Genomic DNA, 230,686 nt, shown 5'->3' with positions numbered 1-230,686 from the left:
TTTTATCCATTGTCTCAGATACTGCATCCCGTTTCGCATCAACGACAACTTCGTTCAAAGCTGTGATATCTTCGACCAATCCTATTTCACCCAAATCAAGGAATTCGCTGAGGCGACCTACCAGCAAAGTATGTTTGTATTCTTTGAAGCCCACGAACGTAGCGGACAATACATAATTACCTGGACTGACTGATGGAAGAGAGAATTGACCTGACTCGTTTGTTACTGTTCCAGCAACGAATGAGCTATCTGCGTCCTTCTTCAACACGACATTAACATAGGGCAGTGCTGTTTTTGAATCGGTCTCATTGATAATTCCGGAAACAGTGACTTTGCTGACCTGTGCAAAGACAGGCGCGATGATGAAGAGAGCGAATAAGGTAGTAATGATTCTCACGGCGTCAAGATTTCACTTGAATCTGGAGACACTCTGTACGAGTTGTTATCCATTAATGCAACCCATTTTCCAACTCACTGAGATTGATGTGTTTTTGATTGTCCCAATGATCGGCAGCATAAAGCGTGTAGAACTGATGATTTCTTAACCGAGATATATTTATAGCTCTCCACTCAGCATCGGAATAATGTTTACCCTCGCAAAGCGATAATTCCTGTCGGTGAAACTGAGACATCACGGCATACAGTGGTGATGCCAGGTGACGATCTCTGGCGTCCTTCAATTGCTGCTCGAGATGAGATGAGGGACCGCAGCAGTCGCTGGTGCTCCGAATAAGTCTTATCACCATATCACTGAATCCGGAAGAGAGGTTCTGATCCTGGATAAATTCGTTAAAAACGTGTATGCTATTATCAACGCGGTCGCCATCATTTGCGCAGAAGCCCGTTCCATGAAACCAGGCTGCAAGGAAAAGAGCTTCAGACTCACTCCAGTCAAGATCACTTGCCGCGGCTAGTTCTTCACAAGTCTCCACGACGAACCTCGTGATTGCGAAAGTGTGAAAACATCGCGTTTTCGGAAGAAAGAGCTGAAAGTAGTGCTCTACATAGCGTTCGGCCTCCAGGAGAAAGTCTGTCATATGGCCGCACCCTATAACAACTTTCTGGAGGAATTCTGGAGAAATAGCATCCAAACTTCATTAAAAAAATCCTGCAGTCTGCAGGGTTTCTCTTTCACATCTCAGGCTCCTTCCTATCTTTGCCGTCATATTTAGACTAATTCCAAATAAGTATTCAAACCAAACACATACAGAAATGCTTAAAATGCTTCGAAAACCCACATTTGCTGCATTAGCGATCCTGGCACTGGCCGCTTGTGATGATGACGAGACTGCGCCCGACCTTCGCGCAGACATTGACTATTCCGTACTTGGTAACCAAACTCCCTATTCTGAACAATTTGTAGATGAGGCGGGTGCTACCACGGTAGACCTCGCCGACGGAAACAACCGCCACAAAATGTTCCAGGCATTGAACTATTATTCAAGCTCCAACATAACGGCTAACACCGCGATCAGTGCGGAACAGTTGAAGAAGTTGTTTTCAAATACCGGAAATCCATTCGTAGACATATCCACTTCCACGATTTCTGTCACAGGATCTAGCCTGAATTCATCTGGTGTTCAATTAAAGAATGTAACTGCGTCGTCATTGGGTTCAGGCGCTGATGCTGTTCGCACAAAGCTTGAATCAGACTTTGACGATATCGCCACTGCCAGCCTTTCCGTGACACAGGTTGCAGAGAAAGGTAAAGCTGGTAAGCTTGCGACCTATCTTGTAGATGATCGAGGCATAGAAACGATTCAAATCATTCAAAAGTCACTGATTGGGGCCCTCCAACTCGACTATATTTCTAATGTCCTCTTGAGTGAAGGCCTGAAAGCAGATAACCATTCCGTTGTAAGCGGTAAAAATTACTCAGCACTTGAACACAATTGGGACGAGGCTTACGGACTGCTTACACTAAATCCTGTGTATCTGTACAACACAACCACCAGTGTTGCATCGACTGATGCTGCGCGCGCGACGGTTGAATTCGGAGCTGGCTCTTATATATGGGAATACAACAAGGCAAACTACGCGAAGTTTTATCCTGCATTCCTCAAGGGTCGTGCGGCAATCGTTAACAATGATAAGGCTGAAATTGAAGCACAGGCCACCTTCATCAGAACACAGATGGAGCTTGCCATCGCGCGTGCTGCGCTGGGTTATCTTGACAAATGGAAGGCCGGCGGTGCACAGGTTAAAGATCAGGCTCATGCTATTGGAGAAGGTCTCGGCTTCATATACTCTCTCCGATTTGCTAAGATCCATGGAGGAGACGCGGCATGGTCTGATGGAATCATCAATGGCCTTGTCGGTTCTGAGTTCGGATTCTGGGATCTCGACGTAACCAAGATCAACGCGGCCTCTGACGCCATCAAGGCAAAATTCTCGATTCAGTAATATTAAAGAGTTAGTGTTTAATAGTGGGTTGATGATGGGTCGCATCGTCAATCCACTTTAACTATTTAAAGCTATGTCATTGTTTCAGTTTAAAAAGATTGGTGTTGTTCTAGGTATCTGCATCCTTTCGGGATGTGGCGGCAGCAGCGATCCCGATCCCGCTGTTGATCCACTTGATCGTGTACCTATGCTCACAAACTGGGCTGACAACATTATTATTCCAGCGTACGATAATTTTAACGCGAAGCTCGGAACAATGACAACTAAAGCCGATGCCTTTACATCGACCCCAAACGAAACAACATTGGCCGGGTTCAGAACCAGCTGGAAAGACGCCTACATTGACTGGCAACGGGTTGAGTTGTTTGAGTTTGGGCCTGGAGATCGTAACACCATCAGAAACTTCTTCAACATCTATCCCGCTGATGAGGCGGGTATCGTGCAGAATATCTCTGATCCTGCCGTCAACCTGGCACTGCCAGTGTCTTACGCAAGGCAAGGCTTCCCCGCTCTCGATTATCTCATCAATGGTCTGGCTGATTCGGACCAGGGTATTATTACATTGTACACCACCGATTCAGATGCATCGAAGCGGATTGCATACATAGATAAGCTCGTTGACCGGATGAACAGTCTTCTTACTACCGTCATTTCAGACTGGAAAGGAAGTTATCGAAGTACGTTCATCAGCAGCACGGGACTTGATATTGGTTCGTCTACCTCTAACGTGGTGAACGCCTATACACTCAATTACGAACGCTTTATCCGTTCAGGAAAAATCGGCATCCCTTCCGGAGCAATGACAACCAGCGGGGGCGTGAAATACCCAGAAAAAGTAGAAGCGTACTATAAGCGCGATATCTCTTTAACACTTGCTAAAACAGCGCACCAGGCTACCGTTGACTTTTTCAACGGCAAAGGATTTGTGACTGGAACTGAAGGTCCATCACTGAAGTCGTATCTCGACGCGCTGGATGCGAAAGACGTTTCCACAGGAACACCGCTTTCGCAAATCATCAACAATCAGTTTTCATCTTCAGCGCTCAAGTTCGACTTGCTGGGAGAAAATCTACACGACCAGGTTATCAACAACAATCAATCTATGATTGATACTTATAACGAGCTGCAGAAAGCAGTCCGCATGCTGAAGGTCGACATGACATCGGCGATGAGTATAACGATCACCTACACTGACAATGACGGCGATTAACGCCGTGTGGTAATGACCTCATACTTCCAGCGAAACACATCGGCCGCTCCTCTGGCTGTATTCCGGGTTATCCTTGGAAGTATGTTGTTCGTAAGCATTGTCCGCTTCTGGCTTAACGGATGGATCGAGAGCGTTTATGTCCGTCCTAAATATCATTTCTCATTTTACTGCTTCGAGTTCATCAAGCCGTTGGGTGGTTATACTTACTTAATATTTGCCATCTGTGGGCTGGCCGCTTTACTGGTCATGCTGGGCCTCTACTACAAGGCAGCAATAGTAACGCTGTTTCTCAGTTTTACCTACATAGAGCTGATCGATAAGAGCACGTATCTCAATCATTACTACTTCATCAGCATGATTTGCATGATGATGATATTCCTTCCGGCAAATGTTTACTTCTCATTAGATGCCCGAAGAAATCATAACATCAAGTGTGACGCTGTTCCGAGCTGGACAGTCGACGTGATTCGCGGATTCGTCGCTATCGTTTATGTTTATGCAGGATTGGCAAAAATCAATAGTGACTGGTTGTTGCATGCCCAGCCTTTGCGCATCTGGCTGCCCTCGCGGAATGATATGTTCCTGATCGGTCCGCTGTTTAACAAAGTGTGGGTGGCTTTTGCTTTTAGCTGGATGGGATGCCTTTACGACCTTTCCATTCCACTGCTTCTCTCCTTCCGAGTTTCGAGGCTACCAGCATTTTGTGCCGTTGTTATTTTTCATTTACTAACGGCGTGGCTCTTTCCGATAGGAATGTTTCCGTATATAATGATCGGTACTTCACTGATTTTCTTTCCGGCGTCATTTCATGAGCGTTTAATTTCATCGATTCGGGGTTGGTTCAGCCGCATTGGCCTCAACACCTTTCAATCAATCCCAGGTCGCGCGTTTCAAGTAAGTAAGTTTAAGAACCTTGGAGCTGCTACTTTCTTTTCTCTGTTCTTCATTGTTCAAATTATTCTGCCCTGGCGATATCTCGTTTACCCCGATGAACTCTTTTGGACTGAAGAGGGCTATCGATTCTCCTGGCGTGTTATGCTGATGGAAAAGGCAGGACATGCCGAGTTCACTGTTCGGGATGTTAATGGCTATTTCGAGAACGTCAATAACAATGATTTTCTAACGCCATTGCAGGAGAAGATGATGGCTGCTCAACCAGATATGCTTCTTCAGTATGCTCATATTCTGGAAGACCATTATAAAAAGAAAGGATTCGTCTCACCACAAGTTTATGTCGATTCGTATGTAACACTCAACGGAAGACTTGGTCGCCCGATGATCAGTCCGACGACGGACCTGGCGAAACTCCGGGACAATCTTCAACACAAATACTGGATCCTGCCATTCAACGATGAAATCAAAGGTCTTTAATATTACCATTCTTCTTTGCCTCGTGTGCATGAGTAGCATGGCACAGTATCGTCTGACGGGCAAGGTCATCTCTTCCGAAGACAGTTCGGCAGTGAAAGACTGTTTTGTACAACTGGGAAATGGAAATCTTACTGCAGTAACGGACTCTTTTGGTATGTTCACTTTTGCCGATATGGCGAAAGGTACTTACACACTTCATTTCATTGAAAGCGGATTTAAATACGGCAGCACCGAAGTTACCGTGTCGGGAGATGGCCAAAAGATCACCATGGTGCTTCATCCAAGAAGCGAAACGCTTGACGAAGTCGTAGTAACCGACAATCGCGATGGATTTGGATCAACGCATTTGCGTGCTGTCGAAAACATGGGGATATACGAGGGCAAGAAGACTGAGGTAATTGTTCCAGAGCAGCTCGTAGCCAATGTATCAACCAACAATGCACGACAGGTATATTCCCGGGTTCCAGGGCTAAACATATGGGAGAACGACGGAGCTGGCTTGCAACTCAGCATCGGTGGCCGCGGATTAGATCCTAACAGAACCTCGAACTTCAATGTGCGTCAGAACGGTTATGATATCAGTGCAGATGCGCTCGGTTATCCCGAGAGTTATTACACGCCGCCTATTGAAGCTGTAGGAAGAATTCAAATCGTACGTGGGGCAGCATCGCTTCAATATGGAACTCAATTTGGTGGACTGATCAACTTCAATATGAAGGACCCGATCCAGGACAAGAAGATTGAACTTCTCGCCAGACAAACCGTTGGTTCATTCGGGTTCTACAACACATTCACAAGTCTTAGTGGTACTGTAAATAAACTCAGCTACTACACCTTTTTCCAGTACAAGAAGGGAAATGGATGGCGCGACAACTCTGACTTTGATAATCACACCTTTTATGGTAAGCTGTCGTATGCTGTAACCGGCAAAACGAAAGTAGGCTTCGATTATACCAATATGTCGTACCTCGCGCAGCAGCCAGGCGGTCTCACTGACGAAATGTTCGCACAGGATCCAAGGCAAACCAATCGTGAACGCAACTGGTTTCAGGTGAACTGGAATTTATTCGGACTTCACTTTGATCAACGAATCACCGAGTCCAGTGATTTTAATCTGAGAGTGTTTGGTCTGTTGGCCAACCGCTACTCCGTAGGATTCAGACCCAACCGCGTGGCTACTGTAGATGACAATGGGCCACGGGATCTGATCAAGGGTGAGTTCCAAAACTGGGGAGCTGAGGCGCGTTATCTCAACCGATACAACGTTGCAGGAAAGCCATCGGTGTTCCTGGCAGGTGCCCGTTACTATCACGGCTTCAACCATAGTCAGCAGGGGGAAGGTTCTACAGGAAGCGACGCTGATTTTTCATTTGTCAACCCCGAGCAGTTCATTACTTATGACTATGAGTTCCCCAACCGGAACGTTGCATTGTTCGCAGAAAACATTCTGTACATACACGAGAAGTTATCGATTACACCCGGTATCCGGTTTGAATACATCAACACGAAATCCGACGGCTACTACGGAACCATCTATCGCGACCTGGCAGGAAACGTTCTTGACATCACCAGGACGGAAGAAACGCGGGAGGACGCGCGTCAATTCCTGCTCGGAGGAATTGGTATCAGCTACAAGCCACATCCGCACATGGACATCTATACAAACATTTCCCAGAACTACAGATCGATAACATTCAACGACATGCGCATTTCGAATCCGTCTTCAGTGATCGATCCGAACATGAAGGACGAACGTGGTTATTCTATTGATCTGGGCGTTCGCAGTGAGCAGACAACGTTCTTCAACTACGATGTTGGATTGTTCTTTCTGAATTATGACAACCGGATTGGTGAGGTTCAATTTTACGATGAATCAAATCGCGTGATGCGTCGTCGCGGCAATATTGGTCAGGCAATAATAGCGGGAGTTGAATCGTATGCCTTAGCCGACATTGTTCATCTGCTTCGTCCGGATGAAGAGCGATGGACGGCCGCCGTATTTGGAAACCTGGCGTTGATCAGATCGGAATATGTTCAGTCTGAGGCGCCCGGTATAGAAGGGAAGAAAGTCGAGTTTGTACCTGATGTTAATTTAAAAGGCGGGCTTCAGGTGGCCTACAAAAAAATAAAGGGTTCCTATCAGCTAACTCATCTTTCTCAACAGTTCTCCGACGCGACGAACGCGGTCGATGGTGGAGTATCCGCCGTGGTTGGCATAATTCCCGCGTACACGGTTATGGATCTCAGCCTTTCATACGAGTATAAAATGTTTAAGCTGGAAGGCTCTGTTAATAATCTTGCAAACCAGATGTACTTTACACGGCGCGCAACCGGATATCCGGGACCTGGAATATTGCCTTCTGATGGGCGGAGCTTTTATGTTACCCTTCAGGTAAAGTTGTAGTTAATCATTGGTTTCATCATTGCACTTGAATCGACAATTACAACAGCGTCAAACAAAAAAATCAACAGACTAAGTATAAGCTATGAACAACAAAATGCGAATGTATCACCGCTATCTCGGCTTCTTTCTTTCAGGAATTATGGCGGTATATGCAATCAGCGGGATTATCCTGATTTTTCGCGACACCGATTTTTTGAAAAGAGAGAATACCATAGAGACGCAATTGCCGGCTAACCTGCCTAACGAAGAAGTGGGCAAGTCTTTAAAGTTCCGCGAGTTTGTTGTTGAACGCGAAGAAGGGACCGTAGTTTATTTTAAGACGGGAACCTATGATCGTTCGACAGGGCTTGCAAAACACACCGTTAAGCAGTTGCCTTACGCAATAGATAAGATGACGAAGTTGCACAAGGCAAACTCAGGAAGCCGTTTCTTTTACCTCAATATCTTTTTCGGTTTAGGCCTCCTGTTCTTCGTCGTATCGGCATTCTGGATGTTTATTCCAAATACACCTATATTCAGGAAGGGCCTGTATTTCGCTCTTGGTGGACTTATACTAAGCCTGTTGCTGATATTCTTCTGAAGCGCTGCTAAGGCCACCACATTCGGAAGAACTCTAAACTTGACACAATTGCTAAAGTTCAGTAACTCGGTGTCAAAACCATTTACAGCGAAGGTATGAAACTGTCCAACAATAAGATTCTTATCACGGGTGGTGCAAGCGGCATTGGCCTTGGGCTTTCTGAAAGATTCATCAGGGAAAACAACACCGTTATCATTTGCGGTCGACGCGAGGCTGCTCTCAACGAAGCGGCTGCAAAGCTTCCTTCCGTGATTACCAGAGTATGCGACGTAGCAAGGGAAGAAGACCGTATTGAACTGTACGAGTGGATTGCCAAAGATCACTCCGACCTGAACGTCCTTGTAAACAACGCCGGCATCCAAAACTGGATGAATGTTACGGATGTCGATTTTTACAACAAAGCAAAGGACGAAGTTGCAATCAACATCCTGGCGCCAATCCATTTGACAAATTTGTTTCTGGATCTGCCTAATCTTGACACCATCATCAATGTCACGTCCGGTTTAGCATTTGTTCCGCTTTCAAGAGTGCCTGTCTACTGCGGCACCAAGGCGTTTGTGCGATCATTCACACTATCGTCACGTCACCTGTTAAAATCACAGGGGATTGAAGTAATCGAGATGATTCCACCTGCGCTTAATACGGATCTGGGAGGCAAAGGAATTCACGATGGCGCACCGGCCGTAAGTGATTTTGTTGAGTCTGTATTCCAACAGATAAAGGACGGCAGCAACGAGCTCACGTTCGGTACCAGTGAAGGAAGAGCGAAGGCAAACAATGAGACCATTGCTGAATACTTCAAGCGAATGAATCCGTGAGAAGCTATATGAAGCACTAAGACATAATGTAGTTGATCTGACGTGCTGCGTTATTGGACTTGCTCCTTGCTTCTTCGATAGTTGCGCCACGGGAGAGGCACACGCCCATTCTTCGCTCTCCATCAACGTCCGGCTTACCAAAGAGACGAACCTGTGTGTCAGGAAGTGCCAGCGCCTGCTCCAGTCCCTCGTAAGAAATATTGGATGACTTTCCGCGGACGAGAATGACGCTGGAGGCCGATGGCCCGTGCTGGGCAATGTTGGGAATTGGAAGACCCAGTATCGCACGGACATGGAGAGCAAATTCCGAAAGGTCCTGTGAGATCATCGTTACCATTCCTGTATCGTGTGGTGGCGACAACTCGCTGAAGTAAACCGTATCGCCTTTCACAAAGAATTCGACTCCAAACAATCCATAACCACCGAGTGCATCAACTACTGTAGTGGCGATCTGTTGGGCCTTGATCAGGGCCGCATCTGGCATAGGATGTGGTTGCCAGGACTCCTGGTAATCGCCGTGTTCCTGACGATGACCTATAGGAGCACAAAACGACACGCCGTTCTTATGTCGTATCGTTAACAGTGTAATCTCATAGTCGAAGTCGACAAAGCCTTCGATGATAACTCGTCCACCGCCGCTACGGCCACCTTCCTGTGCATAGCGCCAGGACTTCTCAATATCGGCTTCAGTTTTTATTACGCTTTGTCCTTTGCCTGATGAACTCATCACAGGCTTGACAACACAGGGATAGCCCATGCGTTGTACGTTTGCTGTGAATTCGTCTTTGTTTGCAGCGAAGTAATACGGAGATGTTTTGAGCCTCAGCCTTTCCGCTGCGAGCGTGCGAATACCTTCACGGTTCATTGTTAAACGTGTCGCATTGGCTGAAGGAACTACATTGAATCCCTGCTGTTCCAGTTCTACCAGTGTATCCGTCGCGATTGCCTCTACCTCAGGGACTATAAAATCCGGGCGCTCTTTTTCGATGACATTCCTCAAGGCAACGCCATCCAGCATGGATATAGAATATGAGCGATGTGCCACCTGCATCGCCGGCGCGTTATTATAGCGGTCGACGGCTATCACTTCGACGCCATACCGCTGGAATTCGATCACGACTTCTTTTCCGAGCTCGCCGGAGCCCAACATCATGACTTTGATTGCTGACGACTTATATGGGGTGCCGATGACAAGATTCTTGTTCATAAGTTTGTCTGGTTCTACGAGGGGTAGCGGAATCGTAAATAGGAATATCCGGCGATATGGAAAGCGAGGAAGTGCTCACCCAGAATATTGGGAAATTCAAGCGGAGAGGGCGGGATTCGAACCCGCGATACCCTTTCGAGTATACACACTTTCCAGGCGTGCTCCTTCAACCACTCGGACACCTCTCCAGGAATTGGGCCACAAAGAAATACAGAAATTGTGCGTTTTCCAAAGGTGAAAATGGCCCAATTTGGTGCTCTAAAGGGCCAGTTCACCGGCCAGTTCGTTTCCGATCATGGTTCGCGTTTTTTCAACGCCGTATTCACCGATCAAAAGCATGAGCTTGGTTACGGCAGCTTCGGTGGTCATGTCTGCACCGCTCACCACACCGATCTGCTGAAGGAGGCGGCTCGTCTCGTATCTTCCAGGCAGCACGCGGCCGCCAGGGCACTGAGATACATTTAGCAGCAGCACTCCCCGATCGATAGCTTCCCTCAATTCACTGAGCAACCATTCAGAAGTGGGCGCATTGCCGGCGCCATAGGTTTCGATGACGATGGCCCTGATGCCTGGTACAGTAAGGATCGAATGTACAACCTGCCTGGAGATTCCAGGAAATAGTTTGAGGATGGCAACATTGGTATCGAAGGTTTTTCTGAGCACCAACGTTTCGGAGTTCAGGTTCTTTCGAATCAACGGATAATTGTAGTCGATCTTTACGCCGGCTTTCGCTAGTGCCGGATAATTACCTGAGTCGAACGCGTCGAACTGCATGCTTTCGACTTTCTTCGAACGGTTTCCGCGAAGTAATTCATAGTCAAAATAGATGCACACTTCCTGCACAATAGGCACACCGTTAGACTGATCAGAAGCGATCTCGAGGGCGGTGATCATGTGTTCGCGGGCGTCGGAGCGCGGATCGCTTATAGGAAGCTGTGCGCCGGTAATCACGACAGGCTTTCCGAGTCCTTCCAACATGAAGCTTAGCGCCGATGCGGTATAAGCCATGGTATCTGTGCCATGCAATACCACGAACCCCTCCTGGTCGTTGTAGTGTTCGTGTATTAATCCGGCAATCAATTGCCAGTGTTCGATATTGATATTCGACGAGTCGATAGGTTCTATAAAAGAGTACGCCGTGATATCAAGCGCCAGGTTCTTCAAAGTTGGCAACTGGGTAAGTATATATTCAAAGTCGAAGGGGACCAGCACGCCATCGCGATCATAGCTCATGCCAAACGTTCCACCCGTATAGATGACCAGTATGCGTGCACGGGCCTGTCCCGGCGAGGCTGTATTGACATTTACTTTCCTAAGCTTCATGTTCTAGACGTGATTAAAAAGCGAGGTTGCATTTTTCGAGGTCGTGATTCTTACCTCATCTGTCGTTACGCGTTTGATCTCGCTGATGCGTGACGCAACTATAGGGATATAGGACGGTTCATTGCGTTTACCCCGATAAGGCACCGGAGCCAGGTAAGGACTATCCGTTTCCAGCACAAGATGATCGAGAGAAATTTCAGGAAGTACTTTGTCGAGTCCCCCATTCTTGAATGTCGCGACACCGCCTATGCCAAGAAGGAAGCCCAGTGAAATGATTCGTTTCGCCTGTTCTGCATTGCCGGAAAAGCAGTGAAATATTCCCGTGAGATTGTCATCCTTTGCTTTCTCTATCAGGGCGAGGGTCTCATCAATGCTTTCACGACAATGAATCACTATAGGAAGTCTGTACTTTTTTGCCCATGTCACCTGAATGTTGAAGGCTTCCGTTTGCAGGTCGAAAAGCGTTTTATCCCAATAAAGGTCAGTACCAATCTCTCCCACTGCGGCGAACTGGCGCTTTGCCAACCAGTTTTCAACGATGTAAAGTTCTTTCTCAAAGCCGCGCTTCACTGAGCAGGGATGCAAACCCATCATGGAGTGACACATGCCCTCCGAACGGCTTTCAAGTTCCATCATGTCATCGATCGATTCATGATCCACGTTGGGCATATAAATTTTGTCCACTTTGGCATCACGGCAACGTTGCAGCATGTCTGCCCGATCAGCTTTAAAATCTTCGTGGTAAATATGCGCGTGGGTATCTACGAAGTAGTTCATCAGGCAAAAATAGAACCTGAGGAATTAAGAATTAAGAATTAAGAGTTAAGAATTAGCAGGCAGCCTGCGGCTGAATTTGGCCACAACCTAAGGGTTGTGGATTCTGCCGACCAGCCGATGGACAATTCTTAATTCTACTCTACATACTTCCTAAACACCAGCACACCGATGACTACAGAGATGAGGGACACGAGAAGTACAGCTCCGGCAGCAATGTCTTTGATTTTTCCTGCAAGGGGATTTCGTTCCAGCGTTACAAGGTCGACCAGGCTTTCAATGGCAGAGTTCATCATCTCAAGGCCCAGAACCAGACCGATACACAACAGTATTACACACCACTCCATTGGAGTGATGGCGTAGTAAAATCCTGCCCCGATGACAACGATAGCTACGCCGATCTGTACCTTGAGATTTAACTGATCTGTAACGCCAGACCAGATGCCATTAACGGCGTAAACGAAGCTCCTGAAAAAATACTTCATCGTATGGCTTTTTTAAGCGTGCGTTTGTTCATCCAGTCCAACAAACCGGAAATGTTATCCTGCAACATGTTAAACCGTCCGGGCATAAAATTAAAGCCGGTATAATATTTCGATGCGCGCCATGCCCGCTTGAGATTAAACTGTCGCTGGGTTGCCGAGTAGGCAAGCTTCATCAGTTTCAGTCTGCGGGCGAGGTACTCCTGTTCAGTTTGCCCGGGGGTTGGTATGAAGATGGCCTTTTTGCCAAGCTTTGCCAAATCCATTATGGTACTATATCCACTGCGTGCTACGACGCAGGCTGATTTGTTTACCAGTGCTTCAAGCTCTTCGGTGTTCAGAAAGTCGGCACCCTCGACGCCATCAGGGAGAGGTTTCGTCGGGTGACGCGTACCGCGCACTACAAATGCGCGAAGAGTTGTTCTCGTTAGCTGAGTGAGTATGATGTTTTCCAGTATAGATCTTTGAGGTTCCGGTCCGGAAAGTACGACGGCCACATCGTATGTTGTTTGCGATACCGCGATTGGAGGCAATGTTCCAGAGAAGCGAGATAGGTTCCCGATATATCTGAACCGGGCAGGTATGCCATCGGGAAAGCGGGCCAGCTTACCGGCGAGGCTATGCGCGCCAGGATAATCCGGAACCCAGCATTGCGTGAAGTGGTAGATCAACTTACGATTATACCAGGCTACCGACTTTCTAAGCCACTTCATATATGCGGGTAGCAGGATCGTTGTTTGGTGCGTGATCAGTATCGATGGAACCTTTGCCGACCAGCAACCATACCTGTTGTCAGATATTACCAATTCGGCCCCTTCATGGGCTACGATTTCCTCAAGTACCTGATGTTCGCGCTTGATCACTTTTCTCAGCCGAGGCATCTGCCTTAGCATCTTTAACGTCATGTTTCCAGAGCTGGGGTACTCGACTGCGTAAGCAGGAAGTTTAATGGCCTTTAGCAACGGGAATTCTGCAACAAGATATTCGAGAGAGTCTCCATTACCTGCCAGCACCACTTCCAGATCCCTTTCGAGTAATGCCTGGATCAGCGGTACACTCCTCGTGGCGTGGCCTAGCCCCCAATCCAGAATAGCAACGATCACCTTCATGATGGTATAACGCTAAATTCGTAGCCAAGCGATTTAAAGTGATCGATAAATCTTGGCAGAGCATACACAAGATTCTTCTCAGCCTTCACACTATCGTGGAAGACAACAATGGAGCCGTCGCGGGCTGCGCCGATTGTGTTACGCAGGCATCGCTCAGGACTCAGCGTGCGGCGATAATCCATGGTGAGTACATCCCACATCACGATCCTGAATGAAGTAAGACCACTAATCTGAGCGCGAGTAATGCGTCCATAGGGAGGACGAAAAAGGGGCTGCCCCTCAGGGGTGTCAGACGATGTCATGATTGATGAACAGTCATTAACGTTATCCAGGTAACGCTGCGTAGATGTTCGCCAGCCGTTAAGGTGATTGAAGGTATGATTTCCGATCCGGTGTCCCTTCGCGACAAGCGATCCGAAGACCGACGGATGCTTTCGGACGTTATCTCCGATACAAAAGAACGTTCCTTTCACATTCGCCGCACCCAATGTGTCGACGACGAATTCAGTTGGTCCGGGTACGGGTCCATCATCGAAGGTAAGGAACAATTTCTTCGTCGCGTCAGGTATGCGCCAGGTAAGCGTTGGATATAGCCAGGGAAAAAAGAATGGCGTACGGTGAACCATGCTACAAGTAAAACAGGGGCAATATAACCCTTACCCTACCCGACAAGACAATATTGTGATGTCATCGTGATAGCCCTTTATTCCTTTGAAGGTGTCGAGAGCCACAATTATATCCTGGTGGATTGTGTTCAGGTCCTTTACGAATGTCTCTTCTGATTGAAAATAATTTGTAAGCCAGTCTGCGCCGAACTCTTTTCCTTCCTCGTTCACGGTTTCTGTAAGTCCGTCGGTATAACAAAACAGCAAAAAGTCGTCTATATCCGGCACGAACCCTTCGTTCAGAAAAGGCAGAGGATGCATGGCACCCAATACAGTAGAGCCTTCCTCGAGCAGCATCATTCCATTCTTACGATCGATCAGTATAGGGGGATTGTGTCCTGCATTTACATATACCATCGTTCGCAACCGGATGTCATAGATAGCGGCAAAAAATGTGATGAACTTTTCACCTTTGGTATTTTCCAACACCTGGAAGTTGAGCGCCTCAACGATATCACGAATGTTCGGAGTTTGCCGAAGAAGAGTACGCAGCGACGCCTGAAAGTTAGACATCATGAGAGCAGCGGGGATGCCTTTGCCGCTCACGTCTGCCACGCATATCAGGAATTGATTCTTATTGATCGGAATGTAGTCGTAGTAATCGCCACCGACCATGTCGTGTGGAAGATAACTTGCCTCTATCTTAAGCTTTGGCGTGTTCGGAAGTTTATCGGGGAAGAGAAACTGTTGAACATCGCTGGCAATCTCGAGTTCCTTTCGAAATGACTCCTGCACCAATTGCTTGCGCACGAGTTTCTTGTTCTCGATAGCAACGATTATGATGTTGCTCAGGGCCTGTACGAACTTGATGCCGTCCTCGTTTTCATATCGGGGATCACCTTTTTCAAGACCGCCAACGAACACGAGTGCAAGCGTAGTACTTTTGTGTGTAACTGGGATAATGATATCAAACACCGAGAACTCACATTTCTTAAAGTGCTTGAGGTGAGTGATATCCTGAATGGTTTTGAACTCCGGCAGCAGATGTGCCTTGGTGAAAACCTTTGTCGTTCCGAAGCATACCTTGCAGCTCCATTCTTCGTCCAAAACGAAAAGCGCAAGCTTCTTGATATTTAGATTTGACCGCAGGGTGAAATTGTAAATCTTGTAGAGCGACTCTTCGCTAAGGTTGTTGTTAATAGCCTGAGTGATCTCAAGCAACGCGTTGAGTTCGAGCTCTTTGATTTCGAATTTTGCCTTAAGACTTTGCTCGGTCATTATCCTGTAAAGTTATCATGAAAACCGAAATTAAGAAGAGGCGCTACCCCGCTTGTTTCACAATGTTTTTGCGTATTCTGGACGGCGCATATGGGGAGTTTATCGGCGTGTGCCGTGTGGCAAGGTCGAAATCTCTTCTTTTGTGTCGGGTATTGATCCCTGATTAGAGAATGATCTGAGTCTTCTCCCTTTCCACTCGAATTCAAAGAATTGACTGCAGATAGCCACGACAACAACATAGTAACTGTAAACGAACTGCAAGACGAAAAATGCCCCCCACCTCCAGGGTATATCCAACTTTTCAGTGACTATTTTTAGATACACCAGCTCACCGACAGCCCTGGCGGTAAATCCGGCGATGGCAAAAGACGGGGTGACGATATGAAACAATGGCAGCCAGGGCAATAGAATGGTCGTTAGATGAAACAAGAACACATATGTTGCCAGTAGCTGGGCGGTTGGCTCGTCATTGTACCTCCACTTTCCCGCCCATCGCAGTCGCTGGTGAAAAAAAGCCTTAAGGGTGGATGCTGGTGCTGTCGTTACCATGGCGCCTCTACCACTGCAATATTGAATAGACCGGGGATACACCTTAAGTATCTTCCTCATCAAAAACTCATCGTCTCCGGAAGGTACGTCCAGGTTGCTACTATATCCTCCAACCTTTGCAAAGACCTCCTTTCGATAAGATAAGTTTGCTCCATTGCACATAGTAGGTTTTTGCAACGCAGCCGTCGCGGCTGCGACGCCTATGAGCGAAGTAAACTCAATGGACTGCAACTTGTCAAATAAAGACGAAGAACCGATTATCCTGACAGGGCCAAACACCAGCATAAGAGATGGATCATAAAAGGCGCTGGTCATGTCGGCAATCCACTCCGGACCAACACGGCAGTCTCCATCGGTAGTGAGAATGATACTACCTTTGGCATGTGAAACACCTAAGGTCAATGCTGCCTTTTTTCCCCTTGCAATTGACTCTATCAGTGAGAATCGTGGGTCCCCACCGATTGCGTCGAGCGAGTGTACTACGGTTTCATCTTCGGAACCGTCATTGATAATGATGACCTCAAAATTACATCCGCGTTGTTGTTTAAGATCACGGATAAGCAAAGGCAACCGGTTTGCCTCATTGCGTGCAGCGATTAAGACTGAAATCAATGACCGGGAGTCACTTGATTTGACATGGCTCAACGCTGCGGTTACTGGTATTCGTTGCGCTCTGATCCAACCAACCACCAGCACGCATACGATCAGCAGGTAGATCGCAAAAAAGGCCCCTAATGCAGATTCAATGATGTAGGGCATGGCGCAATTTCACTATTTTATTCTGACTCCCTATCTTGCTGCGTGGTTAAAGTAGAAAAGGAAAAGATCATTCTGGGTCTCGACCCGGGCACTAATGTAATGGGTTACGGGGTGATCCTAATTCGCGGAAGTCATGTGAGTCTGTTGCAGTTTGGGGTTATCCACCTGAGCAAGTACGCGGGCCATGAACTGAGGCTGAAGAAGATCTTTGAACGGGTAATCACATTAGTTGAAGAATTCAGTCCTGATGAAGTTGCACTCGAAGCGCCGTTCTTTGGAAAGAACGTCCAATCGATGCTTAAGCTGGGACGCGCACAGGGTGTGGCAATGGCTGCTGCGTTGTCGAGGCAATTGCCCATCATTGAATATGCACCAAAGAAGGTGAAGCAATCGGTTACAGGTAATGGCAATGCTTCGAAGGAGCAGGTCGCCAAAATGTTGATGACGTTGTTCGCTTTGAAGGAATTACCGAAGTTGCTAGATGCAACCGATGCGCTGGCGGTAGCGTTGTGCCATCATTACCAAAAGAATACGACTAAAGCGACCGCGGCCTCCTGGGAGCGATTTGTAAAAGACAATCCGGGGCGCATCAAGCCGACGAAGTTGTCCGCATGAAAAAAAAGCTTCTTGTTATTGTCCTGAGCAATTTCAGGCACGACGCACGTGTCCGCCGGCAGGTTCTTGCTTTGAAGGATCATTACGAGACCACTGTGGTTTGTTTTTCCGGCGAAAAGGAAGAGGGATTTGAGGTGATCTCAATCACACCCACGAATCTCACGTTCCTCCGGAAAGCAATTGCAAGCGTCTTCCTTCTCTTACGCTGGTATTCACTGGCGCATCGCATCCTGCACAACTACTATTATCTGGCAGATGACTTAAGTGGCAGAAACTTCGATATCATTATAGCGAACGACGTTGAGACACTTCCCATAGCTTTTCGTTTTCCGGGACATGCGCGTGTTATATTTGATGCGCACGAATACGCGCCACGTCATTTTGAAGACAAGCGCTCCTGGCGGATATTTTTCCAGGGTTTTAATACTTGGCTTTGCCGTAAATACATTCCCAAAGTTTCGGGTATGATGACCGTTGGCAAGGGACTGGCGCGCGAATACGAAAAGAATTTCGGAAGGCGACCGGTAGTGGTTATGAATGCCAATGTATATACAGACATTCAGCCGTCTCAACTCCATGCAGGAAAGATCAGGCTGGTCCATCACGGTATCGCTACACCATCCAGGCGTCTCGAGCTTATGATCGAGATGATGCGCCACCTTGATGAGAGATTCACACTCGATCTAATTCTACTGAAACCAGGGTTTGCTTCCGCTGCTACCGCCGGCTACATAGGAGATTTGAAGCAACTTGCCGCAAACGATTCGCGTATCACCGTGCGCGATCCCGTTCCTATAACGCAGGTCGTAAGAACAGTAAACACCTACGATATAGGAGTGTTCCTTCTTCCACCGATCAATTTTAATTATGAGAACACGCTTCCCAATAAGCTGTTCGATTTCATTCAGGGAAGATTGGCCGTTGCCATTGGCCCAACGCCTGAGATGGCCGAGATCGTAGAGCAGTATCACATTGGTGTCATAGCCAGTGACTTCACGCCAGTGGCACTCGCTAAAAAACTTATGCCACTTACTGCCTCGGATATCACGTCGTTCAAGAACAGGTCTGCGTTAGCGGCGTTAGACCTTAATGCAGAAAAGAATGCTGCTATCATTTTACATCTTGTGAACGAAGTGACAAATGCATGAGCAGGAAATCATCACATAAGGATGAACAAAAAGTGGGTAATGCGGCCAGTGTTGTCCTGATTACGAATCACTTTCCATATGGTCTGTATGAATCTTTCCTCGAGAATGAACTACCTGCCCTCACGAAAAACTTTGGTAAGGTTATCATCTTGTGCCGCGATGTTACAAGTGCAGGCGAGCGTCCATTGCATGGAGCAACAGCGCATCGCGTAAACCCAAGAAGTTCTCCCGCCGAGAATATCACTACGGCGTTACTATGCGTCAGGCATGCATTTAAAGTTTGGCAATACGTACGTGATGAATTGCGATGGCTGAAGGAACACAACAGGAAACTGACCTCCTACATTCTGGATGAAATCACGCATAACCTTGTGAAAGGTTTGCAAACGGCGCATCATATACGCCGGATCCTCGATAACGAAGGGATTACAGGAGACGTAGTTCTGTACTCGTACTGGTTAACTTCTTCGGCGTTAGCGACAACCTTCGTATCCTCAGGGCGTCTGCGAATTGTCCGGCTCTCAAGAGCACATGGCGGCGACGTCTATGAATACAGGAATGAAAACAAGTATCTTCCTTTCAGACGAACGCTGGTTCATCAGCTTAATCGGGTTTTTGCCATCTCGGACGACGCAGCTGCTCATCTCCGACGACAGACCACTGATACAGACAGCCTGAAAATACAGGTAGCCAGATTGGGAACCACGACTGCCGGAAAATCTCCGGAGAAAGGCGGTGGTCGCCTTACTGTTGTCAGCTGTTCATTTCTCGTTGAGGTGAAACGTGTGCACGTTTTGATAGATGCCCTGCAACAAATCGACCGCGTCGACATCCAATGGATTCACATAGGCGGCGGGCCGCTTGAAGAACAAATTAAGACCAGGGCAAAGGAGCGTTTGGGTGCCAAAGCAAACATCACTTATCAATTACCTGGTTCGAGGACCAACGATCAGCTCATGCAGTTCTACCGCGAGAACCATATAGATGTTTTCGTAAATACGAGCTCGGCTGAGGGGATTCCGGTAACTATCATGGAAGCCCAATCATTTGGCATTCCGGTGGTGGCTCCACGTGTCGGTGGCATCCCGGAGATTGTTTCGGATCAAACCGGCCGGCTCTTCGACGTTGATGCTTCTCCCCTGACCATTGCTCGACTTATTACCGAAGTTCTGGAACTTTCACCGGCCGACGTAAAGGCTATGCGTCAGGCGGCGTTTCAAAACTGGAAGACAAACTATAACGCCGATAAGAATTTCTCTACTTTTGTCGCTGAAATTCAAAAGCTCACATGACGTTCGATGACGAAACGTGGCGATATCTGCGGGGAGAAAAATTCAGTAACCGGATAGATGTTCCGCTCCCATACAAGGAGCCTATACCCAATCGTGTTAATTTCCTGACGGAGATGTCGCGAGGCAAGAAGGTTGTACATCTCGGTTGTCTCGATCATCAGCCGCTTATAGCAGACAAAATCGGCCGGGGACAATGGTTACACAAGGAATTAACTGATGTCGCTTCAGACTGTATCGGCGTTGACATTGACGAAGAAGCACTTCGTTACGTTGAATCGAAGTTCGGGTACAACAACATCGTGTTGGGCAACTTCACTACGGACAAGTTTGAAAGGATCGCAAACAATAAATGGGACTATGCGATCCTTGGCGAATTGCTTGAGCATATCGATAATCCGGTCCAGTTCCTTTCATCGATTCGAACAAATTACTCCGGAATAATCGATCGCATCGTCGTTACCGTACCGAATGCATGGACCCGAATCACCATGCGAATGGCGAAGTCTTCGGTAGAGATGATCAATTCAGATCACCGGTATTGGTTCACGCCCTATACGCTGGCAAAAGTGCTTTATCAGGCAGGGATGGTCACTGAAGAGATCAAGTTCTCCAACCGTATACCACTAGATACGATTGACCTGATCAAACACAAACTGACGGGAATGGTTGGCAAAAAGCCGGCACTGGACTTCACCTATGCCTCATCCATTATTGCCATTGCCAGGATCTAATTAACCAATTCCTGCTGCTTTGTTTAATGGCGATTTCAGCATGACGCCAATGACTAAGCTCCTTCCTTCTTTTGACCGAAAGGATTCACCCACTTGAGCTCGTTTCGATAGGTCCACACCAGAAGTCCTATACACACCACAAAATAAAATCCGTGTGCCGTCCACTTCCATGAATCCGGTATAAAAGGCTCGAGCGTGATGATCAATAACAACATCAATGTGGGGGCAACAACAACCTTAAAGACGTTATAGCGGTAGACAAATCTGTTTTTCATGAAACGCTTCATTAAATACACCTCGACAGCAGCACTGACAAGCGATGCTGCAACAGCTCCGTAAATCTGCATATGCTGCATCAGTAAGATCATCAGGATTATCTTGATGGCGACTACGATAAGGTAAATGACAGGAAGCGGACGGGTGTACTTTAAAGTGTTGTAAGGGATGGCAAAATACATCTTGATGACCCTAAACAGATATATGACCGCTATATACGGAATGTACTGCACGGCATCCGCATAGGCGGCCTTGTTCGAAAATAGTTTGAGTACAAATACTTTGATGGCAATCGGAAACGTAAGAATGCTGCCCGTAACCAAAAGCATCACGACTGCAATCAGGCCATGATAATAACGGTTCACTTCTTCAGCGCCCCGCTGATCAGTCTTACCCATGAGCTGAGAGACGACCCTCGGATAAAATGCGCTCTGCAGGCTATTCATGAGTAATTCAATCGGCAGAAGACACTTCAAAGCAACGTCGTAAACGCCAACGTCGGCCAACGTTAGATATAACAGCATCACAACGCGATCGAACTGATTAATGAACCATTGTTGCAGCTGATACACGAACGCATAGATATTGAAGGCCAGGCTTCCTTTCAGCCAATGAAAATTAAAACGCAACCCGAACTCCTTGAAGATTCTCCACAACACCCACAGAAAAGGGAAGAATGCTCCCAAGAGCCGACCGTAAACAGGTCCAGCAAGAGAGTGCGGATAAAAGTGCAATCCTATCACCGTGAATACGACGATCAGTGACAGCACCATTACGTTAGACCACAGAAACAGCTCGGGATTCTCACGGGTCTGCAGTAAACTGCTGTGCACCTTGAACACGGCAAGGAATACGCCGGTACCCACTGACGCAAGGCCATAGGGGAAGAACGAGATATTCTGTCCTGGTAAAGCAAGCTGGAAAATCATTTCACCTGCCAGCGACAAAAGTGTCGCCACTACAACACCCGACATCAACATAAACACGAATGCTGAACCTACAAAGTCAGCAAGCTTTGCAGAGTCATTCTTGTATTCATGATAGTGAACGTATACCGAAGTGTCGAAACTGAAGGTGATGAGGATCTGAACCAGCGTGATGAAGACAAGATAGATACTTAAAGCACCGTATGCATCCAGAGAGAGATGGTATACATAAAGTGGAAAGAGGATCAGTGCACTCGCCATTGGCAAAATGCCGGCGAGCGTGTAGATAAGAGAGCTCTTTAAAAAGCGTTTGCTGATCAAGAATTGAAAATTGAGAATTGAGAATTGAGAATTGCTTTGCGTGCCAGATCAGGGATTATCAGAAAGTTGATGTTCTCTAAGTACATGATTTTGGCGTATAAAGTCATCGCTTTTTCGTTCCGACCGTCAACAACAGGTCTGCCAGCTGACGGGTAATTCCGCGGCGCGAATAACGGTCATCCAATGCGCTATGAGTCAACATGGTTCCTCTTTGCCAATGCTGGTACGCCTCTGACAAGCTGTTCCTTATGTTTGCCGCTTCATTTCCATCGATCATCTTTCCAGCACCACTTTCGTACAGAAGCTGGGCGGCATCACCCTGCTCGGGTCCTACGCCCAATATCGGCAATCCTGTGGCTATGTATTCAAATAGTTTTCCCGGCATATAACCTTCCGCATCCTTATAACCGGTTAGTACGAGGAGTAACAGACTTGAAGTTCCATAAAGGCCGATAAGTGCACTATGAGGAACAGGCGGCGTAAACGAGGTAATACTACTCACACCAGGAAGACTGATAACGAACTCTTTGAACTGTGGGTGCACGTCGCCGACGAAGTCAAGCTGAACATCGCGACGAAAATCGGGATCGATATGTATAAGGTCGGCCAGCGCTAGAATGAATGGTCTTGGATCACACTTTTCATTTATGGTGCCTACATGACGGATCACAAACTTTGTTGTGTTCGACACTACCAGGTCCTTAAAGTCTGCCTCGTCGAAACCATTTGTCAGCAGTGTCACTTCACGTCCCGAGAGCGCTGCAAACTGGCGCTTATAAAATGGCGTGATTGTCAGGATAACATCACATTTGCTGAGTACCTTTTGTTCAGCCTTTCGATGCGCGGCTCTTGCACGTGCGCCAACGCCCAGGCTATCCAGGAATCCCCATTCGCTCCAGGGATCGCGAAAGTCGGCAAGCCAGGCAATATTCGGATTGCGCATTTTCAACTCGTACCCAATGAGATGCACGCTGTGCGGAGGTCCGGTTGTGATGATTCTTTTTATGTCGTGCTTTTGAATGTATTCGTGCAGGAAGTTTGCCGATGGCTTAACCCAAAACACTCGTGGATCCGGAACAAGCCAGTTGGCCCGTATCCAGGTACTCAGGCGTTGAAATGTGCTGGATCGTCTGGCAGATACCATCGAGGTGCCCACAGGTTTCGCGTTCTTCTTACCGTCGAATATTGAAGACAATTTTCGAAATGCGTCGTAGGGTTCCCAGATCGGAAAGCGAACAATTATTGCTTCCGAAGGAACGTCTTCCTGCAGAGACTCATCAATAACAGGATAGGAAGGATTCTCGGGAGTAAACACGTGAGGCTTCCATCCAAACTCAGGCAGATACTTTACGAATTTCAGCCATCGTTGTACGCCGCTCCCGCCGCTAGGAGGCCAGTAGTATGCGATGACGAGGACCTTTTTTGCGGTATCCATGTTCAGCGTGAAGCGACGTCAATAATATCGTTTATGTTGGTGGGTTGCAACCATACCATTTCGGGATCGCGCTTAAACCACGTAAGTTGTCGCTTGGCATATTGACGGGAGTGCTGCTTCAAGAGCCGGATTGCTTCGTCGCGATCGTACCTGCCATCCATGTAATCGAATATCTCCGTGTAACCCACTGTCTGCAATGCGTTGTGATCGTGAAAAGGATAAAGGGAAGAGGCCTCTTCGAAGAGTCCTTCTTCTATCATTCTATCCATTCGCAGATCAATGCGTTTGTATAACTCCTCTCTCGGCAACTCCAGCCCTATCCTCACGATATCGAAGTCGTGCGTGCGGCGCTTCCGTTGTTGGAAAACAGTAATCGACTGACCAGTACCTATGACCACTTCGAGCGCCCTCATGAGACGTTGAGGGTTCCGGATATCGATCTTTTCATAATAAACCGGATCCAGCGACTTCATCTTGTCCTGCAATACCTCCAGTCCGCCCTCTTCGTATGCCGACTGAAGGTCCTGTCGGATGGACGGGTCGATTTCAGGGATATCGTCAAAGCCGTCCAAAACTGCCTTAATGTATAATCCTGAGCCCCCACACATGACCACGTGGCTGTGGTTTTCGAAAAGTCTCTGAATACATTTCAAAGCTTCATCGCCAAAGGTTGCCGCATCATAAGACTGTGTAATCGAATGGGAATCGATGAAATGATGAGGTGTTGCTTGAAGTTCTTCGGGTGTTGGTTTTGCAGTTCCAATGTTCATCTCGCGATAGAACTGGCGTGCATCTGCTGAAATAATTTCCGTCGAAAAATGCTGTGCCAGCGCTATAGCTATGGCCGTTTTTCCCACTGCTGTGGGGCCAGCAACAACGATCAGTTTTCGACGGCTATCCATTCGGGGCCAAATTTAGCACCCCTTTTACTACTTGGGTGGTTTTCGCTATCTTTCGCACCAGAAAACCACGCGAGATGATTAAGTACACGGTTCAGTTTCTGACTAAATTTGAGGACATGATAGCAGAGTCGGATTACACGCTCCGCTATGAGAAGGGTAATTTTAAGTCGGGATATTGCTTGTTGAAAGAACAGAAGATCATCATCGTCAATAAGTTCTACACGACTGAAGGCAAAATCAATGCACTCCTTGAGATTTTGAAGGGCGTGAAGCTTGACGGCACACGCTTTACCGAGAAGAGTCAGAAGTTATACGAGGAGCTTACGCATCAGACGGAAGCAGCTTGAAAGTAGTCTTTCTGGGAACCGGTACGTCTCAAGGAGTACCCATAATAGGGTGCGACTGTGAAGTCTGCCGTTCGCTTGACTTCCGCGACAAGCGCCTTCGCACCTCAGCCTGCGTCGAAGTGGGCAACAAGCGTTTCATCATCGATACAGGCCCCGACTTTCGCCAGCAGATGCTACGCGAAAATATTTCACGCCTCGACGGTATCCTGTTCACCCATGCACACCGAGATCATACGGCAGGGTTAGATGATATACGGGCTTTCAATTTCAAACAGGAAATGGATATGCCCACCTATGCCACCCCCGAGGTGCTCAGGCAACTGCAAACTGACTTTGGCTACATCTTTGAAAAGCAGCAATACTTTGGTCTTCCAAAACTTGAACTTCACGAGATAGGACCTGGAGCGTTCTATGCAGGAGGCGTGACGATACAGCCACTCCCTGTGATGCATCTTCGACTACCTGTAATGGGCTTTCGGATCGGCAAGTTCAGTTACATCACGGACGCCAACCACATTCCTGACAGCACTTTTGAGTTATTGAAAGGCACCACGGTGCTAGTATTAAATGCCCTGCAGATCGAGCAACACCTGTCGCACTTTAATCTGGAGCAGGCACTTGAAATCGTTTCGCTGGTAAAACCTCAGCGTGCCTACTTTACGCACATCAGTCACCGGCTTGGACTGCACAGCACAATTGAAAAGCGCCTTCCGTCAAATGTTCAGCTTGCATATGACGGATTGGAGATCCGAGTAGACTAAGCGTCTGAATTTGACAAACATGCAGCGGATTGTTGCTGAACCTTATCAGAAGGATTGGCATTTTTGAATTAACGTTGCGGGTATACGCGAATCATGCAAAACAACTTTCATTTTCTTCAGCATCAGACGAGGTATCTTTCGGCAATACTGCGTGACGCTGTAGTTTCAGAATGTTATTCGCAGGAGAAGGCCGAGCTGATTGTGAGGTTTGAGACGCATCAAGGGTCATTCCATTTGCGTGCAAATCTGAGCCCCGCGTTTACCTGTGTATCCTTCCCGAAGAACTTCCAGCGGGCGCGTAAGAACTCAGTTGACCTCTTCCAGGGACTGACAGGAAATCGGGTAACGGGCATTGTGCAGCATCAATATGACAGAAGCTTTACAATTCACTTTGTACACGATACTTTGCTGCTGTTCAAGCTGCATGGAAACCGATCGAATATCATTTCCTATGCCGACGGTCAGCAGGAGGAGATGTTTCGAACAAACCTTGTAGCTGATCAAACTATCCATCCCGATCAACTGGACCGATCAATGGATACCGGCTACAACGCCTTCATTCAAAATCAAGACAGGCTTTCATCCCTCTACTTTACATTTGGCAAAATACCGTGGACCTATCTGAGTGAACAGGGTTTCAACGGTCTGGATACCGGCGCACGGTGGGACGCGATAAAAAAAGTATTCGCATTGCTCGAGCAACCTGCCTACTACATCACATTGCTCGATGGCAAGGTATCATTTAGCCTTCTTCCAGTCGGCGAAATACAACAAGAATACAATGACCCCATTATGTCGGTCACGGAATTTTCACAGCGGTTTCGCTCCAGGGAAGGCTTTGATCAAGAGTATGGAAGAACAGAAACATGGTTAAGAAAGAAGCTCTCACTAGCATCTGATGCCTGGCAACGCGCCCGCGCGCGTTTATCATCACTTGAGACCTATGACAAGTTCAAAGTTTGGGCCGATCTGATCATGGCAAATCTGCATGTGACAAATGATGGGGATCGAATCGTGCTTCCAAACTTTTACAACGATAATAAACCCGAGGAGATCCGTTTGCAGAGAGATCTTCCCATGCAGAGGAATGCGGCTATCTATTATGCGAAGTCTAAGAAGCAGCAGATTGAGATCCGGCATCTTGAAACCTTAATCACCCAGAAACAGCAAGAGCTGGATTCCCTGCAAAAGGACCTCACCCTCCTATCGACGACTCAGGATTTAAAGGTCGTGCGTTCGGTCGCTGTCAGGCATCCGGTCCGATCGGGAGCGGAGGAGAGTGAAACGGCTCCATTTCACGAGACCGATTTCATGGGATTTCGTATTCTAATTGGTAAGAATGCACAGACAAATGATACGCTGCTCCAGCAGTATGCGTACAAGGATGATCTTTGGCTACATGCGAAGGACGTCACCGGTTCTCACGTGCTGATTAAGCATCAGGCGGGAAAGGTCATTCCAAAACCGGTGATCGAACGCGCGGCACAACTTGCAGCCTGGTATTCCAAGCGCAAGACAGACACTTTATGTCCTGTGTCTGTCACTCCCAGGAAGTATGTGCGAAAGCGCAAAGGCGATCCGGCGGGAGCTGTGGTGGTGGAGAGGGAGACGGTTTTGATGGTTGAGCCGGTGGGATTGAATTAAGAATTAAAAAAGGCCCCTAAGCGGGGCCTCTTATCATTTTTCAAGTCTTCAGGTTCTGATTACTTGACGATATTGATTTTGATCGTATTTGTCCTTGATTTTTCCTGAATCGGCATGCTTGCCAGAACGATAAAGATGTCGCCTGACTTAACGTGGCCGTTTGCTTTGAGAATTGACTCTACGTCGGCGATAGTTTCGTCAGTAGAGCTGTTCTTCTGGTAAAGGTACGCGCGTGATCCCCAAACGAGGTTCATCTTGTTGATGAGACTTTTGTTGCTTGTAAACACAAAGATATTTGCGTTAGGGCGGTACGATGAAGACTTGAACGCTGTGTAACCTGACTGAGTCATGCCTACGATAGCTTTAGCACCAACATCCTTTGCAAGTTTACAGGCGGCGAGTACAAAGTTATCGTGAATGTAGGTTGCTGACTTCTTATTGACATCGCGGAAGCGGTAATACATCGTTGGATTTTTCTCCACTGATGCAACAGTGCGTACCATGCTTCGGATTACTTCGAGCGGATATTTTCCTGAAGCAGTTTCTGCTGAAAGCATTACGGCATCGGCACCGTCCATCACCGCGTTGGCCACGTCGTTTGTTTCAGCGCGTGTAGGCCTCGGGTTCTCGATCATGCTTTCCATCATTTGAGTCGCCACGATTACCGGTTTGCCGGCCACGTTACACTTCTCAACGAGCATCTTCTGTACCATTGGAACTTCTTCCATCCAGATCTCAACACCGAGGTCTCCGCGGGCAACCATCACAGCGTCAGTCACAGCGATGATCTCATCGATGTTGCTAAGTGCTTCTGGCTTTTCAATCTTCGCGACGATGCGCGCCGTTGATTTTGCAGCGTCCATGATGGAACGCATCTGATGAATATCTTCGGCTTTGCGTACGAATGACAATGCAATCCAGTCCACTTCGTTCTGAAGTCCAAACTCGAGATCACGAAGGTCCTTTTCGGTGAGCGAAGGCGCTGACACTTTGGTAAAAGGAAGGTTAATGCCCTTTCGGGACTTCAGCGGGCCGCCATACACGACTTCGGTAACTACGTCCCCGTCCTTAACTTCCAGAACTTTCAGCTCAATCTTACCGTCGTCGATAAGAATCATATCCCCAGTCTTAACGTCTTTGGGGAGACTTTTGTAGGAGGTGCTTACGATTTCACCGTTGCCCACCAGTTCGCGCGTAGTGATGGTTAATTTCTGTCCCCGCTCGATGGTAATGTCGGGCAACATTTCATTGACCCGGATCTTTGGTCCCTGAAGATCCTGGAGAAGACCGATTTGTGTCCCCAGTTCTTCATTCAGTTCACGAACAAACTTTATGACTTTAAGGTGATCCTCGTGCGTACCATGAGAAAAGTTGAGGCGGAAAATAGCGACGCCTTCTCTGATGAGTGCACGCAGCATTTCTTTTGTGTTGGACGCAGGCCCGACGGTGGCAACAATTTTCGTTTTGTTAAACGATGTCTTATCAAGCTTATCAAGCATATGGTTATAGGTAGTTCGATGTGGTGGTCGTCATAGTTAGATTACAGCACATCGCAATTAAAAAATAAAATTCGACTTTGACTTGAGACCTTCGAGAGGAATGATTGCGGCTAACTGAATGGAATTGATTGATTTCAATGACTGCACAAGAGATTGCATCTTATCGTATTCTTCCATAGCCGCCAAAATTATGAAATCATAGTGAGGAAACTCAGGGATTAGATAATACTTTCCGGCGTCTGGATCCGTTGGCCGGTTTTTGAATAATTTCAAACGATTGAGTTGTGTTTGATGACTGTAGTAATCAAAGCCTTTTTCCACATTATTTTTGAAACCGACGATCAAATCAGGCTGCTTGACCAGATGTATAGTCAATGCCTGATTGAGTTCCCAGGCGACCTTGTACCCTTTCGCAGTTGATATGATCCCAACCAAGTTGAAGTCATATTCATAGTCTATTATCAACTTGTTTTTTCGCATTTTCAAACGCAGGAAGGCGGGTTTCAGGCCATTTCGGCAAGATCAAAAAAGTTTGACAATATTGTCGCAAATCTCTTTCTTTGCACAGATTTTAAAATCATTAAACCACAAAAACATGTCTGAAATTGCACAAAAAGTAAAACAGATCATCATTGAGAAACTCGGCGTGGAGGAGTCTGAAGTTACTCCTGAGGCGAGCTTCACAAATGATCTGGGCGCTGATTCGCTTGATACCGTTGAGCTCATCATGGAGTTTGAAAAGGAGTTCAACATATCAATTCCGGACGATCAGGCTGAAAATATTTCAACTGTTGGCCAGGCAATTTCATACCTGGAACAAAACGTGAAGAAATAAGAACTGGCTCTTCCGCCATACAACCACATCCCATCGAAAATGACGTTAAAGCGAGTAGTCGTTACTGGACTTGGTGCACTTACTCCCATCGGCAATACATTGCCGGCATACTGGGAGGGCCTGAAGTCCGGGACGAGTGGAGCTGCGCCTATTACCCACTTCGATGCTTCTCTGTTCAAAACCAAGTTTGCCTGCGAAGTGAAGAACTTCGAGGTTGGGCAATTCATGGATAGAAAAGAAGCTCGAAAGATGGACCCTTTTGCACAGTATGCCATGGTCGCTGTGGATGAGGCCATTAAAGATTCAAACCTCCCGCTAGCTGAACTCGATCCCGATCGTGCTGGGGTTATCTGGGGCTCGGGTATCGGGGGGTTACTGACCTTTCAGGAAGAAGTTAAGTCCTATACAAAGGGGAACTGCAATCCAAGGTTCAATCCCTTTTTTATTCCCAAGATGATTCCTGACCTGAGTGCAGGACATATTTCTATTAAGTATGGCTTCCGCGGTCCGAACTTCGTCACCGTGTCAGCCTGTGCTTCTTCCACTAACGCTTTGTATGATGCATTCACCTTTATCCGACTGGGTAAAGCTGACATCATTGTGTCTGGTGGCTCAGAGGCGGCTGTCTGCGAAGCTGGTGTCGGCGGATTTAACGCCATGAAGGCGTTGTCGGAGAGAAATGATTCGCCGGAAACTGCCTCACGGCCCTATGACCAGGACCGCGACGGCTTTGTGCTTGGCGAAGGTGCAGGTGCACTCATCCTTGAGGAATACGAACACGCCAAACGGCGCGGGGCAAAGATTTATGGAGAAGTTCTCGGTGGCGGCATGTCAGCCGATGCTTACCATATCACAGCCCCACATCCGGAAGGTGCCGGGATCATCAAAGTGATGCAGTATGCACTTGAAGAAGCCGGACTTAGGCCTGAAGACGTTGACTATGTTAACACCCACGGTACGTCTACCCCATTAGGCGATCTTGGAGAGATAAAGGCCATTCAGAAGGTGTTTGGAGAGCACGCCTACAAGTTGAATATCAGCTCCACAAAGAGCATGACAGGTCACTTGCTTGGTGCTGCCGGAGCAATTGAAAGCATTGCTTGTCTCCTGGCTATTAACGAGTCTATAATACCTCCGACCATCAATCACTTTACTGACGATGCGGGGCTTGACCCCCGCCTGAATCTGACCTTCAACAAGGCCCAGAAACGCGAAGTCAATATTGCTTTGAGTAACACCTTTGGCTTTGGAGGCCACAATTTCTCGATCATTCTGAGTAAGCTGAAAGCTTAAGAATTGAGAATTGAAAGTTAAAAATTGAGAATTTAAAAAGGCCCCATCATGGGGCCTTTCTTGTTAAGGCCCGACAATGCCCTTTGTTAATTCTCAACTCTCAATATTCAACTTTCAATTCCCGTCTTTCAATTCCAGATATCAAACCCTTACCTTCAGTCCGGGGAGTGGCGGTAGTATGTGATACCAATGCTCTTATTTGTTAACTTAGCGCTGACTAACTAGCTACATTTCGCTTGGTTTGGAAGATTCTTAAAATTCCCAAAGGGAAAACGAATAAGGACAAGATTCTTGTGGCGGCGATTCAGAACATCGCGGGCTTTACGCCTTCGAATCTGGAATTGTATCGCCTGGCTACCATGCATAGTTCTATTGCCAAGGAAAATGGCCGTGGATACAAGGAGTCAAATGAGCGCCTTGAATATCTGGGCGACGCGATTCTCGGAGCAGCTGTCGCGGACTTTCTATTCAAGAAATTTCCTTTCAAGCCTGAGGGATTCCTTACGGAGATTCGATCTCGTATCGTTAACCGCGAGGCCCTGAACCTGCTCGCCCGAAAGATTGGAGTAGCCAACATTGTTCAATTCGATCAAAAGAACGCACACCTGCAGCAGGTAATTCTTGGCAATACGCTCGAAGCCATTGTTGGTGCGATTTACCTCGATAAAGGATATATCAGAACAAAGAAATTTGTAATTGACAAGCTGATCAACCCGAACTACGATGTTGATGATCTCGTGAATTCAGATACGAACTTCAAGAGCAAGGTCATCGAGTGGGCACAACGGGAGGGCAAGGACGTAAAGTTTGAGATTGTAAATGTGAAAAAGGCCCGTAACCATAAGGAATTCACTGCCCAGGTTTTGGTAGACAACGAAGCCAAAGGAACCGGCTATGGAAATAGCAAGAAGAAAGCAGAACAAGATGCCGCGTTGAAGACCTGTGAGATGCTGAATCTTATTAATAGCTAGCGGGGGAAGGTCGCATAGGAGACCATGTTGAACTAATTACTGATCCAGTGTGAAAATCGGAGGCGCGACGGTTAACCAGATCCCGTTAGATTGGCAAAACAATACGCAAAACATTCTTGACGCCGTTGCAGAAGCGAAGCGTCAAAGCATCGAATTGCTGTGCCTTCCTGAGCTGTGTATCACCGGATATGGATGCGAGGACATGTTCCTCAGCGAATGGGTTCCCCTTCGCGCATGGGAAGAGTTACTGAAGATTCGCGATCATTGCAAGGGCATTGCCGTATCGGTGGGCCTTCCAGTGCGCATAGAGGATATCGTTTACAACGGAGCATGCCTGATTCAAGATGGAAAAATTCTGGGCATCACCTTTAAGCAAAACCTCGCACGCGACGGCGTGCACTATGAGCCCCGTTGGTTCGATGCGTGGAAGTCAGATCGCATTGTTGAAATCGAGAGATTTGGTGAAAGTATCCAGGTGGGTGACCTTATCTATACGGTCAATGGCGTCAGGGTTGGATTTGAAATCTGTGAAGATGCATGGCGCAAGAAAGACCGCCCCGGATTTCGACTTTGCAAACGTGGAGTCGATGTAATCATGAATCCAAGTGCGAGCCACTTTGCCATGGTCAAAAGTCTGCTGCGCGAGAAAGAAGTGGTAATAGAGGGGTCGCAGAATTTCAGATGCGTCTATGTATTTTCAAATCTTCTGGGCAACGAGGCGGGTAGAATGATTTACGACGGTGACATCATCATTGGCCAGGTGGGCCGCCTGCTTGCCGTAAACAAGAGATTGTCGTTCGATCGGTTCCAGGTACTTGCTACCGAAGTTAACATTCAGGACCCCGCGGACTCGAAGCTGATCAGGAGCAAGGACAACAAAGAAAGAAACGAGGAGCTGGCTCAGGCAGTAGCCTTAGGGTTGTTCGACTACCTGAGGAAAAGCAGGGCACGTGGCTTTGTACTTTCACTAAGCGGCGGCGCCGACTCGTCAGCCTGCGCAATCATGGTGGCTGAAATGGTAAAGCGCGCCTCCTCATCCCTTGGATGGGAAAAATTCAACGCTCAGTTCGGACTAGACAGCAACACAAAAGACTGGAAGTCGGCCGTAGGGCAACTGCTTACCTGCGCTTACCAGGGAACAAGAAACTCGTCGGAGCAGACTCTTCAAGCAGCACGGCACCTTGCTGAATCAATAGGAGCTCAATTTCATCACTGGCTTATCGATGAAGAAGTGGCTTCCTACACGACTAAGATTGAAAATGCTATTCAGCGTCACCTGACCTGGGCAACAGACGACATCGCGATGCAAAACATACAGGCACGTGCTCGCTCGCCCATTATCTGGATGCTTGCCAATGTTCACCGGGCGGTATTGCTAACGACCTCGAATCGCAGTGAGGGAGACGTTGGCTATGCAACCATGGACGGAGACACAAGTGGAAGCTTTGCTCCTATTGCCGGACTTAGCAAGGTGTTCATTCTCGAATGGCTGCGATGGGCACAATCAACGCTTGGCCATGAAGGTCTTGCCTACGTTAACAATCTTCAACCTACAGCCGAGCTCAGGCCGCCCGATAATAAGCAAACCGACGAAGACGACCTTATGCCCTATCGCGTTCTCGTTGAGATTGAAACGCACGCCATAGAACACCGCAGGTCGCCAGTCGAAGTTTATCGCTTAATGAAGGCTTCGCATGACAGGGTAAAATTAAAGGCGCACATTACCAAGTTCTTCCGGCTGTGGGCAGCCAACCAATGGAAACGGGAAAGACTTGCTCCGGCATTTCACCTTGACGACATCAATGTTGATCCCCGGACCTGGTGCCGGTTTCCCATACTGTCCTCTGGGTTTGCTGACGAGCTTAACAAGCTCCAGGCGGAGACCTGACGAATACGACCTTTTCAACCCATACCAATAGTATCTATATTTGACACCTATGACCATTCTTGACTTCATCATTTGGAACGGAAGCCCGGAGATCTTTTCTAAGGGTACATTTGCGCTTCGCTGGTACGGCTTGTTCTTCGCATTGGGCTTTCTCATAAGCCAACAGGTACTTTATTACATGTTCAAAAAAGAAGGAAAGCCAGAAAAGGATGTGGATACACTGACAATCTACATGGTAATTGCGACTATCGTGGGGGCGCGCCTCGGCCACGTACTTTTCTACCAACCTGAGATGCTTTGGGAGGAACCGTTAAGCGTTTTCCTGCCGTTTGAACTCAATCCGTTTCGATTCACAGGTCTTCAGGGACTGGCCAGTCACGGAGGTGCATTCGGGATACTTTTTGCGTTGTGGTTATATGCGCGCAAAAACCGCCCGGGTCAAAGTTATCTCCAGGTAGTTGATCGCATCGTCGTTGTGGTTGCCCTGACAGGTGCTCTGATTCGCTTGGGAAATTTTTTCAACTCTGAAATCATCGGCAAGCCAACCGACAAGTCTTATGGAGTCGTATTTGTGAACAAGTTCACTGAATCGGTAACTGACCCCCGCGTGGATCGCGAGAATATTGTTGAGACCGTTATTTACAAACACAACGATTCGATTCCGTTGGGATCAAATGGACGTGTGCCGCTCAACATATATCTGTTCTTCAAGAAGGGAACTACCGAGCTACAGGCCACTAACTTTACAGGCTTCAACGCAAGAAACATTCTTGCCCATAATCTTTATGAATTCTTTGACGCAGGAGGTGAAAACATGACCACCGACGTCACTACCACTACCGACGGTGTTGTTGCCGCGCGGATCAGTACCTTCGGAATTGCGCGACATGCCGCCCAACTTTACGAGTCAATTGCCTGTGTCGTTCTCTTCGTATTGTTGTTCCTGATATGGAACCATTACAGGAATGATTTACCGCCCGGGCGATTACTCGGAATATTTCTCATCTGGTGCTTCGGCCTTCGAATCGTTTTCGAGCTTCTTAAAGAGAACCAGGAATCTTTCGAAGACAATTTGCTGCTCAACATGGGTCAGATCTTGAGTATCCCTTTGGTGATTGCGGGCGTCATAATTCTGGCGCGTTCCTATATGTTAAAACGACCCAGCGACGCGCTATCAAAATAGTTTAAACGTTTTGCCAATCAGGCAGTCTTAGTGATGCGAGATGCGGGTAATTGTTGTTTGTGTCTTATGCCTATTGAGTTTGAGAGGTGCTTTGGCGACAGAGATTACCCTGAAGACAAACTTTGCATCAAACATTGCAATTGATACCATTAAGCGCCCGTTGCGTGGCAGAATGCCGATGGATTCAACAGGGCATCCACTCGCTGTTAATCGAATACTTATCGTTGGAAACCGGATTACCAAAGAACGAATCATCCTGCGCGAACTGACTGTTAAGTCGGGTGACGTTGTAAACAGTGCTGAGCTTCCGATCATCGTAGATCTCGACCGGAAAAAGCTGATCAACACGCGCCTGTTTAACACCGTCGAAATCAAAGTACTTGATTATGCCAATGGCACAATTGATCTTCTGATTGAAGTGAACGAGCGATGGTATACGTTCCCCTCTCCTATCTTCGAACTTGCCGATCGAAACTTTAACGAATGGTGGCAGAACTATAATCACGATTTCAGTCGCGTTAACTATGGATTGAGACTCTATCAATTCAATATGCGCGGACGAAATGAAACACTGCGTCTTACAGCCCAGTTCGGATTTCAAAGACGCTTCGAAATATCCTATAGATTTCCCTACATCGACCGAAAGCAGAAACAGGGGCTTATTCTGGATTTCGATTTTGCAGAAACTAAGAACCTGGCTTACCAAACGCTTGATCATAAGCTGGATTATCTTGAAGCAGAAAATCTGCTGCGAGTAACGCGTGGCGGAGGCGTTACATATACCTACCGGAAATCGTTCTACACGTCGCACTCACTTCGATATGAGTTCAGATCAACTTCCATCAATGACACTATTGCGTTGCTAAACCCCAACTATCTCGGTGACGCGCATCTGGAGGCACGATACAGCACACTCTCTTATTCTTTCAGCAACGATCATCGCGACTATATCGGTTATCCGCTTACCGGACACTATCTACTTGCTCAGTTCACACAATTTGGGCTGACCTCGAGTGACGATCTCCACAAGACAGAGGGAACGGTGACATTTGCCAAGTATATTAACCTCGGCAGCAACTTTTATTTATCAAATAGTACGACCGGATATCTGAGCGCACAAGCCAGTGTACCATACGTTGTAAATGGAGGGATTGGTTATCAGAGACGTATTGTAAGGGGTTATGAAATCTATGTAATCGAAGGACAAAACTATGCCCTCAATAAGTTGACCGTGAAGAAACGAATCTTCTCGAGGGTGTACAATCTAAACGCGATGCCTATACGCCAGTTCCGACATCTCCCACTTTCAGTTTATATCAAAACGTACGGAGATCTCGGATATGTGAAGAACTACGACAATTATGAAATCAGCAGTCGAATGGCGAACAAACTCCTCACCGGCGCTGGCGGAGGAATCGACATTGTTGCATCATATGACGCTGTACTTCGATTAGAATATTCCTTCAACGGTGAAGGCGAGAGCGGTTTCTTCTTTCACATTAAAAAGGAGTTCTGAACTTATTCCCACACATCTTCTTTTATCTGATAACGTTGTGCCAGTGCTGGCATGTGTAGTTATCTGATCCATATATCAGCTGTGGCCCTATAAGCTAACTTTAGCAACCTACAACATTTTGCTCTTCAACTATCCTGCTAAAATTCAGTAAGGAAATGCTGCGGCGTTTTGTTTCCGCCGTGGCCTAAGGCGTGGTGATATTGCTTCCGCAATGTTGTTAAAGCAAGTCTATCGTTGTGTATTACTTTTTGCTTTGCATCCTGGTCGCAGGAACTTTTTCCTTCTGTATGTCCAGCCCATCTCTGGCCCAAAGCGCAACCCCAATAACGGGTGCGCGGGGCCAGGGCATGGGAAATGCTACCGCTTGTTTAACAGACGAATGGTCGATGTTAAACAATGTAGCCGGGCTTGCAGGGACAAAAAGAAGTTCGATTGCCATCAGTTACGATGCACTGCCTGCCTTGCCTGCACTTGGGAAAATGGGATGTACTCTGGTTCATCCGGGAAAAGTCGCGTTGGGCGTAAGCCTGTACAGGTTCGGGGACGAAGTTTACCACGAGCAGATTGCGGCGTTGGGAGCAGCAACAAAATGGAGCCACACTCAGGTGGGGATGAAATTGAACCTGATCAATTATGCTGCTGATGGAATGGGAAGCAAATCGGTATGGTCAGTTAGCATGGGAGCTATAACTGAGCTGACGTCGTGGCTTATCGTAGGAGCACACATTACCAATGTAAATCAACCGTGGCTGTCGAAGCAGTCTGATGAGCGATTACCGACGGTCCTCACTGCTGGCCTACTCTTCACCCTGGAGCAAAATGTGATCGTCGCCACAGAGGTGGAGAAACGAATTAACGATACGGCTACAGGAAGAGCTGGTTTGGAATTCATCCTCCATAAGAAAGTAAAATCCAGGATTGGGTTTCAACTAAATCCACAGGCACTCACAGGGGGGATAGGATTCCATCTTAGGCATTTTTCGTCCGACTACGGCATTGTCTATGTGCAGGCGCTGGGACTGAGACATCAGGTTTCTCTTGCCTTTACACCGCGATTAACAAGGAAGAATGAACAATCCGCAGAAGACCTATGAAGGCACTTGTACCATTATTGATAGGTATGATTACAATGATTATCGCTGTAACAGCGCATTGTCAGGATGGAGAGCGCCAGGCAGAAATTACCCGTTTAGCGGAGGACCTTGTTGGAACTCCTGAAGACGACGACACATTTGAAGCATCCTTCGAGGGACTTCTGCAGACGCTTTCAAGACCATTGAACCTGAATGAAACAAATATTGAATCACTGCTTTCACTTGGATTATTAACGCAGGAACAATTTCAGGCAATTCATGCTTATCGGTCAAAGAATGGCGACTTTGTTTCCGTGTACGAGTTGCAGGCAGTACCAGGATTACCATTAGACGTGATTGAAAAACTTCGTCCATTTGTGACCGTGAAGAATCGTTCCGCTTCGATTGATCGATCTCTTGTTCGACGCATCAGGGCCGAGAGTGACAACTATCTCATCATGCGTCTCTCGCGAGCGTGGAATGCTGGCGAAGATCATCCGCCTTACACGGGATCGGCGGAGCATCTTTTGTTGCGTTTTCGTTCTCAACGTCCCGGTGATTTCAGCTTCGGATTTAACACGGAGAAAGATCCGGGGGAACCAATAGAATGGAACGGCAGAAGTCGATACTATGGGTTTGACCGATGGTCGTTTCATGCCCAACTTCAAAACAAAGGCGTGATCAAGAATCTGATTGTAGGCGATCTGCAGGCTCAGTTTGGCCAGGGCCTGGTCTTTGGAGGAGCATTTGGCCCCGGTAAAGGCGCAGAAACAATAACTACAATGCGGCGCGTGAATGTCGGGATCGTGCCTTACACGTCAGCCTATGAGGCAGGGAACATGCGTGGCATTGGGCTAACACTCTCACTCCCGCTAAAACTTGAACTTACCTTGATATGTTCACGTGCGCTTCGGGATGCTTCGGTTGATACACTAAATGGTAAGGCAGTCACCAGATCAATTCAAAAGTCAGGCCTTCATCGTACAGTGGGTGAAATGGAAGCAAGGCAGCGCATTCATGATACTCAGATCGGAGTGGTTTTGTCAAAGCGAATTCGTACCCTGGAAGCGGGGTTGATTTTTGATCGTAGCAGCTTTGAGATACCGGTTACTCCAAATGAGGCGAAATACAACCAGTATGCTTTTCGCGGAACGATCTTGTCTCACGTCGGCATATTTTTTACATACAATACCGGTCGTCTCTCCACATTCGGCGAATTCACAAAAGAACTGGGTCGCGGCACAGGTTCAGTACTTGGCATATTAGGGTCCATTACGAAGGGACTTGACGTAGCGTTGCTTGCAAGAAACTATGCGCCTGATTTCCAGACGAGATTCACAAATGGCATTAGCGAGAACAGCACGCCGACAAATGAGCGCGGGATATATCTCGGATGGCGACATCAATTCAACCGAAAAATTTCACTGACAGGGTATCTGGATCTTTTCTCCTTTCCGTGGCTTCGATATCGCGCGTATAGTCCTTCATTTGGGCATGAGTGGCTTTGGCGCTTCAGCTATCAGCCGTCGCGGAATGTGATGATTTTCCTCCAGGCGAGGGAGGAGTTCAAAGCAAGGAATTCATCATTCGATCAGGCAGCATATGTACAGAACGCTTGTGTCAAACATAATTATTGGATTCATGCCGAAACTGGTCTTCGCGAGCTTGTACGATTCATTACGAAACTCCAGATAAGCAGGTTTTCGGAACATGGAACAGCTACAACCGGACTTGCTCTTTCACAGGACGTGAGTTTGAAAGTAAAAGGACTTCAGCTGGTGGCCCGATATGCTTTGTTTGATGCTGAAGACTATGACAACCGTTTATACACGTATGAGAATGATGTTCTTTTTGCTTATTCCATGCCCGCTTATAACGGCACCGGTATACGCAAGATGATAATGTTGCAATACAATATTACACGGCACCTTACGGTTTGGGCCCGGTACGCCGAGACCACGAATATTTTGCCTGAATATCAGGAGCCCGGCCAAACAGGACGACATTATTCCGTCGGCAGAGATGTACGATTTCAGTTGCGTATTCAGTTCTAGTTTTCGTTTTTGCCACCTCATTATGCATGCGGTTAACCAAATAACCCCGGAAGTAATCCTTATCATGTGCATAGGCGGGATAGCCTTTGTATTGATAATGAAGGCTATCTTCAGAAAAGGCAAGTAAGGTTTTCTCCGAATTGACCCATAATTCGGCCCTCCCTGGCGACCAGTCCCCTTATGGGTCGTCCGATGATTTCAAAATGCGACGATTAGGAAGGTTATTTGACTAACCTAAAAACAACAATTATGAAACGTGTATTTGCATTGGCGCTGGTCGTTCTCGGTTTTACTCAACTGGCGCAGGCACAAACGACAAAGAAGGTACTTGAACTTCCTGAATTCAAGGGGATCTATGTAAACTCCAACTACACTGTTTATCTCAAACAGACGAACAAGCAGGAAGTTACGATCGAAGCACTTACTGAAATTTTCTCCCTCACCGAAGTTAAGGTAGAGAATGGAATTCTGATGGTTAATGTTGAACGCAAGCCTGACAATCCTAACAAGAGTATTTGGGCCAAGATCGACGACATCAAGTTGAATCCAACGATGAAGCTTTATGTGAGCATTAAGAACATCAACGACATTCAAATCAATGGTGGCGGCAAAGTCGTGTCTGAAAATTCTATTGCTTCAGACTATATCACCATGGGAGTTTCAGGTGCCGGTTCGATCGATATCGACCTTAAGGGTAACACGATAAAAGCTGAAGTGAGCGGTCCTGGTGCTTTAAACGTGCGCGGATATGCTTCATCTATGGATGCCCAGGTTAGCGGCACCGGTGCAGTAAACGCATATAACTGCAGTCTGGAGACAGCAAAGGCAAAGGTGACTGGCTCGGGGTCATGTTTCCTGAATGTCACCAATACACTTGATGCCATGGTTCTTGGAAGCGGTGCTGTGAAACACAAGGGCAATACGAAAACAGCTCAGAAGAAGGTTTATGGGTCAGGCGTGATAGAAAGAGCCTACTAAGGGTAGCAACGCCGGAGGGCCAAGTCTGATGGCGTTTTTCTGACGCTCTACAAAATTTTAGAGTACATTGCGGTTCTAAAACTGAAAAATCTTACGGACTATCTCGCCGTATCCGGCAGTATAAAATTTGGCATTCGGGCACTTCTGCTTCTCCATTGCATGTAGGTTTTAGCGATAAAATGCAGATTTTGGCGGATAAGTTGCAGATTCCGGCGGTTAACTACGTGCAATCGTTGACTCAAAACGACCTTAAAATACGTGTAGAAAATAGTACACAGCGCGGTACGTTACGAAATATCAAAAAAAACCACATTGTAATCTTTTCCCATTAGTCAAATTTTATTGCTACTTTTAACTGTTGATTGAACTTATTTTGTACCGGCCCTCTCTAAACCGCGAGTAGTTGAAGTCAAAGTTTGTCAGTTGACCTAAACTAATTTCTCATTTATTACTTTTAACAATGAACATTTACGTTGCCAACATCCCATTCAAAGCATCAGAACCAGAATTGAAGGGATTATTCGAAGAGTATGGCGAAGTTTCTTCTGCCAAAATTGTAATGGACAAGGTTACCCAACGCAGCCGCGGTTTTGGGTTTGTAGAAATGGCAGATGAATCCGCTGCGCGTCAAGCGATCACGAGCCTTAACGGTTTCAATTTTCTTGGAAAGACACTTGTAGTTAACGAAGCAAGACCTCGCACAGATGCTCCACGCAGTGGAGGTGGTGGGTATCGTGGAGGCAGCGGTGGCGGTGGTTTCAATCGCCGCAACAACGACTACTGATTTCTGTTTTACAGATATACACGAATCACTCGAATTTCAAAGGGCCGCTTAACAAGCGGCCCTTTTTCATTCTTCTTCACCATTAGCCTTCTTCTTCACTATTCAGCTTTCTGCGTCATTATTTAAGTCCTTCAGATTTTACCATGTAATCTTCGGGCCCTTCACCATTGGCCTTCACAGTCCCCCACATGCATTACCTTCGGCGATAGATGAAATCGTTTTGTTTGTTCCATTGCAGTAACGATCACAGCAATGTATTATTCCATTCATCTGACTTTCAATTCTCATCGGATTTTCGTAAACTTTGTATAGTTCCAAACGACATCATTATGAATATTATCTCTGACATGGAACGCTGGGGTAATAGTCACCGCCCCGGATTTCTGGATCTATTTCGTGTTATTCTCGGATTGTTCATTACCTACAAGGGACTCTATTTCATTACTCACATTGGTACACTAGAGATCACCACGCAAGGTCTGAATGCATATTTCGCGGGAGTTAACATTGCGCACTACGTGGCCTTTGCTCATATTCTGGGCGGGCCTATGATCCTGCTCGGCGTGTATACACGCTTTGCCTGTGTAATACAGTTGCCCATCCTTATCGGTGCAGTGTTCCTGGTAAACGCGCCAAAAGGATTTTTATCCCTGGGTCAGCACATGGAGCTTTGGCTTTCCATCATAGTGCTGCTGGGTCTAATCACATTTATTATTTTCGGCGCAGGCCGGTTTTCGGTTGACAATATTCGTCGCCGGGACGAGCAGGCGCATCTCGAGCACCATTAGTACGTTGGCCGTTGAAAGCACCTTGTAAACGGAAGTTTACCTAACCAGACCGAAGGGCACCTGAAAAAACAGGTGCCCTTATGTTTTAATTATTAAATTCATGCCCTCACTAATAGTTCATGGGCTACGTAATCGGAATTGATATTGGCACGGGCAGTACAAAGGCTGTTGCCGTTAGTGGGACTGCAAAGGTCCTGGAAGTTTGTCAGGCATCCTACCCTACCCTTCAACCACAACCGACCTACAGTGAACAAGACGCTGATGTGATCTGGAACGCAGTTGTAAAGTGCATAACTGATCTGACAGCTCTGATCGATGATACTCCGATTGCCGTTGTTTTAAGCAGCGCTATGCATAGCATATTGCTTACTGACGACAATGGAAAGCCGATTAGCAACATGATCACCTGGGCCGACAACCGAAGCGCTTCCGTTGCTGAAGAATTACGACGCTCCGCTTACGGCGAACTTATATACAACGAAACCGGTACACCTATCCATGCTATGTCGCCGTTGTGTAAGATCATCTGGATGAAGGATCACGCACAGCCATTATTTAAAAGGGCGGCGCATTTTATTTCTATCAAGACTTACATTTGGTTTCGTCTGTTTGGTGTATATGAAACAGACTACGCTATCGCGTCGGCGATGGGGATGTTTAACATTGAAAACAATCAATGGAATGAACGCTCTCTGAAGCTATGTGGCCTCCGTGCCGGTCAGCTTGGCGAACTTGTTCCAACTGATCACTCCCGTCCGGCAGGCAACGAGTTGGCTACACGTTTAAACCTTAGTGAGTCCACATTATTCGTAATTGGTTCGTCCGATGGGTGCCTCGCCAATGTAGGAAGCTTTGCCACCACACCCGGGACTGCAGCGCTGACAATAGGAACCAGTGGAGCCATTCGTGTTGCTGGTGAAAGGCCAACGCTGAACTATAGCGCAATGATCTTTAACTACAAGCTGTTTGATGATCTGTTCATCAGCGGTGGCCCCATCAATAACGGGGGTGTGGTGCTTAAGTGGTACGCGGAGAAATTCCTTCAGCGCACACTAGCATCGGAGGCTGACTATGAAAAACTTCTGGACGCAATCAGCGATACGGAACCCGGAGCCAACGGACTAATATTTCTCCCCTACCTGCTCGGTGAACGCGCGCCAATATGGAACAGTGAAGCAAGCGGGTCATTCTTTGGTATCCGGAACTACCATAGTCAGGCTCATTTCACGCGAGCTGTCGTGGAAGGCATCTCAATGGCATTGTACACTATCCTCCTTGAAATGGAAACCGCTGGGCTCGTAATCGATAAGGTCCATGTTAGCGGGGGCTTTGTGCATTCATCAGAATGGCTACAGATCCTGGCCGATATGTTTAACAAGCCGATAGTGTTGATACACGACGAGGATGCTTCTGCGATTGGTGCTGCGCTTATTGGGCTGGGAGTCGCCGGTTTGATGGACAACCTGCATCTTGAGTCTGAGACTTCACGAACCACTTTCATGCCTCGCCCCGAATACCGGGCAGTGTATGATATCACTTCAACAGTCTACCGCTCCCTCTACAACAAGATGACAACCGAGATGGAGGCACTCGGCACCCTTCGGCAGCTTGTGCCGTCGCGGACTATTTCGTAACCCAATCGGAATCTCCGAGCGGTCAGTGGGAATCACGCATTGCCGGAGTCCAAAGTGAAAGGACACAATGCGTAATATGATCAGGCCCGTTTTAGCTCAAGAATCGTTATCTCCGGAGGCATTCCAATTCGCCCCGGATATCCAAGGTATCCAAAACCACGATTGACATACAGGTACTGGCTACCCTCCTGATACAAGCCGGCCCATTGCTTATAGGCATATTGTGACGGGCTCCATTGATATCCTCCGATCTCAACACCGAATTGAAACCCATGCGTATGACCAGCAAGCATTAGGTCGATATCAGGATACAATTGTCTCACCTGCAAATCCCAGTGACTTGGATCGTGCGACAATAAGACTTTCACCGGCGCATGCTCGGTGCCGGCATATGCCTCATCCAGCTTTCCATACTTGGCAAATCCACGTCCGCCCCAATTTTCGATGCCTAATATTGCCAGCTCATCACCGCCTTGCTTCAGAATTCTGTTCTCATTCATCAGCAGATCGAAGCCCATGATCTTATGAGCCTCTTTAAGGTCCTTGAAATTCTGCTGCTTTTCATTCAGACTGGACCATCTGTGATAATCGCCATAGTCGTGATTACCGGTGATTGAATAGACGCCCATCGGCGCTCTCAGCTTATTAAAAACGTCAATGTATTCTTCCACCTCTGAAGCTTCGTTGTTCACCAGATCACCGGTAAAGAAAATGACATCTGGTTTTTCATTCAAAACCATCTCGACACCGCCCTTCACCGCGACCTTGTTGAAGAAGCTTCCGCTATGGATGTCGGATAGCTGCGCCACTCTGATTCCATCGAACGCCTTCGGCAGATTAGGAAGTAATACAGTTTTCCTCCGAACCCGATAGTCATGGGCACCTGATATCACGCCATAAGCCATTGCACCAAGAGGAACGCTTGTTGCAATCAGTGCGGCTTTCGCCAGAAATTCGGAGCGTGGAATTACATTTCCGGTGCCGGGAGTGGCTGACTTGTTAAATAGTCCTGAGACCCATTTAACGCCACGGGTAATGTCATCTACGAACAATACCAGTACACCAAAGATTTTGGAGAAGTAAAGGGCCACAAGCCCCGTCATCACCCAGGTCCGGAACTGAGCACTGTACTTATATGGGTCACCAAACATCCACCATCCCAGTGCGACGAATGCAAGGATTGTGGGTATCCAAAACGCAACTCTCAACCCCTGCTTCCAGGCGGGCGTCAATGAACCCGTGGCCAAAAGTACGGCCTGGTATAAGTAGTAGTCGACTACCACAAAAAATATCGCAAAGAAAATCGTTGTCATAATCCGGGCTTTCATGATATGTGCTTCAATTGACCTTGAACTTCAATTTGACCTTGAAATAGAGAACAAAGAGAAAGGTCGTCCTATTCACATAAGACGACCTTTGTTCAAAGTTATTTTAAAGTCTCACGGGAACTTATTACGCTGACTTCCCGTGACTATTCAATCGTTAGTTCAAAGCAACCGCGCTTTCATCGGACTCAGTACTTTCGGCCGGTTTAGGCTGTTTGCGGAAGATGCGAGCCTTCAGTTTCGCAACGAGTAAATACAGGACGGGTACCAGGACCAGAGTAAGGATCGTTCCAAATACTAACCCGAAGATCATTGTCCAGGACAAAGGTCCCCAGAAGGCAACGTTATCACCACCGAAGAAGATGTGAGGATTTAGTTCCGTGAACAATGCAACGAAATCGATGTTCAACCCCACAGCCAAAGGAATCAGACCTGCAGTTGCTGCCAGCGCCGTAAGTAGAACGGGCGTCATACGAGTGCGCGCAGCCTCGATGATGGCTTCTTTAAGCGGAACCCCTTGTGCAATCAGGAGATCGGTAAACTCCACCAGCAGGATACCATTCCGGACAACAATGCCTGCAAGTGCCAGCAGCCCCACTCCACTCATTACGATAGAGATCTCCATCTTGAACAATGAGAACCCTATCAGTACACCAATGATACTGAACAAAATCTCAGAGAGGATAATGACAGGCTTACTGGTTGAGTTGAATTGCAACACGAGGATCATGAAGATAAGCATGCCGGCAATTCCGAAAGCGCGACCAAGAAACTCAGTTGTCTCTGCCATGTCTTCCTGTTCGCCAGTCATCTTATATTCAACGCCGTTTGGCATCTGAAAATCGGACAACTCATCCTTTATCTGTTGCACGATCTCGTTTGCGTTATAACCACTCAAAACGTTTGACGAAATGGTGATAACGCGCTTCTGATCGATGCGCTTGATACCGGCGTAGCTATTTGAATAATCAACACTTGCTATTGCAGACAGCGGCACCTGGCGAACCTGGCCACCGGAAGTCATGTCGCGGAATGTCACCGGAATGTTCAACAGGGTATTGATATCGTTGCGCTGCGACTCGGCAACACGCACCTGGATCGGATAGTCGTCGTTCTCATCGCGGAATTTAGAAACTTCAACACCGTAGATTGCCGTGCGTAAGATCATACCAATGGTCCCTGTGGCAATACCTTCGCGGTTAGCCTTCTCGCGATCGATATTGATTACGATCTCCGGCTTGTCGGCCTGGAAGTCAGACTTCAATTCCTCCACTCCAGGGATCTGAAGTGAATCGAGATACTTCCGTGCACGGGCAGCGGTGGCTACGAGATCTGAGAAATTGTCGGCGGAGAACTCAATATTAACCGGTTTACCTGTAGGCGGTCCACCTTGCTCCTGATCTACGGTGATTTCTGCACCCACAATACCTTTCACCGACTCACGAATCTTGTCCATGTAGAGACGTGTATTCTGACCATCGCGTTTAGAAAACTCAACAAAGGCCACCGTCACTTTACCGAGGTGAGGATTGGTTTGTGCGCCGGATTCAAAAGGATTTTCACTGGCACCGATTGACACGTTTGATATGATCGACTTAACGATGGGATTGGATTGTCCCATCACTTTCGCTACGCGTTGTTCGACCACGCGTGTTACAGAATCCGTAACCAGCTGATCTGTGCCTATGGGCATGCGGACATAAGCAAAGATGAAGTTCGGATCTCCTTTAGGGAACGGAACTACATCCGGCTTGCGAATGGCAGTAAAGACAATCGAAAATATGAACAACGCCACGATGCTTGCAACAACCCACAGTGGACGGTAGCGATGAAGCAACCAGGTGATTCTTCGTGTGTACCATCCCTGGAATCTCGGCCAGATATTGGTCTGGAACCCACTGATGGCGCGGACCAGCACAAAGTGATACAGACAGAATACCAGGTAAAGGAACACGACGAAGTTACCGAAGCCAATCAGTCCAAACACATATGAAACCAGTGCAATAGATCCGAACACTACAGACGTAACCTTGAAACCGCGTGTGAATTTGCTTTCCTCGTGAGCGTGATCATGTTCGCTCATGAAGTCAACTGCGAAAACAGGGTTCATGATGTAAGCCACGAGCAATGAAGCAACGAGTACGACGATCAGTGTAACCGGAAGGAAGTACATGAAGCTTCCGATGATACCGGGCCAGAAGATAAGTGGACTGAATGGCGCCAGCACAACCAAAGTACCCGTAAGCACGGGAAGGAACACTTCACCCGCAGCGATCTTGGCGGCGCGTTTAATCGGCACCTTGCCGTTGTCGTAAATACGGTGAGTATTTTCGATAACAACAATGGCATCATCCACCACAATCCCCAATGCCAGGAGGAATGAGAAGAGTGTCATCATGTTTAGCGTAAAGCCAAACACTGTGTCGATGAAGATGAAGGCGATAAAGCTTGATATCGGCACGGACAAACCAACGAAGATCGCGTTTGTCGCACCCATGAAGAACATGAGAATGATTGTTACGAGAACGAAGCCTATGATAATGGTATTCACCAGATCGTGAAGCGTCATCCGCGTGTTTTCGGATTGATCGGCTGTGATGGTAATCTTCGCGCCTTCGGGCAATACATTCCTTTCAAAATCCTTAACCATCTCAAAGATCTTATCGGATGCATTGATCAGGTTGGCACCTCCACGCTTAATTACGTTAAGTGTAATTACGTTTTTGCCGTCGAGGCGCGCGAAGCTTTCCTGCTCTTTGTGGCTGTCAATTACTTCAGCAACATCCTTGAGTCGAATGCGACCACCTTTGGTAGAGGTCACGACGAGTTCGCCCAGCTGTTCGGCGTTGGCAAATTCGCCATTAACACCCAACGAGCGCTTCATACCATCAACCGTAACCTGACCGCTCGGGATGATTCTGTTTTCATATCCTACGGCACTTTGAATGTCGTCGAGGCTCACCCCTGCCTGCGCAAGTTTAAACATGTCGACATTGATCTGGATTTCGCGATCCAGAGCACCAACGATATCCACCCGGCGGATCTCCGTTAAAGATTCTATTTTATCCTGAAGGTCGTCACCGTACTTCTTTAGTTGCTCAAGGCTGAGGTCTCCGGCAATGTTGAGGTTCATGATTGGAACCTCAGAAATGTCGATATCAATTACCTCGGGATCGTTCTCCAGGTCACTTGGCAAATCCTGCTTAGCGCGATCAACTGCGTCCTTAACATCCTGCTTCGCCTTGTCAATCTTTACGTCGGTTTGAAACTCGACGATAACGTTAGAGAAATCCTGCAGGGAGTTACTGGTCATCTTCTTGATGCCGGAGATTGATTTGATCTCCTTCTCCAACTGCTTTGTAATAAGGTTTTCAACATCTTCAGGAGGTCCCGGATACACCGTTGCGATATAAATCTGCGGAAAAACGACCTCCGGGAACTGTTCCTTAGGCATACCGTTGTATGCCATGATTCCGGCCAGCGTTATAATAACTGTAGCAACGTAAATGCTAATCTTATTATCAATGGCCCAGCTGGTGGGCTTAAATTCTTTACCTGCGTCTTGCATAAGTCTGGGGTTAGTGGGTGTGCGGAGGCCATTTGCTCCGCATTACCACGTGGTCATTATATTTTGATGACAGTGCCGTCGCTGAGACCCTGATAACCAACAGTGATAATTTTGTCACCGGTTGAAAGTCCCTGCACCTGTGCTCGACCGTCGAATACGCCGTCTACCACTACTTCTTTCTTAGCTGCCACTATGTGTCCGTCGCGTTCCTGCGCTACATACACAACCTTTTCATTGTTCACCTCCTGTACAACATTAACTGGTACAGTAAGTGCATTAGGGAATGATTGATAGACGACTTTCAACACGACTGACATGTTTGCGCGGAGATCGTTGTTTCCACTCACCTTTGCTTCTACCGCGAACGTACGTGATAACTGATCGATGCTTCGACCAACGAAAGTTACTTTAGCTTCGATGTCGCGTTTCAGATCGGGAACAGTAACAATTACTTTGTCGCCTTTCTTAATGTTGAGAACATAAGCTTCAGATACCTGCGCCTTCACTTTCAGATCGGAGTTGTTAACCACGCGAACTGCAGGAGCTCCTGGCATGATGTTCTGACCGATTTTGACAGTCACCTGATCAACGACGCCATTGATTGGAGACTTGATGCGCGTTTGGTCGTTTTGCTCATTCAGCGCAGCGAGCCTTTTCTCAAGACTTTCCTTATTGTTCTTTGCCTGCAGGTACTGAACCTCGGTTCCAATTTTCTGGTCCCACAGGTTCTTCTGTCTGTCATACACTGTTTTTGCAAGATCGAGAGAAGCCTTCAACTCTTCAATATTGCGAATGATCAGAGAGTTGTCGACCTGCGCCAAAGTTTGACCTCTGCGAACTTCCTGACCTTCCTGAACGAATACTTCAGTGACTACACCAGGCATCTTCGTGCTCACCTGAATGTTTTCATTTGATTCAATCATGCCTTGTGTTTGCACGAAGTGTTCAAATTTCGAAGGCTGGAGTTCCTTCACAACAACTTCTTTAGCTTTAACGACTGCCGCCTGTGGATTTTCCTTACCAATCTCCTCTTCGAGCTTCTTTATCTCCTTCTGCAATGCGGCCTGCTCGGTCTTCAGCTTTTCAAGTCTTGCTTTCTTGTCCTTATCTGCCGAGGTAGCACTGCAGGCTACCAACACAGCAGCCAGAGCAATGACTGAAAGCTTGTTGTATAGTTTTGTATTCATATCGGTTGTTTTCATTGGGGTTTCAGATTACTTGGTTGTTTGGGTTTCGTACTTCGCAGGCTCGATCTTTGCATAAGCTACATCGAGATCCGTCTTTGCCGAGATTGCATCAAACAGTGAGTTGTAGTAGTTCACTTGTGCCTGGCGCAAGCTGTTTTCGGCGTCAATAACTTCGATGTTCGATCCAACTCCCTGCTCGTACTTGATTTTTGTTATTTTGGCCACGCGGTCAGCCAGTTCCATGTTTTCACGTTGTGACCTGAATGTTTCAATAGCGTTCTTGTAGGTCACAGTATTCTGTTGAATGCTTAGATCAATGCTTTGACGAAGCGAGGTGAACTGATTTTCAACTTTCAGCAATTCAAGCCGGGCCTGCTGCGTCTGATAGTTACGTTGTAAACCACTGAAGATCGGTACCTTCAACGACACACCAAACGTTGAAAAGGGATACCACTTGTCCGGGCCAACAAAACCGTTGTCACTGATATCAGTGTTGGTTTTGAAGACACCTGCAATATCGGGCGACTGTGTGCTGTAGCCAGCATTCCAGAAGCCAACCAATGATGGATGTGACCTGGATAAGTAATTCTTTACATCGAGTTCACGTAATTGACGTTGGGTTTCCAACATTTTATATTCGATACGATTCTTGTAATCCCAGCCTGTTTCGTATTCGGTAAACAGATTCTCATTCACAGAGAGGTCGCTGAGACTACCTTTAATGACGATTTCCTTTTCAATAGGATAATTCATCTGAAATTTCAGAAGGCCAATGCTAAGGGACTGCAGGTTAAGGAACTTCAATCTCTCTGCTTTCAGATTGTTCAGAGTAACCCGAATCCGATCGACGTCGATTGCTTCTGCAAAACCATTCGTATTTAACGCTGTAGTTGTTCGCAATAATGAATCAACACGGGCAATGTTGTTATCGAACAATCCGATGCGTTCGTTGTTAATCAATACCGCATAGTAAGCCTTCGTAACATTTTCAATCACCTTAATTTCAGTTTGCTCTGCTGACCGAGTGGCAAGCTGTTTGTATGTGTCAGCTGCTTTCAGTCCAACAAGGTAGGTTGTGCTGAACAACAGCTGATTAACAGTGACTCCGGCATTGCCGCTGCTTGGAAGTTGAAAGAAGTTGGGAGAAGCAACGACGGCATCATCAGGAAGGCCCAGATCAATGTCAGGATTAAATCCTTTCGCTACGGCATACTGCGCGAAGAAGCGAGGTAATTTGTTGCTATGCTGAACAGCAATTGAGCCATCAACCTGAGGCAAACCAATGCCGGTGGTCTCTCTCACTTTAGCTTTGGCGATCTGCTCATCGACGTGAGCGTTTTTCACTTCGATGGTATTTTCCATCGCGAAGCGGATGCAATCGTCTAACGTGAAGGCTGTGGGCGTTTGTTGCTGCGCATTCGCTGCACCAACCGTTAAAACAACCGCGAACAGTAATAAGGATAAACGTTTCATATCAGGAGTTTGAGAGTTCTACTTGGGTTTCTTTGCATTTGAGGTATTTCTTGCGGCCTTTCTCGGTAAGCAGTCCAAACACGAAGTGCTCGAATAGCTGTAACTGAACCTCCGTAACTTTGAATTGTGAAGTAGGGAAAACGCGATCGTCAAATGCCAACTGCACGAGTTCCATTCGCATTGTCGCCATGATATCGAGATCGAGTTCAGGGCGGAAATATCCTTCCTCGACACCGCGCTTCAGGTTACGGATCACCGAGTCGCGGATAAACTTCTTCTTGTTATCCATCCACACATTCCAGGCGCGTGGGTGGTATTTCTCGAGGTCGAACATCAACGACGGGTTGATTTCACTCATCGTTCTTTTCAGGCATTGTGAGATCTTTGCTATCTCATCAATGGCGTCGATGGCCGCTCCCTGAATGGCATCAAATTCCGCCATTATGCGTTCAATGTGCGATTGAACTGCGATGGTGACGATCTCTTCCTTGTCTTCGAAGTGCTGGTATAGCGTCTTCTTTGACACGGCCAGGTGCCGGGCGATGTCGTCCATGGAGATGCTTCTCACACCGTACTTGGTGAAGAGGTTTTCTGCACCTCGGATGATTTTCTTTTTGATGTTGATGTCTTCCATAACGGCCGGCAAAACTATGGAAACTATTTGCATCACAAAAGTTTCCTCAGTTTCCTTGAACGCGCAAAACGGCATTCTGTTAAGGTTTGACGATGATTTTTTTAAGAAATTTACAGATTAATCATCTCAATCGTTTGAACCCGCTTGTTCGGATGCCGATCTTTTTTCCTGCCAGGAGCACCACTTGTCCTTCATTTTCTGTTTAACCAGATCGCGCTCCTCTGGCGTCATGGAAGCAAACTTCTGCTGCCAGCGCGCCCTCCAGAAGGCGCGCTTCCGCTCGTAATGATGATGTCCTTTGCCGCCACCGAATCCCCAGAAAAGCAGCTTAGAAAGCAACAGCAAGCCCAATGCCTGCCAGATGGTAATGATGGGGCCATGAAAGAGTTCTGGAACGAGCCAGTTCCAAAGCTGCATCGTGACAAAGCCCACCACGAAAATTCCTGTTATCGCCAACAGCACGCACGCAGCAATTTTACCAACCTTGTTCATAGGTGTCGAATTAATATATCCTGAGTATTTGTTAAATGTCGTTGTAGATCTTTTGGAGCTTCTTGCGAAGGGCAAGTATTGCATAGCGCTTCCGGGAGAGCAAAGTGTTAATTGATACACCCGTCTCTTCAGCTATTTCCCGAAAACTGCGCTCCTCAATTTCATTCATCACAAAGATCTCCCTTTGCTCTGCGGGAAGTTCGTCTAATGCCTCCATGATGGCATCCCAGATCACGTCCCGCAGATAGGCATCTTCAGGTGTGTTGCCCAGGTCAGGCAAGATGTCCTGTAAAGTCAATGGTGCATCGTCGTCCATTCCTGCGGCCATGCCTATCTCGGCACGCTGAGGCCGGCTCGCGTCGCGCCTGTAGCGATCAATGATCTTGTTACGAGCTACGGAGAAAAGCCAGGATGTAACTCTGTCCAGCGATTCAATCGTATCGTATCCGGCAATAAACTGATAGAACACGTCCTGAAGGATATCCTCCGCCTCTTCCACCGATCCTACACGGTTGCGTATGAATCCCAGCAGTTTGTCTTTCTCCTTGAGAAAAGTCTGTTCCTTAATCTGCATGGCCATGTTCATGTCCATTCCCTTGCCTCTTTTCTTGTGACTTATTAGTCGGAAGTCCCGGGCGGATTATTGTATGATCTGAATTTTATTTTCCAACCATTCTTTACGAAGGGAATTGGCGGCCAAACTTCGGGTATTCCGGGGTCATTTTCCAAACATCGGACGTAATGGTTACCGGGTAATTTCCTCGCCCTGAAATCTTATGTCATACAAAGCATCACCGCATTCGATTGATTCGCAGAATATTTAGATTTAAAGAATTGCATTGGCCATATATGAATCTCCTCAAGAACTACCTGACTTTCCTGGCCGGACCTGTGTTCGGGGCGCTCGTGTTATTTGCTGTGCCAGCCGATTTTATTTCGCCGGTCACCGGGAAGGTGCTGGCCGTGGCAACGTGGATGATTATCTGGTGGATATCGGAGGCCATCCCGGTTGCAGTAACAGCATTTCTGCCTTTGGTGTTTTTTCCTCTTTTGGGCATCATGAACATGAAATCTGTGTCGGCAGCGTATGCAAATCCAATCATTTTTCTATTCCTTGGCGGCTTCCTCCTGGCACTGGCCCTGGAGAAACACAAACTTCATGAGCGTATTGCATTGAATCTCATACGTCTCACCGGAACATCAGGCAACGGTATTATAATGGGGTTTATGATATCAACAGGATTCATAAGTCTCTGGATCAGCAATACCGCTACAGCAATGATGATGTTACCCATTGCTGCCTCTGTAATTAACCTGGTCCGAACAAACGATCAACAGAAGCCACATGAGCTACCTGTTGCAGAACGCAACTTCGCTCTTGGGCTGATGCTGATGGTAGGCTATGCAGCGACTCTTGGTGGTCTCGGCACCATAATCGGGACGCCTCCTAATGTTGTGTTCGCGGGCCTGCTTGAAGAATTCTATGATCAAAAACTTGACTTTGGGAAATGGATGATCATCGGCGTGCCGGTAGCCACCACGTTATCGCTATCAACTTACTTTATGATCACCCGATTTCTATTTCCGAGCCGTATCAAACATGTGAAGGGATCGGAGGTTTTGATAGCATCGCGCCTTTCGGCTTTAGGGACTCTTCGCAATGAGGAAGTACGGGTGCTTTGCATCTTCGCCGTAACGTGCTTTCTGTGGATATTTCAGGAAGCTCTGAACGCCTACGTATTTAACAAAGATTTACTCAATGATACCAACGTGGCAATGATGGGCGGCCTGACGATGTTTCTGGTTCCTGCAAACATTTCACGCCGTGAGTTTCTGCTTGACTGGCGAGATACGATCAGTGTCCAATGGGGAATTCTATTTCTCTTTGGCGGTGGCCTTGCTCTGGCCGCAGGGCTTGAGAGCGCCGGTATTATTCAGGCGCTGGGGAGTTGGATTGCCGAAGGAAACACATATGGCGGATGGATCGTTTTCGCATTGATTGTGGTAACAGTGGGTCTGTCGGAAGTCATGAGCAACGTTGCCCTCGTTCAAATATTCGTGCCGGTGGTGTTTGGGATGGCCGACGGTCTGGGTGTTGACCCCGTCCTGCTAGCGATGCCGGTAACGCTTAGCGCAAGCATAGGATTTATGTTCCCCATTGCAACACCCCCGAATGCTATTGTATTTTCCTCAGGTTATATACGAATGAAAGACATGTTTTGGGCAGGCCTTGCCCTGGACGTGATTTCCATTCTGATCATTCTGATCGCCTCGCTAACCCTGATACCGTGGGTATATGGCTGATTTATGTTGCAGGCGGAAAAGGCCTGGCTCCGGGGCAAATTTCAGCCAACACTACCCACGTCAAAAGTGCAGATTTTTCGATTGCCGGCGCAGGTTGGCACAATATCTGGGTTAACTTGCTGAAACGCATCCGAATAGCGCGCATATGTCATCTTTCGGCGAGAAGCTATCTATCACCTCTGTTACGAAGAAAGTTTTCGCAGGTTTCCTGCTGGTATTCGTAGCTATTTTGATAGCTCTTGGCATCGCTCACTTTGGCTTCAGCGAAATGATGCAGACCGTAGACAAGCTATCGGAACCCAACAAAAAGCTTGACGCACTGAATACTATCTTTCAGGAAATCACATCCCTGGAACAAGCACAGCGAGCCCAGGCAATCAGCAACCCCCGGAATCCCTACAAGATCTATCTCGAACAATCGAAGGCATTTGTAAATAAGATTGACTCACTACAGTTGCTTGAATGGGACAGCACGCAGCAACACCGGCTCGAGGAAATTAAGTCCATACTTCAGAAAAGGAACAGGCTATTTCTTTCTTACCTGAAGCTCAGGTCGCGCATGGTCGACAACAAGAGTCTCACACAACGTCTTGACACGCTTACCAAGATCATGGTGCAGGATCGGATTGCTTTTGACACCAGTGTAGTGACGACGGAAAAGAAGATCATTACGACATATACTACTGACTCTGTTAAAGCCGGGAAACCGAAAACGGGCTTAGGTAAGATCTTTGGAAGAAAGAAAAACGTACCTGCGCCGACAACACATGTGAAGGTTGAGGAGCAGACCAGCGTTGTTATAGATACCCTGGCCGTTGCGCGACAGAACAACGCTCTCAATGAGGTTGAGCAAATCATCATGGACATGGAAAATGAGCAGAGGGCAGAAAGCAAGCGCCTCATTACTGAAGAGCTCGAGCTCATTCACGCCAACAGTTTATTCATCAACCAGCTGCTGAGCATACTTCATGATGTCGAAAACGAAGAGGTCGTCCAGATGCATGCTAACAACGACCGGGCCGGAGCACTGGTGAGCCAGAGTATCTGGCGTATTAGCTTATTGTTGATTTGCTTTTTTATCGGAGCAGCCCTGCTCGTCTATCTCATATGGGTTGATATAACAAGAGCAAATTATTACAAGGAGCAACTCGAGAAATCGCGCGATGAAGCGCAGGAGTTAAGCCAGATAAAGCAGCGGTTCCTGGCGAACATGAGCCATGAAATACGCACGCCGCTGCAGTCGATAATAGGATTCGCTGAGCAACTGAAGTCACAGCGCAAATCGGACCCTGAGGCTATCGATGCAATCAACAGTTCATCCGAACATTTGCTTCACATTGTGGACGAAGTTCTCGACTATAGCCGCATTTCAAGTGGAAGCTTTGTTTTGAACAGAGAGCCTTTCATGCTCGCACCTTTGATTAAAGAAATTACCTCAGCACTTCAAGTTCAGGCGGAACGCAAAGGACTGAATTTGCTGGTTGATCTTGGATTTCCTGCTGAGCTGAGGATCATGGGAGATCCTTTCCGTCTTCGTCAGATTCTATACAACCTGCTGGGCAACGCGATCAAGTTTACGTCACGGGGATATGTTCGTCTGAATGCGCACACGCGCGTGGGAAAAGATCCTGTCCATTGTGTATTTGAAATAACAGATACCGGTATCGGTATACGCAAGGAAGACATTTCGCGTATATTCAATCAGTTTGAGCAAGCTAACAACAGCATTAGTGGTCAGTATGGCGGGACAGGCCTTGGACTTACGATTGTAAAATCATTGATAGAAGCCCAGGGCGGAAATCTGCAGGTTCAAAGCGTACCCAACCAGGGGTCAACTTTCACTGTTAACCTTAGCTTTGACAGAGCGGAGAGTGAAGCTGTCTCATCAGTCAAACCTGCTGTAATCCGGCAGGAGCCATTCAAAGGAAAGGTTTTCGTTGTTGACGATGATACCATGATCCTGCGGTTGTGTTCGCTTGTTTTCGAAAAGAACCATGTTAAGCATGCAACCTTTAACGACGGCCGGCAGTTGCTTCAGATGCAAGTCGATCCAGAAGTGAGTTTCATTTTCATGGACATTCGAATGCCTTCGATCAATGGTATTGATTTGTGTCACGCACTAAGGAAGCGATATCCCAAAACCACAAAATTTATAGCGCTCACGGCCCATGTCTTTCCCCAGGAACAAAAGCAGCTACTTGATGAAGGCTTCGACTCAGTGATGCTGAAACCGTTTCGCGAGAATGACATTCTGGGCAGGATGGGTATCAATCCCAATCAGAAATCAGAGGATATTTCTGACGGGATTGGTGAATCAATGCTTGATCTTTCCTCATTGAAGGTGATGACGCAAGGGGATGATCTCCTGCTTCATGCAATACTCCAGCAATTTATTGATGAGACTGTGACGGACGTCGATCACTTATCGGAGCTCCTGAAGTCGCCAGAGCCTAGTGCGGTGAGAGAAGTTGTCCACAAGCTTGCAGGCAGAACCGGGCAGGTTGGCGCCACTGTGTTATCGAAAGCCCTGCGGGGACTCGAAGTTCGTCTCGTAAATGGAGAATCACCTGAGAAGATGGAAGATGATCTTCGATATGCAACAGTGAAGGTTGAACTGCTGATAGAAGAAGTCAAGCAATTGACAGGTCCCGAAGCGACGCAGTTAGTAAAATAACTGTGTCTGTCGTTTGATTACGCGAAGACTACAGCACGTATAGACTCTACGTTGCAAAATCCCGGTAATTTCAAATTCGCCTATTCAATCCCGTACTTTTCAATTTTCAGATACAAGGTCTTACGGTCGATGTTAAGAATGCGGGCAGCTTTAGATTTATTGTACCGCACCTCCTTAAGGGTTTTCATGATCATCTCCTTCTCCTGTGTTTCCTGCAGGGCCTTCAAATCATACACTGGTGCCTGTGGTGCTGCCTTCGAAGTAGGATTACGGATTTCCTCAAGCATTTCCGGTGGTAATGCACTCACACTTACCTTTCCTTCGCTTGTGAGTAATACCGCCCGCTTGACAACGTTCTTCATCTCCCGAAGATTTCCAGGCCAATCGTAAGATTTTAATATGCCTGTAACTTCTTCATCGAAGCCTGTAACATTCCGTTGAAGTTCGGCATTCGCCATCTCTCTAAAGAAGTCAAGGAATTCATTGAGGTCCTCGGACCGATCGCGCAGAGGCGGCACCCGAAGTTTAAACTCATTAATTCGATGGTACAGGTCCTCACGAAATGTTCCCTTCTTTACGCTTTCGAACAGATCGTCGTTCGTCGCCGTGAGAATACGAACATCTATTTTTATTTCCTTGCTGCTTCCAACGGGCTGTATCACGCGTTCCTGGATGGCGCGCAGTAGTTTTATCTGCACCTCATAAGAAAGGTTGCCGACTTCATCCAGGAATAATGTGCCCTTGTGAGCTTCTTCAAACTGACCTATTTTATCCTGAACTGCACCAGTGAATGCGCCTTTAACGTGACCGAACAATTCGCTGGCCGCCAGTTCTTTTGAAATCGCACCACAATCGACAGCGACAAATTTTGATTTCGCCCGCGCGCTGAGCTGGTGAATGGTTTGCGCGACGTTTTCCTTTCCGGTGCCGCTTTCTCCTTCAATGATCACCGACATATCTGTTGGTGCAACCAGCCTGACGTGATTGTACAACTGCTTTGCCTGTTCGCTGGTGCCTTCAACGAACTTACGCTGAGGAAGAATGCGTGGCGTGCTAACAGATGGGCCCACTTTGTCCTTCTTCAGCGCCTGCTGAACGATCATCAGGAGCTCGTCGGGATTTACTGGCTTGGTAATATATTCGAATGCGCCAATTTGCATGGCCTTTACAGCGGTCCGGATATCGGAAAAGCTTGTCATGATGATGACCTGAGTTGCCGGCGAGGATTTTTTCATTTCCGTCAAAACATCCATACCGGTCATGTCGGGCAGACGGTAGTCGAGCAACACGAGGTCGAAAGTCCGCGTGGCGAAAAGCTGCAGGCCCTGACCGCCCTGATGAGCGACTGTAACCGCGAAACCTTGCTTGGTGAGAAACCCCTCAAGGATTCTACAAAATGTAAGATCGTCTTCTACGACAAGGATATTGGCCATATGGGGGCAAAATAAAAAAGAAAGCCGGAATATTTTCCAGCTTTCTCTTATTGATTAAAGTGACGACAGGAGTTGATTAACCAACTACCTTACCATCCTTATCAAACTTCACGATCTTAGTTTCGGCACCGTTCTTCAGGTGAACTTCGTATTGCTCAGAAGCATTCACTTTGTAAGCGGCGTCGATCAACCAACCGCGATAGTCTTGCATTTCCAAAGCCTTTTTCACTGGAGCAGGAAGTTCTTCAGACTTAATCTTAGTCTTTTCTTCTTGCTGAGGAGCAGCTTGCTCAGTTGCAGGTGCAACTGCGCTTGAACTTGCATCCTGGGCATTTACAAATGCTACACTACCTAACATAGCGGCAAAGGCAAACATTACTTTTTTCATGGTCTTTAACTTTTAGTTTGACATTTGTTTTTACTGATCAGATCATACACGAAGGATGTGCCAGCAAAGAACACGTTTTCAAAACCCTGTAATACAGTGACTTAGAAATATCACAAGAAGAGACTGCGTATGCAATCCGTAGGATGATTCTACACGTTGAGCTCATAATTCTACATCACAACTGTAATGCAGGCGCGATAACATCGCTGTTCAAAGCAAGACCAACGAATACATTGATTCGTTCATTTTTTTTCACGTCAAACAGATCATTATTCATCCGTCCGCTAACAAGAAATAATTAGCAGCAAGTCATTGAAGTACCAGATGTAATCAGGAATGTATTACGCGACAAACAGGAACAGCAATTTCGTCATTAGCTGAGATGGATTATCGGAGATGGCAGGATCAACCATGAGAAACACGCCTGCTGAACCACGGTCGCAGAATTGTGCGATCTAATACGATCCAGGCAAGTACGAGATTCAATAGCACAATAGCATTAACAAGAATTTTTCCGTTAAATGTAACCGCAGGCAATTGTCTTTGAAGTAATTGTTGTGACAACATACTATCAACAGGACCCATTATCGTAACAGGTCCATCAAAAACACCACTTCCTGCGAGGTACAAAGCCAGCAGACCTGCGACTAATACACCGGTCAGCAGCAAAAGACCATTGCGGATAGAGAACGAAGCAGTTGGTGAACTATAATGGTCAAGGTTATCCATAACCTTCTCAGTAAAATTCTTCGAAGGTGAAAGCAGATGCTGTGACTTCAACATTTCGTGAAGCTCCATAACAGATGCGAATTTTTCCTGGAGCATCTTATCGATGTTAAGACGATCCTCAAAGTTCTTTCGATCTTTCTCACTCAGCTCACCATCGATATACCTGGCAAGCTCATCCATATCCTTTTGCATCAGCTGCTTCATATGTTATAAAGATAATGCTTCTGATTTTAAAATTGTTTTCAGTTCATCTGCCAAACGTTGCCTGGCTCTGTGAATCCTCACCTTGACCGTGTTTGCCTGCATACCCGTTACTTCGGCAATTTCTTCCAACGAAAATTCTTCCAGATAGAACATCGTTAAAGCCGTGCGATCGGCCTGATTAAGGCGATTCATTGCGGCCTCCAAAAACCTGCGTTTGTCTGATCGCTCGACACGGTCTTCGCCTTCGTGGTTTTGCACTAAACGCGTTGTCTCGATGCTTTGAAAATCCGGCCGGCTCTTTCGTCGATGGCTAATGGCCGTATTAAATACAATACGGTAAAGCCACGTCGAAAATTTGGATTCACGCTGAAAGCTCTTCAGGTTATGATACGCCTTAATAAACGCGTCCTGCGCCACCTCTTCCGCTTCGACCCGGTTCTGAACTATTTTGTAGGCAATAGTATAAGCATAGCTCTTGTAGCGATTAACAAGAACCGCATACACCGATTGCTCACCGGCAATTATTCTGTCGATTATCGGAACGTCCGGATCGTAGGTCATGACGATCGTTTTTGACGCCAAAGGCGTCTATCAGGTTACAGGTGTGTTAATAGTAACCAAAATTTACCGGTGAACTAGTACAAGCGTGGAGTTGAATGATAATTAAGCGTCGGGCAGTTCAGGCTAAGTCTGGTAAAGTGTGGGAAAAGTCTGGGTGGAGTGTGGGAAAGTGCGATGGGACTCTGGGAAAAGTGCTGCAAAGGTGCGGCAAAAGAGCGTTGTGAGTGCGGCAAAAGAGCGAAGCGGGAGCGTCACAAGAGCGGAGTGAGAGCGTCACAAGAGCGGTGGGACAGCGTAATAAGTCTTACCTCTGGTAAGTCTCTGGTAAGTCTCTGGCTGGTCCGATGATTACATCAACCTGGAGGCAAGACGCAGCAAGCCGAAACGCCCCTTGCTGAACATCAGAAACTGGGAAAGTCTGACCAGTGTATAGCCCAGTCCGGATCCAAAAAGACTGTATAGTATTTCCGGATCGGACAAGTATAGGAAAGTATAGGACGGATATAGGAAAAGTATGGAAAGGGTATAGAAAAGTCGTCTGCCGATCGTCTAAAAGTATAGGCCAACTATAGTGCTACTATAGTCCTTCTATAGGAGAATGCCAGCACGAAATAACACGTGTGTCGTGTACATTTATATTTGTTGCTTCTAACGATCCATATGATTACACGAATAAACTTCTCAGCCGGTACCGGTCGCCGTTGGCCTGCCTTCATTTTAGTTCCCATTGCGCTTAGCCTGATGACTTTAAGCGCCAGCGCGCAATTCTCGCAGGCTACACGCGACTCAATCAATAAGATCACACAGGCAGACTATGCTCAGATGCTTGGGCAGTTAGGCCTTACCGCAGACGGCATGCGCCGCGGACCATCAGGAGATCCTTCTGCTCCAAATGCGGCGAACAGATTTGAGGACAAGGTCAACGCTTATTCGCTTCCTGATCCGTTGCAAGCCAAGAGTGGAAAAAAGGTTAAGTCTGCACCGGAATGGTGGAATGTCCGGAGACCGGAGATCGTAGCTGACTTTGATCATGAAGTTTACGGAAAGCTTCCGGCAAACATTCCCGGCGTCACATGGGAAACTGTTTACGTCAGGGACACCGTTGTCGGCAATATGCCCATTCATGAAAAACTATTGAAAGGCGTCGTTGATAATTCGTCCTACCCTTCTGTCAAAGTTGAAATAGAACTTCTTGTTGCCACTCCATCCAAATCGACACAACCTGTTCCAGTTGTGATTGAGTTTGGATGGATAAAAAATCCATTCAATCGTGGACCTGTTCAACCCCTTGGACTCGGATCTGCAGGGGAACCCACGTGGAAGGAACAATTGATCATGCGAGGCTGGGGCTATGCCATACTCGTGCCTTCAAGCATTCAGGCAGACAATGGTGCGGGCCTTACGCAAGGCATTATTGGACTTGTAAACAAAGGTCAATACAGGAAGCCAGCCGACTGGGGAGCGCTCCGCGCCTGGGCATGGGGCGCCAGCCGGGTTATCGACTACCTCGAAACAGACAAGAATGTAGACAGCAAGAGATTAGCTATTGAAGGACTATCGCGGTATGGTAAGGCCACAGCCGTTGCAATGGCATTCGAACCACGATTTTCACTGGCGTTCATAGGCTCTTCAGGGGCCGGTGGCGCAAAAATTCTGCGTCGCATATTCGGAGAACAGATAGAGAATCTTTGCTCGTCCGGAGAGTACCAATGGTTTGCAGGGAATTTCATTCGCTATGCATCTAAGCTGACAGCGCAGGACGTTCCGGTGGATGCCCATGAACTTATTGCTCTTTGCGCACCACGCCCGGTGTTTATCAGCTCCGGGTCACCGCAGGTAGAAGGGCAATGGGTCGATGCCAAAGGAATGTTTCTTGGTGGGGTGCATGCAGGACCAGTTTATCGTCTGCTGGGAAAGAAGGACCTCGGGACGAATACTTTCCCGAAGCTGGGTACCGCACTTACCGATGGAGAAATTGCCTTCCGACAGCATTCCGGTGGCCACAGCACTGGCCCGAACTGGAGTACGTGGATAGCCTGGGCGTGTCGCTACTGGGGTACGTGCTCTTATGAATAAATACCTTTCAAAAAAAAAGCATTAAGATTTTTTACGTTTTGGTGTAACCGAAAGACGATGCGCAGGTATTATAACTACATTTAAGGCAAATATAAATGACGTGAACCGCCACCAACTAGGAGAATTCGAAGAAATCGTTCTGCTGACTGTCGGCATCCTTTATAAGAATGCTTACGGCGTTGCCATAATCGATGAGATACAGCAGCGACTTGGCAGGAACGTTAGCATTGGCGCACTGCAGACAGTACTGCGCCGACTTGAAGACAAGGGATACCTCTCGTCAGAATTAGGAGAAGCTACAAGTGTAAGAGGAGGTAAACGAAAGCGCTACTATTCCCTTACAACGCTTGGATCCCGGGTGCTTAGAGAAAACCAGGAACAACGAGTTAACCTATTTAAGGCCATACCAAACATGGCATTTCCCAAACAATGAAGTTCCCCGCCAAAACACGTCCCCCCGAATTCGCCCTGCGTTTCTTTCGTTGGTTTTGTGACCCTTTGGTTGTCGAAGACATTGAGGGTGATCTGACAGAAATGTTTTGGCGTGATGCGAGTAGCTATTCCGTTAGAAGTGCTAATTGGCGATTTGCCTTTAATGTGCTAAGGCTTTTTCGTCCGGGAATTGTCCGGAAAATAAAAAATCCATCTCTGATCCTTCATCCATCACCTATGCTCAAAAATTATTTCATCACCTCAATCCGTTCACTTGCCAGAAGCAAAGGATTCTCAGCCATTAACATAATAGGTCTCGCCGTGGGGCTGGCTACGTTCTGTTTAATTTCATTTTATGTATATCATGAATTAAGCTTCGACCGATATCATAAAAATGCAGACAGGATCGTTCGCATCGTTGAGAATCTAAGAACAGAAAACGAACTCCTGTTTCAATCAGTGAGTTCACCTCCCATGGGACCACATTTGTTGAGTTATTTTCCAGAAGTCGAAAGCTATACACGCTTTCAAAACTGGAACCTCCTGGCAGAACGAAATGGCATCTCGTACTATGAACGTGATTCTTACATCGCCGACAGTACAGTGTTCGACGTTTTTAGTTTTCAACTAATAAACGGGGATAAGAAGACTGCGTTGCGTGACCCTTTTTCGATCGTACTTACTGAGTCGATGGCTAAGAAATACTTTGCAAATGAAGACCCGGTCGGTCAAACGATCAAAATGGATAACGACAATTACAGAGTCACTGGAGTCATGAAGGACGTGCCGGAGAACTCTCACTTCCGATTCAGCAATCTGATATCATTCTCGACATGGAGTCGGAACAACAAACAGGCCGAGGATCGCGAGTGGTTCTGGAATGGGTTTCACACGTACATTCTTCTGCGCGATGCAAGCTCGATCGAACAAGTGCGTGCCAAAATGCAGGCTTTTATTAAGGCCAATATTGAGAAGGGTGGCATGTATTACGAAGATCTTCCACTCCAACCACTCGCCAGCATATACATGGATCCACAACAACGTTCGTGGGAAAACGGAACGCGTGGTAGTATCAACAACATATACATTCTCTCGATTATTGCCGTCTTCATTTTGCTGATTGCGTGCTTCAACTATGTTAATCTTGCCACGGCGCGTGCATCGAGGAGACTGAAAGAGGTCGGACTACGAAAGTCCCTGGGGGCCATGAGAAGGATGCTTATTGCGCAGTTTCTTGGTGAGTCTATTATTGTGGCCTTCATTGCTGCATTGCTCAGCGCGCTCATTGTTTGGGTTATTCTGCCTCAGTTCCGAACCATTGTCGATTCACCCCTGAGTCTTTCTATTCTGCCATCTTTATGGCAAGTCGTGGCAGCCGCATTTGTTCTCGTGCTTGTCATCGGCATTTTAGCCGGCTCATATCCGGCACTAATTATTTCCGGATTTCAGCCTTTGCAAATATTCCGCCCCACTACGAAAGGAATTTACAGTCATCATAATTTCAGAAAGGTTCTTGTCTCTGTTCAATTTATCATTTCTATCATGCTGGTGGCAGGTACTTTGCTGGTGCGAGATCAAATTGACCTGGTTAAGAATCAGGATCTCGGCTTCAACAAGGAAGCCACTCTTGTTGTGCCTACTAATGGCGATACTGTGATCATGAATCATCTTGAAGCCGTTAAGAACGAATTAAAGGCATTGAAGGGTGTACTGGCAGTTACCGGCTCTTCTACTGTTCCCGGTCAATCCACCACTAATCATTACACACAAATTGAAATGACGGACGGAAAGATGTCACCTACCAACATCAATTTTAATTTTGTAGATCACGACTTCCTCTCGACCTACAAAATTAAAATCATTGCTGGCCGGGATTTTCGCCGCGATGTAAAAGCCGACGATACTACCGCGTTCATCATTAATGAAACGGCCGCAAAGGACTTCAGATGGACGGCGGATCAAGCTATATCTAAAAGAGTCGATCACGGAAATAAGGGAAAAATTATTGGTGTATTCAAAGACTTCAATTACCAATCACTGCACACTAAGGTGGCTCCATTGATGATTGCATTGACTTATTGGCCGAATCGCATTTCCATTCGTATTGACAGCAAAGACTTGGCACCCACGATCGATCGCGTGCAGCAAAAATGGAATGAACTGGCTCCTAATCTTCCCTTTGATTATACCTTTTTGGATGAGTCGTTCGATCGCCAGTATAAGGCTGATCAACAGTTGAGCAAGGTAGCCGGTATCTTCACGGGACTGGCCATCTTTATCGGATGTTTGGGACTATTGGGACTTACATCCTTTGCCGTGGAAAGGCGAACCAAAGAGATCGGCATTCGAAAGGTGCTGGGCGCCTCCGTGGTTGGCGTCGTTATTCTTATTGCACGCGAATTCCTGTGGCTAATTGGCATTGCGCTGATCGTTGCCACTCCAATAACCTGGATCCTGATTCAGAAATGGGAGCAAAATTTTACCCTGCAGGCGGCGATCAATCCCTCAAAATTCCTTTTGGCCGGATTGTGTGTGCTCGTCTTTGCAGGCCTGACGATCGTCCTTCTCTCCTATCGCGCGGCAACAGCAAATCCAACGAAGGCCTTGCGAACGGAGTGATGCCCGAGGATTCAAACCTCATTTCTTACCATTTTGAGTTACTTGTAACCTGACCTTCCAATGCGGCGTCATAGAGACAATTCTGTGAAAAAACGCAGAATTAACTCAAAGAATTACTAACGCTTAACACAAAACTTATATGGATGTCGCTGCACTCGGCGTGATGGTACCCATCGTAGCCCTTATTGGATCCTTTGTCATGGTGGTTTACTTAAGAAAATTTGAAAACCTGGAACGTATGTCAATGATTGAAAAAGGCCTTGATCCAACGCTCTTTCGTTCAAGAAATTACCGGAACACATCAGTGCCACTACGTGCCTCTCTGTTACTTATTGGCGCGGGCATCGGACTACTGCTTGGATACGCGCTCGACAGCGCTACCTACATGGATGAAGTGGCCTATTTCTCAATGCTCTTTGTCTGTGGCGGAGCGGGGCTTGGGTTGTCGTATATCATTGAAGAGCGAAGGGCCAGAGAGAACAAACTTTGAACTGGCCCGAAGGGCCTGAATTTGATGAAGGTGGGATGTCAAACTTATTACTCCTTCTTCGCACCGCAGTCTATCTTCCAGTCTTTGGCAAGAGCCAGGGTACCCTCCTTGGCCTTCTTAAGGACTTCGTCTTGTTTCTTGCTGAACTTGCATCCAATATCAACATATCGATAACGGGCGCCATCGATGGTAAAATTGAAATGACAGGTATTAGTTGCCTTGTGGGCTTTAAAACAAGTTAACTGAACGTCGGCCTGGTCACTGCCGGGAAGAAATCCCGTTGACACGAAAAGAATGATGGAGCAGATAACTGTGGCAACCTTCATAGCGTAATAATTCGCCGGCAAAATAGCAAAATGGGGCCAATGAAAAAGCCATCGCGCCTAAAGGCGGGATGGCTTTTATTTTGACGGCGAATACTAATGTATTCCTCCTGAATCAATACCTGTAATATTCAGGCTTGAACGGACCTGCTACGGGTACTCCGATATATTTTGCCTGAGCATCTGTAAGATCTTCCAGCTCAACACCAATTTTCTTCAGGTGCAGGCGTGCGACCTTCTCGTCAAGGTGCTTGGGAAGCATATAGACTTTGTTCTCGTATTTGCCAGAGTTGGTCCAAAGCTCAAGCTGGGCAAGCGTTTGGTTAGTGAACGAATTCGACATTACGAACGAAGGATGCCCTGTAGCGCAGCCAAGATTCACCAGACGACCTTCAGCAAGCAGGATCACCTGACGACCATTCTTCATGGTATAAAGGTCAACCTGAGGCTTAACTTCATCTTTTGATGCAGCATTCTTATTAAGCCATGCAACATCAATTTCGTTATCGAAGTGACCAATGTTACACACGATCGCTTTGTCCTTCATGGATTCAAAGTGGTGGCCCAGTACGATTCCGAAGTTACCTGTAGCTGTAACCACGATGTCTGCTTCTTTCACTGCATCATCCATGCGTTTCACTGCGTAGCCATCCATGGCTGCCTGCAGAGCGCAGATTGGATCGATCTCCGTTACGATCACGCGTGCACCCGCACCGCGAAGCGAAGCGGCAGATCCTTTACCTACGTCGCCATAACCTGCAACGACCGCTACCTTACCGGCCATCATCACGTCTGTGGCACGACGGATAGCATCTACGAGTGATTCCTTGCAACCATACTTGTTGTCAAACTTTGACTTGGTTACAGAGTCGTTGATATTGATAGCAGGCAACGGCAATTTGCCATTGTGCATACGCTCGATCAGACGATGTACACCAGTTGTTGTCTCTTCAGAGATTCCTTTTATTCCAGATACCAATTCAGGATAACGATCCAATACCATATTGGTAAGGTCACCTCCGTCGTCGAGAATCATGTTGAGAGGCTTACCATCTTTGAAAGCGTAGAGTGTTTGCTCAATACACCAATCGAATTCCTTCTCGTTCATGCCTTTCCAGGCGTACACTGGGATACCAGCAGCTGCTATAGCGGCTGCGGCGTGGTCCTGAGTGGAGAAAATATTGCATGAGGACCAGCTTACTTCGGCACCGAGTTCTACAAGTGTTTCGATTAGAACAGCTGTTTGAATCGTCATATGAAGACAACCTGCTACGCGCGCGTTCTTCAATGGCTTCTGCTTGCCGAACTCTTCGCGAATTGCCATCAGACCAGGCATTTCCGCCTCAGCCAGTTTGATCTCTTTGCGTCCCCAAGCCGCAAGCCCGAGGTCCTTCACCTTGTAGGGTAACTTTTTCTCGTCGACAGTCATTTGAATTTGGTGTTTTCTTTTTTGTAAGATCGGCAAAAATAGCACAAAGGTTTTTAAATAGCTAACTCTGAACGGGTGCCTTAAACAGCTCGTCGAACTATTGGTCACGGATCGCTGTTTTGACAATAATCAAACAAGCAAATAATACAAGACAGCATGAGCAAAGCCGAATTGAATATCAACGGAGGTACATTAAAAACCGGCCTTTTAAAACCTGTTATCCGGGTAGACGTCGTATCTGACGTTGTTTGTCCATGGTGTTACATTGGGAAACGGCGATTGGAAAAGGCTATTGCAGAAGTTTCAGACAAGTATACTGTTGAGGTCTTTTATCATCCGTTTGAGCTCAATCCCGCGACTCCTCAGTCCGGTGTTAATCAGCGGGAGCATCTTGCAGAGAAGTTTGGTGGCGACGAGCGATATCAATCGATTACGAATCATACTTCCTCTGTCGCTCGTCAGGAGGGTTTAGATATGAATTTTGAAAAGCAGTCGGTATTGCCAAACACCCGAAAAGCGCACGCTCTGATTTTTGCTGCAGGAAATACTGATAAGCAGCTGGCCGTTACTGAAGCATTTTTCAAGGCCTATTTCACCGACGGAATCGACTTGTCAAAGGATGAGAACCTTATAAATATAGCAGTTAAGGTAGGACTGGACAGGCCGGTAGCAGAAACGGCAATTAGCAGCCATGAGCTGCTTGACTCTATTGCTTCACAGGAGCATGACATGCAAAAGCTGGGCATCAGCGGCGTCCCGTTTTATATACTTAACAACGAATATGGAGTATCAGGCGCTCAAGCTTCAGAAACTTTCATCAAGGTCTTTGAGGAATTGAATAAAGCTTCGACACAAAACGGTGATGCATGTTCTGTTGATGGTACCTGCTAGGTTATTTTTTCTTCTTTGATTTAGACTGCTCCACTGCTTTGATCAGCTCATCCTGTCTGATGGTGGTTGTCCATAAGCTGGTGTGTCCGTCGTGCGTTCTGGTCCAAACCGGCACGATGACTCCCCCATTAACAGCAATGTCAAGATAGACACCGGCACCGCTTTTGTCGTCGGGTACGAAGGGCGTTTCTGAAACTGTGATGGTCTTGAAACTACCACCACTTTCATTTGAGTAGGCAAGCACGACATCTGTCTGATCGTCTTCGTGAGCGCTGCGGTCAAAGAAGAGCACGTAGATATAGCCGGTCGATTGATCGATGGCCATGCGTGATCCATACTGCTCGCCTTTAGTTTCGCCTGAACTAAGTTTGCTTGGGCTGGCCCAGTTGTCGCCATAATTATTCGAGCGCGTAAATAATACATTGGTGTCGCCTTCGCCATCTTTCTGATCTGACCACGTGATGTAGATACACCCGTGGTATGTTCCTTTTGTTTGATCTACCACCAGCTGAGGCGGAGCTGCAACGTAGCTATATCCCGGAACACTAAGTTTCCAGCCTGGCGTTATGTCATGAACAACAATGTCGTTCTCGAGCCAAAAGTTACTTGAGAACGATCGATCGAGGAATATCTTTCCATTGTTACTCCATGACACAAAGGATTTGCCGTCGGGCGCCACGGCCGGTATCCCGCCCGTTGCATATTCGTTGTTTTCGTCACATACTCCTCCCAACTGTGATACCCGCATGGGCTTAGACCATTTGCTCCCGTTGGAAGACGTACTCATCATAATGGCTGACTCACATTTACCTTCTGAGTTTGTTACGTTTTCGGTCCATGTCACGAGCAGATTGCCTTTCGTGTCAAATGATGCTCCGGGATACTTCTGATCTGCGGCAACAGGTGAGACTGTCACACCACTGCTCCAGACCTTTCCATTGTCTTTCGACTCGGACACCATAATTCGAAAGTGGTTGTCGACAGGCGTCGCATATACAGCAAAAAGATTTCCTTTTGAATCTGAATGCATTGTCAACCATTCGGCACGTTGCATTCCTTCGGCGGTGCTCGTCTGCCAGGTCAGCCCACCATCGCTGCTCAGATAGAATGTGCTACCAGCGCCCTTAACCACTAAGAATTTCGCGTCTCTTCGGCTGATGGCAGCCGCAGGGATCGAACGCTTCTCTGTATCCGACAATACCCCAATCTCAACATTCTTATGCTGCGCGTTAGCCGTAAGAATTACTAAACTTAAGCACCACGCCAATTGCAACTTCTTGTTCATACTTCTACCGATACGTTCAATACTCAATCTGCCCACTGATGGCAATGTCTTTACGCTATAGTCTATTTCTTCGAGTCAATCTTTGCTTTCATCTCTCCCTGTCCGCCTGCTTCGACTACTGATGAGCCATAGACTTTGATTGTCGACTTGACGAAATCTTCAGCGGATGCCTTATAGATGTTATCAACATATTTTTGTGGGTTCCTGTCGATGAACGGGAACCAGGTGCTTTGTATTTGAATCATCAGGCGATGTCCACGCTTAAACGTATGCAAGACATCCTGAAGTGGAAAGTTTACATCGGTTATTTGGTCCGGCTTAAATGGCTCAGGTTTTTCAAAGCTGTTTCTGAAACGGCCTCTGAACACTTCGCTTCTGACCAGTTGCTGGTAGCCACCCATGACAATATTCGACGGATTGTGTTCGTAGTTAGGGTGGTCCGACGGATAAACATCAATCAGCTTAACTATAAAATCAGCGTCTGTTCCTGTCATTGAAACTTTGAGACGCGAGAGTATTTCGCCTGCAATGGTAACATCATTTGCGAGCGGTTCGGTTTGAAATGTCAGAACATCAGGACGGCTAGACGCATATCGCTGGTCATCGCTCATGTAACTTCTCGGAGTGAATCCTAGCCCTTCAGTCTGCGACGTATAAGGTACTGGCTTTGCCGGGTCAGAAACATAATCAAACACTGCCTGCTGATCCAGGGGCGCATCAATTGACAATTTTCCGTTCACTCCAAAATATAAACGGTGTCTTAGCGCATTTTTTGGTGGCCATTCAGTAAACGACTGCCATTGTTTTGATCCTGTATCAAACATATACGCCTCTCCCTGATTGAAAGTCCCCTCGTTCTTCAGATAGTATGCAAAGAACCTGCGTTCGACGTCCCTCAGGTATTTTGTTGACAGGCTATCACCAAAGTAGATGTGATTGTGCGTTGACTTTCCTCTTTCCCTGGCCCAATCGCCGTGACCCCATGGTCCCATCACTATTGTATTGCGCGCAGCAGGACTGGTTTGCTCAACTGTCTTATAGATGTTCAGCGGTCCATACAGATCTTCAGCATCAAACCATCCGCCGACAACCATGACTGCATGTTTGATGTTTTTTAAGTGAGGAAGAAGGTTTCGCTTCTGCCAGAAATCATCATAGTTTGGATGGTCAATGATTTGCTGCCAGAAGAAGTTATCATGGTGAAACTTATCGGTAATATTCTTCAGGGGTCCCTGCTGAAGAAAGAACTGATAGCCATCGGCTTCCTTCATATCAAATCGTTTGTACTGTTCCTCAAACCAGTTCTCGCGCGTTTGTTCTTTCTTTTGATAGCCAAATACGGCAAACGCTGTTGTATAGCTTTCGAGGAAGGCGCCCTGGTGATGAAAGTCATCAAAGAAGAAATCTGATATTGGAGCTTGTGGTGAAGATGCCTTTAATGCAGGGTGCGCATCCGGCAGCGCTGCGGCGGTGTAAAAGCCGGGATATGAGATTCCAAACTGGCCGGCATTGCCGTTGTTGCCCTTTACATTTTTTACAAGCCAGTCAATTGTATCCCAGGTATCAGAGCTTTCGTCAATCGCTTGTTTGTTTTTCAGATCATTGCCCGGAACATTCGGGCGCATGTTGTCGAAGGTACCCTCGCTCATGTACCTTCCACGCACGTCCTGAAATACCAATATGTATTTATCGCGCACCAGGAATTGAGAGGGGTGATTACCTGTCTTAAAATCTCCATACCGCGACGCGTTGTAACAGGTTCGGTTCATCAGAAACGGGTACTTCTGTGACTTGTCTTTTGGAACATAAACGATGGTGTACAGCTTGATTCCATCCCTCATGGGTATCTGATATTCGAACTTATCGTAGTTCGAACGCATGTAAATGGAATCTTTTTTGGCTTGCTGTCCGTATGCCGTAATTTGAATTACGGCGATCGCTAATGCTGTTAGCGACAGTCTGGAGGCTTTTGTAATCAAAGTTTCGTATTTTAGAGAAAGGGTGAAAATTAATAATGTCCGTCAAACTTTGCCGGACCGCCGGCCATAAATTATTTGAATTGGCAAAACCCTGGACGCGATCACTCGTTGATAGGATTCGAATACTCCAAACTTTAAATAACACATGAAGAAAACACTGTTAATCCTGTTGGTTGGCTTTACGTCTGTTGCTTATGCGCAGAAGATCAAGCTTGTTGAAGGCGATCTGAGCGTATTAAAGGACCAGAAGGGCGTAAAGACGATCTTCTCCTATGATGACATGTCCGTCGGTAAGTTTCCAAAGGAAGCTGACTATGTTGCCAAGAAGAAGTCGGATTATAATGCGAAGGAGGCTGGCACTGGAGATAAGTGGGAAAAGGCCTGGTACGATGACCGGAAAGAGCGATTTGAGCCCAAATTCCGGGAACTCTTCGCTGAGTATTCAAACATGTCGACAGTAGCTGAGGATGCACCCTACACGCTGATTTTCAAGACGACGAAAACGGAGCCAGGCTGGAATGTGGGTGTGACACGCGCTCCAGCGTACATTGATGGCGAAGCCTGGATTGTAAAAAGCGACAGCCCCGATAAAGCGATAGCAAAAATCACTATTACCAAGTCGCCGGGTCGCGATGCCTTTGGATATGACTTTGAAACAGGTGCTCGTTTGCAGGAGTCTTACGCCAAGGCAGGCAAAGAATTAGGATCATTTATTAAGAAGGGAGCCAAATAAGCGGCAACCTGGAGGCGTGACCCACATTTCCGGGTGTAATCGCTTCTCTGATACGATACCGGAAAGACCCTCTTGGAAAGGCCGTATCTACGGCCTTTCTGCTTTTTGCCCCCTTCCATCTAAAGTTGCGGTTGGGTATAGGCGCTAACCCCACCTTGGGTATTAATTACCCAAGTTTTTGAGAGGGAAAATCTCGAAATCCCGACTTCATGCATTTCAACCCCCAAAAACTACCGTTCATCGCCAAAATAGACAACTCGTTCTGACTTGCCCTTCTTTTGTATTAGACCTGGCAACCTTAAAATTATCCTGTTTATGATTAGAAATTTGATTTTGGCAGTACCAGTAGTAGCGATGCTTTGGAGCTGCGATAAGAAAGAGAGAGAAGCACTGCAGGCACAAAATGATTCGCTGCGTACCGAACTTCAGGCTAGCCAGCAAACAGCTGCGCAACTCCAGGAAGTTGGCGTACTCATCGATTCAATCGACGCCAGCCGTCAGCTTCTTCGCACAGACGTAGTGGAAGGCACTTCTTATACTGATTATAAGAGCCGCCTTCAGGGGATCAACAATCACATCCGTGAGACAGAAGCTAAAATCGCTGACCTTGAGAAGTCTCTTAAGTCTGCAAAAGGCACTTATGCGATTACCATTAAGAGGTTGAAGGCCGACCTTGAGCTCAGCTCGCAACAGATCACTGCGCTTCAAAGCGAAGTTGAAAAAATGCGCGGCGAGAATACTCAGCTGGCGAAGACTGTAAATCAGCGTGATTCTACTATCAATGTGAATGCTGAAACTATCAGAATGCGTGAGCAAGATGTGGCTACTCTCGAAGCTAAAGTTGAAGAAGTTAATGCCGCTTCAAAGGCAAGCCAGGCAGACCTGTATTTCGCTCAGGCTCAGGCACTCGAAACTGCTGCACAACGTACGAAATTTGCTCCTCGTAAAAAGAAGGAAACACAGCGCGAAGCTCTTGAGCTTTACAAACTTTCTCTCTCTTTAGGCAAGGCAGAAGCCCAGGCCAAGATTGACGAACTGACAAAAGCGCTTAGCTAAAAATCTAGTCCCTGTAAACAACGAAACAAGGGCTGTCTGGACGAGACAGCCCTTTTTCATTTACACGCTTCTTAATTATCGGGGTACTATCGGGGTGCCTGAAGCAATCCAGGCGTTTGAGATTTCTGTTCGGACGCTTAGCACCAGACACGTCAGCATCGCGAGCGTTGCTGGAGGAATGTAAGAAACTCACTTCGATAGGTCTGTCCGATAGGGATCTGATGCTTATCTATTACCACAAAGTTACCATCTATATACTCCAGGCGCCCGAGGGATATTATAAATGACCTATGTATTCTTTTGAAGTGAGTTGGGGGTAGCTGCTCCTGAAGTTTTTGAAGGGTCATAAGTACAATCAACGTCATTTTCTCCGTATGCACTTTCACGTAGTCGCTCATTCCTTCTGCGAACAATATGCTTGAGAGGTAGACCTTATGCATTTTCTTGTCAGCCATTAGCAAAATATATTCGTCCGTACCAGGCTTTGACTCCGTAAGGTCAATGAACTTGTTGACTGCTTTAATGAACCTATCAAAGGGAAACGGTTTCACGAGGTAATCAACCGCATTCACGTCAAATCCCTCGGCAGCATGTTCTGCATATGCTGTTGTGAATATGACGGCGGGTGGATCCACCAAAGAACGATAAAATTGCATACCCGAAAGCCGTGGCATGTTGATATCCAAAAAGATCAGATCCACGCTATCAGTCCTAAGAACATCTGCCGCTTCAAAGGCGTTGCTACAATACTGCCTGCATTCGAGTTGAGGAAAGTCGTTAATGTACTTTCTTAATATCTCCTGAGAAGCAGGTTCGTCTTCAACCACCAGGCAGCTAATTCTCTTCATAAAGTCGCGGTAACTTAACGTGAACAGAAAAATTCGTCTCTTCCTCTACGATATTTAATTCATATTTCTCCTTGTATACCAAATCCAATCTCATCCTTATATTTCTTAGACCAACGCCGCCCGTGGACGGGCTTTCTTCAAGCATCCTGTTATTTGTTATTGAGAACTCCATGTCATCAGACGTGGTTTTCATTCTTATTGAAACGAATGCATCATTCGTGTTACTATGCGTGCCGTGTTTAAAACTATTTTCTATAAGGGGAAGAAATACCATTGGCATTACAGGAAATGAGGGATCAATATCGTTCTCCAGAAATTCAATTTTTGTGGAAACGTGCACGCGGTACCGCTGAAGACCTATGTAATTTCGGATCATTTCTACTTCTGCTCCCAGAGGGACAAAGCGTTTGCTGGCTTCATAGATGACATACTTCAGCATATCTGACAATTGCATGATTGCAACAGGCGCCTCTCTGGATTCGCGCAATGCAAGCGAGTACAGCACACTAAGGCTGTTAAAAAGGAAATGTGGGTTCACCTGGTTCGTCAGCGCCTGCAGCTCAGCTGTTACCTTCTCTTTCTGTAACAATATGGCTGATTGCGTATTCTCCTGCAATGCAAACCATTCCATTGTGAGTTGTATAAGAGTAGCTAATGCAACCAGCACACCAAAGAATTTCAAGAGATCCAGCAAACTATAGTATGCGATAAAATAGTACCCCGGCAATATGTAATCGATTAACTTATCGAACAGCAAATGATTAAAATAAACAGTAGCAATAATTGTGATGCACACCGAGATCAGGTAGATCAGATAGCGTCGTTGCTGAAGCATTCGCGGTATTAGCAGATATGCATTCATCCACACCGCGATCATCATAGTGCTCATAAAAATCCCTGTGTACAGATAGTCAATATGGTACCAGACGCTTGATGTCGAGAAGATTGTCAAAAGCACGAAGTAAGTAGAAGTCCAGAATGCCAGCTGGACGTAAACTGACTTAAAGAGAGAAACGGGCAGAGACAGTTTGAACCGATGTCCCCTGCCCGACTCTGTCTGATTTAGCGATTCAACTTCAACCATACTGTATTATCGTCAATAAATGCATCATCCTCATCTCCATACTTTATGATAAACTTCTGAAGTTCCTCAGTTGATGCTGTCAGAACATAGTTTAGATCGCTGTCGTCTTTTACGTTGACATCGCGAACTACTTCATGAGAGATTTTGATTTTGTTTTCGGTGAAGAGTGATCGAAGCCACTTTTCATTAAGCCATCGTATCTGGACTTCGTTGCCGGAGATTTTAACGACACGTGCAATAGAATGTGCAGGAATCAGGTGCATATTGAACATCATATCGTTTGCCTGGCTATCGTTGGCCACAGGAAAGAGATCGAGATACAATTGGTTATTAAGGTGAAAGAGATGAGCAATAAAAATCTCTTCTGGCTGCTCACTGTGCTTATAGTGTCTTAGTTCATACGATACATTGCTTTCCTTCACCGGAACGATCTGCCAGTGATTGCCATCCTGATCGGTCCAATGATTGATCAGCTCCTTTTTGAACACAAGGTCATTTGGAGTGTAAAATGGATGCAGGGATTTTACGATGCATCCTTGAAGGATTGCCAGTGAAGCAACAAAGAAGAATACCAGTACGCGTTTCATATGTCTTTCTGATTTGATGTTAGTCAAATTTGTGACATTGAAATGGCGCCATGAATTTTTTTCGATCAACACGGGCCGCGCATCGGTGAACACGGCCAGTCTTGCAGCGCGAAATGAGTGCCTACCTGCGTCTGCCTCCGCCGCCACCCATTCGGGCACCTCCACCTCCACCACCGCGGTATGATCCGCCCATATTTCCGCCGCGGTTCATTTGGTTGAAGCTGTTATTTTGCTGAGTACTACGCTGACGATTCTGATAGTCCCGGTTCATCTGTTGAGATTGCTGTGTTTCTTTCCACTGATTGCCGTCTCGTTGATTCCAGCTTCCGTTCTCGTTTCTCTGATACACGTTTCCGTTCTTGTCGGAATAGACATTGTTCTCGCGTGGACGTTCAGCTTTGTTTGGCAGCTGTGACGCGCCCGCTCTGTCGTTTGCTGTATTGCGTTGGGCGTCGCGGGTGGACACCCCCGTATTCTGACCGCGCTGCGCATCGCGTGTTGATACTGAGGGATTTTGTTGACCACGTTTCACATCACGGGTAGACGCTGACGGATTCCGGTCGCCCCGTTTAACATCGCGTGTAGTCACGTCGTTACGATTGTTGTAGATATTGTTTGATCTGTCAATATTGATGTCACCATAGTGATTGATCTGTACAGGGCGCCCGCCATACATGCCGCCACGATACGGAGGATAAAAAGGAGGGCGATACATTGGAGGTCCCCAGTACCCACCTCCACCGTAGAAACTCATGCTAAAAAAACCAACACTGTAGTGGAACCCCATGCTCCAGCCAGTCCATGGATTATAGTGCATGCTGAAACCAAATGTTACCGGGCGTGGATAGTAGTAAGGGCCATACCATGGTGAATAGTAGTATCCCGTCCCGTACACAACGGTTGGGCCGTACACATAGCAACCCATGTAACCCGGTGTATAACCAACATAGACCACTTCAGGTGTGGTCTCATAGATGTAAACGTACTTAACATTATAAGCCGGTGAGCTCGCCGGAATCTTGTCAACCTCCTTAGGTCGCTCATCACTTACTTTCCATGGCCCTTTGGCTGCCGAAGCTTCAAACCAGACTCCGTTTTCGACACAATAGTACTTTTTACCCTGCTTCAATACAGTACTGCTCGTATTCATTGCCAACTCCAGCGATGTTCCTTCGATGGCTTCGAACTTTGGCTCACCATCATAGGTCACCGTGCATTTTGCCTTTTTACGATCAACCTTCGCTGTCTGAGGAACCTGTGCATCATGAATCGCATCCGTACTTGCCGGTGTGCCTGCCACACTGGATAATACATTGTCCTTATCGGAGCCTTCCGGTATCTTAGCAAAATCAGCCGGCAACTTATCAGAAGCTACATACTTCCATGGCCCTTCCAGTTTTTGCGCGGTGTACCATCTGCCTGACAGTAGAACGTAGTACAACTGATCGTCTACACTCTTAAATATGTTATCGTCAGAGTTCTTAACGTAGAGCAAATTGGTGCCCTCAATGTTGGCGAATGAAGCCTGTCCTTTCGATTGAATGAGCTCTGCGGGTTTAGTGCTTACCCGGATCGCAGGTGGCCCGGATTCCGGCGCGGTCTCCCCTTCGCTGGGCTGCTTATCCTTGGGTTGCTTATCCTTCGCCTGTTCTTTTAATTGCTTGTCAATTTCGGCTATCGACTTGGGAAGTGTTGTGATTGGCATGTAGCCCTCCGTTGCGCTTGAAGATGCGTACCAGTATTTTCCGCCGTTGAGATAATATTTTTTATCGGTAGGATCCTGTACAATAAGAAACGCTGAATTGACCACGCGTTTCATCTTGATATTCTTTTCGTCCTGGAGTTTAGGTTCTCCATCGATGAGTACGAGGAGTGTCTCCTTTGCCTCGTAAATAATTACGGGGGGATCATGTTTCAAATCGTCTCCGGAGCTGATCTGTTCCTGTTCAATGGTGGCAGTGAGATCGGCGATGGATCCGGACAAGTCCCACTTCGGAATTTCTGTTTCAAGCAATGTGCGCAGCTTTCCGATGTTGGCGGTGTCTTTAACGCCTGGCAGCTTAACATCAGTAATCAATATCGACTCAAGCGTAAAGGTCCGATCATCGCGGTCTGTTGATATGGATGCTGTGAACCAAACAACGCCGAACTGTGGATCGCTGGAAGTTTTGTCCTGCGCTGAGAACGCAGCGCGGCCTTTTACCTTATCACCAGCCAGCGATTCAGGCTGAGGCTGATAAATGGTTATCACAGTACCACTGGGAGCTGTAATCTCTTTGGGCCATTGTGCACGGACTGTCGTAGTTATCAGGAAGATAAATAACGGCAAAAGCAGTTTAGGCGATGGCTTCATGAGTTGAGGTGTTTTTTGAACTTAATATCGGGATGTTTTTCGACTAGTGCCTCATCGGCATGATGAATCTTCTCGTTAGGAGCGGCTGTCAATAAAACGCTTGGGTTTTCTGCTTTTTCCAATGAGCTGCAGCTTGTCTATTTCGGCCTGTGTTACGAACATGATGGTTGGCGCTACGCGTAAGCGAGCTTTGAACACTTCTTTCAGCCTTTCGATGGTTGCCTGCTGCGCACTTTCCTTGACCAGCAAATGGAGCCGGAGCTCATCGGTTCCCAGGCGACCGCTAACCACCTCCACAACGTAGTCGATAACATCGCCGACTTCGTTGAGGGCATCGAACACGCCAGGAGGATAAACGGTCGTACCCTTTAGCTTAATCATTTGTTGCTTTCGCCCCAGTACAGGACCAAGCCTTAACGTGTTTCTCCCGCAACGACATGAATCCTGGTAAGCTACTGCAATGTCGCCGGTTTTGTACCGCAGCAAAGGCATACCCTCCACGCCAAGCGTAGTAATAGTTATTTCTCCCGGTGTCCCCATTGGAACCGGTTCGCCGGCATCATCCAGTATTTCGACATATATCAATTCCGGATGATGATGACCCCCTCTGCCGTGTTCGCATTCGGTGAAGGCGGTTTGCATTTCGGTAGAAGCATAAGTGCCATACAACGCAACATCCCACGCATCTTTGATCCTTGTCCCCAGAATATTCAGTTGAAGATCCGATGTGCGCAATGCCTCACCAATGCAAATTACTTTTTTAACGCTGCTGGCTGCGAGGTTGATTCCCTGTGCGTGAGCGTATTCAATGAGCTTTATTAAGAATGACGGCACTGCGACCAGGGCCGTAGGCTTTAGGCGATGAATAATGTCCCATTGCATAGATGGCAGCCCCGGACCAACCCGGATAAGTCCAGCCCCAAGTTTCCGAATGCCTTCATAATACGCCATACCTGCCATGAACTGACGGTCGAGTGTAAGCATGAGTTGAAAAAGATCGTCGGGAGTTCCATCTGCGCAGGTAAAGGAAATACATTCGTTGTAGGCAAGACGCTGAAGGTCGTTTTCAGTCAGTGCGATCGTGACTGGATTGCCCAATGTTCCCGAGGTGCTTGTGTACTCAACGATACGGCTAGACGGAACTGCCAGGAACTCCCAGTTATGATTGTGAAATTCATCCTTGCTTGTAGTCGGAAAAAGAGAAAGATCATCGAGTCCTTTGAAAGCGCTAACATCAACACCGGTGGCGGAAAAGATCTTTTGATAATATGGTGAGTGCTGGGCAACGTGCATCAGCAACTCCCTTACTTTGCTTTCCTGAAATCGTCGAATCTCGTCGGGTGATTCCTTTTCTATTGAGGGTACAATCTTCATTGTTCAATGATTACCACGGCACAGGCTGTTTCCCGGAGATGGGAAAGAGTAACGTGAATATGGTTCCAATTACATTTTGCGGCTTCTTCCTTATATGCGCCCGCGAGTCGGATAGAAGGTTTTCCAATAGCGTCGTTCACTACTTCAATATTCGATAACTCGTAACCCATTGAAAGTCCGCGGCCGGTAGCCTTCAGAAATGCCTCCTTCGCTGCGAAGCGCGCTGCATAATTCTCTCCCTTGTTGGTTTGCTTCTCGCACCAATCTATTTCTTCCCTGGAAAAGACTGTATTCTTAAATGCCTCGTTGCGGCTTATCTTTGTCTGCACGCGGTCAACTTCGATCAGATCAATGCCAATACCAATTATCATTGCATTTCTTCTTTGCATACGGCAATCTGCCGCTCCATGTATTCACGTTCCTGAACCGTAGCAACTTCCTGTTTAAGTCCCACTGAATACGTATCGGCAGCTTTCGCCCATTCCTTCCTTGCAAGATAGTAATCGCCGGCGAGCATATAACTATGATACGACTTCGGGTTCCAGGCGACAATGCTGTCCGGATTGAGGTTAGCACGTGAAGCAAACGGAAAGCGATATGCATGAAACTTCAGATAAGTCTGATATTCGGGTGTTTTCAGGAAATCATCGGCAGGAATTGTGCGGCCAGACTCGTAGATTTCATCATTCGTGGTGGGCTGAAGAGATAGTACTTTTGTAAGATCGTAACAAACAAATTTGCCCAGCTGCCAGGGTGCAGTCGAGATCCATACGAGTCTTTTTTCAGGCTCAAAGATAATGGCATGATGGGCGACCAGCTGATTGATCAACTTTTCATTTCCCATGCCGATGTCGGCGTTCTCAAGGCCCTTTTGATTGCGAAGTATTTCTGCTGTCTTCTGAACCGAATTCTTGTCTACTTCAGCCAACAGCTCTGCCACCCGCGCATAACGGTAAGGTGATGCGCTCGTTTTAATATGTTCCTGATTCAGGTCGGTCCCACCCAGTTTGGTCCCGCGAAAATGGTTCGTCGAAATGATCTGACCGAAATCTGATTCGACGAGGTCAATACCTTCAATGCTTTTTTCTATCACGGCCGCCTTCCGATCCTTAGCTGAACCTATCAGAAACGACTCGGCAACGAACATCTGTCGCTTCTCTGCGATAGCATAAGCCTCTTTGATGGTGGAAGCATATTGCAATATTTCCCTTGCTACCAGAGATACGGGCGTAGCGCTTGCAGATGGAATGTCAGACTTCGCTGCATTAATAGTTACCGTAAGTCCCTGGTCATTCATGCCGGAAACAACGCCCGTCATGCCGCCAAAAGTAACCATCATGAATCCGAAACCTTCGGTAGGTTTATAGAACGCTATGATTTTGTCACGCGCGAAATCGTCCCCCACATAAAAGTCGAAGTTCCTGCCGACGATCAAAGTGCTGTCCTGCGAGCGCTCGTTCCAGGTTGCAAAGGATGTGCATCCTACCAGAGACATGTTCTGCAACGCATGGCCTATATCATGCGCTGCGTGATAGTTCAGAATGCGCTCGTATGGAGTTCCGATATCGTCGAAAGCATGCGAGGCAGACTGCGATACGCCATATATTTCATCCTTGTATTCGTCGATGACGAAATTCGGCAGATCGCGATTGAACCAGCCGATGAAATACTTTAGCGTGCTGCGGTAAAATTCGTTGGGAACAAGACGCTTGATCTGCGATGTGAATGCTTCCTCCTGAAACTGAACCAGCTCCCGTGTGAGCTTGCCGTTTGCCAGGCCTCGTTCAAACGCGTCACCCTCCACATATAATTCGTATAGTCCACTTTCACTATGCCGGAACCAGTTTTTCCCGAGACGTTGCAATCCCGGCACAGGCTCTTTCACCTGAGCTGCTGTATCAGCCAAACTTATACCCTCTGGCGGGGAAACGCTGGATACCGCGCGGGCATAGATCATCACCAGCACGATGATCACCGTAAGAACACCCAGTATCCACAATATCATTCGAAGCATCCGGTCTCGCATTTCTGCACTATCCTTTTCTTATTTTTTCAACTAATGCATCCATTCCCAACAGGTGGCCGCAGGTGACGACAGCGCTTAACGTTACGCCTAGAACTCCATGCATGTTTACATTCTGCCCGGTTAACAACAGATTCGGAATTTTCGTGCGCGGAGAAATCTTCGACCTCAGCGGCTCACGATAGTCACGGGCAATTCCATAAATGGAACCGTCGTCGGTACCGATGTAGTCGCGCGCCGTTAAGGGTGTGGCTGTAGTATAAGACTTAATAGCCTCCTTAAATCCTGGAATTTTCCTCTCCACGGCATCGAATAATTGCTTAGCCTTCTTTTCTTTGAAAGCGTTGTACTCCTCTCCGCGGGTGGCTTCAAAGTCAACCGTGTTGAACGTATCAGCCCATTGCTTTACTTCCTCAAAACGCATGTAAGCCATTATCGTGACGCCTTCCGCGTATTCCATTTGTCGTGAGGTAGCGGAATAAAAAATCGCGTAACTCTGCGGCCAGTTGTCGTCTGTGTACTTCATTCCACACCAGGCGTCGTCCTGCTCGAGTACATACAGGTTCGTGTTCATGTATGGAAGAGTTTGCTCCTTCATGACCACGTTTGCATAAAAAAATGAGATGGTATTATCCAGGCCGGCGACACGGTTCTTATATGCACCTCGAAACTTGTCTGTTTCTGTCATCTGCAGCGTTTGCAAAGGATGGACGTTCGATATGAACAAGTCACCCTTGAATCGTCGACCGTCTTCGCATTCCGCATGAACAATCCTGCCGTCTTCTTCCTTAAGTCGGGTTACATTGACGTGACGAATTATCTGTCCGCCACGTTGCGTAATCTCCCGGGCCAAATACCTGGCAATCTGACTTCCGCCGTCGACAAACTTCCAGGAGCTTTCGAGATAATGATTGATGATCAACGCATAGGGCGCCAGCGGTGTCTTATCAGGCTCTCCGGCATACAAGAGGCTACTGCCTGCAAGCACATTGATGAGCTTTTGATTCTTTGTTATTGATTGCAAAAACTCCAGAAGACTAACCCCATGCGCGCCCTCAAGATTTGTATAGCTCCCCGTGTTCACACCATACAAGGGAAAACTATTGCAGACATCTCTGATGCCCTGGCAGAATGCCCGCAGCGAATCCTCTTCTTCAGGAAAGTGTTGCAGTAGCTGCTGCACAAAGTTCTCATATCCTTGTGCGAACTTGTACACGACCGGATCCCCGTCGAGCATTATCGCATCAAAGCAATCCATAGCCATGCGCCTGATGCGCACCTTGTCCATTATGCCGAGGTAGCTGAACAAAATATTAAGGTTTTGCCCTTTGTCTAGCCCGCCGACATAGTGGATACCGGTGTCGAATATTACCCTGTCGCGGACAAAGATCTGCAGCATACCACCTATCTGCTTGTTCTTTTCGAGAACAGTAACACGATGTCCCTCCTTAGCCAGAATAACTCCGCAGACGAGACCGCCCAGACCACTGCCTACGATGACGGTTTCCTGATTTGAATTGCTCATAGCCTGTTCGATCTGGTATTTCTCTTTCGCAGGACAAAAATAACATTAGATGTAAACTTTGCCTGATCGATCACTTCAATAGTCATATCTGATGCGACCTGGCGAATATGTTCTCCGGAGACAAAATGCAATTCGTTCACGGCCTTATTAAACCCCAGAAGCTTCACTGAGAAAAATTCCGTCATGCGCGTTCCCTTGTGGCGTTCGCCCAGATCAACGTTTCCATCACGGATTATCAGCACGCCATCATCTGACAATGCGTCGATGCACCTTCTTATAAGGAGGTCCTGTGAGTCATGCGGCAGATAATGAAGAACATCGTTTATAACTATTCCGTCAAAGTATGCGCGCTCCAGGGGATGCGTGGTAACATCTCCATGGATAAACTGAAGTCGTTCCGTCCTTGAGTAGCCATGCTGTGCAGTCTCGATTTTGTCTTCATCGTAATCGACACCTGTGATGGTCCGCCCGACGCTAAGATACTGAAGCATATAGCAGAGATACCCATAGCCACAACCAAGATCGATGATGCGGCCCGATGCTGGAAGTAAATCGTTGAAGAGTGCATAGTTTCCCTCCATCTGTGTCTTAATTCTGGTGTACCATTCGAGTACTGGTCCCTTGTACAGATAGTTCGAGAGTAGCTTCTGACGATAAAATTCAGGAGTACGTTCTGAAGCGGCAAGGTTTGCGTAAGCAGCTTTAAAATGCCGGCTGATCTCTTTGGTACGTGTCGCATAGCCCTCACCAAACGATAGGTCATCCTGCTCAATCAAAGGAAGAAACTTAAGTGCCAGAATGCCTTTGTTCGCATAAAAAGTACCCCTGGGTATTGCTTCTGCGGCACCATGGATAAGCAAAGGTCGAATGGGTAACTGAAGACGTTCGGCGAGATAGAACGCCCCTTTATGGAATCGATGAATATGTCCATCTTCAGTTCGCTTACCCTCCGGGAAAACGACGATACTAAATCCCTCGGATATGCGCGCAGCAAATTCGCTTACGCTGTCTTCAGCACCTTCAGTCACAGGATAATAGTCAGCCAGTCGTACAACGCCGCCAAAAACAGGTGATTCCCAAACCCACTTGTTCGTAAGGAGAATAAGTTTGGGATGGAGCATTGTGACCAGCAGAATATCAAGCAATGAAGAGTGATTCGCAACGATTACGGCAGGTTTCGAAAATGTGTTTGCGTCACGACCGAAGATTCGTTTTGTCAGGCTCGGCGTCAAATAGATCAGTGTTCTGTTGCTGAAGCAAATTGCGATATGAACAAAGTATCGGGCGGCCTTTCTCGCTCCGGGAATGATGCTTATCAGTAGTCCGATCAATGTAATTAACATCGATCCAACGATAAAGTATCCATAGGTAAAGAAGGTTCGGAAAATGCCGAACCATGTCATCGGTGGGCGTGCCTTCGCCACGCGATTCGTGATCAGCCATCGGAACAAGTATGGTTCGATGAGCTGAGACATGATGAGTACGCAAACTATTCCGATGATCGATATGGTGGCAATAGACCTCAACGCGGGATGCTGTGCAAAAATGAGTACGCCGAGTCCGGCAATAGTAGCAAGGGATGAAATCACAATGGAATCGCGAATCGAAGCCATGTTTTGCTTGCCGGTTCGGTATTGCTGCAGCATACCATCCATGACAAAGATGCTATAGTCGTCGCCGAGTCCAAAGATGAACGTTGACACCATCACATTAACAATGTTGAACTCAATATTGAGCATTGCCATTATGCCGAGTATCCATATCCAGGTGATGAACATGGGCACGAATGTGATCAGAGTAAGTTCAATCCGGCCAAAGGATAGAAACAAGGCAGCAAATACCAGCACGGCAGTAATCGTCACAATGAAATTGAAGTCAGCATGCACGTATTCAACAAACATGTTTGCCAGCATCTGACGGTCCACAGCGCCGCTTGTCGTCGTATTAAAGGCTTCAATAACCTGCGGCTTGTTCGCTGGTGCTGCCTGGGCAAGTGAAATGATAACATCACCCTGAACGCCAGTTATAATAAAGTTTTCGAACAATGCATCGCGTATAGGCTTGAGGGTTGCATCGCTCGCCCGCCTGTACTTTTTGCTCACAAGCGAATCAAAGTTATCCATTACCGCGGGCGAAAATTTCAGTGCCGTGGCTCCCTGCCTCACCGCCGCACTGGCGCGGGTGCGTCGTGCTTCGCTCCAGTATTGTTCCCAACGATTTATCCTCAGCTGTTGAAGCGAATCCGATACAAGCAATAGCGCAGGCGTGGTAAATCTCGTGACTATGTTTTTCTGTTTTAGTTCTTCCAGCACCGGTCGCGCCATCTCTGCCTTACGCAACGCGTGCTCCAGGTCGGCGCCGCGCGATACAACGTATACTGAACCCAGAGAACCCTTGTTGATGTGCTCAAGCTGTTGCTGTGCCGCCCGGGTCGACTCGTTCATAAAGTTAAGCCGGCTTATATCTGTATTGAATCGCACGTCACCGGCAAACCAGAAGAACACCATTGTCATTACAAGTACAATGGCAATAGCCACCTTTTTTATCCAGGGTGCAATTGAAAACGATCGACGCGGCTTGTGGGTAGTGTCTCTGAATAATTCCGGCTGAACGATATGCGGCAACACGACAAGAGTACAAAGTGCGGCCCCGATCAGACTGAACGCAGCGAACAACCCGATGTCCTGCAATACTGATGCGTTCACAAACTGCAGGCAGAAAAAAGCCAACACCGTTGTCGCGCCTCCGATAGTTAGTGGCCAGGCAAGCTCACTAATAACTACCCGTACATCCCGTACGTGCGACATGTGAACCAGAAAATGCAATGCGTAGTTAACAGCGATCCCCAGTATAACAGACCCGGCAGCAAGCGCTAACACAGAGACAGAGCCTTTCACAAGGTAAATGGAACAGAGAGCAAAAAGACCTCCGAACACAACTGGCACCAGAATAAGAAATGGCACACGCTTGCGTCTGAAATAACCCAGCAGCAGCACGGCGATCAAGACTACCATGATGGTGATGGTGAGAAAACTATCGTGCCGCAGTTGATTGGCATTTCCAACGGCAACTGAAGCGCCGCCAAAGTATGTGACCTTCACCTCCGGATGAGCAATAGAAAGCTCGTTTATGACCTTGTCAAGCTCGTGCAGGAACTCCGTATTGTGCCGCGTATCCTGTGGATCAAATTCGGATTCAACGAACATTACAAGCGTATTGCGATCCTTTGTCATAATGTAATCGTCGTACAGATCATAGTTCGGATCGAACTGAAGCTGCTGCAATTTTCGAAGAACAAGAAATGAATATCCTAACGGGTCTTTTACAATAACCCGTTTCAGCGCAATTCCCGAAGGGGACACTAATTGTCTGTAATTAGCCGCGAGTACTGCAGGAATGTTGCCATCGCGACTAATGGAGTCAAGGGTATTAAAATCGCGATCGTCAAGGAATACGGGAAGGTGATCGTGAATGATGTTAAACAAAACCAGCAGCTGGTCTTCCCCAACGCGTCCGGACACATCTTTGACATAGGGTTTCAGTTTTTGTCTAAGCTGCTCCTCCATTCTGCCGGCCACAACTACCAGGCTATCCGGAATTGGAGATCCTGTGGTGTCGTTTTGTGCAACCATCAGCACCAGACGTTCCACGAAGCGCGAACGCTGGAAGACGTCACGAAGGTCTTTTACTCTGGGATCATTGGGAAAAATACGGCTGATATCTTCTTCTATGCCGATGCGTGATGCTCCAAATGCCAGCAACAGGACAAGCAAAGAAACGAGCGTCCAAAACAACGGCCGACGTACACGAAAGAAATCATATAGTCTGACGAATATCATAACTACCGGCCTGAAGAACTTCTTCGAAATGTTTTTAACACGATGTACGTAATGGCACCTCCGATTGCGCCAGCAACAACTGACAGTGTAATGGCGCCTACAATGTATTGTACCAGATTGTTCATTACACTATCCATTGTCAGCTCCTGATCAAAAGTAATGCGCTGGCCCCGCTCTCCCATCCATATAGCGCCACATAGATGACTAAGGTAAATGATTATTGGAATCATCGGCGGGATACTGACGTTCGCGGCGATGATCACCAGCATCTTATTAAGGCGAAAAATGATTGAAACAGCAATGGCAATCAGCATCTGGAATCCCCACACAGGAAATATACCTATGAAGATTCCGAAGCCAACAGAAAAAGATTTTAAGGCATTTGATTCGGCCGGATTGAGTAGCTGCTCACGAAAGAGCTGTCTGATGTTTTTTTTTTAAGCGATCGCCATATGTCGCGTGGCTTGATGAAAAGCAACGCTATGGTTACCAGCACAGTGTTCAGAACAGAGATTCTTGTAAAATCCTTAAAGGGCCGAAAGTGTGTAATGCGCTTCCCTTTTTCCGGATAGAACACCTTGACCGGTACGTTTATCACCGGTATGCCATTCCACGACGACCGAACGAGAACCTCGATCTCAAACTCAAATTTTTTCGTGACAAAGTTAATATTCCGCATTCGGCGGATGGGATACAACCTATAGCCGCTCTGGGTGTCCTGCATCGTAATGCCTGTATTAACCCAAAACCAAAAATTAGAAAATTTGTTTCCGAAGCTGCTCTTTCCCGGAACTGTGGATTGATCCATGTTCCTTGCTCCAACGATGATTGCCTCAGGGATTTCGACAAAAGCCTTCAGGAGTGAAATGAGATCAGCGGCATAGTGCTGCCCGTCCGAATCCATTGTTATAGCATGATCGAAGCCTTCGGATAATGCAAAGGCGAACCCAGTACGAAGCGCATATCCTTTTCCCCGATTGTTCGGGTAACTCACTTTTTTGATTGCCGGATAGCCTTCGAGAATACGTGGGGTTGAATCAGTAGATCCATCGTTCACCACAATTACCTGATCTGTGTAAGACAACACATCGTTGATCACACGTTCAAGTGTTTGTGCGTTGTTATACGTGGGTATTAGTACACAGATCCTGTGAAGCTGAAAGAGAGATCGTATTTCACTGTGTTCCATCAACTGAACGTCAGCGTTGCCTTTAGTTTGAAAAAAGTAACCGCAGCCGCAAAAAGTGTTGCATTCACAACGTAGTGATCGCCATGCTCTGCGTAACTAATATCGACATCAACCTCGCTGTTCTGATTGGGATTGATAACGGAAAGAAATTTCATTGAATCGGCAGCAGTCAGCTTAAGATCCTTTCCCGACATTACCTCCATGATCTCACGAATGATTTGCATCATGCAAACCCCAGGTACTATTGGCAATCCAGGGAAATGACCCTCGAGGATGCTATGATCCTTGTTGATCGAGATCTTTGCCTTGACGGCACCGGGCACGGGTTCAAACTGTGCCATTGTATAAAAATCATTCAACAAGATCATTCCTTTTCGATGCGGTTCAGTTTAATCTGCATGTCGAACGTATGATGCTGTATAATCAGCTGCGACGGCGTTGGATAGCTGGTACCTGTAACATTAACGGAAACCACCCGCTTAGTGTCAGATCCTCTTTCCATCCTGCGTAAAGAAGCACAATCTTTACTCGTAATGAAATAGTAGCTTTCTTTTTTTTGCCGGACGCCGAAGTAAACGTCATCTCCAGCCACGGAGCGGGAATATGCGCTATTGTGGAAGGGTACACCGATAATAAGTGCGAAGTCCTTTCCAAGAGTGATGAGTATGGGTTTACGATTTAACTGGCGGATGGCGTGATGAACCGTGACTTTACCATCGTGACCAAGGCCGAGGTCAATAAACTTTACACCAGCTTCATTGGTAAACACCGCGCGCCAGCTACTGTCTGGCATTGCCTTAATCACCAAAAGACCGCTAAGATGGTGTCCTGTAACATCGATGCTTGCCTGATACAGCGACGATGTCGTTAGCTTCGGAACCAAAGGGCTGCAGTTAATGTCGGAACCGGCTGGCGCCAGCGCGCTATAGTCTGCCTTGCACTGAAGCAACAGTAACGCTAAAGCACTATAAAGTAAACACCGCATCCGCGACTGGATTATTAAGTTTGCGGTCTATGAAATGAATGGTTGTTTTGTCGCCACCCGGCTCGTTCATCTCAATGGACGAGGCTACATAGTCTGCTTTCCGGATGGTGAGATATATCAGATGAAAGAACTCACGCAATGCCTTAGAAGTCGGCGTAAGTTCAAGCAGATAATTATCTCCATTTTCGAAGACGCGATAAGTAAAATCTTTGCTGTCTAAAATGGTTCCCTGAACACAATCGATCATGATCCTGTTAACCTGTTGAAAGAGCTTATTGGACCGCGTATTAACCTGCGTCTGCTTTTCACCATCCCGAACGGTCATCTTATCACCATTCAATACCATTGTATAGGAGAATGGAACTTTGTATTCAATTCTGACTTTGTTCGTGCGCTTGAACCAAAATTGTCCACGCGACTCGATTGTTTCAGTTAATGCACTTAACACCTTCTCCTGCTTAAAACCACTTTCGATAGTTTGAATTTTGGCCGACTCGGCCGAAAATGATTTGCGAAATGCATCAATGTTCTTCACCGCAGTGTATCCCTTGGGTTGTGCAACAGCAATAATGCCTGACCCTGCTATCAATGCCATCACCAAAAGTGTCATGCGCAAACTCCTCTCACCTCTGAACATATAACTCGTCATTTAACAACTTGTCAACCCTAACAATTTTTAAACCAAGTGCTGAAACGCTGGCTAACAGATCCGGAAGAATTTCGAGGGTGCAATGTCCATGATCGTGCAGCAGAATAATATCTCCGCTTTTCAGCGAACCTGTAATTCGGGCGAGCAGCCGATTGCGATCTTTTATTACCGTGTCGAACGAGCGAACGCTCCAACCTATAGTTTTATATTTTCCTTTGCGCACAGCAGATGCCACCATCGGATTAGTAACTCCGTAAGGCGGCCGGAAATAGGATGGATTCAAACCAATTGCTTGTTCAATCGCCTTGCCGGCATCTGAAAGTTCTTTGGAAATGGCCGCAGATGACTGAAGGTCAAAAGTCGCGCCATGAAAATAGCTATGGTTTGCCACCAGGTGTCCTTCGCCATGCATCCTATGCACCAGCTGAGGATGTGCATGCACTCTTTTGCCGATGCAAAAGAACGCGGCTGGCGCATTATGCTGATGCAATATTTCAAGGATCTTGTCTGTCCGGCCCGCGACGGGCCCATCGTCGAATGTGAGTGCTACCGCTCCTGAGGAGCTGTTGCCGCGCCAGGCCACCGGAAGGTAATATTCCGCAGAAAGCACAGAACTCCCATATACCTGAATCCCAATGTACGTTGCGCACAACAAGGCATAAAACCAACCGGAGATATGAATCCACTGATCAGCACCAATCAGCGCCAATAACATGATCAGAAATATCCAATTTACAATCTTAAACATCAGGTTGCTGCAAGCAGGATGAGCGAGTGATAAGTATCAAGATACCTGTTATAGATAAGAATATTTCGAGGCTGACGCTTTGAATCCCGTTGAATCAGCACTGACGGTATGCTTCCGCTTTGAATAACACGGCAAGCGATGGCCGCCGCGATTGCCGAGGCGCCCGGAAACTCACCGGTAAGATGCTTAAACACAGCCAGAGTGGCTTTGGGCATTGTTCTCTCCAACAGCAAGTCAATTCCAGAATCCAATGATGCATCTCCACATTTACCAGCGAAGACGACATCTATGTCATCAGGCGATGACATATGAGTGCGGGCAAACTGCAATATGCCTTCTTCAAGGACATCAGGCGATGGCTTATAAAACGACTGCACTGCCTTCAGTTGAACAGCACCTTGTTGTGCCGTACTGCTTAACAGAAAGTATGCCGCTCCTTCCCCATTGAGGGAGCCGCCTGAAGAACTAAACAAATCAAGACTGCTGGTATTGTCGCGCCTGTACAAATCGAAGCGACGGAGAATGTTATGACTGATCGACGTTATCTCGTCTGCGGAACCTGCCAGTAGCCGTTGGGTTGGATCTTCAGCGATCATCATCAACGCGTCATTCAACGCATTTTCGAATGACAGCCCTCGCTGGGTATATGTTTGATTGTACCCCTGGCATTGAAGCAACAGCGCCAGCTGTGATCCTATCGTGTTATGCGTGGATTGAATAAAGGGAGTGGGGTTCAGGGCGTGTTCCTTGTTCTCGATCATTTTCGACAGGAATATCCCGGTATCATCCAGGCATCCATATCCGGTGCCTGTGATGATCCCATCAGGCACTTTAATCCCTGCCTCGCGCAAAGCATCGAGGCCAGCTGTCATACCCAACCTTATGATACGACTCATCCGACGTAACTGACGAACGTCATAGTAGGCGGTGTAATCGGGCTCGATGCAGGTAAGTCGATCCCCATCATAACTTACGGGTTCACTTAACAAACTTTGGATAGTAAGCTGCTTCTGGGGTGATATTGCGCCAATTCCGTTTATATAGCACGACATAGCTATTCCGGCTTGAACTTACTTAAGACGATCGACGAACAATTTCCTCCAAAGCCAAATGAGTTGCTGAGGACGTGGTTTACTTGAACGCCATCCTGATAGACGCGCTGAGGTGTTATTCCAACTTCCGGAATCGCCGTTTCAAAGCGAAGGTTGGGCAATAGGCAACCTGCTTCAAGTGCCATGATTGAGAAAACAGCCTCAACTCCTCCACTTGCTCCGAGAGTGTGTCCCGTAAACGCCTTCGTTGAACTCATGGGAGGATGTTCATCCCCATAAAGGCGCTTTATCGCGGTTCCTTCGGAGAGATCATTGTTTACCGTTCCTGTTCCATGAAGGTTTATATAATTGATTTCATTCTTTGATATGCCCGCCATATTCAACGCTCCGGTCATTGCTGCAAATGAACCACGACCTTCAGGAGATGACGCTGTTTGATGATAGGCATCGTTGGTATTGGCGTAGCCGGATACGACGAATTTCCGTTCAAGACCCGCACGCCTTACAACTTCTTCGGAGACTAATACAACGAAACCCGCCCCTTCACCGAGATTGAGCCCGCTCCGACTTGCATCGAATGGGCGGCTCGGACGTTGGTCTAAGATCATCAGACTGTTGAATCCATTTAATGTAAACTTCGACAATGCGTCTGTCCCTCCAGCCACTACTACGTCGAGCATACCATGCTGGATAAGTCTTGAGCCAAGGGCGATGGCATTAACCGAAGATGAGCAAGCCGTGTTGATCGTAGAGATGTAATGGTTCACATTCAGGTCATCGGCAATGCGCTCCGTACTTTTCCCGCACTCGTGATCGACCACGTCGCGAAGGCGGCCTGAATTCTGGTTGCGTACATAGTCGGGAAAAAATGTTTCCGTCTTATCCATACCTCCGACGGTGGTTGCTGAAATGACGCCGGCTCTCCAGTCTTTCAATGACACATTCGCATGTCCCACAGCCTGCCGTGCAGCGTGCATGCCCAACAAAGCTGTGCGCGATAAATGACGTGAGACGTTAAGGCGATCTGCCAGTTCTTCATTGGAGAAGGCGACTTGTCCGACGGGAAGCGTGTCTGCGTGCACAGAATCAAACAAGGTAAGCTTGCTGATTCCGGAGCGATGTGACTTGAATGAGTCGAGCGATGCAGCGACCGAATCGCCGATCGCAGAAATCACTCCAAGCCCCGCTACGTAGACACGACCTTTCAAACCGGTTTCGCTGTTTGGTGCGCGGTGATGAAGTTTGCGATACTCCGAACTGACTTGAAGATCTGAGGACCATCCTGTGGATTCTCGAGCTTGATGTTGTAGTGCTGCTGTAAGAGTACAATGAGCTCAAGCGCATCAATTGAGTCTAGCCCCAACCCCTCAACGAACAAAGGCTGATCATCGCCGATGTCCTCGGGCTTCAAGTGCTTCAAATTAAGCGACTCGATGATCTGCTGCTTCAAATTGGCTATCAACTGTTCCATAATCAACTCCGGTAAAGTTTTTCAATTGTTTCTGAGTCGTGAGGCCACGACCCATTACCACCCTTCGATTTCTCCGCCAAATATAAGAAAACATCGTGTTGCTCGCCCAGCACGTCTACCCACCCGGCGATACAGCTCGTCGTATTGTTCTTCTCCATGACACCATCGACATAGGCCGCCATCGTTGACGGCTCGAATGCCGAAGTCACAAAGAATGCGTTCTCACCCTTGAATCCGTGGCGGATACAGATCTCTCCGGTTACTACATTGCTTAACGTATAAACAAACAACGCAGGACTCGCAATAGTTTTCAGCGTCTCAAAGTAGCGCAGGTCGGTATCAAGGCTGGCATGCGCATTCGATAACACAACAGCAACCGACTCGGGGCTTTGTCTGGATACATTGGTGTTTTGTAGCAATATCTCAACAGCCAGGATGCCGAGCCTCGATGCCCGGTCCATTTTATAAAACTTTGGATATTGAATGCCCAGCTGACGAAACGCCTGCTCGCTAAATTCATCGAGCGATACCGCGGCATTCTGAAATAAAATATTGTCGCCATCCCGCAGCGTTTGCTGTCGTATGTGGCAATAGCGGGTGATGACAACCATTTTCGGTGTTAGCTCTTTTCCTGCATATCGATCAGGCGCGCGAGTCCGCGCAATGCCTTTTCATGATTGCGAACAAACGGATTCTGCTGATCCCATACATAGCCCGCAAGCACTGAACAAATCTGTCGCTTGATCACCGGATCCGGATTCTTCGAAAAGAAGATCTTCTCGAGTGTCCCATCATACCATGCCATCACGAACGTTCTGAAAGCATCTACGCCCTGACGGATAAATTCAGTGTAATCTTTGTCCCAGTCTACAGATTCTCCTTTTAACTTCTGGACCACAAGCTTGGCAGCGCGGTGACTAGACACCGTCGCGAACATAACGCCGGACGAGAATATAGGATCGAGGAATTCTGTTACGTTGCCGGTCAATACGAATCCCTTACCATAAAACTTATCCGTAGTCGCAGACCATGATTCCAGCTTCCTGGGCTCAAACACCCACGAGACGTCACCGAATCGCTGCTTCAGGTAGGCGTTGCCTTCGATACAAGCTTTGTACTTGTCCGCCAGGTCGCCCGGAATAGCATCGAAGAATTCGAAGTTACCCACAAAGCCAAGTGAGGTTACACCCGTCGAGAATGGTATTATCCACGTCCATACGCCCGGAGCGTACATGACTGCGATAATCCGGTTGGGCTCATCGTGATTGTTCCGGTGTATATCGTTTACATGCGCAAAGATTGCTTTACGCGGATCCAGATTCGATGGCTTATCGAGGTTAAACAAACGGGGTATAACTCTTCCATAACCGCTGGCATCCACAATGAATCGTGCCTCTATCTTTTCGGTCGTCCCGTCTTTTCTCTGTACCGTAGTGATTGAGCTTTCATCAGGCAGGAATTCAATGGCTGTTACCGTTGTCTCGAAGTCAACAGGAACACCCCGCTCCTGCACATCTGTGATTAGTGCCAAATCGAAATCGGCGCGTTGTACCTGCCAGGTCCAGGTCCATCCGTCAGAGAACTGGTCCGAAAAGTTGAAGTCGCTTACTTTTTCGCCCTTCATGAACTTGGCACCAAACTTCTGCTGAAAGTTCTTCTTCTTTATGGCTTCCAGAAGATTGGTATCATCCAGGACTTCCATACAGCGCGGTAGCAAACTCTCACCAATGACGAAACGCGGAAACTTCTCCCGCTCGACCACGCGCACTGATAAATCATTTTTGTGCAACATAGCCGCCGAAATGGATCCCGCAGGACCCGCTCCGATTACCAACACATCAATTTTGCTCATTCCTTATTGCCTAGTTTTTAACAAATGTTCTACGCAGGTTCACAGACTTGCAGCGTATGACTTACACCAATATTATCTGTCTCGCTGACAATTCGCAGACCAGCTGCCTCGATGCATTTATTGAATACTTTTGAATCATACATCTGACTATTGCCATTGGCCATCGCCGTAAAATACAGCGACGTTTGTTGCAGTGAAAATGCTGATGCCTCGAACCGCTGACGATCCCAGAACAATTCCATTATAAAAATCTTGCCACCGGGGGCGAGTGCGCCCTTGCAACGTTTCAGTATTGAAGTGATTTCGTCCTCAGAAAAGCAATCAAGAAACTGACTCATCCAGATGGCATCAAATCCCTTCGGGAAGGAGTTTGATTCGTCAAGTACATTGCAGGGGAAGAAGGAAATTCTATTTCCGTATCCAAGCTCCTCGATACGCGAGCGGGCTGTTTCAACGTTACCTGGCAGATCAATGATGGTGATGTGTACGTCAGGATCATAACCGAAACTTTGAATGGACCACTTTCCTGTGTTGCCTCCAATGTCCAGCAATCGCTTTGGCTTGTATTGATACACCATGGGCAACACCAGTGGAAAGGAGTTATCTGAATAATAATGGTCGAACGCTAACCAGCTTTTCTTAGCCTTGGGCGGGAAGTTCGTAGATAAGCCTTCATAGATTGTCTGCCAGTCTCCCAACGCTTTAAGTCCCTCGGGTTTGCCGTTCTTAAGGCTTTCTTCAAGAAAATACATGCCCTGATAACAGACGTCATGGGTGAGGTCCATGTTAACACGAGTCAGCTCATCGTGCAGGATAAAATAACTTGCTTTGGTTGCCTTATATTTTCCGTCATTGAGGATTAAGAGCCCCATTCCAAGACCTGCTTCAACGAGAACGCGAATGGCATACGGAGACATCTTCACCTGTTGCTGGATCTCTTCCAGTGTTATGCCATCTCTCTTAGCTTCCACAACAGCCAGGATATTGCTATCTCTGAGTATACGCGTGGCCTGAAACACGAATGGCGCAAAGGCTATCCATTGCGCGTGCTCCATAGCTTTAATGGCTGAAAGTTTTTCTTTCTCGTAAAAATTCATTCTCAGTTGTAGTTTTCTTTGCTCAAAATGATAGCCGCATTGCAGCCGCCAAAACCAGAGGCCGTCTTCAAACAAACATTCAGCGCTTGAGGCGTCACGCTTGTTATGATGTTCAACGGTTGGGATACACCCAGATGCTCGTAACCACGGGACGGCAGCAATACGTTGCGCCTTAAACTTTCTGCGTTCAAAGCAACTTCTACAACGCCGGCCGCTCCAAGCGTGTGACCATAGTAGCCTTTCAGACTGTGAATGGGCCTGTCGGTTAGTTCGGCGAGGGCAAATGCCTTTGCTTCCATTTCATCATTGTAAATGGTAGCAGTACCATGCGCTGAAATGAAATCTATATCGGCGCGCTGTATTTGCGCCTCTTCCATCGCCTGATGAATAGCAAATGCTAACTCAGCTCCGGTTCGGGACGGTCCCGAAATATGATTCGCATCATTGCTTAAGCCTCCACCGGCAATGCGAATGTTCTCGTTATTACGAAGTTCCGACGGGTTGGCAGAAAGTACAATAGCAGCGGCCGCCTCACCAAGATTGATGCCTTTTCGTGCGGCATCAAACGGTCGGCACGGTTCAGTGCTCATGGCCTGAAGCGTCTGAAAACCGCTGACAATAAACTTGCTCAGTACGTCCACTCCGGCAACCACAGCATGGTCCACTTCCCCGGACTGAATGATGCGCTGCGCTACCAGCAGTGCCATAACGCCAGAGATACACGCATTTGATACAACCAGAGATCGTCTGAAACCAAACTTGCCGGAAATAAACTGAGCCATGGCGGGCAGGTGTATCCGGGGATGATTGGCCATTCCTTTCTCAAGGAAAGAAATGTTGCCTTTAGTTGTCGACAGAATAAAAACGCTTTTACCCGGCTTAACACCGGTCTGTTGAATGATGTCGTCAACTGCCTGGATTGTGATGGTTTCAAGACGTGTCAATCCGGACGCATCATTAACATGCTCCATTCGCGAAGCATAAAAAGGTTCAGAAGAAAGGTCGCTATCGCGTACGCCTGCAATGCCGGTCTTTCCGGAAATGATGTTGTCAAAATTCTCCGCGGACGTGTAGCCCAGGGGTGAAATAATGTTATCAGCAACGATCCAGGTAGCACGTTTCATGGCCTAGATCAGATTATTGGATTTCTTCCAGGCTTCAATGAACGGTGGAACTGTTAATTGAAGTGCGAAGGATTTAGCATCGACGAACACCTGAACGGAGCTGCCAGTGGCAACCGGCTTTCCCGATTTGGACTCCAGTACGCGGTAGTTAAATGTAAGCTTGGCTGCAGCAGTGTTCACATAAGTGGTTTCCACGATAACACTGTCACCGTAGCGCAGCGGGCTGGAGTAGTTGCAGTGAACGGATACAACAGGAACGGCAAAGCCGTGATTAAAACAATCCAGATAGGAGATTCCGTGAACACGTCCGAAGGCTTCGCGGCCATCTTCAAAGTAGCGCAGATAATGGCCATGCCACACTATGCCGAGTGGATCTGCTTCATTAAATCTGACGGTTACCTCTGTTTGATGCGTTAGCACGAATCTCCTTTCCGAATACTTGATTTAAGGACGGTAGTACTTCTTTTTCCAGTTCGCGAATTCTTTCTTTTGCATTTTGGTCAGCACACCAAAAACGCAGCCAGCCCAGAAGTTGCGCATGCCAAATCCTTTAGGCTCGGCAGCAAGACGCTCAGAGAACAAAGTCTCTTTCGATCCCATATTTACGAATGTGACATAGATAGAACCCTCTTCGTTGGGTTTGCTGAACGTCTCAACAATGAACACCAGACCAATGCCAGTCTTGCCTTTGAAGTCAAAACCGGAAACAATGTTATCAATGTCAGAAGGCTGAATGTGCAGATAATCTTTTTGATTATCAGTGAACATCGCCTGTACATCTACTTCGCCATTCCTTTCTCCTGTAACGTCGATTGCATTAGCCACCTTGGCACGATCAACGGCCTTAGCGACGTTGTACTTTTCTGGCTCATTAAGGATAAGCTCGTTCCAGGCCGTCATGAGGTGACGAACATCAGATTCAGAGCCAAACTTCTCGCGATCACCAAGCAATTTAGCATTTGAAAAATCGAGGCCAAGCCAGGTAATCTCAGTCTCCTTATTGAAGACGTCGCTCTTGGTTTGAGCATGTATTGAACCGGCAGAGGCTACAATAACGAAAAGGAACAGGAGGCGTTTTTTGAAGTTCATATTAAATTGATTGTAAGGGATTTCGTTTCAGGCCTGCAACTTGGCGAATATACGCATTTCACAGGTGCACAGCGTTTCGCCGCCCTGCGTGATCATGCCCTGCACCACGGTTATGTCAAGCACTTTATTGACGACCTTAACGGAGGTCGTTATAGAAGAGTTGACCAAAGGCCTGCCTTTTACCCTTAAATCTTTTATCGCCGCTATATAACCGATGGGAATAGGAATATTCTTCTGGGAACACTGATAGCCAATGTGCACAGCTGCGGTCTGTGCAATGTTTTCCACCATTCCGGGCTCTGCAAAGTGTTTATCGGAAATGAAGACGTTGTCTGGTTCAATATCAAACTCAGTCACTGCTGCATCATCACTTGCAACAGCCAGTCGGTGTACCATAACGATTGGCCGACGTTGAGGAATGAACTTGAGTATATCTTCGCGGTTAGCCAACATGAGTGATTACAAAATTGGTCATTTTGCCCAAAAATTAAAATAATTGAACCATTGTTCAGGATACATCTTCACTTTTTGGTCGAGAGCTTCCACAAACGCACCAAGAAGGCGGTCCCTGAATTCAGACTTAGTCTCCTCATCATGAGCCTGCAGAATCGGGCTGCCATAAAAATGGTAGTGTGAACGCGATTCCTTGAATGCAAATACGAGCGAAACCGGTGCCTTGAAACTGGCGGCAAGAATAAACGGTCCCGATGGGAAGTTCGCCTCCTCTCCCAGAAAGCTCCTTTTCACTGTCTTGTTCCCTTCAAGAAAGCGATCGGCATGGAGGCAAATCAACTCGTTATTCTGGAGAGCCTCCCCCATTGCGTACACATGAGACAGATCAGGCTTCACCAGGATGACGTTGAGGTTTCGCCGCCCTGTCACGCTTTCAAGGTATTCTTTGATTTGCTGTTGTTCACCGTCATACATCACAACATTAATACGGGCGTTAAGGCGTTTTAGCAAGTGGCCCGCTGCCTCCCAGTTTCCAACATGGGCACTTATCAGAATTCCTCCCTTTCCGCGCCGGACAATCTCCCTGAGATTCTCTTCCCCATCAAATTCATAGGACAGTTTATTTTCAATACCAGCCATCACGACAATTTTGTCGAGCAGGGTCTGAGCGAAGATATAGTAGTTGCGGTAGGTGCCTTTGACAGAACGCCACCAACCGAACTTCAGGCGATGTCGCAAAAGGTCATAAATAACACGCGTTGATGTACGCGAGAAAAGCAAGTAGTAAAAGGCGATGAATCGGAGGATAAAATACGACACAGACATCCCCAGGTTCCTCGCGACGAACACCATGATTCTGTAGCCCAGCGGCGTTGCACGGGACCGGCCCTGCCACTGCGTCATCTTAGTGTGGAACTTTTTCCGCTACGCGCTTGATCACGTATTCGTAAAAAGTCTTGAAAGTATCGATGCCGTTAAAATCCTCGGGATTGACCTTGAAACCAAAATTGTGCTCAATCACGACTACAAGGTCAATGTAGTCCAGGCTATCGAGTTCAAGAACTTCTCGAATACTGGCTGCTGGCTGCATCTTCTTAGGGTCGACTTCGAATTCCTCAGCCAGGAAGCCATTGATCTTTTCTATGATCGCCTTTTCTTCCATCATTATTCCTTCCACTTTTTAACTATCAGGGTTGAGTTAGTACCCCCGAATCCAAAAGAATTTGACAAAAATACATCAATATTTTTATTCAACGCTTTGGTGATGATGTTAAGGCGCGCTGAATCGTCGTCTGGCGTCTCGAAGTTGATGTTAGGAGCGATGAATGAATGTTCCATCATCAGCATCGAGTATACTATTTCACTTGCACCGGCCATCCAGCATTCGTGTCCGGTCATAGACTTGGTTGAACTTACCGGTGTGCCGACACTGCCAAAAACGTCATATATGGCCTTTGCTTCGCTCGCGTCGCCCGAAGGCGTTGAGGTAGCATGGGCGTTTATGTAAGAGATTTCTCTAATATCAAGTCCTGAGTCTTTCATGGCCATGCGCAATGAACGTGCCGGGCCCTGCACCGTTGGATTGGAAATGTGTTCGCCGTTTGACGAAAACCCGTAGCCGATCAGTTCTCCCAGTATTTTTACCCCTCTCCGCTTTGCTGACTCGAGGCTTTCCAATATTACAGTTGCTGCGCCACCACTGGGAACCAGTCCATCTCGTCCCTTATCAAACGGTCGCGATGCTGACCTGGGATCGTTTTCGCGGACCGAAAAAGCTCCCAGGGCATCAAAATTGCCCATCGAATACCTGTTGATCTCCTGGGCACCGCCACATACCACAATATCCTGCATCCCCTGACGGATAAACATTGCCCCTAATCCGATGGCATGTGAACCACTGGCACAGGCCGCGCTCACCGTAAAGTTGATCCCGCGAAGGCGATATATTGTTGCCAGGTTCATGTTCACGGTTGAGTTCAGCACCTGAAAAACGTTGCCTGAACCAACCATCATCGTATCTTTTTTCTCGCGGATGATGTCAATAGCCTCAATAACCGGCTGGGCTGAACTGTCATTTCCATAGATTAAGCCCACCTCGTGCTTGTCAAGGTAATCCTGATCAATCCGGGCAAGCTCAAATGCTTCGCGCGTGGCCATGTAGGCAAACTCACCTTGCTCAGGCAACATCACCCGCGCACGACGATCCAGCACTCCCTTTAGAGAGGGCCGCTCAACGAAGCCAGTAAGTCCGGAGCGATAGCCCATCTGCTTTCTGGCAGGGTCGAGAATGATACCCGAATTTCCATGGTACAAGGAATCCCTTACAGCATCCAGGCTTTTGCCTATTGTAGAATAAACTCCAATTCCAGTTATGACGACCCGGTTCATCTAAAAAATCGTGGCGCTTTAGCTGTAGTTAAATTTAACAAGGCGCAAAAATAGGATAAAAATTCCGACACCGCACGCCCTATACGTAAAGGAAACGTGCATCTCTGCAACAAGGTTCGCTTTTGGCAGTAAAGGATTCAGGTATATAAGCCGCCGTTTATAGACAATACAGCACCCGTTATGTACGATGCCTTTTTCGATGCCAGAAAGGCCACGGCGTCCGCTACTTCTTCCGGTTCCCCAAATCGCTTCATGGGTATTATAGCCTTTAATTCGGCCTCATTGAGATCCTGAGTCATGTCCGTGCGTACGAATCCAGGTGCTACGGCATTAACTGTTATGCCACGTCGGGCAACCTCCTGGGCCAGGGCCTTCGTAGCTCCGATAACACCAGCCTTTGCCGCTGAATAGTTAGTTTGTCCAGGCATACCTTTGATCCCACTTAGTGAAACAACGGTCACAATACGCCCGTATCGATTGGCCAGCATCGGGTTCATCACAGCACGGGACACATAATAAAAAGCGTCAAGGCTCGCTCCCAGTACGCGGCGCCATTGATCATCGGTCATAAATACCATTAACGCATCTTCGCGGATCCCGGCATTATTGATCAGCACTTCTATAACGTCCTCTTTGTGCGCATCTACCCAGGCACCGAGTACGGAATCAACCTCCTCCTTGTTTGATACATCAAACTTCAGGAGCGTAGCAGTCACGTTGTGCTCCTGTACCAGGTCAGCTGTTTTCCTGGCCTCGTCATCGTTGCTGCGGTAGTTGATCAGAATGTTATATTGCTGTTCGGCAAGTTTAAGGCAAATAGCCCTCCCGATACCGCGTGATCCACCCGTCACAAGCGCGTATTTCATGATCCCAGTTTTACAGTTGCACCTAACTTCAGCATGTAATCACGCATTTTCCGAATGTCCGTGTACCGTGGCTTGTCCTCTACGATAGGTCCAACGATAGCCCTCACGTTTTCATACAGCGAATGTGAAAAAGGCGAAAGCCTTGCCTGACATTTTAGGAAATCAATCGCCTGAACAACTGCCAGAGCCTGAATTGCCAGCACATCGAAGGCATTGTCAATTACACGACGTGTCATAAGCGCTGCGTTGCACCCCATGCTCACAATGTCCTGGTTGTCGTTGTTATTGGATATGCTGTGGAGATACATTGGAAAAGATAAAGTCTGATTCTCGGCCGTTGTCGATGTCGCCGTGAATTGCATGCCCTGCAGTCCGAAGTTCAATCCAAGTGTTCCAAGATTGATAAAAGGTGAAAGCTTTTGATTCAGCTTGTCATTCAAAAGATAGTTCAGCTGACGCTCGGACAACATGGTCAGTTTCGTCATCACAATCTTAAGCTTATCCATTGCCAGTGAGACATAGTCACCGTGGAAATTTCCCCCGTGATAAACATTCTCGCGCTCGTGATCAACGATGGGATTATCATTAACAGAATTCACTTCGTCTTCTAGTACACGCTGAACTTCTGCGATGGTGTCCAGCACCGGCCCAAGGATCTGCGGTACGCAACGCAAGGAATAATATTCCTGGACCTTATCGGTAAATACTGCCTCTACAATCTTACGATGATAAAGATGATCCGGTCGTTTACGAATGAGTTTGCTATCGGCGAGTACATGGCGCATGGCTTCAGCAACCTTCGATTGCCCGGGGTGATGCTTTACGTGGTTCAGCTCGAAGGAGAAGTGATCATCAAATGACTTCATCAATTCATTAGTAATCGCCGACATCACGACAGAACATCCGATAAGATAATGTGCGTGAATAATGTTCACCATTCCCACGCCCGTCATTGCCGACGTTCCATTCATGAGCGAAAGTCCTTCGCGCAGGTAAACCTGAAGCGGAGCAATGCCGCGGGATGAAAACACTTCAGATGCTGGCCTGAGGTTGCCATCGACAAACACTTCTCCTTCTCCTATGAGATTCAATGCAAGATGTGCCAGTTGAACCAGGTCGCCACTTGCTCCAACGCCTCCACGTTCAAATATGCAGGCAGAGATTTTTTCATTGAGGAGTTTTGTCAACAGCTCAATGGCCGATGGATGAATTCCCGAATAACCTTGAATAAGGCTGTTAAGGCGCGCGAGCATTGTTGCACGCGCCATGTCTTCCGACATTGGTGCGCCGCTGCCCGAACTGTGACTTCTGATGAGATTGTATTGAAGCTGATGTTGATCCGCCTCGCTTATTTTGTACTGGGCCATCGGGCCGAAGCCCGTGTTAATGCCATAAATAATCTTGTTTTCAGCCCATGACTGCAGAAACTGATAATTTTTCTCAACTCTGTTCAAAGCCGAGTCGGCCAACTCAATTTGCTCGCCGAGATACAAGACCTTTTCGAAGTCGCTGTACAACAGTTTCCCCTGTCCAATTTTTACCATACCAAGCGTGGTGGTTTAAATAAATGGCGCAAAATAGTAAAGGCAGCACAAATATCACATCATTTTAACCAGCACGTACTTCTCCTTCGAAATTGGCAGTGCTCTAACGCTTTATCAACTCGGCGTCGACCACGATAAAATTGATATGATCCATGTCGTCTGCGTTCAGCTTGAGCTTTCCTTTGACCGTGATAAGGTCATCCATCTGAAATTTTGCCTGGCTCTTTGCAAAGTTCACCTCCGCGATAGATTCCGGTCCGCCTCCCCCACAGAAATAACACTGACTCATGGGATACTTCGAAATGATAATATATCCTGAACCTTCCGGAGCGAACGGCAGGAAATACCCCACTACTGAGATCTCCTTTCCTTCCATAGCCTTGATCTCCGGTGGAAAGTTAGGATGCATCAGATACTCCTGAGCCTTCTCATGATACTTTGGCTCGAACTTCGTTTTTGCAAACAAGGCCCAGGAATCAGGCACGGCCTGACCCATCGCCTGTAATGCCGAAATCAAAACGAAGACGACTATGAATGCAAATTCCTTTTTCGGCTGCCTGACATAGCTATCCGAACGATACTTGAAATTGGCGTTTCCAAAGGTGATCATAAATCAAAGTTATTCAACTGTTAGTTGTTTTCTGCGAGGATGTCGGAAATATCAGTTCGGTAAGCTTCCACTGCCGGCACTAATGCACACACCACACCCAGCAAGGCACTGCCTGACACCAAAATCAACTCGAAAGGATGAAAGTACCACCCGGTAATTCCGGCCTTCTCCGTTTGCTCAAACCAAAAAGGAACGGCAGCAAGTGCAATATGTCCCAGGGCAAGTCCGGCGAAACTACCGGCCACAGACATAACAATGCCTTCAACGAGCACCGCCACGAATAACTTTATTCTGCTTGCACCCATGGTACGCATGATCGCCATGTCATAGCGTCGTTCGCGAAGAGAATTGTACAACGCGATGAAAATGCTTATACCGGCAATCAATATCAACAGGTAAGCAAATGCCAGAAAAAGATCTGCACCTGACCCTATAATTGAGAACAGCCTTGCCGTTTCGAACACAGGTGATGCGGCCTGCATGGTTGAATTAGAATTGACAATTCGGGGTAATTGAACAGCGCCAAGCGCTGATCGATACTGGATCAGCAGAGATGTTATCTCTCTGACGGAGTCTCCTCGCATGATAACCGGAACGATGGGCGACCGTGTCAATAGCGGGATCGTATCTTGCTGAGAGCGCTGCTGATCGGCAGCTGTCCATAGATCATGAACCTGCCAAATGCTTTCGATATTCGTGAGTATGAGTTCGTCCAGTATTGATCCCGTTGCGGCAAATACTCCCACCACCTGGTACGTCTGTTCATCATGCTCGTGTCCACCGGAGGTCAGACCATGCGCACTCGAAAAGCGATCTCCTGTCTTCAATCCGGTGCGGGTTGCAACCACAGATCCGAGCGTAGCTTCCATGCTTCTTGTCCACCACTTGCCTTGCGCAAGTTCTGCTGAATAAAGACCGGCATATCTTTTATCGGTGCCTACAATACGAAAAGATCTGTAACTGTCACCGAGCGCGAGGGGGATGGACTGCTTTACGAGTGCTCCTTTAGCAAACCTTTCGGCGTCTCTAATCTTGATGTTGCCCGTAGGGACATCGACATGAAATATGCTGCTTAAGATCAGCTGCATCGGACTTCCCTTCGCACCTATTACCAGGTCTATCCCTTGCGCATTGCGACTTATGTTTCGCTGTAGCTGAAGATTGGAAAGCACCATGATAGTGATCACTGCGATTCCAAGGCCAAGCAATAAGATATTTAATACCGTCGTAAGCGGCCTGAACTTCAGGTATTGCCAGACAAGAAAAACAAGGTTCATGAAAGAATGATTTGTTTTTTCATTCTATCCATTAACCTCCGGTCGTGGGTTGCGACCAACAGCGACGAAGAGTTTTCGCCCGCCACCTGCAACAACAAATCGATTACGCGTCTGCAGTTATTGTCATCTAACGAAGATGTAGGTTCGTCTGCAACCACGATCGCTGGTCTGTTCAGCACCGCTCTCGCTATGGCTACACGCTGGGCCTGACCCTGGCTCAGTTGATGTACACGTTTTTGCCGCTGGTGAGTCAGGTCGAGTCGATTTAATAGCTGGTCAACGCGAGCGTCGTCGATCGGAATACCTGCCAGATAAGGTGCCATTCGAAGATTGTCTTCAACGGTCAGCGCTGGTATAAGATGGTTTCTCTGAAACACAAATCCAATCCTCCCACCGCGAAAACGGTCTATCGTCGATGATGTTAGTGACGAAAGCTCTGTATTGTCGATCCTGATGGAGCCCTTATAATTTCTTCTTAGGCCCCCAATGAGATGCAAGAGCGTCGTTTTGCCGGAGCCCGATTGCCCTGTTAAAAGTAAATGATCCCCTTGCACCACTTCAAAATCAGGAAAGCGAAGGGCCACTGCATCATTAAAAGCGTACGATAGATTAGCAACTGATATCACCGTTTGAAGGTAAGGATTGAATTGAGAATTGAGAGCCGAAAATTGAGAATTGTAAGGCGAGTGGCCGCCTCTTTTTAAAGTTACCTGTATACCATTTGTATCATTCGCCGTTAACTTAGCTGGCATTGAACGGCGGAGTTTCTATCTTGCATTAAACACGAACTAAATCGTATGTTCTCTCAACTCAAAGTGAGCTCAATTGAAGCCATGTCAATGATTGACGATGTTTTAAAGCACGTGGCACGTCTAAAGAAAGATGTAGCCGTTGCCATTGCCGGCCCGGAGGGCGAGCTCATCGCTTTTATCCGTATGGATGGTGCAAGTCCTGCGGCCTCCCGCATTGCCATTAACAAAGCATACACAGCAGCGATCGATCGAAAGGACACCCGACTCATGGGAGAGTTTATGACTGACAAGAACCGGCCACAGACCTATTGGGGAGATGACAAGATCACCGGATTTGGAGGCGGTGTTACCATACGGCAGGAAGGAACTGTTGTTGGTGGCATTGGTGTGAGTGGATTGTCGGAAGAAGACGATGAAGCAATTGCAAACGCGGCGATAAAAGCCGTATTCGGTAAATAATAACCTATCTGCGCATGAAATACACTTACCTGGTGCTTGCAGCAGCATCTCTACTTGCTGCGTGCAAGTCCAAAGAAGACGCACCAACCCTCGCCACTATTGAACGCATCGATCCTGCCCTCGACGCCCTCGTTGATACAGATGCCAAAGTGGAAGTCATCATGGACGGATTCGACTGGAGTGAAGGTCCGTTATGGCTTCCATCCGAAAACTTCCTCATCGTTTCTGATGTTCCTCAAAACACAGTTTATAAGTGGACGCCGGAAAAAGGAAAAGAAGTTTGGTTAAAGCCTTCCGGTTATACAACTAAGGCTGACAAGCCTTATTCAAAGGAAGAAGGATCAAACGGCCTCGTACTTACCAGGGATGGTAAGCTGGTTCTTTGCCAGCATGGTGACCGTCGTGTTTCTGTTATGAATGCATCTTTGAACACTCCGTCAGCTGACTACACTCCATTGGCCGATAACTATCAGGGAAAGAAACTGAACAGTCCCAATGACGCTGTGTTCAACAGCGCAGGCACTCTGTTCTTTACTGATCCACCCTATGGCCTTCCCGACGACAACGGTGCAACAAAAGAAATTCCATTTCAGGGAGTGTACAAAGCCAGCAACGGGGCGGTTACGCTCATCTCAGATTCAGTAACACGGCCTAACGGCATTGCTTTTTTTCCCGGCGAACGGCGGCTGATTGTTGCCAGTTCTGACCCGGAGAAGGCAGTCTGGTACACGTTCGATCTTACCGAAACTGATTCTGTGAAAAGCGCCTCGCTTTTTTATGACGCAACAGCAGAAGCTAAAACCGGAGTACCCGGCCTCCCCGACGGACTTAAAGTTGATCAATCAGGCAACGTATTCGCTACTGGCCCCGGCGGCGTCTGGATATTCGATCAGAATGGAAAGGTACTGGGCAAAATTAAAGTGACGGTCCCGACTTCGAACGTGGCCTTCACACCGGATGGGAAAACGTTGTTCATCACTGCGGACAGCTATGTGCTGAAATTAAGAATTAAGAATTAAGAGTTAAGAATTAGCTATCACGACCTGCGGTCGTGCCATCGTCGCCCGAAGGGCGGAGCTAATTCTTAACTCTTAATTCTTAATTCTTAATTCTCACCCGATCTCGATTACCACATCATCCGTCAACGGGTGGCCTACGCATGTGAGCACATAACCCTGCTCGCGCTCCGATTTCGACAGCCCATCCTCTTCGTCGAGCTTGACCTTCCCCGAGAGGCATTTGCCACGGCAGGCCGTGCACAAACCGCTCTGACATGAGTAAGGCAGATCAATACCGGCATCGAGGGCCGTCTCCAGGATCGCCTTATTCGGAGGCACCATCACCTTAAATTCCTGACCATCGTATCGGATAGTTACCTCGCGTTCCTTGCTGGCCGGACCCGGTGCTTCTTCCATCTTCTTTTCCTTATCGATAGTTCCTTGCACGAAACTCTCCTTAAACACCTTGTCCATCGGGATGTTGCGTACGCGAAGCAGCGATTCAACGTTCTTCATCATCCCCTCCGGTCCGCACATCAGGTAAACGGTCTTTGATATTCCCCAGTCAGGTATGCGCTCAAATAATCTTGTAAGCATATCATGATTCAGCAACCCGGAATATCCCTGCCAGTTCATCGGTGCCTGGTCAAGAATATGAATTACATGCAGGCGTCCCTCATCGTTTGTCTGCAAGTGCTCCAGCGCCTGACGAAATATAATACTGTGCTCATCGCGGTTGCAGTAGATCAGCGAACAGATGCTGTCCGGCTCCTGCGACATGAGCGATTTAATGATCGACATCATCGGCGTGATACCTGAACCACCCGCAAACATGATGACATGTCGCTTGTTGCTTTTTTCGTACGCCGATGTAAACTGCCCCATTGGTTCCATCACCCTCAGAGTGGTTCCTTTCGACAGATTGTCCGGCAGCCAGTTGGACATCAACCCTTGCTCTACCCGCTTCACAGTTACAGCAAGATCCTGATCTACAAATGGAGAAGAGCATAATGAATACGCACGGCGAACTTCCTTCCCCCCAACAGTAGCAATCAAGGTGAGGAACTGACCGGACTTGTAGCCAATCTTGCTGCCAGCAGGTTGTTCGAACACTATCGAGATAGCGTCCCGCGTTTCCTGAACGATATCCTTAACCTTCAGATCAAAATAACGCGGACCAACATGCGCTTCCTCTTTACGAACATCAGCCTGCCCCGCAGGCTTATTATCTGGCTTTTCTCCTTTGTCCGATTTCTTAAAAAAACTGAATGCCATAACTCTTTGCGTTGAACCTGAAACTGCACACGACGCAATTATTAACGTCGCGTTAATTCACACCAGTTTATATCCGTAAAAGTAGCAAGGAATTGATTGCCTCTGTGCAGGTTATGGTAAAAAGTGTAATTTTGAACCCCAACAAACCAAAACGTGGCTTTAACTCCGCTCACAGCAATCTCTCCGGTAGATGGCAGATACTTTGAAGTCGTCAAACCGCTCACTCAATATTTTTCTGAATACGGTTTCATACGTTACCGGATCCAGGTTGAGATCGAATATTTGATCTCACTGTCGGCGACTGTGTCAGAACTTGACGATTTTCCAGTACACCGACTTAACGACCTGCGTAAGATCTATAAGAACTTTACTGAGGAACGCGCAGTGCAGGTGAAAGACATCGAAAAAATCACCAATCACGACGTTAAGGCAGTTGAATATTTCATTAAAAAAGAGTTTGAATTTCTTAACCTCGACGACTTCAAAGAGTTCATTCACTTTGGACTCACGTCACAGGATATTAACAACACGTCGATACCGTTGTTGCTGAAGGAATATTTCAACAACGAGTATTATCCGGCAATGAACATGTTGCTTGGCAAACTAAATGCACTGGCAAAAGAGTGGAAAGACATACCCATGCTTGCCTATACGCACGGCCAGCCTGCGACTCCTACCCGATTGGGTAAGGAGATCATGGTCTTTGCTGCGCGCCTTGAGAAGCAACTCACCCAGCTGAGACTTATCCCGTTTGCCGCGAAGTTCGGAGGCGCCACGGGTAACCTCAATGCACATTATATCGCATACCCTAATATCGACTGGAATAAGTTTGCTGAGGAATTTTGTCAGCACCTGGGGCTAGTTAGAAGCTATCCCACCACACAGATCGAGCACTATGATTTTCTTGCTGCACTGTTCGACAACGTAAAACGGATCAATACTATTCTCATTGACTTCAGCCGTGATGTATGGCAATACATATCGATGGAGTACTTCAAACAAAAGATCCGCGAAGGTGAAGTAGGTTCTTCGGCAATGCCGCATAAAGTGAACCCGATCGACTTCGAAAACGCCGAAGGCAACCTGGGTTATGCAAATGCCATTCTGGAATATCTGTCTGCAAAGCTACCAGTATCAAGATTGCAACGAGACCTCACTGACTCAACAGTGCTTCGGAATGTGGGCGTTCCCATGGCTCATACTCAGGTGGCTGTGCAATCGCTGTTAAAGGGTATCGGAAAACTCGAACTGAATAAACAGGCGATTGATGATGACCTCGAGAAAAACTGGGCTGTAGTAGCCGAGGCCATCCAGACAATTCTGCGGAAAGAAGGATATCCAAATCCATATGAAGCACTGAAGGCGCTTACCCGGAAGAATGAAAAGATCACTCAGCAAAGCATAGCCACCTTCATTGACGGCCTTGACATCAGCGCTGACCTAAAGCTCCGACTGAAAAGCATAACGCCTTTCAATTACGTCGGAGTTTAGATCCATTGAGTTTTACAGTGCTACGTCCGACTTCGCAAGGCGGATAGAAGCACTATTGATACAAAAGCGCAGTCCTGAAGGCTTCGGCCCATCGGGGAAGACATGTCCCAGGTGGCAGTCGCATACGGCGCACATCACCTCTACACGGGTCATGCCATAACTGTAGTCGGCCTCATACTTAATAACATTCTCCTTTACCGGCTCAGTAAAGCTTGGCCATCCCGTTCCTGACTCAAATTTTTGGGTGGAGTCAAAAAGCGGTGTATCACAACACCGGCATGCATAGAGACCGGGCTCGTGGGCCTCGCAGTACTCACCTGTAAAGGCGCGCTCAGTTCCCTTTCGCCTCGTAATACGGTATTCATCAGGCGTTAACAATTGTTGCCATTCCGCGTCCGACTTTTCAACCCGTGTGTCTGGCTGCGGGCTGCCATTCTTGGCATAGTTCAAAACATCTGTCCATTTCATACCGAAATAACATTTATGAGATCGTCCTTAGTTCCGGCAATATACAGGCCATAAACACCCCTAATATCCGATCATTAATTATCAAAGAATAATATCTTTGAGGATTATGATGAACTATTCCATTTCATGAGCCATTCACGCGAAAGGATGGCGATGCATCCGTTGGCGACGAAGGTTCGCGAAGCATACATTAGACTCCATGGCTCAGAACCGCTTCTGGTTCGTTCACCGGGACGCATTAATCTGATTGGAGAACATACCGACTACAACGACGGATTTGTGATGCCGGCCGGTATAGACCGCGAAATGGTGTTTGCTATTGGCCGGTCGAAGGACAAAACGTCCAGCCTTCACGCTCTTAAGCATGGGCAAACCTACGAATTCGACATTCAGAATCCCGTGCGTGTAGCCCACCCGGTCTGGGCCAACTACATGCTTGGCGTACTTCATCAGTATAAAGAAAAGGGTTTGAAAATGGACGCACTGCACTGCGTTGTTGACGGTGATGTCCCTACCGGAGCAGGACTTTCATCTTCGGCCGCACTGGAGTGTGGTTTTGCATTTGGCGTTGATCACCTTCACCAGTTTAAACTGCCGCGTTTAGAGATGGTCCATACAGCACAATGGTCGGAGCACCAATACGTCGGAGTGATGTGCGGCATTATGGATCAGTTTGCCAGCATGATGAGCATGGCTGATAAGGCATTTATGCTCGACTGCCGGTCACTGGAATACCATTATTTCCCACTGGATCTTAAAGACTATACGCTTGTTTTGTGCGATACCATGGTAAAGCATTCCCTCGCCTCTTCCGGGTACAATACGCGGCGACAGGAGTGTGAAGAGGGTGTAAGAATACTCCAAAGCTACTATTCCGACGTTAAAAGTTTGCGCGATGCAACGCTATCTCAAATCGAACAGCATCGCTCCGAACTTGGCGACGTTGTTTACAGGCGATGCCGGTATGTGGTGGAAGAGAATGCCCGCGTCCATGAGGCCGCAAACCATCTTGCCAAAGGAGATTTGATCGCTTTCGGGCAACGCATGTATGAAAGCCATCGGGGGCTTTCCCAAATGTATGAGGTTAGCTGTGATGAACTTGACTACATGTTTGAACTGGCCCAGAAACATCCAGACGTTATAGGCGCGCGCATGATGGGTGGCGGATTTGGCGGGTGCACGATCAACCTGGTGCAACGTTCGGGCATTGATGACTTCATTTCTACCTTGCAGGCCTCATATCGCAGGAAATTCGGAGTCGACATGGGCCACTATATTGTGAAGCTGGTCAATGGAACAAGTGTTATAGACAACTAGCGGTTGCGATTCAAATCACAAACGTTATCAGTGGTTAGTATTTTTCGCCGGAATTGTGATAGTTTTAGTCAATTGTGTTAAACCGTTCTGCTTGGTCCGTCTAAATAAAAATCTCATTTATCAATTTCTCCCGCATGAAAAATCACTTTCTTCGCATAGCTGTGTTGAACCTTGGAGCTATGCTGATAGCTGCCTGCAATGCTCCGAAAAAAGATACTTCAACAACTGAACCCGTTAAAGACTCGGTGGCCGCTGTAGCGTCAATATCTGAAACTTCGTTTGGTACTCTGCCCGACGGGACGCCGCTCAAGCTGTTTAAGCTGCGCAATGCATCAGGCATGGAAGCCGACATCACCAATTATGGTGGCATCATTACATCAATCAGGACAGCTGATCGCAATGGAAAGTTCGAAGACGTCGTGCTTGGCTACGATTCACTCGCCGGTTATCTCAAGGCACCCTCATTCTTTGGTGCACTGGTGGGCCGCTACGGAAACCGAATTGCAAAAGGGAAGTTTAAACTCGACGGCAAAACATATACGCTCGTTCAAAACAACGGTAAGAACCATCTTCACGGTGGAAAGGTCGGTTTCGACAAAGTTGTATGGGCCCCGGTGGCATCATCAACTCCTGACTCTGCATCTCTGAAGCTGACGTATCTCAGCAAGGATATGGAAGAAGGTTATCCGGGCAATCTCCAGGTCACTGTTACGTACACCCTGACCAACGACAATGAGCTAAAAATATACTATGAGGCCACGACAGACAAACCTACCGTTGTGAACCTCACAAATCACTCCTACTTCAACCTCACGGGTAATACCAAACGCAATATCCTCGGTCACACGCTTCAGCTGAACGCTTCAAAGTTTGTTCCGGTTGATGATGGTCTCATACCAACCGGAGAAATCAAACCCGTAAAAGGAACGCCTTTTGATTTCACCCAACCGGCAGTGATTGGAGCAAGGATCAATGACAACGACGCCCAAATCAAGATCGGCCGTGGGTATGACCATTGTTATGTGTTCGACAAACCGCTTGGAAGCTACGCTCACATTGCAACACTTTCTGATTCAACCAGCGGTCGTCAGATGGATGTGTTTACTTCCGAGCCCGGCACGCAACTGTATTCAGGTAATTTCCTGGACGGCTCAGTTACCGGTAAATTCAACACCGTGTATGCACAGCGTTACGCGGTATGTCTGGAAACACAACACTTCCCCGATTCACCGAACAAGCCGGAGTTCCCTTCTGTTGTGCTGAAGCCCGGCGAAGTGTACAAGACGAGAACTACCTATCAGTTTTCAGCCAAATAACCTGTCTATGAATTCCTGCTTCAGACTGTTTTGCCTGGCGGCGCTTTTGACTTCATTCATGACTACAGCTAATTCACAATCCATCATTAAACTATATGCAGATCGTATTCCGAACGAGATTGCAGGGCCCGATGAGGAGAAGAAAGCTGAAGACGGCATTGTCAGAATCAGTAACATTTCACGGCCAACTCTGACGGTCTATCTTCCACCGAAAGAAAAGGCCAATGGTGCAGCTGTGGTTCTATGTCCCGGAGGCGGATATGGCATCAATGCATTCAAACACGAAGGTACTGATGTCGCCGAAGCATTGAACAAAGCTGGCATTGCCTGCTTTATCCTTAAGTATCGACTGCCTTCTGATAAGATCATGAAGGACAAGCGCATTGGTCCGCTTCAGGACGCGCAGCAAGCCATGCTCTTAGTGAGAAGCCGCGCCAAAGAGTTTAATGTTGATCCCAACAAGATCGGTATTGCCGGCTTTTCTGCTGGCGGCCATCTGGCTTCAACTGCCGGAACACACTACAAAGAAGTATTGGTAGATAACTCAGCAAAGGTTAGCGCACGCCCTGATTTTATGATACTTCTCTATCCGGTGATCAGCTTCAGCGACAGTATCGGTCACATTGGATCCCGCACGAATCTCATCGGAGCCACGCCATCGGCAAGCGATGTGAAACTCTACTCCAATGAACTGCAAATCACCGCAGACACTCCGCCAACATTTCTGATGCACGCAGGCGATGATAACGTCGTGAAAGTGGCCAACAGCATCCATTTTTATGAGTCGTTGCAGCGTCACAATGTACCAGCCGAACTGTTCATTTATCCGAAAGGAGGACATGGTTTTGGTTTGGTGAATCCCACATCTCCCGATAGGTGGCTCGACCGTTGCCTTGACTGGATGCGATCCAACAAATGGATATAGTGCGTTTAAAGTAATACCCACATGAAAAAAATTCTATCAGTAGTACTGATATCGCTTGCCCTATGCGCAAATGGCCAGTCGTCATGGAAAATGGCGGAGGGAAAGATTGCTACAACCTGGGCAGCACAGGTTAATGCTTCGAACCCATTACCCGAGTATCCCCGGCCACAGCTCGTGCGCCAAGGCTGGACAAACCTCAACGGCCTATGGGACTATGCGATACGACCTGCAAATGACACCACACCTTCTTCGTTTGATGGCAAGATCCTGGTTCCCTTCGCCGTCGAAGCCGCCTTGTCTGGCGTAGGTAAAAATGTTGGTGCAGAGAATAAGCTCTGGTATAAAAGAACAGTCACCTTACCTGCAAACTATAAAGGCAAAAACGTGTTGTTACACTTCGGGGCTGTTGACTGGCGCTGCGAAGTGTTTGTCAACCGAAAGTCAGCAGGTAAACACGAAGGAGGCTATGATCCTTTCTCTTTTGATATTACTCCCCTGCTTCGCAAAGGAGCACAGGAAATTGTGGTGTCCGTGTGGGACCCATCTGACGATGGACCTCAGCCAAGAGGTAAACAGGTAAAAAAACCTCATGCCATCTGGTACACACCCGTAACCGGCATATGGCAAACGGTATGGCTGGAGCCAGTTCCGCAGTCTTATATTATGTCCACACGCCACGTGCCCGACATCGACAAGAGTACTTTACAGGTCACCACCATAATTAACAACCTTCAGGCTGGCGATAAACTGAAGGTAACAGCTCTGAAAGACGCTAAGGTAGTGGCAGAGGAAACCTGGAGCGGCATGGCCGGAACCATCACCATTCCTAATGCACAACTGTGGTCTCCCAGTAATCCCGTCCTGTATGACCTGCAGTTCACTCTTATCAGAAAGAACAAAGTGATCGACGTGGTAAAGAGTTACTTCGCTATGCGCAAGATTTCAATCGGCACTGACAACAATGGCATTCAGCGCATGCTATTGAACAATGCTTTCCTCTTTCACTTTGGTCCGCTCGATCAGGGATGGTGGCCCGACGGCCTGTACACTGCTCCTACCGACGAGGCGTTGAAGTTCGACATTGAGAAAACGAAAGACATGGGCTTCAACATGATCCGTAAACACGTCAAGGTTGAGCCAGCCCGCTGGTATTATCACTGCGATAAACTGGGTATGCTTGTTTGGCAGGATATGCCGAGCGGCGACATGGGAAATACATGGGAGCCCAGGCCTGCCATTCTCGGTAAGGGGACTTCGAAGGATCGTACACCTGAATCTGAAAAGATCTTCAAGACTGAATGGAAGGCTATCATGGACGCCTGCTTTAACTTCCCATCAATAGTCGTTTGGGTGCCTTTCAATGAAGCATGGGGTCAGTTCAAAACTGAAGAGATTGTTAACTGGACCATGGAGTATGATCACTCACGCCTTGTTAATACGGCGAGTGGTGGAAATTTCCATCCTGTAGGACACATCTTGGACCTGCACAACTATCCCGAACCCGTGATGCCTGATCCTGAGATCTTCGGAAAAGATCGTGTTGTTGTACTTGGCGAGTATGGAGGCTTAGGGCTACCGTTAGAAGGACACACGTGGCAGACGAAAGACAACTGGGGATATCAGAGTTTTACTACTAACGAAAAACTATTGGAACAATACAAATCGTTCATCCTCCGCCTGGAACCCCTAATCTCGAAGGGCCTGAGCGCTGCAGTTTACACTCAAACTACAGATGTTGAAGTTGAGACCAACGGCCTGATGACCTATGATCGCCAGGTCATTAAAATGCCAGCTGCAACTTTGCATGCTGAGCATCAGCGATTATACAATCCGGGACTCGTTACTATCAGGAACTGATAACTACCGCTTTGCGGCGGCCTTCGTACAGACTGTCCTTAATTTGTCATACTGATCAAACTGTGAGCGATCGAACTCGAATGCCCTGCCATCTTTGAGGATAAGTGTGAACGTATCGCGAAAGGAGCTTTTCCGGGTACCGGTGCCGCTTTGCTGAGACTTCACTTCGGCAATGTCATCAAACGAGATGACGTTGCTATGTCTCTGAAAAACGTAGGTAATGATGATCGCTTTGGTATTCACGTCCACGGCCTTCATAGAAGAGAAGAAACCGATCAACGGAAAAGGAAGCAGGATCAGCATCAGGAATGCAAGCCAAAGATGTACGGAGGTGAAGTCGATTCCGCCTGCAAGGGAACGACTGATTGACCAGCCCAATAACGCAAGGATGCCAACTATCCCGGCCACGTTAGCGACATAATATTGCCAGCGGGTTTTTGTCGTGAACTTCATAGTCAGGTTGGTTTTACCTTTGCTTGTTACCGGGAAACTTCCCAGGACGCGAAAGTACTTAATCCATGTCTGCTGGTCTATTCTTGGCTATTCCTTATATTCGATAGCTACATCACCTTCAGTCTTTGAAAACGGTCGCTTGTTCATGTGTACTGGTATTGCTCAGTCTGCAGTACCTGTCAGCGCAGGTTGACAGACAACTGCAATTCAGCAAGCCGGCGACTCCTGATGCCAGCAATACCAACACTATATCATTCCGGATTCCAACTAATGAGCTGCGCGCTTGCTCGATCTGCATAGCTATTTCAGCTGGCTGGCGTTCAATCATCTGTTCCAAAATGCCGATTACGCTGACGAAGCCTATTTCATGTGGAATCCTCAGAAATCAAAATTCGAGATTATCCCCTGGGACTTTGACGATCTGCTCCAGGGACATCCTCATGAAGGTGCTGAAGTGCGCGGCCGAACCCAGGGTGATAAGCTACTGTTTTCCCTTGAAGACGAACTCGACAAGAAAATAGCTGCTGACTCCTATCTGTATGGAAAATACCTGCAGGCATATAACGAGCTCCTGAATAAATTGACTGACGAACAACTGCGTGATGTGCTGGCCAGGGTTTATAACGAAGTATCGCCCTACTATCTTCAACCAGATATCATTGGTCAGTCACAGTATGATCGCTATGGCAAAACTGATCTTGGCATGTTGGAAGGAGACCTGTATACTATTTATCAGTATATCTCTGTTAAGTCGAAGGAGCTAAGGTCAACCATTGCACCGCAGCTACCAGCCGAATAGCTGCCACTTAATTGTCAATCGTGATATCCATTCCAACCGGGCAATGGTCTGATCCCATATACTCATTAAAGATCATCGAATCTTTGACTCTGTCGGCCCATGATTCGTTCACCAGAAAATAGTCGATCCTCCAGCCGGTATTCTTTGCCCGGGCATTGGTGACGTAGTTCCAGTAGGTGTACTTCACTTCCTGCGGATATAAGCGGCGGAACGTATCGACGAAACCGCTTTCGAGCAGCCGCGTAAATCCGTCTATCTCCACCTGCGTATAGCCGGCAGACTTGTTGTAGTTTGATTTAGCATTGGCAATATCAATAGGTTGATGGGCAACATTCAGATCGCCGCAGACAATTACAGGTTTCCGTCGCCTGAGCCAGTTGAGATAATAGGTGAACTGCGCATCCCAACGCGACCGGTAGTCGAGGCGTTGAAGCCCTTCGCCGGAGTTGGGTGTATAAACTGTAACAAGAAAATAAGTAAGATATTCAGCTGTGATCACTCGTCCTTCCTGATCGTATTCCTCTACGCCCATATCGTAAGAAACATTGAGTGGTTCTGTACGCGACAAAATTGCCGTGCCGCTATAGCCCTTCCGCGCTTTGGAAGAATTGACGTACACGTGATATCCCGCCAGAGCAGTAAGCGTCTGCATCACTTCATCATATCCACCCTTTGTCTCCTGCATGCAAAAGACATCGGGGTTCATGGCACTCACGTCCTGAAGGAAGTCTTTCTTGATGATTGACCGGATTCCATTCACATTCCAGTTGATGAAGCGCTGAGTCATAACAAATAAATATCGATGAGTCGTCAGAAAGTCTGCAATGTGCAAAAAAAGAAAGTCCTGCCTCGCATGACGAAGCAGGACTTTCCATATCGTTTATACAATGATTACTTCTTCTTTGCCTTGAATTCTTCCTTGATCTTTTCGACATCAACGTTCTTGATCACAGGTTGAAAATTCTGATTCTTCAAAGTTTGACGTCTAACTGCAGCCTTTGCTTTGTCCTTCCGTGCTTTTCTCTTGTATCTGGTGATCGCCATACGTGTATTCTTTAAGGAGCGCAAAAATAGATTGTTTTTTACCATCTCCCAACTAATTTCAGAAAATTTTCCGATTCTCATTCCCATAGCGGCGGAGCTTCCACTGTTCCACCCCCCTTTGGCAACAACGCCTTGCATTTATGCCCCTACAAACGTTGTATCGGGGCCCAATCGTCTGTTCCCGGACATGCCTTCTATGTAACCTGGTATTAACCTCCTCTTCCATCGGTATCAAACCCGTATCAAACCCGTATTAGACCCGTATCAGACCCGTATCAGACCCGTATCAGACCCGTATCAGACCGGTGTCTCATTGCTCTTGTATTCGTCCCTTACTGGTTCCATTATCTTCCCGGACCCAACGCACAAATCTAAACGTTGGTCTTTCACCAATAGCCCTAATTCCTACATTTGCGGCGCATGGAGAAGCCAACACTACCTCAGGGAACGCGCGATTTTGGTCCGGCCACGATGGCCAAAAGGCAATTTATTCTGAACCATATCCGAACTGTCTTCCAATTATTTGGATTTCAGCCCCTTGAGACGCCGGCCATGGAGAACCTTACAACGTTAACAGGGAAATACGGCGAAGAGGGCGATCAACTCCTGTTCAAGCTCCTCAACTCCGGGGACTACCTCAAAAAGGAAAAAAACGGCAGCTTTCTGATTAACGACAGCCTGCTTCAGGAGCGCGACTCCAGAAAACTCACCACCAAAATTGCAGAAAAGGGGCTGAGGTACGACCTGACCGTGCCGTTTGCACGATACGTGGTCATGAATCGTTCAGAAATTGCCTTTCCGTTCAAGCGCTTTCAGATACAACCGGTCTGGCGAGCCGACCGGCCCCAAAGAGGTCGCTACCGTGAATTCTATCAGTGTGACGCCGACGTTGTAGGTACCAACTCGCTCATCTGCGAAGTGGAGATCATCCTTATGATCCGCGAGGTGTTTCGCCGTCTGAACATAACGGACTATTCCATTAAGATTAACCATCGCGCTATCCTGTCCGGAATTGCTGAAGCCGTTGGTGCGCTCGACAAACAAACTGCACTCTTTGTTGCCATTGATAAGAGAGACAAGATCGGTGACGAAAAGGTAAAGGAGGAACTGATCGCAGCTGGCTTCAGTGAAGAATCCATTGCCGGCCTGTTCACGATCCTTTCAATCAAAGGATCAACCATTAACAAACTAACATTCCTCACGTCCAGGTTTGGAAGCAATAACCAGGGCCATCGTGGTATTCTCGACCTGCAGGAGGTTTTAAATCTCCTTGAGAGTTTCGGTGTAACTGATGAGCATCTGGACTTCGATGTCTCTCTGGCAAGGGGGCTTAGCTATTACACAGGCTGCATCTTTGAAGTTAAAGTGCACAATACGAGTCTCGGCAGTGTAAGCGGGGGCGGTCGCTACGACAATCTCACCGCGGCTTTCGGTGACAAAGATAATCTCTCGGGAGTAGGGTTCTCGTTTGGTGTCGACCGGCTGTACGACGCGCTTGAGGAGTTGCAGCTGTTTCCGAAAGAAGCTCAGCAGTCGTCGAAAGTATTGATCTGTCACTTCGACGAAGCCAGCCAGTTATACGGATTAAAACTTTTGAATCAGCTTCGTGCCAATGGCATTGCGGCCGAGGTATATCCTGATCATGCCAAGATCAAGAAACAGCTGGATTATGCCAACCGAAAGATGATCGCGTACACTATTGTGATTGGATCGGACGAAATGGAGAGCGGGCTGCTGGCACTTAAAGACATGAACCTCGGAGAACAAAAGAAGTTGTCACTCGATGATATTGTGAAGGCGCTGCAGTAGGAAGTGAATAAGTAAAGTATTCCGCTAACTTTGTTCACAACTGGAACTATGTCCGTGCACATTATATCAGCAGAGCAACTTACCCTTCAGTCGATCGCGATATTCCTTTCGGGTGGAGTGACCGTTGAACTCTCTGATTCTTCCAAAGAGAAGATATCAAAGTGCCGTTCATACCTTGACGAAAAGCTAAAGAATTCAACGCAGCCGATCTACGGAATCAATACTGGTTTCGGTTCTCTGTACAACAGAAACATCTCGACCAATCAACTGGAGACGTTGCAGGAGAACCTCGTGAAATCTCATGCATGCGGGACGGGGCCTGAAGTTCCTCAGGAAATCGTTCGTCTGATGTTGCTTCTGAAAATTCAGTCGCTGTCATACGGCTATTCAGGTGTACAACTCGGGACAGTTCAGCGACTGGCGGATATGCTGAATCAGAATGTACTGCCGCGCGTTTTTGAAATGGGCTCATTGGGGGCCTCGGGAGATCTTGCTCCCCTGGCGCACCTCACACTTCCATTGCTCAATGAAGGCGAAGTTTTTTTCAACGGAGAGCCTGTTGCTTCAGCTATCGTGAGTGAGCGCCTGGGCTGGCCACGTCTTCATCTCGCTGCAAAGGAAGGTCTCGCATTACTCAATGGTACTCAGTTTATGAGTGCGTACGGTGTGTGGATATGTCATCATGCTCAGCGCCTTTTGCATCTGGCTTCACGCATAGGAGCTCTTTCGCTCGACACCTTCGACGGCAGGCCCGATCCATTTGAAGATGATGTTCACGCCATCCGGCCACATAACGGGCAGCGAAGGATCGCGGCATCGATCCGTGAAATGCTTCAGGGAAGCGAATTGATTACACAACCGAAGAAGCACGTGCAGGACCCCTACTCGTTCCGTTGCATTCCTCAGGTTCATGGTGCCAGTGCTGATGCCATCGACTATGCCACGAATGTATTTCTGATTGAGATTAACAGTGTCACTGACAATCCCAACGTGTTTCCCGACGAAGATAAGATCGTATCGGCCGGCAACTTTCACGGACAACCATTGGCCCTGGCCCTCGACTTTATCGCGATCGCCCTTTCAGAACTTGGAAGCATTTCAGAGCGCCGAACCTATCAGCTGATCAGCGGATTGCGCGACCTGCCTGCTTACCTGGTGGCTAATCCCGGTATCAACTCCGGACTGATGATTCCCCAGTATACCGCCGCATCACTGGTCAGTCAGAATAAGCAACTCTGCTCGCCGGCGAGCGTCGATTCAATTGTGTCATCGAACGGGCAGGAAGATCATGTGAGCATGGGGGCCAACGCTGCTACAAAAGCCTTCAGAATTGTACAAAATGCCTATTCGATACTGGCTATTGAGCTCATCACGGCATGTCAGGCGCTGACGTTCCGGCGTCCCTTGAGGACTTCTGTCGTACTGGAGGAATTTGTGCATAATTTTAGGCAAGAGGTGCCGTTTATAGAAGACGATCGTGTACTTCACAAGGATATTCAAAACGCAGAAACATTTCTTAAAAGCCCGAAAGCCCTGCACAATGCTTAGAATCATAATCATGTTTGCATTGTGTATGGCATCACTGGGTGTGCTGGCTCAGCCCTATGTCAGTGATAAGGGACGCTTTCAGGTGGATCAGATCAGTGGATGTGCGCCGTTCACCGTCAATGTCACCATCATACCTCCCTACGCCTGCAACGGAGCAACACCCTGTGACATGGACTACGAATTTCCAGTCCTTATTGACTTTGAGCAAAACGATTTTGATCATACGTATCTGCAGCCCGGAACATATACACTTCGAATACTTTTTCAAACGCAGGGGTTTGATCAAATCACTATTAACGTATTGCCGAATATTCAACCTGCCATCCAGGTTTTTAAATGCAGCTCAAACGGGATTCAACTGACGATACCCGATAACAACTACGATGAGTATGTAGTTGATTACAACAATGACGGTACACCTGAACAGGTGGTTCCCAAGAATGTTTCAGCAAAGTACTCATACACCTACCCTTCCGCCGGCTCGAAGATCCTGAGCGTCCACGGACGAAATATTGGTGCCGCCGACAATTGCAACAAAACATTATTTCCCATTGCCGCTTCGGGTTCATTGGCAACGCCTACGATCAGTCAACTTCAGGTTACTGACGCTTCCACTATACGTTTAGACTTTGCAAACATTGAACAGAACGTACTGTATAAACTTGAAGTGGCCACCAATGCAGGAACGTTTCAACCCTATCGCGACGTCTATAACTCGTCGATGCAGACCATTACCGGACTCAATGTGAATAGCAATTATTACTGTTTCCGGCTGGGCGCCTTTGACCCCTGCAGTAATTCCGTTATTGCCTATTCAAATATCATCTGCAGTGCCGACTTCGATGCAACAGCCATCAACGGCGCCAACCGTCTTATCTGGCGGACCAATAGCACGGGCGTTAGTGCTTACAACTTCAGTAGAAATCCTTCCGGCACGACTGCCATTTCTGCTACACCTCCTCAAACATCACTGGACGATACCGACGTGTTATGCAACGAGGAGTATTGTTATCAGCTTACTACGGTTTACACCAATGGAAGCCGAAGCATCTCGCTTGAATCCTGCGCTACCGCCTTTACCAGTCAGCAGCCTGCAACACCACAGAATATTTCCATTCAGATAACGGGGACGACCAGCCTGGACCTTCAATGGTCGCAGGACATTCTCTACAAGCCCGCTGAATATACGGTCTTCAAAAACAATGTTGAATTCGGAAAGACCAAGGACCAGATCATAAGTGATAACGCCTTTCTGGTTAACGCTCCCGAATGCTATGCCGTTTCGTACGTTGATGAATGCGGCAATAAGAGTACGTTAAGTGCAGCAGCCTGTCCACTCATACTCACCGCAGTCTTGCAGGACGATAACTCAGTAGTACTATCATGGAATGCATACGCTGGCTGGGTTAATGGTGTGGATCATTACACTGTTGAACGTTATGACGAGGACGGGCAATTATTAACGTCGGTTGACGCAGGCAATGCTCTTACAATAACCGATTCAGATCCTGACCCTAATAATCAGGTCATTGCCTATCGCATACTCGCGACTGCGGTCGATGGAACGGTCGTAGAGTCTATCTCGAATCAGGTGGTAATCATCAAACAACCGAACATCTATCACCCCAATACCTTCACGCCAAATAATGACGGACTGAACGACACATTCAAAGTGATGAGCCAGTATACGGAGACAGTCGAGTTTATGGTTTTCAATCGCTGGGGCGAGATGCTGTTCTATACTACTGACCTTACTGTTGCCTGGGATGGAACTTATAAAGGCGACGCTGTACCAGAAGGCACTTACACATTCAGAGCATTCCTCACTGACATGGCTGGGGTGAAATACGAGAAATCGGGAAACGTCGTCGTGTTGAGAAAGAGATAGCCAGTTAGTCCTTAGTCCTGAGTCCTGAGTATTTAGTTGGGCAAGGAATCACGGAACCGTTCCTTAAAAAAACCCGGATGTTCCCTACTAAGGACTAAGGACTAAGGACTCAATACTATTTTCTTACCTTCGCCTCTTAAAGATATCAGCTTATGTTCGACATGATGAAAATGATGGGCAAGATGAAAGAGGTTCAGGCCCGCATGAAGGAAGCACAGGACAATTTGGGAAAGATCCGCGTTCAGGGAGAATCTGGTGCAGGGCTTGTCAAGGCGACGGTTACCGGTAAGAAGCAACTGATCTCCCTTGAGATCGACAATTCACTCATGAAGGGAGATGATAAAGCAATTCTTCAGGACCTGATTGTGGCGGCTGTTAACAAAGCCAATGATGAAGCGGAGGTCGTGGCGAAGGAAGAGATGAGAAAGAGCACGGAAGGATTGCTGCCCAACATACCCGGTTTGGATCTTACAGGAATGATGGGATGAGCCGCACGGCCATTGTCATCCTTAATTACAACGGCGAACAACTGCTGGAGAAATTCCTTCCGACTGTAGTCTCACATTCATCGGAAGCAGAGGTGATCGTAGCCGACAATGCATCGACTGATGAATCACTTTCCTGGATAAGACAACATTGTCCCTCGGTCCGCATCATTGCTCTTGATCAGAACTACGGATTCTGTGGCGGATATAATCGGGCACTGCGCGAGGTGAATGCCGATTATTTCTTACTGCTCAACTCTGACATTGAGGTTACTGCCGGATGGCTGCCTCCGCTCCTGAATGTTCTCGATCGTTACGCTGATGTTTCAGCAGTACAGCCGAAGATCCTCTCCTATCACCGCCGAAATGAGTTTGAACATGCAGGTGCTGGTGGAGGATTCATCGACTATCTGGGCTATCCTTATTGCCGGGGGCGCATCTTCGACACAGTTGAAAAAGATGTGGGCCAGTACAATGATGAGCGTCCGGTCTTCTGGAGTTCCGGGGCGTGCATGCTGATCCGCTCAAAGTCATTCCATCAGTTCGGCGGTTTTGATGAAGACTACTTTGCCCACATGGAAGAGATCGATCTCTGCTGGAAGCTTCATCGGGATAACCAACGGATCATGTACTGCGGCAGCAGCGTCATCTACCACGTCGGCGCGGGTACACTTGCCTATGGAAGTCCCAGGAAAGTGTTCTTGAATTTCAGGAACGGGTTGTTCATGTTATTCAAACATCTTTCAGGAATGCAGCTGGTCACGAGGATGCCCGTGCGAGTGATCCTTGACATCGTGGCTGCTTTAAGATTTTTCGTCGCGGGTGAGTGGTCCAATGGCGCAGCAGTTGTCCGAGCACATGGGGAATTTTTCCTCAAGCTGGGGAGAGAGATACGGAAGAGACGAACAATACAGTCTCACTATCCCCGGTATTCGGGGGAAGGAATGAAAGAAGGATCAATAGTTTTTGAATATTATGTGAGAGGACACAAGACCTTCGATCGGTTAAGAGATCAATAGTCCCAGATAGGTGTACGACGGCGGAGATGTTTCCGCATATTAACGATAAACGCCAGTGACAGATAGATAATAACCGGTGATCCGAAAGTTATGAACGAAGCGTAGATGAAGAACAGTCTGATGCTCGATGTTGCAACACCGAGGAATTCTCCGAGCTGAGCACACACACCAAAGGAGTAACGTTCGAAGAAGTCCCGAACCTTATCCATCGTGTGCGTCAGATCAACTTTCTCTTTCATACCCTTCAACTCTCGTATAGGTTGATTCATCGACGAATTGCAACTAATGCAAATATAACGCTCGGGCTTCCTGAAAATGTCGGAAAGCTTCATTATTTTTTGAGTATAATTGCAAAAATTTTCGCATAGGCATTACTTTTGCGAAACCTGAAAATCAACCAAAAACTAAAAAATCCAATGAGAAAAGTAGTTTACTCATTCTTGATCTGCGGTACACTGAGCCTCGCGGGTTGTACGCTACCCAAGATGGTAAAGATGTCTAAAGAGCAACAGTTGACGGTTACTCCAAATCCGCTCGAAGTTCACAAGGACACTGTTGCGTTCGATATGGCAGCTAACCTTCCTGTTAAAATGTTGAAGAAAGGAACTGTTTACACAGTTAACACTTTCTACAAGTATGGCACGAACGAAGTTGCACTCGATCCTATTCCGTTCAAGGCTGAAGACTACCCTAACTCTAGCACAGAACAACCTAAAGTTACGAAGAGCTTCTTCTTCCCTTACGCTCCTGCAATGAAGACTCCTGGTACTCTCGAAGTACAAGGCGTAGCTTCTAAGGGTGAGAAGTCTAAGTCGACTGAAAGAATGCCTGTTGCCACTGGTATCATCGCTACGTCTAAGCTTGTGAAGCCTGTGTTCTTCGCAGCATTTGCAGACCACGGTTACAACAACCAGGAAGAACTCGTTCCTGTGATCATTCCTGATTTCATCTTCGAGCAAGGTCGCTCTGTCCTCAGGACTACTGAAATCCGCAGCCCTAAAGGCAAGCAACTTGATGCCTTCATCGCAAGCAAGAATGCTACGCGCACAGTAACGATCACTGGTACCCACTCACCTGAAGGTGCTGAGCGTATCAACTCAAAACTTTCTCCAGACCGCGCCGCGGCAATCGAGAAGTTCTACCGTACAGAAATGAAGAAGTACGACTATAAGGGCAAAGCAGATTCTATCAGCTTTATCCTGAAGCCTGTTATCCAGGACTGGGCGAACTTCAAAGATGTATTGGCTAACTACAACGGCATCTCTTCAGAAGAGAAAGCTGAGTATCTGAACATCATCAACGGCGGTGGTACTTTCGAATCACAAGAGAAGGATATGAAGAAACTGAAGACTTATAAGAAAGTTTTCAAAGATGTATATCCTAAACTCAGAACTGCCAAGACTGAGATCCTCGTAGTAAAAGATAAGAAGACAGACGCTGAGATGTCAGTTCTTTCTAAGCAAGTAACACAAGGTGCTCTTTCTGCAGATACTCTTTCTTTCGAAGAGATGATGTACTCTGCTACACTCACTCCTTCACTCGAAGAGAAAGTAGCGATCTACGAAGCAGCAACCAAGAAAGGTTCAAACTGGAATGCACACAACAACCTGGCAGCTGCTTACCTGGCGCAGGCTCTTGAAAACCCTAGCAACGCGGCTGCACTGGCTGATAAGGCTCAGGCTCAACTGGACATCGCTGCCAGACTGAACCCTGCACCAGAAGTACACGCTAACCTCGCTTCTGTTAGCGCTATCAAAGGCAATGCGTACGCTGCATACAACCACGCTGCTAAAGCGCTTAGCTCAGGTCTGACTGGCGACAACGCAGCAGGTGTTAACGGTGTGAAAGGTTATGCTGAGATCGTTAAGGCTCAGTACGCTGCTGCAGTTTCTTCAGAATCTGCTGCCGCTGACAACGCTGACAACCTCTTCAACAAAGGTCTTGCTCAGGTGTTGAACAAGGACTACCAGAACGCATTGACTTCATTCCGTGAAGCAACTGCTAAGAACAGCAACCTCGCTGTAGCTTACTACGGTGCTGCTATTGCTTCTGCTCGTCTTGGTAACGCCGACAACGTTGTGAGCAATCTGTCAAGCGCAGTTAAGGCTGATCCTTCTTTGAAGGAAGCCGCTCTTGCTGACCTCGAATTCAGCAAGTTTGCTGCTCAGGAATCTTTCAGGAATGCATTGAAGTAATTTCTCATCATTGGAATAAAAAAAGGGCCCGTTCGCGGGCCCTTTTTATTTGGTGATTATTGATTTGCTGAATTTGGTGCCAGTCGGGCGAAGCCGACTTGATGCCTGGCTGCCAGCGGTCAAAGAATTCTGTGGAAAGCTTTTATTCTGAGCACAGGGCGCCTATTTTTGCGCCTTTACGAACAATTGTTAATATGAGAGAGATACAATTCCGGGAAGCCCTTCGCGAGGCACTGAGTGAAGAAATGCGCAGGGATCAGAGCGTGTTCCTGATGGGTGAAGAAGTCGCCGAATACAATGGCGCCTACAAGGTCAGCCAGGGCATGCTGGCGGAATTTGGGCCTGAGCGCGTACTGGATACGCCTATCTCGGAACTAGGCTTTGCCGGCATTGGTGTTGGCGCAGCAATGAATGGACTCCGCCCGGTTATCGAGTTCATGACTTTCAACTTCTCGCTGGTAGCCATCGATCAGATCATCAATGGTGCGGCCAAGATCCTCTCCATGTCTGGTGGTCAATACAGTGCCCCTATCGTGTTCCGTGGCCCTACAGGTAACGCCGGCCAGCTCGGAGCACAGCACTCTCAAAACTTCGAAAACTGGTTCGCCAACTGCCCTGGACTGAAGGTTGTTGTGCCCTCAAACCCATATGATGCCAAGGGCCTCCTTAAGGCGTCTATTCGTGATAACGACCCAGTCATCTTCATGGAATCTGAAGTTATGTACGGCGATAAGATGGAAGTTCCCCAGGAAGAATACATCATTCCTATCGGCCTCGCAGATATCAAGAAGCAGGGCACTGATGTAACCATAGTTTCTTTCGGCAAGATCATGAAGGTGGCTCTCGCTGCAGCTGCCGAGTTGGAAAAAGAAGGTATCTCCGCGGAAGTAATTGATCTGCGTACCGTTCGCCCTATTGACTACGCTACAGTAGTTGAGTCAGTGAAGAAAACTAACCGCCTCGTCATCGTTGAAGAAGCCTGGCCGTTGTCGTCGATCGCCACTGAAATCACCTATCACGTGCAGAAGCATGCGTTCGATTATCTCGACGCACCTATCCACCGTGTTAATAGTTTTGACGTTCCCCTTCCCTACGCTCCTACACTCATCGAAGCCATCCTGCCCAACATACCTAAGACGGTGAAGGCAGTGAAAGCTGTGATGTACAGAGACTAGTTATTTGTTGATTTGGTGATCTGGTGATTTGGTGATTGGGAGGGATTCCATCTCTTTTGACGCTGAATTACGGTTTGGCCGTTGTTCGTCTTGAACCAGCAGGTCGCTGCGTTTTGGCAGGCGCATCCATCCATATGTGAATATTAATATCACTACCGTGGGGAGCATAAAGGCCCCGAGGCGGAAGCGCAAACCGGTATGGCTATACGTCCAGGCGCTGAAGTCAAGGCCTGTTTTCACCAACTGGACAAAGCTAAGCGCGACCAGCAGTCCAAACAGTATTCCTGTCAACGTAAGCCCTACTGTACGACGCCTCACGAGAAACGTAAATAACTCCATCAGCAGCACGGCAATCGCACACACAATGGTTACTGTCAGCAACGTTCGGGGAAATGACCGAAGGTAGTAATACTTGTAAACGATCAGGCCGATCTTACCCAGCAGGTTGGGCTTCGACAATAAGTATCCGTTCAGAACAATCAATCCAACGACAAGGGAATAAAAGGTCGATCTGCGCATTCGTTAATCGGGTATGTTTGATGTGGCTGACGGATGATCATCGCGTGCGTCACCGTCAGGTTATTGCATATGCTTTGTCTTCCGTAACAGCCTCATAATATAACTGCTACACGGGAATGTGCCTAGTACTCTTCGGCCATGAGATACCTTGACGGACCGATCGAAGATTTATTCGGTGGTTGCCCCTCAGTCTTGTTGTAAAAAGACTCGTCGATGTCGCTATGCGCGGCCAAAGAACTTCTTCAGCTTATGCTTATTCTCCCTGCGCATGACGTCTGCGCGCTTGTAACGAAAGAAGCGTTCGAGACCGACAAACACGTTGACACCCCTTAGCCTGGTATATTCTTCGGCCAGCAAAGTAAGTTGAGTTACAGGCAATCCAAGACGCACAAGGTTCCTGATTCCCTCATTAAAGGAAACCGGGCCGAACTTCATTCGGTTATTGTCGATTAACGCAAACTCAATGCGACCAGCTTGCTGTTGATAGAGGATGTTGCCAACCGAATAGTCGATATGGTAGAGATGCTTCTGATGCATGCTGTAAGTAAAACGGGCAAGCTCGACCATGAGATTCTCCGGTGGGATTACCTTGCCTTCAACAACTTTGGTTAGTGTTGTCAGGCTCGTGTATTCACAGATGAAGTAACTGGCCTGGATCAGAGAATTTCTCCGTACTTCTATATAGGCAATTGGTGTTGGCGTATTGAAACCATTCTGAAGGAGCTTTATGCCATAGTCGTAGGCACGCTGAGCTTTCGATGGATAGAAAAAGCTATAGCGGACCTTGTTCGGAAAGTAGATCCTCCGGTATTGTTTAATCACCAGATGAACACCATCAACTTTGTCCTGTTTGATCAGATTTCGCCCCGCCTCCAGAATCTCACCACGAGATTCCATTTGCTCCGGAACCATTTCCACGTATCGCCTGAGATGCTCAAAACGGGGATTTAATACGATGTTCACCATAAGTGTTTGTAGTGCTGAAGCAAATCCATGCGCCGCTTTAATGGAATGTTGTTGCCGCCCGCCTCGCTTAATGATTTCGTGGCGTTCGCCGGCAAAACGCCGGTTTCAAATCCTGTCATGCCGCTTTGTGCTATGAAAATGGTTATTATTGCCGTCGGATTTTTATCAATCATCAAAGTTAAGACAGTTTTTGTCGATCGCCAGCGCGATTGCTCACGTAAACCCTGACACATGAACATTGGAAGGCGAATAAACGATGCAAGGCGCTTCGTCATGCACCGGGTCGCCGAGGGAATCGGAAAGACCAATCTTTCAAAAGGAGCCATCGACAGCAACCAAGTCAGGCGTGTGCTGATCAGCAGACCGAATCACCGTCTCGGCAACCAGCTTTTACTAACCCCCCTTATACAGGAGCTGACGGAAAGATTTCCAGGCTGCAAGATCGACCTGTTTGTGAAAGGATCTGCAGGACCAATTATCTTCCAAAACTACACGTCCGTAGACCGCATCATGAAGCTCGAGCGGAAGCCCTTTAATCATCTTTTCAATTATCTGAAAGGATGGACGCAACTGCAAAAGTCGACGTACGATTTAGTCATTAATGTCGTTCACAATTCTTCATCGGGAAGAATTGCCGCCCAGTTTGCACGTGGTCGCTTCAAACTATTCTGCGAGGAGGATCCATCCATACTTGAAAAACATCCGGATGCCATACACATGGCAAAGTATCCGGTATACTATCTGCGTAACTATCTACCGGCTGCCTCTGCCGATGACCGGCCAGTCCCACGTGTTGATATGAAACTCAGCGCCGAGGAGCTTAAGATCGGTGCTGCAAAGTTGCACGAGATCGTACCTAACACTAAAAAGTCGATCAGCATCTTCACGTTTGCAACAGGCGACAAAATGTTTGGCACTGATTGGTGGGAGAAATTTTACACTGCGCTTCTCAATGCGTTTCCTGATCACAACATCGTAGAGGTTCTGCCGGTCGAGAATGTATCGCAGCTTAACTTCAAAGCGCCGTCATACTATAGCAAAGACATCCGCGAAATATCAGCATTCATTGCAAACACAGAAGTGTTCATTGGTGCTGATAGCGGAATGATGCACCTGGCCAGTGCTTCCCTTTCTCCAACGTTAGGCCTATTTGCAGTCACAAAATCGGATGTATACGCACCCTATGGCGGAGGGTCCCGGGCAATCAATACTGAACAAACAAGCATTGATGATTTGATTCAACTGATCCGGGGTGCCATCAAACAATAACGAGATCAACAGCAAGCTGACAAATAAAACTTCGAAAGACTGATGCGGGAATGGCCGACTTCGTTTGCTGAAACCATGAAGGCAAAGCTTGGCCCCGAGTGGGAAGCATTTGCCGCGGCACATCAGGAACCTCCACCCGTAAGCATCAGGTTAAACCCACGAAAGCATGCACTCATAAGCACACAAGGTCAGGTGCCCTGGTCGCAATATGGACGGTATCTTCAACGGCGGCCGTCCTTCACCTTTGACCCTACCTTTCATGCAGGCACCTATTACGTTCAGGAAGCCAGTTCCATGTTTCTAGAGCAGGCATTTCTTCAGATCGGAGGAAGCGCTGACAACTTGACCATCCTTGATCTTTGTGCTGCTCCTGGTGGAAAATCCACTCACCTTCTTAGTTTGATGTCTTCAAGCAGCATGCTGGTATCGAACGAAGTTATCGGGGCGCGGGCATCGATACTGTCGGAAAACATTCAGAAGTGGGGTCAGAATAATGTAGTTGTCACGAGCAGCGATCCTCAGCAGTTTAGTTCATTGCAATCGGTTTTCGATATAGCGGTTGTTGATGCTCCGTGTTCCGGAGAAGGTTTGTTTCGCAAGGATCCTGATGCGATGGATTCATGGTCGCCGGAAAACGTCGTGCTATGTTCCCGTCGTCAGCGACGAATATTGGAAGATGTTTGGCCTGCCATCAAGAGAGATGGTTATCTCATTTACGCGACGTGTACTTACAATGAACAGGAAAACGAGGAAAATCTCTCCTGGCTACTCGGACGTGAGGATGCAGAAGGTGTCACGATAAATATCCGTCCCGAATGGAATGTCACTGCAGTTGACCGCCCGGGGCTACAGGGCTATCGGTTCTTCCCTCACAAAGTACAGGGTGAAGGCTTTTTCATGGCCGTTATAAGAAAGACATCGGGTTCCCTTAATACCGGAATGAAGATTTCAGCCGAGCTGCCCCGCATAGCCACTCCGGTACAGGATGAGATCACCAAATGGATTGATGCTCCCGTACGTTTTTTTGCACACAAAGATGAACTGAGGGCGGTCCCCCTTCGGTCGGAAAAGCTGCTTAACATATTGACAAAACATCTTTACATAGTGAATGCAGGAACATTGATAGGCACGGCAAAGCACAACAAGATCGTTCCTGCCCACGCTGCAGCTTTGTCTGTGAATCTCAACCAAAGTCTGTGGCCTACACTGGATGCCGATGAGGAAACTGCAATACGCTATTTGAGAAAGGAACCGATTGACACCACAGGCATGCAGCGGGGTTTCACACTTGTAAGATATCAGGGGCTGGGATTGGGATGGATCAACGTCCTGGATACACGCGCAAACAACCTCTATCCTGCCGAATGGCGAATCCGTGCTCAGTCAAGGGATGAGGAGGGGAAAACGGAGAATTAAGAATTAAGAGTTAAGAATTAAGAATTAGCTAGCAGCCCTCACGGGCTGATTGCCAGCCACGACAGTAGGTCGTGATAGCGAATTCTTAATTCTTAACTCTTAATTCTTAATTTCGATCTGCGGCTGAATACTCTATTGTCCCGCACTCCAGGTCTGTACCGCCTGTATGATTGCTTCCGGCAAGGCTACTGCACTAAAGAATACTCCCACACAAAAGACCTTGTTTTGAGCGTTCGCAAGACTGATTGCAAGCGGGAGAGAGCTGACCGATAGCCACGTATAAGCTGCCATAAACAAAATGGCCATCGCTACGATAACCATGCTGATACTTGCACCTGTTATGAACGCTGCACTTAATGCAACGACCACGATGCTGATCCCGAGAGACCTTGATACACCCAATCGGTTTGTAAGGGAAGTAACAGGAAGCGAAAACAGGGCTGATAATAACAGCAGACCCACGAGAACTATTTTCGGATCCCAGGAACCGATGATATCTGCTGCCTGCTGTACGAGTATAGATGGAAGGAAATTAAAAAGAAACGTTGTTGGTATGCCGAATGCCAGACCCAGACAGAATATCATAGGCAATTTAGATGTAACGGGCACCACTTCTACCGGAGTCTCCATCTCGCGACCATCATTTACACGAAACAGTGCGAGGGAATGCTTCTTCAAAAAGTATCCTGATATAAATACTGCCACTCCACCAGCAATGAATGTCAAGGGAGCGCCAAGAAAATCTATCAGGTCCACAATGACAGGTTCCAAAGCATAAAGGAGATTCGAAACAATGGTGAGAATCGCCATGGCGCGCGGCAATTTGTCGACTGGCGTGAACAGCTCAAGAGTTGATAAAGCAGGACTTGTAAAAAGGCTCATGGCCACCAACCAGCATACGATAAGCACGGGCAGCACCCATTTGAAGATCTCACCCGGCTCGCCTAAAAGGGTAAAAGCAACGGCCATGAAGATCATGGCAGCGAAGCTGATCCCCGATGATATGATAGGCAGACGATGACCTTTTTCAAACCTATAGCGGTCGCCCAGTCTGCCCGCAAGTGGTGGGGTTAGCACCAGGATGATGCCCTGCGTTATGGCCAGGGGAAGCGCGAATTGGGTGAATTGGAATTTTTCAAGGAGCTTGGGCTGGTAGTTCTCATAGGCAATCCAGCCTATTACTACGGAACCATAAAGCGCCGCAAGGCTCCACAGCTGCTTCCAGTGAATCTGAGCTTGTTCGCGGGAGAGGGAAATCGTATTCATTGAGGGGTAATCTGAATTACCCTATATACCGGAAATTCAAAAAAGGTGGCCCGGATAGTTAGAGCACGCGACTTTCAGCCGTTTTCCTTATTTTTGGCGCTCTTTTTACGCTTTTAGCATGCAGCTTTCAACGAAATACGATCCGTCACCGGTAGAGGCGAAATGGTACCAGCACTGGATGGAAGCCGGATATTTCCACTCTACGCCAAACCCTGAAAAGGAACCCTATTGCATAGTGATCCCGCCCCCCAACGTAACGGGTGTGCTTCATATGGGACACATGTTAAATAACACCATTCAGGACATCCTGGTCAGGCGTGCCCGCATGCAGGGTAAGGAAGCCTGCTGGGTACCGGGAACAGACCATGCGTCCATTGCCACCGAAGCCAAAGTTGTGGCCATGTTGCGGGAGCGTGGAATCAAGAAATCCGATCTTACCCGGGAGCAATTTCTCGAATACGCCTGGGAATGGAGAAACAAGTATGGCGGCATCATCCTTCAGCAGTTAAAGAAATTGGGCGCGTCCTGCGACTGGGATCGCACAACGTTCACTATGGATCCGGCGTATTACGAAGCCGTGATTGATGTATTCATTGATCTTCACAAGAAGGGAAACATCTATCGTGGATTGCGTATGGTGAACTGGGACCCTGCAGGCAAGACAGCATTGTCTGATGATGAGGTTATTCACAAAGAAGTAGCATCAAAGCTTTATTACATAAAGTATCCGATAGCCGGAAGTGATAACGAGTTCGTGGTTATCGCAACAGTTCGTCCGGAGACCATTATGGCCGACTCTGCGATATGTGTCAATCCCAACGACCAGCGCTATACGCATCTGAAAGGAAAGAAGGTAACAATTCCTTTGATCGATCGCGAGATACCAATCATTGAAGACGACTATGTGGCGATGGATTTCGGAACTGGTTGCCTCAAGGTCACGCCAGCTCACGACATGAACGACAATGAGCTTGGGAAAAAGCATAATCTGCCGGTCATTGATATTCTCAATGAGGATGGTACGTTGAACGCTGATGCAAAAATATTTGTCGGTGAAGACCGCTTCATTGCGCGTAAGAAGATTGCTAAAGAGCTTGAAGCAAAAGGATTCCTTCAAAAGGCAGAAGACTATACCAGCACGGTGGGATTTTCCGAGCGAACAGATGCTGTAATCGAACCAAGGTTGTCGCTGCAGTGGTTTTTGAAAATGAAGGAGATCACCGTGCCTGCCCATCACAATGTGATGAATGACTATATCCAGCTGATTCCGCCAAAGTTCAAGAATACTTACAATCACTGGATGTCGAACGTTCGTGACTGGTGTATTTCGCGTCAGCTGTGGTGGGGACATCGCATTCCTGCGTGGTATGATGCGGATGGCCATTACGTTGTAGCGAAGACGCACGGAGAAGCGCTGGAACTTTACAGGAAGGACAAGCCGGACTCAAAGACATCGTCGCTTACGCAGGACTCTGATGTTATGGACACCTGGTTTTCAAGCTGGCTATGGCCGATGGCCGTGTTCGATACGACAATCTTCCACGACGGCAACAAAGGCAATGCGGACCTGAACTACTACTACCCTACCAACGACCTCGTTACCGCGCCTGAGATCCTTTTCTTCTGGGTTGCCCGGATGATTATTGCAGGATATGAATACCGTGGTGATAAGCCTTTCAGCAACGTCTATCTCACAGGCATCGTTCGCGATGATCTGGGTAGAAAGATGTCTAAGTCATTGGGCAATTCGCCTGATCCGCTGGATCTGATTTCCCAATACGGCGCCGATGGTGTACGTGCGGGCATGCTATTCAGTTCTCCCGCCGGAAATGATCTCCTGTACTCTGAAAAACTCGTTGAGCAAGGCCGTAACTTCTCCAACAAGATCTGGAATGCATTCCGTCTTGTGCACGGCTGGCAGGTAGACGAGAAGCTCGAACAGAGTGAAGATAATATTACGGCTGTTTCGTGGTTCGAAGAACGAATGACAATCAGTATCAATGAGCTGGAAGATCACTTCTCGAAGTTCAGGATATCGGATGCTCTACACGCAGCCTATAAACTGATATGGACCGACTTCTGCTCATGGTATCTCGAAATGGTGAAGCCCGACTTCGAGAAGCCCGTTGACAAGATCACGTATAACCAAACCGTCGGCTTCTTCAAGACACTCCTTCGGACTTTGCATCCATTCATGCCTTTCATCACGGAGGAATTGTGGAGTCACTTGCGCGACAAGTCGGACGCGGACTGCATCATCGTCGCTCCCTGGCCACCGGCCAAACCATCAACAGTTAAATTCATCGAAGAAAGTGAGCGCGCCTTCCTCGTCATAAAGGAAATCCGTGACTTCCGGAACAAAAAGGGAATATCTCCGAAGGAAACATTAACCCTGCACTGTTCTGAGAATCCTTTCCCCTACTTCGGAGGAATCGTACGGAAGCTTACCAATATCAATGAGTTTCAGGTTAGCAACGATAAGCCTGAAGGTTCAACTCTGATGGCTGGCACGATGGAATTTATCGTTCCTCTTGCAGTAGCCATCGATGTTGAAAAAGAGCTCGAATCGATCGATCGTGAGCTGACCTATCTGCGTGGCTTCCTGGAAACTGTGGACAAGAAACTGTCAAACGAAAAATTCGTTTCAAGTGCGCCGGCAAAGGTCATTGAAACAGAGCGGAAGAAGAAAGCGGATGCGGAGGCGAAGATCGGCGTGCTGGAACAGAGCAGGGAGAAATTAAGAATTAAGAATTAAGAATTATGAATTAGCTATCACGACCTACGGTCGTGGCTTTCAATCAGCCGTAGGCTGGCCGCTAATTCTTAACTCTTAATTCTTAATCACTAGTGTCCGGTAAACTCCGGACTACTGGTGATTTCAGAGTTTTCCGATTCAATTTCGAACTTTCTTGATGCTTTTCTAGATTCAAGGTGTCATGTCGGAAACAGGTTCCATTCTGTAGGGGTTTTGTTAATTTGATTCTGAAGCGCTTGATCCGGTTTTTTTAGGAAGGCGAATAGGTCAATGTAGGTCATTAGGTGGATCCTGATGATGCTCGTGAGATTGGAGAATGACCACTTTCTAGCAGCTTTGGCCTTGATTAATTTAATCAGCAAGTCGGCAATCAGAGCACACCAGATCTGAATCTTGATTGCGTTTTCACTGTCTCCCAGAAAGTACTTCAATGGATAGTTTTGCTTGAGTCGTTTGAAAAGTATCTCGATCTGCCATCGTCTCTGATAGATGGATGCTATGGTGGCTGCTGCCAGTTTGGTGTTGTTAGTAATAAATTGAAATTTCTTTCCAGACTGAGGGTCAATAAAATGAATCATTCGACATTTAACAGTGGGGTGCTCATAATGAGTATGGCCTAGAACACCCAGCCTGTCCTTGTGAACTCCCTTACTCTTTTGATGCTCACTTACTTCGAATTTTTGAGCTGCCTTGAACACAGCTCCTTTCCTTTTACGGGTGACCCAAGTGACCTTTTCATTTTCAAATTGGCTCAGCCTGTCATAGTTATTATAACCCTTGTCAAAGACTATGATCGATCCCTCAGGTAATTTGAGATCCTTCAAGAATGGAGCATCATGACTGGCCGCGGAACTGTATCGAATGAGGCAAGGTACATCTTCATCGCTCTTAATAAGGGTATGGACCTTAATACCGCCCTTACGTCTGCCATTCGATGAAGGTCGTCCAGCGTTGCTCAACACTTCGCTAAACAAACTAATGGTGGTGGAGTCAGCAATGTAAAGTCTGGATCTAAGTCCTTTTCGGCTGTCCGGTAAAAAACGACGATGCCGATCGTAGAGAAACTGATAAATCTTTGCAAAAACAGACTCTGATCGACGCGAATTAGCATCACTAAGTGTACTGCGCCGAGGGAACGCTTTAATGCCTAAATGATTTATGCGATGTTCCCACGCCAACATCCCAGTGGTTACCTCCCTGAGAGAGGAGCAGTTATTGAGAATGCCATAAAGCATGCTCACCAGATGCGCGTGTGTGGTGAAATGCTTATAGTACCTATCCGCCTTATTCATTGAAGAAATCCGGTCAATGGACGTTTTAGGAACGAAACTTAAGACCTGGGAGAAAATCGGCTGTCCGGTAAAAAACTTACTTTTGCTCATGTTTATTCTTAAGTGTGGTAACTCAAAAATAAACTATAAAGGGAGGCGCGAGCCTCCCTTTTAAAATTCTCCGGTTCCCCGGACACTAATGATTCTTAATTCTTAATTTTTCAGAATCTTGCCGCCAGCAGCAATTCTATGCTCTTGTGTTTGAGACCAAACTTGCGCGCCACGTGTTCGTTGGTTAACCCGCCTTTGTAGGTATATACTCCCTTCATGAACCACTTGTGGGAGAAGATCATGGCTTCCACCCCGCCTTCTTCAGCAGCGCGCAGGATAGTTGGCGTAAATATGTTGCTTAGCGCATTGGCCGCCGTATGGGCCACCCGTGATGCAACATTCGGCACGCAGTAATGAATAACACCGTGTTTCCTGAACACTGGCCTGTTCAGCGAGGTCGGCTCCGACGTCTCAATGCAACCGCCCTGATCTATGCTCAGGTCAATGATCAGCGAATCCTGTTTCATGCGACTTACCATTTCTTCAGTAATCACATGTCGCGGTCTTCCCTTCTCGGCTCGCAAAGCGCCAATGACAACATCAGCCGTTTTCAATGACTCGCCCAGCGTAACGGTATCGATAGTGGACGTATAGATCTGTTGACTCAACAAATGTTTGATGCGTCGCAGCTTGTACAGATGATTATCGTACACTTGCACTTCGGCGCCCAGGCCGAGCGCGGCGCGCACCGCATATTCAGCTACGGTGCCGGCTCCGACAATCACGACCTTCGTGGGCGGTACGCCGGTGATGCCACCCAAAATAACTCCCTTTCCTCCGTTGGCGGTGCTGAGATATTCTGAAGCGATTCCCATGATGGTGCTTCCTGCTATCTCACTCATCGCACGGATAATAGGCATTCCACCAACTTTGTCTTCAATAAACTCATAAGCCAGTGCCGTGAGTTTTTTCTTCATCATCGCCTGCAGACTTTCGACTTTAAGCTGTCCGATCTGCAATGCTGAGATAAGAGTCTGACCCGCATGCATCAACTCCATCTCCTCCATGGTAGGAGGCTCTATCTTTAGAATGACATCGGCCTGATATACTTCCTGTGCTGAATAAACGATCTTGGCACCAGCGTCGCTGTACTGCTGATCCGTAAACTTCGATCCCATCCCCGCCGATGTCTCTACCCATACATCGTGACCGTTGTTGACCAGGAGGGCGACAGCATCGGGTGTTAAGCTGATCCGGTTTTCCTGTAACGATATTTCTTTAGGCAGGCCTATAAAGAATGCATGCCTGCGCTTTCGTACTTCCAACGTTTGTTCCTGTGGTGTGATGCTGGCTTTCGCCAACGCCTCAAATCCTGTTTTCTTCTTCTCCGTCATGGACTGTAATCACTATAGTTCGGTGTGTGCTGTCAGTTGCCTGAATGGTAACAATGCCATGGGTCGGAGGAATGAGCGATGGAATCTTTTCGGGCCATTCGATAAAACAGGCACGACCGGAGTAAAAATATTCGTCCGTACCAATATCGTATGCTTCCGCCTCGTTCCGGATCCTGTAAAAATCAAAGTGATAGATACTCCCGTTGGCTCCTGCTTCATACTGATTGACAATGGAAAAAGTCGGGCTACTCATTGTCTCGGTCACCCCCAAAGCGGCCCCTACTGCCTTTATGAGGGTAGTTTTTCCTGCTCCCATGTCTCCCTTGAACAGCCAGATCCGGTACTTCGACGCCAACATTGAAATCGCCTGCGCTACGACACCCAGTTCGTCCAGCGTGACGCCGGCGAACACTTGCCGCCCAAGGTCATGATGCATTCTTCGAAGTTAAGAAAATTAGTGGAATGATGATCTCCTCCATGCTCACTCCGCCATGCTGGAAGGTATCCTTATAAAAATTGACGTAGTAGTTATAGTTATTCGGATATGCAAAGAACTGGTCCTCGATCGCGAATACGTACGTGGACGATACGTTAAGCTTTGGAAGAAATAACTTCTCAGGACGGTTCACATTCATGATTTTGTCTCCTTCGTACCCCAGATTTTTTCCCTGCTTGTAACGAAGATTGCTATTCACATTCCGGTCGCCAATGATCTTAAACGGTCTCTTCACACGGATCGTACCATGGTCGGTAGTAACTATCACTTTGACATCCTTCTCGGAAAGCTTTCGCATAATATCGATCAGCGGTGAGTGAAGGAACCAGCTCTTCGTAATAGAACGATAAGCCGACTCGTCCGGTGCCAGTTCGCGCACCATTGCCATATCCGTGCGGGCATGCGACAACATGTCGACGAAATTATACACGATCACATTCAGGTCATTCTGAAAAAGGTTGTTCACCGTATCAACAAGATTCCGTCCCTCTTCAAGATTCTTGATCTTATGGTACGACGTTTTGATATTCAAATTGTTTCTGCGAAGCTGCTTGGTAAGAAATTCATCTTCAAAATTATTTTTGCCTTCATCTTCATCTTCTCCCACCCAAAGGTCGGGATGAGTCTTCGCCATCTCCGAAGGTAATTGCCCGGAGAATATAGCATTGCGTGCGTATGCCGTGGTCGTTGGCAAGATTGAATAGTAGGTCTCCTCGTGGTCAACGTTGAAATATTCGGTGAGCACAGGCTCAATAACTTTCCACTGATCAAATCTCAGATTGTCGATAAGAATGACAAATACCGGCTTTTTGCCGAGCTCCGGAAACACTTTCCGCTTCATCAGCTGATGCGACATTAATGGCTTATCTGCTTTCGGATCGTTCAGCCACGATTCATAGTTGCGCATAATGAACTTGGCAAAATTCGCATTGGCTTCAGTCTGTTGCATGTCGAGCACATCGCCCATGCCTTCGTTGTCCTTGTGGTCCATTTCCAATTCCCAGAACACAAGTTTCTTGTAGATGTCTGCCCATTGTTCATGGTTCATCCTGTCCTGGAAGGCCATGCTGATCTTACGAAAGTCCTGTTGATAATTCAGGTTTGTCTTTTCAATCACAAGCCGTTTGTTGTCCAGGATTTTCTTTACGGACAACAGGATCTGGCTTGGATTGAGCGGCTTGATCAGATAGTCAGCAATCTTCGAACCAATGGCCTCCTCCATGATATGTTCTTCCTCGTTCTTGGTGATCATCACCACGGGAAGATTCGGCTTATTATTCTTTATCTGTGTAAGCGCCTCAAGACCCGACATTCCTGGCATGTTTTCGTCCAGGAATACGACATCGAAATGCTTGTCATCTGTTAGTTCAACGGCCTCTGACCCATTGTTGACAGGTGTGATATCATAACCGCGTTGTTCGAGGAAAAGAATATGTGGCTTCAACAAATCGATCTCATCGTCAGCCCATAAAATGCTATATCTTTGCATATTCTGTTTTTTTTAAAATTAATCATTAATCCCGAGGATGTCCGACATTTCGGAAGAGACACGACATGACGTTATCGAACTACGTTCAACAAATCAAAAGCATTCATCCTTTTTCTTCGGTTTTGCTCTGATGACGATACAAGCACGATCCATGGGTACTTTCGGTAGCGCTTGCCTGCAGCCCTTTTCGCAATCATATCATTGATGTTCAACACGATCAGATGAAATGAACAAGAAGAAGATAATTAACGATCCGGTGTACGGGTTTATTACGTTTCAGAGCGAACTCATTTTCGATATCATTTCTCACCGGTATTTCCAGCGTTTGCGCCACATCAAGCAACTGGGTCTTACTGACTACGTATATCCCGCTGCGCTTCACACCCGCTTTCAGCATGCGCTTGGAGCAATGCACCTGATGGGCAAAGCTCTCGACATTCTGCGCAACAAAGGAGTCGAAATCTCTGCTGCTGAATATGAAGCCTCTCAACTGGCAATTCTGTTACACGACATTGGTCACGGCCCATTTTCACATGCCCTTGAAGACAGCCTCCTTCATAATATTGGGCACGAAAGTTTGTCGTACCTGTTTATGGACAAACTCAATGCCGACTTTGGTGGCGCTCTCGACCTTACGCTGCGCATATTCCGAAACAGCTATCCAAGGAGTTTTTTCCATGAACTGATTTCCAGTCAGCTCGACATTGACCGGTTGGACTACCTGAAGCGTGACAGTTTTTTCACCGGCGTGCAGGAAGGAAATGTCGGCGTCGACCGAATCCTGGCGATGCTTAACGTTACGGGCGATAACCTGGTTGTTGAACATAAGGGGATTTATAGCATAGAGGATTTTCTCAATGCCCGTCGCGTCATGTACTGGCAGGTTTATCTGCACAAGACAACAGTTAGTGCAGAGCGAATGCTTGTGAACCTCATCAGACGAGCTCAGGTACTTGCCAGGGCCGGGGAACAACTTGCCGCAAGTGACGCGCTCAAAAGCTTTCTGAAAAAAGAGACGACACTAAACGACTTTCGGGAGAATCCAGAAACTCTCGACACCTTTGGTCAGTTGGATGACAATGACATCTGGGGAGCAATCAAAAGTTGGAAAGATCATTCCGACCAGATCCTTTCTCTACTTGCCGAGATGATGATTCAGCGACACTTGTTCAGAATTCGACTTGGCGCCGAACCAATACGCAAGAATCAGGTGACGGAGATACGAAATGGGGTAATGAAACATTACAAGCTTCTTGGCTCTGAGGTCTCTTATCTGTTTTCTCACGGCACCGTATCCAACGAGGCTTACGCAGAAGGAAAGGAGATCAACATTATAATGAGCAACGGAGAAGTCATCGACATTGCTCAGGCATCGGACCTTCCACACATTAAAGCACTGAGTAAAATCGTAAAAAAAAACTATCTGTGCTGGCCCAAAAATGTATCTTTGTAATCGTACGTTTCAGGCAATCTACACTCAGTTGGGAAATGATGCAGAGGTTTTCAAAATGCTCCAGCTGCAGGCAGATTAGCGTCACCTAACAATCTCGTAAATGGAATTTACCGTCAATCAACTCGCAGGCATATTATCTGGTCAGGTGAAAGGGGATGGCTCCGAAAAGATAACGATGCTTGGCAAGATTCAGGATGCAAAAAAGGGTCAGATTTCTTTTCTCTCGAATCCGAAGTACGAACAGTTCATATACACCACTCAGGCATCGGCAGTAATCGTCAGCAAGGATTTCGTTCCCAGAAAAGAGTTAAGCACGACGCTTATCCTTGTAGACGATCCCTACAGCAGTTTCACGCGTCTTTTGGAAGAGTATCACAAGATGGTGAGCTTTCAAAAGTCAGGCGCCGAAGAGCCGTCTTTTATCGGTACCAATACTGTTATTGGAAAGGGATACTACCGGGGTGCGTTTTCATACATTGGTCATAACGTAAAGATCGGCGACAACGTGAAGATATATCCACATGCTTATGTGGGAGATAACGTCGTGATCGGTAACGATACAATCATTCACTCCGGAGTAAAGCTCTATGCCGACACACGTATCGGCAATAATTGTGTGATACACGCCGGAACAGTCATTGGCAGCGACGGTTTTGGATTCGCTCCGCAGGAGGATGGATCTTACAAAACAATTCCCCAGCTCGGTGCCGTTATCATTGAAGACAACGTTGCTATCGGAGCGAATACTGTGGTTGACTGCGCTACGCTGTTTGGTGACGCGACCACTATACGCAAGGGGGTGAAACTGGACAACCTGATTCAAATTGCGCATAACGTTGAGGTTGGACAAAACACTGTGATCGCTGCTCAATCGGGCATTTCAGGTTCTACCAAGATCGGCGAAAACTGCCTGTTTGCCGGCCAGGTTGGAATAGCCGGTCACCTGACTATTGCCAACAATACTTCTATTGGTGCGCAGGCCGGAATTCCAAAGTCGATTAAAGAGCCTGGCCAGAAATTGATTGGATATCCGGCGATTGACCTTGGCAATTATTTCAGGTCATATGTCGTGTTTAAACAGCTTCCTGAAATGCTTTCCCGCCTTCGTGAACTGGAAAATAAGGTCCAGCGGAGTGAAGGCAAATCCATTTCTGTCGATCAATAGAAGTGCCGGTGGCGAAAGCCCTGCCATCAAAAATTGGATTATCTGGTGTTTGGGCTTAAATTTGCCCACTTTTGCCAATCATGCTTAATATTAAACAGCAAACAATACAGAAGTCGGTATCGCTTTCGGGCGTCGGACTCCATACCGGCGTTCAAACGAACATGACTTTTGTGCCCGCCAAGCCGAATCATGGCATCAAGTTTCAGCGCATTGATTTACCTGGCTCGCCAGTGATAAATGCCGATTGCGATAACGTTGTAGACGTATCGCGGGGAACGACCATTGAGGAAAGCGGCGCCCGGGTGAGTACCATTGAACACACTCTGGCGGCCCTCACGGGCCTTCAAATCGACAACGTCATTATCCAGCTTGACGGCCCCGAGTGTCCCATCATGGATGGAAGTTCCATTCAGTTTGTGGACGTGTTAAAGGCCGCTGGAACTGAAGAGCAAAACGCTCTGCGTGATTTCTTTGAAGTTCAGGAGCCACTCTTCTATCGCGAGGCGGCCCGGAACGTAGAGATCGCGGCGCTTCCGCTGGATGATTATCGCGTAACGGTAATGATCGACTACAACTCCCCTGTACTTGGCAGCCAGCATGCGTCGATAACCGACATCAAGCAGTTTGAGAAGGAAATTGCTTCCTGTCGCACATTCTGCTTCCTCCACGAGCTCGAAATGTTATACAAGAACAACCTCATTCGCGGTGGCGATCTTAATAATGCCATTGTTATCGTGGATAGGATTGTACAGGAAAATGAACTGGAGAACATAGCCAAAATGCTTGGCAAACCTAAGGTTGCCGTTAAGCAGGAAGGCATTCTGAACAACATCGAATTGCGCTACAAGAATGAGCCAGCACGCCATAAGTTGCTGGACATTGTTGGGGACCTTACACTGGCAGGCCGACCTCTGAAGGCTCAGGTGTTGGCTGCGCGCCCAGGCCACGCAGCGAATGTTGCGTTTGCCAAGAAATTGAAAAAGGCGATGCAGGAGTCCGACAAAAAGGGACGTCCTAAGTACAATCCTAACTTGCCTCCGGTCATGGATATCAACAAAGTTACGGCCACGTTGCCGCACCGATATCCCTTTCTGCTGATTGACAAGATTATTTATCTCGATAATGAAAGTGTTGCTGGCGTGAAGAACGTCACAGCGAACGAGTATTTCTTTCAAGGTCACTTTCCAGGCAATCCAGTAATGCCAGGTGTGCTTCAGATCGAAGCAATGGCCCAGATCGGTGGTATCCTGGTATTGAATACAGTACCTGATCCTGAAAACTACTGGACTTATTTCCTGGGTGTTGAAAATTTCCGTTGGCGTAAGATGGTGTTACCCGGCGACACAATGGTCATTCAATGTGATCTTTTGGCTCCTATAAAACGGGGAATCGCGAAAATGACAGGTAGGGGTTACGTTGGAAATACGCTGGTCTGCGAAGGAACTATGACAGCCAGCATTGTTCGAAAAGACTCATGAGCAAATATCCCTTAGCAAATGTGCATCCTGATGCCAGGATCGGAAACAATGTAGTGATCGAACCATTTGCCACCGTTCAGGCGGATGTGGTGATTGATGACAACAGTTGGGTTGGCCCGAATGCCATTCTTTGGGATGGTACCCGGTTGGGGAAGAACGTAAAAGTCTACCCCGGTGCATCTGTTTCATCTGTTCCGCAGGACCTCAAGTTCGCTGGCGAAAAGACGGAAACATATATTGGCGATAACACCGTAATCCGGGAAGCTGTAACCATAAGCCGCGGTACCAATGATAAGTTCAAGACGGTTATTGGCAAGAACTGTTTGCTAATGGCCTATGTGCACGTGGCGCATGACTGTATTATCGGCAACAACTGCATATTGGTTAATGCCGTGCAGGTCGCCGGACACGTCACCATCGACGACTGGGCCATCATTGGCGGAGCCAGCGCGCTTCATCAGTTCGTCAAAGTCGGTTCGCATGTAATGGTTTCAGGAGGTTCATTGGTGCGCAAGGACGTTCCACCCTATACCAAGGTGGCACGTGAGCCACTTAGCTATGCCGGCATAAACACCATTGGACTGCGTCGCCGGGGATTTACTTCAGAAAAAGTGAACGAGATCCAGGAGATCTACCGATATATTTTCCTCAAGGGTCTAAACAATTCAAAAGCGATAGACCTCGTCGAACATGAAGTTCCGGCATCTGCTGAGCGCGACTATATTGTTGAATTCATAAGAACATCGGAACGCGGGATCGTCAAAGGCTACGAAGGTGCCGATTAGGCTGTCATTTCATTAATCGATAAGAATCCCTGCCGTCAAATCGCTGACATGGGTAACTCCCCGCCTCCACCCCGCAAGCAAGAAGCGATCCGGATCGAGTTAAACGGTGTCGGCAAGCGCTTTAACCGGGAATGGATATTCCGTAATCTCACGGAGACATTTCACCCCGGACAAGTATACGCTGTTACCGGCCCTAATGGAGCCGGCAAATCGACGCTTCTCAGCGTGTTATGGGGACAGACTCCTCCAAGTCTTGGCACCATCCGCTATACCGGAGAGAAACGAACAATTCCAGACGACGAAGCATTTCAGCACATAGCCATCGCGGCTCCATACATGGACCTGATTGAGGAGTTTACCCTGGCTGAGCATTTAACTTTTCATTTCAGCATGAAACCGGCACGAGGCGGGATGAACGTGGATACAATGCTCACAAAAATGTATCTCGAGAGCGCCCGTGATAAACATATCTCCAATTTTTCTTCGGGTATGAAACAACGGGTGAAGCTGGCTCTTGCATTCTATACCCAGTCGGATATCCTTTTTCTTGACGAACCGGGTACTAATCTCGATCGCCGGGCATTTGACTGGTACCTGGCTCAACTTGAGCAAATACCCAGTGGCTGCACGATTTTTATTGCAAGCAACCAGGAGGCAGAATATCCGTTGAATGCTCAAAAAATAGATATCACTCGCTACAAGTAACGGTTACATTACCGGCCGTGTGTCTATATATCCGCCGGACAGCATAAGGCAGCTTCCGGGTGGTTTGTTTTTAGCCTTTTTAGATTGATATTGGTAAATAAATCAAAAAGTGGAATCATGAAATTTGTGACCAAGTGGAGTTCGTTTATCACGTTGTTTGCAGCTATCCTTGTCCTGAGCAGTTGCGGAGGTGACGACCCCGAAAAATCCGAAGAAGAGGTACAGCTTGAAAAACTGAAAGGAACCTGGACAATGGCAAGCGTACAGAACGACGGCGTTGATCGTTCGGACGAATATCCAGGTATGAAAATCACGCTGAGCGGAACCTATGTTTCCGGAGGCACTTATGACCTCACCAGCTCAGCCACCGATTGGCCAAGTCTGAGTCCATGGAAAGCAAGCGATAAATGGAAATTCAATTCTGCCAATGTATCTAGCATTATCGTTCGGGTGACCGACAATCTGGACATGAACTATACACTTGGAAATTCTGATAAACAGCTCACTATTACGTTCAATTATAGCGGCCCGGGTTTCAACAACAGCAGAACTTCGTCGGTTAGCGGCAGCTGGACATTTACCTTTACGAAGTAATTTTTAACATCCAATATTTCAGGAAAGCCGTCTCTATGGGACGGCTTTCTTTTTTTACGGGAGCTATAACGGACAAGTCTGCTGTTTTTTGTGAGAACCCGAGGCAATTCTATTTCAGCACCACTATGGTTATCCCATCACCGCCGTGCTCAACATGTTCGTCGCGAACACTAGCCACTTCGCGATAACGCTTCAGGTGATCGCGAATAACTTTGCGCAGAACCCCCTCTCCTTTTCCGTGAAGTATTCTGACCTCGCCAACTCCCAGCAATATGGCAGTGTCCATAAACTGGTCGAGAATGCCGATTACCTCATCAACGCGTTTTCCACGAACGTCCAGCGTATCACTGAAGTTCGCCCTCTTTTCCAAAACATTTATACCTGCTGACCGCAGTCTATTCGTTACTTCTTTCTCAACGGGTACATCTGCCTTCTCAAGCCGGTCGAGCTTCGTGACCGATTTTAACAAGCCAAATTGGACCGTAGCATTCTTTCCGCTGATGGACAGAATTGTACCGGAACTATCCTGCCCAACGATGCGTACGCGATCACCTTCTGAGAAAACCGGTGCCGCTTTTGGCGCCTGCGCCTCTACGTCGCCTACCCTATCCGTTAGCGTTCGCAAGTTCTGCCTGACCTTCAGCGTTTCTTTCTTCTCCGCCTTGTTCTCTTTGATATGTCTTATCGTCTTTTCAATCTCGCGATTCGTCTGTTTCAGAAGGTTTGAAGCATCCTCGCGGGCTTTCGTGATGATCTCTTTTTTTCGGGACTCCAGGTCCGAATAAAGACTTTGATAACGGGAAAGCGATTGTTTTAATTCAGTTTCCTGCCGGTCCAGCTTACGCACCTTTTCTGTGAGCTCCTGTTTTTCTTTCTCGAGGGATCGCACCAGTCTCTCGAATCCCGCCAGATCTTTACCGACAAGCCTCTCAGCTTCTGTCAGGGTATTGGTCGGCAATCCGATTTTTTTGGCTATCTCCAGGGCAAAGGAACTGCCCGGCTTACCAATATCCAGTACAAAAAGCGGCTGCAGATTCTTGTCATCAAAACGCATGGCAGCATTTCTGATTCCCTGTCTCTGACCTGCAAAAAGTTTAAGATTGTAATAGTGCGTAGTGGCTACTCCCCAAACTCGTTTTTGAAGCAACGACTCCAGTATAGCCTGAGCTATGGCCCCACCGAAATTCGGATCCGTGCCTGAGCCCAACTCATCCAGCAACACCAGCGACTTGCTTGTCGCCGATTCGGTGAACACTTTCATATTCCGGAGGTGGCTGCTGTATGTACTCAAATCATTCTCCAGCGATTGCTGATCTCCAATATCGAGTAAGATATCGCTGAATATTCCTACCCTTGAACGATCTGAAAGTGGTACAAGGATCCCGCACTGAACCATGTATTGCAGCAGTCCTACCGTCTTGAGGCAAACAGATTTACCTCCTGCATTTGGTCCTGACACCAGGAGCATACTGTGCTCTTTGTTGAGTTCTATAGACAAGGGCACGACCTCACGCTTACCCTTCAAACTCAAATACAAAAGTGGATGACGGGCGTTATACCAGGTAAGTTCCTGTCCCTGTTCCAACAGAGGAAGATCACCGTTAATCTCTAGTGAAAACTTTGCCTTTGCCCTGATAAAGTCGATTTGAGCCAGGAACCTATACGCCTGACGGAGTGGCTGGAGATGTTCGCGAAATACATTTGTTAGCGCTGTCAGAATGCGGACTACTTCACGCTTCTCCTCATGCTCGAGATCGCGGATTTCGTTGTTGGCTTCGAGTACTTCGGCCGGTTCCATGAACACCGTCTGACCTGTGGCAGACTCATCCATAATGAACCCCTTCATTCGCCGCTTGTGTTCTGCCAGTATCGGAATGACTACACGCCCGTCGCGTATTGTGGGCAGGGCACCGTCCGGAACCCATTGCTCGCTCACGGCATTGCGAAAGATCTGTTCGGTGAGTTTTCGGATTCTTGATTGTTCCTCGCGCAGACGCTTTCTGATTGTAGCCAGTTCCGGACTTGCTGAATCACGAACCATCGATTTGTCGTCGATGGTTGAAAAGACTTTCTTGCTGAGTTCATTTCCGATACTTATCGGTGACGCCAGCTTTTGAAGTTCCGGATAAGTCTCAGCAGATTTATTCAGAAAGTCGCGACAGGCTAGTATCGTCTCCAGCGAATAAGCCATGTTCAAAAACTCGTCGGCTTCGAGCCAATTTCCCTCGAGGGCGACCTTTCTAAGCCACTCTGCCGGATCGAAGAAATGCCGGTCGGGAAACGGTTCACCCTTTTCCAGAATGAGCCTGAACTCAAGGTTTTGCTTCAGAAGTGCCTTGATAAAATTAAACTCTGTACTGAAGCGCATGCGATCGACCCACTCCTCGCCCGCATAGCTGAGACAATACGATTTGAGCTTGCTTCTGATTTGGTCAAACCCCAGTTTCTGTTCAAAAGAATCCGGATAGATCATTTCTTGACTTGGTTCGAAATCATTTGTTGCTCCCGAAGATTAAGGGAGTCGATGAGTGCTGTATAAATCTCCTCCATGAGGACCGGATTTTTCATGTAATAGTCGAAAGACAACCTGAAAATTGAATCAGAGGTGCCGAGTTTCTTAAAAATCTCCGGAGACATGTAGCGAAACATCTGAGACGTTGAATCACGGGACACCCCAACTGTCGAAACTTTTTGCTCGACCAGATAGACCTCCGTCATGGCGCGAACCATCTCCGATTGCCCCAGGAGACCCTTTGGCTTATCCCTTTTTGAGCAACCCAAGAGGAGAAGGGTTGATGCAACCATAATCGCCAGAACGCGCGGAATGAAAACCATCTTATTTACTGATATAAGCATCCCATTACTTCAATTTGGGTGGGGAAAAATACTCATAATTGTTCTATTTTTGGCGAAAACGGCCTGTTGCGACTTAAGCGATCGCAGGTTCAAAGAACAAACTTTATTCCAACAGATAGACCGTGCGGGATCTTTTAAAGAAATTACGCAGATACGAGATACAGATTCGGAAGGCGATCAACAGCCAGATGCAGGGCGACTTCCATTCAGTGTTCAAGGGCTCCGGTCTGGAGTTCGATGACGTAAGACCCTACCAATATGGCGACGACGTGCGCACCATAGACTGGAACGTTTCGGCGAAAGGTCACGGCACGTTCGTCAAAACTTTTCGGGAGGAGAAAGAACAAACTGTCTTTTTCATTCTCGACGTTTCCGCCTCTGAGGACATAGGCAGCCCGGGTAGCACAAAGGCAGACATAGGAAAAGAGATCTGCGGCGTACTTGCATTGTCTGCATCAAAGGAGTCTGGCCATGTGGGGCTTATTTGTTATTCCGATCAGAAAGAAAAGTACATCAAGCCAACGAAGGGTCATCAGCAGGCTTATGAAATCATCGCGACGCTTGCCCGCCTTCAACCGCAGTCGGACAAGACCGACCTCACCAAAGCTATAGCCTTCGCGTTGAATGCCATACGCCGACGTAGTGTTGTCATTCTGATTTCTGATTTTATTGATGAAGGATACGAACACAATCTGAAAGCGCTCGCCCGCCGTCACGATCTTGTCGTAATTCACATTTCCGACAAGCGTGAAACGAGGTTGCCGAAGCTTGGCATCATACCCGTCATAGACAAGGAATCCCACAGAACGCTTTGGGTAAATACTTCCTTCGGCGATTTCCGCAAGAAAATCAGCACGCGTTTGGCTGAGCGGCGAACGGCACTGGAGAAATTCAGCCGCAAGCATCAAATCAATTTCATTTCACTTGATACGGACGAAGACTATGTTCCCAAATTGCTGCGTCTGTTCAAAGTGAGAAACAAATCGTTAAAGACCTGAGTGATGATGATTCGTGTGATGGGTTTATGCCTGGCAATGATCGCAGGCTTGACATCAGTGCAGGCGCAGGAGGTGCAGGTTCATGGCGGCTTCTTAGCGGATAGCCTCGGCATAGGCGAAGAAGGAGGTTATTATCTGACCGCTCGTTACCCGAGTGAACTGAATATTCTCTTCCCGGACTCAACGTACAACTTTGCTCCTTTCGAATACGGGCGCAAAGTTTACTTCCCGACCAAAACGGTAAATGGACAAAGCTATGACAGCGCAGTCTACTACGTGTCTACTTTCGAAATCGAAAAACGGCAAAGTCTTAGCATACCGGTATTTCAATACAACGATCTCGATACTGTTTCTTACGCGTCTCCGCGCGATACAGTACGTTTAATAGAGTTGGTGAAGAACCTTCCCGATACACTGGCAGTTCAAAACCTTCCATTGAAGACGAACACTGCCTACCAACTTGTTCCCTTCCTATTCAATTATCCGATTCTTATAATCGTTTTGGGTGTATTGTTGATTCTGGCACTGATAGGATGGCTGGTGTTTGGCAAGAGAATAAGAAAGCACTATCGCATCAAGCGTATGGAGAAGGCCTTTCAGAAATTTATCGGTACATACACCACCCAGGTTAATGAAATCAGGCAGGCCTTCTCGCCTACCCGAACTGAACACGCACTGGTAGAATGGAAACGTTACATGGAGCAACTGGAGTCAAGGCCATACACCAAACTCACAGCGCGGGAAACTATGCGCATGGAGAACAACGAGGTATTAGGCAGCAACCTCCATTCAATTGACGGCGCGATCTATGGCCACAATACAAGTGTTGTAGAGCCGCTTGAGAAACTGCAGTCATTCGCACACGAGCGATACAATAAGAAACTGGAGGAGGTGAAACATGGATAAGGATACCTGGCTTTCACCCGAATGGTTTCAGATCTCTACGTTGCAGTCGTTTGCCTGGGAGAACCCGCTGTTCCTCTGGCTGGTGATTGGTGTTCCTCTTTTGTTCCTGCTGCGCTGGCTGATGCGGCTTCGTTTCAACCAAAAGCTTCCGGTTGCAGTCACTCAGAAAGATCTGCATGTGTCTCCCATGACGCTCGTTCGGCTGTTGCCGGACATCTTTCTGATGATGGCACTCGCCTTTATCCTGGTAGCGCTTGCCCGTCCACAAAAGACGAACGAAAAGGTCGAGCAATGGACCGAAGGGATCGACATTATGATCGGTCTCGATATTTCACAGTCTATGCAAATTGAAGACTTTCTGCCCAACAGACTCGAGGCGGCAAAGAGCGTTGCACGGGATTTTATTGATGGTCGTCTTCAGGACCGCATTGGTATTGTCGTTTTTTCAGGCGACGCGTTTTCACTTGCTCCTCTTACAACGGACTACACATTGTTGAAATCTTATCTTGATGAGATCAATTTTGACATGATTGAAAATCGCGGTACAGCGATAGGCAGCGCCCTGGCTGTTGTAACCAATCGCATGAGCGAATCGGAAACCAAGTCCAAAGTATGTATTCTGATTAGTGACGGCGATAACACTGCGGGTAACATCGATCCCATAACTGCAGCTAAGCTTGCAGCAAGCTTCGACATCAAGATTTACACCATCGTCGTGGGTAAAGAGGGACTTGTTCCATATGGCAAGGATTTCTTCGGTCGTCCCAACATGATTGAAAATACAGTCGATGAGACGACGATGCGTGAGATAGCAAAGATCGGAGGTGGTGAGTTCTTTCGTGCCGCCGACAACAAAGCCCTATCTCAGGTGTTCGCCCGCATTGATCAATTTGAAAAGGCTGAAATCAAAGAGACCCGCTTCAAAGACACCTCTGACTATTACTACATCTATCTTCAGTGGGCGATTGCCTTCTTCCTCGTGTGGCTTGCACTGAAGTCTTCGTTCATTTCGAACGTATTGCAGGATTGAAAGATCAGTTAATATTGTCCGGGAACAGAATTAACCTACCGGCGAAAACAATCATCACGATACCTAAAACGATGTTCATGATCCGGATGAATCGTGGTGTGATGAGAGTACGTAGCCTGTCAGCAAGCTTTGCTTTGATAACATCTGTACTGAAAACGGTAGCTACGATCGAGACAAAGAAAACAGTTGCCTTTACCGGATGCGCATAACCCAACCGTGCTGTTGCAACGCTTACCGTCGCGATCCAGAAGAATAATACCATCGGGCTGAGCGCATTAATGAGGAAGCCTTTACCGACGAGTTTGATCCAGGGGCCGCCTTCAATCTTTGCCTGGAACTGGAACGTGGCGAGGCGGCGACGCTTTACCAGCAGATAATAAAGACCGAATCCAAGAAGTATCACACCTCCACCATACGCCATATAGTGACGGAAATTTCCTGCTTCTGTGAACTGTACGAGGCCCAGATAAGACACGAGAATATATACAGAGTCACTGAGCGATACTCCGATTGCAACGAAGACTCCGCTCCTGAAGCCCTTCTCAATACTGGTTTGAATGATCGTAAAGAATACCGGACCGATTAGAAATGCCAGAACAATGCCGGAGATTACTCCATTAACGATGATCTCCATTGACGTTATTTTGAAGGAAGTTTTTCCAGTCTTCCAGCTGTGCGTTCTTCATCACCCTGGGAAATTTATTTTGACCGCCAACTTTGCCCTTGGACTCCATCCAGTCGTAAAATGTTCTGACGGGGATCACATCAACAAACACTTCTTTCAGGGCGGCACTGCGCTCCACAGCATAGTCGTCGTTCAATGCCCTGAGATGCTCATCAATCTTGTCGCGCAAAAGCTTTTTATCCACCGGTGCATCTGTACCCACAAACCAGTGATGCGCGAACAATGACTGGTATGGAATTCCGGCTACGGTGAACTCGGGAATATTAATATTAAAATCGTTCGACACCAGCTCGATGGCCTTGTTCATGTTATCAACCGACAGGTGCTCGCCACACAGACTGAGAAAATGTTTTGTACGACCGGTGATAACGATTTCCGCTTCCTCGAGCGAAGTGAACTTAATGACATCGCCGATAAGGTAGCGCCATGCACCGGCGCAGGTGGACATCAGTAACGCGTATTCCTTGCCCTCCTCTACTTCATCGATCAGCAATGCTTCTGCGTCAGGATTGATTTCACCATGAGCATTAAAGTTCTTCTCTTCGAACGGGACAAACTCGTAGAAGATGCCATTGTTCAGCACCAGGCGCATAGTCCTACGGTTAGGATAAGCCTGGAAAGCAATAAACCCTTCTGAGGCGAGGTAAGTCTCGATGTATTTTATCGGGCGCCCCAATAATTTTTCAAAGCCCTTGCGATAAGGATCGAATGACACTCCACCGTGTGCATACACCTGAAGGTTAGGCCAGATCTCATGAATGTTCTTAATGCCGTGGTGCTTGATGATTTTCTCCATGAGAATCTGAATCCATGCAGGCACGCCTACAACTATTCCAATGTCCCACTCCGTTGCACGTTCGGCAATCTCATCAAGCTTGGCATCCCAGTTCCTTGTTTTGGCAATCTTCTTTCCAGGCTTATAGAAATGCTGAAACCAGAACGGCAAGCGCGCTGCCTGAATCCCGCTAAGATCGCCTTCGAAGAAGCTTCCGCGGTTGTTCAAATGAGTGCTACCACCGAGCATCAAGATTCCCGACTCAAAGAACGACGGCTCAAGATCGTATTTCGATAAAGTAAGTATCTGCCGGATACTTGTTTTCTGAATGGCCTTCGTCATGTCTTTTGTGACGGGGATATACTTGGACGACGCCTCCGAAGTGCCTGAACTGAGGGCGAAGTACTTCACGCGGCCTGGCCAGCATACATTTCGCGCACCTTGCAGCGAGAGCTTCCACCACTCGGAATGTATCTTGTTATAAGTAAAAATGGGAACTTCCTGGCGAAAGCGCTGATAGAATTCCTTGTCGCTTTTTCTGAATCCTCTGAGGATGCTTCCAAAGTTGTAATGCTTTCCGAATTCGGTTTGACTTGCAGCAATAAGCAGTTCCTTCAATTCCTTTTTCTGCAGATCGAATGGCGACGTGTACTCCTGCTCCAACATTTCGCGGAGGGTGATTCCTTTTTTGAGTAATGTTCCAAGGATCGCCATATCTTACGTCGGCTTTAGTGGGTTTAAAGGGCCTAAAATAGGCATGAATATCAAGATTAACATACAGAAAATAACTCAAAACTTGCCATCGGGATGCCAGTTAGTGGCCGTCAGTAAGACGAAGAGCGCAGCATTGATTCAGGAAGCGTACGATGCCGGACAGCGCCACTTTGGTGAGAACAAGGTTCAGGAACTGGTGCCCAAATTTGAGACATTGCCCAAGGATATCTGCTGGCACATGATCGGTCACCTTCAGTCGAACAAGGTTAAGTACATAGCACCATTCGTTTACCTTATACATTCCATTGATAGCGAACGTCTCCTTGCTGAAGTTAATAAACAAGCAGCAAAGTCGAATCGCGTAATACCCTGTTTGCTTCAGGTCCATATTGCGAAGGAGGAAACAAAGTTTGGCTTCTCTACCGACGAGGTGAAGGCTTTCATTAAATCCAGCAACATTGCAACCTATGACCATGTTCGGATCTCAGGACTCATGGGAATGGCCACGCTTACTGATGACGAAAACCAGGTGCGCGAAGAATTCAGAACGCTGAGACTCGCATTTTACGACTTGCGCAATAGTACCCTTCCTGCAAATGCCGCTATGGAAATTCTGTCGATGGGAATGAGCGGTGACTACAGCCTGGCCGTTGCAGAGGGAAGCACAATGGTTAGAGTTGGTTCAGCATTATTCGGCGACCGGAGCTAACGCAGCATTAGAAGAGAACTACAAAGAAGATCACGAACGGTGGTCGCATAATATGAATCAGAAAACTACATTTATCTGGGCCGGTTTACTGGGATGTCTTGGCGTAATGGTAGGTGCCTTTGGTGCGCACGCACTGAAGCCGGCATTAGAGGCTGCCGGTCGACTCGACACTTTCGAAACGGCCGTTAAATACCAATTCTACCACACGCTTGCCCTGTTGGCTGTTGGGCTGATGATGAACCATATACCTGCCAAGGCATTGCACTATGCGTCATTGTTGTTTGTATTGGGGATTCTATTCTTTAGCGGCAGCCTTTACATATTATGTATGACTGGCGTTGGCATCCTGGGAGCGGTCACTCCGCTTGGTGGAGTACTTTTTATCGCCGGCTGGATCATGATCGTGGTTAGTGTCGTTCGAAAGTAAACGGCACCTGATAACCTACAGCATGTTCGGCCTATTCAATGCATTCGTGCTTTGACACTACTGTAAACAATTGACGCTTCGCACTCATGTGAAATGTTCCTAATACCTGCGGGCCAGCGGAGAAACGGGAATAAAAAAAGAGAGACTGTCAGTGACAACCTCTCTCTTATGGTTTTGAACCTATATAGCTCTTACCAGTGTGGTACAGTTCTTACTGTGGTTGAACCTTCTTCTCCAGTACGTTTGTAGTGAAGGAGATTTGTGCACCATCCGCGTTGCTTGCGTTTGATACAACAGTTACCACTTTGTTTTGACGACCCATTTTGCCTGCGCTGTTGAATGCGATTGTGATCTCACCCTTTCCGCCAGGAGCGATAGGATCACGCGGCCAACCCTTTGGAGTTGTGCATCCGCATGTAACCTGAACGTTGGTGATCATGAGAGGCTCGTTACCAGTGTTTGTGAACTTAAAAATATGTTCAACTTTATCACCCTGAGCGATATCTCCGAAATCGTGAGTGCTCTTCTCAAAAGTGATCACTGGACCATTCGCTTTCGCAGTGGCCACCTGAGCGAAACCTTGCCCGGCAAGTGCCAACACGACTAACAGGAAAAAGTACTTCTTCATACCTAGATTTTTCTTCAAATTTAGCGGAATACAGGCAACAATGTTGCCAGATTTTAACTTTTTTGTGTAACTGGTTGCCACCAGTCGCCAATTTTCACTGCGAATGAAGCGAATTCCATGTCAGACGAAATCACCGAAACATACGGTAAAAGGGTACGGGTAAGGGCCTGCGGGTTATTGTACGAGAATGATAATCTCCTGCTCGTTAATCACACTTTACCGGGTCGCCCGGAATGGTGGGCCCCTCCCGGCGGCGGCGTCGAATTCGGTGAAACTTTGGAGGACGCACTAAAACGGGAATTTGAGGAAGAAACGGGACTAAAGATAACGGTCGGGCAATTCGCATTTGGTTGTGAATTCATCGGCGGATCTTTACATGCCATCGAATTATTCTTCCACGTAACTCGGCTCAGTGGCACTCCAACGATTGGCAATGATCCTGAATTAGCAATCATTACCGACGTTCAATTTATGGCTCCACAACAGATCAACTCACTGTCCCGCGATGCAATTCATGGCATCTTCAAACTTGTTAGCGTGCCCAATGACCTTCTCCAAATGAAAGGGTTCTTCCGTATATAGACATTCTAAGCGACGACAGTTTGTGAATTAACCACCAAAATATTTATACTTGTAGAAGTTCCTGAACGCATTCGCAATAACAGGCACATTACCCGGGCAGTTATAAACTTTGCAGACCACGTCGCTAACATATAAACTCATACGAAAAGTGAAAGACAACCAGTTCGATGAAGAACTGATTGATCAGTATCACTTGCTCATGAACATCGGCACCAAGGATTTCCAACTGCTTGTTCTGGAGCCTGGAGAAAACAAGGTCTTGTTGCTTGAAGATTTCGTATTGCCAGGTCTTTCATCGAACGACGAACTGCTGCAAATCCTGGATCAGCTATTTGATTCACACGCATTCCTGAAGGCCGGTTTCTGGAAGAAGATCAAAGTGGCGATCAAGAATCAAAAGTTTGTGCAGGTACCCGACACGTTGTTCGTTCCCGAATCCGCGGGCGAATACCTGAAGTTCAACGCGTCAATAGACATGAGTCGCGAGGAGTGCATGGCCACGTACAATGAACGCGCGCGGGCCGTGACAGTTTTCGCTATCAACAGCGACCTTAAGAACTGGCTGCTGCGATTATATCCTAACAAGCCGCCGATCATTACTCATCAATCTGCCTCTTTGATTGAGGGTACCTTGCAATATGCACGCGATCGCTACGACAAACCGTTGTACATCTATGTGGACCGCTTCAAGCTCCACATAATTGTCTGCGAACAGGGGCGTTTGTTATATTATAATCAGTTTGCCATCAAACAATTCTCGGAATATGTGAAGTACATTATGCTGGTGATGAACTCACTTCATATGGACCAGCAATCGAGCCAGGTTGTACTGTGGGGTTACATAGGCAAGAACTCGCCTCACTATCACGAATTCTACAAGTACATCAGCAATGTCACCTTCGGAGCGCCACGACCTGAGAATGGCGGTCTTACACTTGGGTATGTTTTCGACGAACTTCCCCAGCATCACTACTTCGATCTTTACAGCATCAATCTCATCAATCAGTAACCGGTAGTAAGCCGAATTGATCCTGCTTTTCTTTACATGAGCACCTCAAAGCGCATTGCATTATTCCCAGGGTCGTTCGACCCCTTCACTCGCGGCCATGAAGACATCGTGCTACGCGGCCTTCAATTGTTTGATGAGATCATCGTCGCCATCGGATACAACAGTCAGAAGAGCACGCGATACTTCGACATCAACACAATGAGTGATTACATCCGGCAGACTTTTGCCTCGTATCCTAATATCAGTGTAGTAACTTTCTCGGAGCTCACCGCGGAGTTTGCACGACGTAATGGCGCCCGTTTTCTCTTGCGGGGACTCCGAAACACAACCGACTTCGAATACGAGAACAGCATTTCTCAGATCAATAAGAAACTTTTCGAAGAGCTGGAGTCGGTTTTCCTCATCACCACCCCCCAACTGGCATGGATCAGTTCGTCAATCATACGGGAGGTGCATCGCTACGGTGGCGACGTATCGGAGTTCCTGCCTTATAGACTGAAGTGATTGTTCAGGGACCTTGAAGTGATTGTTTGCGAATAACTATTTCGCGGAGCGAACTTCCGACTTGTCGTAGTATTGCTCAAACACGTAGCTGATGGACTTGTACGAGTGCTCCAGCGCATGATAAACTTCCTTTCGGTTCATCCATCGTGTTTCTTCAATGTCTTCCGTAAACGCCGGCCGCATCCTGGTATCATCCACTACATCCATCACATACCATTTCGTCTTTTTGATGATAGCACGGTTGTTCATGGTATAGGTGTGCCACGTTGTGCAAATCTTCTTGCCGAGCTTTACAGTAACATTACACTCCTCTTCAACTTCACGTGTTGCCGTTTGTTTGAACTTCTCCCCCCGCTCCTTCTTTCCCTTAGGAAGGTCCCACTTCTTCATTCGATAAATCATCAGGAACTTGTCCTTCTTGCGGACCAGGCCACCGGCGGCTTTCACCACTTTGAATCGCTGACGGAGGAGTAGCTTTGCTCCCTCATAGTCCCGCACCGAGACATAAAGAGAACGAAGGCTGGAGGGCACCTTGGCATCAAGGAGATTGAGAATGAGATCGAGCTCATTGTCACCGACGTTTTTCGCCCAAACGTGATTTAACAGCTTGGCCTGTGTTATCGGCTCCTTAGCCGAGTCGATGACATGATTGAAGCTTCCCGAATCCGGCTCGTCCCCCTCTTCCAAAATTCTGACGGGAATATCGTTTATGAAGACAATCATGTAGAACAGGTTTACCCAGACTGCCGCAAAAGAGCAAATAATTGGGAAGCAGGCAAGCAGATTCTATATTTTTTCCACTACAGGATTCGAGGTTCATCCACCACGATTAAAATGCGGTGCGCCCATCATCCGGGATACAATTTTAGAACTACCTTTCGAAACTATGCCCATCATCAAGATTCAGGAACAAATGGCCCATTCGGTAGCTACGATGCTGCTGAAAATACAGGCGATAAAATTGAACACATCCAAACCTTTTATATGGAGTTCCGGGTGGAAATCGCCGATTTATTGCGACAATCGATTATCACTTTCATATCCAGATATCCGCTCTGCGATCCGTGATGGCCTCGTAGACGCTATCCGGGAGAACTACTTTACGGTTGAGGGCATTGCTGGCGTTGCCACTGCCGGCATAGCCCAGGGAGCACTCGTTGCCGATAAGCTTGGATTGCCATTTGTTTACGTGCGGCCTAAGCCGAAAGACCACGGGATGGAGAATCTCATCGAAGGGAAGGTCTCCAAAGGGCAAAAAGTTGTTGTAGTGGAAGATCTCGTGTCTACCGGTGGAAGTTCTCTCAAGGCAGCCCATGCCTTGCAGGCGGCAGGTTTCGAAGTGCTCGGCATGGTGTCGATATTCAGCTATGGCTTCGAAATAGCAACCAGAAATTTCTATGAGGCCAACATGTCGCTAATCAGTTTGTGTGACTACAACAGCCTGCTGCAATCTGCCCTTCTGGACAAGTATATAGACGACAATCAGGTAGTGTCTCTTAAGTCGTGGCGGGTTGATCCTGCTAACTGGATGAAGTGATGCTGGGGTAAATCCAGCAATGATCACTGGCAGGAAAGCGAAACCATTCAATTACTCATCCGACCGGCTCTGACATGAACAATAGCGGGACCGACATTAACACGAATACTTTTGCGCCCAGGCACACCGTTGCCCCTGATCAGACAGCCAGGCTTCCCGGTCTGAGCAAGGGAATGCACGTTATTGTAATTGGTGCCGGCAGTTTTGGTGGATGGTCTGCATTATGGCTCCTCCGACAGGGACTGCAGGTTACATTGGTAGACGCCTGGGGTGGCGGTAATTCACGTTCCAGTTCCGGCGACGAGACGCGCGTAATCCGCTCAACTTACGGAGCCAATGAAACGTATTTTGATCTGAATGTCCGTGCACTTGAACTATGGCGCGAACACCAGCAATGGTTTGGGAAACAAGTGTTCTTCAATGAAGGCGTACTTTGGCTTTGCTACAATAAGAGCACGCCAATGGTAGACGATTCAATACCGTTTGCTTTGCGCCATGGTGTTCCTTATGAGTATTTGTCGCAGCAACAACTTTCAGATCAATATCCGCTTGTTCGTTCCAGTGATATCCACCATGCATACCTCGATCGATCGGGTGGATACCTCAAGGCAAGAGAAGCGACAATTGCCGTTCAGGAGCTTTTCATTAAAGAGGGTGGCACTTACCTGCAGGATCGCGTCAATGTACCTGAGGCTGAAAGTGGCAGCCTGAAAAAGATAACTCTTGGCTCTGGCCGGAATCTGAGTGGTGATGTTTATTTGTTTGCCTGCGGCTCGTGGATGGGACAAATGTTTCCTGATGTGCTTGGCAATGTGATCACCTGCACGCGACAGGAAGTTTTCTATTTTGGAACTCCTGCAGGTTCCGGTTACGATCAACTGCCGGTATGGGTCGACGTAGACGGGCGCGATTTTTATTATGGAATTCCCGGAAATGCCGGACGGGGATTTAAAGTCGGTGTCGATATTCGCGGCGACGTGTTCGAACCAACGAGCGGTGATCATACTTACTCTCCGGAGGTATTAAGCAAGGCCCGCAATTTTCTTGCTCATCGATTTCCTGGTCTTGTGAACGCGCCTCTGCTGGAGAGCCGGGTTTGTCCCTATGAAAATTCCCCCGACGGAAACTTTGTATTTGATGTCCATCCTGCTGCCGGGAATGTCTTGTTCCTTGGAGGGGGTTCCGGACACGGATTTAAGCATGGGCCTGCATTAGGTGAACTGGTGGCCGATGTGCTTACAGGTCGCAGGCAGCGCCCGACGCTGTTTGCGCTCTCCCGCTGATAAGTTATGGCTTCGGTTTCGTGTCGACCATCGACGCAGTAATGCGATTCAATTCTTTCATCTTATATGAAAGATCGCCTTTCAGCTGATCGCGAATCCTGCTCATGTTGTCAAGCAGTTCGTCAGTGTCTTCCGGAATGGCTTCTTCAAGATATTCACGAATGCGTTTCGATATAGTTGGCGACTTCCCGTTGGTTGATACTCCTATCTTCAAATTGCCTCTGGTCACAACCGACCCCATGTAGAAATCACACAGATCAGGTGTATCGGCAACGTTAACCAACAGATTGCGATTTCTGGCAAACGTAACTATTGTCTCGTGCAACGCCCGGTTATTGGCAGCCAGGAGCACCAGGTCCTTTTTCCACAGATCCCATAACTTGAAATTTCTTTCGATTAAAGTAACTGTTGGATGCGTCGCGGCAAGTTCGCGAACAGGCTGCTGTATATGACGGGCCACGAGCGTGACGCGCGCCTTTGGGCTGTTCTTCAGGATGGCATTTAGTTTTTCAAGCCCAACCGGACCGCCTCCTACAATAAGGGTTTCCAGGGCCTCCAGCTTTAAAAAAACAGGAAACAGATTGTTACGCTCCATACTGACACCAATCAATTGGGTGCAACCTGCTACTGATAATGGACAATCACTTCCTGAGTGATAGCATTCAGATTGTGCAGGTAGTTCACCACTTCTCCGACCACAATTACGGACGGCGAACTCATATCTGCAACGTGAGAGAGAGCAGTAATGTTAGAGACCTTTCCGGTGATGACGCGCTGCGTGGGCAATGTACCGTTCTGTACAATGGCAACTGGTGTGTCGCTTCTTCCCTCCTGCAGGAACTTGTCCATAATGGCCTGTAGCCTGTTGAGACCCATCAGAATGACAATGGTTGCTGTCGAACGTGCTGCCAGAGAAACATCGTTGGAGATTTCTCCATCGCGGGTAGTTCCTGTAACGACCCAAAAGCTTTCACTGATGCCTCGTGCTGTGACAGGAATGTTAACCGCTGCCGGAACCGATATTGCGCTACTGATGCCAGGCACCACAGCGGTTTTTAAACCATGTTCAGCAGCAAATGAAAGTTCTTCCGAACCTCTGCCGAATACAAAGGGATCGCCGCCTTTCAATCTGACCACGTGGCCGTATAAGTAGGCAAACTCAACGATCAGCTCGTTGATCTCCTCCTGTTTGTAAGAATGCATTCCCGCACGCTTTCCAACGCATAGCGATGGCGTTGTATCAGGTATAAGCTGCAATATTTCTGCAGACACAAGGGCATCGTACAGCACGATATCGGCTGCCTCGATGGCCTTAATAGCCTTTACTGTAATAAGCTCAGGATCGCCAGGACCGGCGCCAACGAGTGTTACCCGAGGCGCAGGGTGCGATGATGTGAAGAGTGCCGGGATCATTTTTCTACAGCTACTTTTTCTGCAGAAACAGATCTTGAAGCAGCTGCCGCCTCAGCAAAGGCAAGCGAATCCGCAAGGAAAGAGGCAGCAAACGCCTCGCCTGGCTCGTTCTTATTGATGCGCAGCACGTGCTCCCGGAAACCACCTTCGAAAGTGAAAGCACCGGTATCCACAAACTCACGCTGGAAATCGTTCATGACCTGGATCTGTGTACTTGGCTTGATGTCGCGGCCCAGCAACAGTGCTTTAGCTGTATTGATAAATGCGCTATAGCTGTGATAGATCGAATCAGCATACTGGCCGCTCTCAAAATTCTCGCGCGCCCATCCAAGTTTGTCTTCTGAATCGTAGAGCAAGGTTGCAACAAGATCAATCATCACACCAGCGCATTCGCCAACGGCAGTATGAAGTATGAAATTAGCATCCTGTCCCCAGTCGATGTATTCCTCAGGCGTGGTCGAAGTAATGTCTCCCAGCGGCTTGAGAATCTGATAGAAGTGGTTACGTCCCAGGCGCTTGAAATAGTCGTGATAGTATTCACCGTCCTGCGAGTTAGTCTCATAGTCGGTGAGCAGAAAACGAAGTGCCTGAGGCCCGCGCTTACTTGGGATCTTGATGATCTTATCCGATATGATTCCTTCACCATTTTTCAGGCGGCCACCACCGAGCAGAACAACCAATGCCGGTAATACCTTTCCCTGCTTGTCCTTGATTGTGCTTCCGTGCAAACCTATACCTGCAAGGCCATGCTGTCCGCATGAGTTAGGGCACCCGCTTATCTTGATCTTGATATCGCTGTTGAAGATCAGGTCAGGGAATTCATTGCGAATTACCTTTTCCAGCTCCAAAGAAACAGCTGTGCTATCAGAGATACCAAGGTTACACGTATCGGTTCCAGGGCATGCTGTGATATCGGCCACGCTATCGAATCCGGGCTCAGCCAAAGCCAATGCATCCAGTGCTTTATAGAGTGGCTTCAGTGCCTCCGGACGAACGAACTTCAAGAGATATCCCTGATTGATTGTTACGCGAACATCATTGGATGCAAAGCGGTCAATGACATCGGCAAACGCACGCGCGCGATCCGACCTTAAGTTACCCAGGGGAACTCTTACGTTCACACCATAAAAACCTTTCTGCTTTTGTTCGAATACGTTCGTCTTAAACCAACGTGAGTAGCGCGTCTCGTCAACAGTGACTGGTTCGAAAGAGACTGCTTCAGGAATTGAAGGGTCTGGGAGTATGGACGTATCGATCTTGTATACGTTTGACTTAAGCGCCTTCTTTTCTTCCTCCACTAACTGCATCACCTTTTCCAATCCGATGTCTTCAAGGAGAAACTTGAAGCGTGCCTTCATGCGGCGATTGCGTTCACCATATCGATCGAAGACGCGAATGAGTGCTTCGGTGAATGGAATGATCTGATCCTCTTCGAGGAACTCATACGCCAGTTGGGCAAGCGTCGGATTAGCACCGAGGCCTCCGCCGATCACTACCTTAAAGCCCCGCTTTCCAAATGCTATGCGCGGGATAAATCCGATGTCGTGGATAAAAGCGAAAGCAGTATCCTCCTCACTGGACGAAAAAGATATTTTGAATTTACGACCCATCTCCTGGCAAATTGGATTGCGCAGAAAGTAGCTGAACAGCTCATGGGCATAAGGCGATACATCAAATGGTTCGAGCGGGTCGATACCTGCTGTTGGAGAAGCCGTTACGTTGCGAACTGTGTTTCCGCAAGCCTCGCGCGTCGTCACATTGTCTTTAGCAAGCTTTGCGAACAACTCAGGAGTGCGGTCCAGGCTCACATAGTGAATCTGAATGTCCTGCCTTGTTGTGGCATGAAGGGTGCTGCTTGCGTATTCATCAGAAAGGTCTGCGATACGACGAAGCTGATAACTGGAAACGCGTCCAAAAGGAAGCTTGATACGGATCATTTGTACCCCAGGCTGGCGCTGACCATACACACCGCGTACCAGTCTCAGGCCGCGAAACTTCTCGCTGTCAAGGGTACCGTCGCGAAAGAGGCGAATCTTCTTCTCCAGGTCGATCAGATCGCGCGCTACTATGGGATTGTTCAGATCTTCTAATTCGGAACGAAAGCTTTCCATATTTGGACTTTTTTGGTGGTTCTAATATTGTGCGGCGCTGGTTGTCGCCGGGTGATTCATCTTTCAACATTCAGCCTTCCAATCGTTCAACACATTCCCCCGATCCAGCCTACGCTAAAAAGCCTTTCCTGCTTCTCAGAAAAGGCTCCGTATGATAATTGTTTCTCTGTGTTTACAATCTCTCACGTGCCCTTCGCCCCTGCCTTATGACAGCAGCCGAAATACCAATTCAGTAGTTTAGGTTGCCTGGCGCTCAATTGTCTACTTGATGAATAGGCATTAAAGGTAGACGTTAAGAAGCAAATATCAAATCATCCGGGACAAAAAATGTCTATTGGATGACTGGACATTCGCGCAAACCGTTGTTAATCGAGTGGGCTTAATTCTGGTAACCGAGCATCCGGAAAGTTTCTAATGGAAAATCACTCAAAACTTTTTATTAACAATCATTTGCTTTTTACTTAAAATTTTATTATAATGCAGATTGTCAAGGGTTGGACTACAATCACGTCTTAGCGGAGCAACTGTGTGGAAATGCCAATCCTTTTTGAGTGTTTATAGCTTAGACAAAACACGTTTTCCGGGCGAATTTGCTCTTATTTTCACCGACCAACCCGTTTTCCAATTCAGCTTCGCATATTTTGACCCCTGGCGCTAGAGAATGGCCAGAGGACGGCCAGAGGACGGCCAGAAAACCAATGCGGCTTATATCCAGGTCTATTGAACGATTTATAGAACCACAGTCTGTCCGTGGCAGCTTGCTATTTTTTGCCTTGTCGGGAAGGCGGTCGATTTTTTACCGGGACGACGAATTTTAAGCCAGACCAGACATCATCGACCGCGCATACCTTTACATCCACCAGACCGGACTTCAAACCGAAATCGCGAATGATAATTTCGTCCAGATCTGACGGCACCTTCGACGATTTTTTGGGCCATGATACCCAGATCATACCGTCCGGCTGCAAGTGTTTGTGAGCCGATGTAAGGCTGGCCTTAAATTCTGATTGCTTCGTGACGAAGAAGTGGACAAAGTCGAGGTTAGAACGAAATGAGTTCTTAATGATAACGCCTTCCGGCAGCGGTGCAATTGCGTCAAAGTATTTTTCCGGTGGATTGATAATGCAGGCATTTGCACCTGCCTTCAATCCAAGTTTTTTCACAAGAGGGGTTTGTGAGTATCCTGCCATTGATGGGCTATTGTTTTTAGGGAAGTTAGTCCTTCACACCAGATTGTAAAAAACTTCGATGGTTTAAAACAATTCAATAACCAAAAAAAGAACGGGCCTTTCGGCCCGCTCCAGTATTATCAGTAAAGAATACTTTCCCGTATGAATTAGTTGTTACCCAACTTGTCCATTTCCTTTTCGAAAGTCTCTTTGAACTTCTCGTAGTCATAATCGATCTTCAAGCGATCGTCTTTTGATAATCTCTCATTGTAAGATGCAACGAGATCTTCGGCAGATAATTCGATGGCCACGTAGGTTTTATAAGTACCATTGCTTGTCTTCATCAGTTTTTCGCAAATGGTCTTCACTCCGGTGAGTTTCTGATCAACGATCTCACGGTTAAGTTGCTCGAAGCGCTCTTCAACCTGTTCTTTGTTATTCATCTCGCGAGAGTTCGTGTAGTTATCTGTTACTGCCTTCACAGTAGTTTGAATACTTGCTGCCAGTTCTGCGCGTGCGTTCGCGAGACCCTTTTTCTTCGATGTCACCTGATCCTGGCTTTCACCGATTGAGTTTGCGCGGAAGAACTTGTTGGTGGTAAAAAATTCTGAACCGGAGCACGGTACCGATACTTCAGTTTCCCCTTTAGGAGCCTTTTCTTTGCTCTTGCAATTGACCATAAAAACGGCGGATGCAAGCAAAACTACCAGCGTAGAATTCGTAATTCGTTTCATATTGAATTTGAAATTTGGGTAAGCTATACGTTACAATTTAGATACCAAATTTAGCGTCGACAGACTGCCGCAAAAGTCGCTATTGAAGCACTGTTTCAAGCATTTCTGTCATCCGTTCCTTTTCAAGTGTCTCCATAGCCTTATTATAGGCATCTACACTTGACTTGTCGTAATCCAATCCATATCCTTTGACCCGATCGAGTGTGGTGGCATAGATCTCCTTGCCGTCTTTCATCGTTGCAACGCGAATCACACCGGTAAGATAAGTTACGTAAATACTTCCAGTAATGGAGCCTTTCTCCGAATCGGCCTTCACGTCGAACCAAAGCTCAGCCCTGTTCTTTTCGTCTGTGAATTCGAAGCCGTTATTCGCGAGAAGGTTCTTAAGCTTATTCGTAATCTGCGCGTTGGTCTTATCGAAGCCGAAGCTTTTTTCGGTGGATGTAATGAACACCAGTGGCCGGTGTACCTGTAATGCTATCTGAGCTGTTGGCACATTAAAAGTTGAAATCAGCAGTGAATACAGGGGAGAAAGCCCGGAGCCCGCCAGGGAATTGATATCTACTTTTACGGCAACCGTTTGTTCAAGTTCGCGCGAGCCTATTTTATTCATCAATATCTTTGCTTTCCCGGCGTCATCAGATTTATAGGTAGGAAACACGTCGCCGGAGCCTTTTTCGAAAGAAGCGTGTAGCGGTACGTTGGCAACTGGCTTGTTCTTTTCCTTGTAGGTAACAAATGCTGTCGACGTTGGCGAATCCTGGCTGATGCGTCTGTTTAACGCGATGTGAGAAGGGTCCGTTTTCAATGCGATCTTGTCGAGGATACCCTGAATCGAAGTATAGGCTTCATTCACAAGAAGCATATCTTTATTTTCGACGTTTACAGTAATTGCTTCTCCCAAGTATTTCTCAACTGATCGCAGGCTTTGAAAATAATAGGTTACGGCCATCATGTTCTCCCCCGCCTTCTGGGCAGCACGCGCTTTCAAAAAGAAATCAACCGCTAACGTAGTGGCTGTACGACGCTGTTCTTCCTTGATCTGCCTGTAACGGGCAATGGAAAGGCGATAATAAACCCAATAATTCGCGTTGTCCTCCCATGCATCAACCAGCTCGAATTCTTCAATCTCATCTGCCGCTGTAGTTTGGATGGTCTGCTGATATTGTTCCGATAGTTTTTGATTGGTCTCGAGCTGACTTAGAATCGACGTACTGGAAATGTTCACCCTAATTTCCTGAACAAGGTCGTCGAGGGCGCTCTTTTTCGCGCTCTGGATGTAATTATTGTTTCCCGTTTTTACACTGTGACCAATTCCAGTGTAGTACCCATCCTGGTAGGGTGTCGTCTTAAGCCAGGTGGGCTTAAGAGATTCTGGGTCGGGGGGCTGTACTTTGGGGCTACACGCCGCAACAAGCACAAGCGCTAAAAGAAGGGGTACTCTCACAAAATAACCGGTTTCCGGTTTACGTTTATTAAACTACATCCGTGCCAAAAAAAAATTGACCGACTATCGCAAATCTACGGGCCGACGCCCTGCAATGTTGTAGAAGTTAGCCCATTTTTTTTAAATTTAGAATCGCAACTGATTGAAAGTATGAGGCGTGCATTTTTAGGGCTTACCATGATCGCGGGCTTGATCGCCTGCCAGGACAAAGAAGAAGTAAAAACTGAATTTACGGGCAACGAAACGGTTTATGCGTTGCTTCAGGCGTCGGACTATCCAATTAACGGTACGATAACATTCCGGGAGCGTCTGGATGGCAGCACCAGCATCGATGTAGCGTTATCGGGAACGGAGGGAAACGTTGAACATCCGGTTCACCTGCATATGGGCGATATTTCGACACCTAGCGCTGACGTTGCAGCACTCCTTACGCCGGTTCTTGGCTCAACCGGTAAAAGCGAAACAATACTGACTCGCCTCGCGGATGAACAGTCAATAAGTTACAAGGACCTTGTTGCACTTAATGCCTGCATAAAGATTCACCTTTCAGCAACCGGTGAAAGCAGGGATATAATTCTGGCCGGCGGGAACATTGGTGCCAATGCTGCTAAAGATGTGTCGACCGGAAGGTCTGCTGCCTTTGCTACATGCAAGAGCGAATAGCCGGTAGTGCTATTTAAACCCCGGAGAGTCCGAAACTGACAAAAATGCGAAGGGCCTTAATCAGTCCTTAAGCTCTTCACGGGACTGGTTACGGCTGTCCTGATGGAATGATAAGAAACGGTGAGCAACGCTATTGCCACCAGAATAAAGCCAGCCGCAGCGAGCATCCACCACTGAATATCTATCCTGTAAGCGAAATCCTCCAGCCATCGATCCAGACTGTACCAGGCAACAGGCGTAGCCAGCACAATGGAAATCAACACCAGTTTCACAAAATCAACGGACAGCAACCGGATGATGCTTGCCATACTTGCACCCAACACCTTTCTGATACCAATCTCCCTGGTGCGTTGTTCTGCCGCATAAGTAGCCAGCCCAAATAGTCCGAGGCACGAGACCAGGATAGCCAGCACTGCAAATACGAGAATTATGTTGCCCGTATTTTGCTGAGTACGGTACTGAGCATCGATAGCGTCGTCCATGAAAACAAAGTCAAGGGTTCCTTTCGCATCATGTTTTTTATAATGCTGTTCGATTACAGCGATTGCTTCGCGTACGCGTCCGGGTTGCGCCTTAACCAATACGCCATTGTAGTCAGCCTTTTTCCAGCACCGGAATACAAAAGGCTCGATCATCACAGTCATTGGACGAAAATGAAAATCTTTCACAACGCCTATCACCTGCCCTTCCTTACCCCACAGTGTAATACTTTTACCAATAGCCTGATCGTTGGTCCATCCCATGCGTTTAACAGCTGTTTCGTTAACGAGATAAGACGATGAGTCATTTTCATCAGGGTAAAAATTTCTCCCGGCAAGGAGTTCCATGCCCAGAGTTGTCATCAGTTCGCTATCTGTATTTGCCTGGGTCATGAGTAACTCGTCGTTCGCATTCTGTCCTTCCCATTTAAAATTAAATGTGGAATTGTTAAAATCGACCAGCATCCCCGACAATGGAGCAACCGCCGCAATGCCCGGCTGATCTTTCAGCTCTTCCTTGAATGTCAGACTTTGATGGTGCATTTTATTTCGCAGGAAAACATGAATGAGTTGTGAACGGTCGAAGCCGAGATCTTTGTCCTGCACGTATTGTAATTGCTGATAGATGACAATGGATCCTATCACCAGAATGACTGAAAAGGAAAATTGTCCTACGACCAATACCTGACGAAAAGTTAATCCTGAACCATTCTTGCTGAAACCTTTCAAAACTTTTGCCGGAGAGAAATTCGAGAGATAGAATGCTGGATACAGCCCGGCCAAAAGGCTAATCACTAATGTTGATGAAATCACGGTCAGCCAGAATATGGGTGATGCGAAGGGGATCACCAGTGACTTACCAGAGATGTCGTTCAGCAGTGGCATTGAAAGCTGCAGAAATGCCAGGGCGAAGATCACTGCGATCGCTGTAAGCATAAATGACTCAATCAGAAACTGTACCACCAGCTGTCTGTAAAGCGCGCCAATCACTTTACGAATGCCAACATCCTTTGCCCGATGCGTGGCGCGTGCAGTGGTCAGATTAACGAAGTTGAATACCGCGATCAACAACACCATCATCCCAACGGCAAGAAATATCCGTGTATAAATCAGACTGCTTTGTACAGCATTGTTGGTTTCGAAAGCAAAATTGGAACGAAGGTAAATGTCCTTCATTGGTTGAAGCAAGAGTGTACGGGCATCATCCTTCGAGTTATAGTCTGAATACCGATCAATGTAAGTACGCAGTCTTGCATTAAGAGAAGCAACGTCTGTCAATGGCTCGAGTTGAATGTAGGTTTGATAGGAATTGTTGCCCCATTGAAAATCAGTATCCTTTTCAAGTGCTGCCATCGACATCAGTACACTGTACTGGATATGTGAATTACGGGGAGCGTCTTCTGCTACTCCGGCAATGCTGAGCAAGTATTCTTTTCCCCAGGATGTTAGTTTCACGAGTGTACCAAGAAGTCCTGGCTTCGATCTCCAGCCACTGCCAAACAATTGAATGGCTGTTGTCTCATTCAGTATGATTTCATCAGGACGATTCAACACGGTTGCCGGATTGCCAACGATCAGTTTGAAGTCAAACATGGAGAAGAAACTATTGTCTGCATAACGCATTGAGGGTGGCTGAATAACTTTATCACCCAGTTCTATAAATCCGGAACCTGTCCCCAGCCTGCAGGTCTCGACAACTTCAGGAAGATCCTTCTCCATTGCTGGCGCAAGGGGACCTGGTGTTGAGGCAACATCGTAGACAACGCCTGCCTGCTTTTGCTTCTCGACCACGCGATAAATGTGAGAAAGGTTCCTGTGGAAATGATCGAAGTTTAATTCGTCATAAATAAACAGGCCAATGCCCAGGCAGCAGGCCAGTCCGATCGAAAGGCCCGCGACGTTGATGAGTGTGTATCCTTTGCTCTTGAGAAGATACCTGAAACCGTAGCGAAGGTAGGTTTTGATCATGGCAATTGGTTCGGGACCCGGTGTTAATGAAATCGAAAGGCCGCTGAATACCAAAGCCTAAAGAATAAATGATGCCAGATAAAATGTGCGAATCAATACGTCAAACGAAGTATTGATATTCTGCACTGTACGGAACCGGTCAAAGCCGTTCGTTGCCGGGTCAAGAGGAATCACAACCAGAAATCAGAACGGGACAAAAAAATCAGGGCACCTCCGGTGCCCTGAAACAAAATCATCAAATCAATAAATCAACAAACCTGTCCAGCTATAGGCGGGATCACCAAATGGATTTAGTCTCCTCCTTTTGACTCGACTTCGTAAGAAGTAAATGAGGCCGACAGGTACTCGCGGTTCATGCGAGCGATGTTGGTGATGCTTATTCCCTTAGGGCATTCAGCTTCGCAGGCACCCGTTACTGTGCAGGCGCCAAAGCCTTCTGCATCCATCTGTGATACCATCTTCTCAGCGCGCTCTTTGCGTTCAGGTTTGCCCTGAGGAAGCAATGCAAGCTGAGACACTTTAGCACTTACGAACAACATTGCCGAAGCATTCTTACAAGCTGCTACGCAGGCACCACAACCAATGCAGGCCGCTGCATCAAATGCTTCGTCTGCTATCTTTTTAGGAATTGGAATTTCGTTTGCGTCAGGTACACCGCCAGTATTTACTGAAACGTAACCACCGGCCTGCTGAATACGATCGAAAGCTGTGCGATCAACCACTAGGTCCTTAATAACCGGGAAAGCCTTGGCTCTCCAGGGTTCGATGGTGATCGTCTCGCCATCTTTGAAAGTGCGCATATGCAGCTGACATGTTGTTGTCTGCAACGGTCCGTGTGGACGCCCGTTGATATAAAGGCTGCACATTCCACAAATACCTTCGCGACAGTCGTGATCGAAAGCGACCGACTCCTCACCCTTATGGATGAGATCGTGGTTCAATACGTCGAGCATTTCGAGGAACGACATGTCTGTAGACACATTGTTAAGCTGATAAGTCTTGAACTCACCCTTTGTGTCCTTGTTCTTCTGGCGCCAGATCTTGAGCGTTATCTTCATAATTAATAAAGGCTGCGTGATTACTTGTAGCTGCGTTGTGTCAACTTAACATTCTCGAACACGAGTGGCTCCTTGTGAAGCACCTCGGCCTGATTATCACCCATGTATTGCCATGCAGCTACGTAGGCAAATTCATCGTCCTTACGGAGAGCTTCTCCATCGGGTGTTTGTGATTCTTCACGGAAGTGACCTCCGCATGATTCACTCCGGTTAAGAGCGTCGTCAACCATGAGTTCACCCAATTCAATGAAGTCGGCCACGCGCCAGGCTTTTTCGAGTTCCTGATTCAATTCATTACCAGAACCCAGCACATTTACATTCTTCCAGAACTCGGCTTTAACTGCCTGAATTTTTGTCTTCGCAGTCTTCAACCCTTCGGCTGTACGCGACATGCCACAGTAGTTCCACATGATCAAACCAAGTTCGCGGTGGAACTCATCTACTGTTTTCTTACCCTTAATTGAGAGAAGCTGATTTACCATTCCGGAAGCCTTCTGTTCTGCTTCCTTAAATTCAGGACGGTCAGTGCTGATCTTCTCATAGGGAAGTCCGGCGAGATAATCTCCAATCGTGTAAGGAATAACAAAGTATCCATCAGCAAGACCCTGCATGAGAGCGCTGGCTCCAAGACGGTTTGCTCCGTGGTCAGAGAAATTAGCTTCGCCCAGTGCATACAGTCCAGGCACACTAGTCATCAGGTTATAATCAACCCAAAGTCCACCCATAGTGTAGTGCACGGCAGGATAAATCATCATTGGCATTTCATACGGATTGTCGCCCGTAATCTGTGCGTACATATCGAAGAGGTTACCGTATTTAGCTTCGATCGTCTTGCGTCCATCGCGTTTGATGGCGTCAGCAAAATCAAGGAATACAGCGAGACCTGAGCCAACTCCCCTGCCTTCATCGCACATATTCTTCGCGTTGCGTGAAGCCACGTCGCGCGGTACGAGGTTACCGAATGAAGGATATTTGCGTTCGAGGAAGTAATCGCGTTCTGATTCAGGAATTGAGGCAGCGTCTTTCGCTTTGAGTCCGGGCTTAGCAGTCTTCGGCACCCATACACGACCGTCGTTCCGAAGCGACTCAGACATAAGTGTCAGCTTTGACTGATGATCTCCCGAAACCGGGATACATGTCGGGTGTATCTGTGTATAGCAAGGGTTGCCAAACAACGCACCCTTCTTGTGGGCACGCCATGCAGCCGTCACGTTAGAACCTTTTGCGTTCGTAGAAAGGTAAAACACGTTTCCGTATCCACCGGTGCAGAGCAATACTGCGTGCGCGCTGTGTGACTCTATCTTACCAGTAACCAGGTCGCGTGTTACGATCCCGCGTGCTTTGCCATCAACAAGAACCACATCGAGCATTTCGGTGCGGTTATACATCTTCACTTTTCCATTGGCAATCTGGCGGTTCAAAGCAGAGTACGCACCCAATAGAAGCTGCTGCCCGGTTTGTCCGCGAGCGTAAAACGTCCGCGATACCTGCGCACCACCGAATGAACGGTTAGCGAGAAGTCCGCCATACTCACGGGCAAATGGAACACCCTGAGCCACGCACTGGTCAATGATGCTCACACTGCATTGAGCGAGACGATATACGTTACCCTCGCGCGCGCGATAGTCACCACCTTTAATAGTATCATAGAAGAGGCGATGAATGCTGTCGCCGTCGTTCTGATAGTTCTTGGCTGCATTGATACCACCCTGTGCGGCAATACTGTGTGCACGCCGGGGGCTGTCCTGAAAGCAGAATGCCTTCACATTGTAGCCAAGCTCGCCTAAAGAGGCAGCTGCTGAGGCTCCGGCCAGACCGGTTCCTACTACGATGACATCATATTTTCTTTTGTTCGCCGGATTGACAAGCTTCAGATTGAACTTGTGCTTTGTCCATTTCTCAGCGAGTGGACCTTCCGGGATTTTTGAATCTAGCTTCATATCGCTTCTGTACAGAAAAGATCGTTAAGAGAGGTACATCCAAATAGGGATCAGAGCAAACAGTGCAGGCACTACAATTGCAAACGCACGGCCCACAAATCTGATGACAGGATTGTATTTCAAATGATTAAGACCCAGCGTCTGAAAAGCGCTGGCAAAGCCATGCCACAGGTGAAATGCGAGCACGCACATGCTGATCACATAAAGCAGCACGTAGGCAGGGCTTGAATAAGCCACATCAACGACTGTGAACAGGTCTTTGTATGGCTTGCCTTCGTAGGTTGCCATTCCAATGTCGCCCCAATGCATCTGCGCCCAGAAACCGCGAAGGTGGATAACCAGGAAGATGAAAATAAGAGAGCCGAGGATGCCCATGTTCCGGGACGTCCAGGCCGAAGAGTTCTTTGACACGGCGTAGCCCACAGGGCCGCGCGCATCACGATTCAGTTTTGTGAGCATAAATGCCCAGGCCACGTGAACAAGGATAGCAGCGTAGTTGACGTAGCTGATCACTTTGATCAGCGGGTTACTCGTCATAAACGCCGCGTAAATGTTAAATGCCTGGCCCTGATCTGATTTCAGGAGCTGCAGGTTTCCAATAAGGTGAACAATTAAAAAGAGGATGAGAAATAGGCCGGTTATTGCCATCATCACTTTTCTGCCGAGGGTGCTCGTCAGAAGTCTCGTGAACCAATTCATATGAAGAAGTTAGTGCCGTTTTTTGACTGCGGCCAAAATTACTCCCCAAAGCGGTTAACACCAAAGGGTGGTGCCATTTATACGAATTCTAAATAAATAGTCATGAGTAGTTAGTCCTGAGTCTTTAGTATTGGTTTCTAGTATTTTTAGTATCCAGTAACCGTTTGAAAGAGCGTTTTTGCGCTCTTCGACCTTCCTACCATTAGCCCTTATGTACTCCAAGTACTATTAACCAATACTAAATACTCAGGACTAAGGACTCGGGACTAAGAGCCTTCGGCTCTTTAGAGCAGCTCGAATACAGTTATAATAATGGCGATCGCCATAACGGCAACCAGAAGAAACCATTCTCTCTTGAAGAAATTTACTACTGCATCGAACAAGCGTTTCATTGCTGAATCAGGGTGTTTGATAAGCATAAATCCAATAATCGGGCCCAATGTAAACGGGTCTGATCTACAATGAATTAGGAAAAAGACAGCGAAAACAAACGTTTTCACCAAGTGCCAGTACGAAACTCGAGTCCCGAGTCTGGAAACTACCGAAAACCTCTTTTGTGGGTGCACGCTGCGTCAGGTAAGAAATCACACAAAGCGCACATGGTCGCTGCTCCATGTATTATGTTCAGATATCACACTGTTCCGGAAGTCGATAGTGACTGGACCCGAGGGATTAAGGAACCTGTTTATGATTGAAATGGTGAACTCCAAACAATGACCCACTGTTCACCTGTGAGAGCACATGATCAAACTGAATAACAATTCTCTTTTTCAACTCTCATTTTTCAATAACGAGATTAACTTTACCCCACAACCACTGCTTGATTAATGTATTTGATTTTTGACACGGAGACGACGGGTCTTCCGCATAATAAGACTGCACCCATAACTGACGTGGATAACTGGCCACGCCTTGTTCAACTGGCCTGGCAGCTACACGACGGTCGGGGTGCACTGCTTGCCCGGCATAACTACCTTATCAAGCCCGACGGATTTGATATTCCTTATAAGGCTGAGCAGGTTCACGGAATATCCACCAAGCGAGCAACCGAAGAGGGACGCGATCTGACCGAAGTGCTCGGCCTGTTTGCCGAGGACCTGTCGCGGACTGAGCTTCTCGTAGGACACAATATCGAGTTCGATATCAATATTATCGGTGCTGAATTCATACGCCGACAGCTCGCGACCGAGGCACTGCTTGCCTTGAATAAGCTTGATACGGGAGTGGCCTCAACAGAATTTTGCCAGCTCACCGGGGGGATTGGTGGACGATTGAAGATGCCTACCCTGCTCGAACTGCACAAGAAACTATTCAATCGGGATTTTGGCGATGCTCACGATGCAGCCTACGACGTAGCCGCTACTGCACGAAGCTTCTTCGGTTTGATCAGTAAGCAGATCGTAAAACCGTTGGCTGGAGTCCCTGTAGCAGAAGTCATCTACGAGGAGCCGAACCTCGACGCAGCAAACTTTGCAAAGCGCGAAAAGAAAAAGGCGACCTCTTATTCATTGACCGGAACAGCCGCTGTTCTGACAGATAAGCCCTTCGTTAACCTTCATACTCATTCACAGTTTTCAGTGCTTCAGGCGACATCGGATATCAAGTCGATCGTTGCAAAGGCAAAGGCACTGAGCATGCCCGCACTTGCGATAACCGATATCGGCAACATGTACGGCGCATTCAAATTTGTTCGTGAGGCCTTTAATCACGAAATCAAAGCGATCGTTGGCTGTGAATTATTTGTGGCTGAGGAACGGTTGAAGCTCAAGTTTACGAAAGACAATCCTGACAAACGTTTCAACCAGGTCCTCCTTGCTAAAAACAAGAATGGCTATCACAATCTTGCCAAACTCAGTTCTTTTGGTTTTACGGAAGGGCTATACGGAATTCATCCCCGTGTCGATAAAGCACTGATTCAGGAATATCGTCAGGACCTTATTGCACTCACAGGATCACTGTCGAGTGAAGTCCCCTATCTTATCCTCAACGTTGGTGAAAAGCAGGCAGAAGATGCCTTCAAGTGGTGGCACGGTGTTTTCGGTGATGACTATTATATAGAGCTGAACCGGCACGGCTTGCCGGAAGAAGATCGTGTTAATGAGACGTTGCTCCGGTTCGGAGAAAAATACGGCGTGAAATGCATCGCAGCTAACCAGGCGTTTTACCTGGACAAAGATGAAGCCAATGCGCACGACGTATTACTCTGTATCAAAGAAGGCGAGTTTCAATCCACTCCTATTGGACATGGACGAGGCACACGGCTTGGACTCGCTAACCAGGAATACTATTTCAAATCTCAGAATGAAGTAAAATCGATCTTCAGCGACATACCTGAAGCAATCGACAACATCAGTGAAGTGCTCGAAAAGATTGAGGCGTATACGCTGGAGAGAAGTGTATTGCTTCCAAAGTTCGACATTCCCAAAGAGTTTAATACTGAAGACGAGTACCTCAGGCATCTCACTTATGAGGGAGCCAGGGAACGTTACGAAACACTTACTCCCGAGATAACGGAGCGGCTGGACTTCGAGTTGGAAACCATTCGCAAGACAGGTTACCCCGGATACTTTCTGATCGTTCAGGACTTTACCCGCAAAGCCCGTGAAATAGGAGTATCAGTTGGCCCGGGTCGTGGTTCTGCTGCGGGCTCGGCGGTAGCTTATTGCATTGGAATCACTAACGTGGATCCTATCAAATACGATCTGCTGTTCGAGCGTTTTCTTAATCCTGACCGTGTATCACTCCCCGATATTGATATTGACTTCGATGATGAAGGTCGCGATCGCGTACTGCGTTATGTGATCGATAAGTACGGAAAGAACCAGGTCGCTCAAATCATTACCTATGGTACGATGGCGGCTAAATCATCCATTCGCGACTGCGCCCGTGTGATGGAACTTCCGCTGAGCGATGCAAACATGCTCGCGAAGATGATTCCTGAGAAGCCTGGTACATCATTGGAGACTGCATTCGATGAAGTCAAAGAACTGGCCACTATCAAGAGTGGCACTGACTTAAAGGCACAGGTATTACAGCAGGCAGTCATTCTCGAAGGCTCCGTACGCAATACTGGTACGCACGCCTGCGGGGTTATCATCACGCCTGATGACCTGAGAAAGTTTGTTCCGGTAGCAACGGCCCGCGACAGCGAAATGCTGGTGACGCAATTCGACAACAGCGTTGTTGAGAGCGCCGGCATGCTAAAGATGGACTTCCTTGGGCTAACGACACTGTCGATCATCAATACTGCGCTCCGAAATATTGAAAAAGGAAAAGGTGTCAAGATTGATGTCGATCTGATTCCCCTCGACGATGTTAAAACGTATCAGCTCTTTCAACGCGGTGAAACAACAGGCACGTTTCAGTTTGAAAGTGTGGGCATGCAAAAATATCTGCGCCAGCTGAAGCCTGATAAGTTCGAAGATCTTATCGCTATGAACGCCCTGTATCGTCCGGGCCCGATGGAATACATTCCAACGTTCATTAACCGTAAGCATGGTCGCGAACCTATCAAGTACGATCTGCCTGCAATGGAAGAATTTCTCTCCGAGACATACGGAATCACAGTATACCAGGAGCAGGTAATGTTGTTGTCGCAGAAGCTGGCTGGCTTTAGCAAGGGCGACGCCGACGTACTTCGTAAGGCGATGGGTAAGAAACAAAAGGCTGTGCTTGACAAGATGAAGGACAAGTTCATTGCCGGCTGTAAGAAGAACGATCACCCTATCGAGGTATGCGAAAAAGTCTGGACCGACTGGGAAGCGTTTGCTCAATACGCGTTTAACAAATCCCACTCAACCTGCTATTCGCTCATTGCTTATCATACCGCCTATCTTAAGGCGAACTATCCGGCTGAATATATGGCCGCGGTTCTCACGCACTCGCAGAGCAACCTTGACAATGTTACGTTCTTTATAGAAGAGTGCAGAAGCTTAGGCATCAAGGTACTCGGACCTCACGTGAATGAGTCGGGCGTATACTTTGCAGTAAATCAGGAAGGAGAAATCCGATTCGGGTTAGGTGCCATCAAAGGAGCCGGAGATGCCGCAGTCGAAGCAATCATTCAGGAGCGGGAAGCCACAGGTCCGTTCGTAGACATCTTTGATTTCGCAAAGCGTCTTACCAGTAAAGCCGCGAACAAGAAGACATATGAATGTCTCGCATTGTCCGGTGCTTTCGATTGCTTCAATGGAATCCATCGTCGTCAGTACGTATTCGCGAAAGATAACGATGTAAGTCTTATTGAAAAGGCAATACGCTTTGCCGCCAGAACACAGCAGGAAGAGCAAAGTGCACAGGCCAGTTTGTTTGGAGGACCCTCAGGTACGGCGATGCCAAAGCCACGCATTGAACACGTAGAACCATTCAGTGAGATTGAAAAGCTGAATCTGGAAAAAGAAGTGGTGGGTATCTACATTTCAGGACACCCGCTCGACAACTTCAGATTCGAGATGGATGCGTTCTGCAAGACGTCGTGCGGCGAGCTTGCTGAACTGGAGGCCATAGTTGGACGCGACATTAAAATGGGCGGCATCGTTTCAGGCGTCGAGCATCGTACAACCAAAACCGGCAAACCATTTGGGAAGTTTACGCTTGAAGATTATACCGGCAACTACACCTTCACATTGTTCGGCGAAGACTATCTGAAGTTCAGAAACTTCATGAATATCGGATGGTTCCTGTTCGTTGAGGGCATGGTTGTTCGCAACACCTGGGGCCAGCAGAACCTCGAATTCAAAGTGAGGAACGTTGACCTGTTGAATGAACTTGGGCTCAAGCGTAGCAAAGGCGTACAGGTAAAAGTTAATGCGGCGGATCTTACCGCTGAAATGCTGGGTGCCATTGAGGATGCCTGCACTATTCACGCGGGAAGTACGCCTCTATATTTCAAAATCCAGGACGCAGGAGAGAATATTCAGCTCGAATTGCTGTCCCGGAAGTTCAGGGTTAACCCGGTGAACGATATGGTGAAACAGATGAAAAAGGCCGGGGAAGTGGACGTTTCGGTGGTTATTTAGGACCTGTTTTGGGGGTCTGGACGGGAAATGAACATGACAAACGTAGCCGGTGCACCGAAACAAATGGATACCATCCGGAACGCGTGATGCCATAGGTTTGCGATGTTTTGCGGGGTTTGAACTAAATAAATTACCTTTGCGTTGCTGTTAGTGAAAGGCAAAAACAACATTTTAATTATATACTCGAATGGGAAAAGCAATAGAACTCAACGATGCTAACTTTGATCAGATCATCAATTCTGATAAGCCTGTACTGGTAGACTTTTGGGCCGAATGGTGCGGTCCCTGCAAGATGATAGGCCCCGTAGTAGAAGAACTTGCCGGTGACTATGAAGGTAAGGCTGTGATCGGAAAGCTCAACGTTGATGAGAATCCCTCTGTAACGGCACGTTTTGGTGTGCGCAGCATCCCAACATTGCTGGTATTCAAAGGCGGTCAGATCGTTGACAAACAGGTTGGGGCAGTTCCCAAGTCTGTATTGAACCAAAAATTGCAGGCTCAGGTAGCTTAAGAATATTTTGGATTTGACATTTGAAGGGGTTGCCCATTTGCGGCACCCCTTTTTTGCTTCTCGCTTATGGCAATTTTTATCAATTGCCGTTTACAGATAATTGCAGGTTAGTTTCTAATGTCGGAGTTAACTTGCAACAAGTTTGATCCGGGTTCTGGTGACGTTGAAACACGTATCACGCAAACCACGGTGAGCAAACAAAGGAAATTCAATCAGAGGCCGTGAAGATTACGAAGAAGGAGATTGAAGCAACATCAAAGCTTGAGGCGGCAGCCCGGTATCAATACTTTATAAAAAAAGTCGCTGACACCGAAAAGATGTACTCACTGGTTGATGAAGGTGGGGACTGGGCAATTGCGTGCTTTGGAGAGAAGACACTTTTTTCAGTATGGTCGGCACCAGAATTTGCTGAAGCATGCGCTGTCAGCGAGTGGAAGGGATTCTCGGTAAGAGAATTCAACATAGACGTTTTCGAGAGTGACATTTTCAATGAGATCGACACACACGATCATTTGATCAATGTATTCTCGGTTAAGGGAAGGTCGGGATTCATCGTTGACTACAATGAGTTTGCACGAGATCTCAGCGATGAACTGAGTAAGAATACAGAGTGAGAAATACAGAGTGAGGAACAGTGTGAGAGTGGATTTATTCTCCACTCTCGCACTGTTCCTCACACTGTTTTTTTGAGGCGTTCTACAATTTCCAGTACGGCCGGACACACCAGAGTATTCTTGTAAGTTAGTTCGGTGATTTGAACCATCTTCTTACGGTCGGTATGAGGATACTCCCGGCAAGCCTTTGGCCGGTCCTCATAAATAGAACAATAGTTTTCACCATCGAGAAACGGACAGGGTGAACTCTTCAAGACGAAGTCATTGTCTTCATCAATACGCAGGTATTTTTCAACAAACGCTCCGGGCTTTACGCGCATCGCTTTTGCAATGCGTTCTATATCGGTAGGGTAAAAAATAGGACTTGTTGTCTTGCAGCAATTCGCGCACGTAAGGCAATTGATCTCTTCGAAGACTTCTTCATGTAGCTGATGAAAAGCCTCATCTACTTTGCGTGGCTCGCGCTGCTTAAGTTTTTGTAAATACTTTTTATTTTCAGCGCTGCGACGCTTTGCAGTCTGGTTGAATTTTTCCTGGTCCAGCATGATCAGCGGGCAACAGGCTGTGTGTAATGAGCACTTAGCTCTTCTATCAGATCGACGATAAGGTCCTTTGCCTCGTCAGGTGATTCTACCTCAACCATATTGCCATAAGTAAGCAACCATCGGCAAAGTGAATGAAGGCAGGAGGAAAGGAAATTCATGCGCACACGTCCGTCTGCCACTTCTTCAGATGCAAAGCCATGATAGTAGCGCGATTGCCGGGCAAACTTGGCAATTGATTCATCGAATGAAACCACGACGCGATGCACCTCGCGATTTGCCTGAACTATTGTCGTGAGATATTCCTGCAGGCTTAACAGATTTCGGGGATCAAATTTATCTCCCTCATTGTGAAGCGCCTGTATGCGATCCGTTCGAAAGTCGCGATAGCTGTTTCGCATCCTGCACCAGGCGATCAGGTGCCACGCCATTCCATAATAGAAAAGACCGATCGGTTCAACGATACGGCTGGATGCCTGTTCATTGCTATTCTGGTAATCGATACGAAGTGAATCCCTTCCTGCAATGGCACGCTGAATGTCGGCGAGGTACTTGCTGGCTACCAGTGGTTCTCCCTGCGACGTACGGCCAAACTCAATATGTGCATCCAGATTTTCCAGGTGATCTTTGCCAGCATCGGGCAATACTGATTTGATTTTATGCAGGGCAGAAGAGAAGGCCTCACTCACCGATTTATCGGCGACCTTTTCGACAACTTTGGCCGCGAGCAGCATAGAGTTAGCTTCGTCCTGCGTGAACATTACCGGCGGCAGATGATAGCCATCGACGATAAAATATCCCTTACCTGCCTCTGATCCAATCGGTACTCCAGCCTCCATCAGCGCCTTCACATCGCGATAAACAGTGCGAAGACTCATCTCAAACCGTTCGGCAATCTCCTCGGCCCTCACGACCTTCTTCGTCTGAAGATGGATGAGGATGGCGGTCAGGCGGTCGATTCTATTCATGCCCGAAGGTACGAAATAGGGGAATTAAGAATTAAGAATTAAGAGTTAAGAATTAGCCACCGGCTGAACGCCGCCGGGTTCACGACCAAAGGTCGTGGTTACGTCTGCCCGCAAGGGCGGTGGCTAATTCTTAACTCTTAATTCTTAATTCTTAATTCTACTGCGGTCCGACCACCGGCGCGCTTCCCTCCTTCGGCTCGTTAAATTCGAGTTCGTTCTTTGGAACATCAAAGTAGCTCATGTAGTTGTAATTGATAAAAGCCTTTGTATTGACAACTGTTGAGCCTGTGAAATTGGAAAGCACCACTGCGTTGGCCCTTCCACCTCCTTCACTCTTGTCATCAACGACTCCAAGACGACGCAGGTCGTAAAATGCGAGTCCGCGGAAGAGTAAAGCAATTCTTCGTTCCCTGCGCAACTCTTCCAGTGCTTCCAATTTATTCACGCTTCCAATAGCGGTAAGTCCGGCACCCTGCATAGCGCGCACGTTGTCGATGACTGCCGTACCACCGGAAATATTTCCTCCCTGAATGAGCACTTCAGCCTTCATCAGTTCATTCTCTTCAAAGGATCCACCCAGGTAAGTATCATCAACTCCATATTGATCTGTGTGCGTGTACGTAACAACTCCTGGCAGATTGTTGCCACCGTCAACGAGGTAATAACGCGTTCCAAACCCAAGACCACGGCCGCGCATGTTTACACGTGGTGACGTCAGCAACTCAAAATTGTTCTCCATCCTCTGATCTCCAGCCCTGAAGTCCTGAATGAGTCGTTCGCTGACAAAAAACGTCTGGCCGCTTTCAGTTGCCGTGTACGCCGCAGCGCTCCCAAAGTTTGGATCAATCACCGAACGATTAAAGTCTTCGGTCGTCTTGACAACAAACACAGGATCGCTCTCCTGGATCCCTTCATCAGTAAGGGCAGCGATCGTTGACCAGTCTGATGATGTCATTTCACTAACGCGCTTATTTACGAGCAGTGAACGGGCCTTCATTGTGTTGATGTTGCGTATCCATTCGTCAGGCATTGGAATACCTCCTTTTCCCTGCTGGCAATATCCGGGAATCACTGTTGCCAGCAGATCACCATAAGGACCTGTATCACTGATGTTGTTCAGTTCCGCGATTGCTTTATCAAAATTCTTCAGTGCTTCATCGATGATCTCTTCATGCGTAACGAAATCGCCGTTCGTTTGATTGGGCTCATCGGTAATAACGCCCGCAATATACATCGACCCTATTCTCGAGTATGCATAACCTTTCCACCAGTAAGCCCATGCACGGAGTGTTGCCTGTTTCGTAGCAGCATCGCCGGTAAATGTAGCCTCATCTACGTGTCCGAGTAGTATATTCATTGCGTTGTTAAGGAAGTACATCGGCGTCCATTCCATCAACAGTGTATTCGCCGCACCGTAGGCGCGATCGTTTCGAAGACGTAATTCGTACGGTTGTGATATACCGATAGGATTCAAATGTAAACTTCCGTCATCCAGTGTGAAGTCCGTCGGATTGTTGGCATAACGGAAGCTTTGATTTCCCCAGGGCACATAGATTACATCGCCCATTGATTCATGCAGTCCGTAAACCATTGTTGTGAAATATCCAAGATTCTTCCCGGACCGCGAACCCAATTGGTCGTCGATGGAAGCATAGTAAACTCCGAATGAACTCATATAGACCCCGCCTTTGGCAAAAGCCGCAAGACCGGCTTCTGAATTAAGTGCCGCTTCATTTGGCTCGTTCTTATTAACGACTTCCGCCAATTCATCTTTACATCCTGTTGTGAACAAGGCGATGGATGTGATCAGTATAAATAGTTTTCTTTTCATGACGCAGAATTAATTGAATGAAACATTGAGGCCAACCTGGAACGACTTGAAGTTCGGATATGACCAATAGTCAAGTCCGCGCTGCGTAGCCACCTGTGGTGCCGCGGACGTAGTAGCACCGCCTGACGTATTCTGGCTAGACTCCGGATCCATTCCTGTATAGTCGCTGATGGTGTACAGGTTTCGACCGGTCACAACGAGCTGAAGCCTGCTGAATCCCTTGAGCGAAAAGAATTGCGCAAAGTCAAAGGCAATTGACACGTTTCTCAACCGGGCAAATGAAGCATTTTCGAGGAAGTAGTCTTTTGTACCGTTGGCTTCAGATGCATCGTAGAAACTTTTATAGTAGGCGGTCCATGCTCCCGTCTCACCGTTGATCGTGACAGGCTTGTCATAGTCACCGTGCAGGCCTTCAGAGTACATCCATTCTTTTGTCTGGTTGTACATCTTTGCACCGCTTACCCAGTCGATTTGAAATGAGAAGTTGAGATAACTCTTAAAAGTAAAGTTGTTGATGAACGCCATATTAAACTTCGGCGTAGTATTGCCCAGATAATATTTATCTGGTGTGAACTGAACCTGCTTGCTTTCCTTGTTAACAACCCTTCCATCGACGAGTTCATAGTCAGCTGCATTGGCCTGATCGAGGTAGAAGTCGCCCTGGGGATTCTTTTGGCTGATGCTGGTGAGAGCTTTATAGCCGTAGATGGTTCCGATCTGTTCACCTGGACGAAGCGTGTAGGTTGCCGCGTTGGCCCACACCAACGGAATATCGCGGCCATCGGTAGTGCTCACCAGCCACGACTTCTGTGTGCCGAAGTTGGTAGTGAAGTCCCACTTCAGGTCGTTGCCATTGTAGATATCGGCATCGATGCTAAACTGTACACCTTTCGACTCAAGGTCAATATAATTGTCCCAGATAGTTTCAGAACCGTTGGATACAGGCTGCGTGCGCTGCCACACAACGCCCTCGCTATTGCGTTTCCACACAGAAATGCTTCCCGTCAGATAGTTCAACCAGGAGCCGTTCTTGATTGGCACAATTCCAATGTCTGCGCCATATTCAAATTCGCTTGTACGCTCCACGTTCAAAGCAGAATTGGCAATGGTTGGATTGGTATAGATTATAGCGCCATTATCAACGGCACCTGTTTTGAGAGTCGTACTACGCAGATAATGGTTTGGTACAGGACCTGAGAGGTCGCGGGATCCATCCAGCGTGTAGGCAACGGGTTGGATACCTGCCTCACCGTATGCAGCCCGAATTTTGAACTCAGGAAGAGCTGATTGCAACGGGCTCCAGAAGTTCATCTGTGAGAGTCGTACAAAGGCGTCGCCTCTTGGAAACGTGAACGGCGACCTGGCATCACCAAAAGTAGAACTATAGTCTGAGCGGAAACCGCCGGAGATACCGGCCATGTCCTTGTATTCAAAACGTTGATTGACAAGATAACCAAACGTGATAAACAGATCCTCGTATTCACTTGTACTGTTAGACGAGGCCTGTGCGCCAGTAATGTCGTCTATGTCGACATATGATGGAAGTCCCGTGAATGTCTGATAAGATCGCTTGAAGCTGCTCTTTCTCCAGTCGAACGCCACCTGTGTTGTAGACGTTATGGGAAGGTTCCAGCCAAAGTCCTTGTTGAAATCAAACTTCGCAGTACCAGTAACCAGCGAGTTGATATTGAACAGATTCGTCACCGATTTAGAGAAGCCGCCGGCAAGGCTCTCTCCAATAAAATTGTTGTTGGCAGCGGAGGCCGCATTGCCCTCCTGGTTAAGCGTGTTACGGGAGAAATTGTTCACCGAGTAATTGACCCCGACCTTATAGTCAAGATCAAAGTATTTTGGCGCATTGTAGTGCAGATTAATTGTAGGTATGATATCTACAACCTTGTTGTCGAAGTTCTGGTACTGGAAGAAATACAATGGATTGTTATTGTTCGCCCCCGCTCCGCCAAACTGATATAGGTAATTTCCATCAGCATCTCTGTACTCGAGATCAGCAAATGGGTATGTATACATCGCCGACGATATTGGTGCGCTGTTTACATAGTATGGATTTACCGAATTGTCGGTATATACCAACTGCGTGATCGATCTGAACTTCAGATTCTTCAACAGATCGACGCCGATATTGGTTGTAAAGTTATTGCGATCAAGAGTACCCTGCACAATCGACTCCTGCATCAGCTTCGAATAAGTGAATGCGTAGTCTGAATTTTCCTTTCCACCGGATAGTGAGAGGCTGTAGTTCGACGTTTGCACCGAACGGAATGTCTGAGCGATGTGGTCGTGGTATTTTACGTTGCCTACATAGGGCTTATTATTTTGCGCGCTCCCTGTGTTCTCCCAATTGATCTCGCCCCATAATCCAAGTTCATCCTGTTGCAACAGCCCTCCGTTATTGTCCAGAACGTTTCCATTTGCATCGGTAGTAAATGAATGGTTTAATGGCTGATGCAGATCTCCGACATTGATGACATCATCAACACTTATACGTGCCGACGCATCGATTCGTAGTGGGCCCTGCTTGCCCTTCTTTGTGAAGATCTGAATTACGCCGTTGGCGCCCTGAGCTCCGTAGATCGTTGCCGCAGATGCTCCCTGCACGACTTCAACGCGTTCAACGTTGTTCAAATCGAGGGTATTGAGTGAGGTTGCCCGCATCTCCACGCCATCAACCATAATCAGCGGTTGAGTACCACCGGAAAGTGTATTGATTCCACGAAGCTGGATACTCACAGGTGCTCCCGGGTTACCCGAAGCCGACATGATCTGGGCACCCGCGATCTTGCCTACAAGCGCCTGATCGATGGATGCTGCCGGTATCGGCGGAAGTTTGTCACCGGATACAGACTCCACCGATATTGCGAGCTTGCGTTTGTCGGTTGCCATGCCCACGCCGGTAACCACAACTTCAGATAGTTGCGTGACATCCGACTTCAGAGCGATGTTTAGTGTAGTCTGTCCGTTGTAAGCGATCTCCTGAGTTTCGAGACCGATAAATGAAAAGACAATCGTTCCGGCTGTTTCTGCTATTGCCAGTGAGTAGGTGCCGTCCGAACCTGTTACAGTTCCGGTGGTTGTTCCGCGCAGTACGACATTTACGCCGGGGAGTGGTGTGCCATCATCGGCAGCAGTGACCTTTCCAGTAAGGTTGCCCTGCTGAGCGACTGCCAGGCATGCAATGCCAAGCATGCCTGCAAGCAGTAGAAGTTTTCTCATAGTGTTAAGGTTTAGTTAATGAATTGCTTCATTCAAATCTTGAGAAAACCGCAACAAAATGAATCACGGGTTAGTCGTGAGTTATTTCAAAGGCGTATCACGTAAAGTGGTGTACTATGAAAATGATGGAGATGAATGGCAACTATCAACTAACGGAGAACTCCGTTGGCCCGACACAATTCTGTTGGGGTATACGATTGATGTCTGTTTACAAAATAAAAGAGCCCCAGGCGGGGCTCTCTAAAATTATCAATTATCAATTATCAATTGTCAATTATCAATTGTGAATCTTGTCCCTACCAGAAAATCGTATACAAGGCGGTAATGATCCCCATCACCAGCAGCGACCCTGCAAGAAACGCCGGGTGCATACGGAACATTGATCGATCCACTTCCAGGCCCTTAGGAACTATACCTTTAGCGTTTTCGATTTTAGTGATGATAAACATACCGAGCACGCAGGCGATGAATACGAATCCCATACGATCAAGGAATGGTATTTCGTAAACTCCTGCTCCATTGTCTTTCGAGAATCCCAGGCCGGCCATCCAGCTGAGGTCAACAAAAGGAGGAATCAGTTTTAATATCAACGAGAAGATGAAACCGCCGATGGTTGCAAACAGAGCTGCATTGGATGTTGTCTTTTTCCAGAAGAAGCCAAGGATGAACATGGCAAAGATACCAGGCGACACAAAGCCAGTATATTCCTGAATGTACTGGAAGCCTTGCTTGCCTTCACCCATGAGTTTCTCTCCTATGAGCAATGAAAGAAGGACAGCAAGCAACATGGATACGATGACGGCAATCTTACCTACGCGAACCAGGGAAGCTTCACTTGCATTCTGGTCGAACGCCTTCTTGTAAATGTCGAGTGTGAATATAGTACCGATACTGTTTGCTTTACCCGCCAGCGATGCGACAATGGCGGCTGTGAGCGCGGCGAATGACAATCCTTTAAGACCTGCGGGTAACAGGTTCAATAAAGAAGGATATGCTTTGTTTACATCAACGATGCCCTTTGAATCAAGCATCTCCTGCTGGAACATTCCTTGTCCGTGAAGCACATAAGCGGCAATACCAGGAATAACCACGATCACGGGCATAAGGATCTTTAGAAACGCGGCAAACAGGATACCGTTGCGTGCAGTTTTCAGATCGGCGCCAAGTGCGCGTTGGGTGATATACTGGTTACATCCCCAGTAGTTCAGGTTTGTAATCCACATACCACCAATTAGCACGGTGAGACCAGGCAAGTCCATATAATTCTGATTATCCTTCATGAAGATCATATGGAAATGATCATCGGCATCTTTGGTGAGCTGTTTGAAACCGGCAAGCATACCTTCCTGTCCTGCGCGTTCGGCAACCAGGTTCAGCGCGAGATACGTAGCAACGAGTCCACCTAATACCAGGAAGAACACCTGGATCACATCCGTATATCCAATCACCTTCATACCGCCAAGAGTGATAAAAATTGAGAAGATGGCAAGCAGGAAGATACAGAGGAAGATGTTGATTCCTGAGATGCCGCTGATAGCAAGGGCACCGAGATAGAGGATAGACATCAGGTTGACGACGATGTAGAGTAACAGCCAGAATACCGCCATGATCATGGCCACGGTTCCATTGTATCGTTCGTTAAGGAACTGCGGCATGGTATAGATCTTATTCTTCAGGTAAACAGGGATGAAGAATACGGCTACAATAACGAGTGTGACGGCAGCCATCCATTCGTATGTCGATATAGCGAGCCCCATCTTGAAGCCAGATCCCGACATCCCAATAAATTGTTCAGCGGATATGTTGGAGGCGATCAGTGAAGCACCAATGGCCCACCAGGTGAGTGAACCTTCGGCGAGGAAGAAGTCCTTCGAATCGGTTACAGCTTTCTTCTTTTTGTTGTAGATCCAGTATCCATAAAAGGCGACCACAAAGAAATAGATCAGAAATACGATGTAGTCTGAGGTTTGTAACTGCTGCATTACGGGAATAGGTTAAAGCACGGGGGCTGATTAGGTTTAGGTGCAGCGTTAGATACAAGAAATGGCCTCCTCATTCGATGCTGCACACGTTTTAACATGGCTAAAATCATGTTCTTTTTGAGAAGAACAAAGAATCCGTCAACTTTTTTGATGGGTGTTCGTTTCCAGGCATCCCGGGTGCAGGACAATGGGCATTGGAAAGGGGCCAATTGCACTTCGTGCCCGATAACACGGCTAATTGACCTGGTAGCAACGCGTCAATTACCGCCAGTCCGGCAAATAGTCATTTTCACAATAAGTGATGTGCGTCTGACCGAACTTTTACATTCTGCGGTTTAGAGTTTTACATTTTGCGGTTATACTTCAGGCAAAAGCAAAGCACACTTTCGAACGCTGTCACCTGGCTAACGTCAATGCTACCACACTCTTCGCAGGGAGGGTAACCGTCAGTCCCGTCTTCGACTTTTTCGCTCCGTCAAAGGGTTGGGGTTTCACCACGCCGGGCTTCTCGAATGTATTATGGTCGGTGTACTTTGGCGCGGTGATCACCTGCCCGCTGACCCTTAATGACTGCACATCGGCAACGTCCAGCGCAACCTCCTGACTATTCGCAGGGTCAATGTTTACCAGCGTAAGCGTGATAGTACCGTTTTTATCAATGGAGCCCGAGCCATTGATAGCCGGAAGCTTCTCAGCGCCAACGACGTAATCTTTCGATTGAATTGAAAGAGGTATCAGCGTAGCGTCCTGGTGCGCCTTGAAAAGGTCGAAAACATAATAAGTTGGTGTCAGCAGCATCTTTTCCTTGTTAGTAAGGATGAGCGCCTGCAAGACGTTTATTGTTTGTGCCAGGTTCGCCATCTTCACGCGATCGCTATGGTTGTTGAAGATGTTCAGCGTCGATGCGGCAATCAGCGCATCGCGTAAGCTGTTCTGTTGATACAGAAATCCAGGGTTGGTACCGGGTTCTACATCTGTCCATATCCCCCACTCGTCGACAACCAGAGCCACACGCTTGTCGGGATCGTATCGATCCATCACTGTGCTGTGTTTTGTTACGAGCTCTTCCATTTTCAGACAGCTCTTGAGTGCAGAAAAATATTCCGCTTCACCGAACGCCGTAGCCGATCCTTTGCTGTCCCAGGTTTTAGGAATAGTATAGTAGTGAAGTGAGATGCCCCACATCATGTTCAGCGGAACCTTGCGCATGAGTGTTTCCGTCCAGTTGTAGTCGAATGAGTTAGCGCCTCCGGCTATTTTCATCAGGCGTGTATCCCCATAATTGCGGGCATAAGTAGCATAACGCTTGTATTGATCGGCATAGAATTCTGCAGTCATGTTTCCGCCACAACCCCAGTTTTCATTTCCAACGCCCCAATACTTCACCTTGAAGGGTTCCGGGTGACCATTCTTTTTGCGCAGTTCGGCCATTGGACTCACGCCATCGAAGTTCAGATACTCCACCCACTTCGACATCTCCTCAACGGAGCCGCTACCTAAATTGCCGCAGATGTATGGCTCAGTCCCCAGTAGTCCGCACAAATCGAGAAACTCATGCGTCCCGAAGCTGTTGTCTTCCACAACACCTCCCCAATGCGTATTGATCATCTTTGGCCTTTGCGAACGATCTCCGATACCATCACTCCAATGATATTCATCCGCGAAACATCCCCCAGGCCAGCGAAGGTTTGGTATGTTAATCTTCTTCAGTGCGTCGACGATATCGGTACGTATGCGACGTGTATTTGGCACGGTCGAATTTTCCTCAACAAAGAAACCTCCATAGATGCATCGTCCCAGGTGCTCCGAAAAGTGACCGTAAATGTGCTTGCTGATCTGCTGCTTTGCCAGGGAAGTGGATACAACGATATGATTTGAAGGCTGCGCGTATGCAAAAGCAACACTGCAAACGAGCGCCACGACGACGAGAAATTGCTTCATCAAAATTAAGAATTAAGAATTAAGAATTAAGAATGACCGCTTTCTTAAAGGTTAAGAAATCATCATTAATTCATCAGGATTAATCAAAGGTTTTTTAAACGTCGCAGATGTTGACGCCTTGTTTGAGGGAGGCTATTTTGTCGGGACGCGCCGGGATAAATTCCTGAGCAACGAAACCTTTGTAGCCAGTTTCTACAATCGCAGCCATGATGGCAGGATAATGCAGCTCCTGGGTGTCGTCAATTTCATGACGCCCTGGTACACCACCCGTGTGAAAATGCGAAATGTACTTTTGATACTTCTTTATAGTGGCAATAACGTCGCCCTCCATGATTTGCATATGGTAAATATCATAGAGCAACTTGAACCTGTCCGAACCGACCTTATCGCATAATGCCGCACCCCAGCTTGTATGATCGCACATGTAGTCCTTGTGATCTACCTTGCTGTTGAGAAGTTCCATCACCATTGTCACCTTGTGTTTCTCGGCAACAGGCATCAGTTTTTTAAGGCCAATAGCGCAGTTCTCCATGCCCTTTTCATCGTCCATTCCCTTGCGGTTTCCAGAGAAACAAATGATTTGTGTGAGGCCTGCGGCGGCAGCTTTTGGAATTACTTCAGAATAACTCTTTATCAATTCATCGTGCAATGCGAGATCGTTGAAACCGTCAACGATACCCTTACCCGCACCCCATGGCAGCGCCGATGTCAGGCCATATTTTTGCAATGTTGGCCATTCTTCCGGACCGGTAAGTTCTATTGACGCGATGCCGATGTCTTTCGCTGATTTGCACAAGTCGTCCAGGGATATATCGCGGTAGCACCAGCGACAAACCGAATGATTGATCTTACCTTTTAGTTCTGTCCTCACTCCTGCCTCCGCAGCCTTAACACGATGCGCAAGGGAAGTACCAGCAAGCGTTATGGCAGCTGAACTGGCCAGCTTCTTGATCGCCCCTCTCCGCGAGGTTCCAGGTTCTTTCTTCATATAGTTAATGATGTTGTTTCCGGATGTCTTGCCTGCCTATAAGTTGGAATCAGAGGTCTGCAATACCGTATGAGCAATAGGGCTGCATTCGATTGATATTTCGAATGTAATATACGTCAATTTTACACTTATAAATCAAGTATTTGTTTGAATGTGGCTGGATTACTGCTGGCCGTTAAGTTTCGCCGGGATTGATCTCCCTCATGGCGGCAGCAGGCTACCGAACGACCTTGAATGTCTGAATCCGCTGCTCCGACGCCCCGATCAATATTAAGTCCTTGATCTGCAGAATACTTCGCACCTCGCCTTTAATGCTTAAGCCAGAACTGCGCTGATCGACGTACCTGAAGTTCCCATTGCCATCGCCGACAAATACTTGTCCATAGTTCGCATCGGCGTTCCCTATCCGAATTTTCGTATGAAGGTCGTTACCACATAGAAGAAGGTCCTGATTTCTGTCTCCATCGAAATCGCCAACTGCTATGGCATACACAGGTGCAAATTGCGCCTCATCGGGCAATTTTCCTTTTGTGAATTTCCCATCCCGGTTACCGAAGAAGACCAACGTTTTCATCTCATTTGCTGAGAGGTGCAATGCCTGGTTTTTATCCGCCTCAGTTATAATGTTATCTAACGTCGCATCGGCATAGTTGTCGTACGTGGTGAATTTCTTACGCATCGGCGCAAGCTGCTCAAGCAACTCGTCGCGCGTCACAAACGGGAAACTCTTGTTCTGTATGTAATAAGTAAACAATGGATCAATCGATCCATTCTTATCAAAGTCGGCTGCATACATCTCGACAGGCTGGTCGTCAGTAGCATGCAATTGATTGTTTGTTCCTGCGTTGCCCGCAACGATGTCCGGTATAGAATCACTGTTCAGATCAGCGACAATAATTTTGTTCCACCATCCACGATTCTTGTGATCAAAAAATTTGAGGGTTGCGTCCACGAGTTTTTGATGCTCATACTGAAAGATTGTGATTGGCAACCACTCGCCCGCGATAGCAAGTTCGTTCTTTCCATCGCGATTGAGATCTGCGATGACTGCTGTCGTTACCATTCCGGCCTTCTGCAACTCAGGGGCCAGGCTTTCCGTGGCATCCTTAAAGTCTCCTTTGCCATCATTGATCAACACAAAGCTTGAGGGAATTTCGGGATATCTTCCCGGAACGATGCGCCCGCCGACAAACAAATCGGGATATGTATCTCCATTGAGATCACCGGCCGCAACGCACCCCTTACTGGCCAGTAACTCAGGCAGCGATCCCGATGTGGTGAACCTGCCTGAACCATCATTCAGGTACAGCCGATCCTGAAATTTTTTATCCTCCGGCTCCAGCGATCCGTAACCTCCATGTGCAACGTACAGATCATTGTGACCGTCTCCATTCGCATCGAAGATAACGGCATCGGCGTCGTCATAATCATTCTCCGAAGCTAAGGCAGGCTGTGCTTTTAATGTGAACTGTCCGGTTCGGGTCTGGATGTATACCTGAGGCTTCACCGGGCCATGACCACCAGCGTAAATGTCTTCCAGGCCATCTCCATTGAGATCACCCTTGATCATGCAGGGTCCAAAATATGAAGGCTGATCAAGAAGCAGCACCTGTCTCTTGAAGTCGTTTATTCTCTTCGGCACATATGTTTGATTGATATTCGTGTTTACCGAAGTAAACAGAGTTTCGTGTTTATCCGCTGACCTTGATTTGATGCCCGGCTTTGGTAGCTGGGCATCCGACTCACTAACTTCTATCATGCGATCCGCGTTAATGCCCGTTAACTCCTGCTGCTTTCCGGATGGCCAGGTTATGACGAGAGTATCAACAATTGTTGCTTTCCCTAACCCCACGTTGATAACAGGACTCACAGACGAAACGAATCCGCGTGTATTCCACTGTTCGAAGTATTGTTGTTGGGCGTGAGTACTAACCCGTATTTTGGCACCCAAACCGACTGAGTTCTTTCCTTCCCCTTTTAGTTTGATACTAACAAAATGTTTGGTGCTATCACGTTCAGTTCTGTTCTCCAGAATAAACGCCTCCTGGTTTACGTTATTTGTAATCAGATCCAGGTCGCCATCATTATCAAGATCCGCATAGGCAGCGCCATTGCTATTGGATGCCTTATGAATTCCCCACGCCTTTGTTTGATCGGTAAACTTCAATGAATCGCTTCCCGAGAAAAGGTAATTCACAACATTCGACGAGGGCATGTGACTGATGATGTCAAGAACATCCTCGCGCTTCAATCTTCCCCGGGCCTTAACAACATTGTCCATGTATTTGATAAAATCCAGGTTGGTAAAATCACGCAGATATCCGTTCGTAATAAAGAGATCGCGATGGCCGTCGTTGTCGTAATCTGCCAGCAGGGCGGACCAGCTCCAATCTGTGTTTGAAATGCCGGCAAATTGCCCAACCTCACTATAGGTACCATTGCCATTATTTAACTGCAACATGTTGCGCATGTATTGATGATGAAATCCCGTCCGAAGGTTCAGCTGAAACTTCTCATAGTTGTCGCCTGCCATCAGCTGTTTCTGCCGTCGGTTGTCTTCCGGCAACATATCCAGAGTTATTATATCTGTCCATCCATCGTTGTTTATGTCTGCCGCATCATTGCCCATGGAGAATTGACTGATGTGCCCCATCGATTCAAGTATGGTATTGGTGAACGTACCGTTTTTATTGTTGATGTAGAGGTAATCAGGAACTGCATAGTCGTTGGACAAATAGAAGTCGGGCCAGCCGTCATTGTTGTAGTCCGATATTGCAACGCCAAGGCCATAGGTCAGCTCAGAGCCATTCACGCCAACTTTGGTGGTTACATCGGTGAACCTGCCATTGTTATTTTTATAGACACGTACGCCTTTCAAAGGATCATCTACTTTCAGGCGCGCAGCTGTGCTAACCTCGTTAAGCACAGGCAGTGATTCCGGATTGTGATTGAGAAGAATGGCATCAAGATCGGAATCGCGATCATAGTCAAGAAAATAAATCTGATTGCTGTAGCCCGCGCTTGCAAGACCATATTCCGCAGCACGCTCCGTGAAATGCGGAATACCAAGGTTATCGTTACCTTCGTTAATGAACAATTGATTGGTGCGGTTCTCCTCGCGAACAGTGCCTGAGTAGCATACATAGAGGTCGAGCCTGCCATCCCCGTTTACATCGGCCATCGTCACGCCGGTCTTCCACGGGCCGGTGCGTCCGGTCGCTCCGGATTGTCGGGTCACTTCTGCAAACTTAAGCTTGCCTTTGTTCAGGTACAGCTTGTTAGCATCCATGTTAGACGTAAAGTACAGATCGATCAGGCCATCATTATTGAGATCTCCTGCGGCAACACCTCCACCGTTATAGAAGTATTCATACATGAGGATATTTGTGTTGGGGCCCTCCTGTAAATTGTTGAAAAAATTAACACCCGTTTCGCTACCCGGTAAGAATCGAAACAGGGTCTCCTGCGGCGGTGGCTGAGTCGCATGCTTCTCCGTGCGATCAGAAGTGCATCTAAATGCAACGAAGACGATTAAGATTAGGAGAAGCTGCCCGCGCATGTTTTGGTTGTGTTTATAATACAAGAGGAATCTACCCTTTTCAGAATAGATTCCTCTCTCTTTAGTTACAATTGTTTACTGCTCGTAACCAGGATTGTTGTGACCCTGGAGGCTTGCGTTTCTGTTTACTTCATCGCGGCTGATGGGACGATAATACATCTTATCCTTCCACGTTCTTGTTTCATTCGAAGTATTGTCCTCGACAGTGTACTTGTAGGTGTACTTTGTAGGGTCATACTTGTACGGCACATTTGGCGTCTGTCCGGCTTTCAGTGTAGCATCGACATGTATACTTTTTATACCGCGGCCGAGGGTTTCAGGTGCGATCATCCAGCGGCGAGCGTCATGATAACGATGCTCCTCGAATGACAATTCTATTCTGCGTTCATTGCGGTAGCGCTGACGTAATGCATTGCCAGCGTCTGCAACAGCAGGCATACCGCCTCTGAATCGAATGCGATTAAGCCAAAGCAATGCATTCGCTTCGTCACCCAACTCGATGGACGCCTCAATATAATTGAGAACAGCTTCTGTGTACCGGAAGAAAGGCCATGGAATGGTCTGTGCATCCGACTGATTTTCCACAATCGCCGGATCCGGATCGATGAACTTCCTCACATAATAGTGAGTACGGCTTCCGTTCCAGTTCTCTACCGCAGATTCGCGCGTATCCACACCGTTAAGACGACCACCTTTTCCATCGTCATAATATCCTGTCTGTACCTGATTGACCGGATCTATGCCTGCAACGTCACTTGGACGAGGCTTCCAGTCGGCGCCATCGTAAAGAACAGTGGCATAGAATCGAGGATCGCGGTTGGTGTAAGGGGCTTGCGCGTGAGTTGTGTTGCTCCAGTCGAACTTGCTTCCGTCCATCATTTCATAGTCGTCAACAAGTTGTTGAATTGGGGTATTGCCCGCCCAGTTGTGATAGCCGTTCGGTCCATTGTTGATACCGAAGTGAATACCTCCCAGTGGCCAGTCGTTTTCTCTTGTGTACAACGCCGTCTCTACACGCTCCAGGATCAGCTCAGATGCAGCTGCCGGGTCGCCGACTGCGCTGCCTCCGCCCATTGACAGAGACACGTAGTTCGCCTTTGCAATTGCAGGGCCGACAGGTGCCGCCAGGTCAAGCTTATAACCTGTGCCTGCATCCATCACTGCCTTAGCCGCATCGCGTGCCAGGGTCCATCTTGCATTTCTGTCGCCGGCAGGATACCCGAGGAAGTTCTTGTCGGAATAGCTGCTGATCAAAGATGATTTTGCCGATGCCGTAGGCAGATCGTGCAGATCACTTGCTGCATACAGTAAAACACGGGCCTTCAATGCCATTGCAGCCAGACGAGTTGCTCTGCCGGGAGTCTTTGGTTTGCCGACCAAAAGGGCAGCAGCACGTTCACAATCAGCGATGATGAAATCAACGCATTCTGCGAACGTACTCCTTGCAATTGCAAAGTCATCATTCAATCCGTATACGTGCTCGATGATGGGAACACCACCATAGTATCTCAGCAACTGATGATAAAAGTAAGCGCGGAGAAAATAAGATTCGCCGAGAAGTCTGTCCTTATCCACATCCGTAAAAGTGGCATCCGGCAGATTCTCTATAGCCGTATTTGCCGCACGGATTGCCTCGTACATCTTACCCCAGCGATAGGTGTCACTGGTCCAGGCAAGGCTCGATGGGCTCTCATTTCCCTCCGTAAATGTATTGATACTCCGGCCGGCGTGGGTGAACATCGCTTCATCAGTATATGATGCGAGCATCTGTTCTTCAAATCCACCATAGCCGAAGTAAGAATAAACTCCAAATACAAAAGCCTGCGACAATGGGCCATCCTGCCACGTGGTTTCAGACGAAACGCTGCTCGTGGGTTTGGTGTCGAGGAAACTATCACCGCAGCCAAACGGGATCATCATTAGTCCCGCTAATATTAGTTTTACAATATTCTTCATTGCTGTTGATGTTAGAATGTTAGACGAACACCCGTATTGATAATTCTGGACTGCGGATAGTACTGACCCGATCCGCTCGTTGTTTCGGGATCGAAGATCTTGTACTTATCCCAGGTCACCAGGTTCAAACCGTTCACATAAATGCGAAGTGCACTCAAGCCGATCTTTCCTACTGCAGCGCGCGGCACGTTGTATCCCAGTTCAATGTTCTTGAGACGGAGATAGTTCTTGCTATACAGGTAGTATGTATTTATGGAGTACTCGCCACCCGTGTAGTATGTGTCATTCCGGATCGCCAGACGTGGATTTACACTGCTTGGGTTATCGATAGTCCAACGGTGATCATGACTGTACTTCAGATAGTTTCCGATGTCTCCTGATTCTGTTCCGAATGGCAACAGTGCACCGGCCGCACCCTGAAACAGAATAGCAAGGTCAAAATTCATGAATGTAAAGTTCATCGTGATACCGTAGTTGAAGTTTGGAGTATCCGATTTGTCAAGTCGAACTTTGTCGTCGGCGTTAATTTTTCCATCGTTGTTTACATCCTGGAACTTCATGTCGCCTGGCAACAACTTCGATGTCACTGCTGAGTAATCAAGAGACTCCTGATCGATCTCTGCCTGGCTAAGGAATGCACCATCAGCCTTATACGCGAGATACGCATTCAACTGGTGACCTGTCTGCCACTGGTAGGACGGAGCAGAAGTGACTTCATCCATGTATATAACCTTGTTCTTGTTATAACCGGCGTTCACGCCAATGCGATACATGAAGTTTCCTGATTGACCGTTATAGCCAAGGGTAAATTCAAATCCCTTGTTTTCCATCTTACCTGCGTTTACAGGTGGAAGGCGTGCAGCCAACCCGGTTGACTCGGGAGTTGATCCTTGTTTGTAGATCAGCATCTGGTTTCTCCTGTTGATGAAATATTCCAGTGTGAAATCAAACTTGTTGTTAAACATGATACCTTCCAAACCAACGTTGGCGTTGTTTGATACTTCCCATGTATAGTCAACGTTAGGTGCAGTACCTTCAAGCAGCGTAGTCACAACCTGGTTGTTGATCGGGTATGAATTTGGACTATACAATGACAGGTATGCGTATTCCATGAGGATATCTGTGTAACCTGTCTGCGGAGGAGGATTCGGACGATAGATCTGGTCGCCGCCCATCTGACCGTAGGATCCCCGCAACTTCAGGAAGTTGAAAGCAGGAAGGGCATTAGCGAAGAAGTTTTCATTCGAGATGTTCCATCCAAGCAGAACACCAGGGAAGAAACCATAGCGGGAAGAAGGTGCGAAGAATGAAGATCCATCGTATCGCCACACAAATTCAGCAAGATATTTTTCCTTGTAGTTATAGGTAACACGACCATAGTAACCGAGGCGTGCCCGGTTGTAGGTATAACGCGTATCCTCACCACCAGAGATCAACTGAGTAGTTCCACCAAAGAATGGCTGATCAAGCGCAGTAGATATATAATCGCGGCGGTATGCAGTCACGCGATCGCCTTCAAACGTTTCACGGGTAGTTCCCACCATAATGCCGAGTACGTGCTCGCCAAACGTCTTGTCGTAGCTCAGTAAGCCGGTGAGGTTTGTGTTCACTACAGAACCCGTTGTTTCTGTAAGCCGTGCATCGGTAAATGTTGAGCGCAGCGCCTTTGTCAGCTTCGGTGTGACGCCATCCGCTTCATAGCTCACCTTATCCCAGGTGTACAGGTACCACGGCGTCTCAAACATCTTTCTGCGTTCGATAGTCTTGTCGAGTGCGCCCATGACTGTAAGCTTCAGGCCTTCGATCCATGGATTGGTGATGTCGACGCGTGCGTTACTTTGAATGAAGTCTTTCGGCGTACGATCGTAACCAGTAGCATTCGTAGTAATCACATACGGGTTCTGGCCATTTTCAATATCAGGACCTGGTAATCCGTTAGGCCATACTTCAGGTTCAGTTGGACGACCTCTCATCAACATACGGAAAATAGATCCAGCACTTTGAGTAGGATAGTTACGATCTTCCTCACGTGCCATCAAACCAAAACTGGTGCTGATGTATTTATTTATCTTGGCGTCCAGATTTACTCTGAAGTTATATTGATTGTAGAACGTTGCAGAATTTTTGTAATAGGCGTCCTGATGAACATAACCAATTGATGCAAGGTATTTCACAGACTCATTACCTCCGCTCACCTGCAGATTGTGTCTCGACTGAGGAGCCCATGTCTTAAATGCGTCCTTGAACCAGTCGGTGTTAGGGTGCCCCCATGGATCGGAACCATCTTTGAAGAGCTTCACGTCGTTCGGACTGTAGTTGGCGTTAACCGTTGTTCCGTTCGTGGACGTATACTTACCTGATTCCTGTATTGCCGTCCATGCCGCGTTCCACTCGTTCGAAGGGATTACCTTATAGATCGGAATCTCATTCATGATGGCCGCGTACTCGGGAGCACTCGACATCTTAGGAATGCGTGTAGGTTGCGACCAGCCTTGATTGAAATCGTAGCTTACCTGCGGAGCACCGGCCTTTCCGCGTTTGGTGGTTACCAGAATAACACCATTGGCAGCACGGGAACCGTAAATTGCAGACGATGCATCTTTCAGTACGGATATGTTTTCAATGTCCTGAGGTGCGAGACGGTTCAAACCACCATCGCGATCCGGGATACCATCGATAACGACAAGAGGCGAAGTATTACCCATGGTGTTAACACCACGAATGCGAATCGTTGACTGGTCATTTCCAGGTTCGCCGCTCGTTTGAACAGCTACCACACCAGCCAATCGTCCTGCAAATGAGTTGGAAAGATCCACTGCAGGTGACTTAACCAGATCAGCACCGTTTACCGCAACAACAGAACCTGTAACGGTGATCTTCTTTTGTTCACCGTAACCAACCACTACCACTTCCTGTAATGACTGTACATCCTGAATAAGGGTGACAGTCAGGTTAGTTTGTCCGGCCACCGCAACTTCCTGCGAAGCATAACCAATGAAACTAAAAACCAAAGTGGAATTTTCTTCTGGCACGTCGAGTGAAAATTTTCCATTCACATCGGTAGTGGTACCAGAGGTGGTGCCTTTAACCAAAATGTTTACACCAGGTATTGGCTGGTTTTGCTCATCGTTAACGACACCCGACACCGTGATTGGCGGCGCATTGGCTGCAATCGCAACAGCTGAAGGTTCCGTATCTCCCTCTGCCGATTTTAGAACAATTTGTTTGCCGATAACATCATAGCGAAGATTGGTACCGAGCAATTGGTCAAGGACAGTTGATAAAGTCTCGTCTTTGACATCGAGGGAGACACGGTCGCGGTTTTGAATGAGCTTGGAACGATAAGTGAATTTTACGTCCACTTTTCGTTCAATTTCGGAGAGGACCGCCTTCACCTCTGCATTTTCCGTATGCAGGGTGACCCGCCGGTCAAGTACCTCCTGCCCATTCGTGTCAATCGCATATGCCATCATCACCGACACGCTGGTAATCAGTATATTAATCAGGGTGACTTTCATAAAGAATAGCAATGCATTTCGAATAGGTTTAGACTTATTCTTCATATTTTTAAATGTTTTTGTTTGATCTAATAGGGCAAAAACTAGGTTTCATCCGGTGCATTTTCCGGACGCGACGACGGGCCACTGATGGTTCCAGCATCATTGGCCCACTTTTTTGGGTTGGGTGATGAGTATGTGTCGTTACATAGGCATTTTGGTTAGTTGTTTAATTCCTGACATCCGGCGCTTTTAATCAGGACTCTGGCGTCCTCAACTTCAAACGTGGCTCCGATTGCCTGACAAATAATTTCAATGCGTTCGTAAAATCCTTCGTCCTCCATCGTGGTTGTCAGAGAGCACGACGACAGGATACTGGAATCATATACTATGTCTATTCCGTAGTTATCTTCAAGCACCTTGAAAATTTCGTCCACCGGCTCTGCCTCATATTTCATATGCAGGCGCATGGGCTGTGGAAGGATGATCTGTGGCGTTGCAACGATCTGCCTGGAAAAATTTTCGTTCACCATGTTATAGGTAACTTCCTGGTTAGGGGTGAGAATAACTTCATCTATGCCCCTCCGAAGCGCATAATTAACGGGCCGTGTAACGGATACTCTACCGGTTCTTACAGCAACTTTCACTTCCTGATCACCTTCATTAGCGATTACGTTGAAACTCGTGCCTAATACCTTCACCATTACATCGCGGGCGTTGATGATAAATGGCCTTGTCTTGTCTTTCGTTACATCAAAGAATGCCTCTCCAATAAGCCGCACTTCCCGTTTGTCCGAGGCAAATTTCCGGGCGTATATTAATGTTCCATGAGGTTGAAGCTTAATCAATGAGCCATCGGGCAATCTGTGTTCTTCTACAGCAGCAGTCTTGTTCTGTAGCGTGATGAGTTGTGAAGCGGACTGCCCATTGTAAGAAAATGAAAGAACAGAACCGTTGCGTTTCAACGATACCCATGTAAATCCGGCCAGGGCAACAGCAAGCACAGCTGCCGCTACGCGCAGCGGACTCCACAATCGACGAGTGTTATCACTCTGATGCCTGCGCTCCCGTGCAATTCTCTGCCGGATCTCTTTCAACATCTTCATTTGAAGTCCGGCCTCGGCACCGGCATCGAACAAACGGGGATCGTCATTCATTGTATCGAGTGATGCAAACCACTCCTCCACAAGGGCCTTCTCCCGCGACGTGCATTCGCCTCTCAGGTATTTGTTCAATATTTTATCGAAGGGTCTTTTTTCCATGTTCAAACGAGGTATCTATCGATTCCGGGGCTCAATTTCATAAGTCCGGTCGGAAGGGCTTTCCCCCTATTCTGTTATGGATTTTTTTAAAAAGAGTTTGTCGCGTGCCGACGATCATATGCTGAAAAGCACGAACTGCGTTACGAAACGCAACAGCAAGATGTAAAGCTCCTTATGTAAAATGTAAAAGTGCGATCAGCCGACAAGTGCAAAGACCTTGCACATGAGATAAATGGCAAACGAAAAGAAAGTGAAGTGTTTTAAATTGAGCTTTAGCGCCTTAAGCGCTTTACCATATTGATTCTCGGCAGTTTTCTCCGAGATGCCTAACCGGTTGGCGACCTGCTTTAAAGAGAGATCCTCGGTTTTGTGAAGTTTGACAATCTGCCGGCGTTTTGCAGGAAGCTTTTCGATTTCGCGTTCCAACGCACCATTCAGATCGTCGTGTAATACTTCCTCCTCTGTGCAATTGTTGTGCTGAGGATCTGCGAGCTCAAGTTGCTGACGCGTGTAGACCTGACGTGATGTCTCACGGGCCACGTGATTAATTGTTTTATACTTAGCTGCAGTAGTCAGATACGCTGAAAGACTGTGAATAACAACAGTATTCCGGTTAACCCATAAACTGGTAAAAATATCCTGAACGATTTCTTCTGATACTTCGCGGGACTGAAGACGTCTGTAAATCATCGAGTACAATACCCGCCAATAGCGATTGTATATTTCCTCAAAGGCTGGCGCATCCTGAACTTTCAGAAGGTCGAGCAATGCGCTATCGGAATATGCTTTTAACTTATCCATCACTAAGTTAAGCACTTTGCAAGGTTACTAGGTTAGGTAAATAGCGGAACAATGACTAACACTTATTAAGTGTCAATTATACATCTATATTAGTGAAAAGCAATGAAGAAAACGATTGCGGGTGCGATTTTTTCCAATCAACAGCCGGCCGATAATATAATATTCACTGGAAATAAAGCGCAGCTATCTCGATTTTCACGCGCGGATTGTGTCACGGCATTTCTTTGACAACCTCAACAGATAAATCAACAAGTGCGCGGACACAAACCGATTCCAACAAGAAAAATAATTACGAACCTCAATTCGATATGATTATAAAAAGGCTCCCAGCGATCTTTGTACTCCTTCTTCTCGCTTCATGCAATAAACCAGCTCCCGACAACACAAAAGAAAAACGCGATCTGGCAGTTGTTCTTGAGAAACATGCCCGCACTGAAATACTGGACAAATGGTATCCACAATCAATCGACAAGGAAGATGGCGGCTTCCTGAGCACATTTACTTACGACTTCAAACCCACCGGCGATCAGGACAAGATGATCGTTTCACAATCACGACATGTGTGGACCAACTCCAAAGCATCAGAAATATACCCTGAGCGCAAGCACCACCTGGAGGCGGCACACCATGGCTTCGAGTTCCTGCGCGATAAGATGTGGGACAAACAATACGGCGGGTTTCACTGGCTCGTCGACAAGAAGGGCAACCCTAAGGCTAGTGGTCAGGGCGAGAAAACTGCTTATGGAAACGCCTTCGGTATCTATGCACTCGCTGCATATTACAAAGCATCAAAAGATACTGCTGCACTGAACCTGGCAAAGAAAGCTTTCATGTGGATGGAACAGCATAGCCACGACAGTGTTTACAAGGGATACTATCAGCATCTGAAACGCGACGGAAGTGTCGTCGCGCGCGATGCCTCAGTCCCTTCGACAGCTGAAACTGGCTATAAGGACCAGAACAGTTCTATTCACCTTCTCGAAGCTCTTGCCGAATTATATCAGGTCTGGCCCGACCCATTGGTACGGGAGCGCCTCGAAGAAATGCTCGTCCTTATTCGCGACACGATCACGAACCCCAAAGGATATCTGGTACTGTTCCTTACTTCCGACTGGAAGCCCATTACGTTTGTTGATCAACCCGATTCTATCGTGAACAAACATCACGGACTCGATCACGTCTCGTTTGGTCACGATGTTGAAACGGCTTTTCTAATGCTGGAAGCATCTCACGTTCTTGGCCTGGAAAACGACACACTCACTGCCAGAAAGGCCAAGCACATGGTCGATCATGCTCTCGCAGTTGGATGGGACGACAAAGACGGTGGCTTCTATGACGAAGGATACTACTTCAAAGACAAACCTGGAATCACCATCACACATGACACCAAGAACTGGTGGGCACAGGCCGAAGGCCTCAACACTTTGTTACTCATGAGTGATCATTATCCCGATGATGAACACCATTACTACGAAAAGTTCTTAAAGCTGTGGGCATACTGCGATAAGAACCTCATCGATCATCAGTACGGCGACTGGTTCGAGGGCGGCATCGACAAACAACCCGAAAAGAAAACTGCCTTAAAAGGCCACATCTGGAAGGCGACGTATCATCAATACAGGTCGATGATCAATTGCATCAGGAGGCTGAATGGGGAGGAAGTAAATCCTTAGAAATTAAGAATTAAGAATTAAGAGTTAAGAATTAGCAGCCAGCCTTTGGCTGCTTGAACGCCACGACGTTTCGTCGTGGACTTCGTCGACCCGCAGGGTCGGCTGCTAATTCTTAACTCTTAATTCTTAATTCATAATTCTAGAGTTTCATCTCCCAACCCTTCTGGTACTCCCGGCTCCACAACGCCTGAGCATCTTTATCATCTTTGATGTGCCCGCTCGAGGTGTCGCAGTGGATAGCACGACCAACACGATATGATATATTTCCGAGCTGTGGAATCAGCGTCGACTTGAATCCTTCCGAGATCGGCATGGTGAGTTTATCCTTTCCACGAATGGAATTGAGGAAGTTCGTCAGGTGAATACTATCAAGCTTCTCTCCCGCACCCATAGTGTTTGTTGCATCGACCTGCTGCAATGATGTCTTCACATCCTTGACCAGCTTGTTTCCCTGATCATAGATCTTATAGTCATCACCGCCTGGGATCACCATTGTTCCTTTTTCGCCGTAGAAGATCACACCGCGACCAACGCCCTCGACGGGGAAGTCGCTGCAGCTTCTGCCTTCCCAGGTCAGCGCAGTGTTGTTAGGGAATTCTGCGGTGATGGTTTGTGTATCGGGAGTTTGCCAGTCGTCCTGGTAGGCAAACCTTCCTCCGGCTGAAACAACTTTCGAAGGAAAATCGACCCCGAGTCCCCAACGCATTACATCAATTTCGTGAGTACCATTATTGAGGGCCTCTCCTGTGCCCCAATTCCAGAACCAGTGCCAGTTATAGTGAACCAGGTTGTCGCGATAATCCTGGCGGGGTGCGGGGCCCTGCCAAAGTTCGAAGTCGAGATTTGCGGGAGGAGCAATTACTTTGCCTTTGCCTATGGGCTTCCTCCCATTGGCGTACCAGCCCTTCGCAAAATAGACGCGACCTATTGCGCCGTTCCGAAGCTCCTGAATGGCTTCAATCACACGCGGGAAGCTTCTTCTTTGGCTTCCCATTTGGATCAGTTTGTTATACTTCGTTGCTGCGGCAACGAGCATCTCGCCTTCTGCCGGACTGTGTGAGCATGGCTTTTCAACATAAACATGCTTCCCTGCTTTTGCCCCCAGCAACGCTGCCGGTGCATGCCAGTGATCGGGCGCCGCGATGGCGATGGCATCCACATCCTTGCGCTCAAGCAGCTGACGAATGTCTTTAATGCCTTGTGGTTTCTTTCCTGTGATCTTCTCTATCTCAGCCGTTGTCTTCGCAACAACCTGGCTGTCCACGTCGCAGATATAGGCAACTTCAACATTGGGAAGTTTAGCCAGCATGGTAGCCAAAAAGAAACCACGGCTGTTCGTCCCCATCATACCCATTACTATCTTCTCATTGGGCGAACCCTGAAAACTAAACACATTGGGCATGGCCATCATGCCGGCAGTGGTGAGCATTGAATGTTTAATAAAGGAGCGACGATTGGACATAGTTGTACGGGTTTGAATTAATCAGTTTCGATAAAGTCTGGTAAATGCAACCACTATTTAACGAAAGATATCCGCATTTGTACAGCTCTGTATTACTGCCGGCTATTCTTCCAGCATCTGCGGCAACTCCAGTCCGCTGATTTCCTGCACTGCTCCGCCAGCCATACCACGAACGTCACCATAAAGTGCAGCGAGGTTTTCCATCGCCTTCATCAGTCGCTTTTCTCGCTTTGCCCACTGGCTTGTAAAGAGTGCCTTTTCCTTAATGAGATCTTCCTGCATGTCGCGATAACTCTCAAATGCCGCCTCCAGCTTTTGCTTGAATTCTGTGCTGGTTACATAGTTGTATACCAGGTTCATCTTGCATTCACGATTCTCCTGAGCCTGTACAACTTCACCGATTCGAATCATGCTGCTTCTCAGGAGCGTGGCAAGCGCCTTGAAATCAGCAAACGTACAGATCCAAACGCCTTCCATTTCTCCAAACCTGGTCATTCTTTCGGGTAGCACCTCCGTTACTATTACCGCGACGCCGGCTTGTTGCAGCCGCATGTCATCTTTGACTTTTGCAATCCAGTCGTTGCTGAAATGCTTCGTGCGTTTGCTTTCGTATAATATCCGGCCACACGATCCGCCAAACTGATCTATAACTACGTGCACACAATCACCTCCACGTTTACCCTTAGCCACCTCTTCGACCCGGTCCCGTGGAAATGTATGCTGCAGGTATTCTTCAATGGCCAGCTCCTGAACCTCTCCCTGCATTTGCATGCTGCCCTGCTCAGAACGCTTTTTCATTTCGTTGATAAGTCGCGATTGATCCTCAAGCTTCTTTTGAAGTTCAACACTTCTGAGGCGTTCCTGCTCGCGTGCCTTCTCACTTTCTTCAATGATCATTCGCTTCGTTTGCACTTCCCAGAGCTCGCGCTCCCTTACAAGTTTTTGTTCGCGCTCGCGATAATCCAGTTCAGCCCGTTCACTTGCCGATTTCTCCACGTGCTCCCGAATAACAGACTCCCGCTCCAGCAGACGCTTCTTCATTTCAAGCTCTATTCCTTCCTCCCGTTCTTGCAAGCCGCGCTCACGCTCAACAACGGAGACCATCTTCTCCTCAAGCGACTTCAATCGCCTGGCTTTTGCCAGCCGGTCTTCTTCAATCTGGCGAATGTGTAGTTGAAATTTACTCCCCTCTTCAGCTCGTACCCGCTCCGTGGCGGCACGCAGTTCCTCATAACGCTTAGCCTGAAATTCCTTTTCCAGCTTAGCCCTTAATTCATGCTCGAGCGTTTCTTCCGGCGAGAACTTATTGCCACAATGAGGACAGACTATTTGTTGACTTGTTGATTTGTTGGCTTGTTGATTTGAATGCACCGACATTGACGCTCCTATCCTGTTTTTGGTTTCTGTAGTTTGATGCATAGATATGAATATTTTAGTTACCTGTGATCGTTTGCCGCGCTATTGCCCGCGCGAATTGCGTTTGCTATATGATTCGAAGGTATATTGCAGTCGTGACAGGTTGTGACACGGCAGCGGGACGGGTTGGATACTAGACCATTACACAATTTGTACGACACGAACAGACGTAAGAATTGATGCTATGAAACCAAACGCCAGGAAGAGCAACGCGGGTGTTGTTAAATCCGGAACGAAGAATTCCAAACAACCTGCCTCCGACACTAAGTCTGCTAAGTCTAAGTCGTCAGAATCCATCATTCCTCAGGCTAAGCTGCTAAGACTCTTTCAAATCATCGCCGTATTGAAATCCGGGCACTGGACGATCCAGCAACTGGCAGAACGATTTGACACGAGTCCACGCACGATATATCGATATATGAACCTGCTCGAAGCCGTCGACTTCCTGGTGGAGAAAGACTTCGAGAACCGGTATTTCATTATAACCTCCGATGATGATCCAACACAGGCTGTTTTCTCAGTCGAGGAAACACGACTGATGAAGAAGTTGATAGCAACCGGAACAAATGACAATCCTCTTAAGAATCTTCTTCTGAAGAAACTATCGCTGAACTCCGAAATTGACAGCATGCCGCGCCTGTTCCTGAAGCAACGCATTGGTAAGCTCGTGGAGGAAATTGCTGAGGCAATCAGAACAAAGAAGCAAATAGTTTTAACGAACTATCATTCGGCAAACAGCAACGACATACGCGACCGCCTTGTCGAGCCAATCCATTTTGGAGATAACTATCAATCAGTTGTCGCACTGGATACGGGCGATCAGGTGTGCAAGCAATTCAAGCTCGATAGGATAGCATCCGTGGTGATTGCTACATCAGGCTATCAATTCGAAGCGCTCCATAAGAAGAATCAATCCGACATCTTCGGGATGTCCGGCGATTCAGAAACACGGATCACCTTACAACTCACGCTTCGCGCCTACCTGCTGCTGCGTGAAGAGTTCCCTCTTGCAATTCCTTTCATCACGCAGATCGATGACGGATACGTATTCAACGGCCCGGTGTCTTCATTCGAAGGACCTTCACGATTTGTGTTAGGACTTATCGATGAGATTGCTGTTGTTGGCCCGGATTCTCTTCGCGATTTCATTGACGATAAGATCAGGCAACGAAAGTCCTAGCCTGTCACCTGTTATCGGCAACCAGCATACTTTACGCAAAAGACAACCCTACCAATAGGGCGCGATATCTCTATGCCGCTCGCCAAGTTGATTCAGGTCTCCGAGATGGCGCTTCAAATGGATGAGCAATAAATATACTCCCTGGTAGCCATCGAAGTGCACGATATCATCATTGTGCATCTCCTGCTTTTGCAACAAAAGCTCAAGATAAATGAGGCAACGGTCAAGCTGTTCGCGAAGCTCGGCACGCGCCGATTCCAACTCGATGCGTCCTATTCCTTTTCTCAAAAACCTCACCCCAGACGAGTCATGGGGAAACTGTAAATCCATGGGCCCGCTTAAACTTCGCTGCGATTTGTATGTTATGGCATCCAGCAGGTCGCGGCTCGAGTGGGTAAGGTTATATAGGAACTCAGCAACCGTTTCGGTAGCGCTGATCTTTTGACTAAGCAAAGCACCGTCCACATCGAACCACGCATCAATAGCGGAGATCGACCGGATAAGCTCATTTCGTAAGTTCAGAATAACGTTGTGCATTGTTTGATTCATTTAAAACAAAAAACCCGGACATTTTGGGCCCGGGCTTTTATTATATCATTTAACAATGAGTCTAATTAAAACAATCCCGGACCATACCACGGCGCTTGAGCACCATGTGGAGGTTGACTGCCGATTGAATTGTTGGTCGCTTAATCATAGTGAGACAAATGTATCGAAAGTTTCCGTTTCTGCTTACAAAAAACGTTAAGAATTTATGAAGACTTGTCCATGCAGCACCTCTTGAACTTCTGCCCACTTCCGCAGGGGCACGGATCGTTACGCTGAAGCTCAGGCTTTTCGGGCACCGGGTGGCTCAACAAATGCGCCGTATCCTGGTGGAAAGCAATCGACAACAGCCGATAAAGCTCGGGGTGGTTCTTTTGAAGAAGCGCCGGACGTTCAAAGAAATACTCACCGGCTACGGCCAAAAATTCCTTTTCATTTGTAGCTCCGTAGGCATTGATGTCGCTCTTTCCCTTCATGATCTGGGCAGTCTGCTTATGTATCAGGTTCAACCATGGTACCGCATACGCCTTGTCCTTTAATGTGGCCGGTATACCATCGATCACGCCATCTTCCTTATCCAACAAATGGATGAATTCGTGGATGCCCACATTCTGCTTGTCTTCGGCATTTCCAAACCCGCGATGAAGGGCCGGCTTCGACAGGATCATCTTCCCTTCCATGGTTCCGCTCCCCACCATACCAAGGATGACCTCCTCCTTATTGCCGAACTGATAGTCGCTGTCAAAGGATCCGGGATAAAGCAATACTTCATTGAGAAACGAATAGTGCCAGTCCTGAAATCCAAAGACGGGAATTACTGCACTGCTGGCGACGAGTAGCTTGTCCGTTATATCGACCTCAATTTGAACACCGGTAATGCGCACGCGCGTCAGGAAACGAAGGATAGCAATTTCGAACCGCTTTCGCTCATCGACGTCCAGTTGCACGTAAAACGAAACATTGTTAAGGAGAATAGCCCGCCACTTTTCTGGAAACTGAGCCGGCAGGTTGGCAACACGCTTTTGTCTAGTATAGAAAATACCAAATGCTGCCAGAAATGCCAGGATAAATATGAAGCTCCACATCGCGTCAGTTAAGTGCTTTAACGACCACAGACAGTCGTCTCATTGTCACTAATGTCCAACCAAAAATATCACTATATTTCATGACATCTATCGGGCCACTGCAAAACGTCAACCGATAAATGCACGGGGCGAAAAGATTGGACGACCAGAATTACTTTGTGAGTATGATATGGAGATTGGGGAATTGTGGCCGGCTATGTTCATTCAAAGGGACCATAGGGCTGATCGTTCTATTATACCTCCTTTTCTCAAACGTTTACTCACAGGTGCCTTTTAAGAAGGGTGTAAACCTCACCCAATGGTTTCAATCACCTTCCATACGACAGGTACAGTTTTCGAAATTCAGTCATAGGGATTTTGAGCAGATACAATCACTTGGCTGCGACGTGATCAGATTGCCGATCAATCTTCACGCAATGACAACAGGGGGCCCTGACTATACGATCGATCCTCTCTTTTTCCAGTTTATGGATGAAGTCGTGAGCTGGTCTGAAGAGTTAAAGATGCATCTGATCCTCGATAATCATACGTTCGATCCGAATGATGCCACCGACCCGGCCGTTGGCACAATACTTACGAAGGTTTGGAGGCAGATGGCCGAGCATTATGTAAACAGTTCAGAACTCATCTATTATGAAATTCTGAACGAACCACATGACATCTCCGCATCCACCTGGGGACAAATTCAACAAGAGGCAATAGACGCCATACGGGAAGTTGACTCAAAGCACTATATCATAGTAGGCGGAGTGAATTACAGCAGCTACAACGACCTGGCTACCCTACCGGTCTACACAGATAAAAAGCTGATCTACACGTTCCATTTTTATGATCCGTTCCTGTTCACCCACCAGGGTGCCACCTGGACAAGTCCGCCACTTGGTCAACTCGTAGGAGTTCCATTTCCGTTTGGGGCCTCTGCGATGCCTGCATTGCCCACTTCATTAAAAGGTACCTGGATTGAATCCGCCTTCAACAACTACGCAAACGACGGCACACCTGCCAAAGTCAAACAGCTTATTGATATTGCTGCGGCGTTCAGCGCCAGTCGCAAGGTGCCTGTTTTCTGCGGCGAATTCGGCGTGTTCATGCCCAACAGCAACGATACTCAACGGGTGGCCTGGTACAAACTGGTGAGCGATTATCTGAAGGAAAAAAACATCCCCTGGATCATGTGGGACTATCGGGGATCATTCGGGTTGTTTGAAAAGAATACTTCCGAAATATTTGACAGTGATTTCAACGTTCCCCTGCTTAATGCGCTGGGCTTAACTGTTCCACCTCAATCGAATCCAGCCCACCGTCTTCAAACAGAACCCTTCGACATCTATGACGACTATATCGGTGAAGGGATTGTAGACGTAAGCGGAATTACCGACGGCACGCTGGACTACTACAACACCGATAGCCACGATGGAACATTTGCAATTAACCTGGCCGACGTCGATCAATACTTCTCTGTTGGGATGGATTTTCGCCCGGATATCGATATGTCGCTGCTCCCGGAGAACGGCTACGCACTCGAGTTCTGGGTTAAGGGCAATGCGCCAGGCAGTTCATTTGATGTTCGGTTTGTTGATAGCAACACCGGCACAGCGGATCATCCATGGCGCAAGGGTATCACCATTGACCAGAGTATGGCAGCCTGGGACAATAGCTGGCATCGGATCGTACTTCCCCTTTCAACACTTCAGGAAAAAGGGTCATACGATGATGGATGGTATCCGCCTGAAAACAAATTTTCATGGAAAGAAGTCGATCGGTTCGAGATTGTAGCGGAGATGCAGGCCTTGAAAGGGATCAGTTTTCATTTTGATCAAATACGAGTGACCGGTGATCCCGTCATGGTAACATCTGCTGAGCCAGCGGTTCAGGAATCACCTGACGTGTATCCGAATCCGGCAACTGGTAGTATGAACATCAACTATTTAGTTAAGGAAGAAGGTCAAATACAAGCTACGATAGTCGGCAGCACAGGCGGTATATTCAGGGTGCGCGACTATGGAACACTTACACCTGGCATTCACGAGTTATCATTCGACGTCCGCGAATTGCCTTCGGGCTTATATTTCCTCCGAATCACCTCCCCTGCAAACACGGACACCAGGAAGATAGTAATCAAGTGAAGCAGCATGGGTTCTCGTTTACTCTACTCAGAAATATTTGAGCCGCGCACATAAAAATATCTCTTCGCAACGGTTTGTTCTGCTATCTTCCCATAAATCATCAACTATAGAACTTATGAGTCAGTCTGCACCATTCAACCGACGGGAATTTATACAGAAAGGAACCGCCGCTTTATCAGCTATTGCTTTGTCGGCTTCATCGCTGCGCGGAGCACCAGCGATTATCAAAAGCCTGGGAAGACCTGATTCTAAGTTTGCAGGTGTTCAGATTGGCGTTATCTCTTATTCGTTCAGAAGTCTTCCGTGTAATGCAGAGCAGCTGCTGAAGTATTGTATCGATTGCAACATAAGTGCGATAGAGCTAATGGGTAACACCGGAGAAGCTTTTGCAGGAGCGCCACATGCAAGTACTGAACCGATGAAGTTTACTCCAGGACCTCGCCCGCAACGTACGCCAGAGCAGGAAGCCGAACAAAAGAAGAAAGATGATGAGACGGCAGTATGGCGCGAAAAGGCTTCGATGGATGCATTTACGAAACTCCGGAAAATGTATAATGATGCAGGCGTTTCAATATACGCCTGGAAGCCCAATGCTCTCGGTGAAAAAAATACGGATGCTGAGATCGAATACGCATTGCGCTCAGCCAAAGCGTTGGGAGCTACGCACGTAACCGTGGAACTACCCAACAACCCCGAGCAAAGCAAGCGGCTGGGTAAGTTCGCAGATAAACACAAGATCGGTGTCGGCTATCATGGACACCTGCAGCAAACATTTGACGCCTGGGATGTGGCACTCGCACAGGCAAAATACAATGGTTTGAACTGCGACATCGGGCACTATGTCGCCGCAGGATTCGATCCCATACCTTTGATCGAGGCAAAGCATGACCGTATCTACAGCATGCACATCAAAGACCGCAAATCAAAAGACAACGGTGGGGATAACATGCCCTGGGGCGAGGGAAATACTCCGGTAGCATCCGTTCTTCAACTTTTGAAAAAGAACAAGTACAAGTTTCCGGCAACCATCGAAATGGAATATCCTGTACCCGACGGTTCAGACGCTGTTAAGGAAGTCGCGAAGTGTGTCGACTTTTGCAGAAAGGCATTGGAAAAGGCTTCATAAAAATCAGCAACGGTTTTCTCCTGTTGACAACCTTGTCGAGGACGGGTTGACATAAAAAGCGTTTAGTGTTCATCCGGACGCTTCATGAATCTCAAATCGTTTCCTACATTTACAAAACTGCTGCTATGTGCAGCCGTTGGTTGTCATTTTTCTCTGTTCACTTGCCCTCTTAGCATTGGAAAAGACACGGATCGATAAAACTGAACCACGCGCGTCCCGGGGAATGTCGGACATGATCGAAGAATTCGATTGGTCTGCAACTTCCCTCGGTTCAATGGACTCGTGGAGCGAGGCTTTCAGATCTGCCGTACGCCTTGCCCTGAATACAAAGTCCCCCGTCCTTATCGTCGGCGGAGTTGAGATGATTCAGATTTATAACGACGCCTTTGCGGCAATGATCGGCTCACGTCATCCCGGCGCCCTTGGAGTCGTCGGCAAACAGTTCTGGCATGAGCAATGGGATTCTGTTGGTCCAATAGTTAAAAAAGTCTGGGCCACAGGTGAGGGCATCCTGCTGGAGAACCACCGGCTCGTCCTGGTACGGAAGGGCTATCCGAAAGAGATGTTCTTCACAACATCATACACCCCCATCACCAGCAATTCCGGAATCGAAGGCATCTATATCAATATTACTGAGACAACAGAACTGCTGCGCAAGCACGAGAATCTACAATATCTTAGAAATCAGCTCGTGGGAGAGCTATTCATGCACGCCCCACTCGCGCTTTGTATTCTTCACGGCAGCCGGTTCCTGGTTGCCTTCGCCAATGAACAAATGCTGGAGATGTGGGACAGACAACCGTCCGAAGTTCTTAACCTTCCTGTATTTCAGGCTTTCCCGGAAACAAGCGGACTAGGGTATGAAGCGCTCCTTACCCGCGTGTATGCGACAGGCGAAAAGGCGATTCTGCCAGAGGAACATGTAAGGATAAACAGACGGGGCCGGGAAGAAGAAGTAATCTTTAAGACAGTCGTTGAAGCGGTGCTAGAATCAGACGGTACCATCACGGGCGTTATGATCCTCTCCGAAGAGATCACTGACGAGGTATTGTCAAGGCGTCGGATCGAAGAAAGTGAAATCCGGCATAAGCTGGCCATTGAAGCTGCATCGATCGGTACTTTCGACTGGAACCTGAAGTCAAACGATTTCCAGGTGTCACCGCGTGTTGCCGCCATTTTTGGATTCGCCGACGGCAATGCCGCCACTCATGAAGAATTAATCGGACGAATTCATCCTGCCGATCAGGCTGTTCGCGAAAGGGCGCATAGAGAAGCCGTTGTAAGCGGCTCGCTCATGTATGAGGCACGTGTTGTGTTTACTGACAACACACTCCACTGGGTCAGGCTGAATGGAAAACTGATATTCGATGATCAGCGACAGCCTATAAGAATGTATGGCACGGTGCTGGATATTACCGATCAGAAAAGTGCAACGGAACGCCTGGAGGAACTCGTTCAGCAGCGCTCCAAGGTGCTCCAGGAACGTAATGTCGAGCTGCGAAACAGCGAGGAAAGATACACGCGCATCGTTGAGGAAGTTCAGGACTATGCGATCATACTTCTCGATCGTGACGGCATTGTCCTCAACTGGAACAAAAGTGCCGAACAACTGAAGCATTTTGACGAGAAGGACGTGCTGGGAAAACATTTCCGGATCTTCTCGCCTGAAGAAGACCGTAAAAACAAGATACCTGATATGCTCCTCGAGGAGGCACTGCAAACCGGCCGTGCGGTCCATGAAGGTTGGCGAATCCGAAAAGACGGAAGCCGCTTCTGGGGAAGCATTGTTATCACTGCCCTTCACGACGACAGGAACAACGTAACTGGTTTTACAAAAGTAACACGCGATCTCTCCGAGCGACGGAGCGCGGAAGAAAAAATGCTTGCCTACACCCACGAGCTGGAAGCGCAAAACAAAGAACTGGAACAATTCGCTTACGTTGCATCTCACGATCTGCAGGAACCACTTCGAAAGATCCGAACGTTCACTGAACTCGTGCAGCAGAACATCAACGATCGAAAGCTTGCCGAAAAGTACTTTTCTAAGATCCAGGCTTCAGCTCATCGCATGAGTGAGTTGATTCGATCGGTGCTTGCCTACAGCAAAATCTCTAAGGACATTTCACTCGTTGCTCCCGTTAATCTGAACGAAGTACTGTTCAATGTCGTTTCGGATTTTGAACTGATGATCGAAGAGAAGAATGCCGAGGTGACGTATGAAAATCTCCCAACAATTATGGGCATCTCCGTGCAGATAGGTCAACTGTTCAGCAATCTCGTAAGCAACGGCCTCAAGTTCTCATCTGAACTGCCGGTGATAAAAATCTCCTCAAGGCGACTTTCACTTGAAGAGGTGAGCCGGAAACCCGAATTGCCTCTTGCTGCTTACTACGAGATCTGCGTAACTGATAATGGCATTGGCTTCGAACAGCAGTACGCCAAAAAAATATTCAATATGTTTCAGCGCCTGAACCGCAAGGAGCAGTACGCCGGAACAGGGATAGGCCTTGCGTTGTGCAAGAAGATCGTCGAGGCCCATCACGGAACTATCTCTGCAACCAGCACCCCCGGACTGGGCACAAGTTTCTGCATCACCTTGCCTGCCGCAGATTAAACAATACATACTACAATAAACCAAACGTCGGTGTTTACCTCTCAAACCATCAAGCTCTCATCTATTGACTGCCTTTTTATCGTTGCCTTACTAGTAGTTGCGCTTCCGGTCGCATCCAACGCGCAGGCTAAGGAACGCTTTAAAGTCCTGGCCATCTCCGAAACTGGCGGACATCACGTTCAGTATTCGGCCGCCGCTAAAATCTTTCTCGACAGCCTTGCTGTAAAGAAACATTTCACCATCGATTACATCACTGACACGAAATCAATAGACAAAGAGTTTCTCAGTAAATACAGGATCTTCATTCAACTCGACTATCCGCCGTATGCGTGGGAGGATAAGGCGGCAAAGGCATTCATCGAATACATGGACGACAAGTCGCACGGGTGGATTGGATTTCATCACGCAACGCTTCTTGGCACTTTCGATGGATATCCGATGTGGGATTGGTTTTCAACGTTCATGGGCGGAATTCAATTCAAGAATTACATCGCCACGTTTGCAGATGGCGATGTGAACATAGAAGATCCAAAGCATCCTGTAATGCGCGGTATCAAAAGCCCTTTTCATATTGAAAAAGAAGAATGGTACACTTACGATAAAAGTCCCCGTCAAAATGTTCACGTGCTGGCATCGGTTGACGAAAAAACATATCGGCCAGAATCCAGTGTTACCATGGGCGATCACCCGGTGGTCTGGACGAACGAAAAGATGCCGGCACGCAACATCTATATCTTCATGGGACACGGGTCATGGCTGTTTAAGAATGCGGCCTACCGCCAACTTTTCACGAATGCCATCGACTGGGCGTCGGGCAAATAGAGGACAAGCTCAAAGATTATTTCTTCCGCAGATGACCTGCGGAAACTGCAACTGAATTGATATCTTAGTACGCTATCCAAACTGCGCGATGAGACACATTTCAATCATTATCCTTGTCTTCACTCCCCTTCTCCTTTCGGCTCAGCCACAAAATGCAGTATCCGATCAGATGACAGAACTGGCGCCTCTGATCATCCAATTTCATGCTGATGAAGGAAGCCTCGAACGATTTTACACTGTATCACAATCGCCGGAACGACGCCGGCGCCTTACTGAATTCTATAACGACTATGCTACACGCCTTCGGGCAATCTCATTCGAGGGCCTGTCTGCAGGAGGCCGCGCCGACTACCTTCTCTTCGAACGCTTGCTTCAGAATGAGCTGTTCCTGCTAAGTGAGGAAGCGCGCGAATATGCTTCCGTTGAAAAGCTAATCAACTACGGAGACCCGATCTATTCATTGGAAAAAGATCGCCGACGCGGAAAGCACCTGGAAAGTGCAAGTGTTGCAGCTTCGCTCAATACAATATTGAATGACGTAAGAGCGAGGTCGGGGAACATATCGCGCTCCGAAGATCTTTCACGGGCAGAAGTACGACGCGCCGGCGCTATCATTCAGGGCCAGCGTGATGCGCTGAAGAGCGTGTTCAATTTTTACAATGGATATGATCCGGAATTTTCGTGGTGGGTGAAGAAACCCATTCAACAACTGGATACAGCTCTCATGCGCTATAGCGATCTGATAAAGACGAAGGTAAACAAGGTGACTCTGCCAAAAGACGATGGAAGCGGAATCATTGGATTTCCAATAGGCGCAAAAGAACTTGCACGGCTCCTTGAATACGAGATGATCCCATATTCGGCTGAAGAGCTTGTTGACATCGCTAATAAAGAATTTGCCTGGTGTGATCGGGAATTGTTAAAGGCTTCACAGGAAATGGGATTCGGAAATGAATGGAAGAAAGCCCAGGAGAAAGTAAAGCAATCATATGTGGCGCCTGGTCATCAGCCCGAGGCCATGCTTGAACTTTACAATCAGTCGGTGGAGTTTCTGAAGAAGCACGATCTGATTACTATTCCACCCGTAGCCGAAGAAACCTGGCGCATGGAAATGATGTCACCAAAGGATCAGCTGGTTAGTCCTTTCTTTCTCGGTGGAGAAGTTCTGCAGATCTCCTACCCGACTGATGAAATGACGCACGCCGACAAGATGATGAGCATGCGAGGTAACAATCCACATTTCTCCAGAGCCACAGTTCACCATGAACTCATTGCTGGTCATCACCTGCAAGGATTCATGATGGACCGTTACAAAAGCTACCGTCACTATTATTCACCCTTCTGGATGGAGGGATGGGCGCTGTACTGGGAGATGATCCTTTGGGACATGAATTTTCCCCGCGGCTCCGAAGACCGCATTGGAATGTTGTTCTGGCGAATGCACAGATGCGCACGCATTATCTTCTCACTTAACTATCATCTGGGCAAATGGACACCGCAGCAGTGTATCGACTTCCTCGTTGATCGTGTGGGTCATGAGCGCGCAAATGCAGAAGCCGAAGTGCGCCGCTCCTTTACTTCCAACTACGGACCTTTATATCAGCTCGCCTACATGACCGGCGCACTGCAGTTCTATGCGTTAAAAAAGGAACTGGTTGACTCCGGAAAAATGACCATGAAGCAATATCACGATGCAGTTATGCGGGAGAACGCTATGCCCGTTGAAATGCTGCGGGCCGTACTTACCAATACATCACTCCCCAAAAACTTCAAGACTTCCTGGAGATTTTATACACCGAGGTAAAGCCGGCATGGAGGAAATGATGGATTGATCGTTTCAATGATGATTCAGTTGCAGTAACGAGGAAGTCACGCAACTATCGATGCTCAAACTGTAGAATTTATCATCGTAATTTTATCCTCATCATAGCACCAGAAGTGTTTTCGGCATCTTCTGGCTCCATCATGAAGCACGATCCGCTCTTTGGCACGAATTTTCAATGTCTATTATCAGCTTTAATACATTAATTCAAAACTGATATAACAATGAAAAAAGTAGTATTAATAGTAGCAGGCGTCCTCTTCGCGGCCGCAGCTACATTTGCACAAGACTCTACCCGCACAGAAACTCAGCAGCCTCAGCAAACGCAGAGTACCGAACAACAACCTTCTACTGATTACACTAAAGACATGGTGAAGATCACTGCCACTGATCTACCCGATGCCGTTAAACAAACACTGGCAGCACCACAGTACCAGGGATGGGAACAGTCAACTATTTACAGAAGCAAGAACAACGATATGTATATAGTTCAGATGGGCAGTGGAACAGAAGCTAAAAATTTCCGTTTCGGAGCCGATGGTAAACCCATTCTTGAATAATCTCCACCTGGTCCCACGGAGTTAAAAACGAGTCCCGCACATAGCGGCTTAATGCGCTGCTATGTGCGGGACTCATTTTAATTTTACATTTAGAGTTTTGCGGTTCAAACGCAATTGGATAAATAAGAATCAATTGCGGCCGTCTCTACTCAATCATCAACGGGCTGCCTTTCTCTCTTAATAGAAACCTTTGCCAGCGGCCCTACCTGTATCGGCACCTTTTCTATTTCAATATTCGCCGCCTCAAGCCCGTACATTTCCTCTGTGGGCAAACTGAATGACTTAATCATTCGATAGGTAAGAATGATAAAACGTTCGAATGCAGAGATTACACTATCCGATGAGGCCCAGGTATGCAATGATATGAACTTGAAGTCACTCATCATGCTATACTTTTGAAGCGCAGGATAGGGACTCGTTAGATCTATCTCCCCCGAGTCGGCCAGGTCGTGAATAACTTTATTAAATAAAGTGCTCACGCGATGTGGCTGTTTGAATCCAAGTTTGAAGCTTACAAAAAAGGCGCGCTTCGGAATAATGGTCTCGACCTTATATCTGCTCGCAAAGGGACTATCAACTGTCTCCACGTGTACAAACCAATATACATCCGCCCTTTTGGGCCTTTTGCGGAAAACAGAATATATAATGTTACTGTCGATATAGTTTTTGCTGTCGGCAACGGCGAGATATACAAGATTGGTTGCCTCCTTGGGAACGGTGTCGTCTTCCTGCAGATCTTTAAGCATGGATTGATAGTGTCGAAGGTCCACGAACTCTGTGTGTCGTTGCCTGAGAATACGCGCCTTCAAAAAAATGAACATCGGGATAAAGTACAGAAACGCTATCAGTACCGTAAACCATCCGCCATGCTCAAACTTGTGCAGATTTGAGGCAAGAAACATTCCTTCAAGTGTAAAGAATCCAATCGCCAGCAGCACCGATCTGAACCGCGACTGCTTGGCCATGGCAAAATAGAACACCAGCAACGAAGTCGTCATCAGCATATTTACCGTGATGGCCAGACCATACGCTCCTTCCATGGCTGCAGACTCCTTAAAGATCAGCACAGCAGCAATGCTACCTACCATCAGCGTCCAGTTCATCTTCGGCACGTAAAGCTGTCCCATCGACGTGCTTGGATAAACGACGCGTGCAGCCGGCCATAGCTTCAATTTCATGGCTTCGTTAATCAACGAGAACGTGCCGGAGATTAACGCCTGGCTGGCAATTACAGTGGCCAGCGTAGCAACCAGGATCCCTGGTACCAGGAACCAGTCCGGCATAATTGCATAAAAAGGAATCTGATCTTCGAGGTAATTGCCTCGCTCTGAAAGCAACCATGCAGCCTGACCAAAATAATTTATAAGCAGACAGATCTTCACAAAGATCCAGCTCATCCGGATATTCTGTTTACCGCAGTGACCAAGATCAGAATAGAGTGCCTCTGCTCCTGTCGTACAAAGAAATACAGCACTGAGCAACACGAACCCATTCGGATAATTCAGCACCAGGCTCCAGGCATAATGAGGATTTAGCGCCTTCAGTACGCCGGGATTATGAATAAGCTGATAGCCACCGAGTACGGCAAGCATGATAAACCAAACGGTCATCACCGGACCAAAGGTCTTGCCCACTACCGCTGAACCAAACTGCTGAAAAAGAAAGAGGAGCGTTAAGATGGTGAACACAATGAGCACCGTAGGCACATTGGGATAAATTAATTTAAATCCCTCCACTGCTGAAGTAACGCTAATCGCGGGTGTGATAAAGCCGTCAGCGATCAGCGTGCAGCATCCGATGATAGCTGCATAAATCAGCCACCGTGCGTTGAACTTGCGCACCAGGGCATACAAGGCGAAGATTCCTCCTTCACCCTTGTTGTCGGCATTCAGCGCGAGATAGATATACTTGATGGACGTAATCAGGGTGAGCGTCCAAAAGATGCACGATACGCCACCCAGCACCAATGCATCCGTAATGGGCCTGTCGCCCACGATGAATTTCATTGTGTACAACGGAGACGTGCCAATGTCCCCGTAGATGATTCCGATAGCTACCAGAATCCCCGCCCAGGAAAGTTTATGCTGATTGTCTTTCGAGTCCATTAACGTCGAATACCACCCTCAGCTTGTTGGACACAAACGGTTGCATCGAATTCCATATATGAATATAATTCTATTGGCCTGAACTTACGTATACAGCCTGTGAATTTGTTGCAATGAACCAATTTCTCCCGATAACAGACATTAAGGAACATGAAAGTTAACCCGCTGAGGCCCGGCAATTAAAATTCCATCGGCATTATGGCATGCCTTTTTCTGACTCGTTCATGGTCACCGGAATTTATCAACCTTAAAAGCTATAGCCATGGACACGACCCAAATTGCCAACAAACTTGTCGACTACTGCAAGCGCGCGGACTGGGAAGGGGCGCACTCGGAATTATATTCATCTGAAGCGATCAGCATCGAACCATTCGACACACCTGAATACGGTAAGGAAACCAAAGGTTTGGCTGGCATCAGAAAGAAGGGAGAAAAGTTTGATTCGACTGTAGAGAAATACCATCACATCGATGTATCCAGTCCACTTATTGCAGGAAATACAATAGCGTTTACATTGACAATGGATATGGAAATCAAGGGTAAAGGCCGGATGAAGTCTCCTGAGCTTTGTGTTTATGAAGTAAAGGACGGAAAGATAGCCTCGGAAAGATTCTTCGTTTAACACAGTCTGTTTGAGTTCAACGGAGCCTCACTTTTACCTTTTACATTTATTTTACATTCAGAGTTTTACATTTTGCGGTTAAACCCACTAAATGAAATCTACAGGATCACCTCGCTTTACTTACAGGAATAAGTACCTCCACGCGTGTGCCCACCGCGTTGCCATATCTGTCCTTCAAATCAAGTATGCGTATTAAACTGCCGTTTCCATTTCGGTCCAGCATGCGCAGACGCTGTTCCGCCAGGCGAATTCCCGCCTGCTCTTTTCCTTTGGTGTGGTGACCGGACAATTGCTCCGCGCGCTCCCTACCCACACCGTTGTCTTCGATGGTGCAGATCACAGCTTCCCGTTTTTCCTTTACGTGAATACGCAGATGACGTGACTCTCCTTCTCCCTTATGCGCCAGACCATGCCATAAAGCGTTTTCAACAAAGGGTTGAAGGATCATTGGCGGCATCATCACGTCATCACCATCAGCCAGGCGATCAACGTTAATCTCAAAGTTTACTTTCTCGTCCATTCGGAGCTGTTCCATCTGAACATACGATTCTATCTGCATAAGCTCGCTGTCCAGCGACACTCGTCCATTTTCCAGGTTTTCAAGCGATAGTTTCAGCAACCTTGAAAGTTTACTGAGATACAATGAGGCGTTCTTATTATCTCCGGCCAGTATAAGCCGCGCCACAGACTCCATGCTGTTATACAGAAAATGAGGATTGAGTTGCGTGCGAATCATGGCAAGTTGCATCTGTAACTGCTCGTAGCGCGCGCTTATATCGCTTAAAGATGATGAGGTGTCATGAATTGTATTCTTCGACCATGCTCGCTGTCTTAGGAGATACACAGTACCTGCCGTAATCAGACCAACAAGAATAATGACAATAATGACTGCATTTCGAAGAGTATGCTGACGTGAAAGCTCTTTGTCCGTCAGTTGCTTCTCCGTAGACGTAATCTGTGCCTGTCTTGTTTTGCGGGCGGCCTCACGGCGAAACTGCTTGTCGCGGTCGGTTTGTACAATGACACTGTCCTTCCAGGCATCGTATTGCTTACGATAGAAAAGTGCCTGTTCCAGACGGCCAGATCTTTCATACACCTCTGCAAGTCTGCGGTTTGCGTTTCGGATATCAGACGCCGAGTTTACTGCACGCGCCCTGCGCAACACGTCTTCAAATTTCGTTAGTGCAAAAGAATTGTCGCCATTGGCAATATCTACAACGGCCAGGTTATACGTTGCTGCTATGATACCGGTTTGTGAATCAATGTCTCGCGATATACTCAGCGATTCCATGAGATACGGCACAGCCTCATTATAGTCGCCGGCTGCAATCATCACCTCTCCTATATTATTGAGGTCGATAAGAATGTCCTCGCGAAAATCATTCTTTCTGTGAAGAGCGAGTGATTTATAATAATTGGAAAGTGCCAGTTCCTCTTCACCACGTTCTTTGTAAATGTTTCCAACATATCCCAATGCAAGGGCCGCACTTGCGTCATCGCCATTCATCTCATATATGTATAACGCGGCATTGTAATTTTGAATCGCCTTTACTTCATCTTCGAGCTCCCTGTACGCGTTGCCCAGGTTGAGATAACACGAAGCCATCAACACCGTGTCCTTTAACACACCGTACATGTCGAGGGCATTTTGAAGGTTTCTTACTGCTTCATCGAATTGATCTTCACTATAGTCCAGTAATCCAAGTTGCATATGATATGCTGCAGATGAACGGGGATCATCAACGTACGCAAGCTCGCGTTTCATTCTCTCGAGAGCATCACGGGCACCCGACAGATTACCATTATTATCAAATGTGCGTGCAAGGCGCATATAAACCTTTACCAATTGTTCGTGGTCACTTTTACTTGCACGCAGTTCAGAGGATCCGGGAACAGACGACAACGCGGAGTCGAGAAGGTCTTCGGTCGTTTCCATTTCGTAGGCAGGCACAGATTGCTGAGACACCGGCAAACGCGGCGTATCTGCATCGGGCTGACCGATGGCACGTATGGTGAGTACAGCCAGAAGAAGCGCAACTACGACAATTCGGTACATACGGGGGTATCCGGAACTTGCAAATTAAAGGTTCCGAGCCGGGCTACCGATGATTTAAGTCTTTGTGTTTCGACCATTTACGTCATGTAGGCTAACGTAAATCTTAACCCGCATGAAAGCACCTGAAAACCAACATGTTATCGCTTTCAAAATGGGACAGAACGCCTGCGAGCCTTTGCTGCAGAGCAATTTTCTCTTAAAAACGAGTTGCGAAGCGATCGAAACGCTGATTAATGCGATTTTTACAATCCTTATTTCAGTGACGAGGTGTGTATCGTCTTTACATATTTGCCGTTTGAAACAGCCCTTCCAGCAGCCACACCGTTGAGTATCTCCAGCAATTGTGCACGCTTGCCACTTTGGTTATCGCCTTCAACAAACGACGCTACGGTCTTCCCGGGTGAATTGTCTTTCAATGCTACCGTGTGGTATTTAAATGATGAAAGGTCGCTGCCAGTACTTGGCCTGAAGGAGTCCATACTCGTTATGATTTCAGGATTCGGTTTTGGAGATGTCGTTATGCCGACAACCTTCAGCACCGTACCCTTTGTCAATTTTATCCAACGCAATTCCGCGGAACGCGAATTGTCACCAACCTGGATTCTATACGCACTAAGACCATTTCGGGTATACGCTTCTTCCTCGAGAATTTTCTGCCCGCTCTTCTTCAACTTTTCAACGGTCTGTTTCGCCGCTTCTTCAGGTGTCGCATCCGTGGTGTCTACGGTAACAACAATGGCAGCCTGTTTGTCTTCGGCAATCAATTCAAGTGATGATGGCGAGTTTTGTGCATACCATCCCGCCGGAAAGTTGAAATACAGGCCAATGGCCGGGTGAATGAAACGACCGCTGTCGAGAATTCCCTCCTCCGGATTCTGGCCGTACACGAGCCCCTCTATCACCTTCATGTCCGTGCCTTCAAAATATGGAGTGCGTTTGAATCCCTTTTTCTCCAGTATTTCAGTCAGCTTCTCAACCCGTTTGGTAGTCATTGGGTGATCAGTAAAAATGTTCTTTTCCATCGGCTTTCCGGAAATGAACTCCACGTAAGTGGTAAGCCGTTCAAGCCCATCAACAAGTCCGTAAGGTTTATAACCCGCCTGTATGGCGACGCCAACTCCATGCTCATCAGCTGCCGTCTCCTGGCCGCGACTGTATGCAGCAAGTGCCGCCTTCGATGCAAAACCAACAGGTATGTTAAGGAGATCGGCAACTTCCGGCGACGCCAGGGTTCCTACCAGGCGAATAGGCAGTTGAAGTATAGCAGGCACAATCCCCGCCTTCATGCGCTTGGTTGAGTGCTTAAGCACAACGTGCGACAATTCGTGGGCCATTATTCCAGCCAGCTCATCAGGAGTATTGACGATGGCCAATAGGCCACGCGTGACATACACATAGCCGCCAGAAGTAGCAAACGCATTTGGTTCAGGAGTATCTACGAGATAGTACTTCAGTGGTTCAGACATCCCCAGATATTTCTCCATTGAATGTCCGATGGCTTCAACTTCCTTCAACAACTGTGCATTCTGATAAATGCCCATCGTCTCCTTAACCATCTTAAACGTTTGTGCTCCAATATCTTCTTCCGAATTCTTTTTCTGAGCGTAGGTATCAGTGATGACAATAGCAACGGCTATGCAGATGGCAAAACGTAACATAGTGGGGGTTTTGAGAGGAATATAAATAAATATTTAAAGCTAAGAAAGTGCCTGCGGCGCTGGTCCGGCAGGTCGCGACCGATCTTCGGGCAAAGGAACAAACTCGTGATTGTCATTTGGAGGCAATATAATCCGCCCCTCCTTCCAGTCTGCTTTCGCCTGCTCTATGCGTTCCTGGCGCGAGGACACAAAGTTCCACCAGATAAACCGGTCACCAATGTGCGCTCCGCCCAATAGCATCACCGTTGTCGGCTGCTTCGCGAGAATAACGGGCTCAGCATTCTTACTGAATACTACCATCTGCCCGGATACATAAGACCTGCCTGAGACTTCAACTTCACCTCGCACGATGTAGATCCCACGCTCTTCATGATCTGAAGGCACAGACATCGTTGCCCCTTTTTCAAGCACCACGTGCAGGTAAAAAAGCGGCGAATGCGTCCTGACATTACTTTTCAGTCCGAACGCCGTGCCGGCAATCAAACGCATCCATACTCCGCTATCCGTAAATATGGGCAACTGGTCCGGCTTGTAGTTGTTAAATGAAGGGTCCGCCTCTTCATCCTTCTCAGGAAGTGCAACCCAGGTTTGAATCATCTCCAGCCCGCCCGCAAGCGCAGAGGGATCTTCAAATCTCTCAGAATGTGAAATTCCCTTGCCTGCAGTCATCCAGTTTACTTCTCCCGGCAGTATCTCCTGTTTCACTCCAAGACTATCGCGGTGCGTAACCTTCCCACCAAACAAATAGCTTACTGTAGACAATCCAATATGCGGATGCGGCAGTACATCCATGTTATGAACAGCCTGAGGCTGAAAGGTTACTGGCCCGGCGTGGTCCATAAAAATAAAAGGCCCCACCATTCTTCTCTGTCTGAAAGGAAGTATCCTTTTAACACCCATTCCCTCTGCTATTGCGGCCGCGCGCGCTTCAATAACTATATCAATCATTCGGCGAAGGTATTAGAATTCTTACGACAATAATGTTAAGGTTTCTTTTGCTGATCCAGTTCCTGCCACGTCCACGGTTTGTTACGCCCTTTAAACTCTTCCCTGATCTTAGCAACCTCCTCAGGCTTTACCAAAAGGAAATTAACAAAGCCTTCATTCGGCGTACCTGGAAATGGATTTTCCGACATGCCCATATCGTACCGAACAAAGCTCAAAACAGATGCAATCCACTTGTCATCATTCATCCCCATCGACACCATGTTCTCGCGATATGTCTTTCCATTCACCGGTCCTGTGAGCCCATGCAACAAGATTCTGATCAGCGCGTCCTTCTTACCCATATAACGCATGAACTGTCCGGCCAACGGTGGGGCTATTTGTGTCGGCACTCCCTTGCCTCTTTCCCCATGGCAAGTCGCACACAGGGAGTTGAAGATCGCCGCTCCTTCAGTTACCATCACGCGCTGTTCGGGCTTGAGCGCCCCAAGCTTAGCCCCGAATTTTTTTACCTCTTCGTTTCTCGCAAGACTTTGTACGGTTGCATCGATCATCGCATTGTCTTTGTTCTTCTCAATGAGATGAGCACCAATTTCCTTTGCCGCAGGCGATGTACTGTTGGTTAGGGAAAGCAGCAACTGTATCCGAACATCTGCATCTGCATCATCTTTAAGTTTGTCAAGTTCAGTAATTATCTTCTCATCGTTTTTTTTCAGGAATGCATCGCTGATCCAAACGGCTGTCTTGCGCACATTGGCATCCTCATCGTGAAATGACTTTATCAGAACATCCTGGTCAATCGCTTCAAGTCCGGACAACGTCCACAGCGCATGAATACGTCCCAGGTGTCCCGGCTTCTCATTCAGTGGTCCTTTGTTTCCAAGTGCAATCTCCTTTAACGCCGGTATTACAGACTGATCGTTACGAAGTACAATCTCTTTCTGTGCATTATCACGCCACCAGCCATTCGGATGATTCAGGTATGTGACAAGCTGCGATGTCGGTTCATTAAGCATGTTTGGCTTCGGACCCCGGCCCATTCCATCATACGTCACACGAAGTATCCTTCCATGCTGAATGTTTTTATCAAGGCCAAGGCGCAGGATTTGCTTTCGCAGGTAACTTCCCTCACCGGTCCACGTGCCTTCCTGGATAATACCCCGGTCCATATCGACGATGTAAAGACAACCATCAGGTCCAGTGTAGGTATTCACCGGGCGAAAGTTCATGTCCCAGGAGGCAAGGAATTCTTCATTGTCGTAAACATTTTCCAACGTCCTTTTCCCATTCGTATTCACAACCTTTGCCCTCCGGATCATCCGGGCAACAGGCTCTGCGATGAGATAGTCATTCACAAGGTTAGAGGGTAGATGATCGCCCCGGTAAATGGATTGACCATTGGCCGCAGTAAAATGATTCA

General features: G+C 47.5%; 195 protein-coding genes, 1 tRNA gene and 1 pseudogene (2 of these 197 cut by a window edge). 83 read left to right on the top strand and 114 right to left on the bottom strand.

All coding sequences use genetic code 11. From position 1 onward, the window contains the following. Together WBG78_RS06420 and WBG78_RS06415 are read right to left on the bottom strand one after the other, a co-directional pair. A protein-coding gene (locus WBG78_RS06420; protein WP_337325567.1) for a TonB-dependent receptor domain-containing protein crosses the window boundary here: on the bottom strand, positions 1–397 show its beginning. Its footprint begins 2,009 nt before the window's first position; 397 of the gene's 2,406 nt are visible here — the first part of the coding sequence; it begins with the start codon at positions 395–397; its stop codon lies off the left edge, out of view. Between the two features lie 52 nt (positions 398–449). Next, entirely contained in the window at positions 450–1,037 is a 588-nt protein-coding gene (locus WBG78_RS06415) for an HD domain-containing protein (protein WP_337325566.1), read from the bottom strand. Positions 1,038–1,221: 184 nt separating this feature from the next. Here WBG78_RS06415 and WBG78_RS06410 point away from each other — a divergent pair, with 184 nt between their 5' ends. The 6 genes from WBG78_RS06410 (at position 1,222) to WBG78_RS06385 (ending at position 8,786) form a co-directional block, all read left to right on the top strand. Beyond that, the gene (locus tag WBG78_RS06410; RefSeq protein WP_337325565.1) at positions 1,222–2,403 is read left to right on the top strand and encodes a DUF4856 domain-containing protein; all 1,182 of its coding nucleotides are present in this window, start codon (positions 1,222–1,224) and stop codon (positions 2,401–2,403) included. 73 nt (positions 2,404–2,476) lie between these two features. Then, positions 2,477–3,613 carry an imelysin family protein gene (locus WBG78_RS06405; RefSeq protein WP_337325564.1) on the top strand — a complete coding sequence of 379 codons (1,137 nt, stop codon included), beginning with the start codon at positions 2,477–2,479 and terminating at the stop codon, positions 3,611–3,613. Positions 3,614–3,625: 12 nt separating this feature from the next. Next, on the top strand, positions 3,626–4,984 hold the full coding sequence (locus tag WBG78_RS06400; RefSeq protein ID WP_337325563.1) for an HTTM domain-containing protein: 1,359 nt from the start codon (positions 3,626–3,628) through the stop codon (positions 4,982–4,984). Beyond that, positions 4,965–7,388 (top strand): TonB-dependent receptor domain-containing protein, encoded by a 2,424-nt coding sequence (locus WBG78_RS06395; protein ID WP_337325562.1) that lies wholly within the window; start codon positions 4,965–4,967, stop codon positions 7,386–7,388. Before WBG78_RS06400 ends, WBG78_RS06395 begins: the two co-directional genes overlap by 20 nt. A gap of 82 nt (positions 7,389–7,470) precedes the next feature. Further along, on the top strand, positions 7,471–7,968 hold the full coding sequence (locus tag WBG78_RS06390; RefSeq protein ID WP_337325561.1) for a hypothetical protein: 498 nt from the start codon (positions 7,471–7,473) through the stop codon (positions 7,966–7,968). Positions 7,969–8,063: 95 nt separating this feature from the next. After that, positions 8,064–8,786 (top strand): SDR family oxidoreductase, encoded by a 723-nt coding sequence (locus tag WBG78_RS06385; protein WP_337325560.1) that lies wholly within the window; start codon positions 8,064–8,066, stop codon positions 8,784–8,786. 16 nt (positions 8,787–8,802) lie between these two features. Here the strand turns inward: WBG78_RS06385 and purT are convergent, their stop codons facing one another. From purT to WBG78_RS06340, 9 genes are all read right to left on the bottom strand, one after another. Then, positions 8,803–9,993, bottom strand: a complete 1,191-nt coding sequence (purT, locus tag WBG78_RS06380) for a formate-dependent phosphoribosylglycinamide formyltransferase (RefSeq protein WP_337325559.1) — start codon at positions 9,991–9,993, stop codon at positions 8,803–8,805. Positions 9,994–10,094: 101 nt separating this feature from the next. Continuing rightward, a tRNA-Ser gene (locus WBG78_RS06375) sits at positions 10,095–10,181 on the bottom strand. A gap of 70 nt (positions 10,182–10,251) precedes the next feature. Continuing rightward, positions 10,252–11,316, bottom strand: a complete 1,065-nt coding sequence (locus tag WBG78_RS06370) for an asparaginase (protein ID WP_337325558.1) — start codon at positions 11,314–11,316, stop codon at positions 10,252–10,254. A 3-nt stretch (positions 11,317–11,319) separates the two neighbouring features. Further along, on the bottom strand, positions 11,320–12,093 hold the full coding sequence (locus WBG78_RS06365; RefSeq protein ID WP_337325557.1) for a TatD family hydrolase: 774 nt from the start codon (positions 12,091–12,093) through the stop codon (positions 11,320–11,322). Between the two features lie 134 nt (positions 12,094–12,227). Continuing rightward, positions 12,228–12,575: a diacylglycerol kinase family protein gene (locus WBG78_RS06360; protein WP_337325556.1), complete on the bottom strand. Its 348-nt coding sequence runs from the start codon at positions 12,573–12,575 to the stop codon at positions 12,228–12,230. Next, on the bottom strand, positions 12,572–13,681 hold the full coding sequence (locus tag WBG78_RS06355) for a glycosyltransferase (protein ID WP_337325555.1): 1,110 nt from the start codon (positions 13,679–13,681) through the stop codon (positions 12,572–12,574). The genes WBG78_RS06360 and WBG78_RS06355 overlap by 4 nt, the downstream gene beginning before the upstream one ends. Further along, positions 13,678–14,307, bottom strand: a complete 630-nt coding sequence (locus tag WBG78_RS06350) for a polysaccharide deacetylase family protein (RefSeq protein ID WP_337325554.1) — start codon at positions 14,305–14,307, stop codon at positions 13,678–13,680. The genes WBG78_RS06355 and WBG78_RS06350 overlap by 4 nt, the downstream gene beginning before the upstream one ends. A 30-nt stretch (positions 14,308–14,337) precedes the next feature. Then, on the bottom strand, positions 14,338–15,564 hold the full coding sequence (locus tag WBG78_RS06345) for a GAF domain-containing SpoIIE family protein phosphatase (protein ID WP_337325553.1): 1,227 nt from the start codon (positions 15,562–15,564) through the stop codon (positions 14,338–14,340). Positions 15,565–15,663: 99 nt separating this feature from the next. After that, entirely contained in the window at positions 15,664–16,872 is a 1,209-nt protein-coding gene (locus WBG78_RS06340; protein ID WP_337325552.1) for a glycosyltransferase, read from the bottom strand. A 42-nt stretch (positions 16,873–16,914) separates the two neighbouring features. Here WBG78_RS06340 and ruvC point away from each other — a divergent pair, with 42 nt between their 5' ends. Genes ruvC through WBG78_RS06320 form a run of 4 tightly spaced genes read left to right on the top strand, consistent with a single transcriptional unit; the run spans position 16,915 to position 20,658 of the window. Beyond that, positions 16,915–17,487: a crossover junction endodeoxyribonuclease RuvC gene (gene ruvC, locus WBG78_RS06335; RefSeq protein WP_337325551.1), complete on the top strand. Its 573-nt coding sequence runs from the start codon at positions 16,915–16,917 to the stop codon at positions 17,485–17,487. After that, positions 17,484–18,635, top strand: coding sequence for a hypothetical protein (locus tag WBG78_RS06330; protein ID WP_337325550.1), 1,152 nt, complete (start codon positions 17,484–17,486; stop codon positions 18,633–18,635). Before ruvC ends, WBG78_RS06330 begins: the two co-directional genes overlap by 4 nt. Beyond that, the gene (locus WBG78_RS06325; RefSeq protein WP_337325549.1) at positions 18,632–19,927 is read left to right on the top strand and encodes a glycosyltransferase; all 1,296 of its coding nucleotides are present in this window, start codon (positions 18,632–18,634) and stop codon (positions 19,925–19,927) included. The genes WBG78_RS06330 and WBG78_RS06325 overlap by 4 nt, the downstream gene beginning before the upstream one ends. Further along, positions 19,924–20,658 carry a methyltransferase domain-containing protein gene (locus WBG78_RS06320; protein WP_337325548.1) on the top strand — a complete coding sequence of 245 codons (735 nt, stop codon included), beginning with the start codon at positions 19,924–19,926 and terminating at the stop codon, positions 20,656–20,658. Before WBG78_RS06325 ends, WBG78_RS06320 begins: the two co-directional genes overlap by 4 nt. A 53-nt stretch (positions 20,659–20,711) precedes the next feature. Here WBG78_RS06320 and WBG78_RS06315 read toward each other — a convergent pair whose 3' ends face one another. From WBG78_RS06315 to miaA, 3 genes are all read right to left on the bottom strand, one after another. Beyond that, positions 20,712–22,181 (bottom strand): lipopolysaccharide biosynthesis protein, encoded by a 1,470-nt coding sequence (locus WBG78_RS06315; protein WP_337325547.1) that lies wholly within the window; start codon positions 22,179–22,181, stop codon positions 20,712–20,714. 103 nt (positions 22,182–22,284) lie between these two features. Then, positions 22,285–23,616 (bottom strand): glycosyl transferase, encoded by a 1,332-nt coding sequence (locus WBG78_RS06310; protein ID WP_337325546.1) that lies wholly within the window; start codon positions 23,614–23,616, stop codon positions 22,285–22,287. 2 nt (positions 23,617–23,618) lie between these two features. After that, complete coding sequence (miaA, locus tag WBG78_RS06305) at positions 23,619–24,518, bottom strand: tRNA (adenosine(37)-N6)-dimethylallyltransferase MiaA (protein WP_337325545.1); 900 nt, start codon at positions 24,516–24,518, stop codon at positions 23,619–23,621. A gap of 74 nt (positions 24,519–24,592) precedes the next feature. On the opposite strand from miaA, the gene WBG78_RS06300 reads away from it, so the two are divergent. The 3 genes from WBG78_RS06300 (at position 24,593) to WBG78_RS06290 (ending at position 27,270) form a co-directional block, all read left to right on the top strand. Beyond that, on the top strand, positions 24,593–24,865 hold the full coding sequence (locus WBG78_RS06300; RefSeq protein ID WP_337325543.1) for a hypothetical protein: 273 nt from the start codon (positions 24,593–24,595) through the stop codon (positions 24,863–24,865). After that, a complete protein-coding gene (locus WBG78_RS06295) occupies positions 24,862–25,626 on the top strand; it encodes an MBL fold metallo-hydrolase (protein ID WP_337325542.1) in 765 nt (254 codons plus the stop codon). The genes WBG78_RS06300 and WBG78_RS06295 overlap by 4 nt, the downstream gene beginning before the upstream one ends. Positions 25,627–25,719: 93 nt before the next feature. After that, positions 25,720–27,270 (top strand): NFACT RNA binding domain-containing protein, encoded by a 1,551-nt coding sequence (locus WBG78_RS06290; RefSeq protein WP_337325541.1) that lies wholly within the window; start codon positions 25,720–25,722, stop codon positions 27,268–27,270. A 59-nt stretch (positions 27,271–27,329) separates the two neighbouring features. On the opposite strand, the gene pyk is transcribed toward WBG78_RS06290, so the two are convergent. Further along, positions 27,330–28,769 carry a pyruvate kinase gene (gene pyk / locus WBG78_RS06285; RefSeq protein ID WP_337325540.1) on the bottom strand — a complete coding sequence of 480 codons (1,440 nt, stop codon included), beginning with the start codon at positions 28,767–28,769 and terminating at the stop codon, positions 27,330–27,332. Positions 28,770–28,826: 57 nt separating this feature from the next. Next, the gene (locus WBG78_RS06280) at positions 28,827–29,249 is read right to left on the bottom strand and encodes an IPExxxVDY family protein (protein ID WP_337325539.1); all 423 of its coding nucleotides are present in this window, start codon (positions 29,247–29,249) and stop codon (positions 28,827–28,829) included. A 115-nt stretch (positions 29,250–29,364) separates the two neighbouring features. Between WBG78_RS06280 and WBG78_RS06275 the strand changes: the two genes are divergently transcribed. The 12 genes from WBG78_RS06275 (at position 29,365) to WBG78_RS06220 (ending at position 43,766) form a co-directional block, all read left to right on the top strand. Continuing rightward, positions 29,365–29,604: an acyl carrier protein gene (locus tag WBG78_RS06275; RefSeq protein ID WP_025537672.1), complete on the top strand. Its 240-nt coding sequence runs from the start codon at positions 29,365–29,367 to the stop codon at positions 29,602–29,604. Positions 29,605–29,643: 39 nt separating this feature from the next. Then, a complete protein-coding gene (gene fabF, locus WBG78_RS06270) occupies positions 29,644–30,897 on the top strand; it encodes a beta-ketoacyl-ACP synthase II (protein WP_337325538.1) in 1,254 nt (417 codons plus the stop codon). A gap of 236 nt (positions 30,898–31,133) precedes the next feature. Continuing rightward, a complete protein-coding gene (gene rnc, locus WBG78_RS06265) occupies positions 31,134–31,868 on the top strand; it encodes a ribonuclease III (protein WP_337325537.1) in 735 nt (244 codons plus the stop codon). A gap of 49 nt (positions 31,869–31,917) precedes the next feature. Further along, the gene (nadE, locus tag WBG78_RS06260) at positions 31,918–33,756 is read left to right on the top strand and encodes an NAD(+) synthase (protein WP_337325536.1); all 1,839 of its coding nucleotides are present in this window, start codon (positions 31,918–31,920) and stop codon (positions 33,754–33,756) included. Positions 33,757–33,805: 49 nt separating this feature from the next. Further along, a complete protein-coding gene (locus WBG78_RS06255) occupies positions 33,806–34,939 on the top strand; it encodes a prolipoprotein diacylglyceryl transferase (RefSeq protein ID WP_337325535.1) in 1,134 nt (377 codons plus the stop codon). 79 nt (positions 34,940–35,018) lie between these two features. After that, positions 35,019–36,455, top strand: coding sequence for a BamA/TamA family outer membrane protein (locus WBG78_RS06250; RefSeq protein WP_337325534.1), 1,437 nt, complete (start codon positions 35,019–35,021; stop codon positions 36,453–36,455). Positions 36,456–36,742: 287 nt separating this feature from the next. Beyond that, positions 36,743–37,549 (top strand): hypothetical protein, encoded by an 807-nt coding sequence (locus tag WBG78_RS06245; RefSeq protein ID WP_337325533.1) that lies wholly within the window; start codon positions 36,743–36,745, stop codon positions 37,547–37,549. Further along, a complete protein-coding gene (locus tag WBG78_RS06240) occupies positions 37,546–39,582 on the top strand; it encodes a ComEA family DNA-binding protein (RefSeq protein ID WP_337325532.1) in 2,037 nt (678 codons plus the stop codon). Before WBG78_RS06245 ends, WBG78_RS06240 begins: the two co-directional genes overlap by 4 nt. A gap of 249 nt (positions 39,583–39,831) precedes the next feature. Next, positions 39,832–40,560, top strand: coding sequence for a head GIN domain-containing protein (locus WBG78_RS06235; protein WP_337325531.1), 729 nt, complete (start codon positions 39,832–39,834; stop codon positions 40,558–40,560). A 460-nt stretch (positions 40,561–41,020) separates the two neighbouring features. Next, positions 41,021–41,344 carry an RNA recognition motif domain-containing protein gene (locus tag WBG78_RS06230; protein WP_337325530.1) on the top strand — a complete coding sequence of 108 codons (324 nt, stop codon included), beginning with the start codon at positions 41,021–41,023 and terminating at the stop codon, positions 41,342–41,344. Between the two features lie 329 nt (positions 41,345–41,673). Further along, positions 41,674–42,132, top strand: coding sequence for a DoxX family protein (locus WBG78_RS06225; protein ID WP_337325529.1), 459 nt, complete (start codon positions 41,674–41,676; stop codon positions 42,130–42,132). A 119-nt stretch (positions 42,133–42,251) separates the two neighbouring features. After that, positions 42,252–43,766: a gluconokinase gene (locus WBG78_RS06220; protein WP_337325528.1), complete on the top strand. Its 1,515-nt coding sequence runs from the start codon at positions 42,252–42,254 to the stop codon at positions 43,764–43,766. A gap of 80 nt (positions 43,767–43,846) precedes the next feature. On the opposite strand, the gene WBG78_RS06215 is transcribed toward WBG78_RS06220, so the two are convergent. The 7 genes from WBG78_RS06215 to WBG78_RS06185 form a co-directional block, all read right to left on the bottom strand. Continuing rightward, positions 43,847–45,094: a metallophosphoesterase gene (locus WBG78_RS06215; RefSeq protein WP_337325527.1), complete on the bottom strand. Its 1,248-nt coding sequence runs from the start codon at positions 45,092–45,094 to the stop codon at positions 43,847–43,849. A gap of 154 nt (positions 45,095–45,248) precedes the next feature. Further along, positions 45,249–48,659: an efflux RND transporter permease subunit gene (locus WBG78_RS06210; protein ID WP_337325526.1), complete on the bottom strand. Its 3,411-nt coding sequence runs from the start codon at positions 48,657–48,659 to the stop codon at positions 45,249–45,251. Positions 48,660–48,715: 56 nt separating this feature from the next. Continuing rightward, positions 48,716–49,846 carry an efflux RND transporter periplasmic adaptor subunit gene (locus WBG78_RS06205; RefSeq protein ID WP_337325525.1) on the bottom strand — a complete coding sequence of 377 codons (1,131 nt, stop codon included), beginning with the start codon at positions 49,844–49,846 and terminating at the stop codon, positions 48,716–48,718. Positions 49,847–49,873: 27 nt separating this feature from the next. Further along, entirely contained in the window at positions 49,874–51,319 is a 1,446-nt protein-coding gene (locus WBG78_RS06200) for a TolC family protein (RefSeq protein WP_337325524.1), read from the bottom strand. Between the two features lies 1 nt (position 51,320). Continuing rightward, the gene (locus tag WBG78_RS06195) at positions 51,321–52,028 is read right to left on the bottom strand and encodes a TetR/AcrR family transcriptional regulator (RefSeq protein ID WP_337325523.1); all 708 of its coding nucleotides are present in this window, start codon (positions 52,026–52,028) and stop codon (positions 51,321–51,323) included. Positions 52,029–52,079: 51 nt separating this feature from the next. Beyond that, positions 52,080–52,445, bottom strand: a complete 366-nt coding sequence (locus WBG78_RS06190) for a hypothetical protein (protein ID WP_337325522.1) — start codon at positions 52,443–52,445, stop codon at positions 52,080–52,082. A 31-nt stretch (positions 52,446–52,476) separates the two neighbouring features. Next, positions 52,477–53,037, bottom strand: coding sequence for an RNA polymerase sigma factor (locus tag WBG78_RS06185; RefSeq protein ID WP_337325521.1), 561 nt, complete (start codon positions 53,035–53,037; stop codon positions 52,477–52,479). Between the two features lie 257 nt (positions 53,038–53,294). Between WBG78_RS06185 and WBG78_RS06180 the strand changes: the two genes are divergently transcribed. Together WBG78_RS06180 and WBG78_RS06175 are read left to right on the top strand one after the other, a co-directional pair. Then, positions 53,295–54,749 (top strand): SLC13 family permease, encoded by a 1,455-nt coding sequence (locus WBG78_RS06180; protein WP_337325520.1) that lies wholly within the window; start codon positions 53,295–53,297, stop codon positions 54,747–54,749. Positions 54,750–54,894: 145 nt separating this feature from the next. After that, entirely contained in the window at positions 54,895–57,423 is a 2,529-nt protein-coding gene (locus WBG78_RS06175; RefSeq protein WP_337325519.1) for an ATP-binding protein, read from the top strand. Between the two features lie 80 nt (positions 57,424–57,503). Here the strand turns inward: WBG78_RS06175 and WBG78_RS06170 are convergent, their stop codons facing one another. The 4 genes from WBG78_RS06170 to WBG78_RS06155 form a co-directional block, all read right to left on the bottom strand. Beyond that, positions 57,504–58,856 carry a sigma-54-dependent transcriptional regulator gene (locus tag WBG78_RS06170; protein ID WP_337325518.1) on the bottom strand — a complete coding sequence of 451 codons (1,353 nt, stop codon included), beginning with the start codon at positions 58,854–58,856 and terminating at the stop codon, positions 57,504–57,506. A 76-nt stretch (positions 58,857–58,932) separates the two neighbouring features. After that, positions 58,933–59,244 carry a hypothetical protein gene (locus tag WBG78_RS06165; protein WP_337325517.1) on the bottom strand — a complete coding sequence of 104 codons (312 nt, stop codon included), beginning with the start codon at positions 59,242–59,244 and terminating at the stop codon, positions 58,933–58,935. Between the two features lie 405 nt (positions 59,245–59,649). Continuing rightward, on the bottom strand, positions 59,650–60,177 hold the full coding sequence (locus tag WBG78_RS06160) for an anti-sigma factor family protein (protein WP_337325516.1): 528 nt from the start codon (positions 60,175–60,177) through the stop codon (positions 59,650–59,652). Positions 60,178–60,180: 3 nt separating this feature from the next. Then, the gene (locus WBG78_RS06155) at positions 60,181–60,738 is read right to left on the bottom strand and encodes an RNA polymerase sigma factor (RefSeq protein WP_337325515.1); all 558 of its coding nucleotides are present in this window, start codon (positions 60,736–60,738) and stop codon (positions 60,181–60,183) included. Between the two features lie 660 nt (positions 60,739–61,398). Between WBG78_RS06155 and WBG78_RS06150 the strand changes: the two genes are divergently transcribed. From WBG78_RS06150 to WBG78_RS06135, 5 genes and pseudogenes are all read left to right on the top strand, one after another. Further along, complete coding sequence (locus WBG78_RS06150) at positions 61,399–62,814, top strand: glucuronyl esterase domain-containing protein (RefSeq protein WP_337325514.1); 1,416 nt, start codon at positions 61,399–61,401, stop codon at positions 62,812–62,814. 100 nt (positions 62,815–62,914) lie between these two features. Further along, the gene (locus tag WBG78_RS06145; protein WP_337325513.1) at positions 62,915–63,247 is read left to right on the top strand and encodes a PadR family transcriptional regulator; all 333 of its coding nucleotides are present in this window, start codon (positions 62,915–62,917) and stop codon (positions 63,245–63,247) included. Continuing rightward, positions 63,244–63,435, top strand: a pseudogene (locus tag WBG78_RS30755) (permease prefix domain 2-containing transporter); the annotation flags it as partial. The gene WBG78_RS06145 and the pseudogene WBG78_RS30755, both read left to right, overlap by 4 nt. Before the next feature lie 48 nt (positions 63,436–63,483). After that, the gene (locus WBG78_RS06140) at positions 63,484–65,865 is read left to right on the top strand and encodes an ABC transporter permease (RefSeq protein ID WP_337325512.1); all 2,382 of its coding nucleotides are present in this window, start codon (positions 63,484–63,486) and stop codon (positions 65,863–65,865) included. Positions 65,866–66,004: 139 nt separating this feature from the next. Further along, complete coding sequence (locus WBG78_RS06135) at positions 66,005–66,355, top strand: DUF6249 domain-containing protein (RefSeq protein ID WP_337325511.1); 351 nt, start codon at positions 66,005–66,007, stop codon at positions 66,353–66,355. 47 nt (positions 66,356–66,402) lie between these two features. Here the strand turns inward: WBG78_RS06135 and WBG78_RS06130 are convergent, their stop codons facing one another. After that, the gene (locus tag WBG78_RS06130) at positions 66,403–66,681 is read right to left on the bottom strand and encodes a hypothetical protein (RefSeq protein WP_337325510.1); all 279 of its coding nucleotides are present in this window, start codon (positions 66,679–66,681) and stop codon (positions 66,403–66,405) included. Between the two features lie 112 nt (positions 66,682–66,793). Continuing rightward, positions 66,794–68,107, bottom strand: a complete 1,314-nt coding sequence (gene ahcY, locus WBG78_RS06125; protein ID WP_337325509.1) for an adenosylhomocysteinase — start codon at positions 68,105–68,107, stop codon at positions 66,794–66,796. A gap of 156 nt (positions 68,108–68,263) precedes the next feature. Between ahcY and WBG78_RS06120 the strand changes: the two genes are divergently transcribed. After that, entirely contained in the window at positions 68,264–68,998 is a 735-nt protein-coding gene (locus tag WBG78_RS06120) for a DsbA family oxidoreductase (RefSeq protein ID WP_337325508.1), read from the top strand. A gap of 1 nt (position 68,999) precedes the next feature. Here WBG78_RS06120 and WBG78_RS06115 read toward each other — a convergent pair whose 3' ends face one another. After that, the gene (locus WBG78_RS06115; RefSeq protein ID WP_337325507.1) at positions 69,000–70,283 is read right to left on the bottom strand and encodes a sialidase family protein; all 1,284 of its coding nucleotides are present in this window, start codon (positions 70,281–70,283) and stop codon (positions 69,000–69,002) included. 62 nt (positions 70,284–70,345) lie between these two features. Beyond that, positions 70,346–72,262, bottom strand: a complete 1,917-nt coding sequence (locus tag WBG78_RS06110; RefSeq protein WP_337325506.1) for a CocE/NonD family hydrolase — start codon at positions 72,260–72,262, stop codon at positions 70,346–70,348. 145 nt (positions 72,263–72,407) lie between these two features. On the opposite strand from WBG78_RS06110, the gene WBG78_RS06105 reads away from it, so the two are divergent. Both WBG78_RS06105 and WBG78_RS06100 read left to right on the top strand, forming a co-directional pair. Further along, positions 72,408–72,995 carry a hypothetical protein gene (locus tag WBG78_RS06105; protein ID WP_337325505.1) on the top strand — a complete coding sequence of 196 codons (588 nt, stop codon included), beginning with the start codon at positions 72,408–72,410 and terminating at the stop codon, positions 72,993–72,995. 315 nt (positions 72,996–73,310) lie between these two features. Further along, positions 73,311–74,051, top strand: a complete 741-nt coding sequence (locus tag WBG78_RS06100; protein ID WP_337325504.1) for a hypothetical protein — start codon at positions 73,311–73,313, stop codon at positions 74,049–74,051. 152 nt (positions 74,052–74,203) lie between these two features. Here the strand turns inward: WBG78_RS06100 and WBG78_RS06095 are convergent, their stop codons facing one another. The 33 genes from WBG78_RS06095 to WBG78_RS05935 all read right to left on the bottom strand — a co-directional run bounded on the left by WBG78_RS06095 (position 74,204) and on the right by WBG78_RS05935 (position 106,830). Beyond that, the gene (locus WBG78_RS06095; RefSeq protein WP_337325503.1) at positions 74,204–74,899 is read right to left on the bottom strand and encodes a LytR/AlgR family response regulator transcription factor; all 696 of its coding nucleotides are present in this window, start codon (positions 74,897–74,899) and stop codon (positions 74,204–74,206) included. Then, on the bottom strand, positions 74,886–75,983 hold the full coding sequence (locus WBG78_RS06090; RefSeq protein WP_337325502.1) for a sensor histidine kinase: 1,098 nt from the start codon (positions 75,981–75,983) through the stop codon (positions 74,886–74,888). Before WBG78_RS06090 ends, WBG78_RS06095 begins: the two co-directional genes overlap by 14 nt. Continuing rightward, positions 75,962–76,570 carry a hypothetical protein gene (locus WBG78_RS06085; RefSeq protein ID WP_337325501.1) on the bottom strand — a complete coding sequence of 203 codons (609 nt, stop codon included), beginning with the start codon at positions 76,568–76,570 and terminating at the stop codon, positions 75,962–75,964. The genes WBG78_RS06090 and WBG78_RS06085 overlap by 22 nt, the downstream gene beginning before the upstream one ends. A gap of 121 nt (positions 76,571–76,691) precedes the next feature. Next, the gene (locus tag WBG78_RS06080; RefSeq protein ID WP_337325500.1) at positions 76,692–78,923 is read right to left on the bottom strand and encodes a hypothetical protein; all 2,232 of its coding nucleotides are present in this window, start codon (positions 78,921–78,923) and stop codon (positions 76,692–76,694) included. A gap of 75 nt (positions 78,924–78,998) precedes the next feature. Beyond that, positions 78,999–80,297: a phenylacetate--CoA ligase family protein gene (locus tag WBG78_RS06075; protein WP_337325499.1), complete on the bottom strand. Its 1,299-nt coding sequence runs from the start codon at positions 80,295–80,297 to the stop codon at positions 78,999–79,001. Further along, on the bottom strand, positions 80,294–80,668 hold the full coding sequence (acpS, locus tag WBG78_RS06070; protein WP_337325498.1) for a holo-ACP synthase: 375 nt from the start codon (positions 80,666–80,668) through the stop codon (positions 80,294–80,296). Before acpS ends, WBG78_RS06075 begins: the two co-directional genes overlap by 4 nt. After that, entirely contained in the window at positions 80,665–82,311 is a 1,647-nt protein-coding gene (locus WBG78_RS06065; protein WP_337325497.1) for a C45 family peptidase, read from the bottom strand. Before WBG78_RS06065 ends, acpS begins: the two co-directional genes overlap by 4 nt. A gap of 19 nt (positions 82,312–82,330) precedes the next feature. Further along, positions 82,331–83,845: a phytoene desaturase family protein gene (locus WBG78_RS06060; RefSeq protein ID WP_337325496.1), complete on the bottom strand. Its 1,515-nt coding sequence runs from the start codon at positions 83,843–83,845 to the stop codon at positions 82,331–82,333. Next, on the bottom strand, positions 83,842–87,684 hold the full coding sequence (locus tag WBG78_RS06055; RefSeq protein WP_337325495.1) for a 1-acyl-sn-glycerol-3-phosphate acyltransferase: 3,843 nt from the start codon (positions 87,682–87,684) through the stop codon (positions 83,842–83,844). The genes WBG78_RS06060 and WBG78_RS06055 overlap by 4 nt, the downstream gene beginning before the upstream one ends. A 2-nt stretch (positions 87,685–87,686) precedes the next feature. After that, complete coding sequence (locus WBG78_RS06050; RefSeq protein WP_337325494.1) at positions 87,687–88,013, bottom strand: DUF2062 domain-containing protein; 327 nt, start codon at positions 88,011–88,013, stop codon at positions 87,687–87,689. 44 nt (positions 88,014–88,057) lie between these two features. Continuing rightward, a complete protein-coding gene (locus WBG78_RS06045; protein WP_337325493.1) occupies positions 88,058–88,873 on the bottom strand; it encodes a glycosyltransferase family 2 protein in 816 nt (271 codons plus the stop codon). Next, on the bottom strand, positions 88,873–89,214 hold the full coding sequence (locus tag WBG78_RS06040; RefSeq protein ID WP_337325492.1) for a hypothetical protein: 342 nt from the start codon (positions 89,212–89,214) through the stop codon (positions 88,873–88,875). Before WBG78_RS06040 ends, WBG78_RS06045 begins: the two co-directional genes overlap by 1 nt. A 23-nt stretch (positions 89,215–89,237) precedes the next feature. After that, positions 89,238–89,858: a hypothetical protein gene (locus WBG78_RS06035; RefSeq protein WP_337325491.1), complete on the bottom strand. Its 621-nt coding sequence runs from the start codon at positions 89,856–89,858 to the stop codon at positions 89,238–89,240. Then, entirely contained in the window at positions 89,839–90,495 is a 657-nt protein-coding gene (locus WBG78_RS06030) for a LolA family protein (protein WP_337325490.1), read from the bottom strand. Before WBG78_RS06030 ends, WBG78_RS06035 begins: the two co-directional genes overlap by 20 nt. Continuing rightward, positions 90,482–91,255 (bottom strand): polysaccharide deacetylase family protein, encoded by a 774-nt coding sequence (locus tag WBG78_RS06025; protein ID WP_337325489.1) that lies wholly within the window; start codon positions 91,253–91,255, stop codon positions 90,482–90,484. The genes WBG78_RS06030 and WBG78_RS06025 overlap by 14 nt, the downstream gene beginning before the upstream one ends. Then, complete coding sequence (locus WBG78_RS06020) at positions 91,255–92,307, bottom strand: beta-ketoacyl synthase N-terminal-like domain-containing protein (RefSeq protein WP_337325488.1); 1,053 nt, start codon at positions 92,305–92,307, stop codon at positions 91,255–91,257. Before WBG78_RS06020 ends, WBG78_RS06025 begins: the two co-directional genes overlap by 1 nt. Before the next feature lie 2 nt (positions 92,308–92,309). Then, positions 92,310–93,515, bottom strand: a complete 1,206-nt coding sequence (locus WBG78_RS06015; RefSeq protein ID WP_337325487.1) for a beta-ketoacyl-[acyl-carrier-protein] synthase family protein — start codon at positions 93,513–93,515, stop codon at positions 92,310–92,312. Then, positions 93,512–93,778 (bottom strand): phosphopantetheine-binding protein, encoded by a 267-nt coding sequence (locus WBG78_RS06010; protein ID WP_337325486.1) that lies wholly within the window; start codon positions 93,776–93,778, stop codon positions 93,512–93,514. The genes WBG78_RS06015 and WBG78_RS06010 overlap by 4 nt, the downstream gene beginning before the upstream one ends. A gap of 2 nt (positions 93,779–93,780) precedes the next feature. Then, on the bottom strand, positions 93,781–94,389 hold the full coding sequence (locus tag WBG78_RS06005) for a hypothetical protein (RefSeq protein ID WP_337325485.1): 609 nt from the start codon (positions 94,387–94,389) through the stop codon (positions 93,781–93,783). An 8-nt stretch (positions 94,390–94,397) separates the two neighbouring features. After that, on the bottom strand, positions 94,398–95,630 hold the full coding sequence (locus WBG78_RS06000) for an NAD(P)/FAD-dependent oxidoreductase (RefSeq protein ID WP_337325484.1): 1,233 nt from the start codon (positions 95,628–95,630) through the stop codon (positions 94,398–94,400). Positions 95,631–95,659: 29 nt separating this feature from the next. After that, complete coding sequence (locus WBG78_RS05995; protein WP_337325483.1) at positions 95,660–96,727, bottom strand: class I SAM-dependent methyltransferase; 1,068 nt, start codon at positions 96,725–96,727, stop codon at positions 95,660–95,662. Positions 96,728–96,729: 2 nt separating this feature from the next. After that, entirely contained in the window at positions 96,730–97,851 is a 1,122-nt protein-coding gene (locus WBG78_RS05990) for a beta-ketoacyl-[acyl-carrier-protein] synthase family protein (protein WP_337325482.1), read from the bottom strand. A 3-nt stretch (positions 97,852–97,854) separates the two neighbouring features. Beyond that, complete coding sequence (locus WBG78_RS05985) at positions 97,855–98,271, bottom strand: acyl-CoA thioesterase (RefSeq protein WP_337325481.1); 417 nt, start codon at positions 98,269–98,271, stop codon at positions 97,855–97,857. Positions 98,272–98,295: 24 nt separating this feature from the next. Then, on the bottom strand, positions 98,296–98,940 hold the full coding sequence (locus WBG78_RS05980) for a hypothetical protein (RefSeq protein ID WP_337325480.1): 645 nt from the start codon (positions 98,938–98,940) through the stop codon (positions 98,296–98,298). Between the two features lie 27 nt (positions 98,941–98,967). After that, positions 98,968–99,336 (bottom strand): hypothetical protein, encoded by a 369-nt coding sequence (locus WBG78_RS05975; protein ID WP_337325479.1) that lies wholly within the window; start codon positions 99,334–99,336, stop codon positions 98,968–98,970. Between the two features lie 75 nt (positions 99,337–99,411). Further along, complete coding sequence (locus WBG78_RS05970) at positions 99,412–100,296, bottom strand: LpxL/LpxP family acyltransferase (RefSeq protein ID WP_337325478.1); 885 nt, start codon at positions 100,294–100,296, stop codon at positions 99,412–99,414. Position 100,297: 1 nt separating this feature from the next. After that, positions 100,298–100,558: a phosphopantetheine-binding protein gene (locus WBG78_RS05965; protein ID WP_337325477.1), complete on the bottom strand. Its 261-nt coding sequence runs from the start codon at positions 100,556–100,558 to the stop codon at positions 100,298–100,300. Continuing rightward, positions 100,558–101,781, bottom strand: coding sequence for a beta-ketoacyl-[acyl-carrier-protein] synthase family protein (locus tag WBG78_RS05960; RefSeq protein ID WP_337325476.1), 1,224 nt, complete (start codon positions 101,779–101,781; stop codon positions 100,558–100,560). Before WBG78_RS05960 ends, WBG78_RS05965 begins: the two co-directional genes overlap by 1 nt. A gap of 137 nt (positions 101,782–101,918) precedes the next feature. Then, positions 101,919–102,647, bottom strand: a complete 729-nt coding sequence (gene fabG, locus WBG78_RS05955; RefSeq protein ID WP_337325475.1) for a 3-oxoacyl-ACP reductase FabG — start codon at positions 102,645–102,647, stop codon at positions 101,919–101,921. Then, positions 102,644–104,191, bottom strand: a complete 1,548-nt coding sequence (locus WBG78_RS05950; RefSeq protein ID WP_337325474.1) for an HAL/PAL/TAL family ammonia-lyase — start codon at positions 104,189–104,191, stop codon at positions 102,644–102,646. The genes fabG and WBG78_RS05950 overlap by 4 nt, the downstream gene beginning before the upstream one ends. A gap of 103 nt (positions 104,192–104,294) precedes the next feature. Continuing rightward, the gene (locus WBG78_RS05945) at positions 104,295–104,801 is read right to left on the bottom strand and encodes a hypothetical protein (RefSeq protein ID WP_337325473.1); all 507 of its coding nucleotides are present in this window, start codon (positions 104,799–104,801) and stop codon (positions 104,295–104,297) included. Between the two features lie 20 nt (positions 104,802–104,821). Beyond that, positions 104,822–106,078, bottom strand: coding sequence for an ABC transporter permease (locus tag WBG78_RS05940; protein ID WP_337325472.1), 1,257 nt, complete (start codon positions 106,076–106,078; stop codon positions 104,822–104,824). Then, positions 106,075–106,830 carry an ABC transporter ATP-binding protein gene (locus WBG78_RS05935; protein ID WP_337325471.1) on the bottom strand — a complete coding sequence of 252 codons (756 nt, stop codon included), beginning with the start codon at positions 106,828–106,830 and terminating at the stop codon, positions 106,075–106,077. Before WBG78_RS05935 ends, WBG78_RS05940 begins: the two co-directional genes overlap by 4 nt. A gap of 45 nt (positions 106,831–106,875) precedes the next feature. Between WBG78_RS05935 and WBG78_RS05930 the strand changes: the two genes are divergently transcribed. Together WBG78_RS05930 and WBG78_RS05925 are read left to right on the top strand one after the other, a co-directional pair. Then, a complete protein-coding gene (locus WBG78_RS05930) occupies positions 106,876–107,289 on the top strand; it encodes a GlcG/HbpS family heme-binding protein (protein WP_337325470.1) in 414 nt (137 codons plus the stop codon). Between the two features lie 14 nt (positions 107,290–107,303). After that, complete coding sequence (locus WBG78_RS05925; protein ID WP_337325469.1) at positions 107,304–108,308, top strand: SMP-30/gluconolactonase/LRE family protein; 1,005 nt, start codon at positions 107,304–107,306, stop codon at positions 108,306–108,308. Between the two features lie 93 nt (positions 108,309–108,401). Here the strand turns inward: WBG78_RS05925 and WBG78_RS05920 are convergent, their stop codons facing one another. Beyond that, on the bottom strand, positions 108,402–109,562 hold the full coding sequence (locus WBG78_RS05920) for a ferredoxin--NADP reductase (protein ID WP_337325468.1): 1,161 nt from the start codon (positions 109,560–109,562) through the stop codon (positions 108,402–108,404). A gap of 153 nt (positions 109,563–109,715) precedes the next feature. On the opposite strand from WBG78_RS05920, the gene purB reads away from it, so the two are divergent. Continuing rightward, positions 109,716–111,053, top strand: a complete 1,338-nt coding sequence (gene purB, locus WBG78_RS05915; RefSeq protein WP_337325467.1) for an adenylosuccinate lyase — start codon at positions 109,716–109,718, stop codon at positions 111,051–111,053. A gap of 12 nt (positions 111,054–111,065) precedes the next feature. Here the strand turns inward: purB and msrB are convergent, their stop codons facing one another. Beyond that, on the bottom strand, positions 111,066–111,521 hold the full coding sequence (gene msrB, locus WBG78_RS05910) for a peptide-methionine (R)-S-oxide reductase MsrB (RefSeq protein ID WP_337325466.1): 456 nt from the start codon (positions 111,519–111,521) through the stop codon (positions 111,066–111,068). A gap of 126 nt (positions 111,522–111,647) precedes the next feature. On the opposite strand from msrB, the gene galK reads away from it, so the two are divergent. From galK to WBG78_RS05890, 4 genes are all read left to right on the top strand, one after another. Further along, positions 111,648–112,838: a galactokinase gene (gene galK / locus WBG78_RS05905; RefSeq protein WP_337325465.1), complete on the top strand. Its 1,191-nt coding sequence runs from the start codon at positions 111,648–111,650 to the stop codon at positions 112,836–112,838. 134 nt (positions 112,839–112,972) lie between these two features. Beyond that, positions 112,973–114,154 (top strand): aldose epimerase family protein, encoded by a 1,182-nt coding sequence (locus WBG78_RS05900; RefSeq protein ID WP_337325464.1) that lies wholly within the window; start codon positions 112,973–112,975, stop codon positions 114,152–114,154. 7 nt (positions 114,155–114,161) lie between these two features. Continuing rightward, positions 114,162–115,079, top strand: a complete 918-nt coding sequence (locus WBG78_RS05895; RefSeq protein ID WP_337325463.1) for an alpha/beta hydrolase — start codon at positions 114,162–114,164, stop codon at positions 115,077–115,079. A gap of 21 nt (positions 115,080–115,100) precedes the next feature. Beyond that, positions 115,101–116,936 carry a glycoside hydrolase family 2 protein gene (locus WBG78_RS05890; protein WP_337325462.1) on the top strand — a complete coding sequence of 612 codons (1,836 nt, stop codon included), beginning with the start codon at positions 115,101–115,103 and terminating at the stop codon, positions 116,934–116,936. Positions 116,937–116,939: 3 nt separating this feature from the next. Here the strand turns inward: WBG78_RS05890 and WBG78_RS05885 are convergent, their stop codons facing one another. Then, a complete protein-coding gene (locus WBG78_RS05885) occupies positions 116,940–117,389 on the bottom strand; it encodes a hypothetical protein (RefSeq protein ID WP_337325461.1) in 450 nt (149 codons plus the stop codon). A gap of 283 nt (positions 117,390–117,672) precedes the next feature. Here WBG78_RS05885 and WBG78_RS05880 point away from each other — a divergent pair, with 283 nt between their 5' ends. After that, on the top strand, positions 117,673–118,188 hold the full coding sequence (locus tag WBG78_RS05880) for a CotH kinase family protein (protein ID WP_337325460.1): 516 nt from the start codon (positions 117,673–117,675) through the stop codon (positions 118,186–118,188). 7 nt (positions 118,189–118,195) lie between these two features. Here WBG78_RS05880 and WBG78_RS05875 read toward each other — a convergent pair whose 3' ends face one another. Further along, positions 118,196–118,975 (bottom strand): exodeoxyribonuclease III, encoded by a 780-nt coding sequence (locus WBG78_RS05875; RefSeq protein ID WP_337325459.1) that lies wholly within the window; start codon positions 118,973–118,975, stop codon positions 118,196–118,198. 104 nt (positions 118,976–119,079) lie between these two features. After that, entirely contained in the window at positions 119,080–119,232 is a 153-nt protein-coding gene (locus tag WBG78_RS05870; protein ID WP_337325458.1) for a hypothetical protein, read from the bottom strand. A 420-nt stretch (positions 119,233–119,652) separates the two neighbouring features. Between WBG78_RS05870 and hisS the strand changes: the two genes are divergently transcribed. From hisS to WBG78_RS05845, 5 genes are all read left to right on the top strand, one after another. Continuing rightward, entirely contained in the window at positions 119,653–121,041 is a 1,389-nt protein-coding gene (hisS, locus tag WBG78_RS05865) for a histidine--tRNA ligase (RefSeq protein ID WP_337325457.1), read from the top strand. Between the two features lie 48 nt (positions 121,042–121,089). Beyond that, positions 121,090–122,589 (top strand): histidine ammonia-lyase, encoded by a 1,500-nt coding sequence (hutH, locus tag WBG78_RS05860; RefSeq protein WP_337325456.1) that lies wholly within the window; start codon positions 121,090–121,092, stop codon positions 122,587–122,589. After that, entirely contained in the window at positions 122,582–124,477 is a 1,896-nt protein-coding gene (locus tag WBG78_RS05855) for a T9SS type B sorting domain-containing protein (RefSeq protein WP_337325455.1), read from the top strand. Before hutH ends, WBG78_RS05855 begins: the two co-directional genes overlap by 8 nt. Positions 124,478–124,629: 152 nt before the next feature. Next, the gene (locus WBG78_RS05850) at positions 124,630–124,965 is read left to right on the top strand and encodes a YbaB/EbfC family nucleoid-associated protein (protein WP_337325454.1); all 336 of its coding nucleotides are present in this window, start codon (positions 124,630–124,632) and stop codon (positions 124,963–124,965) included. Continuing rightward, positions 124,962–125,981, top strand: coding sequence for a glycosyltransferase family 2 protein (locus WBG78_RS05845; protein WP_337325453.1), 1,020 nt, complete (start codon positions 124,962–124,964; stop codon positions 125,979–125,981). The genes WBG78_RS05850 and WBG78_RS05845 overlap by 4 nt, the downstream gene beginning before the upstream one ends. Here WBG78_RS05845 and WBG78_RS05840 read toward each other — a convergent pair. Next, positions 125,975–126,313 (bottom strand): PspC domain-containing protein, encoded by a 339-nt coding sequence (locus WBG78_RS05840; protein WP_337325452.1) that lies wholly within the window; start codon positions 126,311–126,313, stop codon positions 125,975–125,977. The genes WBG78_RS05845 and WBG78_RS05840 overlap by 7 nt on opposite strands. Positions 126,314–126,397: 84 nt before the next feature. On the opposite strand from WBG78_RS05840, the gene WBG78_RS05835 reads away from it, so the two are divergent. Then, entirely contained in the window at positions 126,398–128,176 is a 1,779-nt protein-coding gene (locus WBG78_RS05835; protein WP_337325451.1) for a tetratricopeptide repeat protein, read from the top strand. 101 nt (positions 128,177–128,277) lie between these two features. Beyond that, positions 128,278–129,351 (top strand): pyruvate dehydrogenase complex E1 component subunit beta, encoded by a 1,074-nt coding sequence (locus WBG78_RS05830; RefSeq protein WP_337325450.1) that lies wholly within the window; start codon positions 128,278–128,280, stop codon positions 129,349–129,351. Here the strand turns inward: WBG78_RS05830 and WBG78_RS05825 are convergent, their stop codons facing one another. After that, complete coding sequence (locus WBG78_RS05825) at positions 129,352–129,870, bottom strand: hypothetical protein (protein ID WP_337325449.1); 519 nt, start codon at positions 129,868–129,870, stop codon at positions 129,352–129,354. 219 nt (positions 129,871–130,089) lie between these two features. Beyond that, positions 130,090–130,836, bottom strand: a complete 747-nt coding sequence (locus tag WBG78_RS05820; protein ID WP_337325448.1) for a lipopolysaccharide kinase InaA family protein — start codon at positions 130,834–130,836, stop codon at positions 130,090–130,092. A gap of 27 nt (positions 130,837–130,863) precedes the next feature. Between WBG78_RS05820 and WBG78_RS05815 the strand changes: the two genes are divergently transcribed. Genes WBG78_RS05815 through WBG78_RS05805 form a run of 3 tightly spaced genes read left to right on the top strand, consistent with a single transcriptional unit; the run spans position 130,864 to position 133,521 of the window. Next, a complete protein-coding gene (locus WBG78_RS05815; protein ID WP_337325447.1) occupies positions 130,864–131,064 on the top strand; it encodes a hypothetical protein in 201 nt (66 codons plus the stop codon). Between the two features lie 3 nt (positions 131,065–131,067). Then, positions 131,068–132,105, top strand: coding sequence for a glycosyltransferase family 9 protein (locus WBG78_RS05810; protein WP_337325446.1), 1,038 nt, complete (start codon positions 131,068–131,070; stop codon positions 132,103–132,105). Positions 132,106–132,147: 42 nt separating this feature from the next. Then, complete coding sequence (locus tag WBG78_RS05805) at positions 132,148–133,521, top strand: methyltransferase RsmF C-terminal domain-like protein (protein WP_337325445.1); 1,374 nt, start codon at positions 132,148–132,150, stop codon at positions 133,519–133,521. Positions 133,522–133,653: 132 nt separating this feature from the next. Here WBG78_RS05805 and WBG78_RS05800 read toward each other — a convergent pair whose 3' ends face one another. Beyond that, the gene (locus tag WBG78_RS05800; RefSeq protein WP_337325444.1) at positions 133,654–134,787 is read right to left on the bottom strand and encodes an MFS transporter; all 1,134 of its coding nucleotides are present in this window, start codon (positions 134,785–134,787) and stop codon (positions 133,654–133,656) included. 118 nt (positions 134,788–134,905) lie between these two features. Here WBG78_RS05800 and WBG78_RS05795 point away from each other — a divergent pair, with 118 nt between their 5' ends. Beyond that, positions 134,906–137,542: a valine--tRNA ligase gene (locus WBG78_RS05795; RefSeq protein WP_337325443.1), complete on the top strand. Its 2,637-nt coding sequence runs from the start codon at positions 134,906–134,908 to the stop codon at positions 137,540–137,542. A 179-nt stretch (positions 137,543–137,721) separates the two neighbouring features. On the opposite strand, the gene WBG78_RS05790 is transcribed toward WBG78_RS05795, so the two are convergent. From WBG78_RS05790 to WBG78_RS05775, 4 genes are all read right to left on the bottom strand, one after another. After that, the gene (locus WBG78_RS05790; RefSeq protein WP_337325442.1) at positions 137,722–138,924 is read right to left on the bottom strand and encodes an IS4 family transposase; all 1,203 of its coding nucleotides are present in this window, start codon (positions 138,922–138,924) and stop codon (positions 137,722–137,724) included. A 110-nt stretch (positions 138,925–139,034) separates the two neighbouring features. Further along, positions 139,035–140,258, bottom strand: a complete 1,224-nt coding sequence (locus tag WBG78_RS05785) for an alanine dehydrogenase (RefSeq protein ID WP_337325441.1) — start codon at positions 140,256–140,258, stop codon at positions 139,035–139,037. Continuing rightward, positions 140,230–140,694 carry a tRNA (adenosine(37)-N6)-threonylcarbamoyltransferase complex ATPase subunit type 1 TsaE gene (gene tsaE, locus WBG78_RS05780; protein WP_337325440.1) on the bottom strand — a complete coding sequence of 155 codons (465 nt, stop codon included), beginning with the start codon at positions 140,692–140,694 and terminating at the stop codon, positions 140,230–140,232. The genes WBG78_RS05785 and tsaE overlap by 29 nt, the downstream gene beginning before the upstream one ends. Next, positions 140,684–142,243 carry a T9SS response regulator signal transducer PorX gene (locus WBG78_RS05775; protein WP_337325439.1) on the bottom strand — a complete coding sequence of 520 codons (1,560 nt, stop codon included), beginning with the start codon at positions 142,241–142,243 and terminating at the stop codon, positions 140,684–140,686. The genes tsaE and WBG78_RS05775 overlap by 11 nt, the downstream gene beginning before the upstream one ends. A 226-nt stretch (positions 142,244–142,469) precedes the next feature. On the opposite strand from WBG78_RS05775, the gene WBG78_RS05770 reads away from it, so the two are divergent. The 6 genes from WBG78_RS05770 (at position 142,470) to WBG78_RS05745 (ending at position 148,423) form a co-directional block, all read left to right on the top strand. Then, entirely contained in the window at positions 142,470–143,696 is a 1,227-nt protein-coding gene (locus tag WBG78_RS05770; RefSeq protein ID WP_337325438.1) for an HD domain-containing protein, read from the top strand. 100 nt (positions 143,697–143,796) lie between these two features. Beyond that, positions 143,797–144,861, top strand: a complete 1,065-nt coding sequence (lpxD, locus tag WBG78_RS05765) for a UDP-3-O-(3-hydroxymyristoyl)glucosamine N-acyltransferase (protein WP_337325437.1) — start codon at positions 143,797–143,799, stop codon at positions 144,859–144,861. An 80-nt stretch (positions 144,862–144,941) separates the two neighbouring features. Beyond that, the gene (locus tag WBG78_RS05760; protein ID WP_337325436.1) at positions 144,942–146,339 is read left to right on the top strand and encodes a bifunctional UDP-3-O-[3-hydroxymyristoyl] N-acetylglucosamine deacetylase/3-hydroxyacyl-ACP dehydratase; all 1,398 of its coding nucleotides are present in this window, start codon (positions 144,942–144,944) and stop codon (positions 146,337–146,339) included. Beyond that, positions 146,336–147,124, top strand: coding sequence for an acyl-ACP--UDP-N-acetylglucosamine O-acyltransferase (gene lpxA / locus WBG78_RS05755; protein WP_337325435.1), 789 nt, complete (start codon positions 146,336–146,338; stop codon positions 147,122–147,124). The genes WBG78_RS05760 and lpxA overlap by 4 nt, the downstream gene beginning before the upstream one ends. A gap of 48 nt (positions 147,125–147,172) precedes the next feature. Next, a complete protein-coding gene (locus WBG78_RS05750) occupies positions 147,173–147,829 on the top strand; it encodes an ABC transporter ATP-binding protein (RefSeq protein WP_337325434.1) in 657 nt (218 codons plus the stop codon). A 117-nt stretch (positions 147,830–147,946) separates the two neighbouring features. Further along, positions 147,947–148,423, top strand: a complete 477-nt coding sequence (locus WBG78_RS05745; RefSeq protein ID WP_337325433.1) for a hypothetical protein — start codon at positions 147,947–147,949, stop codon at positions 148,421–148,423. A gap of 109 nt (positions 148,424–148,532) precedes the next feature. On the opposite strand, the gene WBG78_RS05740 is transcribed toward WBG78_RS05745, so the two are convergent. Then, positions 148,533–150,896, bottom strand: a complete 2,364-nt coding sequence (locus tag WBG78_RS05740) for an endonuclease MutS2 (RefSeq protein WP_337325432.1) — start codon at positions 150,894–150,896, stop codon at positions 148,533–148,535. After that, positions 150,893–151,279, bottom strand: a complete 387-nt coding sequence (locus WBG78_RS05735) for a DUF4296 domain-containing protein (protein WP_337325431.1) — start codon at positions 151,277–151,279, stop codon at positions 150,893–150,895. The genes WBG78_RS05740 and WBG78_RS05735 overlap by 4 nt, the downstream gene beginning before the upstream one ends. Positions 151,280–151,401: 122 nt before the next feature. Here WBG78_RS05735 and WBG78_RS05730 point away from each other — a divergent pair, with 122 nt between their 5' ends. The 3 genes from WBG78_RS05730 to WBG78_RS05720 are packed head-to-tail and all read left to right on the top strand — an operon-like array spanning position 151,402 to position 154,213. Further along, positions 151,402–152,277, top strand: coding sequence for a DUF58 domain-containing protein (locus WBG78_RS05730; protein WP_337325430.1), 876 nt, complete (start codon positions 151,402–151,404; stop codon positions 152,275–152,277). 3 nt (positions 152,278–152,280) lie between these two features. Continuing rightward, positions 152,281–153,183 carry a LapA family protein gene (locus tag WBG78_RS05725; protein ID WP_337325429.1) on the top strand — a complete coding sequence of 301 codons (903 nt, stop codon included), beginning with the start codon at positions 152,281–152,283 and terminating at the stop codon, positions 153,181–153,183. Continuing rightward, the gene (locus tag WBG78_RS05720) at positions 153,176–154,213 is read left to right on the top strand and encodes a vWA domain-containing protein (protein WP_337325428.1); all 1,038 of its coding nucleotides are present in this window, start codon (positions 153,176–153,178) and stop codon (positions 154,211–154,213) included. The genes WBG78_RS05725 and WBG78_RS05720 overlap by 8 nt, the downstream gene beginning before the upstream one ends. A 4-nt stretch (positions 154,214–154,217) precedes the next feature. Here the strand turns inward: WBG78_RS05720 and WBG78_RS05715 are convergent, their stop codons facing one another. Beyond that, positions 154,218–154,847 carry a LysE family translocator gene (locus WBG78_RS05715; protein WP_337325427.1) on the bottom strand — a complete coding sequence of 210 codons (630 nt, stop codon included), beginning with the start codon at positions 154,845–154,847 and terminating at the stop codon, positions 154,218–154,220. After that, complete coding sequence (locus tag WBG78_RS05710; RefSeq protein ID WP_337325426.1) at positions 154,831–156,387, bottom strand: GH3 family domain-containing protein; 1,557 nt, start codon at positions 156,385–156,387, stop codon at positions 154,831–154,833. Before WBG78_RS05710 ends, WBG78_RS05715 begins: the two co-directional genes overlap by 17 nt. Before the next feature lie 43 nt (positions 156,388–156,430). Between WBG78_RS05710 and WBG78_RS05705 the strand changes: the two genes are divergently transcribed. Beyond that, positions 156,431–157,096: a YggS family pyridoxal phosphate-dependent enzyme gene (locus WBG78_RS05705; protein ID WP_337325425.1), complete on the top strand. Its 666-nt coding sequence runs from the start codon at positions 156,431–156,433 to the stop codon at positions 157,094–157,096. Positions 157,097–157,148: 52 nt separating this feature from the next. Further along, complete coding sequence (locus WBG78_RS05700) at positions 157,149–157,523, top strand: DUF423 domain-containing protein (RefSeq protein WP_337325424.1); 375 nt, start codon at positions 157,149–157,151, stop codon at positions 157,521–157,523. A gap of 211 nt (positions 157,524–157,734) precedes the next feature. Here the strand turns inward: WBG78_RS05700 and WBG78_RS05695 are convergent, their stop codons facing one another. Continuing rightward, positions 157,735–158,151 (bottom strand): DUF1573 domain-containing protein, encoded by a 417-nt coding sequence (locus tag WBG78_RS05695; protein WP_337325423.1) that lies wholly within the window; start codon positions 158,149–158,151, stop codon positions 157,735–157,737. A 117-nt stretch (positions 158,152–158,268) separates the two neighbouring features. Here WBG78_RS05695 and WBG78_RS05690 point away from each other — a divergent pair, with 117 nt between their 5' ends. The 3 genes from WBG78_RS05690 (at position 158,269) to coaD (ending at position 160,246) form a co-directional block, all read left to right on the top strand. Continuing rightward, positions 158,269–158,733 (top strand): NUDIX hydrolase, encoded by a 465-nt coding sequence (locus tag WBG78_RS05690; RefSeq protein ID WP_337325422.1) that lies wholly within the window; start codon positions 158,269–158,271, stop codon positions 158,731–158,733. Positions 158,734–158,881: 148 nt separating this feature from the next. Then, the gene (locus WBG78_RS05685) at positions 158,882–159,742 is read left to right on the top strand and encodes a DUF3822 family protein (RefSeq protein WP_337325421.1); all 861 of its coding nucleotides are present in this window, start codon (positions 158,882–158,884) and stop codon (positions 159,740–159,742) included. 36 nt (positions 159,743–159,778) lie between these two features. Then, positions 159,779–160,246 (top strand): pantetheine-phosphate adenylyltransferase, encoded by a 468-nt coding sequence (coaD, locus tag WBG78_RS05680; protein ID WP_337325420.1) that lies wholly within the window; start codon positions 159,779–159,781, stop codon positions 160,244–160,246. A 36-nt stretch (positions 160,247–160,282) separates the two neighbouring features. Here coaD and WBG78_RS05675 read toward each other — a convergent pair whose 3' ends face one another. After that, the gene (locus WBG78_RS05675) at positions 160,283–160,969 is read right to left on the bottom strand and encodes an NUDIX hydrolase (protein ID WP_337325419.1); all 687 of its coding nucleotides are present in this window, start codon (positions 160,967–160,969) and stop codon (positions 160,283–160,285) included. Between the two features lie 163 nt (positions 160,970–161,132). On the opposite strand from WBG78_RS05675, the gene pyrE reads away from it, so the two are divergent. Together pyrE and WBG78_RS05665 are read left to right on the top strand one after the other, a co-directional pair. Further along, complete coding sequence (pyrE, locus tag WBG78_RS05670) at positions 161,133–161,783, top strand: orotate phosphoribosyltransferase (protein ID WP_337325418.1); 651 nt, start codon at positions 161,133–161,135, stop codon at positions 161,781–161,783. A 74-nt stretch (positions 161,784–161,857) separates the two neighbouring features. Further along, the gene (locus WBG78_RS05665; RefSeq protein WP_337325417.1) at positions 161,858–163,066 is read left to right on the top strand and encodes an NAD(P)/FAD-dependent oxidoreductase; all 1,209 of its coding nucleotides are present in this window, start codon (positions 161,858–161,860) and stop codon (positions 163,064–163,066) included. A gap of 4 nt (positions 163,067–163,070) precedes the next feature. Here WBG78_RS05665 and WBG78_RS05660 read toward each other — a convergent pair whose 3' ends face one another. The 6 genes from WBG78_RS05660 to WBG78_RS05635 form a co-directional block, all read right to left on the bottom strand. Beyond that, positions 163,071–163,661, bottom strand: coding sequence for a precorrin-2 dehydrogenase/sirohydrochlorin ferrochelatase family protein (locus WBG78_RS05660; RefSeq protein WP_337325416.1), 591 nt, complete (start codon positions 163,659–163,661; stop codon positions 163,071–163,073). A 29-nt stretch (positions 163,662–163,690) separates the two neighbouring features. Beyond that, positions 163,691–164,479 (bottom strand): uroporphyrinogen-III C-methyltransferase, encoded by a 789-nt coding sequence (gene cobA / locus WBG78_RS05655; RefSeq protein ID WP_337325415.1) that lies wholly within the window; start codon positions 164,477–164,479, stop codon positions 163,691–163,693. Next, complete coding sequence (locus WBG78_RS05650; protein ID WP_337325414.1) at positions 164,476–166,590, bottom strand: nitrite reductase; 2,115 nt, start codon at positions 166,588–166,590, stop codon at positions 164,476–164,478. Before WBG78_RS05650 ends, cobA begins: the two co-directional genes overlap by 4 nt. A 761-nt stretch (positions 166,591–167,351) precedes the next feature. Beyond that, entirely contained in the window at positions 167,352–167,753 is a 402-nt protein-coding gene (locus WBG78_RS05645) for a DUF3052 domain-containing protein (RefSeq protein WP_337325413.1), read from the bottom strand. A gap of 173 nt (positions 167,754–167,926) precedes the next feature. Continuing rightward, positions 167,927–168,493, bottom strand: a complete 567-nt coding sequence (locus WBG78_RS05640) for a hypothetical protein (RefSeq protein ID WP_337325412.1) — start codon at positions 168,491–168,493, stop codon at positions 167,927–167,929. Between the two features lie 79 nt (positions 168,494–168,572). Continuing rightward, positions 168,573–169,940 (bottom strand): LPP20 family lipoprotein, encoded by a 1,368-nt coding sequence (locus WBG78_RS05635; protein ID WP_337325411.1) that lies wholly within the window; start codon positions 169,938–169,940, stop codon positions 168,573–168,575. A 150-nt stretch (positions 169,941–170,090) separates the two neighbouring features. On the opposite strand from WBG78_RS05635, the gene WBG78_RS05630 reads away from it, so the two are divergent. After that, positions 170,091–170,603: a hypothetical protein gene (locus WBG78_RS05630; RefSeq protein WP_337325410.1), complete on the top strand. Its 513-nt coding sequence runs from the start codon at positions 170,091–170,093 to the stop codon at positions 170,601–170,603. Between the two features lie 56 nt (positions 170,604–170,659). On the opposite strand, the gene WBG78_RS05625 is transcribed toward WBG78_RS05630, so the two are convergent. From WBG78_RS05625 to WBG78_RS05610, 4 genes are all read right to left on the bottom strand, one after another. Beyond that, complete coding sequence (locus WBG78_RS05625) at positions 170,660–173,050, bottom strand: ABC transporter permease (protein ID WP_337325409.1); 2,391 nt, start codon at positions 173,048–173,050, stop codon at positions 170,660–170,662. A 290-nt stretch (positions 173,051–173,340) separates the two neighbouring features. Then, positions 173,341–174,108: a succinate dehydrogenase/fumarate reductase iron-sulfur subunit gene (locus WBG78_RS05620; RefSeq protein WP_337325408.1), complete on the bottom strand. Its 768-nt coding sequence runs from the start codon at positions 174,106–174,108 to the stop codon at positions 173,341–173,343. A 20-nt stretch (positions 174,109–174,128) separates the two neighbouring features. Then, positions 174,129–176,048, bottom strand: a complete 1,920-nt coding sequence (locus WBG78_RS05615) for a fumarate reductase/succinate dehydrogenase flavoprotein subunit (protein WP_337325407.1) — start codon at positions 176,046–176,048, stop codon at positions 174,129–174,131. 24 nt (positions 176,049–176,072) lie between these two features. Further along, entirely contained in the window at positions 176,073–176,747 is a 675-nt protein-coding gene (locus WBG78_RS05610) for a succinate dehydrogenase cytochrome b subunit (RefSeq protein ID WP_337325406.1), read from the bottom strand. A gap of 827 nt (positions 176,748–177,574) precedes the next feature. Here WBG78_RS05610 and dnaE point away from each other — a divergent pair. The 3 genes from dnaE (at position 177,575) to WBG78_RS05595 (ending at position 182,890) form a co-directional block, all read left to right on the top strand. Next, on the top strand, positions 177,575–181,765 hold the full coding sequence (gene dnaE / locus WBG78_RS05605) for a DNA polymerase III subunit alpha (RefSeq protein WP_337325405.1): 4,191 nt from the start codon (positions 177,575–177,577) through the stop codon (positions 181,763–181,765). A gap of 187 nt (positions 181,766–181,952) precedes the next feature. Next, a complete protein-coding gene (gene trxA / locus WBG78_RS05600; RefSeq protein ID WP_025539074.1) occupies positions 181,953–182,276 on the top strand; it encodes a thioredoxin in 324 nt (107 codons plus the stop codon). Between the two features lie 221 nt (positions 182,277–182,497). Beyond that, positions 182,498–182,890 carry a DUF2750 domain-containing protein gene (locus WBG78_RS05595; RefSeq protein ID WP_337325404.1) on the top strand — a complete coding sequence of 131 codons (393 nt, stop codon included), beginning with the start codon at positions 182,498–182,500 and terminating at the stop codon, positions 182,888–182,890. Positions 182,891–182,949: 59 nt separating this feature from the next. On the opposite strand, the gene WBG78_RS05590 is transcribed toward WBG78_RS05595, so the two are convergent. The 12 genes from WBG78_RS05590 to WBG78_RS05535 all read right to left on the bottom strand — a co-directional run bounded on the left by WBG78_RS05590 (position 182,950) and on the right by WBG78_RS05535 (position 205,448). After that, positions 182,950–183,435 carry a YkgJ family cysteine cluster protein gene (locus tag WBG78_RS05590; protein ID WP_337325403.1) on the bottom strand — a complete coding sequence of 162 codons (486 nt, stop codon included), beginning with the start codon at positions 183,433–183,435 and terminating at the stop codon, positions 182,950–182,952. A 2-nt stretch (positions 183,436–183,437) separates the two neighbouring features. Continuing rightward, complete coding sequence (locus tag WBG78_RS05585; protein WP_337325402.1) at positions 183,438–184,400, bottom strand: helix-turn-helix transcriptional regulator; 963 nt, start codon at positions 184,398–184,400, stop codon at positions 183,438–183,440. A gap of 157 nt (positions 184,401–184,557) precedes the next feature. Further along, positions 184,558–186,231, bottom strand: coding sequence for a RagB/SusD family nutrient uptake outer membrane protein (locus WBG78_RS05580; protein WP_337325401.1), 1,674 nt, complete (start codon positions 186,229–186,231; stop codon positions 184,558–184,560). A gap of 9 nt (positions 186,232–186,240) precedes the next feature. Beyond that, entirely contained in the window at positions 186,241–189,462 is a 3,222-nt protein-coding gene (locus WBG78_RS05575; RefSeq protein ID WP_337325400.1) for a SusC/RagA family TonB-linked outer membrane protein, read from the bottom strand. Between the two features lie 296 nt (positions 189,463–189,758). Further along, on the bottom strand, positions 189,759–191,444 hold the full coding sequence (locus WBG78_RS05570; RefSeq protein ID WP_337325399.1) for a sodium/sugar symporter: 1,686 nt from the start codon (positions 191,442–191,444) through the stop codon (positions 189,759–189,761). A gap of 396 nt (positions 191,445–191,840) precedes the next feature. Continuing rightward, positions 191,841–193,385, bottom strand: a complete 1,545-nt coding sequence (locus tag WBG78_RS05565; RefSeq protein WP_337325398.1) for an alpha-N-arabinofuranosidase — start codon at positions 193,383–193,385, stop codon at positions 191,841–191,843. A gap of 94 nt (positions 193,386–193,479) precedes the next feature. Beyond that, entirely contained in the window at positions 193,480–194,373 is an 894-nt protein-coding gene (locus WBG78_RS05560; RefSeq protein ID WP_337325397.1) for a hydroxypyruvate isomerase family protein, read from the bottom strand. A 217-nt stretch (positions 194,374–194,590) separates the two neighbouring features. Further along, positions 194,591–197,932: a VCBS repeat-containing protein gene (locus tag WBG78_RS05555; protein WP_337325396.1), complete on the bottom strand. Its 3,342-nt coding sequence runs from the start codon at positions 197,930–197,932 to the stop codon at positions 194,591–194,593. A gap of 75 nt (positions 197,933–198,007) precedes the next feature. Further along, complete coding sequence (locus tag WBG78_RS05550) at positions 198,008–199,888, bottom strand: RagB/SusD family nutrient uptake outer membrane protein (protein ID WP_337325395.1); 1,881 nt, start codon at positions 199,886–199,888, stop codon at positions 198,008–198,010. Positions 199,889–199,899: 11 nt separating this feature from the next. Then, on the bottom strand, positions 199,900–203,451 hold the full coding sequence (locus WBG78_RS05545; protein WP_337325394.1) for a TonB-dependent receptor: 3,552 nt from the start codon (positions 203,449–203,451) through the stop codon (positions 199,900–199,902). 155 nt (positions 203,452–203,606) lie between these two features. Beyond that, the gene (locus WBG78_RS05540) at positions 203,607–204,647 is read right to left on the bottom strand and encodes a FecR family protein (protein ID WP_337325393.1); all 1,041 of its coding nucleotides are present in this window, start codon (positions 204,645–204,647) and stop codon (positions 203,607–203,609) included. 195 nt (positions 204,648–204,842) lie between these two features. Continuing rightward, a complete protein-coding gene (locus WBG78_RS05535; protein ID WP_337325392.1) occupies positions 204,843–205,448 on the bottom strand; it encodes an RNA polymerase sigma-70 factor in 606 nt (201 codons plus the stop codon). 308 nt (positions 205,449–205,756) lie between these two features. On the opposite strand from WBG78_RS05535, the gene WBG78_RS05530 reads away from it, so the two are divergent. Beyond that, positions 205,757–207,121, top strand: coding sequence for an AGE family epimerase/isomerase (locus tag WBG78_RS05530; RefSeq protein WP_337325391.1), 1,365 nt, complete (start codon positions 205,757–205,759; stop codon positions 207,119–207,121). 139 nt (positions 207,122–207,260) lie between these two features. On the opposite strand, the gene WBG78_RS05525 is transcribed toward WBG78_RS05530, so the two are convergent. Next, positions 207,261–208,583, bottom strand: coding sequence for a Gfo/Idh/MocA family protein (locus tag WBG78_RS05525; RefSeq protein WP_337325390.1), 1,323 nt, complete (start codon positions 208,581–208,583; stop codon positions 207,261–207,263). 102 nt (positions 208,584–208,685) lie between these two features. Continuing rightward, positions 208,686–210,002: a DUF2130 domain-containing protein gene (locus WBG78_RS05520; protein ID WP_337325389.1), complete on the bottom strand. Its 1,317-nt coding sequence runs from the start codon at positions 210,000–210,002 to the stop codon at positions 208,686–208,688. Positions 210,003–210,183: 181 nt separating this feature from the next. On the opposite strand from WBG78_RS05520, the gene WBG78_RS05515 reads away from it, so the two are divergent. Beyond that, the gene (locus tag WBG78_RS05515) at positions 210,184–211,179 is read left to right on the top strand and encodes a helix-turn-helix transcriptional regulator (RefSeq protein ID WP_337325388.1); all 996 of its coding nucleotides are present in this window, start codon (positions 210,184–210,186) and stop codon (positions 211,177–211,179) included. Positions 211,180–211,227: 48 nt separating this feature from the next. Here WBG78_RS05515 and WBG78_RS05510 read toward each other — a convergent pair whose 3' ends face one another. Beyond that, positions 211,228–211,716, bottom strand: a complete 489-nt coding sequence (locus tag WBG78_RS05510) for a hypothetical protein (RefSeq protein WP_337325387.1) — start codon at positions 211,714–211,716, stop codon at positions 211,228–211,230. A 215-nt stretch (positions 211,717–211,931) separates the two neighbouring features. Continuing rightward, positions 211,932–212,810, bottom strand: coding sequence for a zinc-dependent peptidase (locus tag WBG78_RS05505; RefSeq protein ID WP_337325386.1), 879 nt, complete (start codon positions 212,808–212,810; stop codon positions 211,932–211,934). 119 nt (positions 212,811–212,929) lie between these two features. On the opposite strand from WBG78_RS05505, the gene WBG78_RS05500 reads away from it, so the two are divergent. From WBG78_RS05500 to WBG78_RS05475, 6 genes are all read left to right on the top strand, one after another. After that, entirely contained in the window at positions 212,930–214,936 is a 2,007-nt protein-coding gene (locus WBG78_RS05500) for a cellulase family glycosylhydrolase (RefSeq protein WP_337325385.1), read from the top strand. Between the two features lie 115 nt (positions 214,937–215,051). Continuing rightward, the gene (locus WBG78_RS05495) at positions 215,052–216,062 is read left to right on the top strand and encodes a sugar phosphate isomerase/epimerase family protein (protein ID WP_337325384.1); all 1,011 of its coding nucleotides are present in this window, start codon (positions 215,052–215,054) and stop codon (positions 216,060–216,062) included. A gap of 127 nt (positions 216,063–216,189) precedes the next feature. Continuing rightward, positions 216,190–218,676 (top strand): PAS domain-containing sensor histidine kinase, encoded by a 2,487-nt coding sequence (locus WBG78_RS05490; protein ID WP_337325383.1) that lies wholly within the window; start codon positions 216,190–216,192, stop codon positions 218,674–218,676. Between the two features lie 30 nt (positions 218,677–218,706). Further along, complete coding sequence (locus tag WBG78_RS05485; RefSeq protein WP_337325382.1) at positions 218,707–219,498, top strand: ThuA domain-containing protein; 792 nt, start codon at positions 218,707–218,709, stop codon at positions 219,496–219,498. An 88-nt stretch (positions 219,499–219,586) separates the two neighbouring features. Continuing rightward, positions 219,587–221,302 (top strand): DUF885 family protein, encoded by a 1,716-nt coding sequence (locus WBG78_RS05480; RefSeq protein WP_337325381.1) that lies wholly within the window; start codon positions 219,587–219,589, stop codon positions 221,300–221,302. Positions 221,303–221,544: 242 nt separating this feature from the next. Then, complete coding sequence (locus tag WBG78_RS05475) at positions 221,545–221,880, top strand: hypothetical protein (RefSeq protein WP_337325380.1); 336 nt, start codon at positions 221,545–221,547, stop codon at positions 221,878–221,880. A 149-nt stretch (positions 221,881–222,029) separates the two neighbouring features. On the opposite strand, the gene WBG78_RS05470 is transcribed toward WBG78_RS05475, so the two are convergent. Beyond that, complete coding sequence (locus tag WBG78_RS05470; RefSeq protein WP_337325379.1) at positions 222,030–223,985, bottom strand: KUP/HAK/KT family potassium transporter; 1,956 nt, start codon at positions 223,983–223,985, stop codon at positions 222,030–222,032. Positions 223,986–224,247: 262 nt separating this feature from the next. Between WBG78_RS05470 and WBG78_RS05465 the strand changes: the two genes are divergently transcribed. Further along, positions 224,248–224,607, top strand: a complete 360-nt coding sequence (locus WBG78_RS05465) for a nuclear transport factor 2 family protein (protein WP_337325378.1) — start codon at positions 224,248–224,250, stop codon at positions 224,605–224,607. Between the two features lie 106 nt (positions 224,608–224,713). Here the strand turns inward: WBG78_RS05465 and WBG78_RS05460 are convergent, their stop codons facing one another. The 4 genes from WBG78_RS05460 to WBG78_RS05445 form a co-directional block, all read right to left on the bottom strand. Further along, positions 224,714–226,663: a tetratricopeptide repeat-containing sensor histidine kinase gene (locus WBG78_RS05460; protein ID WP_337325377.1), complete on the bottom strand. Its 1,950-nt coding sequence runs from the start codon at positions 226,661–226,663 to the stop codon at positions 224,714–224,716. 251 nt (positions 226,664–226,914) lie between these two features. Beyond that, the gene (locus WBG78_RS05455; RefSeq protein ID WP_337325376.1) at positions 226,915–228,321 is read right to left on the bottom strand and encodes a M48 family metalloprotease; all 1,407 of its coding nucleotides are present in this window, start codon (positions 228,319–228,321) and stop codon (positions 226,915–226,917) included. Between the two features lie 39 nt (positions 228,322–228,360). Further along, positions 228,361–229,269: a pirin family protein gene (locus WBG78_RS05450; RefSeq protein WP_337325375.1), complete on the bottom strand. Its 909-nt coding sequence runs from the start codon at positions 229,267–229,269 to the stop codon at positions 228,361–228,363. A 35-nt stretch (positions 229,270–229,304) separates the two neighbouring features. After that, positions 229,305–230,686: the 3' portion of a DUF7133 domain-containing protein gene (locus WBG78_RS05445; protein ID WP_337325374.1), read on the bottom strand. The gene runs 934 nt beyond the window's last position; only the last 1,382 of its 2,316 coding nucleotides appear in the window; its start codon lies beyond the right edge, outside the window — the gene reads right to left on this strand; it ends in the stop codon at positions 229,305–229,307.

It is taken from the genome of Chryseolinea sp. T2, assembly GCF_037203685.1.
In the GTDB taxonomy this organism is placed as follows: Bacteria; Bacteroidota; Bacteroidia; order Cytophagales; family Cyclobacteriaceae; genus Chryseolinea.
This window is presented reverse-complemented; position numbering and strand designations above follow the sequence as displayed.

Coding starts and splice junctions, on each gene's coding strand:
- WBG78_RS06205 (WP_337325525.1), bottom strand. CDS start 49,846: ATGAATACAAAACTATACAACAAGCTTTCAGTCATTGCTCTGGCTGCT.
- WBG78_RS05740 (WP_337325432.1), bottom strand. CDS start 150,896: ATGATCTATCCGGATTCTTTTGAACAGAAACTGGGGTTTGACCAAATC.
- WBG78_RS05980 (WP_337325480.1), bottom strand. CDS start 98,940: ATGAACTTCAAAAAACGCCTCCTGTTCCTTTTCGTTATTGTAGCCTCT.
- galK (WP_337325465.1), top strand. CDS start 111,648: ATGAGCCATTCACGCGAAAGGATGGCGATGCATCCGTTGGCGACGAAG.
- WBG78_RS06365 (WP_337325557.1), bottom strand. CDS start 12,093: ATGAACTACTTCGTAGATACCCACGCGCATATTTACCACGAAGATTTT.
- WBG78_RS06410 (WP_337325565.1), top strand. CDS start 1,222: ATGCTTCGAAAACCCACATTTGCTGCATTAGCGATCCTGGCACTGGCC.
- WBG78_RS05970 (WP_337325478.1), bottom strand. CDS start 100,296: ATGACGCAGTGGCAGGGCCGGTCCCGTGCAACGCCGCTGGGCTACAGA.
- WBG78_RS05630 (WP_337325410.1), top strand. CDS start 170,091: ATGAGGCGTGCATTTTTAGGGCTTACCATGATCGCGGGCTTGATCGCC.
- WBG78_RS05885 (WP_337325461.1), bottom strand. CDS start 117,389: ATGAAGTTCACGACAAAAACCCGCTGGCAATATTATGTCGCTAACGTG.
- WBG78_RS05720 (WP_337325428.1), top strand. CDS start 153,176: ATGGATAAGGATACCTGGCTTTCACCCGAATGGTTTCAGATCTCTACG.
- WBG78_RS05470 (WP_337325379.1), bottom strand. CDS start 223,985: ATGGACTCGAAAGACAATCAGCATAAACTTTCCTGGGCGGGGATTCTG.
- WBG78_RS06415 (WP_337325566.1), bottom strand. CDS start 1,037: ATGACAGACTTTCTCCTGGAGGCCGAACGCTATGTAGAGCACTACTTT.
- WBG78_RS06310 (WP_337325546.1), bottom strand. CDS start 23,616: ATGGATACCGCAAAAAAGGTCCTCGTCATCGCATACTACTGGCCTCCT.
- WBG78_RS05725 (WP_337325429.1), top strand. CDS start 152,281: ATGATGATTCGTGTGATGGGTTTATGCCTGGCAATGATCGCAGGCTTG.
- WBG78_RS06105 (WP_337325505.1), top strand. CDS start 72,408: ATGAAGAAAACACTGTTAATCCTGTTGGTTGGCTTTACGTCTGTTGCT.
- WBG78_RS06275 (WP_025537672.1), top strand. CDS start 29,365: ATGTCTGAAATTGCACAAAAAGTAAAACAGATCATCATTGAGAAACTC.
- WBG78_RS05750 (WP_337325434.1), top strand. CDS start 147,173: ATGGGTAACTCCCCGCCTCCACCCCGCAAGCAAGAAGCGATCCGGATC.
- WBG78_RS06010 (WP_337325486.1), bottom strand. CDS start 93,778: ATGGAACAGTTGATAGCCAATTTGAAGCAGCAGATCATCGAGTCGCTT.
- WBG78_RS06080 (WP_337325500.1), bottom strand. CDS start 78,923: ATGAAGCCATCGCCTAAACTGCTTTTGCCGTTATTTATCTTCCTGATA.
- WBG78_RS06215 (WP_337325527.1), bottom strand. CDS start 45,094: ATGAAAGCCCGGATTATGACAACGATTTTCTTTGCGATATTTTTTGTG.
- WBG78_RS05920 (WP_337325468.1), bottom strand. CDS start 109,562: ATGGCATTCAGTTTTTTTAAGAAATCGGACAAAGGAGAAAAGCCAGAT.
- WBG78_RS06065 (WP_337325497.1), bottom strand. CDS start 82,311: ATGCTTCGAATGATATTGTGGATACTGGGTGTTCTTACGGTGATCATC.
- WBG78_RS06400 (WP_337325563.1), top strand. CDS start 3,626: ATGACCTCATACTTCCAGCGAAACACATCGGCCGCTCCTCTGGCTGTA.
- WBG78_RS05845 (WP_337325453.1), top strand. CDS start 124,962: ATGAGCCGCACGGCCATTGTCATCCTTAATTACAACGGCGAACAACTG.
- WBG78_RS05935 (WP_337325471.1), bottom strand. CDS start 106,830: ATGCCAGCTAAGTTAACGGCGAATGATACAAATGGTATACAGGTAACT.
- WBG78_RS06240 (WP_337325532.1), top strand. CDS start 37,546: ATGAAGGCACTTGTACCATTATTGATAGGTATGATTACAATGATTATC.
- WBG78_RS06040 (WP_337325492.1), bottom strand. CDS start 89,214: ATGGCACAGTTTGAACCCGTGCCCGGTGCCGTCAAGGCAAAGATCTCG.
- WBG78_RS06300 (WP_337325543.1), top strand. CDS start 24,593: ATGATTAAGTACACGGTTCAGTTTCTGACTAAATTTGAGGACATGATA.
- WBG78_RS05560 (WP_337325397.1), bottom strand. CDS start 194,373: ATGAAGAAAGAACCTGGAACCTCGCGGAGAGGGGCGATCAAGAAGCTG.
- WBG78_RS05735 (WP_337325431.1), bottom strand. CDS start 151,279: ATGCTTATATCAGTAAATAAGATGGTTTTCATTCCGCGCGTTCTGGCG.
- WBG78_RS05800 (WP_337325444.1), bottom strand. CDS start 134,787: ATGAATACGATTTCCCTCTCCCGCGAACAAGCTCAGATTCACTGGAAG.
- WBG78_RS05535 (WP_337325392.1), bottom strand. CDS start 205,448: ATGGATAAGTTAAAAGCATATTCCGATAGCGCATTGCTCGACCTTCTG.
- WBG78_RS05465 (WP_337325378.1), top strand. CDS start 224,248: ATGGACACGACCCAAATTGCCAACAAACTTGTCGACTACTGCAAGCGC.
- WBG78_RS06120 (WP_337325508.1), top strand. CDS start 68,264: ATGAGCAAAGCCGAATTGAATATCAACGGAGGTACATTAAAAACCGGC.
- WBG78_RS05785 (WP_337325441.1), bottom strand. CDS start 140,258: ATGACGGAGAAGAAGAAAACAGGATTTGAGGCGTTGGCGAAAGCCAGC.
- coaD (WP_337325420.1), top strand. CDS start 159,779: ATGAGCACCTCAAAGCGCATTGCATTATTCCCAGGGTCGTTCGACCCC.
- WBG78_RS06150 (WP_337325514.1), top strand. CDS start 61,399: ATGATTACACGAATAAACTTCTCAGCCGGTACCGGTCGCCGTTGGCCT.
- WBG78_RS06185 (WP_337325521.1), bottom strand. CDS start 53,037: ATGGACATGAACATGGCCATGCAGATTAAGGAACAGACTTTTCTCAAG.
- WBG78_RS05590 (WP_337325403.1), bottom strand. CDS start 183,435: ATGCTGGACCAGGAAAAATTCAACCAGACTGCAAAGCGTCGCAGCGCT.
- WBG78_RS05815 (WP_337325447.1), top strand. CDS start 130,864: ATGCGCCGCTTTAATGGAATGTTGTTGCCGCCCGCCTCGCTTAATGAT.
- WBG78_RS06245 (WP_337325533.1), top strand. CDS start 36,743: ATGTCCAGCCCATCTCTGGCCCAAAGCGCAACCCCAATAACGGGTGCG.
- WBG78_RS05650 (WP_337325414.1), bottom strand. CDS start 166,590: ATGGAAAGCTTTCGTTCCGAATTAGAAGATCTGAACAATCCCATAGTA.
- WBG78_RS06345 (WP_337325553.1), bottom strand. CDS start 15,564: ATGACCGAGCAAAGTCTTAAGGCAAAATTCGAAATCAAAGAGCTCGAA.
- WBG78_RS05975 (WP_337325479.1), bottom strand. CDS start 99,336: ATGGTACACCGACTGGCTGTTGCAAGTGATGATGCAGCAGTGACTGAG.
- WBG78_RS05795 (WP_337325443.1), top strand. CDS start 134,906: ATGCAGCTTTCAACGAAATACGATCCGTCACCGGTAGAGGCGAAATGG.
- WBG78_RS06360 (WP_337325556.1), bottom strand. CDS start 12,575: ATGAAGTATTTTTTCAGGAGCTTCGTTTACGCCGTTAATGGCATCTGG.
- WBG78_RS05580 (WP_337325401.1), bottom strand. CDS start 186,231: ATGAAAAGAAAACTATTTATACTGATCACATCCATCGCCTTGTTCACA.
- acpS (WP_337325498.1), bottom strand. CDS start 80,668: ATGATAATTGGTATTGGCATTGATCTGATCGAAGTTGACCGCGTGCAG.
- WBG78_RS06000 (WP_337325484.1), bottom strand. CDS start 95,630: ATGAGCAAAATTGATGTGTTGGTAATCGGAGCGGGTCCTGCGGGATCC.
- WBG78_RS05500 (WP_337325385.1), top strand. CDS start 212,930: ATGCACGGGGCGAAAAGATTGGACGACCAGAATTACTTTGTGAGTATG.
- WBG78_RS05995 (WP_337325483.1), bottom strand. CDS start 96,727: ATGAATTTTTACGAGAAAGAAAAACTTTCAGCCATTAAAGCTATGGAG.
- WBG78_RS05715 (WP_337325427.1), bottom strand. CDS start 154,847: ATGGAGATCATCGTTAATGGAGTAATCTCCGGCATTGTTCTGGCATTT.
- WBG78_RS06220 (WP_337325528.1), top strand. CDS start 42,252: ATGGGCTACGTAATCGGAATTGATATTGGCACGGGCAGTACAAAGGCT.
- miaA (WP_337325545.1), bottom strand. CDS start 24,518: ATGGATAGCCGTCGAAAACTGATCGTTGTTGCTGGCCCCACAGCAGTG.
- WBG78_RS05695 (WP_337325423.1), bottom strand. CDS start 158,151: ATGAAGAAGTACTTTTTCCTGTTAGTCGTGTTGGCACTTGCCGGGCAA.
- dnaE (WP_337325405.1), top strand. CDS start 177,575: ATGTATTTGATTTTTGACACGGAGACGACGGGTCTTCCGCATAATAAG.
- cobA (WP_337325415.1), bottom strand. CDS start 164,479: ATGATCCCGGCACTCTTCACATCATCGCACCCTGCGCCTCGGGTAACA.
- WBG78_RS05850 (WP_337325454.1), top strand. CDS start 124,630: ATGTTCGACATGATGAAAATGATGGGCAAGATGAAAGAGGTTCAGGCC.
- WBG78_RS06390 (WP_337325561.1), top strand. CDS start 7,471: ATGAACAACAAAATGCGAATGTATCACCGCTATCTCGGCTTCTTTCTT.
- WBG78_RS06280 (WP_337325539.1), bottom strand. CDS start 29,249: ATGCGAAAAAACAAGTTGATAATAGACTATGAATATGACTTCAACTTG.
- WBG78_RS05700 (WP_337325424.1), top strand. CDS start 157,149: ATGAATCAGAAAACTACATTTATCTGGGCCGGTTTACTGGGATGTCTT.
- WBG78_RS05565 (WP_337325398.1), bottom strand. CDS start 193,385: ATGAAGCAATTTCTCGTCGTCGTGGCGCTCGTTTGCAGTGTTGCTTTT.
- WBG78_RS06090 (WP_337325502.1), bottom strand. CDS start 75,983: ATGGTTGAAGTTGAATCGCTAAATCAGACAGAGTCGGGCAGGGGACAT.
- WBG78_RS05575 (WP_337325400.1), bottom strand. CDS start 189,462: ATGAGAAAACTTCTACTGCTTGCAGGCATGCTTGGCATTGCATGCCTG.
- WBG78_RS05895 (WP_337325463.1), top strand. CDS start 114,162: ATGAATTCCTGCTTCAGACTGTTTTGCCTGGCGGCGCTTTTGACTTCA.
- WBG78_RS06055 (WP_337325495.1), bottom strand. CDS start 87,684: ATGATATTCGTCAGACTATATGATTTCTTTCGTGTACGTCGGCCGTTG.
- WBG78_RS05460 (WP_337325377.1), bottom strand. CDS start 226,663: ATGTACCGAATTGTCGTAGTTGCGCTTCTTCTGGCTGTACTCACCATA.
- WBG78_RS05640 (WP_337325412.1), bottom strand. CDS start 168,493: ATGAAACGAATTACGAATTCTACGCTGGTAGTTTTGCTTGCATCCGCC.
- WBG78_RS06130 (WP_337325510.1), bottom strand. CDS start 66,681: ATGAAGGTTGCCACAGTTATCTGCTCCATCATTCTTTTCGTGTCAACG.
- WBG78_RS06195 (WP_337325523.1), bottom strand. CDS start 52,028: ATGCCGTTTTGCGCGTTCAAGGAAACTGAGGAAACTTTTGTGATGCAA.
- fabF (WP_337325538.1), top strand. CDS start 29,644: ATGACGTTAAAGCGAGTAGTCGTTACTGGACTTGGTGCACTTACTCCC.
- WBG78_RS06035 (WP_337325491.1), bottom strand. CDS start 89,858: ATGCGGTGTTTACTTTATAGTGCTTTAGCGTTACTGTTGCTTCAGTGC.
- purT (WP_337325559.1), bottom strand. CDS start 9,993: ATGAACAAGAATCTTGTCATCGGCACCCCATATAAGTCGTCAGCAATC.
- WBG78_RS05770 (WP_337325438.1), top strand. CDS start 142,470: ATGAACAAGAAGAAGATAATTAACGATCCGGTGTACGGGTTTATTACG.
- WBG78_RS05550 (WP_337325395.1), bottom strand. CDS start 199,888: ATGAAGAATATTGTAAAACTAATATTAGCGGGACTAATGATGATCCCG.
- WBG78_RS05480 (WP_337325381.1), top strand. CDS start 219,587: ATGAGACACATTTCAATCATTATCCTTGTCTTCACTCCCCTTCTCCTT.
- WBG78_RS05540 (WP_337325393.1), bottom strand. CDS start 204,647: ATGGAAAAAAGACCCTTCGATAAAATATTGAACAAATACCTGAGAGGC.
- WBG78_RS06030 (WP_337325490.1), bottom strand. CDS start 90,495: ATGTTCAGAGGTGAGAGGAGTTTGCGCATGACACTTTTGGTGATGGCA.
- WBG78_RS06165 (WP_337325517.1), bottom strand. CDS start 59,244: ATGAAAAAAGTAATGTTTGCCTTTGCCGCTATGTTAGGTAGTGTAGCA.
- WBG78_RS06020 (WP_337325488.1), bottom strand. CDS start 92,307: ATGTCGTGCTATATAAACGGAATTGGCGCAATATCACCCCAGAAGCAG.
- WBG78_RS06095 (WP_337325503.1), bottom strand. CDS start 74,899: ATGAAGAGAATTAGCTGCCTGGTGGTTGAAGACGAACCTGCTTCTCAG.
- hisS (WP_337325457.1), top strand. CDS start 119,653: ATGGAGAAGCCAACACTACCTCAGGGAACGCGCGATTTTGGTCCGGCC.
- tsaE (WP_337325440.1), bottom strand. CDS start 140,694: ATGCATCATGACCTTGGGCGGCAAGTGTTCGCCGGCGTCACGCTGGAC.
- WBG78_RS05805 (WP_337325445.1), top strand. CDS start 132,148: ATGCGGGAATGGCCGACTTCGTTTGCTGAAACCATGAAGGCAAAGCTT.
- WBG78_RS06175 (WP_337325519.1), top strand. CDS start 54,895: ATGTCATCTTTCGGCGAGAAGCTATCTATCACCTCTGTTACGAAGAAA.
- WBG78_RS05790 (WP_337325442.1), bottom strand. CDS start 138,924: ATGAGCAAAAGTAAGTTTTTTACCGGACAGCCGATTTTCTCCCAGGTC.
- WBG78_RS06045 (WP_337325493.1), bottom strand. CDS start 88,873: ATGGAACACAGTGAAATACGATCTCTCTTTCAGCTTCACAGGATCTGT.
- WBG78_RS06135 (WP_337325511.1), top strand. CDS start 66,005: ATGGATGTCGCTGCACTCGGCGTGATGGTACCCATCGTAGCCCTTATT.
- WBG78_RS06025 (WP_337325489.1), bottom strand. CDS start 91,255: ATGTTTAAGATTGTAAATTGGATATTTCTGATCATGTTATTGGCGCTG.
- WBG78_RS06085 (WP_337325501.1), bottom strand. CDS start 76,570: ATGAAACGCGTACTGGTATTCTTCTTTGTTGCTTCACTGGCAATCCTT.
- WBG78_RS05950 (WP_337325474.1), bottom strand. CDS start 104,191: ATGGTAAAAATTGGACAGGGGAAACTGTTGTACAGCGACTTCGAAAAG.
- WBG78_RS06290 (WP_337325541.1), top strand. CDS start 25,720: ATGCAAAACAACTTTCATTTTCTTCAGCATCAGACGAGGTATCTTTCG.
- WBG78_RS05475 (WP_337325380.1), top strand. CDS start 221,545: ATGAAAAAAGTAGTATTAATAGTAGCAGGCGTCCTCTTCGCGGCCGCA.
- WBG78_RS06255 (WP_337325535.1), top strand. CDS start 33,806: ATGACCATTCTTGACTTCATCATTTGGAACGGAAGCCCGGAGATCTTT.
- WBG78_RS06405 (WP_337325564.1), top strand. CDS start 2,477: ATGTCATTGTTTCAGTTTAAAAAGATTGGTGTTGTTCTAGGTATCTGC.
- WBG78_RS06200 (WP_337325524.1), bottom strand. CDS start 51,319: ATGAAACGTTTATCCTTATTACTGTTCGCGGTTGTTTTAACGGTTGGT.
- WBG78_RS05615 (WP_337325407.1), bottom strand. CDS start 176,048: ATGAAGCTAGATTCAAAAATCCCGGAAGGTCCACTCGCTGAGAAATGG.
- WBG78_RS05625 (WP_337325409.1), bottom strand. CDS start 173,050: ATGATCAAAACCTACCTTCGCTACGGTTTCAGGTATCTTCTCAAGAGC.
- WBG78_RS06005 (WP_337325485.1), bottom strand. CDS start 94,389: ATGGTTGTCATCACCCGCTATTGCCACATACGACAGCAAACGCTGCGG.
- WBG78_RS05930 (WP_337325470.1), top strand. CDS start 106,876: ATGTTCTCTCAACTCAAAGTGAGCTCAATTGAAGCCATGTCAATGATT.
- WBG78_RS05545 (WP_337325394.1), bottom strand. CDS start 203,451: ATGAAGAATAAGTCTAAACCTATTCGAAATGCATTGCTATTCTTTATG.
- WBG78_RS06325 (WP_337325549.1), top strand. CDS start 18,632: ATGAGCAGGAAATCATCACATAAGGATGAACAAAAAGTGGGTAATGCG.
- WBG78_RS05495 (WP_337325384.1), top strand. CDS start 215,052: ATGAGTCAGTCTGCACCATTCAACCGACGGGAATTTATACAGAAAGGA.
- WBG78_RS06160 (WP_337325516.1), bottom strand. CDS start 60,177: ATGAAGCAGCTGATGCAAAAGGATATGGATGAGCTTGCCAGGTATATC.
- WBG78_RS06180 (WP_337325520.1), top strand. CDS start 53,295: ATGAATCTCCTCAAGAACTACCTGACTTTCCTGGCCGGACCTGTGTTC.
- ahcY (WP_337325509.1), bottom strand. CDS start 68,107: ATGACTGTCGACGAGAAAAAGTTACCCTACAAGGTGAAGGACCTCGGG.
- WBG78_RS05940 (WP_337325472.1), bottom strand. CDS start 106,078: ATGAACCTTGTTTTTCTTGTCTGGCAATACCTGAAGTTCAGGCCGCTT.
- pyk (WP_337325540.1), bottom strand. CDS start 28,769: ATGCTTGATAAGCTTGATAAGACATCGTTTAACAAAACGAAAATTGTT.
- WBG78_RS05855 (WP_337325455.1), top strand. CDS start 122,582: ATGCTTAGAATCATAATCATGTTTGCATTGTGTATGGCATCACTGGGT.
- WBG78_RS05830 (WP_337325450.1), top strand. CDS start 128,278: ATGCCTGGCTGCCAGCGGTCAAAGAATTCTGTGGAAAGCTTTTATTCT.
- WBG78_RS05945 (WP_337325473.1), bottom strand. CDS start 104,801: ATGATCACCTTTGGAAACGCCAATTTCAAGTATCGTTCGGATAGCTAT.
- WBG78_RS05960 (WP_337325476.1), bottom strand. CDS start 101,781: ATGAACCGGGTCGTCATAACTGGAATTGGAGTTTATTCTACAATAGGC.
- WBG78_RS06340 (WP_337325552.1), bottom strand. CDS start 16,872: ATGCCCTACATCATTGAATCTGCATTAGGGGCCTTTTTTGCGATCTAC.
- WBG78_RS06385 (WP_337325560.1), top strand. CDS start 8,064: ATGAAACTGTCCAACAATAAGATTCTTATCACGGGTGGTGCAAGCGGC.
- WBG78_RS05585 (WP_337325402.1), bottom strand. CDS start 184,400: ATGAATAGAATCGACCGCCTGACCGCCATCCTCATCCATCTTCAGACG.
- lpxA (WP_337325435.1), top strand. CDS start 146,336: ATGAGCAAATATCCCTTAGCAAATGTGCATCCTGATGCCAGGATCGGA.
- WBG78_RS05820 (WP_337325448.1), bottom strand. CDS start 130,836: ATGGTGAACATCGTATTAAATCCCCGTTTTGAGCATCTCAGGCGATAC.
- fabG (WP_337325475.1), bottom strand. CDS start 102,647: ATGAAATACGCGCTTGTGACGGGTGGATCACGCGGTATCGGGAGGGCT.
- WBG78_RS05610 (WP_337325406.1), bottom strand. CDS start 176,747: ATGAATTGGTTCACGAGACTTCTGACGAGCACCCTCGGCAGAAAAGTG.
- WBG78_RS06370 (WP_337325558.1), bottom strand. CDS start 11,316: ATGAAGCTTAGGAAAGTAAATGTCAATACAGCCTCGCCGGGACAGGCC.
- WBG78_RS05660 (WP_337325416.1), bottom strand. CDS start 163,661: ATGGAGCGTAACAATCTGTTTCCTGTTTTTTTAAAGCTGGAGGCCCTG.
- WBG78_RS06075 (WP_337325499.1), bottom strand. CDS start 80,297: ATGAAGATTGTACCCTCAATAGAAAAGGAATCACCCGACGAGATTCGA.
- WBG78_RS05570 (WP_337325399.1), bottom strand. CDS start 191,444: ATGCAGCAGTTACAAACCTCAGACTACATCGTATTTCTGATCTATTTC.
- WBG78_RS06355 (WP_337325555.1), bottom strand. CDS start 13,681: ATGAAGGTGATCGTTGCTATTCTGGATTGGGGGCTAGGCCACGCCACG.
- WBG78_RS05925 (WP_337325469.1), top strand. CDS start 107,304: ATGAAATACACTTACCTGGTGCTTGCAGCAGCATCTCTACTTGCTGCG.
- WBG78_RS06210 (WP_337325526.1), bottom strand. CDS start 48,659: ATGCAAGACGCAGGTAAAGAATTTAAGCCCACCAGCTGGGCCATTGAT.
- WBG78_RS06100 (WP_337325504.1), top strand. CDS start 73,311: ATGATTAGAAATTTGATTTTGGCAGTACCAGTAGTAGCGATGCTTTGG.
- WBG78_RS06170 (WP_337325518.1), bottom strand. CDS start 58,856: ATGGCCAATATCCTTGTCGTAGAAGACGATCTTACATTTTGTAGAATC.
- WBG78_RS06230 (WP_337325530.1), top strand. CDS start 41,021: ATGAACATTTACGTTGCCAACATCCCATTCAAAGCATCAGAACCAGAA.
- WBG78_RS05510 (WP_337325387.1), bottom strand. CDS start 211,716: ATGCACAACGTTATTCTGAACTTACGAAATGAGCTTATCCGGTCGATC.
- WBG78_RS05825 (WP_337325449.1), bottom strand. CDS start 129,870: ATGCGCAGATCGACCTTTTATTCCCTTGTCGTTGGATTGATTGTTCTG.
- WBG78_RS05620 (WP_337325408.1), bottom strand. CDS start 174,108: ATGAAGATAACGCTCAAGATCTGGCGCCAGAAGAACAAGGACACAAAG.
- WBG78_RS06395 (WP_337325562.1), top strand. CDS start 4,965: ATGAAATCAAAGGTCTTTAATATTACCATTCTTCTTTGCCTCGTGTGC.
- WBG78_RS06320 (WP_337325548.1), top strand. CDS start 19,924: ATGACGTTCGATGACGAAACGTGGCGATATCTGCGGGGAGAAAAATTC.
- WBG78_RS05965 (WP_337325477.1), bottom strand. CDS start 100,558: ATGATGGAAGAAAAGGCGATCATAGAAAAGATCAATGGCTTCCTGGCT.
- WBG78_RS05455 (WP_337325376.1), bottom strand. CDS start 228,321: ATGTTACGTTTTGCCATCTGCATAGCCGTTGCTATTGTCATCACTGAT.
- WBG78_RS05900 (WP_337325464.1), top strand. CDS start 112,973: ATGAAAAATCACTTTCTTCGCATAGCTGTGTTGAACCTTGGAGCTATG.
- WBG78_RS05760 (WP_337325436.1), top strand. CDS start 144,942: ATGCTTAATATTAAACAGCAAACAATACAGAAGTCGGTATCGCTTTCG.
- WBG78_RS05665 (WP_337325417.1), top strand. CDS start 161,858: ATGAACAATAGCGGGACCGACATTAACACGAATACTTTTGCGCCCAGG.
- WBG78_RS05840 (WP_337325452.1), bottom strand. CDS start 126,313: ATGAAGCTTTCCGACATTTTCAGGAAGCCCGAGCGTTATATTTGCATT.
- WBG78_RS05505 (WP_337325386.1), bottom strand. CDS start 212,810: ATGTGGAGCTTCATATTTATCCTGGCATTTCTGGCAGCATTTGGTATT.
- WBG78_RS05835 (WP_337325451.1), top strand. CDS start 126,398: ATGAGAAAAGTAGTTTACTCATTCTTGATCTGCGGTACACTGAGCCTC.
- lpxD (WP_337325437.1), top strand. CDS start 143,797: ATGGAATTTACCGTCAATCAACTCGCAGGCATATTATCTGGTCAGGTG.
- WBG78_RS05870 (WP_337325458.1), bottom strand. CDS start 119,232: ATGGCGATCACCAGATACAAGAGAAAAGCACGGAAGGACAAAGCAAAG.
- WBG78_RS05555 (WP_337325396.1), bottom strand. CDS start 197,932: ATGCGCGGGCAGCTTCTCCTAATCTTAATCGTCTTCGTTGCATTTAGA.
- WBG78_RS06350 (WP_337325554.1), bottom strand. CDS start 14,307: ATGGTTCACCGTACGCCATTCTTTTTTCCCTGGCTATATCCAACGCTT.
- pyrE (WP_337325418.1), top strand. CDS start 161,133: ATGCCCATCATCAAGATTCAGGAACAAATGGCCCATTCGGTAGCTACG.
- WBG78_RS06330 (WP_337325550.1), top strand. CDS start 17,484: ATGAAAAAAAAGCTTCTTGTTATTGTCCTGAGCAATTTCAGGCACGAC.
- WBG78_RS06140 (WP_337325512.1), top strand. CDS start 63,484: ATGCTCAAAAATTATTTCATCACCTCAATCCGTTCACTTGCCAGAAGC.
- WBG78_RS06060 (WP_337325496.1), bottom strand. CDS start 83,845: ATGAGCAATTCAAATCAGGAAACCGTCATCGTAGGCAGTGGTCTGGGC.
- msrB (WP_337325466.1), bottom strand. CDS start 111,521: ATGAAATGGACAGATGTTTTGAACTATGCCAAGAATGGCAGCCCGCAG.
- WBG78_RS06155 (WP_337325515.1), bottom strand. CDS start 60,738: ATGACCTACGATCCGGACGTTCCGATAATCGACAGAATAATTGCCGGT.
- WBG78_RS05810 (WP_337325446.1), top strand. CDS start 131,068: ATGAACATTGGAAGGCGAATAAACGATGCAAGGCGCTTCGTCATGCAC.
- WBG78_RS05745 (WP_337325433.1), top strand. CDS start 147,947: ATGAAATTTGTGACCAAGTGGAGTTCGTTTATCACGTTGTTTGCAGCT.
- WBG78_RS05525 (WP_337325390.1), bottom strand. CDS start 208,583: ATGTCCAATCGTCGCTCCTTTATTAAACATTCAATGCTCACCACTGCC.
- WBG78_RS05675 (WP_337325419.1), bottom strand. CDS start 160,969: ATGATTGTCTTCATAAACGATATTCCCGTCAGAATTTTGGAAGAGGGG.
- WBG78_RS05520 (WP_337325389.1), bottom strand. CDS start 210,002: ATGCATCAAACTACAGAAACCAAAAACAGGATAGGAGCGTCAATGTCG.
- WBG78_RS06115 (WP_337325507.1), bottom strand. CDS start 70,283: ATGAACAAGAAGTTGCAATTGGCGTGGTGCTTAAGTTTAGTAATTCTT.
- WBG78_RS06235 (WP_337325531.1), top strand. CDS start 39,832: ATGAAACGTGTATTTGCATTGGCGCTGGTCGTTCTCGGTTTTACTCAA.
- WBG78_RS05990 (WP_337325482.1), bottom strand. CDS start 97,851: ATGAAACGTGCTACCTGGATCGTTGCTGATAACATTATTTCACCCCTG.
- hutH (WP_337325456.1), top strand. CDS start 121,090: ATGTCCGTGCACATTATATCAGCAGAGCAACTTACCCTTCAGTCGATC.
- WBG78_RS05515 (WP_337325388.1), top strand. CDS start 210,184: ATGAAACCAAACGCCAGGAAGAGCAACGCGGGTGTTGTTAAATCCGGA.
- WBG78_RS06225 (WP_337325529.1), top strand. CDS start 41,674: ATGAATATTATCTCTGACATGGAACGCTGGGGTAATAGTCACCGCCCC.
- WBG78_RS06190 (WP_337325522.1), bottom strand. CDS start 52,445: ATGAACAAGGTTGGTAAAATTGCTGCGTGCGTGCTGTTGGCGATAACA.
- WBG78_RS05710 (WP_337325426.1), bottom strand. CDS start 156,387: ATGGCGATCCTTGGAACATTACTCAAAAAAGGAATCACCCTCCGCGAA.
- WBG78_RS05890 (WP_337325462.1), top strand. CDS start 115,101: ATGAAAAAAATTCTATCAGTAGTACTGATATCGCTTGCCCTATGCGCA.
- WBG78_RS05530 (WP_337325391.1), top strand. CDS start 205,757: ATGATTATAAAAAGGCTCCCAGCGATCTTTGTACTCCTTCTTCTCGCT.
- WBG78_RS05690 (WP_337325422.1), top strand. CDS start 158,269: ATGTCAGACGAAATCACCGAAACATACGGTAAAAGGGTACGGGTAAGG.
- WBG78_RS05875 (WP_337325459.1), bottom strand. CDS start 118,975: ATGACTCAGCGCTTCATCAACTGGAATGTGAATGGAATCCGGTCAATC.
- trxA (WP_025539074.1), top strand. CDS start 181,953: ATGGGAAAAGCAATAGAACTCAACGATGCTAACTTTGATCAGATCATC.
- WBG78_RS05450 (WP_337325375.1), bottom strand. CDS start 229,269: ATGATTGATATAGTTATTGAAGCGCGCGCGGCCGCAATAGCAGAGGGA.
- WBG78_RS05705 (WP_337325425.1), top strand. CDS start 156,431: ATGAATATCAAGATTAACATACAGAAAATAACTCAAAACTTGCCATCG.
- WBG78_RS05775 (WP_337325439.1), bottom strand. CDS start 142,243: ATGCAAAGATATAGCATTTTATGGGCTGACGATGAGATCGATTTGTTG.